This is a genomic window from Collinsella acetigenes, assembly GCF_012844445.1.
Taxonomy (GTDB): Bacteria; Actinomycetota; Coriobacteriia; order Coriobacteriales; family Coriobacteriaceae; genus Collinsella; species Collinsella acetigenes.
This window is the reverse complement of record NZ_JABBCP010000007.1, coordinates 1-230,686: the sequence shown is the minus strand read 5'-3', so window position 1 is coordinate 230,686 and position 230,686 is coordinate 1. Positions and strand designations below refer to the sequence as shown.

The following is a 230,686-nucleotide window of genomic DNA, read 5'->3' as shown; positions in this document are numbered from 1 at the left end:
TTTGTGTTTTTCTTCGAGGAGGCTTGTGTGTCTTCATCTTTGTATAGCGATAATCAAAACGATGTCGATGCGCTAGCGCGTCGCATCGCTGCTCTCACCTCGTTGAGTTCCAAGCAGGCAGCCGTTATTTCGCGCGGTCTGTTGGGCCGTAAGGTCCTCAAAATCAAGTCGAGCTCACTGGGCGGGCTTTTCCGCTCGATCGATAAGGATATCGATACCAAGCGTCTGCGCGATGAGTTCATCAAGTCGGGTCTTATCGAACGCATCGATGAGACCGGTGTCGACGGGCGCCCTGCCATCTATTCGATTTGCGCAAAGGTTTCCGAGCTTATTATTGTTGATGGCGCCGAGGATCTAAACGATGGTTTTGACGTCGAGGAGGAAACGGCGCCTGCCGAGACGTTGGCTGTTGAGGCTAAAGACGCTGGACAGGCTGCACCCGCAGCGGCGGCGTGCGGGTCCGAGAAAGATTCTGGATCAGTGAAGCCCGCGGCACCTCGAGCCGAGGATACCCGTCGCGACCAGGAATTGCCTGCCGTCGCGCCTTCCGAGGCGGCTCAAAAGGAAGAGCAAGCTAGGCCAAGCGATACGCCAGCGCCCTTTGTCTCGAAGGTGGGCCGAGGAGCGCGTGTACATCGTCGCGCGCAGGACAAAAAGGCAGCACAAGACGTCCGGAGCAATCCTGCCGAACAGCAGAAGCCTGCTGAGCAACAAAAACCCGCTGAGCCAAAGGGCCAAAAGCCGGAGGTTCATGCCATGGGATCCAAGGGGCGGCAGCTGCAGGCTCAGGATGCTCCGTCCGCTCCTGCCGAGAAAAAAGCGCCCGCTCCCAAAGAGCCTGCCGTTTCAAAGAAAGGCGCAGCATTTAAGCAGGCGGAGGCAAATCGCGGTCGCGTTGCTTTTGCCGAGCGAGATACTCAGCGAAAGCATGAGGACGCTAAGGAAGGGGAGGCTCGTTCTTCGGTAAAAAGGGACACTCCTGCGAACAGGAAGCGAAAGGGAAGGCCCGGGCGTTCCGAGGCGGTCAAGTCGTCTTACAAGCAGGATTCGCCTTCGACTCAGACAATAGGGGCTCATCGTTCGAACGATTCTGCTCAGCCCGAATCTCGCTCTATCGTACGCGTGATTCGAGGACAACTCGCAAAGGTGGCAACCGTGTTGCCGCTTTCCGCTGTTGTGCACGGCGATCGCGTCCAATATGCCAAGATCACGCGCGTTGACAGTCGTCCGATGGCGAAGACTGCCGTGCGCGAAAACGGTCATCAAAACGCCAAGCAGCAGCTTGCGCATGATTTTGAGGCCATTACCACGTGGATCGAGCAAACGGGCGGCATGGATACCCCGTACGCCTCGCGTCGTCAGCGCGCCTTTGAAATTTTTAACGATGAGAAGGCCTTTGATGGTAAGCGCGGTGAGCGTTTGTTCAAGCGTCTGAACGACCGTGGCGTCAATGTGGCTGCACTCAAGATCACGCCGTCTCGCCCCTATCACTTTACGAGCTTCTTTGGCATCGGCGCCAATAAGCCGTTCATCATGGTCGAGAATATCGACACATACGACGAGATCGCGCGTCTGCTGCGCGGCAAATCGTCGGTCAAGCTTTTTGGCGTGCGGGTGAGCGGTGTAATTTTTGGCAGTGGTTGCAAGGCGAGCGTCTCGCATGCGCTGGACGATTATCTGTCCGATATAGGCTACGGATACGACTACGTGTACTATGCGGGCGATATCGACCGCGAAGGCGCGCGCATCGTCGAACAGGCCCGTGCGGCAAACAATACGAAGATTCGCATGCATGCCGGTATGTACAAGGCCATGTTGGCGGCTCACAAGCGTCGTTTGAAGGACGGTCGCGGGGTGGAGCATGCATCCGAGAATCAGGGCGTGCCGCAAAATCTCGCACGCGCTATCGCCGACCTGCCCATGGTTACGCGCGTGCAGTTCCGCAATATCTTGCGTGAGGGCGGCCGTATCCCACAGGAGATCCTAACCTCGGCCGATTATCGCGACTCAAGCTCCGGCAGCCTTGACCGCATCCTCAACAGCTAAGCAATGTGACAAAAAGTCGACAGGTTTATTTTGTCACATTTTCACAAGTCCTTCATAAAAGGCGTCCGCACTGCGAACCGAGTTGCAGTGCGGGCGCCTTGACTTTTGCTATCGAGGGCTATCGAGGCTCTATCATGCTGAGCGAGATTTTCTTTCGCTCGCGATCGACCTTTTCGATCCACACGTCAACGGTGTCGCCTACGCGAACAACGTCGCTGGGGTGTTTGACAAAGCGGTTGGCCATCTTGGAGATATGCACCAGGCCGTCTTGATGCACGCCGATGTCGACAAACGCGCCAAAGTCCACGACATTGCGCACCGTGCCTTTAAGCTTCATGCCCGCCTCCAGGTCATCGATAGAGAGGGCGGAACGGCTAAAGACAACTTCGGGGGCGTCGTCGCGGGGGTCACGACCGGGCTTTTTGAGCTCGTCGATGATATCGATGAGCGTCAAGATGCCGCAACCGAGCTCTCCGGCGACCTCGCCGATGCTGCCCACGCGGCGTTCGATATCGGGGATTCCACCGCGCTTGAGTTCATCGGCCTTAACACCTGCGCGCTTGAGTACCTCGTTGGCAACGGCGTAGCTTTCGGGATGGACGCTTGTTGCGTCGAGCGGATTTTTGCCATCTGCAATGCGCAAGAATCCTGCAGCGTTGAGATACGCCTTGGGGCCGAGCTTCGAGACCTTCTTGAGTTGCGCGCGGTCGGTGAAGGGACCGTTCTCCTCGCGGTAGGCAACGATGTTGCGGGCAACCGTTGGCGTGATGCCGGACACATAGCCCAGCAGGCTTGTGCTTGCGGTGTTTACATCGACGCCCACGCGGTTGACAACGTCTTCTACAACATTGCCCAGCGAGTACGAAAGCTCGGCCTGGTCAAGGTCATGCTGATACTGGCCAACGCCAATGGACTGGGGTGGGATCTTGACCAGCTCGGCAAGAGGGTCTTGCAGACGGTGACCCAGGCTAAGGGCGCCGCGCACCGTGACGTCAAGATCGGGATATTCCTGGCTCGCCAGCTCGGATGCCGAGTAAACCGACGCTCCGGCTTCGTTGACGATGGTGTAGCGAAGCTCGGGCGCCTGCTCGGAGATGAACTCGCTTACGACCTCCTCGGTTTCGCGGCTTGCCGTGCCGTTGCCAATAACAATGGTGTTGACCTTGTCCTTTTTGACCAGGCGAGCCAGCTCGCGTTTGGTGCCGGCAACGTCGTGGCGCGGCTTAGTGGGGTAGACGACGCCGTGGTCGAGCAGCTTGCCGGTCTCGTCCATGACGGCGACCTTGCAGCCAGTGCGGTAGCCGGGGTCGAGTGCCAGTACGCGTGCGCCACGAACCGGTCGAGCCGAGAGCAGGCCTTCGAGGTTTTTTGCAAACACGTTGATGGCGTCGGCTTGAGCGCGCACGGTGAGCTTGGCGCGGGCCTCGCGTTCGAGTGAAGGTGCCATGAGGCGTTTGTAACCATCGGCGATAGCGGCGTCGAATATGGGGGCAAAAACGCCTTGTCGACGTGGCCAGCGGCTTCCCAGGCGCGAAACGGCTGCCTGGTTATCGACGTTCACGCGAACCCGTAGCTTCCCCTCTCGCTCACCGCGGTCGATGGCGAGAACACGGTGGTTAGGGATGCGACGCAGCGGCTCATCGTAGGCATAGTAGGGCTCGTATGGGGTCTTTTCGGTAGGGTCGGTCGCTTCGACAACGATATCGGCGGTGTTTTGAGTGAAGGCGCGCAGGTCGGCGACGTTCTCGGGGTCTTCAGCGACAATTTCCGCCACGATATCGCAGGCACCTGCGAGGGCTTTTTCGGCGGTATCGAAGCCGGCTTCCTCATTGATGTACGCTGCGGCTGCCTCGATGGCCGAGCCACCGTCCTTGGGGCTTGCCTGCATGATGATCATGTTGGCAAGCGGCTCGAGTCCCGCCTCGCGGGCCTTTTGCGCGCGCGTCATGCGCTTCTTGCGATAGGGCTTGTAGAGGTCCTCGACGCGCTGCAGCTGCTCGGCTTCGCGAATCTGCTGCTCCAGCTCGGGCGTAAGTTTGCCCTGGGCGTTGATGAGCACGATGACATCCTCTTTACGCTGTTCAAGATTGCGCAGGTAGCTCAGGCGTTCGTTGAGCGCGCGAAGGGCGACGTCATCCATGCCGCCAGTCGCTTCTTTGCGGTAGCGGGCGATAAAGGGGATGGTGTTCCCCTCGTCGATGAGCTTGACGGCTGCGTCGACGTCGGTGACTTTGAGATCGAGCTCGCGAGCAAGCTGTGCGATGAGATCCATGGGACTCCTAGCGTTCGTTGGTGCGTTTGAGCAATGGGCAAACAAGGATACCATTGCATGTGACGATTGACGCCTTGAACAATTGCGGCAGCTGCCTCTCTGCGGCTCCTCAACGTGATGTGGATAAGCTTTAGCTGCGGGGAAGTGGAGCATTTGGTGCGAAAGGGTTGATTACGGCGCCTGTTTCTCGTGTCTTTTCGGGAAGGCGAGCCAATAACACGAGCAAAAATACCTTTGCTTTGAGAAACTTTCTGATTTCAGTAGCAGTATTGCGTTTGGTGGAGTAGATAGACTATTAAGATGAGTCTTACCTGGGCTTTTCAGTTTGGAAAAGCGTATCTACTTGCAAAAGTGCTGGACTGCTACTGAAATCAGGAAGTTTGTGTTTTCCCAGGATATCCGACGCCGAAAATCCTCTGGACGAGGGCTGTATGGAGGGATATCAAGGGCCAACGCTCGCGCGTTCGCTCGGCTCCGCACCCTTGTGGGTTCGAATCCCCGTCTCAACGCAAAAAGCCCCGGCGCTATGGCCGGGGCTCAATAAGACAAGGGCTGGGGTAGAGGGATTCGAACCCCCGTAACCGGCACCAAAAACCGGGGTCCTGCCGCTGGACGATACCCCAATGCGGACGTGCTGCTATCGCAGCCTGTCTAGTTTACCTAATCACTCAAGGCAGCGCAAACGCCATCGAGAATACGCACGGCAAGGGTTTGCGCATCGCTTGACGTGAACGTGCCGTTGTAGCACGTAAGGCCGGTGAGTTCGATGCGCAGATGCGCGGGTTTGGATGCCGCGGCCTCAAAAGCGGTGCTAATACGCTTGGAAAGGTTGTTGCACTGAGCGAGCGTGAGGGTTGGACGTGGCTCGGCGTTCTCTGGGAGCTCGTCGCTTGCGAGCTCAAGAACCAAATCCATGCCCTCGGGAGCTTCGCCCTCGCTTAGCACCATGCCGCTGTTTTCCGTTGTGGCCGAGGCGATATTCCACATGCGCGAGGCGATGTTGCGGGCGATGGCGTCCTGTCCGCTTACGGCGATGCGATAATGCTCAAGCACATTCGCGGCGCGCGCAAAGCCGGTACGCTCTTCCGCCTCCAGCACAGAGGGCTTTCCCTCCCATACGTGGCGCAGGCGATCGATGTAGCGAAACGTGTCCTGGAAGGCCATGCCATCGGCAAACAGGCCGACATTTTCCTGGAACTGCTGCAGGGCGTTTTCGGTATGCGGGCCAAAGTAGCCATCGACATCGCCGCACCCAAAGCCCAGGGCGTTCAAAGCTTGCTGCAAAGCGACGACATCGGCCCCGTGGAAGTTGGGAAGGCGCAGGTAAAGCGTGCGATCGCCCAGTTTATACGAGGCGTCTACCAACGCGCTCCAGCAGATGATGTCAACGTCGCCCAGGGCGTCGAGGCCCGAGGTGACGCGAAACGACGCCACAGCGCGCGCAGTCGTATCTCCGTAGAGCTTCTGCGTGTATTCCTGTTCGTCGATGGTATAGCCCAGGCCAATCAGGCGCGTTTGAATATCTTCAACTGCGGGTCCCTGCATGCCCTTTGTAATCGGATCCAAGAGAACCCCTTTCATATGCAATATGGCGCGTGCCGTCTGTGGGCGGTCTGCGTTCAAAGTTACCCATCAGTGTATCAAGTTAACGAGTTATGCGCTAAGTCGCACGACATCTGCAGCCTACGCACGCACGCAAAATCATAAGTGCCCGCCCGACGCGAGCCTGACAAAACGCTCGGGCGCCCTTTACGTTCCCTTGTTGTTTGTCCCATAGCCTAAAGAAAACACGCCAAGAGAGGGGAAACGCCATGAGCGACGCATGGGGCGAGGTATTGACGATGGACGACGGCACAAAGGCGGACATTGTTCCGTTGCTGGAAGACCGTGCTGCTTTGGCGTCTATCGCGCTGTTCGGTGTGCTGGCTGCTGCTCTCGTTGTCCTTTACCTTTAGTTCAGACGCTCGACAAAGAAATCCGCCATGCCTAAAAGCAGGTCCTCGCATTGAGGGTCGAGTTCGACGCTTTCCAGTGCGGCTTTGGCGTGGGCGGTAAGATCGAGCGAGTATGAGTGCGCATATGCGATGGCGCCCGTACGCTCGAAAATCTGAACGGCGCGGTCCAGACGATCGGGATCGGTGGTTCCGCTTGTGAGGATATCCATCAGCTCGTCGTGGGAGGCGTCGTCGGCATAGTTGAGGGCATGGACGGCCACCAGGGTGCGCTTGCCTTCGGTGATGTCGCAGCGAAAGTCCTTGTTGCGCGCTTCTTTTTTACCCACCAGGTTAAGCAAGTCGTCTTGAATCTGGAACGCCAGGCCGGTGTGGAGGCCAAAGGTGCGCAAGGCAGAGATCTGCTCTTCGTTGCCGCCGCCGATGATGGCTCCACAGGCAAGCGGGGTGGCGCCGCTGTAAAACGCCGTTTTGTGTGTGGCCATGGCGAGATAGTCTTCGATGCTCAAGTCAAAGCGACCGTCGCGTACCCAGCCCAGGTCCAGCGCTTGGCCTTCGATAGTCCGCGCCGTCATGGCGGTGAGCTCTTGGATGAGTCGCACTTTGAGGGGCGCGTCGAGGTCGGGATCGTTTGCCACGGCGGCGCTAACGAGCATGAGCGCGTAGTCGCCGCAGTTGATGGCGATGCCCTCGCCCTCGGTGATGTGCAGGCACGGCTCGCCGCGACGGAGCTGTCCGTTGTCGGCGATGTCGTCGTGGATGAGCGCTCCGGTCTGGAAATGCTCGATTGCGGCGGCGCAAGTTGCCGCGCGGTTCCAGTCGCCGCCTACCGCGCGGCAGGCGAGCATGCAGATGAGCGGCCTATGGCGTTTTCCCGCGTTGGCCGAGTAGTGACCGAGGGGCGCATACAGGTATTGCTCGATATCGGCGCTATCGGTCTGATGGCGAAAGTACGTATCCAGATAAGCGTTGATCTCGTTGAGGTGGGCGCTTAGGAACTCAGTGAAGGAACTCTGCACGGTAATGCTCTTTCGGGTGAGGGGTGCCGGTCGCTAACGGGTGGAACAAACAAAACGTGGGGCAAATCCCTTGCACGGAATTTGCCCCACGCCAAATGCGATTGGTTACTCGGCGTCGGTGAAGCCGTTGGGGTTGCGGGACTGCCAGTTCCAGGAGTCGCGGCACATGTCGGCGAGGTCGTACTGAGCCTTCCAGCCCATCTCGCGCTCGGCCTTGGTGGCGTCGCACCAGTTTGCGGCGATGTCGCCTCCGCGACGCTCGCGAATGACATAGGGGAGTTCTTTGCCACAGGCTTTGGAGAAGGCATGAATCACGTCGAGAACCGAGCTGCCGGTACCCGTGCCCAGGTTGAACACCTCAACGCCCTCGCGGCCGTTCATCCAGCGCAAGGCCGAAACATGGCCGGAGGCAAGGTCGCACACGTGGATGTAATCGCGCACACCGGTGCCATCGGGGGTGGGGTAGTCGTTGCCATACACTTGCACGGCCTCGCGCTTGCCCACGGCAACCTGTGCCACATACGGCACCAAGTTGTTGGGGATGCCTTTGGGGTCCTCGCCGATAAGGCCCGAGGGATGTGCGCCGATGGGGTTGAAGTAGCGCAGCAGCACGACGTTCCACTCGGGGTCTGCCGTGTGGAGGTCGGTGAGGATCTGCTCGATCATCCACTTGGTCCAGCCGTAGGGGTTAGTGGCGCTCTTCTTGGGGCTTTCCTCGGTGAGGGGCAGGCTATCGGGGTCGCCGTAGACGGTGGAAGAGCTGGAAAACACGATGGACTTGCAGCCATGGTTGCGCATGACGTCTACGAGCACCAAGGTGTTCTCGATGTTGTTGTGATAGTACTCGATGGGCTTGGTCACCGATTCGCCCACGGCCTTAAAGCCGGCGAAGTGGATCACGCGGTCGATGTTGTGATCGGTAAAAATCTTCTCCATGGCATCGCGATCGAGCACGTTTGCCTTATAGAAGGTGAGATTTTGCGCCTTCTCGTCCCCGACGATCTGACGCACGCGCGATACGGCGACCTCACTTGCATTGGAAAGGTCATCGACGATAACGACCTGGTAGTTGCAATTAAGCAGCTCGACAACGGTATGGGAGCCGATAAAACCAGCGCCGCCGGTTACCAGCACGCAGGTATCCTGCGGCTCGAGCATTTGGGACATAAAGTCTCCTTTCGGAAATGGTTGTCGTGCAAATCAGTATAGAACACTGGCCTATGCGTTTTGCGAAAGTGGGGTAACCGCTGCGTTATGGCATGAAAAAACCGGCCGCAGAAGCGACCGGTTGCAGGGCGAGAATAGCGGATTAAAGCAGCGGTGGCCTTAGGACACCCTAGGACAGCACGATACCCTTTGCCCAGCCCCAGCGGGGCGTGACGGTGGAGTTGTAGAAGTTGATCCAGTAATCGGCGCTGCAGGTTCGGATATAGCCGATGTTGTCCATAACGGTTCCGCCGCCTACGTAGATTCCCACGTGGCCGTAGATGGCTCCCGCGCTCGTAAAGGGGTGCGAGGAGACGGCGATGATCATGCCGGTCTTTAGATTGCTGCGATTGGAGCTAAAGCAGTAGTTGGCATACATGTCGCAGGCGTTGCCCGGTACGTTGCCCAGGCCCGCGTTGCAAAAGACGTCTGCCACCCACCAGGCGCACAGTCCGGCACCGGGCGAGGGGGTGTGCTGTGCCCAGTAGACGACCTTCGAGGCAGAGCCTGTTCCGCCGCCGCCCACGCCGGCGCTGCCGGAGCCGCCGCCGGAACCGCTGCTGGAGTTGCCGCTGGAGCTACCGCCCGATTGCTGGGCCTTCTTCGCTTCTTCCGCGCGCTTGCGTGCTGCCTCTTCGTCACGCTGGGAGGCAAGTAGCTCTGCGTCGCGCTTCGCCATGAGTTCCTTGACGTCGGAGTCCAGGCCATCGAGAACGGTTTGAACCTCGTCCTTTTTGGCGCTCATCTCGTTGAGCTTTTGAGTTTGCTCGTCTTTCAGCGCCTCAAGATCGCTCTTTTGATTCTCGAGTTCTTCTTTCTTCGAAGCGAGGTCGTCTTGAATGCTCTGTATTTCGCCGATGGTCGCGCGGTCGCGATCGTTCATCTTGTCGAGGTAGTACACGTTCGAGATGAGTTCATCAAAAGAAGAGGAGGAGAGCAAAAGGGTGAGTGTGTCGTTGCCTCCGTTCTTGTAGCTTTCGCTCACGCGAGCGGAAAGGGTGCCCTGCTTTTGCTTGAGCTCTTCTTGCTTTTTCTCGATTTCTGCCTGGGTGGCGTCAATATCGTTTTGCACCGACTCGATGTTGCCCATGGTCTTGTTGAGTTCCTCGGCAAGCGCTTGGTATTCGCTGGCGATTGCGTTGAGCTGAGATTGGACCTCGTTGTACTTTGCTTGGGCGTTGTTGAGGGCATCGGTGGTTTCTTTGGTTGCCGATGCAGCCGAGGCGGTACGGGGGATGCCATAGAGCACGGCGGCGGTAACGGCACCGAAGGCGAACTTGAGCGCCTCGCGGCGTGTCATACCGTACGAGATATATGAAGTGGATTTAACGTACTTGGCGTTGGCTCGCGTTCCATCGCCAGTGCGCAGATGCTGTGACATATGTTCTCCATTGGTTGTTCGTGTATATGTCGAAAGCGCTATATGTGTATTCAGGATAGCGTATTTTGAGAGGTGCGTTAAGTTTTTCATCAACCATCAACGCGGTATAGCATAAAGGGGCTTGCGGTATAGTCTAGGCAGTCCATTAAGACCCAAGGCGGTATACCATGCATGAATTTGACGATTGTTTCGATACCAATTTTCTATGTGTCCTTGCATCAGTTGTGGGCGAGGACGGCGTGCTGATGGCCGAGCCCATGCGCGATCACACGACGTTTAATATCGGTGGCCCTGCGGACGTGATGATCTTGCCGCGTACGCGTGATGAAGTGGTCCGCGTCCTTGATATCTGTCTGACGGGCGGCGTGCCCTGCGAGATCGTGGGCAACGGGTCGGATCTTTTGGTGGGAGACCGCGGGCTGCGCGGGGCGTGCATTCTTCTGCGTGATAACTATAGTGACATGACGGTGGCCGGCAATCGTATCCGAGCTGCGGCGGGAGCGCTTTTGCGCGACGTGGCGCTTACCGCTGCCGACGCCGGGCTTTCGGGATTAGAGCCCCTGTGGGGTATTCCCGCTACGGTGGGCGGTGCCTGCTTTATGAACGCCGGTGCGTACGATTCCTGCACCGCAAATGTGCTGGAGTCCGTGGAAGTCTATGTCCCCGGCGCTAAGCTGGAGGATGGCTCCCGCGCGAGCGGACAGGTTCGCACGGTTCCTATTGCTGAGCTTGGCATGGGGTATCGCAAGAGCCGCATTCATGACGAGGGATGGATCGTGCTCTCCGCGACGTTTGCCTTGACGTCTGACGATCCGGATATGATTCGCCGCACGATGGATGAGTATCAGGCACGTCGCGAGGAAAAGCAGCCGCTCGATATGCCGAGTGCCGGCTCGACTTTCAAGCGCCCCAAGGGTTATTTTGCCGGAAAGCTCATCATGGATGCCGGCTTGCGCGGTGTTCGCGTCGGTGGCGCCCAGGTGTCCGAAAAGCATTGCGGGTTTGTGGTCAATGCCGACCATGCCTCTGCCGCCGATGTCTGCGCCCTGATTGAGCATGTGCAAAAGCAGGTTAAGGACCAGTTTGGCGTTGACCTTGAGCCTGAGGTGCGCCGTATCGGCGAGTTTTAATCCACATCGATGAGATTTGGCGGCGGGGTTGATTGCGCCTTGCCGCATGCCGAGCCCCTGCATCTGCATTTCTAAGCAGATGCAGGGGCGTTTTAATTGCGAAGCCATACGATGACCTGTACTGGTGGCATTGCTGCCGCTATAAAAAGCGGGCGCATCCCGATAGGAATGCGCCCGCTGCTCTCGTGATGTAAAGGCTGGCTTATTCGCTGGGGCCAGTCGAGATGTAGAGGATGATCACCGTGCCCGCGGGTTGCTTGCCGCCAGGGCTGTACTTAATGACGTTGCCTACTTCGACCGAGCTGCTGGACTGCTGGCGCGGGTCATACTTGAGGCCTGCGTTGGCAATGGCCTCCTCGGCGTCTTCGGCCGTCATGCCCGTAAGGCCCAGGGAGTCGACATCGACCTCGTCACTCGAGGTGTCCTTGCCTTCGGAAATATAGATGGTGACCGTCGAGCCCTTCTTGGCGGTGCCGGTGGGGCTTTGCTTCATGACGTAGCCCTTGGCATACGTGTCGCTGGTGCCGCCACTCTCGACATTCACGCTAAAGCCGGCGTTGCTCAGCGTGTTGGTAGCGTCACTCTCGGTCTTGCCTACCACGCCGGGGACCGAATCGGTCTCGGGGCCCGAGGATACGACGATGTCGACCTTTGAACCCTTGTCGACCTTCTCGCCAGCCTTGGGGCTCTGATCGACGATCTTGCCCTCGTCGGCATCGTTTGCCTCTTGCGTGGTGCTGCCTACGGTGAGGCCGGCATTCTCAATGATTTTCTTTGCTTCGTCAAGATCCGAGGCATTTGAAAGATCGGGAACCTCAACTTGGTCAATAGGCTTCGGGCCCTTGGAGATCACGATGTCGATTTTTGAGCCAGCGGCAGCGGTCTTGCCTCCGTCCGGCGTTTGCTCGCACACCTGTCCCTCGGAATATTGGTCATTGTAGCTTTGATTCACATTGCCGGGCTCAAAGCCGCTGCTTTTGATACTGGCAACAGCTGCTTCCTGCCCCATGCCCAAAAGGTTGGGTACGCTCTTTTGGTCTCCACCGTTTAGAAAGCCCGATACGGCAAAGATTGCGATGGCTACAAAAGCGACGATTGCAATGGCGATGGCAGCGATTTTGCCTTTGCCCATGCCGTGCTTCTCATTGTCGTAGGAGCTGGTATTGATCTGGTTGTTGGGTCGAATCACGGGATTCGATGCCGTGTCGCCGGGGGCGGTGGGGCGCACCATGGTTTGCGTCTTGTCGCCCATGCGCATTGCCTCGGTTCCGCCAGCGCCCGCCATGCCGGCGATGACGCGGGTGGGTTCAGGCACATCTACGGCGCGGCCCGCAAGGTAGGAGTTGAGTACCTGGCGCAGCTCGTCTGCCGTTTGGAAACGATTCGCCGGGTCTTTTTCCATGCACTTGAGGATGATGCGCTCAAGATCGCCGTCGACATTGGCGTTGATCTGACTCGGCGGTACGGGGAGCTCGTTGACCTGCTTGAGGGCGACGGAGATGGCATCGTCGCCGTCAAAGGGAACGCGGCCAGTGGCGCACTCGTACATCACCACGCCGAGCGAATAGATATCGGAGGTGGGACCGAGCTCCTGGCCGCGCGTCTGCTCAGGACTTACATAGTGGGCGGTGCCCAAGACGTTGTTGTCCTGAGTGAGGTGGCTATTCTTTGCGCGGGCAATGCCAAAGTCCATCACTTTGATGTTGCCATCGGGCTGCACCATGATGTTTTGAGGCTTGATGTCGCGGTGGATGATCTCGTGCTTGTGGGCAATCGAGAGCGCGCCGCAGATCTGCGAGCCGATCTGCGCGACCTTCTTGGGGTCGAGCGCGCCGTGGCTGCGCACGCCGCTCTTAAGATCGGTGCCGTGCAGCAGCTCCATCACGATGTAATAGGTGTCGCCATCCTTGCCCCAGTCGTAGACGCCTACGATGTAGGGGCTCTGCAGGGCTGCTGCTGCCTGGGCTTCTTGCTTGAAGCGCGCGGCGAACGTGGGGTCTCCTGCATACTGGGGCAGCATGATTTTGACCGCTACGGCACGGTTCAAAACCTGGTCTTGAGCACGGAAAACCGTGGCCATGCCACCGGTTCCGACCTTCTCCTTAAGGAGGTACCTTCCTCCCAGCAAGCGCTGTTGCTCCGCCATTCTTACTCCTCACACTTCAAATGCATCGAATGCATACTATTCATATACCATCACGCGCCTTGAACGGCCAAGGCTACTTTCAAAACCTGGCTCGCAAGTTCTGCGGCACTGGCCTCGCCGCTGTCTTCGGTGTAATCCTCCAACATGACCGAGATGGCCACGGTAGGCGTGTCATAGGGGGCAAAACCGATAAAGACCGAGTTGATATTTCTCGATCCGATCTCTGCGGTGCCTGTCTTGCCGGCTACCTTAACGCCGGAAACCTGAGCAACCTGACCAGTACCGTCTTCGACGACCTCCAGCATAGCTTCCTTGACCTTAGCTGCGGTGTCCGAGCTAATTGCCTGGCCAAGTGAACGCGACTGGGTGGTTTTGACCACTGTGCCCTCGGGGGAAAGCGTCTGCGCAACAACATAGGGCTTCATGGCGATGCCGTTGTTGGCGATTGCGGCGGCGATCACGGCGTTTTGCATCACCGTGGTCTGAGGGCCGGGGGTGTGGCCTTGGCCAACGGGCTGGCCGGCGCCTGCCCAGGCAAGCTCCCATTCCGTCATCGCGCTGGCGTCGGGAATGATCGACTCGGCGGTGCCAAAGTCTTGGCCAAGCGACTGCCCGTAGCCGAATGCACGTGCATACTGCGTAAGGGTGTCGGCGCCGATATCGGTGGCTAGCTGGCCAAAGACAACATTGGAAGAGAGCGCAAAAGCGCGCTCGAGGCTTACGGTGCCGTAATTGGCGTTGAGGTGGTTGGTAACATCGGCGTCGCCGATTTTCATGGACGAGGGCGACTCGAAGCTTTGGTCCAGGGTCGTCTTGCCCGAGTCGAGTGCCGCGGCGAGCGTGACGACCTTGAAGGTCGATCCGGGCGTGTAGAGCGACTGGGTGGAACGGTCCACGAGCGACCCCTGGGATTCGTCATTGCCGTTGCCCATAAGGGACTCGACATTGGAATTGTCATAGGTGGGGGCACTCGCCTTGGCAAGCACGGCGCCGGTGCGCGGGTCGAGCACCACGATGGCACCCTTCTTGCCGGCAAGCGCCTGCTCGGCGGCCTGCTGAATGCTCGAGTTGATGGTGAGCTTCACGGTGTTGCCGGGCTGGGTGATGCCGGCAAGCGAGTTGACGGCATTTTTCCAGCTGGAGTAATCGCGTGAGCCGGTGAGCGTATCGTTCATGGACGCTTCGATGCCGGTGGATCCGTACTGCGTGGAATAATAGCCCACCGTGTGCGCGGCGAGGTTTCCGTTGGGATAGGAGCGCGAGTAGGTTCCGTCGGCGTTTTGAACCGATTCGGCAAGCGTCACGCCATCGGAGGTGATGATGGAGCCGCGCTTGATATAGGCGGCGCGCATGATCGTGTGGTTGTTGCTGGACATGCTCTGGATGTTCTTGGCCTGGAACACCTGGATATAGGTGAGATTGCCAATGAGAATGGCAAACAGGCCGGTGAAGACGAACACCGTGACCGTAAGGCGCTTTGCCAGCGCGACGCGGCCCAGTACGCCGGATTCGGGCGTGTCAAGCAGACGTCGACGCATGCGCGAGTTTGGACGAGCGTGCGATCTTGCGGCGGCACCGGTGTTGGCCGTGAAGAAGCGGGTGCCGTTTTTGCTGGTGGGAGCTCCTGCAACAGCGCTGTCGGGAAGAGCGGTGGAGATGCCCGTGCCCGCAAGCTCAACGCTGCGACCGGTTGCCTCGTCGCCTGCGCGCATGAGCAGTGCCACAATGACAAAGCTCGCGAGCAGGGAGGAGCCGCCCTGGCTCATAAAGGGCAGGGTAACACCGGTAAGCGGAATGAGTTTGGTTACGCCGCCCACGATCAAGAACGCCTGGAACGAGATGGCGGCGGTGAGGCCCGTTGCCGTGAAAGCGGCAAGGTCGGACTTGGCGCGTGCGGCGGTGGTGAGGCCGCGCACCGCGAAGAGCATAAAGGCAAGAAGAACCGCGGCGCCGCCAAGCAGGCCCATCTCTTCGCCAATGGCAGAGAAGATGAAGTCGGATTCGACGATCGGGATGAGCTTGGCGAGGCCCTTGCCCACGCCCACGCCGGCCAGTCCGCCGTCGGCCAGGGAGTAAAGCGCCTGTACGATCTGATAGCCCTTATTCTGCGCGTCTGCAAACGGGTTGAGCCAGATTTGGAAACGCACCTGCACATGGGACAGGAAGTGATAGGCGCCCACGGCTCCGATTGCCAGCAGGAAAAAGCCGATGATCACGTAGGAGACGCGGCCGGTTGCGGCGTAGAGCATCATCAAGAAGATGGTGTAGAACAGCAGCGCCGAACCCAGGTCGCGTTCGAAAACAACGACCAGAAGGCAGATGCCCCACACCAAGAACAGCGGGGTGAGCAGGCGCAGGCGTGGAATCTTGAAGCCCATGATCGAGTGGCTGGAGATGGAGAGCAGCTCGCGGTTCTCGGAGAGGTAGCCGGCCAGGAACAAGACGATGAAGACCTTGGCGAACTCGCCGGGCTGGATGGTAAACGAGCCAATGCGAATCCACAGCTTGGAGCCGTAAATCTCGGTACCGATAAACATGGGCAGGATGAGCAGCAAGATGCCGATCGCGCCGAATGTGTATTTATAGCGCTTCACGATGTCGAGATTCTTGACCAGAGCAAGCGTGATGATCATGAGCGCGATGGACACGAACAGGATGATCAGCTGGTTCATGGCAAGGCTCGGTGCCAGGCGCGTGACAAAGGTGATGCCGATGCCCGAAAGGAAAAAGACAATGGGCAGAATCGCCGGATCGGCGCCGGGGACAAAGATGCGCGCGGCGATGTGTGCCGCGGTGAATGCGGCGAACAGGCCGATGGGTACGGCAAGTGTCTGGAATGAAAGCGTGGCTCCGGTGCCCGCGACATAGAGTGCATACAGAAGCGTTACCGGGAACGCGGAAGCGATGAGCAAGAAAAGCTCGGTGTTGCGGCGGCTTCCCATCATGCGCCTCCTTTGGTGGTTTGAGTCGTATCGGTCGTATCGGTCGGAGTGCCTGTGGCGGAACTATCGGCGCCGCTCGAATCGGTTTTCCCCGCGTTGGCGTCTGCGCTCTTGCGAATCGTCTCGGCGGTGAGCACCTGTTCGGTTTCGGCGGCATCGATTTGCGCACGGTATTCCGAAATCGTATTGCGCGCGTCCTCGAGGCTATCTTGCGGAATGCCTTCTTCAAGACGGTTGCGCGTATCGTCGGGTAGGTCTGAGAGCTTGACCGACGTGGTGTCTTCAATGTGATAGAGCTTTATGCCCAAGAAGTCGGCATGGACGCCGGCGTAGATCGCTACGGTGTCGTCGCCGTTCACGCCCAAAAACACGGAGCGCGTGATAGACACGGCGGCAACGATGCCCGAGAGCACGAGTGCGGCTACGAGCGCGACCAAGGCGATGATGAGGTTACGGCGGCGCTTGCCGATGAGGGTTTTGATGCGCCCATCGTCCACCACATCTACGACGACAACGGTCACGTTGTCTCCGCCGCCTGCCGCCAGGGCTGCGTCCACCAGATTATCAGTGCAAATCTGCGCGGTCGATGATTGGGTGGCAATGGTTTCGATATCGCCGTCCGGGACCATGCTCGATAGGCCATCGGAGCACAAGATCAGGCGGTCGCCCTCTTCGATGTTGAGCTGGAAATGGTCTGCGTACATGGCGGGGTCGGAGCCGAGCGCGCGGGTGATGACCGAGCGATTTGGGTGCGTGCGCGCTTCGTCGGCGGTGATCTCACCGGCGTCTACGAGTTCCTCGACATAAGAATGATCGCGCGTTACGCGGATGAGGGTGCCCTCATGCAGCAGGTAGGCGCGCGAGTCGCCCACGTGGGCAATGGCAATGGTGGTGCCGTCGATATAGGCGCAGGTCGCGGTGCAACCCATGCCCGATTTGCCCAAGCCGTTCGCTGCGGCTTCGATGATGGCGGCGTTGGCGGCCTCGACCGATGCCGCGAGAAGTGCGGGGTCGGCAGCATTCGGCGCCGTCTTCGCGATGGTTTCCACAGCAAGCGAAGATGCAACTTCGCCCGCCGCGTGTCCGCCCATGCCGTCGCAGACGCAAAAGAGCGGCGACTGCACCAGATAGGAATCTTCGTTATGGGAGCGCACACATCCCACGTCGGATCGTGCTCCCCACATGAGCGTGGTGGTGGTTCCGGCGTCGTAGGTCGAGTCGGTGTCGATGCGCTCTTCGGTGATGGGGGCGAAGCTTTGCGTGCTGCCAGGGTCTTTGAGCTGTGCTTCCACGGCTTCGACGTCAATCTCGGCGGTATCGTCGAGCGAGGCGGTGGGAAGCGGACGCGGCTTGGGCGCGGCGTGGGCCGGGGCCGCGGGCTCGTCATCGGGCGCGGCGTCGGATGCGTCGGGCGCCTGCTCCGGGGCCGGCTCTGCAGGAGCCTCAGCACTGGCAGTGGGGATGACGGAGGCCGGGACAGCGCCCTTTTCGGCCAAATCGATGTCTTCATTCAGGATGTCGACGGCAGCGGCATGCGTGGCGGCGTTTTCGTTCAGGATATCGAGGGCGGCGGCGTGCACGGCGGTACGGTCGGCATCGTCGGCTGGTGCGGTGTCCCGCGGAACATCCACAGGCTCTGCCATGTGCGCTCCCGCTGCGGGAACATCGGCGTGTTCGACAGGGGAAGGCGCCATATGGGCAGCATGCGCCGCTGGCGTGGCGGCATCGTCGCCAAGACCAGTATCAGCTTCGAAAGAGAAATTGTTCTCCTCGTCGATCATCGGCGATTCACTTTCATCACGACATCGCCGATCTGCACCTCATCGCCTTCGCGCAGGGTGGCAGGCTCGGTGAGTGTGCGGCCGTTGACGAGCGTTCCGTTCAAGGAGTTGAGGTCCTCGATCACAAGGGCGGGGCCTTGGGTGGTGAAACGTGCGTGCGATGCCGAGACAAAGGGTTCGTTAATGCAGATGTCGGACGAAGGCGAGCGGCCCACGATTACGGGTCCGAGCATGTCCACATGGATGCCACGGATGCCGCGAGGGCCCTTGTCGACATCGATGGTCCAAATTGCCGAGTCACGGCGTTGACCGCGGACGAGGCCCACGCCGGTCTTCATGACGGCGAACAGGAAGATATAGAGCAAGACGACGAGGACGATGCGCCCCGTGAACAAGATCAGGTCGATCATGAGCTGCTCCTAGCTTCTGAACTCGAAGTTGCTAAGACCAAAGGTGAGCAGGTCGCCGTTGCGCAGCGGACAGCGCGTGATGCGGCGGTTGTTCACAAACGTGCCATTGGTGGAGTTGAGGTCCTCGATGGACCAGTCGGAGCCCGTGAAGGTAAGCTCGGCATGGCGGCGCGAGACGTTGGGGTCGCGAAGGACCACGTCGGCGGCAGCGCGCTCGCGGCCAATGATGCAATGTGCCGCGTTGACCTCGAGGGTTTCGCGGGTCACGACATCGATAAGCTGGGCCAAAGGCTGTGCGGGAGCTTGGTTTGCGCGTGCGTTTGCCATGTTGGCGGCGATGCTTGCCGCGGCGCCGATCGCACCGCCGGTTGCGGCTGCTCCGCCCATGCCGGCGATTGCCTCGCGCGTTACGGTTTGCGGCACGGGGATGGGTGCTGCGGGATCGGGCGGGTTGGGGGCAAACGGATCGTTTGCAACGGCGGCCGGGCTGGGTACCTGTGCCACGGGACGCGAGACGGGGGCAGGCTGGATGGGGTTTTGCTGCGGCGCGGGAGCAGGCTGGATGGGGCGCGGCGTTTGCTGCTGACGCGGCATCGGTGCCGACATGCCGTTTTGGTACGCGCGCTCTTCCTCGTACAGACGTCCCAGCGTGGGGGCGTCGACGTTCTCGGCAAAGACGGAGAACTTGCCGCCCTTAAGAGAGGGGTCAATCATAAAACGCACCAGGGGCTCGCCTACAAAGGCGTAGCGCTTCTTCTCTGCCTGAGCCTTGACGAACTCGCTCACTTCACGCGAGAGCTGCGGGTAGTAAGGGGCCATCAAAGGGTCGTCGTCATTGGCAATCAAGATCGTATAGAGTGCCGGCGCGGTGTTGACGCCATTGACCACAAGCGTCTGATCTTCCATCTCGTGAGCCGCCTGCTTGGCGAGCTTCTTGAAGGAAAATGGTGCGCGGGCGGCACCGAGGATGCCTGCCACGTGGTCTTCGAAGGTGTTCAGAAACTTCACGTACGATCACTCTTTCGACGGGCCGTGTTCATAGCCAAATAGATACATGTCAATCCAAACAATTATAGAGGATACGATTCCGGCTCCAAATGCATTTGCGATGTTCTCGGGGCGCAAGCTGGCAATTTCCATAGGGTGCGCAAGACAGAGGATGCCGATGGCGAGGACGACCGGGCAGGCTTCGGCGAGCAAAAAGAGCAGGCGAGAGCCCTGTTTTTGGTAATTTGACCACCCGCGGTCAAGCAAATATGAGAGTCCCGCCGCCCCCGCAGCGCAAATGAGAACAGGAGCGATAAAGGACACATCGAGAAGTCCTTGGGCCAACATATCGGCTCCAAGGACTCCGCCTGCTGTGCAAGCGAGAAGCGACAGCCTCCCTAAGATCATGCCGAGCGCGCACGAGATCCCCGCCTCGGCGGGCGACGCGAGGTACGCGGCCAGGCAAGCCCCGACAAGACAGGCATCGGCCGGCAGCGATGGCGATGCGGATAAGGCATAGGTTACGACGAGTGCCGTTGATGCATGGCGCGAGGTGCGTCCCCATACGAGCCACCACGATGTTCCCAATGCGGCGATGAGCGCGAGGGAGGGCAGTGCGGGGACGAGGGGGGTTGAGTTGACGATCATGGTGAAGAGCCCGGCTGCAAGCAGGGCCGAGCCGATCTGAGGCGCGGCGCCGCCAGCGGCCCCGATGACGATGGCGGAGAGGGCGGCGGGAGCCTGAGCCAGGCCCATGGCGTGCAGGATGGCAAAAGACGGCCAAGCGACGCCGAAGCCTGACGCGACGACGCCCAGCAGCAATCGGGCTTGAGGGTATCTGGTTCCCAAAAGGCCTTTTGCCGGATCGGTTACGGTGGGCTCGTCGTCTTGGGTCGGCTCCACGGGGTCCATATCGTCGGAAGTCATGCGCGCGATCATGCGTGCGAGGCTCTTTTTGCCCTGACGCGCATTGCCCATCTCCGATAGGAACGCCTCGGCAAAGTCGTCCGCGCGAACGGGTCGGGACTCCGGTGTGGGGGAGAGCGCCTGCAAAAGCGCGTGCTCTGCAGAAGCGGGAATATCGGGCAAAAGCTCGCTGGGCGTCTCGACACCAGCTTCGATGCGCTTGAGCGAGTCTGCGGGAGACGTGGCGACAAAGGGCTTGCCGCCGCAGAGCGACTCGTAAAGCACGCAGGCAAGGGAGAACAGGTCGGAGCGCTCGTCCACCACGGAGCCGTCGAGCTGCTCGGGCGACATGTATCCGATGGTTCCGCCCCGTGCTCCGCCCCAGCCCGCAGCGCTTGTGAGACATGCCATGCCAAAATCGGCCAGTTTGACGTGGCCGCTGTGGTCGATGAGCACGTTTGCCGGCTTGATATCGAGGTGCAGCACGCCGTTTTCGTGCGCGTAGGCAAGCGCCTGGCATAAGGAGTCCGCGATGTGCGCCTCCTCATCGTACGTGAGCGAGTGGCCGTCGACTTGAGCGAGGAACTCCTCGAGCGAAAGTCCGTCCACGTATTCCATGACCAAGTAGGCGAAGGAGGCATCATAGGTGAAATCGATGACCGAAACGATGTTGGGGTGCTGCAGCATACTCGCGGTGCGTGCTTCGGCAAGCGCTGCGGCGGTGGAGCCTGCCGGTGCGGGCATGCCTTCTGCAACAAGGGGGATGCGCTTGATGGCGACGCGCCGCTGCAGGCGCGTGTCGAGACAGATCTCGACGCTGCCAAAACCTCCGGTTGCGCGCGTCTCGAGCGGGCGATAACGGCGCAGGAGGGTTGCAGCACCGTTTTGCTGCGGGGTATGTTGCGAGAACAACGGCATGAAGTCACCTAATGCGTTTGGGTTTTGATTCGCACGGGGTACGTGCGGGTGTCATGTTTGCCGTTAGTTTAGCACGGCCGCTATGGGTGCGGCGTCGCACGACACGGTAGAATAGAGCCCGTAATCAATTGAGTTGAGGAGCACCCATGGAATCGCTCTACAGAAAATATCGCCCTCTCACCTTTGATTCCGTTGTGGGGCAACGGCGTATCGTGTCGACGCTCGAGCACGCGGTGGCGGAGGGACGCTTATCCCACGCATACCTGTTCTGCGGCCCGCGCGGTACGGGCAAGACCACCATGGCGCGCATTCTCGCCAAAGCCCTGTTGTGTCAGCAGGCAGAAGGGGCTCGTACCCAGGGCGCATCGGGCTGCATGCCCGACGGAACATGTCCCGAGTGCGAGGCTATCGCGGCAGGAACGCACCCCGATGTCTATGAGCTCGATGCGGCTTCGCGCACCGGCGTCGACAACGTGCGCGAGGAGATCATCAATTCGGTGAGCTTCGCCCCTGTGCGCGGTGCCTACAAGGTCTACATCATCGACGAGGTTCACATGCTCTCGCCGGCGGCATTTAATGCCCTCCTCAAGACGCTTGAGGAACCGCCTGCGCACGTGGTGTTCATCCTGTGCACCACCGATCCGCAAAAGATCTTGGAGACGATTCTTTCCCGTTGCCAGCGTTTTGACTTCCATCGCATCTCGATGGAGGACATCGAGGGCCGCCTGCGCTACGTGTGTGAGCAGGAGGGCTTTGAGTGCGACGATGAGGCTTTGCAGATCGTTGCCCGCCATGCCCGCGGCGGCATGCGTGACGCCCTTTCTACCCTGGAGCAACTCTCTGTTTTTGGCGATGGTGCCGTGCGAGTGGGCGATGCTCGCTCCCTTTTGGGTGAGGCTTCGGGCGCGATTCTCGCTCAGTTTTCGAACGGTATCGCCAAACGTGATGTCGCGACGCTCTTCGGGTTGGTTCGCGCGCAGGTTGAAGAGGGAAACGACTTGCTGGAGGTTACGCGCGATCTTGTCTCGCATATGCGCGATGTCTATACGGCGCGCGTGGCGGGTACCGCTCCCGAACTTTTTGATTGCCCCCCGGAGAACATTCCTGCCTTGGGCGAGGAGGCGTCTTGCTTCGAGACGTCCGATCGCCTTGCGCGCATTCTTACCGTGCTGGATGATGCCGCTATCGAGATGCGCAATGCTTCCGACCCGCGTCTGGTGCTCGAGATCGCCCTCACGCGTCTTTCGCGCCCCGAGAGCGATTTGACGCTCGAGGCTTTGGCCGAGCGCTTGGACATGCTCGAGGCAAAGCTGTCCTCTGGTTCCTTTGCGGCTCCCGCTGCTTCGTCTCCTGTGCAGAATCGTGAGCAGAAGGCGGTGCCGCAGGCTGCCGCGCCGGCGAACGGGCCGGCTTCGAATGCGGCGGCGCCCGGGAACAATTCGACGCCTGCGCCTCAGCCCGCTTTGACGCAGGCGGCGCCAAAAGCCGCATCTGCGCCTCAAGAACGATCTGCCTTCTCGGTTCCCACCACGCCTGCACCTCAGCCGGCGTCTTCTGCTTCACAATCTGCAGCGCAGACAGCGCACAAGGCTGTCCCCGCGCCCGCCCCTGCTTTAGGGCGACCCGCTCCAAAGTCGGCGCCACAGCAATCTACGGTGGCAAAGCGTGCCGTTGCCGACGCCCCTCAAACCCCTGCCGTGGAAGACCAGTCCGATCTTCAGCGCAAATGGAACGAGGTTGTGAAGCGCGTGACGGCGCAAAAGGCTTCGCGCGGGGCATTGCTGCTCCACGCTCGTGCGCAGTCCGATGATGGGTCGCGTCTGGCTGTTGAGCTCCCTGCGGGTTCCGTCTTTGCCATGAAGATGCTGCAGCGCGTAGATTCCTACGAGGCTATCGTGCCGGTGGTTTGCGAGGTATTCGGTTCGCGAACCGTCGAGTATGTAATGCCCGGTGCACCTGCACCGCAGCCCGGCGCAGGCGCACCGCAGCCGACGCCCGCGGCGCCTTCCCAGCAAGATTTTGCGCCCGCTTCCGCTCCTGCGCCCGAGGTATTCGAGCGTCCGGTGCCGCCTGCCGCTGGGCCCGCTGCCCCCGCTGCTCCCGCCGCCGTCGCGTCAAGATCGCCGTTCCAGCCGCCCGCCTCGAGCGCTGCTCACGCAGTCCCTGCAACGCCGGCTTCGACTTCGCAACCGATTGCGCCTGCGGTTGCTCCTGCTACAGAGACCGTGGCACCCAGTGCGGCTCCGACGAGCGATGCCGACGAGCGTGCCCCTTGGGAAAGTGAACAGGTTCCCTATGACGATGCCATGATCGGCGAGGCCGATGCCGAGGAACCTCCCTTCCAAGAGCCCGCCTCCGACCCTGCAGCTTCGCCTTTTGCAGTACCCGCACCGGTGCCGGCGCCTGCCGAACCCGCTTCGTCACCCCAGGTTGATGAGGCGCCTGTTTCTGCGCCCGCCGTCGAGCCGGCGCGCTCGACGGCGGCGTCGAGCTCGCCTTTTGCCACTAGCCCGTTTGGCAACGTGATGGAGCAAAACCTGACGCCGCAGACCGTCGAGGAGGGCAAAGACCTGCTCAACAGCGTTTTTGGCGAGGGCGTCGTCTTCAAGCCCGTCGACAATTAAGCGAACGATATAGCGAACGATAAAAATCGCGCCCGGCTATGCATCGAACATGGCCGGGCGCGCTCATAAGCAACGTGCTGCCGTGAATGAGTGGCGGTTCCGTTCTTCTTTTCCGCCACATCGTCCTCGATGATCGGCGGCTTTTCATTCGTTTTAGAACGAGTGGCGGTTCCGCATGCGCTTGGGAGAGGAAAACGCCACGTAAACACGCGAGTTTCCGCCACCCATCTCGAGAACGAGCGAATTCCCGCCAGTCATCTCGGAAACGCGCGAATTTCCGCCGCACTGCCCTCTGATGATCGGCGGCTTTTCAATCGTTTTCGAGCGAATGGCGGTTTCGCATGCGTTTGGGAGAGGAAAACGCCCCATAAACGAGCGAATTTCCGCCACCTATCTCGGGAACAAGCGAGTTTCCGCCACTCATTTGAAGTGGAGGGCTCAAGCGGTGGTCTCGTCCCAAAACGAGGGCGAAGAAAGTATTGCTGAGGGCTCATATAAGCGGATAGTATCGCCGGGGGCGCGTATAAGCGAAATGTGGAAGAAGCGCCTTTGTCCCTTGGCCCTTGCCTTTAATGGTCCTCTTTGGTGGTGCTGATAATCGTGCGGATTCGGCTCAAGGATTCGGAAGCATTGGGGTTGCGAAACATCAACGTGGTGTAGAGCGAGTCGATGATGGCGAGCTGCGGATAGCGGCTGGAGAGAGACTCGGAACGATAGCCCGTCTCTTCGGACGTGGAGACAAACGTCACGTCGGCGTACTCGGAAATCTTGGCGTTGGGATAACTCGTGATCACAATGACCTTGCCGCCCGCGCTTTTGACCATGCGCGCGATGGTGAGCATCTCTTTGGTAACACCTGTGTGGGTAACTACAAAGGCACAATCTTCCGGTTGTGTGAGGGAGGCATGCATGAGCTGCATGTGCGAGTCCATGATGAAGTGGCAGCTGATGGGGGAGCGCAGAAACTTTTGGTAAGCGTCGAGCGCTACGACTGCCGATTCGCCGCAACCGTAGAACGAGACGATGCGCGCGCTCGTTAAAAACTGCAGCGCCTCCTCCAGGTCGTCCTCGCGAATCATCGCGAGCGTATCGGAAAGCGAAGTCGCCGAGGAATGGAATACCTTCTTTGCGATATCGAGGGAGCTGTCGTTGGGGCGAACGTTTTCGTGAATCGAGATCTCGGGGTCGAATTCTTCGGAGAGCAAATTGTTGCGGAAGTCACGGAATCCGTTGTACCCCAGGCTTCGCGTGAACTTAAAGACCGTCGAATCGGCGATGTCGAGCGTGCTGGACATCTCGGAGATGGTCATACGCGATGCCGCGCGCGGGTCGTCGAGGATAAAACGCCCGATTTTTTGCTCCTTGGCGGAGAGGTTGGGCATGAGGGACTTGATTTTTAGAAGTACGGCGTCGGCCATCGGTGCTCCTGGCTAGAAAAAAACTTATATCTCACTTTGCAGTGTAGACCGAAATCAAAAGAAAGTATCTCATCGGCAAATATTTTTCGATGAGAAGCATCCCGGGTAATTGAACGGTGCTCACTTTTTTATACGTGTGGCGATATGTTGCGGTATTTCCAAAAGAATTTGCAGGTAATAGTGGATATAGAGGGCTGAATATGACAATTTTTGCCACAGGGACTGGCCCATCGATAAAAAATGAACGAAAGGAACTGTGAACGGAGAGCGGGAGAAATTTCGAAAGCAAAACAAAAAATGTTTTTTGAAACAGTCTTAGTCACATAAATTTATAAATATACATCCATAACCGTTCACCTTCAAGTAAATTTATGTGAACGATGTGTTACATACCGTTCGTCGGAAAGTCAAAATTAAAGATATGAATGGATCGTGTTTGCTAATAAAATTTTTTTCGAAAGGCACGGAGTCCGGCTGTTGGCGCAGTGTCGAGCTTCGTGAAAGAAGGACCGGGTTAAAGAGGATCCGGTCCTAGAAAGAGGAGAGAAAGGAAGAGCCAATGAGTGTCGTTCAAGCACTGCTGATTGCACTTTTCGTCGCAGCAGTCGAGTCGCGTGCCCTCGGCTACGCAACCCTTACCATGCGCTTCTCGCCGCTGATGGCGGGTTTCGTGGTTGGTCTTGTTCTGGGCAACATGCCCCTCGCAATGACCACGGTTGCAACCATTCAGCTTATCTACATGGGCGTTGTCGCCCCCGGTGGCGCTATGCCGTCCGAGCCCTGCATCGCTTCCGCGATGGCAGTTTCCACGGTTATCGTCGGTAACCTCAAGCCTGAGGCCGCCGTCGCCATCGCCGTGCCTGTCGGCCTGCTGGGCAGCTACCTGTATCAGCTCCGCTTCTTCATGAACACGTTCGCGGTCACCAAGATGGATGCCTGCGCTGTCAAGGCTGACTCCAAGGGTCTTGCCATGTGGATCGGCGTTATGCCCACCATCTTCTCCTTCGTGCTGTTCGTGCCCCTGATGTTCGTCGCTCTGTACCTCGGCGCTCCCGTGGTCTCCGGCTTCATGGACACCATCTCTAACGGCCCTGTGCTTCACGTGCTCGGCACCGTCGGTGGCGGCCTTGCCGCTCTTGGTATCGCCATTACCATGCACGTCATCGGCAACCGCAAGCTGCTGCCGTTCTTCTTCCTGGCCTACTTCATGCAGGTGTTCGCCAACATGCTCAACACGCAGCTCACCGCTGTCAAGGGTAGCTTCAGCGTCCCGATGATCTTCTGGGCCATCATCGGCGTCATCATCGCTGTCGTCTACGAGCAGCTCACCGAGAAGTCCGCTGAGTAACGACCCTTCTAGATTAAAGAAAGGATGGGAATACGCATGAGCGAAGAGATTTTGAACGAAGCTGTGGCTGAGGCCCCGCTTTCTCAGGATTATCACGATTACCTCAACGAGGACGGCCAGATCGTCGCCGATCCCCGTCTGATGCTGGGCGAGGAGAACAAGCCCGAGGAGATTACCACGAAGGACCTGATGAAGGTTTGGTTCCGCTGGTGGTGGTGCAACGAGGTCCCGCACTCCTTCGACCGCATGGTTGCTCCTTCCCTCACTTTTGGCCTGATGCCGGTTCTGAAGAAGCTCTACAAGAACCCCATCATGCTCGGCGAGGCTTATCAGCGTCACCTTCAGTTCTTCAACACCCAGGCTGTCTGGGGCGGCGGCATCATCTCCGGTATCACCGTCTCTCTCGAGGAGGAGCGCGCTAAGGCTCTGAACGAGGGCGACGTCGATGGTGCTATCGATCCTTCCATGATCCAGAACACCAAGATCGGTCTGATGGGCCCGCTCGCTGGTATCGGCGACTCCATCGACTCCGGTACCGTCCAGTACATCTTCATCGCTCTCTTCCTGGGTATGGCTCAGGAGGGCAGCTGGCTCGGCGCCGTTCTGCCGTTCGTTTGCTTTGCAACCGCAACCTTCATCTACGGCTTCCTGTTCACCAAGATGGGCTACACCATGGGCCGTCGTGCCGCGCTCGAGATCATGAAGGGCGGCAAGATTAAGTCGATTATCAACGCCCTTGGTGTTTTGGGTCTGTTCATGATGGGTATCATGGCTGCTAAGTACGTTACTCTGTCCACCCCGCTCGCTTGGGAGATGTCTGGTAAGGCGTTCAACCTCCAGGGCATCCTCGACGGCATCCTGCCCGGTATCCTCCCGCTGTGCGCAGTTCTGGGCCTGTTCTTCTTCTTCCAGAAGCAGGGCATGAAGGTTACCAAGGCTATGCTTGGCTTCACCGCCATCCTGATCGTCCTCGGTGCTATCGGCCTTCTCTAAGGAGTTACTCAGAATGCTGAACAAGGTTCTTATCATTACGCACGGCCTCTTTGGCATCGAGCTGAAGAAGTCCGCAGAGATGATCATGGGCGAGCAGGAGAACGTTGAGGCTCTTGGTCTGATTCCTGGTCAGTCCGTTGACGAGCTCCACGCTCAGGCTCTTGAGATCGTCAAGAAGAACGAGGCTGATGGGTTCCACACCGTGGTCATGGTTGACCTCATGGGTGGCTCCCCCAGCAACGTCGCTCTCATGACGTGCCTCAAGGAGGTCGACTGCGACGTACTCGTCGGTGTCAACATGCCGATGCTGATCGCTGCCATCTCCGGCCTGACCTTCCAGGAGGACTCGGAGCTTGCCGAGAGCGCCTTCGCCGAGGGTCAGAACGGTATGTGGCTGATCAACCATGCTGAGAAGAAGCACGCACAAGCCTAAGGAGTACTAACATGGCAGAAATCACCCTCGCTCGCGTCGATGACCGTCTGGTTCACGGCCAGGTCATGCAGGTCTGGACTAAGGGCCATGGCACCAACGCCGCCTACGTCATCGATGACGCCACCGCTGCTGATGAGTTCATGAAGGAGATCTACGAGTCCACCCAGTCCACGGGCGGCCTCGCCATCAAGGTCTTCTCCTCCGACTCTATTGTTGACGAGTGGAACAAGAACCAGTTCGGCGACGATAATGTTGCTCTGATCTTCAAGAGCATCGCGTACGCCAAGAAGGCCGTCGACGGCGGCGTGCCTATCAAGGAGCTGAACGTTGGTGGCATCGCCATCAAGCCCGGCACCACGAAGGTTATCGAGTCCGTCGGTCTTTCCAAGGACGACGCTGAGCTCTGCAAGGCTCTCGACGCTGCTGGCGTCAAGGTCTACTTCCAGAAGATTCCTTCTTCTGAGAACGTTTCTCTGTCCGCTGCACTCGCAAAGATGGGCTAGTTCAAAACATGGATTACCGTATCGCAATCGTTAACTCTTCTTCCTTCGGCACCCGCTTCCCCGATCAGATGGATCGCCTCCGCAAGATCGGTGAGGTCGAGCGCGTCCGCGTTGCCGGCACGTGCTGTGGTGCTGAGCTCGCTAAGGCTCTCGAGGGCTTTAACGTTGTCATCTCTTCGGTGACTCCGTTCTTCGACAAGGAGTTCTTCGAGAACAAGCGTGATCTTGTCCTGCTGTCTCGCCACGGTATCGGTTATAACAACATCGATATCCCCGCTGCCGAAGAGGCTGGCTGCCTCGTCACGACCGTTTCCCCGCTCGTTGAGCGCGATCCGGTCGCCGAGGGTGCCGTCGCCATCCTGCTCGATGCCATGCGTCGCGTGAGCGATTCCCATGTCGCCGCCAACGAGGGCCGTTGGGCTGAGCGTGCAAGCTTCGTCGGTAACGGTCTGTCGGGCAAGACCCTGGGCATCATCGGCTGCGGCAACATTGGCTCTCGCGTTGTCGAGATCCTCGCTCGTGGCTACGACATGAAGGTTCTTGCTTGCGATCCCGTTCATCATGACGACTGGGCTGCTAAGCTCGGCGTTCCCTTTGAGTATGCCGATGTTGACACCGTTGTTGCCAACTGCGACGTCCTGACGCTCAACGCCGACCTTAACCCCACTTCCTTCCACATCCTGAACGCCGATGCGTTCTCCAAGATGAAGAAGGGCTGCTACGTCGTCAACAACGCTCGTGCCGACCTCATCGATCAGCCTGCTATGCTTGCTGCTCTCGAGGACGGTACGGTCAAGGCTCTGGCTATCGACGTTATGCACGACGAGCCGCCGCTGCCCGACGATCCGTACTTCAACCATCCTCAGGTTCTCGTTTGCCCGCACATCTCCGCTTACACGGAGGAAGGCCTGCGCGGCATGGGCGAGAAGTGCGTGGGTGACGTTGAGCGCTTCGTCAACGGCGAGGCTCCGGTTAACGCCAAGACCAAGCTTGCGTAAGGTGCACTGACATCCGCATCTCCTGGCCCCGGCTGGGGGATGCGGATTTTAATTTCGAAATTAATCGAAATTATTTCGTAATTAGCCCCATCGAAATCGAAATTTGGAGGGAAGATGCGTTCGATCGACGCGATTATATTCGACATGGATGGCACCGTTTTCGATAGCGAACGTATCGCAATGGTGAGTTTCATCCGTGCTGCCCGCCATTTTGGTTTCCAGATGAATGAGCTAATGCACCTTAATTTGACGGGATGTGTGGAAGAAGACGGCGTCGCGCGGATGCTGTGCATGTATGGTGAGGACAAGGATGTTCGCGCCTGGCGTGCCTATATTCGCGAGCAGAAAGCTTCCATTCGCAAGGCGCAAGGGGGTCGCGTCGGCAAGCGCTCCGGCCTCCTTGCTCTTCTGAGTTACTTGCATGAGCGCAATATTCCCTTTGCGCTCGCGAGTTCTTCCACCCGGCAGACCATTGACTCGTATCTTGAAAGTGAGTATTTGCTTCACGAGTTTACGAATATCGTCGATGGCTCCCAGGTGGAACGAGGCAAGCCCGACCCAGAGATCTTCCTCAGAGCGGCGACGCTTTTGGGTGTCGAACCCGAGCATGCTTTGGTTCTCGAGGACGGCCTGGCAGGTATAACCGCGGCGAACGTCGGCGGCTTCATGTCCGGTTTTATCTACGACGATTTGTCCTTTGCCGGTTCGGTCGATGCCGGCTTCCCGATCCTTATTGACCTTAAGAGCGTTGAAGATGTTCGTGAAAAAGCGGACGTTTCGTTTGATACGCTTGATGACGTTATCGGATTCTTGGAGAAAGCCCGTTCGATACGGCAGTAAAGCGAGGTTTTGGACATGGAAAAGCGCGAGATATATACCAGCATCAGAAAGACCATCATGATCATGGTTTCTTATGTGCTGATTGCCGTCGCCGTGAGCGCGCTTGTCTTCACGCAGACCGACCTGTTGATTTTGAAGGTCTTTGGTGTCTTGATTGACGTGATAATCGCTGGCGCTTTCATGTTTACGTTCCGCAAGATGCTCAACCGCAAGCCGCTGTTTGTCTTTGACGAGAACGGTGTGACCGATTATTCCAAGCCCGAAGACATCATCACGCTTCCGTGGAACCAGCTGGTGAGCGTGGGTCTCAAAGCTGCTAACAGCAACGACTTGATGCTCAATATCGTGGGCTACAAGACGGCCGACCAGCTTGAGAATATTACGCCCGAAATTCGCCAGCAGCTCGCTGCCAACGACAACAAAGCCTATTACGCCCTCGAGGTCTCCGGCTTGTGGGTTGCTCGCAAGGATATTCGAGAGACCTTTGAATGGATGAAGGAGACGGTTCCCGCCCTTAACGGTGAGGTTCAGTTCGTCGATTTCGAAGATCCTTTGGCGAAGCTCGGAAAGAAATTCTAGGGAGGTTCAGGATGGCAAAACGTGCGCTGCTGATGGCAGATGCTGACGACGTCGCAACCGTGATTGAAGCGGTTTGCGCGGGCGACACGGTTGCTGTCGAGACCAAGCAGGGGGAAGCCGTGGAGGAGCTCGCCTCCGCACACGACATCCCTCGATTCCATAAGATTGCGTTGCGCGATATGGCCGCGCACGACATCGTGCACAAGTACGGTCAGGTGATTGGCGAGGCTACGGCCCCGATCAAGCGCGGCGACTACGTTCATATCCACAATATCGAGAGCATCAAGACGGGGGTGGAACGATGAAGGGTTATCGCAGACCCGATGGCCGCTTTGGCATCCGTAACCACGTTTTGATTCTTTCTACCGTGGGATGCGCCAACATGATGGTGCGCAAGATTGCGGCCCAGGTTCCGGGCGCCGTGGCGCTTGAGAATTCCAAGGGCTGCGGTCAGGTGGGTTCTGGCCGCGAGATTATGCGTCGTTGTTTGTTCAACCTTACGCTCAACCCCAATGTCTATGGCACGCTGGTCGTAGGGCTTGGTTGTGAGACCACCAAGCCCTACGAGCTTGCCGATGAGATTCGACAGGTGAGCGATAAGCCACTCGAGGTTATCACGATCCAGGATTGCGGCGGCTCCGTGCGCGCTCTCGAGCGCGGCGTCGAGATTGCGCAGAAGCTCGTTGAGGATGCATCGAAGGTCGAGCGCGAGCCTATGGAGCTTGGCGATTTGCTGTTGGGCACCAATTGCGGTGGATCCGATGCAACGAGTGGCCTTGCTGCCAATCCTGTTATTGGTGTCGTGAGCGACAAGGTTGTTGCTGCGGGTGGCACGGTAATGCTCGGCGAGACGACTGAGCTCATCGGAACCGAAGATATCTTGGCTTCCCGTGCGGCTACGCCTGAGGTTGCGGATGATATCTATACGATCGTCCATGGGCTTGAGCAGAGCTTTGTCGAGGCGGGCGTCGATGTGCGTGGAGCCAATCCTTCGCCCGGCAACATGAAGGGCGGTCTTTCCACGCTTGAGGAGAAGGCTCTGGGCGGCATCAGCAAGGGCGGTACCACGCCTATCACTCAGGTGGTTCCCTATGGTGTGCGTCCGACAGAGAGCGGCCTTACCATCATGGACACCCCGGGCTATGACATCGAGTCTGTTTCGGGTATGACCTGCGGCGGCGCTCAAGTGCTTATCTTCTCTACGGGTCGCGGAACGCCCATTGGCAACCCGCTTATCCCTGTCATCAAGGTTACGGGCAACTGTGAGACGTATGCCCGGATGAGCGACAACATCGACTTCGATGCATCGGGCGCTGTTGAGGGAACCTCGACGATCGCCGAGCTAGGCGAGAGCCTCTACCAGATGCTTGAAGACGTATGCGACGGTGCCGAGCCCGCGGCTGAGCGCTTGGGCTTTGACGACTTCTCCATCTTCCATAACCAGGAAGTGTGGTGTACCTGCATCCCCTAATGCCTGGGCTTAGGCCTACGGTGTTTGTCTTATCTACAAGTTCGACATGAAGAGAGAGGAAATCGATATGTCGACCGAGTACATGAAAGAGAATGGCTTTTACGAGCAGCTTGAGAAGACGGCCGTTGTGCCTGTCGTTGTGCTGGAGAAGGTTGAGGATGCTGTTCCCATGGCCAACGCTTTGGTCAAGGGCGGTCTTCCCGCCGCTGAGGTGACCTTCCGCACCGCTGCTGCTGCCGATTGCATTCGTGAGATGTCCGAGAAGTGCCCCGATATCCTCGTCGGCGCCGGCACCGTGGTGAATCTCGAGCAGTGCAAGCGTGCAGTCGAGGCCGGTGCCAAGTTCATCGTCTCTCCGGGCTATGACGACGCCATCATCGACTACTGCCTCGAGAACAAGGTCAATCTGATTCCGGGTGCTGTTACTCCTGCCGAGCTCACGCACCTCATCAACCGCGGCTTCGACATCACCAAGTTCTTCCCGGCAAACCTCTACGGCGGCCTCAAGGCCACTGAGACGCTCTCTGCCGTCTTTGTCGGTCACCGCTTCATGCCCACCGGTGGCGTGAACCTCGAGAACCTGCCCGAGTTCCTGGGCTCTAAGTCCATCATTGCCGCTGGTGGCACCTGGATGGTCAAGCCCGCGCTCTTTGCCGATGGCGACTTCTCCAAGGTCGAGGAAATGACCGCCGAGGCCGCTGCCGTGGTCAAGAAGGTCCGCGGCTAGGGTTGCCCTAGGTTCTATTTACGCGTGTTTGAGGCGTCTTATGCAAGGCGCTGAACATATGGTTGCTACACGGAAAAGGGGATTTCAATGAGCAGCAATCAACCTAAGTTGGATACCGCTATCAAGTTTGGCGCCGGTCGCGTTCGTTGCGAGCAGGGCCTGCTTCCGCAGCTGGGCGAGGAGATCGCTCGCTTTGGCAAGAAGGTGCTCATCGTTGCCGGCCCTCGTTCCTGGGATGCCGTCAAGGATCAGCTTGAGCCTGCACTGAAGGAGGCTGGCGTCGACTACCAGCTCGAGATCTGGACCGGCTGGTGCTCCAACGAGGCCGCTGACGAGCTGGCCGAGAAGGCTCATGCCTTTGGCGCCGAGGAGATCGTCGGCGTTGGTGGCGGCAAGATCATGGACCTTGCTAAAGCCACTGGCGAGACCGCTCAGCTGGGCACGGTCAACATCCCGACCTCCGCTTCCACCTGCGCTCCCTTCACCTGCATGAGCGTTATGTACACCCCCGAGGGCGGCAAGAAGACCTCTTGGCGCTTTGACCACGAGATCGACGCTGTCTACATGGACCTCGACGTTATCGCCGCGTGCCCGATCCGTTACAACGCCGCCGGCATCATGGACGCCATGGCCAAGAAGATCGAGATGCTCAACGGTCGTCCCGAGATGCATATCGACGAGAACCCCATCGACGTCTACACTGCCTACAACATGGCTGCCTACGTCTACGACGTGCTCCACACCTACGGTCAGCAGGCTATTGCAGACAACCGTGAGGGCAAGTGCACCAAGACCCTCGGCGACGTTGCCTTCCTCAACGTGATCACCACCGGCGTTATCGCCAACACCACCAAGAGCTTCCGTCAGTCCGAGCTCGCTCACGTCATCTATGACGGCGTGCGTACTCACTTCACCCACGAGGCTGCCGATGCCATCCACGGCGAGATCGTGGCCATCGGCCTGTTCTGCCAGCTGTACTTCAATGGCCTGCAGGAGAAGGAGGCCGAGCTGCGCGAGTTCATGCGCAAGATGGACCTGCCGCTGACCCTTGGCGAGATTGGCATCGAGCCCACCGAGGAGAACCTCAACACGATCGAGGAGTACATTGTGAACTCCCGTCACTACAACAGCACGGATCCGGCAGATCGTCAGCGTCTGCACGAGGCCGTGCGCGAGATGGTGTAATATAAAACCTTGTCATTAGGTAGAGCCCGCGCTGCGTTGGCGCCGACCTCTGCTCAATCCAATAGGAGGCATTAATGTATTCTGAGAACGTTACCGTTGTGAACGCTACTGGCATCCACGCCCGTCCGGCTTCCCAGTTCTCCAAGATGGCCGCTGGCTTCCAGTCCAACGTCACCGTCAAGAAGTCCGACGCCGAGGGCGACGGCGTGAACGCTAAGTCCGTTCTGAATCTCATGACCCAGGGCCTGACCTGCGGCACCGAGATCACCATCGCTGCCGACGGCGAGGACGAGAAAGAGGCTGTGGCCGCTCTCGTCGAGTTCGTCAAGGGTGGTTGCGGCGAGTAGTTCTCGCGCACTCTTATATGAGTCTCGCAATGAGGCCCCGCGCCAATTGGTGCGGGGCCTCATTTTGTTTGGGAATGCGAGCGTGTATGCTCTTTCGCGTACTTCGATAGATGCCCAGAATCTATCGTCCCTACAATCTATCGTTCCATAAAGAAAGCCCGGAAGACCTTGGCCTTCCGGGCTTTGCTAGGGGAAACGTTGAAATCGCTGGCGATTAGCAGCTCAGCAGAGCGCCGTCCTTGGCGGGGCCGACCATCTTCTGGTAGCGCTTGAGAAGCTTGCCGGGCACGGGGTGCACGACAGGCGTCCAGTTGGCGCGACGCTGCTCCAGCTCTTCGTCGGTAATGTCGAAGTTGATGGAGTTGTCGGCAAGGTTGATATGGACCATGTCGCCATTCTGGATAAGAGCGATGTTGCCGCCCTCAGCAGCCTCGGGGCAGAGGTAGCCCACGGAGAGGCCGCCCGAAGCGCCGGAGAAGCGGCCGTCGGTGATGACGGCGGAGCCCGGGATGCCCTTCATGATCTCGGTGACGCGGTGCAGCTCCTTCATGCCAGGACCGCCCACGGGACCCTCGTAGCGGATGATGACGGCGGTGCCGGCAGGAATCTCGTGCTTGTTATAGGCGTCGAAGCACTCTTCCTCGCTGTTGAAGCACATGGCCGGGCCGTCGAAGGTGTGCTGATCGGCAGGAACAGCAGAGGTCTTGACGAGCGTGCCCTCGGGAGCCAGGTTGCCGTAGAGCACCTGGATGCCGTTTGCTACAGAAGCGGGGTCGTCCTGAGTGCGGATGACGGAGCGGTCGATGTCCTTCTCGACGTCCACCTGAGCGAGGTTCTCGCCCATGGTGTGGCCGTTGACGGTCATGACGGAGGTGTCGATGGAGCCCTCGATGGTCTTGAGGACGCCCTGGATGCCGCCTGCCTTATAGAGGTTCACGCAGGAGATGTCGCCGTTGGGAACAACGTTGCAGACGACGGGAAGCTTGGAGGTAGCCTCGGCAACCTGAGCCCAGGTGCACTTGAGGCCAAGCTCGGCGGCGATGGCGGGAAGGTGCAGCAGGGCGTTGAGGGAACCGCCGATGGAGGCGAGGACGGCCACGGCGTTGTCGATGGCGGCCTGCGTCATGATGTCGCTCGGCTTGATGCCGCGACGGACCAGGTCCACAACGGCGGCACCGGTGCGGCGGGCGATGAAGCGACGCTGAGCGGAGGGAGCGGGCTGCAGTGCGCCGCCGGGAACCTCCATGCCCAGGGCCTCGCCCAGGCAGCCCATGGTGTTGGCGGTACCCAGGAACGGGCAGATGCCAGGGCCGGTGTAGTACTTGAGCGTACCCTCGATGACCTCGCGCTCGGTGGCCTCGCCACGGAGGAACTTGGCGCGCAGGTTCTTGGAGTAAGAAGGCTTGACCTCGTCATAGCAGGGGCCGGCGGTAACGAGCGCTGCAGGCAGGTTGATGCGAGCGGCGGCCATAAGCAGGCCAGGGATGATCTTGTCGCAGCTGCCCATGTAGACGACGCCGTCAAAGCAGTTCTGACCCATGATCTGGGCCTCGCAGGAGTCGGCGACGATCTCGCGATGGGGAAGGCTGTAGTGCATACCAGCGTGGCCCTGTGCCAGGCCGTCGCAGATGGCGATGGTGTTGAACTCAATGGGCTCGCCGCCGGCCTCGAGGATGCCCTTCTTGACTTCCTGAGCGAGCTGGCGCAGAGGCTCGTGGCCCGGGCAGATCTCGTTCCAGCTGTTGGCGATAACGATCAACGGCTTGTCGGGGTTCTCGAGGGAATCGACAGCTACGCCTGCAGAGGCGAGGTGTGCCTTGGAAATGGCCCTCTGGAACGGCTCGAGTTTGTCAATTGCTCTTGTCACGATTGCTCCCTTCTTGCGGTTCTCTCTCATAAACCGCGTTGCCAAACATGACTTTCTGTTAACAAACGACATTGATGCCGAAATTATTTTTTCGGCCTTTCATCATTATATATAGTGACGAATCCCCCTGTTTTTAGCAACGTTTTATCGCCATCAGACAAAAATTTTTTCGAATTTCGCGACTTGAATTGTCGAGACTTTGCGAAGAGCGTTCAAAAAATGGTCTTGATAAGACGTTTGACCAATTCCACAAGCAAAAAAGACGACGTTTCACCCTTGCATGGGGCGCACGGAGGTGTGATAACGGGGGAGCCGGCGTGCGTTTTTCTCTCCACGACATGCCGGCTTATGTTTGGTAGTGCGGTCTTTGTTGGAAAAGGGGCGGGCAGCATGGAGATCGGAATCGTCGGTCTGGGCAAGATGGGCGCAAACATCGCGATGAACCTGAAGGACAGCGGGCATCGCGTGGTGGGCTTTGACATGAGTGAGGCCGCCCGCGCCGCAGTCGAGACCGAAGATGTCGAGACGGTCGATTCCATGGCGGGCTTGGTTTCTGCGCTCGGCACTCCTCGCGTTGTATGGGCCATGGTCCCTTCCGGCCCCATTACCGATGCAGTGCTCGCCGAGCTGTTTGAGATGCTCGATGAGGGCGATATCGTGATCGACGGCGGCAACTCCAACTATCACGATTCCGTGGCGCATGCCGAGCAGGCTGCTGCCCACGGTATCCGCTTTATGGATTCGGGCACGTCGGGCGGCAAGTCCGGTGCTCGCAACGGCGCCTGCCTCATGATCGGCGGCGATCGTAGCGCATATGAGTATGTGGAGCCCATGCTCGATGACATGTCGTGCGAGGGCGGCTTGCTGTACACCGGTCGTGCAGGCAGCGGTCACTTCATGAAGATGGTCCACAACGGCATCGAGTACGGCATGATGCAGGCGATCGGCGAGGGTTTTGCGCTCATGGAGGCGAGTGACTTTGATTACGATCTCAAGGCCGTCGCTCATAACTGGAACTGCGGATCGGTTGTTCGCAGCTGGCTTATGGAGCTTATGGAGCAGCAGCTTGGTGAGCATCCCGGCCTGGAGGATATCCGCGGCGTAGTGGATGCAAGCGGCGAAGCCAAGTGGACGGTTGAGACAGCCCTTGATTTGGAGGTCCCGGTACCTGTGATTGCGCTTTCACTCATGACGCGCAACGCCTCGCATATCGAGGACTCGTTTGCCAACAAGGCGGTCGCAGCGATGCGCAACGGCTTTGGCGGGCACGCGATTCATACTAAATAGTACCGGCGATGCGGCGCGGATGTCACGGTGACACCGTGTCGCTCGTCGTAATGGTGTAAGCGTAAAGGTATTTGTGGTTGCCGCCCCGCGTGCATGGTACGATTCTTCTGGTTAAAACGCCGAAGATAAGGAGCCATCATGGCCGGTATGAACATGCAGCAGATGATGAAGCAGGCGCGCAAGATGCAAGAGCAGCTCGCCGCAGCCGAGGACAACCTCAAGACCCAGACCGTCGACACCAGCGCGGGCGGCGGCATGGTGAAGGTCACCATGACGGGCGACATGAAGATTGAGTCCATCAAGATCGATCCGGATGCGTGCGATCCCGAGGACGTCGAGATGCTGCAGGACATGATCATGGCCGCCGTCAACGAGGCCATTCGCAGCGTGGGCGAGCTCGCCAACAAGCAGATGGGCGCCATCACCGGCGGTCTCAACATCCCGGGTATGCCGTTCTAAATCATGACGGCAGACCATAGCCTACAGATTCTTCTTGATGAGCTGGGCAGACTTCCGGGCATTGGCCCCAAGTCGGCTCAGCGCATCGCGTATTACCTGCTGGAATCCGACGTTGAGGAGGCGCGTCGTCTGGCAGACGCCATCCTCTCCGTCAAGGAGCAGGTGCATTTTTGCAGCCGTTGCTTTAACTATGCTACGGATGACGAGTGCGCTATCTGCGAGGACTCCACGCGCGATACCACGCGCATCTGCGTGGTGGGCGAGCCTCGCGACGTTACGGCGATCGAGCGCACAGGGTCCTATCACGGTCTTTATCATGTGCTCGGCGGCGTGATCAGCCCTATGGACAAGATCGGTCCCGAGCAGCTCCATGTCCGCGAGTTGCTGGCGCGTTTGGGAACCGAGGATATTCACGAGGTCATTATCGCCACCAATCCCAATATCGAGGGCGAGACCACGGCGAGCTATTTGGCGCGCACCATCAAGCCTCTCGGCATCGAGGTGAGCCGTCTGGCGAGCGGTCTTCCCGTGGGTGGCGACCTGGAGTATGCCGACGAGCTTACGCTCGGTCGTGCTATCGAGGCCCGTCGCATGCTGTAGCTTGTACCTTGCTTTTTGTGGGAGTAGCGGCCTATACGGTCTCGCTTCCCTCGTTGATGAAAGATCCTGAAGGAAGGCCGTTTGTGCGCGGGTTTTGTTGCGACGGTCGAGGCGGCTGGGCAATGTGCGAGGCGGGATTGAGCTGCCGTGTATGCGAACGAGGTACAAGCGGCGTACGGGGCTCGCGCGGCTGCGGACATGCCGATGTTGCGTAGACGCTAGCCGTGCCGCCGCCCCTTCCGAGTTCCCGCTTTGCCGCTAGCGGTTTTCGAAAACGAAAGCGGTTGTGCGGAGTACAATAGAACAACCTGTGAAATCGAAGCATTCCCCATGGCAAAGACGGGGTCACCCGTCGCATGACGCGCTGTATCGAGTGCGTGTTCATGGGTAGAATGACCTGCGGTTCCAGCGCAATGCGTCACATCGCCTGATGCACTGCAACACGTGGCTACATCCGAAAGGCGCCGTCTTTCGGAAAGCATGTACACCCAAACGAGAGGAGAGGGGTATATGGCGCGTAAGTTCAAGTCTATGGACGGCAACGAGGCCGCCGCATACGTATCGTATGCGTACACCGAGGTGGCGGGAATCTATCCCATTACGCCGTCCAGCCCGATGGCCGATCATGTCGACCAGTGGGCCGCGCAGGGCAAGAAGAACATCTTCGGTACGCCCGTTAACGTTGTTGAGATGGAGTCCGAGGCCGGTGCCGCCGGTACCGTCCACGGTTCTCTGGGCGCTGGTGCACTGACCACCACCTACACGGCTTCCCAGGGCCTGCTGCTGATGATCCCCAACATGTACAAGATCGCCGGCGAGGGCCTTCCCTCGGTTTTCCACGTGTCGGCTCGTACCGTGGCTACCCAGGCGCTCAACATCTTTGGCGATCACTCCGACGTCATGGCGTGCCGTCAGACCGGCTTTGCCATGCTCGCCGAGGGCAACGTTCAAGAAGTCATGGACCTCTCCCCGGTGGCGCACCTCGCTGCTCTTGAGGGAAAGGTTCCGTTCCTCAACTTCTTCGATGGTTTCCGCACCAGCCACGAGATCCAGAAAGTCGCCATGTGGGACTACGAGGACCTCAAGGACATGTGCAACATGGAGGCCGTCCAGGAGTTCCGCGATCACGCACTGAACCCCGAGCATCCGCATGCTCGCGGCAGCCATGAGAACGGCGACATCTTCTTCCAGCATCGTGAGGCATGCAACACCGCCTACGACAAGCTGCCCGCTGTTGTCGAGAAGTACATGGGCAAGATCAACGAGAAGCTCGGTACCGATTACGGCCTGTTCAACTACTATGGCGCCGAGGATGCCGATCGTGTCGTCGTCTGCATGGGTTCCTTCTGCGACGTGCTCGAAGAGGTCATCGACTACCTCAACGCTCATGGCGAGAAGGTCGGTCTGGTCAAGGTCCGTCTGTTCCGTCCGTTTTCCATCAAGCACTTTGTCGACGTGCTCCCCGCGACCGTCAAGAAGATCGCCGTCATGGACCGCACCAAGGAGCCGGGTTCCATTGGCGAGCCTCTCTACCAGGACGTTGTCTCCGCGCTCTATGAGGCTGGCCGCACCGACCTCACCGTGGTGGGCGGCCGTTACGGTCTGGGCTCCAAGGACACCGCTCCCTCTTCTGCCTTCGCTATCTACGAGGAGCTCAAGAAGGACGAGCCCAAGCGCGAGTTCACCGTCGGCATCGTGGACGATGTCACCAACCTCTCCCTGCCTCTTGCCGAAGACACCCCCAACACCGCAGCTCCTGGCACCATCGAGTGCAAGTTCTGGGGCCTCGGCGGCGACGGTACCGTGGGCGCCAACAAGAACTCGATCAAGATCATCGGCGACCACACCGACAAGTACGTTCAGGCCTACTTCCAGTACGACTCCAAGAAGACCGGCGGCGTGACCGTCAGCCACCTGCGCTTTGGCGATTCGCCCATCCGCAGCCCGTACTATGTGACCAAGGCCGACTTCGTCGCTTGCCACAACCCCAGCTACATCGTCAAGGGCTTCAAGATGGTCCGCGACGTCAAGCCGGGCGGCACCTTCCTGGTCAACTGCCAGTGGACTGACGAGGAGTTTGCTGAGCATCTGCCCGCTGTTGCCAAGCGCTACATCGCCAAAAACGGCGTCAACGTTTACCTGATCGACGCTATCGACCTGGCTGCCAAGGTTGGCATGGGCAAGCGCACCAACACGGTGCTGCAGTCTGCATTCTTCGCGCTGGCACAGATCCTGCCTGCTGCGGACGCGCTTCAGTACATGAAGGACGCAGCTACCAAGTCCTACATGAAGAAGGGCCAGGCTATCGTCGACGCCAACCATAAGGCTATCGACGCCGGCGCCACCGCCTTCCATAAGTTTGAGGTTCCTGCCGACTGGGCAGACGCCCAGGATGCCCCCGTCGAGATTTCCGACGAGGAGAAGAGCGCCATCGCCAAGCAGGTCAAGGAGCTTCTCGAGCCCATCGACCGCATGGACGGCGACTCGCTGCCCGTCTCTGCTTTCATGGGCTGCGTTGACGGCCAGTTCGAGCTGGGCGCCTCTGCATACGAGAAGCGCGGCGTTGCCGTTATGGTTCCGCATTGGGACGAGACCAAGTGCATCCAGTGCAACCAGTGCGCCTATGTGTGCCCGCATGCTACCATCCGTCCGTTTGCTCTGACTGACGAAGAGGTTGCCGGCGCGCCCGAGCAGCTCCGTACCATCGATGCCATGGGCCCCAAGGCCAAAGGCATGAAGTACGTCCAGGCTGTGAGCCCGCTCGACTGCATGGGCTGCACCAACTGCGTGAAGGTCTGCCCCAAGGGCGCCCTCGAGATGGTTCCCACCGAGACCGAGCTCGATCAGCAGCCCGTTTGGGATTACCTGGTCAAGAATGTCTCCGAGAAGCCCGAGCTCATCGCCGCGAACGTCAAGGGCAGCCAGTTCAAGCAGCCCTACCTCGAGTTCTCCGGCTCCTGCGCCGGCTGCGCCGAGACCGCGTATGCTCGCCTGGTGACTCAGGTGGCAGGCGACCGCATGTTCATCTCCAACGCCACCGGCTGTTCCTCCATTTGGGGCAACCCCGCCGCGACCTCTCCGTATTGCACGGACAAGAACGGTCACGGCCCGGCATGGAATAACTCCCTGTTCGAGGACAACGCCGAGCATGGTCTTGGTATGGCCGTGGGCTACGAGGCCGTCCAGAACAAGCTCGTCGCCGACACTGAGAAGGTTCTCGCTGCCGACGGTGCCGCTCCCGAGCTGAAGGCTGCCGCCCAGGCATGGCTCGACGCTCGCCACGACACCGAGGCCAGCAAGACCACTGCTGCCGCCTATGTCGCTGAGCTCGAGAAGTGCGGCTGCGATCTTGCCAAGTCCATCCTGGCCGACAAGGCTTACCTCACCAAGAAGTCCTTCTGGATCTTCGGCGGCGACGGTTGGGCCTATGACATCGGCTTTGGCGGCCTTGACCACGTGTTGGCATCCCGCCACAACGTCAACGTCTTTGTCTTTGATACCGAGGTCTACTCCAACACCGGCGGTCAGGCTTCCAAGGCGTCGAACCTGGGCCAGGTCGCTCAGTTCGCTGCTGCGGGCAAGACCACCAAGAAGAAGTCCCTCGCCGAGATCGAGATGAGCTACGGCTACGTTTACGTGGCGCAGGTCGCCATGGGCGCCAACCCCGCTCAGACCCTCAAGGCCATCCACGAGGCCGAGGCCTACGACGGCCCGTCCCTCATCATCGGCTACAGCCCCTGCGAGATGCACTCCATCAAGAAGGGCGGCATGCAGAACTGCCAGGCCGAGATGAAGAAGGCCGTGGATTGCGGCTACTGGAACCTCTTCCGCTTCAACCCGGCGGCTCCTGCCGGCAAGAAGTTCTCGCTCGACTCCAAGGCTCCGGCCGGCGGTTATCAGGAGTTCCTGATGAACGAGGCCCGCTATGCCTCCCTCACCCGTTCCTTCCCGGAGCGCGCTGAGGAGCTCTTCAAGGAGAACGAGCAGGCCGCTATGGACCGCTATGCTCATCTGCAAAAGCTCCTGACGGTGTATAACGAGGCGTAAAGCTTCCTGCTACAGGACCTGAGAGCGTTCCCGGCGAATGTTCTCGGACATGGAGAGGCCCCCGACCGCATGTCGTGCGGCGGGGGTCTCTCGTTCTGCGGGGTACGTGCTCGGGCTTTTAATCGTCGCATCCTGTTCGTACGATGGGGGTTCTTCGAGGTCGAAGGGCCGCTGCTATAATGGGCGGGTAACTGAGAACTTCACATGGAAGGAAAACCCGCTGTGAGCAATGCCACTAAGGGTGCCAAGGGACCTCGTTTCCATCTCGCTATGGCAGTATCGAGGGCTGCGGCTTCGGCGCTTAAGCTCGCGCGCCGTAATGCCGGGCAGATGCCAGGCGTTATCGCCGAGAAGATCGATCCTTCGTTCCTTGCTGATGTCGACAAGCCTGCGCGCGTCGTCTTCGTCTCTGGAACGAACGGCAAGACAACCACGAATAACCTGCTGTGCGACCTGCTGCGCGATAACGGCATCGAGATGATCGATAATCGTGCAGGCGGTAATGTTCGCAACGGCGTTGAGAGCACGCTTATCAAGAATGCCACCATTTCTGGTCGCCAGAAGCTCGACGTGGCAGTCATGGAGCTCGACGAGCTTTCGTTCCGCACCGTGCTGCCCGATCTGGTTCCCGAGGTCATCCTCGTCACGAACCTCTATCGTGATTCCTTCTCGCGCAACGCCAACCCCGACTTCATCTTCTCTGTGATGAGTGAGAACATCTCGCCTGCAACCAAGCTCGTTTTGAATGCAGACGATATGATCAGCTGCCGTCTGGCGCCGCAAAATTCGAACCGCGTTTACTATTCCATCGCTCGTCTCGAGGACGACTCGTCAGATCCTCAGGGCATTGTGTGCGACCTCACCGCTTGCCCTCAGTGTGGAGGCAAGCTTGAGTATGACTACTGCCACCTGCGCCATCTTGGTCACGCGCATTGTAAGAGCTGCGGTTTCACTAACCCCGAGCCCGATTACGAGCTCGTGGCGCTCGACCGCGATGCTCATACGTTTACCGTGTGCGAACGCTGTCATGAGGGGGAGCCTACCCACACGTACCACTTTGGCAATTACTCGATTACAAACCTGTATAACCTGTTTTCTACAGTTGTGGTTGCTCGCGAGCTCGGCCTTTCCGCCGAGGCTATCGCAGCTTCGCTCGAGCGCGGCATCAACGTGACGGCGCTGCGCTATACAGAGAAGACGGTTGGCGGCAAGCGTTTGGTTGCAGTGGCGTCCAAAGGCGAGAACAGCACGGCGACGTCGGTGGCGCTCGATACCATTCGTAAAGAGCCCGGTAGCAAGGCAGTCATCGTGATGCTTGCCGATGCCCACAAGGCGGCGAACCCCAAGGAGACCGAGTATATCGGCTGGTACTATCAGACCGACTTCGAGTATCTCAACGATCCCAGCATCGAGCAGATTGTAATTCAGGGTGCCACGAATCTCGACTTGCTCCCGCGCCTGCGCATGGCGAATATCGACCCCGCAAAGCTTCACATGGTCGAGACGCCCGAACAGGCTGCTCAGGCGGTTGACCCCATGAGCGTTGATTCTGTGTTCTGGGCATTTGACATCTTTAACGGTGGCGACGTGGAGAAGAGCCGCGAGCTTATTGGGAAGAAGATCGAGGAGGCATCTGATGTCCGCTAATGCAAAGACTGTCATCGAGGTGCTCTACCCCGAATACGCAAACCAGGCAGGGGACAATGGCAATGCCATGTATCTGCGCGCATGTCTGCCCGATGCCGAGTTCATCGAGACGACGCATGACGACGTTCCCTATTTTGCCGAGCACGTGCCCTCATTGATCTTGCTGTGCGGCATGTCTGAGGCACAGCAGGTAAACACTATCAAGTTGCTGCAGCCGTATCGCGAACGTCTTGTTGAGCTTATTGATGCTGGTGTGCCCATGCTCTTTACGGGTAGCGCTCCGGAGGTTTTGGGCACCAAAATCGTAAATCCGGATGGCTCGGAGACTCCGGCGTTGGGCCTTCTCGATTTTGTGACGCACTGCAATATCCCCGCGCGCTATCACGATGTGGTGATTGGCGACCTTAACGCTCCCGAACGCGATGAGGCTATCAAGGTCGTGGGCTTCAAAATTCAGTTCACTCAGATGGAGGCCGGTGCGGGTCAGCAGCCGTTCTGCCGTAATGAGGTGGGCTTTGGCCTGAATAAGCAAACCAGCGAGGAAGGCTTTAGAAAAAACAACCTTATGGCAACCTGGCTTATCGGCCCGCTGCTGCCACTCAATCCCGATTTTACGCGTTATCTGCTCGACCTTATCGGCGAGAAGGATGCTCCGCTCGCGTTTGAGGAGGATGTGCGCGCGTCGTACGAGGAGCGTTTGAAGACGTTCCGCTTGCCAGGAATGGGCCTTGCGTACTAGGTGCGCTTTTCGTTGCTTGCGGGCTGGCCGTTGACGGAGCCCGCGGAGCTATCAAGAGGATTCGGGCGGTGGGACCAGGGGTTCTGCTGCCCGTTTTTTATGTCTATTGGTGCTGAGCCATGCTTTGGGCCATGCGTACGCGTTTTTTCATCCGCTCCCGCCATTTCTGGCAAAAAAGGTCAAAAATGCGCGATGGGAGGCTGTGGATTTGACATGTATAAAGCTCTGAGAGGCGCGCAGGGCTTCATGCGCAATATGAACGCTGTTCATATTTGATTTGGTGCTGTTCTGTTCTGTTTTTGGAGCGCATTCCAGCTCGCTTCGTCGCGCATTTCTAAACTTTTTTGTCATTTCGAGCTGTTGCGGATGCAAGATTCTCCGAAGGGAGATATGCAAGCGATTTATATATGCATATACAGCTTATCTTTATGCATTTTATCCTTATGGTGCTGCCGTGTGCACCGGGCGGTGCGTTGCGGATGCGGACGATAGGGCCTGCGGGCTGTTTGGGCGGAAGATCGGTACCGTGCCGGTTCGTTGCCATGTGCGGCCGAGGGTGTGACAATATGCTTGATGTGTTGTCACATTCAGAGGGGAGGGGGCGGCTATGAACGCATTCGTCTCGCGTCGTGCACTCATATCTTCGGTGAGCCTTGCCGCGATGTCGGCAGGACTGGGCGCGTGCGGCATTTCTGGCGGACGGAGTACGGGGCTTTCCGGTTCGTCTTCCTCGACTAAGTCGTTCGAGCAAAAACCTCTTGTCCAGCAAAAGCTTGAGTCCATGACGCTCGAGCAAAAGGTGGCACAGCTTTTTCTTGTCACTCCCGAGCAGTTTACCGGTGTGTCTCAGGCGGTTGTTGCCGGCTCTGCTACGCAGCGAGCTCTCGAGGATATCCCCGTGGGCGGTCTGTGCTACTTTGCTCAAAACATTACGGGAGACCAGCAGCTGCGAGACCTTCTTTTGGGCACCTATAGCATGGCATCGCGGTCCGGTGCTGGCATTGCCCCGTTTTTAACTGTGGACGAGGAGGGCGGCAGCTTGGTGTCGCGCGTCGCCAATTCGGGTTACTTCGATGTGCAGCGCTTTTCGAACATGGCTGAGGTGGGGGCTGCAGGAGACGAGGCGCAAGCTGCCCATGTCGGTGCAGCAATAGGCGAGTATCTGCATGAAATTGGTTTCAATGTCGATTTTGCTCCCGTTGCAGATGTGCTCACCAATCCTTCCAACGAGGTAATTGGGCCCCGCGCGTTTTCCTCCGATCCCGACGTGGTGGCGCAGATGGTGTCCGCCGAGGTCCTGGCGATGCTCGATACGGGCACAATGCCCTGCATAAAGCATTTTCCCGGTCATGGCGATACCGCTGGCGATTCCCATACCGGCGCTGTCGTTTCCTCGCGTTCTGCCGAAGAGATTCGAACATGTGAGTACAAACCGTTCCAAGCGGGAATCGATGCGGGGTGCCCCTTCGTGATGGTGGGGCATATCGAAACTCCCAATCTGGCGGCAGATGGCTTGCCGGCATCGCTTTCCAAAACGATGATCACCGACGAGCTCCGCGTGCGCCTGGGATTTGGGGGCGTGGTGATATCTGACTCGTTTGTCATGGGTGCAATTACGCAGCGCTACGCGTCGGCCGATGCTGCTGTGCGCTTTATCCAAGCAGGCGGCGATATGGTTTTGATGCCCGAGAACCTGCGGGACGCATACCAGGGACTGCTCGAGGCGGTAAACGAGGGCGTGATTGAGGAGAGCCGCATTGACGAATCGGTCATGCGTATTCTCAAGGTCAAGAAACGCGCCGGAATGCTCATGTAACGTGGGTTTGCTTGAGGCCAGGTGCCTGCTGGGCTGGGCACGTTTTGCACAATTCCTTAAAGGCTAAAGGGAGAGGACCCAGCTGTAGGTCGATTGATCCACGATGGTATCGATGGGCCAGGTGTGGGAACTGCGCCAGGCGCTCGCGGGGTCGTGAACAGTCACATTTCCGCTGTCATCGATATCCGAGAGCACAATAAAGTGGCCAACGTTGGTGAAATCGCCAATGTTCATGAGCGAAACAACGGGCTTGCCTTGCGAGAGGGCGGCGGATATCTGGTCTTTATCGCTATCGAACATCTTGGAGCTGACGCCAAAGGCGGCCGCACCCTCGGTCATGAATGACCACTCGGTGGCGCCGCTTGGGGCATAGCCGTGCACGTCGGACCAGGTGGCCATCGTGGCCGGCGTGTAATCAACATGGCCAGTGAGATAGATATAGATCATCGTGAAGGCGGTCGGTCCGCAGGCATTATCGCGGACGGTGCCGCCGCCATAGGGACGCTGTGCCCACATAGGGTCGGTTTGGTAGAGGTAGGGCATGCTGCCTTGTTTCCACGACTTCCTAGGTGTTGATATGGGAAGGTCCGCGGGGGTCATAAGAGGCATATCCAGCTGAGTTGCCTCGGTGGCAGGCTCTATGCCTGCGGATATGGCGCCAAAGAGGGCGCCGACGATGCCAAAGACCACGATGAGGGTTGCCAGAAGCCCGCGTCGAATGCGCGGCGGGCCGACCGGCGCCGCTGCTCCGCGATGTGCCCTAAACCCTGTCCCGCGCATGCCGGGACGTCCAGAGGCAAAGTACATATGGTTGTTGGAATAGGTACCGCGGCGGAGCGGTTGGCCGATTACGGAGCCTTGCGAGCGCGATGGGCGGGCGCCGGTATTTCGACGCGATGGGGGCTGGCTGCTTCGTGTTTGAAATTGAGCGCTGCGCAGTGGGCGCTGGTCGCTACGGGGTTGACTCGAGGTGCTGCGCTGCGGCCGGCTTGCGCTGCGCCTCGTCGGGGTCGAGGAGCGTCCAGGGGCGCCGTTGAGTTTTCGTCCCGATGCAGGAGTGTAGGAGCGCTGTGCGCGGCCGAGGTCATCGGCATGATGTCGCGCGGGGTCGTGTGCGTGCCGGTTGCTTTCGGTTTGCGAATGGTGTCTGCGCTCCGGCTGCGAAGGAGCCTGGCGAAAATGAGGCGCCTGTTGAGGCTCATGCGAAGGCGGTTGTTGGGGGCTTCTTGGCCGTGCGGAGGCGAGGCGGACCGTAGGACGTGCGGTCTCGCTTTGGTATCGGTTATTGTTTTCTTGTGCGTTCATGGCCCTCCGTTGCTGGCGTCAAGTCGCCGAGTGCGCAAGATTGCCCCTATTCTATCTCAAGTAGGATGTTTACCCCCTTCGAGCTCGGCTTTGCGTACATATAACCGCTGGTCCCGCGCCTGGGCCCTTTTGCCGCCAGAGGCTTGACGTATAAGAAGGATGTAACGCATCGACAGGCTTTTTGCGCTTTGGGGTGCCGAGCGCTCGATTGCGGGACCCTTGCAGTCACGCTCGTAGACGCCTGCACTCTTCAGGCAACGGATGCGTTCGTTTCCTGTTAAGGTAGCTGCCGAGCAATAGACATGCGCGTGACGCTCCCGCTCGCGTTGCTGCGTGCGGATAGGGCAACTCTCTATGATGGTCCCGGAGGAGGAATCGTGGGTAAGAAATATGCGATTGTCGGAGGAAAACTCATTGACGGTACCGGTTCTGCACCGGTCGAGAACGCTCTCGTCCTAATTGGGGAGGACGGCAGAATTGAGTATGCGGGTAAGCACGAGGACGTGCCCGCCGATGGCGGCTACGTTAGCATCGACGCCGCTGGAAAGACCGTCATGCCGGGTTTGATCGATACGCATCTGCATTTCTCGGGCAACCTGACCGATGACGATACCGATTGGGTCATGCAGCCGCTGCTGGAAAAGCAGGCGGTCGCCGTCAAACAGGCATACGACTGCCTGACTCATGGCCTTACCACTGTGTGCGAAGTGGGGCGGTTTGGTATCCATGTGCGCAATTGCATCAATAACGGCGTGTTCAAGGGCCCGCGCGTCTATGCGACGGGTTTGGGCTTTTGCCGCACTGCAGGACATGGCGATTCGCACCGCTGCAGTCAGCTCGAGAACAAACAGTCGCATCCTTGGGGCGATCAGGTGGATGGTCCGTGGGAGCTGCGCCGTGCTGTTCGGCAGCGCCTGCGCGAGGACCCCGATGCCATCAAGATTTGGGCCACCGGCGGCGGTATCTGGCGCTGGGACTCCGGTCGCGCTCAGCATTATTGTGCCGAGGAAATCAAGGCGGTAATCGACGAGGCGAAGATGGTGGGCATTCCCGTTTGGAGCCATTGCTACAATTCGCATTCCGCTGCGTATGACTCGGTGCGATTTGGTTGCGAGCAGCTGATTCACGGTTTTGATATCGATGAGCGCACCATGGACCTTATGGCCGAGCAGGGTACGTTCTTCACGCCTACCATTGGCTTTTTGCCTACTTGGTACAGCACCTATCCTCCTGTCTATGTGCCCGAGATTCACGATAGGTTCCCCGGCGATACGCTGGTCGAGAAGGAGCTGCAACGCAACTATGACTGCCTGCGCGAAGCCAAGAGGCGAGGCGTGGTCTTTACCATTGGTTCCGACTCCTTCTCGTTCGTGACGCCGTACGGATACGTCACGATCGCCGAGATGTACGACTTTGTGGACAAGGTGGGCATCTCGCCGCTGGAGACCATTACATGCGCCACGCTCAATGGCGCCAAGATGGCCCATTGCGATGATGAAACCGGTTCTCTCGAGGTGGGCAAGTGCGCCGATTTGCTGGTTGTAAATGGCGACCCTGCCGTGAATATCCACGACCTCACGCCCGAGAACATGGATGTCATCATGAAGGACGGCGAGATTGTCGTTGCCGGATCGTTTGGTGAGCGAAACAGGTGGAGCGCGTAAGGGCTTATCTTCCCACCGGGGAGGCCCGGGGTCGTTCCCCTTCGCTGGTCCTCGCGCTTCGCGCTGCGGAATCGCTCAGGGGAACGGCCCCGGGCCTCCCTGCGGACCGCTTCTAAAACGAAGAAAACATGCCGACGTTTGATGATGGGGCGTCGGGGCATAATGGACGCATGCACGTTATCGCGGAAGGAGGTCCCTTCCGTGTCCATGAAAGGACTTCCCTTATGCCTGCACTTATCACGCATCATCTTTTTGGCGAGGAGAGCATCGACCGTCTGCCTGCCGGAATCGTCACGTCGGACGAGGAGCGCTGCGCGTTTCTGCTGGGAAACCAAGGCCCAGACCCCTTCTTCTTCCGTGTGCGTACGCCGTATATGCGCGACTGCATGCAGCTTGCCAGGGTGATGCATCATTCGCGCATGTCAAAGCAGTTCGCCTGCCTGCGTGACGGCGTGAGCCATTTGCAAAAACACGATGCGCGGCTTGGGCGCGCTTTTGCCCTGGGACTTCTTTCCCACTATGTGCTCGATCGCAACGCGCATCCGTTTGTGTACGAGCAGCAGTTTGGCGTGCTCGATGCCGATCCCGATCTGGCGTCGGCAGCCAGTCAGGTGCATGCGGTGATCGAGAGCGATTTGGATGTCTTGATGCTTCAGCTCAAGCGCAACGGTGCCACGACGGCGGACTATCCGCCGGTGAGCGAGCTTGTTACCAGCGAGCGCATCGATAAAGTGGGCGGCGCGCTGATGAGCCATGTGGCGCGTAGCGTCTACGGCCTCGATGTGGGCGTTGCCGAGTATGGCGGCGCTGTTGCGGATATGCAGATGCTGTATCGCATTATCGAGCCGGCGGGCTCGCTCAAGACCGATGTTATCGGCAAGCTCGAGGGCCTCGTGTCCGATTACTCCTTGCTGGCGTCGCTTGCGCATCCCGTGACCGATAAACAGCCGCTGCGCGCTGGCAACATGGGGCACATCGCATGGAAGAACCCCTTTACCGAGGCCGTCTCGCGCGAGAGCTTCCCGGAGGTTTTCGATCGCGCGCTGGAAGACTACGAGCGTGCGGCAGCGTGCTTTGTCGAGTGCGCCGATATGGAGCAGCTGACGGGGCACGTCAACTATTCTGGCCGTCCGCTTGCTGCCGATGAGGAATTCGACCGCGAGGAGTAGTGCGTCGCCTGACTCTCGCCCGTCATATAATTCGTCCGATCAAGCCCGCCTCGTGCGGGCTTTTTTCAGCATCTAACTGGTGTCTTCACAAAATGTGACAAAATAAACCTGTCGACTTTCTGTCACATTGAGCAGGTGGGTTCGCGCAGCGTTGACGGGTTCTTGACACGTTCTAGATAAAACTTGTCGTACGATATCCTATTGATATTGATATTCCGAGCAAACGCCGCTGTGGCCAACCAAAGGGAGACACACACCATGAAGTACACCAAGCTCGAGCGGAACTGGGTTATGTATGATGTGGGCAATTCCGCACTCGTGCTGCTGCAGACCTCCGTGGTGCCCATCTATTTCAATGCGCTCGCCGCAGGCGCCAGCTCGGCTGGTTTGGTCACCGCATGGGCCAATGCCCAGACGGTCGCCTCGCTTGTGGTGGCGTTCCTCATGCCGATCCTGGGCGCCCTCGCAGACTACGCTGGCAACAAGATCAAGTTCTTCATCGGCTTTTTCCTTACAGGCCTGGTGCTGTGCTTTGCGCAGGCCGTGCCCATGAGCGCCATGGCGTTCCTTGTGATCTACGTGGTATGCACGATCGGACTCAACTCGTCCATGACGTTCTACGACGCCATGCTCCCCGACATCACTACCGACGAGCGCATGGATGCTGTTTCCAGCTCGGGCTATGCCTGGGGCTATATTGGCTCGACCATCCCCTTCATCATCTGCCTCGCGCTTATCATGGCCGGCCCTTCGGCGCTCGGTCTCGAGACGATGTTCTGCACGCGCATGGCCTTTGTCATCACCGGCGTGTGGTGGCTCGTATTCACCCTGCCCCTACTTCGTACCTATAAGCAGAAGTACGGTCGTGAGCGCAGCAGCGAGGATACGCTCGGCCATATCGTCTCCGGTGTGTTTTCCGAGGTCGCTCATACCATGAAGGAGATTGCCCGCGATAAGGTGGTCCTCCTGTACATGGTGGCGTTCTTCTTCTACATCGACGGCGTGCATACCGTCATTTCCATGGCTACGAGTTACGGCTCTTCGTTGGGCATCGACTCCACGCAGCTCGTCTTGGCCCTGCTTGTCACGCAGTTCGTGGCGTTCCCCTCTGCCATCATCTACGGCAAGCTCGCCGGCCGCGTGGGCACGCTCCGCATGATTACCGTGGCTGTGGTGGCCTACATGTGCATCGTCCTGTTCGCCGCGTTCTTCCTTAAGACCGCTACCGAGTTTTGGATCCTCGCCATCCTCGTGGGCATGTTCCAGGGCGGCGTGCAGGCGCTTTCACGCAGCTACTTTGGCAAGATCATCCCCAAGGAGAAGTCCAACGAATACTATGGCTTCTTTGACATTTTTGGACGTTACGCTTCCGTCATGGGAACTCTGCTAGTATCTGTCGTGACGTCACTCACGGGGGATCCTTCTTTAGGAGTGCTTTCCATCGGGATCCTTCTGGTTGTGGGTTTCGTTTTGCTAGTAAAGCTCTCCAAGATGCAGGGGTCCGCTGCGTAAGCGGACGTGCGCACACCTGTCTTGGAACGGAGGGCTTTACGGCACAGTAAAGCCCTCCGTTTTCATAGAAGGTGAATGAGGAACAATGAAATCGAATTATCTTGCCCGTGTTGGTGTGATCGCTGCCGTTTATGCAGCTTGCACCCTGATTGCCCTGCTCTTCTTGGGAAGTCTCGCGTGGGGTCCCATCCAGTTTCGCGTGTCCGAGGCGCTGTGCGTGCTCGCCTTGTTCACGCCTGCCGCAATTCCCGGCCTGACGCTTGGCTGCGTGATCGCCAACGTGATGAACATCGTCATTTCCGGTACGGGTATGCTGGGCATGCTTGATGTGGTCTTTGGTTCGCTGGCCACCTTTGCGGGCGCCCTTTTTACGTGGAAGATGCGCCGCCATCCCCTCGTGGCACTTGCGGGCCCCGTGCTTGCAAACGCGCTGATCGTGCCCGCCTATCTTCCGCTTTTGCTGCAGGGCGTGGGCTTCTACACCATCCCCTTTACGACGATCTCGCTCGATAACTCCTGGCTGTTCATGTATCTGTTTGGCTTGGTGACCACTGGCGTGGGCGAAGCGGTTATTATGTATGTACTTGGGTACCCGTTGGCACGCTCGCTGGCAAAAACGCCGATGTTTTCTGCAGAGAGCGCCGAGTTGGGTATGCATAACTAACGGCGAGGTAGCACGCATGCGGGTCGAGTGGCGCCGCGGCTGACAGATGGGCATGCGCGGCGATGGACGGAGCCAGCATGAAACCCGTTGTCGTGATTCCCACGTACTGGGAAGCAAGCCAGGATGGCGTCTGCACGCCGGGCGGGTACGACCACGCTACCGATATCTATTCGACAACGCCCGATCTTGATCGCTGCCTGCGTTCGCTCGAGCAGGTGCGCAAGCTTCCGCGCGTTGTCATTCTTGTTGTGTGTCCTGCCGCGGCGACCGCGCGAGTGCGTCGACGCGTAGAAGAGATCGCGGCGGCACACCCCTCGATTGATGCCTTGGTTGTGACAAACGCCGAAGCATCGCATATAGCCGACCGCGTGGCGGAGCTTGCCCCCAACGTCATAGGGGAGCCTATATCGCTACGCGGCTACGGTGCCATTCGAAATATGGGTCTGGCCGTCGCGGCGATTTTTGGGCACGACACCGTCGTTTTCTTGGATGACGACGAGATGGTGCTCGGCCCCGATTTCATGGATAAGGCCCTCTACGCCCTGGGGCAGCAAAACAGACAGGGCGTTCCCATTTTGGCCAAGAGCGGCTACTTTTACGATCGTGCCGGGTCGCCCATGGCCGACGCCTCCCAAACGGGGCCCACAACGCGTTGGTGGACCAAGCGTCTCGAATTCAATAGCTGGATGAAGCGAGCCCTTGCGGGGACGCGCATTTCTCGCTCCAACTACGTGTGCGGCGGATGCTTCTCTTTGCACGCGCGCGCTTACATGCATGTGGCATTTGACCCGTGGATCACGCGAGGCGAGGACCTCGATTATCTCTTTAACATGCGCCTTTGGGGCTTTGAGATGTGGTTTGACAACCAGTGGGTGGTTCGCCATCTGCCGCCGGTGATAACCCAGCGTGCTCCGCGCTTCATGCAAGACGTATACCGCTGGTACTACGAGCGCGCAAAGATCGCTTATGCCAACCGTCAGCACGACCTGAATCCGGTGACGCCCGAATCGCTTATGCCGTATCCGGGGCCGTGGATTTCCAAGCAGCTCGATGATCGCGTTCGCAAGACGGCTGCAGCGCGTGCCATGCTGACGCCCGAGAAATTTGCCTATCTCAAGATTTTGAAAGATGGCATCCCCGAGGCGGAGTCCTATGCGCGTGCGAACGCGAGCAATTATGTGCGTCTTCAGAGCTTCTGGCCCGCTATCATGAATGGACTATGGAACGATATCGATATGCAGGCCATGCTCCTGCAGCATGAAGAGGAGAACGATGAGCGGCAATAGGACAACGCAGGCCGAGGCTTCTTCGCAAGACGGTCTTACGTCGGGAGTGCGCATTCTGGTGGCGGTGTGCGCGGCGTTGCTGATCTTCTATTTTATCTATGCATTGATGGTGGACAGCAAACCTTTGGCGACGGTGTTCGCCTGTGCTCTCCTATGCGCATTCCTGCTGATTTTTATCTTCTTGTCACTCAATCCCGATATCCTTCGCTCGCAGTACACCGAGCAAACGCTCTCGTCGGCGTCGGAGATGCTGGAGGATATCAAGGACGGTTTGACTCCCGAGGGTGCCGAGGCCATCTGTCGCAGGTTGCTTACCGAGACACGTGCTATGGCCATCGCCATGACGGACGATACGTGCGTGCTCGCTTGCGCGGGCGATCTTGCGAGCGATTTTCCGCCCGGCTCTCCCATTCATACACCTGCCACGCATTATGTTCTCGAACACGGTATCGTGCAGAGCTTCACGCATGCCGTGGATGTGAAAAGCGAGACCCGGGGGCATCGCGAGATTCCTGCGGGTATCATCGCCCCGCTTAAGGTGCGCGGCAAAGCCGTGGGAACGCTCAAGTTCTACTATCGGCGTTCGCACGAGGTCAATCGCACCCAGTATGCGCTGGCCTCCGGTTTTGCCGAGCTCATTTCCACGCAGCTTGCCATTCATGAGCTCGAGCTGCAATCCGAACTCACCGCCCGTGCCGAGGTACGCGCGTTGCAGGCCCAGATTAATCCCCACTTCTTGTTCAATACGCTTAACACCATTGCGTCGCTTACGCGTACCGAGCCGTTGCGTGCCCGCGAGCTGTTGCGCGAGTTTGCCTCGTTCTACCGCGCGACGCTCGACAATTCTGGCTCGCTTATTCCTGTCAGCCGCGAAATCGAGCAGACGCTGCGCTATCTGACGTTTGAGAAGGCCCGTTTTGGCGAGGACCGCATTGGGGTGAATGTCGATATCGACGAGGAGGTCGAGGATACACTGGTGCCTGCATTTGTGATCCAGCCCTTGGTGGAAAACGCGGTGCGCCATGCGATGGGCGACGAAGATCCGCTTCATATCGATATCTCGGTTGCTCCCGAGGGCGAATCCATGGTGGAGATCCAGGTTAAGGACGACGGTGTGGGCATGGACGAGCAGACGGCGGCGCGACTGTTCTGCACTCAGCGAAAGGCCCCACGCACGGATACCCCCCAGGGCGGCGGTGCGGGCGTGGCCATGCACAATATCGCCGACCGCATCGCGCGTTTTTATGGACCCCGCTCGAGCACGCAGGTTATTTCCTCCCCTGGAGCGGGTACTTCCGTTGTTTTGCATCTTGATTTGCAAAAAAGTATCCTTGAGTAGGGTTAGAATAGAAGTTCGGCATTGTATGCCGGCTCGGCGCTATTTTTAATGGCGCCGGTACAAGCCGGTGGTTACTCCAACGAAGGGACCATATTGATGCTACGTGCGATGATCGTTGACGACGAAGCACCCGCACGCTCTGAGCTGCGTTTTCTGCTTGAGCAGACTGGAAAAATCGGATCGATTAACGAAGCTTCGAGTGTTCGCTCGGCTATCGAGATGCTCATGGAGAATCGTGTCGACGTGGTTTTTCTTGATATCTCTATGCCAGGTGCTTCGGGCCTTCAGCTTGCGGAGGCGCTTCACCGTTTGAAGAACCCCCCTGCGGTGGTTTTCGTTACCGCCTACAGCGACCATGCTGTCGAGGCATTTGATGTGGACGCTGTGGACTACCTCATGAAGCCGGTCGAGGAAGCTCGTCTCGATCAGGCCATTGGCAAGGTGCTTGCGCGTGTCAAGCCGGTTTCGGAGAACAAGTCATCCATCGAGCGCATCCCCGTGGAGAAGGGCGGCCGTAAGGTGCTCATCCCCGTGGACCAGATTCGCTACATCATGGCCAAGGACGATTACTCCTGCATTTTTACCGAGGACGATCGCTACCTTTCCACGACCTCGCTTGCGCAGTTCGAGTCCAAGCTGGGAGATTTTGGCTTCTTCCGCGTGCATCGCCGCTATATCGTGAACCTTGCATGCGTTGAGGATGTCGAGACGGCAGCTTCCGGTGCGATTCAATTGGGCATCACCAGCGTGGAAGATCGCATTCCCGTCTCGCGCCGCCGCGTGGTGCCGCTTAAAAAGGCGTTGAACCTCTAATGGATACGCTGGCGGATGCAAAGCGTGTCGATATTATTTCCGATACGCATGGATACCTTTCGGATGAGCTTCTCGCTGCCCTTGAGGGTGCCGACTTGATTATCCATGCGGGAGATATGACGTCCGAGGCCGATTGGGATCATCTTAATACCATTGCTCCTATCAAAGCCGTGTTGGGCAACAACGATTACTATCGCGATTACGGACCAGAGGTGCCGGCGCTCAATACGTTTACATATGAGGGCTTGAGCTTTGCGGTGGCCCACTATCGCGAGGAGCTCCCGGTGGGGACGGTCGATGTGGCTATCTGCGGCCATACGCATCGTCCCAAAATCGTGCAGTTGGGCAAGTGTTTGGTTATCAACCCGGGATCGCCTACGTATCCTCGTAGCGCGCGGGGCAACACCATGGCTCGTCTTTTTGTGGCCGACGGTCGGGTTATCTCGGCCGACATCATCGATCTATAGTGTGGCGCGAGGCTTGGTCCCCGCGCCATTTTTGTGCGCAAGGGAGCTGTCTACCTGCAAATTCATTGAGTGCGGGGTGTGATTAACCGTCTGTTCGGTTGCTCGATAGTCAGGCGTCGGAAAAAATTTTTAAAAAAGTGTTGCGCGCATCTTAGAGTTCTGTGTATACTAGCTCTCGCAGCAACGCCTGCTGATGGGGAGTTAGCTCAGCTGGTTAGAGCGCCGGCCTGTCACGTCGGAGGTCGCGGGTTCGAGTCCCGTACTTCCCGCCATCAAATGTTAAAAGCCTTGTCTTCGGACGAGGCTTTTTTCGTATAGATGCAAAACTGTCGTTGATATAGGATTATTCCCGAATGGCAATTCATGAGGGGAGATTCCGGTGTTTTGTGCAAAATGTGGGAACAAGTTGAGCGACGACGCTCGTTTTTGTGCCAACTGTGGTGCGCCGGTTGCCGCTCGTGATGGAGCTGACGTTCCGGTGAGCGCCCAGGGAGATCCTCAAGAGGGCGATGCCCCCGACGCGACCGTTGCGGCTCCTGTTCTTGTGCCCGCAGATGCGACTTCCAACGCCACGCCGAATCCCGATGTTTCGCCGGGTCCCGATACCGTGTCTGCCGAGCCCGAGGCCGCTTCTGCCGCCGATGCGCCCGCGGTTCCCGCCGACACCGCTGCTAAGAAAAAGAAGACGCCGTTTATCATCGCGGCGGCGATTCTCGTTATCGTCATCATCGGCGTCGCCGCCTTTTTCCTGCTGGGCAACAAAGGTACAGGTAATATCGAGTTTGGCCAGGACACCGAGGTTGAGCTTGCGGTGACAACCGTCATCAAGCCGCGTGGCAAAGACGGCAACCTCATGAATTCCTACGACGCCTACCTCATCAACGAGAAGGCAAAAGGCGACGTTTCCTCTATCAAGACCACGCCGTATCATCTTACGGTCAAAGGCGATCAGGGCTTCAAGCCCTCCGACTTCAAGGATCTCCCCAACAATCGTTACACGCTGGTGATCGTGGACCACGATTCCGATGATGCCGATAGCGAGCAGAAGATTCCCGTCAATTACGACAAGGAGAACAAGAAGGCTCCCTCCGAGGCGATTATCGCGGTGCCCTCAAAGCCCCAGAAGGCTCCTGCAAAAGAAGATGGGAAGACCGATGAGCAGAAGGCCTATGGTCTGTTCCTCGATAAGATCAAGGAGTTGACTGATACGTACGGCGCCTGCGGATCAACCGAATGGGGCGGCTCCTACAATCTGGCAACCGGCCTGTGTGTAGCCGATCTTGTGGACTTTGACGGCGATGGCATGAACGAGCTGTTCGTGGTCTACAACACGCAGGTTGCTAATCCGAACGTGGACGGCTGGATGGACAAGCAAGCTCAGTCGTTTAAGAGCGAGGTATGGGCCTATCGCGACGGCAAAATCGTCAAGGTCTTTGATAAATCGAACGTCGAGCACGATAACGGCGGTGTGACGTGGGTGAGCGTTCATCAAAAAGATGGCAAGTTCTACCTTATGACCCAAGACAGTTCTTATACGGATCTTGGCGACGCTGGCTACAACGAGACGACGGACACGGTTTTCTACGTCATGGACGGCTCGAAGTTCAAACAGGACGCTTCGGCACACTCCGATGCCAACGTGTCATCGGATTCGTCTGACTCCACCTGTACCATCAACGGCAAGGACGCTACCTCCGACGAGCTCTTGGATTTCCAGGATTCCTATCCGGCATACCTGAGCTATGGACTTATCAACTATCTCCAGGATGCTAGCTTCTATGGCGAGGGAACGTACTATCCGGTGAACGACCTTCCCAGCTTGGTGGCAAAGACCACCCAGGCGCTCGAGGAGGGTGCTGCGACCAAGAAGGGCGAGACCGCAAAGGATGCATCGTACTCTGCCGACATCAAGACGGTTTCTGTACCGGTACCCGATGCCTCCAGTGACGTTGCCCTTCCTGTCGATACCGATTGGACCTATCTCCAGTTTTCCAAGGACGGTAAGGCGAACGGATGCAAAGACCTCAACGCCAAGCTCAAGGAGAGTTTTGACGCCGATGTCGACGCTACGTCCTCCTGGAGGCTCGATTTGAGCGGTAACGGGAACGGTGCTGCCGAGGTGTTGCAGAACCGCTACGACACCATGGTGTCTCTCGACGGCTCGATAGCTTGCGTGTTCCAGGAGCGCTACTACACAGCGGGCGGTCCCCATGGGTGGAACAAGAATGCGGTGGTCTACTACGATCTCTCGAAGGGCACCGAAGTCGACGCCGACGTGGCCTTGGGAATCGACAAGGACACGCTAGCGGGCCTGGCCTCCGACGCCATCGATGCGTTCGTGCGTGCCAATCCCGGTATCAGCGACACTGGCGACGTGCGCGATCACCTTTGCGAGATGGATCGCTATGGCCGCGATAAAGCAGGCATCTTCTTCATCACGCGCGACTATGAGATGGGCACCTATGCCGATGGCTCGCATGTCATCTACATCAAGGCCCTCAACGGCGATGATGGCCTTGTGGGCACGTCGGGGGATTTTGGTAACTGATTGGTGCCCGATGCGCCAATGTGAACACATGAAGCCCGCTTGCGCCCGCCGCGCGGCGGGCTTTGTCCGTCTTACGCGGTATGATAGGTGAGCACAACGAACACAATCGGCAAGGAGAGTTCATGCCGACGATTGATACCCATAGCACACCGGCCTTTATCACCCTGGAGGGCATCGATGGCTGCGGAAAGTCGACGCAGGCGCGTTTGCTCGCCGCCGCTCTCGAGCATGCGGGCTGCGCGGTGCTGCGCTTGCGCGAGCCTGGCGGCACAGAGATTTCCGAGAAAATCCGTGCGCTTTTGCTCGACCCCGCCAACGCGGCGATGAGCGAGACGTGCGAGCTTTTGCTTTTTGAGGCGGCGCGCGCTCAGCTTGTGGAAGAGGTCATTGTTCCGGCCCTGGCAGCGGGCCAGGTGGTAGTTTGCGATCGTTTTTACGATTCGACTACGGCATACCAAGCATTTGCCGATGGTCTCGACTGCGCGATGGTGCGCAGCGCCAACGCTCTTGCGGTGGGGGAGTGCACTCCGCGTCTCACGCTCGTCTACGATGTGAGCGTTGACGAGGCGCTTGCCCGCCGCGCCGCACGCGCAGGCCAAGACCGCATGGAGCTCAAGGGCGATGTCTTTCAGGAGAGCGTCGCTGCGGGGTTTCGCGCCATTGCGAAACTGGAGCCCGAACGCGTGAAGCTGATTGATGCCTCGGCCGGCGTGGCCGAGGTGTTTGCACAGACGGTCGCCTGTGTTCGTAGGGCCGGCTTTGCCCTGTCCGACGCCGATATGCAGGCGGCTCTTGCTCTCGAGCAGACCGAGGTGGCCTGATGGTGGCCGACGCATCGCTTTTGGCAAAGCTATCTGGTCAAAAGCGCGTCAAGAGCTTTTTGACACGTGCGGTGGAAGGCGGCCGAGCCGCTCACGCCTATCTGTTTGTAGGCGCTCCCGGTTCTGGCAAGCTCGAGGCTGCATGGGCGCTTGCTCAGGCTCTTTTGTGCGAGGATGGCGGGTGCGGGGCTTGTGATAACTGCATGCGCGCGGCGCGTCGCACGCATCCGGACGTGCACTATTACACTCCCGAAAGTGCCACGGGCTATCTCATCAGTCAGACGCGCGAGCTGTTGGAGGATGTTGCTTTGGCCCCTATTCGTGCCAAGCACAAGGTCTATATCATCGACCGCGCGGAGCAGATGCGTGCAAATACGGCAAATGCCTTGCTCAAAACTATCGAGGAGCCGCCCAAGACGGTGACGTTCATCCTGCTGGGCACTTCGACCGATACCATCTTGCCCACCATCGTGTCGCGTTGCCAGTGCGTGCCGTTTCGCACGTTGCCGCTCGACGAATCTGCCCAGACCGTGGCGCGTGCAACCGGCGTCGACCTTGCTCGTTGTCGCATGGCCGTAGCCGTAACGGGAGGGCCCAATGCTGCCATCGGTTTTCTCAAGAGCGCCGAGCGCCAGGAGGCGCGCCGCCAGATGCTGCGCGCTATCGACATGCTCAAACGCTCAGACGAGGCGGACATTTTGCTTTCTGTGCGCGACCTGCTTGGCGTTATCAAGGCGCCGCTTGCAGAGCTTAAGGATGCGCAGAAAGCGATGCTCGACCGTGACTCGGATTATCTTTCGCGTGGAGCCTTGAAGCAGCTGGAGGATCGCAACAAGCGCGAGCTTACGGCGCGCGAGCGTTCGGGTATCATGGAAGCGCTAGCGTGCGTACGATCGCTGCTGCGCGATGTTTTGCTGCTTGTCCAAGACGATGCCGCTTCGATTGTCAACGAGGACGCGCGAGACATTGCGTGTCGTTTGGCCGAGCATGCGACGTGTACGGGTATCGTGCGCGCCATCGAGGCCGTAGGCGATGCCGAGCATCGCATCGCGCGTAACATAACTCCCCAGCTGACCTGCGAGGTCATGCTCTTTGATATAAGAAAGGCGCTTCTATGCCCGTAGTTGTTCCCGTTAAATTCGCTTACGCCTCGCGCGATTTGTGGTTTGACCCTCAAGGCTTGGACATCGTCGAGGCCGATCATGCCATCTGTTCCACCGAGCGCGGGACCGAGATCGGCCTGGTGACCGCAGATCCCTTTGAGGTTCCCGAAGACGAGCTTTCCGCTCCGCTCAAGCCCGTGCTGCGCATCGCTACCGATGATGATTTGGACTATGCCGATGAGCTGGCCCAGCGCGGTGACGACGCCATGGAGGATTTCCGTCGCCTGGTTAAGCAAAACGAGCTGGACATGAAGCCCGTTGGCGTCGAGTATCTGTTTGGTGGCGAGAAGGTTGTCTTCTATTTTGCCGCCGAGGATCGCGTAGACTTCCGTCAGCTGGTCAAAGACCTCTCTTCGTGCTTTCACACGCGTATCGACATGCGCCAGATCGGCGTGCGCGATGAGACGCGCCTGGTGGGCGGCTATGCCCATTGTGGGCAGGAGCTGTGCTGCACGCGCTTTGGCGGCCAGTTCGAGCCGGTCTCCATTCGCATGGCAAAAGAGCAGGACCTTCCTCTCAACTCCGCTAAGATCTCGGGCGTTTGCGGTCGTCTGATGTGCTGCCTGCGCTACGAGTTCGAGGCCTATAAGGATTTCAAGAGCCGCGCTCCCAAGAAAAAGACGCTGATCGACACCCCGCTTGGCAAGGCCAAGATCCAGGAGTACAACACGCCGCGCGAGCAGTTGGTTTTGCGCCTGGAGAGCGGCAAGGTTTTTCGTGTGAACCTTTCCGATATGACCTGCTCCGAAGGTTGCAAGAAGCGTGCCGAGGAGCAGGGCTGCAGCTGTCGTCCCGACTGCGTGACGCGCGACATCTTGGAGCGCATCGAGTCCCCGGACATCGCGCTTGCCCTTATGGAACTCGACCGCGAGGCGGGCATCGACGTGGGCGATGGCCTTTCCCGCGCCGATCGCTTGGTGCCCGAGGCGCCTGCACGCCATCGTCGCCAGCGCTCGGGTGAACATGGGGGCGAAGAGCGTTCTCAGCGCGGCCAGCGCGGTCGCGGAGGCGATGATCGCGGCCAGGGTGCGGCCGACGAGCAAACGCCGCGCCGTCGTCGTCGCCGTTCGGGCGCCGGTGCAGGTGCAGATAGCACGCGCGACAATCGCGGTTCTGCACGCGAGGCGACCGAGGGACAGGCCCCCTCGCGCCGTCGTCGTCGCCATCTTTCGAGCGAGGAGCGCGACGACGCTTTCCGCGCCGCGGCAGCTCGCGAGGCGGCCTCTTCCGCATCGGAGAAAGACGGCGCTCCCGGCCGCTCCCGTCGCCGTCGCCACACGTCCGCTTCTCAGTCTGGACAGCCGACCGGCGAGCGTTCGCAGAGCAAGCCGCAGGTGCCTTCTGTGGCCGATCAGGTGGCTTCGGGCGAGGTCAAGGTCACGCGCCGCCGTCCTGGCGATGGCGGGGGAGCGCGTGCGGCAGAGCATGGTGCGGGCGCCTTGACTGCCGACGACCAGGCTCCGCGCCGCCGTCGCCGTCGTTCGCGCAAGCCGCGCGGAGGTGCGGACGGCGCCGACAACACTCCGTCTGCCGAGTAGATAACGCAACTTGCGCGCAGCTGCACCGTCGCGTTTGCGCGTGCGGGTATGCTTGATTCAAGCCCTCTTGCCTCTGTCGACAAGGGGGCTTTGTGCTTTCTTATCCTCCATCTACGCCTTGGGAGCGGGTGCGCGACGCGACGCTTGAGCTTCTGTCGCCCACGCGCTGCGTGGCCTGCGAGCGTCCGGGGTCTTTGGTGTGCGATGCCTGCGCCGCGCGCATCGTGATCATCGACCCCATCTTTGCCTGCCTTCGCTGCGGAGCGCCTTTTGGCAATCTTCTCTGTACAGAATGCCAATCGGAATCTTGCCAGGACAAAAAAGAGGCGAACAGCTGCCTTGCGGCATGTGTGTTTGAAGGCGTGCCCGCGCGCATCGTGCGTGCTTACAAAGATGGGGGCGAGCGTCGCCTTGCTGCATGGATTGCACATGCGCTTTTTGATGCCGTGCATCGCGCTCAGAAGGCAGTTCCCAAGCGCATGGATGCCTTTGCCCTCGACGCCGATGCCGTGGTCTTTGTTCCGGCAACGTCTGTGGCATATCGACGTCGCGGGTTTGACCATATGGAAGCGGTTGCTCGTGAGTTCTCTAACCTAATGGGGATTCCCGTACTCGATGCGCTTGCGAAATGGGACGCGTGCGACCAGCGAAAACTTGGCCGGGGAGGGCGTCTGGCAAACGCGGCGGATGCGTATGACGTGGTGGAACCCGTTGCTGGCATGCGTCTTCTTTTGATCGACGACGTTATCACCACGGGGGCGACAATGGGCTCATGCGCGGAGGTTTTGAAGCGGGCGGGGGCGGTTAAAATCGATTGTCTGGCGTTCGCGCGCGTGTGGTGATGGGGCATAAAAACGTGTACATCGCTGCATTGTGGCCGCGTTTACGTGCGAAAACGCTTTACTCCTGATATAATTCGCTTCGTTCTCCCCAGGCTGTGGTTGCGGGGGCGCTCAGGCGCTTCTCAGTCCATGACAGACGCGGTCAAAGGGATCCACGTAAGCGTCCGCGTGCGCGCGGCGCGATCATGGCGCGTCCTAGAAGTAAGCCGCACCGTCCGTTTTTCCTTTTGCGAGGCAATGGTTGCCTCCCGGACGAGCGGGTTAGTAGTGAGGGCCGCTGAGGCGGCGTGAGCAAACGCTCCAGTGCGCAGGTGTGGGGTCAAAAACCAGGTCAGCTGGGGGGACGCAACGTATTTTTCCCGCGCATGGGCGCGGACCGTAAGAGGACGCCCTTCTTTGGGGGAATGGAGAAGACGATGCTGCGCGTAAGGAAGACGACCCTTGCGGCCACGATGACGCTTGCTTTGATGGCTGCCCTTGGCTTGGGCGGCTGCTCGCTGTTCACGCCGTCGTTGAGCGAGGATACTCAAAGCGTGGTCGCCAAAACCGATATCAAGTCATCGGCGCTGGTGACGGAAGGCAAGCTTACTGTCGCCCTCGATACCTCCAATGCCCCGCAGGCCATGACAAACCAGGATGGCAGCATCGCCGGCTATCAGGCCGACCTCGGCCGTTCGATTGCCGAGCACTTTGGTCTCGATGTCGTTTTTGTCGACGCCACGAGTGCAGAAGACGTCCTTACGTCGGGCAAGGCCGACATCTATCTGGGCGCCACCTCCAGCGACGCCTCGTCCAAAGTCGAGGTCATGGGCGATGTCCTCGAGGATGCGTGCGCGATCTTTGGCAAATCCGACTCCGGTCAGCTCAGCGTGAGCGCCTCCGATCTTTCTTCTACAACTATCGGCGTGCAGATGTCTTCTGCCTCGCAGGATGCGCTTTCGCGCGCAGGCATCAACGCCCAGCAGAAGACCTACAACAACGTCAACGAGTGCTTTGCGGCGCTTGAGTCCGACGAGGTTCAGTACGTGGCGTGCGATATGACTGCCGGTTCGTACCTTTCGCGCGCCTACAGCGACATTTCCTTTGGGGGAACTATTGGGTCGGTGTCGAAGTTTAGCGTTGCCGCCCTTGCCAAGAACAGCGAGCTGACGGAAAAGCTGGGCCGTGTCCTCGACACCATCTGCTCAGACGGCACGCTCGATGCTATTCATACGCTGTGGTATGGCTCGACTCCTCTGTCCCTTGCCAATACGCTTGTCTCCGGCGTGGTGATTGACGAGTCGGACGCGGGTAATAATTCTGATGAAACGCAGGACGATACGACGAGCGATTCTGCTGATTCTCAGTCTACTGCAGCCGAGGAACAGCCCTTGACGGTTGACATCAACGACGTCAATCGATAAAACGACCAGGTCAGATATATCATCGCGATCTTTTTGCGCCCGTAGCCCACTTTGGGGCTGCGGGCGCAAATCTTCGGCGGCTGGTGTAATCCATTACGTAAACGGGGGTTTACATTTTTCGGTTACCCGCGTGGCAAGTTGGGTATGAACAGAGTACTTTAAGGTCCCCTATAGATTGGAGTCGCGTATGGATATCAAGGTTTCTGGGCGCAAGACGACCGTGACCGATGCTTTGCGTGCGCGCGTTGACGAAAAGATCGGTGAGGCTTGTTCGGTTTTCGACATCAGCCCCATGACGGTTGATGTCGTTTTGCGCTACGAGAAGAACCCCGCTAATCCCAATCCGGCAATCGTCGAGGTTACCATTCGCGCCCGCGGTTCGGTGATTCGCGTGGCCGAGCACGGTTCCGATATGTATGCCGCTATCGATAGCGCAGCCGATAAGGCTACCCGCCAGCTTCGTAAGTTCAAGACCAAGGTAGTGGACAACCGTCAGCAGGGTGCCTCTGCGGCAGATGTCGCTCCCATCGAGCCCGTCGAGGACCTTGCAGATCTGCTTATCCCTGCAGACGAAGACGATCAGCTGGTGCGCGAGAAGGTTATCGACGTCACGCCGATGACCGAGGAGCAGGCACTCGTCCAGACCGACCTTCTGGGTCATGATTTCTATGTCTTTGAAAATGCCGCAACGGGCCTTATAAATGTGGTCTATCACCGTAAGAATGGTGGATACGGCATCATCAAGCCGAGGATCGAGACCCTCGACGAGTAAACTATGCATGGTAATGCATGAACAAGGATGGCGGCCATCCCATGCGGGGTGGCCGCCTTTTTCTATGAAGGAGCTTTGCCAATGAGCAAACCCACCGTCGGAGGCCATTCCAGCCGCTGCCGTATCGTGATCGACACCTGCGCCGATCTTTCGCCCGAGATTGCGGCCACGCTCGATGTGGATATCCTGGGATTTCCCTATATCTTGGATGGCGTGGAATACACCGACGATATCTGGTCGTCCATTACGCCGCATGAGTTCTACGAGAAGCTTCGTCAGGGTGCCCATGCCTCAACCTCTGCTGTATCGCTGGGGCGCTTCGTCGAATTTTTCACCAGCTGCGCCGAAGAGGGCACGCCTACGGTATACCTGAGCTTCACCGCCGGTCTCTCGTCCAGCTACAACTCGGCCTGCCAAGCGGCCGATATGGTGCGTGAGCAGTATCCCGATTTCGAGATCTACGTGGTGGATAATTGCTCACCTTGCGGAGCTGCCGGCCTTTTGGCGCTCGAGGCGGTTCGCCAGCGCGCTGCCGGCCTCAACGCTCGCGAGCTTGCAGCTTGGGCAAACGAGGCAAAGCACTATATCCACGGCTTCTTTACGATCGACAGCCTGGATGCGCTCGCAGCGGGCGGACGCATTCCTCCTGCGGCGGCGCAGCTCTCCAGCAAGCTCGATATCAAGCCCGAAATGTCTTACGACTTGTCCGGTTCGCTTACGCTTGTGGGCGTGAATCGCGGTCGCAAGAAGGGGCTCAAATCGCTCGTCAAATCCTTCAAGGAAAACTACGTGCTCGACCCGGCACTGCCGGTAGGCATTCTCACCTCCGATTGCGAGAAAGATGGCGACTGGCTCGAGTCTGCCATCCGTAAAGAGGACGGATGCGCCGAGTTGACGGTCTTGCGCGCTTCGGTGGGCCCCACCATTGGCTCGCATGTGGGTCCGGGCATGGTCGCTATCGTCTTTTGGGGTAAGAACCGTACGGAGAAGATCTCGCTTACCGATCGCATCGCCAATCGCGTGCGCGGCGCCGAGGCCACCAAGGCCTAAAGCCTCTCTTCCCATCGATTATCATTTTGCATGCACACGTTTGACGTTTAAGGAGTACCTGCATGTCTGACAAGAAGCTGTCTGTCGCATTCATCGGAACGGGCATCATGGGCGCACCCATCGCCGGCCACATCTTGGATGCTGGCTATCCCGTCACCGTCTACAACCGCACCAAGGCCAAGACCGATGACCTTGTGTCTCGCGGTGCCGTGTGGGCAGATAGCCCCGCCGCCGCTGCCAAGGACGCCGATGTCGTCTTCACCATGGTGGGCTATCCGGCAGACGTTGAGGAGATCTATCTTTCCGGCGACGGCCTGCTGGCTGCCGCCAAGCCCGGCGCTTACCTTATCGACCTCACCACGAGCGCTCCCGAGCTTGCTCGTGATATCGCTGAGGCCGCCGAGACCTACGGCAAGCATGCCTTCGACTGCCCGGTGACCGGCGGCGATACCGGTGCCATCGCCGGCACCCTCACGCTGATCGTCGGCGCAACGGATGAGGGCATCGAGCCCGTCCGCGACATTCTCGAGACGTTCTCCTCCAAGATTTACTGCTTTGGCGGCCCGGGCAAGGGCCAGGCTGCAAAGCTCGCCAACCAGGTGGCGCTTTCCTCTTGCATGGTGGGCATGGCAGACGCCCTTTCCTTCGCCCAGCAGATGGACCTCGATCTTGCCGAGACGCGCGAGATGATCCTAGGCGGCACGGGCCGCTCCGGTGCCATGGAGCAGCTTGCACCCAAGTCGCTCGATGGCGATTGGAAGCCCGGCTTCATGGTGACGCATTTCCTCAAGGACCTGCGCTTGGCGCTTGCCGCCGCCGAGGAGAAGGAGCTTGCCCTCCCCGGTGCCGATACCGCATTCACCCTGTACGACATGCTCGACGCCATCGGCGGCAGCAAGCTGGGTACCCAGGCCATCACGTTGCTGTACCAGGAAGAGGCCGACGCCGTGGCGGCTGGTCTCGATTGGTCGCTCTACAATCCTCCCGTCCACGACGAGGGTGAGCACGAGTGCGGCTGTGGCCATCACCATGAGGATGGCCATGAGTGCTGCGGTGGCCACGGCGACCATCACGGTCATCACGAGGGCGGTTGCTGCTGCGGTGGCCACGGCCACGACGCAGAGTAGGGCGTAATGGATATCGCTTTTATCGTCTGTTCGCTGCTGCTCTTTGCATTTAGCGTGTACATCGGGTTTCTTATTGGAAACACGGTGGGCGTGCGCGCCGTCACGCGTGCGGACTATTGGAAGATGAACGGCGCTGCCATTGTCATTGCCGTGCTGCTTTCGTTCATCTTGGCTGCCGTCCCGCTGTTCTACTCTGTGGATGTCGGCCTGCTTGCCGGCGCTATCGTGGGCCTGAAGATGGCCTTTGGCGAGTCGGTGGGTCCGTGGGCCGTGCACGACAAGGCATTTAACGTGAACCGCTCGCATCGCGAAACTGCCGAGAAGGGATGCGGGGAGGAGCGCCGTAGGCGCCGTGCCTCCCGTGAGGACGCACCTGATCTTATCTCGGTGGAAAAGAAGTCTCGCACGTCCGGTTCGCGCAAATAGGAACGAAAGGTAGATTGGTCATGGCAGAAGAAATGAAACAGGAGCTTTCCGCCGAGGAAGCCGAGCAGCTCGCGCTTGTGGAGAACGATCGCGACGCGCTGAGCGCCTTGGTCGACGACCTCTCCGGTCACAGCCGTCGCAAGCGCCAGATGGCCGCTCATGTGATGCTACTCGTGGCACAGCGTGAGCCCGAGCTGCTTTCCGAGTTCATTCCCGACCTGATCGATGCGCTCTATCGTCCGGAGGCCCAGACGCGCTGGGAGATTCTCGATGCTCTGACGTTGCTTGTTCCCGAGCATGCTAAAGAGATCGGTGCCGCCTTTGACGGCGCTGAGGCCGCTCTGTTCGATGACCTTTCTTCGATTTTGCACTTCTCGGCCTTCCGCCTGCTTGTCACCTGGGGTGCCACCGAGCGCGGCCGGTCCAAGAAGGTTTGGCCCATTCTCGACGAGGCGATTCAGTGCTATCACGGCGATTTGGAATATCGCGATATGCTCGGTTGTCTTCATGAGTTCGCCGAGGGCAAGATCGAGGGCGGCGTCGCTGCCGAGCTTGCCGGCCGTTTGCAGTTCGATGCCGAGAACGGCAAGGGCAGCTATCTCAAGGCGCGTTCTTCTGAGATTTACAACATGCTTGTCAAGCGCTTCAAACTTGAGAAGCCTCAAAAGCGCGCTCGCATGGTGGCGAAAACCGACGAACCCGAAGACGACGAGGAGTAGCAGATGGCCCACGACGTAGTACTTATTCCCGGAGACGGCATTGGGCCCGAGATTACTTCGGCCATGCGCCGCGTGGTGGACGCTTCTGGCGTCGATATCGCGTGGAACGTGGTGGATGCCGGTGCTGGCGTGATGGACGAATTTGGCACGCCGCTGCCCGAGCATGTGCTCGATGCCATTCGCTCCACCAAGGTTGCCATCAAAGGTCCCATTACCACGCCGGTGGGAACGGGTTTTCGCAGTGTCAACGTGGCCCTGCGTCGTGAGTTTGACCTGTATTCCTGCGTGCGCCCCTGCCTGTCCATGCCGGGCGACGGCAGCCGTTATACCGATATCGACCTGGTGATCGTGCGCGAGAACACCGAGGATTTGTATGCGGGCATCGAGTTTGACGAGGGAGCGCCCGAGGTAGCCGAGCTTTCGCAGCTTATCGAGGCATCGGGGCAAAAGACCTTCAAGCCCGATTCCGCCATCTCGGTAAAGCCCATCTCCGTTTCCGGTTCGCGTCGTATCGTGGAGTACGCCTTTGAGTATGCCCGTCGTTGCGGTCGACATAAGGTGACAGCAGTGCACAAGGCTAACATCATGAAGGCAAGCGACGGCTTGTTCTTGCGCGTTGCCCGCGAGGTGGCCGAGCGCTATCCGGATATCGAGTTTAACGACAAGATCGTCGACGCCACCTGCATGGGCCTGGTGCAAGATCCGTACGCCTTCGACGTGCTGGTCCTGCCCAATCTGTACGGTGACATCGTGAGCGACCTTGCGGCGGGCCTCGTGGGCGGCCTTGGCATGGCGCCGGGCGCCAATATCGGCCGCGACATCGCTATCTTCGAGGCGACGCACGGCAGCGCTCCCGACATTGCGGGCAAGGATATCGCCAATCCCACGGCCGAGATTCTTTCCGCCTGCATGATGCTCGATCACTTGGGCGAGGGCGTGGCCGCCACGCGTATTCGCGAGGCGGTCAAGAAGACGCTTGCCGCCGGCGAATCGGTGACGGGCGACGTTCGCCGCGCGCAGACCGGCTCCACCGAAGGATGCGTGGGCACCCAGGCGTTTGCCGACGCGGTAATCGCCAATCTGTAGAGATGCTATTATGTGAGCCGCGATATGGCAGTACCGCGGCTCGCTGCTGTGTAGCGCAGTTACTATGCGCATGGATAAGGAGAATGCACACGATATGGGTTTGATTCAGAAGAAAAACGACCGTGAAGAGATCGACGGCATCGAGATCATCGGCCGTGGCGATACCCCGGGCGATATCGATGAGAACGAGGTGGAGCTCGTGGAGGGTACCTCCGCTGAGCACGTGGCTGCCGGTACTACCGCTGAGAAAGAGGCCGAGCGTGCCGAGCGCGAGATGGCTGAGGACGCGGCAGACGAGAACCTCATGCCCGAGGAAGATGAGGAAGACGACGATGAGGACGACGAGGCTGCAGGTCGTGGCAAGCGTCAGAAGATTGCCATTGCCATCGCCGTTGTGGCCGTGATCATCGCTGCTGTTTTGGGCTATTTTATCGGTTCGGGCGGTTTTGCCCACAAGGGCGCCGACTCCGCCTCCCTCACGTCCGATCAGCTCGATACCGTTGTGGCTTCGTATTCCTATAACGGCAAGAGCATCGATGTCACCGCGCGCGAGGCTATTGAGAGCCAGTACAGTCTGGACAGCGTCAAGCAAAGCGACGGCACCTATCCCACGCCTTCCGCCGATATCGTGCTCTCCTATGCACGTAACCACATTCTGCTTAACGAGGCCGAGGCTCGCGGTATCTCCGTTACCGATAAGGAGATGAAGGAGTATGCCGAGGGCGCTTTGGGCATGAGCGATTACAGCCAGATGTCTCAGCAGTACGGCGTGACCAAGGATCAGGCAAAGACCATCGTCAAGCAGCAGGCTACCATGCAGAAGCTCTACGATAAGATCGTGGGCACCTCTTCTGCCACCATGCCCGAGGCCCCCGCGCAGCCGGAGGACGGCAACGAGGACACCGCATCTAAGGATTACGCCGACTACATCATCAAGCTTGCGGGCGATGAGTGGGATGCCAAGAAGGGCACCTGGGCTTCCACCGACGGTGTGTACGCGCAGGCGCTTGCCGGCCAGGAGTTCACGGCTGATTCCGCTACGTATGGCCAGGCGCTGACCGCCTACTACACGGCCTATCAGCAGTATGCGCAGGCCAACTCTGAGTCTGGCGGCAAGTGGACCGAGTTCGTCAATGGCCTGTATGCCAAGGCGAATATTACCCTGTACGGTCTGTATCAGTAAAGGCACGAGGAAGACGCGATGTCGCTTCGTGTTCTCATAAGTGAATGCCTGCTTGGCGCTCCCGTTCGCTACGACGGGGGCGCCAAGCCCTCTTTAGCGGTCAAACGCTTAGCGGACTGCTTGCGCAGACGCGGGGGAGAAGGGGCGGTGGTCCCCGTTTGTCCCGAGGTCTTGGGCGGCCCTGCCTGTCCGCGACCGCCGGCGGAACGGCGCGGGTCGCGGGTCGTTACGGCCGAGGGCGTTGACGTGACCCGTGCGTACGCGGATGGTGCTCGCCGTTCGCTCGATATCGCACGCGCATGCGGCGCGAGTCTTGCTATCCTAAAATCCAAGAGCCCATCGTGCGGCTTTGACCGCATATACGACGGCACGTTTTCGGGGCAGCTTCGCGCCGGTTCTGGTGTGACGGCCGCCTTGTTTGAGCAGGAAGGACACATCGTGGTAGCAGACGAGAAGCTTGTTGAGTATTGCGAGCCAAGCATGGAGCATCCCATCGCGTTGGTGCTTGGCAGCGGCCTGGCCCCGCTTGCCGATGAGGTGCGCGTGGTACGCCGCATCAAGTACGAGGATATCGATGGCTTTCCCACCGAGGCGATTCCTGTAGAAGGGCATCGCTACGAGGTGATTATCGGCACGCTTGAGGGCGTTCCCGTGGTGGTGTATCCGGGCCGTGTGCACCTGTATCAGGGATACAGCCCATTGCAGGTGACCTCGCTTGTCCGTCATGCTCATCGCTTGGGTTGTCGCGACATCATCCTCACCTGCGCTTCGGGCGCTGTTTCTGCTGTGGCTTCGGGCGCTGTTTCTGCTGTGGCTTCGGGCATGGTGGGCCTCATTACCGATCACATTAACCTTACTGGTCAAAACCCGCTGGCGACTCCTCAAGGTGTCGCTGCCGCCGAGGCGGATACGCCGTTTATCCCTATGGCGGGTGCTTACTCTGGCTACCTTGCCGAATTTGCCCGTGCGGCGGCTCGTGATGCGGGCCTGCATCTTGCAGAGGGTGTATATGCCGGTCTGTTGGGTCCCACGTATGAGACTGCCGCCGAGGTGCGCATGCTCAATACGCTGGGCGCCGACTACGTGGGCTGCTCGACGGTGTGCGAGGCTATCATGGCAAAGGCTTTGGACATGGAGGTCTTGGGTGTCACGCTCGTGACCAACAAGGCGGGCATGATCGACAATAGCCACGAGGATGCTCTTAAGGCTGCCGAGAAGGCCGCCGCTGCAACTCAAAGTGTGCTTAAAGGAACGATTTCCTACTTGGGTGGCCATTAGCGACCCGCGACTGCGACCGGCCGATTACTGTATGTGTCAGAAAAACGACAGGTTTAATTTGACACATTTAATGAAGGGTCTTGCGCGTTTGCGCACTTACCCGTATGATTATCAACCGTTGACGCGCATGCGCCCGTCAACCGCATGATATGCCAACGTGGCTCAGCTGGTAGAGCAACGCACTCGTAATGCGTAGGTCAGCGGTTCGAATCCGCTCGTTGGCTCCATCGAAACGAGGAGGGTCCCGGCAACGGGGCCCTTTTTGCATTTGGGGGAGACGGGGATTCGAACCGATAAGGTCGCAAGGCGTGAAGCGGGCAGGCCGGTGGCCTGCCCGTAGCCGAGCGCGCGAGCGGGCGGCGGCAGCCGGCCGCGTGGCAGCGGATGCCGGAGGCATACGCGAATCCGCTCGTTGGCTCCATCGAAACGAGGAGGGTCCCGGCAACGGGGCCCTTTTTGCATTTGGGGGAGAGAGCAATGCATGCTGCGTCCCCCTGTAGAACGGGTCGACTGAGGGCGAAACGAGATAGCTGACGGCAATGTGCCTTTTATGAACCTACGGATTCCAAGGGTTTTTGATCTTCGTGCGGAAGAAAAAGCTCTCAAAGATTTCTAATGCTACGTTCATCTTCATAAAAACAATGGTTACTACCACTCACGGGTCGATTTCTTACCGTTCAGCAATCAGATTGAAATTTGAAGGCTTTGTGGACGAGGTTTGAACCTCTTGTGATATGGTTGTAACCAGCTCCCGGCACGGCTGGGTTTAAAAACGCGCCAAGAACTCATATGGCCCGCGGAGGGGTCGACTTTCAAAGGCGCAGGTGTGGATCACGAAACCACAACGAAGAAAGGTAGGGGGAAATTAATATGATGAAGTACCTCCAGAAGCTCGGCAAAGCGCTGATGCTTCCCGTCGCGGCGTTGCCCGTCGCCGGCATCCTTATGGGTGTTGGCTACATGCTCGCCCCCGCAGTCATGGGCGTCCCCGGTGCTGAGGCATCCGGTGCAGCCTACACCGCAGGTTTCCTGCTCATCAAGGCTGGCGGCGCACTTATCGATAACATGGCATGGCTGTTTGCCATCGGCGCTGCCGTTGGTCTGGCTGACGATCATGACGGCACCGCTGGCCTCGCTGGCCTCGTCGCCTTCCTGATGATCCAGCAGCTGCTCAACCCTGCAGTCGTCGGCGCGGTCCGCGGTATGGACGCTGACGCTCAGGCCGCTTGGCTCACCACTGCCGAAGGCATCGCGTTCTCCAAGATCGCCGGTAACTGCTTCATCGGCATCCTGTCTGCCATCATCGGCGGTTCCATGTACAACAAGTTCAAGGGTACCCGCCTTCCCGACTGGCTGGCTTTCTTCTCCGGCAAGCGCTGCGTTGCCATCATGACCGCCGTCGTGTCCATCGTCGTCTCCGTTATCCTGCTTTTCGTGTGGCCCATCATCTTTGACGGCCTCGTTGCTCTCGGCAACGGCATTGCCGCTATGGGCGGCGTCGGCGCTGGCATCTATGCCTTCCTCAACCGCCTGCTCATCCCCACCGGTCTGCATCACGCCCTCAACAACGTCTTCTGGTTCGACACCATCGGCCTCGGCGACCTGTCCCACTTCTGGGCTGGCGACGTCATGGGCCAGAACGGTGCCAACTGGAGCGTCGGCATGTACATGTCCGGCTTCTTCCCCTGCATGATGTTCGGTATCCCGGGTGCTGCCCTCGCTATCGTTCAGACCGCTAAGAACAAGAAGGCTGCTATCGGCCTGGTTCTCTCCGCTGCTATCTGCGCTTTCGTCTGCGGCGTTACCGAGCCCTTCGAGTTCGGCTTCATGTTCCTGTGCTTCCCGCTGTACGTCGTGTACGCTGCCCTCTACGGCATCTTCACGATCATCGTGTACTACGTGAACTTCCGTGCAGGCTTCTGCTTCTCCGCTGGTGCTACTGACCTTGTGTTCTCCGCTTCCCTCCCGGCAGCTCAGAACACCTGGCTCATCATCCCGCTGGGCATCGCAGCCTTCATCGTGTTCTACCTCGTGTTCCGCTTTGCCATCACCAAGTTCGACCTCAAGACTCCTGGTCGTGAGGACGAGGACACCGACGAGGCTTCTGCTGTTGCCGCTTCCAGCGACGACAAGTACGTTGCCATCGCCAAGGGTGTTCTGGCTGCTGTGGGCGGCAAGGACAACGTCAAGAACGTTGACTTCTGCGCCACTCGTCTGCGCTTCGAGGTCGCTGACTCCGCCAAGGTCGACGAGGCCGCCTGCAAGAAGGCCGGCGCCGTGGGCGTTATGATTCCTTCCAAGGAGTCCGCTCAGGTCATCATCGGCACCCAGGTTCAGGCTGTGTGCGACGAGCTCCAGAAGCTCATTTAACATCTGAACTGAGTCACCGGCTTACTGCTTGACTTGGACCGTCCCTCTCCGCGGGGACGGTCCTTTTTTATGGCTCGGCGAGCTCGCTCGTTAAAGCGAGAATTCTTGAATGTTTTCCCGGCAGGTGCGCCCCGATGCATCTGGGAAGGCGCTTTATATCACAAAAGGCCCCCGCTGCAAGTAGCTGCAGCGGGGGCCTCGATTTCTATATGAGCTATAAGAGAAGGCTACTTGGTGACGGTGATCACCGAATCGCCTGCCTTGACAGGAGCGTCTGCCACAGGGACAACTTCCTGGCAGTCGGGGGTGTTGGAGATAATGACGAAGACGGTGTCGTCATGACCGGCCTCGGCGACTTTCTCGCGCGAGAAGCTGAGCAGCTCGGTACCAGCGGTGACCTTGGTGTCCTGCGGCACCTTGTTCTCAAAGCCCTCGCCCTTCATGTCCACGGTATCGATGCCCACATGGATCAGCACCTCGATGCCGTTATCGGTAACGATGCCGATAGCGTGCGGCATGGCGACGGTGACCGTGCCGTCGACGGGGGCGATAATGGTTGCCTCAGAGGGGTTAATCGCAACGCCCTTTCCCATCATCTCGCTCGAAAAAACCGGCTCGGTGGTTTCGGAAAGCTGCAGCAGCTCGCCGCTTACCGGGGCGGTGATAACCGTCTTGTTCGAGACCGGCTCTGCGGCCTGCTTGAAGCGATCGAACAAACCCATGTTTTGTCTCCAATTCACTAGAAAACACAAGGTAAAAGCCTATAAAGTATAGCAGAGCAGGGCCTCTGATTTGCTAGTTTAGACTGCCCATATGCCGAACGGTAGCTCTGTGTTTTGGGACGGTATACGGGCTTGTGGAATCGGCTTTTCAAGCGATTGTCAAAATACGGTGGCAGTTTCAACATTTCCTATGGTCAGGCACTATTTTTTCGATATACGGGAAGCAAAAGCCTTACACGCTGGTATAATCCAATTTACGTTTCCAACTGGTTACATCCAGAGACCAGTTAAACCAGAGAATAAGGGGCAGAAAATGATCGGTTTACTTTTGACTGGTCACGACCAGTTTGCCGGTGGGCTATTAAGCGCTATCAATATGGTCGCAGGCTCCCAGCCCCGTATCAAAGCCCTTTCTTTTGAAGATCATCGTGCGGCGACGTATCCTGCCAAATTGCATGCGGCCATCGGTTCTTTGAGAGCAGAGTCGAACGGGGTTATTGTTCTCACCGACTTTATGGGCGGCACCCCTTGGAATCAGGCAATGATTGCAGCACAGGATTATTCCGATGTCGCCGTTATCGCAGGGGCAAACGTTCCGATGCTTCTTGATACGCTCGATTATCTCGAGTCCGACTATACCCTCGACGATATGGTCGAGGAGCTTATCGCTGCTGGCAAAGATGGTGTGAAGTATCGGCATCTGCCTCGGCTGCGAGCGGTCGAGTACGAAGACCCTAGCGAGAAGGGGGAAGGCATTTAGCCATCGCTAGGGTCCTCGTGCTTGTGACCGATCATGTCGGTTGGTGTATTGATGGTTTCGCGTGGAGCTCCGCACGACGGTAGTTTGAAGGGAATGTACAGCGTGGCAGAGCCGAACATACTTCTGACGCGTATCGACAACAGACTCATTCATGGGCAAGTCGTTACTCAATGGAATGCTGTGGTCGGAGCGAATCTGATCTTGGTTGCTAACGACGGTGTCGCCAAAAGCGACGTTCGTCAGCGCCTTATGGATATGGCCGCTCCCGCAGGTGTCGCCATGCGTTATTTTTCGCTGCAAAAAACTATCGATGTGATTCATCGAGCATCTTCCGATCAGCTGATTTTTCTCGTGGTTGATAACCCAACAGATGTTTTGGCTCTTGTCCGCGCGGGCGTGCCTATCAAGAAGGTCAACGTGGGCAATATGCATATGGCAGAGGGGCGGCGCCAGGTTACTGCGAGCGTCGCGGTGGACGACGCGGACGTCGCCGCGTTCAAGGAGCTGCGGGACTTGGGTGTTGAGCTGGAAGTTCAGCGCGTTCCGAGCGAGCCGATAGAAGATTCCGGCGTTTTGTTCGAATAGATTTTGACGCCGGTTTGTGCGGAGACAGACTGATTGGCGCATGGATTTTGAGGATATTTGGAAGTGAGGTCTGACGTGGCTTTAACGAGTAGGAAGCAGCCTCTGTACGACCAACTGGTCGATATTTTGAGTGAGAAAATCGAGCATGAGTGCGTTGCTGGTGACATGCTTCCTTCCGAGCGTGATCTTTCGGAGCGCTATGGCTTATCTCGCACGACGGTACGTCTTGCCCTTCAGGAGCTGGAGAGCCTTGGTTTGGTGATTCGCCAGCACGGGCGCGGTACGTTTGTTGCCGATCGCTCGGTTCATACTACCAATCTCATGCAGACGTATAGCTTTACGCAGCAGATGCGCGAGATGGGGCGTGACCCCAAGACCATCATCCTGGAGTTTTCCGAGATCGAAGCCGATAAGAATCTTGCCGAGCATATGGGTCTGCGCTTAGGCGAGAAGGTCATTAAAATCGACCGTCTTCGCTGCGCGGACGAGATGCCGCTTATGATCGAGCGAACGAATCTGCCCATGCGCAAATTCATGATGTTCAAACGTCCGATGCTCGAGGGGAAGTCGCTCTACGAGGTTATCGAGGGTGTCTTTCACGAAAAAGTGCGTGTTGCCGAGGAGGAGTTCTACGCAAGTATCGCTCGTCCGGCGGACGCCCGTCTTCTGGGTATCGGCGAGGGGGCACCGGTGCTGGATCTCGAGCGCGTTACGTACAACATGCATAACGAGATTATCGAGTACACGCTTTCCGTTGCCCGTGCCGACCAGTTCAAGTACAAGGTGTTCCACTATCGCAACGACGCACAATAGGCTCGATGACGGCGACGAACCGTTAGGATAATCGATACGACAGGGAGTAATAAAAATGGCAATATATGCGCTTTCAAACGCTCGCTTCGTTCTGCCTGGAAGGGTTATGAACACGGGGTATCTACCGGTTGTCGATGGTAACTTTGGAGCTTGGCAAACAGAGATGCCTGATTGTGAGATTGTCGATTGCGGTGGCCGTTGGGTTGCACCGGGATTTGTGGACACGCACATCCATGGATTCTTTAACCATGCAACGACCGATTGCGACGCCGAGGGGATTAATATTTCTAGTGCAGAGCTCGTGCGCCGCGGCACTACCTCTTGGGTTCCCACTACGTTCACCGAGGCTCCCGAAAGCATTCGCGCGGCTTGTGCCGCCATTGCCGAGGCGGACGAGTCCCGTGGCGATGAGTTTATGGGCGCTCGCATTCAGGGCATTTACCTGGAGGGGCCGTTCTTTACGCAAAAGCACGTGGGTGCGCAGAATCCTGCCTTTTTGATTGACCCTTCGTATGATTTGTTTGCCAATTGGCAGGATGCCGCGGGCGGTCGCATCGTAAAGAGCGCGCTTGCTCCCGAGCACGAGGGATCGCTCGAGTATATTGCCGCGCTTGCCGCCGAGAATATTGTGACGAGCATCGGCCATTCTGATGCCACCTTCGACGAGGCTCTTGCCGCCGTGAACGCGGGCTCCACATGCTTTACCCACACCTATAACGGTATGCGCGGTTTGCATCACCGCGACCCGGGTATCGTGGGTTGTGCGATGGTCACGCCCGACACGTATGCCGAGATTATCGCCGACGGACATCATGTGATGCCTGCGGCGGTCGAGGCGCTGGTTCGCGCCAAGGGCTGGGACCATGTTGCCCTGATCACCGACGCGTTGGGTTGCGCGGGCATGCCTGATGGCGAGTACGTGAGCGGTGGCCTGCCCGTGGTTATGCGTGACGGTGCTTGCTATCTGCGCGATGCGGGCAACCTGGCTGGTTCCGTCGCCGTGATGTGCGACGTGGTCAAAAATGTCTTTGATTGGAGCATTGTTTCGGCTGAGCAGGCGATTCGCATGGGCACCGAAGTTCCGGCTCGCTCTGCGCACATCGACGATCGCTGTGGTTTTATCGCCCCGGGCCGTCGTGCTGATTTTGTCGTGCTCAATGATGATCTTACGCTCGACGCCACGTACTTGGATGGCGTTCTCGTTCCGGCAGGGGAGTAGCAATTTCCTGGCGCGCACTGGAACATTTAAATGCATGGGGCCGCTCGGATTACATTCGAGCGGCCCCTTTGCTATAGGCATCGAAGCGCTACGAGGCGACAAGTAGACGTGGCGCCTGCTCGCCTCTCTCGGCATATTCGGCAATCTCTTGAGCAAGGATGCCTTGGGGGTCATGGTCCATGACTATGACGTCAATTTTGTTCAATGGTGCAAAGAGCATAAGGCCGCCCGCGTCGGCCTTTGTTGCGTCGATGAGAGCGATCGAGGCCGATGCCGCCTCGATAAAAGCACTTTTAATCTGCGCCATCTGTTCGAAGTTGGTCATGAGCCCGCGGTTGGGAACAAATGAGGTGGGGCACAGGAACGCTTTGTCGGCGTGAAGGACTTCGAGCGCGCGCAGGGCAAGTGGTCCATAGAGATAACGATGACCTTTTCGCAGGGTTCCGCCCAACAAGATCACATCGGTTTGGGGAAGGCTGTCGTCGATATAGTTGGCGATGGTGACATCGGCGGTGATAACCGTGATGTCGCGACGCGTGGTAAGGGCACGCACGAACTCGAGGGCAGTGGTACCGGAGTCGACAATGATCGAGTCGCCGTCTTCGACGAGCCCGATGGCTGCTTGCGCGATAGCTTGTTTGGCGGCGACGTTGAGATTGATACGCTTGTCTTGGATGGAGACGGTCAGCGCTTTTTGCAGCGAAACGGCACCGCCGTGCGTGCGCCGCAGCTTTCCCGCCGCTTCGAGGGAGTCAAGGTCGGCTCGGGCAGTGACGGCGGAAACGCCAAAGGCCCGTGCGAGCTCTGCGACTTGTACGGATGCCGAGTGCTCGAGCATGCCGAGGATGGCTGCGCGCCGCTCCTCGGCAAAGGTATGGGCGGTGTTGCTCATAGTGGTCTCCGGCTGTTCAGGCGAAATGTGCAGATTCTATTTTGCTTTATTTTCGTATTACGCAAGAAAAAGCATATCGTTTGCTTATCTTTTGTGCAAATGCAAAGGGTGGCTATGGAGGTGGGGTTCTAAAAGCAGGCGGTACCCAAGGGGAGGGAATGGTTGGCGGTTGCGTTTGCTTATGAATGACTCGGGTTCTGCTTGATGATGACTTCGCAGGTAGAGAGTGGATTTTATACAATGGCATCAACGTTTGGCTCGCGCGGGGATGCGCGGTGCCGCGATGCCGGGAACTGCCCCGTGCAGAAGGGAGCGAACATGCTCGTTACCACCAAGGAGATGCTGCTCGACGCAAGGAAGAACCACTACGGCGTGGGTGCCTTTAACGTCGAGAACCTCGAGTTCGTCATGGCTGTGCTCAAGGCTGCCGAGGAGACCAAGTCTCCCGTCATCATGCAGACCACTCCGGGCACCATCAAGACTGCCGGTCTCGATTACTTCTACGGCATGGTCAAGGCCGCTGCCGAGCGCACCGAGGTCCCCGTTGCGCTGCACCTGGATCACGGTGACGGTTACAACCGCTGCATGCAGGCTCTTCGCTGCGGCTACACCTCCGTCATGATCGACGGCAGCCATGAGCTGTTTGAGGACAACATCGCTCTCACCAAGCTGGTTGCCGATGCTGGTGCCGCCATGGGTGTCCCCGTGGAGGCCGAGCTTGGCAAGGTTGGCGGCAAGGAGGACGACGGTCCGGCAGTCGAGGGCGAAAATCCCTACACCGATCCCGACGAGGCCGTTGAGTTCGTGGAGCGCACCGGCTGCACGAGCCTCGCCATCGGCGTGGGTACCGCGCACGGCGTGTATGTGGGCACCCCGCACATTCAGCAGGACGTGGTCAAGGCCATCGCTTCCAAGCTCGATATCCCGCTGGTCCTGCATGGCACCTCTGGCGTGCCCGACGCGCAGGTCGCCGAGGCCATCAAGAACGGCATCTGCAAGGTCAACTACGCCACCGAGCTGCGTCAGGCTTTCACCAAGGGCTTCATGCGCTATATGGCCGAGAATCCCGAGTGCTTCGATCCCAAGAAGCCGGGTCGCGAGGGCATGGCCGAGATTACGGATATCGTTAAGATCCGCATGGAGAACCTGGGTTCTGTGGGCCGCGCGTAAGAGGCAACACTCATTTTGATTTCGAGAAGGGTTTCGGAGGGTGCTCCGAGGCCCTTTTTTGTGTGACAATACCTCAGGTTTGATTGTCATGTTTATGGGAGAAGAGGGCTGTGGCCAACAAGCTGGATATTTCGGATGCAAAGCCGTTTGACGACGGAGTGCCGGTGGATCGTGAGGATCGATCTCCCGGCGAGCTGCGCGGCGCGGGTGCCCGTTCGCCTCTGTTTTGGAAGCTTATACTCGTTGCCATGGCGCTCATGTGGGGTTTTTCCTTTTGCATGATGAAAGACGTCCTCGATGCACTGCCGCCGTATCTGCTGCTTGCCTGTCGTTTTCTCATCGCTGCGCTCATCATGCTCATCCTGTTTTTCCGCCGCATTCGTGCCCACTTCAACCGGACGTATATCGTCGCCGGCCTTTTGATGGGCACCTCGCTTTGGGCTGCGTACGTGTTGCAAACCGTGGGGCTTGTCGATACCACGGCGGGAAAGAACGCGTTCTTGACGGGAACATATTGCGTACTTGTGCCCTTTATCGGCCATACGGTGATGGGCGAGAAGCTTACGCGCTATAACCTGGGAGCGGCATTTTTGTGTCTTGCGGGCATCGCATTTGTGGCGCTCGACAGTTTTACCGTGGGAAAGGGTGACCTCTTGACGCTCGCGGGCGCGGTCTTTTTTGCAATCGAAATCGTGATTGCTGCTAAGTTCGGCCGTAATCTCGATGTGAATGCCATAACGTTTTGGATGTTTTTGGTGGTGGCGTTGCTTTGCGTTGCAGGCTGGCTGCTCACCGAGCAGATTCCTCCGCTGTCGACGTTTACGCCGTCTCTCGTTGGTACTGTTTTGTTCTTGGCGGTGATGTGCACCTGCGTGGGCATGCTCGTTCAAAACTTGGGATTGGCGCACGTTCCCTCTTCGACCGGCTCGTTGCTGCTCTCTCTCGAGTCGCCCTCGGGCGTGCTCTTCTCTGTGCTGTTGGGCGGCGAGGTGCTTACCGGCCGTCTGCTGTTTGGTTTTGCGCTGATTTTCCTCTCGGTCGTGCTCTCGGAAACGCATTTCGCATTTCTGCGTCGAAAATGATGCACGTGAAGTGGTCGGTTGCGTATCCTCTATAATGTTGAGCGTTTGAATGTGCAAAAAGAAAGGTGTGCTCCATGCAGGCACAGAAGGCAGAAGGTACTAAAGATCTGATCGGTAGCGAGATGCGCGCGTGGCAGCACATGCAAGAAGTTGCCGCCAGCGTATTTGAGCCGTACGGCTTCGAGCCCATCGAGACTCCTGCCATCGAGCAGGTTGACGTCTTTGTGCATGGTATTGGCCAGTCTACGGATGTGGTGCGCAAGGAGATGTTCCGCGTGTTCTCGGGCGCCAACTTCGCGCGCGTGCTGGAAGAGGGTACCGACGCCAAGCTCAAGGCAAAGCAGCGCCTGGCTCTGCGGCCCGAGGGTACCGCCGGCGTTGTGCGTTCTGTGGTGGAGAACAATCTGGTGCCTCAGGGCGCCGCTCCGTTCAAGGCGTACTACGCCGAGGCGATGTTTCGCGGCGAGCGTCCGCAGAAGGGCCGCTTGCGCCAGTTCCACCAGGTAGGCATCGAGTGGCTGGGCGCCCCCGATTCCGCAGCAGATGCCGAGTGCATCATCATGCTTATGGAGTTCTACAAGCGCTTGGGCTTTGATCTGTCCAAGCTTCGCCTGCTTATCAATTCGATGGGCGACCCCGCGTGCCGTCCTGCCTATCGCGACCAGGTGCGCCAGTTTATTTTGGATCATGCGGACGAAATGTGCGACGAGTGCCGCGAGCGCGCAGAGATCAACCCGCTGCGCGCCTTTGATTGCAAAAACGACCACTGTCGCGAGATCATGGCTGATGCCCCGCTTATGCGTGAGCATCTGTGCGACGAGTGCCGTGAGCACTACGAGCAGGTCAAGCGATATCTCGATGCCGCCGGCATTCAGTATGTCGAGGATCCGACGCTCGTGCGTGGCCTCGATTACTATACGCGTACCGTTTTTGAGGTCGAGGCTCCGGGCGCTGGCGTTGGCTCTATTGGCGGCGGCGGTCGCTATGATGGCCTGGTCGAGCTCGAGGGTGGCAAGCATACTCCGGGCGTTGGCTTTGCCGTGGGCTTTGAGCGCGCGCTGCTGGCCCTCGAGGCGTTTGGCGGAAGCATGATCACGGTGGCCGCTCCCTGTGTGTATGTTGCGAATGTTTCTGCCGATCAGCGCGGCGATGTCTTTGCCGTGAGCAACGAGTTGCGTGCTGCGGGTATTCATGCCGAGGCCGACTACCAGGGCCGTTCGCTCAAGGCCCAGTTCAAGCAGGCCGATAAATTGGGCGCTTCTCTTATGGTGGTCGTTGGTGCCGATGAGCTTGCAGAGGGCAAGGTCAAGCTGCGCGATATGGCAAGCCACGAGGAAGTTCTCGTTTCGCGCGATGCCGTGGTCGCCGAGGTTTCGTCGCGCCTGTAGTGTGGCGGCGTTATATAGCTGATTGCTGCTTGTGTTGTAGGCGGCTGCGCGATGCGCAGCCGCTTTTTTGCTGCTGTGCCGCCGCGCGCTATGTAGAAGCCACTGCACCGGCCGAAAAAACGCTCGAATCGGGGCACTCAAATCAAAACTTGTCGAAGTGCGTACCCTAAATTGATAATGCAGAGTAGACACCTGTTTTAGACGACAAAACCACCAGGATTGCAGGGGGTTAATCAATAGGTATACTTACCATTTTTGATTTAAGGTACGCACTTCGAATTGTTTTATTGCGGTAGTATTTTATAGACGGCTTGGAACGGGAGAAAAGAAGCTATTTGGCGACATTTATTGATATCTGTCTACAAATGGCAGTTGAGTATTTCTAAACGATTTCCATGGTCTAGAGATAGCCCCGTTTTACTCAAGCGTTTGCCGTTTGTGAAATAGGGCGCTTATACTAACACCCCAGTGACGCATAACCCGATAGCGTGGAACAATGCAGAATGGAGCGTTGATATGAGCGAGCCCACAGCCGAATCGGTCGCACAAAATTCCGCAGTCTCGACGGAGGCTTTGCCGGATACCGCTGCCACCCCGCTAACCGAGATCGATATCCCTGATACTCTCCGCGATAATTTGGCGCTGTTCCTGCGCCTGGAGCGTCGAGTGCTCACGGAATACGATCCGTCGATTTGCGAGCTATTCGACAAGCTGCTTTCTTATGTTATCGCTGCAAACGAGGGCGATCCGGGCCGTGCCGCCGCGGACGAACCCGTTGATGGCGAGGGCATCCCTCTGTCCACAAGCAATAGCGGCCGTGCTTTCCGTGCCGCGGTAGAGCTGCTTGACTCGCTGCCGGTAGAGCGCTCTCAAGTTGTTGTGCGCGCCTTTACCGCCTTCTTCCACCTGGCAAATCTTTCCGAGGAAAACTATCGCGTCGAAGCGCTGCATGAGCGCGAACAGGGCGTGAGCACCGACATGGATGTCGACCCCGGCAATGAACTCACCGTTGCCTATCATCAGCTGGTGGAAGAAGCCGGAGCGGCGCGTGCGACTGAGTTGCTCAATCGCTTGGAGTTCCACCCGGTCTTCACCGCGCATCCTACCGAGGCACGCCGCAAAGCCGTTGAAGGAAAGATCCGTCGCATCTCGGCGCTTCTTTCCGAGCGTCCGCGCCTGGGTGGATCGGACCTCGTTGAAAACGAGCGCCACCTGCTCCAGGAGATTGACGCGCTGGTGCGCACCTCGCCCATTGCCATCAAAAAGCCGACACCTGTCGAAGAAGCCGATACCATCATCGATATCTTTGACAACACGTTGTTCGAAACGGTACCGCGCATCTATCGTCGTTTTGACGACTGGATTTTGGGCGAGCGTGCCGGTCGCGTGACCCCGGTGTGCCCGGCCTTTTTCCATCCGGGCAGCTGGATTGGATCGGACCGAGACGGCAATCCTAATGTGACTGCCAAGGTGAGCCGACAGGTGGCAGCTAAGTTCTCGAGTCATATGGTGGCGACGCTTGCGCATAAGTGCATGCGCGTCGGCCGCAATCTGACTCTCCAGACTGGCTACACCGAGCCTTCTGAGGAGCTGCTCAACCTATGGAATCATCAGGTGGAGATGAGCGAAGTTCTTACTTCGCGCGCACGTGATATTTCGGCATCCGAGCCGCATCGTGCGGTGATGATCGTCATGGCTTCGCGTCTTGAAGCGACGGTGTCGCGCAACGCAGACACTATGTACCGTAGTGCTGAGGAATTCTTGGCTGACCTGCGCGTTGTCCAGCGCTCGCTGGCGAAGGCAGGCGCCGTGCGCGCCGCATATGGCCCGGTGCAGACACTTATCTGGCAGGTGGAGACCTTTGGCTTCCACATGGTGGAGATGGAATTCCGCCAGCACTCGGTAGTGCACGCCCGCGCCCTTGCGGACATTCGCGAGCACGGAGTGAACGGCGACCTGCAGCCCATGACGCGCGAGGTCCTGGACACCTTCCGCGCCATCGGCTCCATTCAGCGCCGCTATGGCAAGAAGATGGCACACCGCTACATCATCTCGTTTACCAAGAGCGCTCAACACGTGGCCGATGTTTATGAGCTAGCGCGTCTTGCCTTCGCTCATAGCGAGGACGTGCCAGCCCTCGATGTCATTCCGCTGTTCGAGCAGCTTGAGGACCTTGAGGGCTGCGTCGACGTGCTCGATCAGATGCTCGAGCTGCCTGCGGTCCAGGCGCGTTTGGCACAGACCTGCCGCCGCATGGAGGTCATGCTTGGCTACTCGGACTCCTCGAAGGACGCCGGTCCCACCACGGCGACGCTCGCGCTGCACGCGGCGCAGGAGCGCATCGCCCACTGGGCCGAGAAGAACCGCATCGACCTTGTGCTCATGCACGGTCGTGGCGGCGCTGTGGGTCGCGGCGGCGGCCCGGCAAACCGTGCCGTGTTGGCGCAGCCTGCGGGATCGGTGAACTGTTTCTTCAAGGTGACCGAGCAAGGCGAGATCATCTTTGCGCGTTACGGCAACCAAACGCTTGCTCAGCGGCACGTGGAGAGCGTCGCCGCGGCAACGCTGCTCAATTCGGCTCCGAGCATCGAGCGCACCAATACGCGCATGACGGAAGAGTTCGCCGATATGGCGGAGCGCCTGAACCGGGCGGCCCATGAGCGCTATCTTGATCTGCTGGGTACCGACGATTTTGCCCCATGGTTCTCGACGGTGACGCCGCTGACCGAGGTTGGCCTGCTGCCTATCGGCAGCCGTCCGGCAAAGCGCGGCCTGGGCGCGAAATCGCTTGACGACTTGCGCACGATTCCTTGGGTCTTTAGCTGGTCGCAGGCGCGCATCAATCTTGCCGCGTGGTATGGCTTGGGTACCGCATGCGAGAAGCTGGATGACCTGGACCTGTTGCGTCGCGCCTATGCTGAGTGGCCGCTGTTCTCGACGTTTATCGATAATATCGAGATGTCGATTGCCAAGACCGACGGTCGCATTGCCAAGATGTATTTGGCTTTGGGCGATCGCGATGACCTGGCGTCCAAGGTCTTTGAAGAGATGCAGCTCACGCGTAAGTGGACGCTTGCTATCACCGGCGATGATTGGCCCCTGCAGGGTCGTCGCGTGTTGGGCCGCGCCGTGCGCGTGCGCAATCCGTACGTCGATGCGCTTTCGCTTGCGCAGGTTCGCGCGCTGCGCGAGGTGCGTATGAACCAAGACCAGCTTTCGGAAGAGGCGAAGGCCGAGTACATGAGTCTGATTCTTTCGACTGTGACCGGTGTCTCGGCGGGATTGCAAAACACGGGGTAATCGATAGCCCTGTGGCTCTCATCGGCCCCCTTCGCCCTCGTTCTTCTGGGATTAAAGCTAAAAAGAAGAGCGGCGCGCTTTGCGCGTTTTGGAGGGGGTCTGTCCCGGCGGGCGTTCGCGCCTAGCGCCTATGTGCATGCGGCCGCGGTCCTCTTTGAGGCTGCGGCCGTTTTCTAGCATTCTAATATGAACGTTCTGTTAACGGGTGAGCAAACGGTGGCATTTTTTGGCGAGCGGCGTATCCTCTCAACGGTTTGCTAGTGTGTCAGTTGAAAGGAAGAGGGCGTTCGTCGTTGTTTGAATGTGAACTGCCGTTTGACCACAAGACGCTGCATCTGGAGCTCGAGGATAGGAGCTTCGCTGGTGTGATGGAAGGTCATCAAAACGAGTTTAAGACTACGAAATCGCAGGAAGAGCTGGTAGAGGAGTCGCTTGCCAACCCTTATGGCTCGCCTTCGCTCGAGGAGCTTTGTGCTGGCAAAAAGGATATTGTCATCATTAGCTCCGACCATACGCGCCCCGTTCCCTCGCGTGTGACGATGCCTATTCTGCTGCATCACATCCACTCTGCTGCACCTGAGGCGCGCGTTCGCATTCTGGTTGCTACGGGTATGCATCGTCCGTCGACGCACGAGGAGCTCGTCAACAAGTACGGCGAGGAGATCGTTGCCAACGAGGAAATCGTTATGCACGTCGCGACTGACGACAGCATGATGAAGAAGATCGGCACCCTGCCTTCTGGCGGCGAGTGCATCATCAACAAGATTGCCGCCGATTGCGATCTGCTGCTTGCCGAGGGCTTTATTGAGCCGCACTTCTTTGCCGGTTTTTCTGGTAGCCGCAAGTCCGTCCTGCCCGGCATCGCCAGCTACAAGACCATCATGTACAACCACAACGGTCAGTTTGTGAATGATTCCCACTCGCGTGCTGGCAACCTGTGCCACAACCACGTGAGCGAGGACATGTTTGCTGCTGCCGAGATGGCTCACCTTGCCTTTGTGCTCAACGTGGTGCTTAACGGCAAGCACGAGGTCATTGGCTCCTTTGCCGGCGATATCCACAAAGCGCACGAGGCTGGCTGCGAGTTTGTGAAGAGCCTTGCCGGCGTTGAGCCCGTCGAGTGCGAGATTGCCATTACCACCAACGGCGGCTACCCGCTCGACCAGAACATCTACCAGGCCGTGAAGGGCATGTGCTCTGCCGAGGCCACGCTTCCCGAGGGTGGCGTGATCATCGACGTCGCCGGTTGTGCCGACGGTCACGGTGGCGAGGGCTTCTATCACAACATCGCCGACAACGATCCGGCGGAGTTTGAGCGTGCCTGTATCGATCGTCCCAAGGACGAGACCCTGCCCGACCAGTGGACGAGCCAGATTTTCGCCCGCATCCTGGCGCATCACCCTGTGATTATGGTTACCGATCTGTGCGATCACCAGATGCTCAAGGATATGCACATGACGCCGGTCAACACTATCGAGGAGGCGCTCAAGCTCGCCTTTGAGATGAAGGGTGCCGATGCCAAGGTGGCCGTCATTCCCGATGGCCTGGGCGTTGTCGTCGCGCAGCACTAGTGCGCGGCCTAAACGAATCGTTTATAACCGACAAGAAAGATAAGGTTTTATGCTTACCAAACTCCTCTGCGAATTCGGCGCAACGGCCCTCATGATCATCTTTGGCGTGGGCGTGCACTGCGATACCGTGCTTAAGGGCACCAAGTATCAGGGCTCCGGTCATATGTTTGCCATCACCACCTGGTCTTTTGGCATCTCGGTCTGCCTGTTTGTCTTTGGCGGCGCCGTGTGCATGAACCCGGCTATGGTGCTTGCCCAGTGCATCGTAGGCCTGGTGCCGTGGAGCAGCTGCATTCCCTTCATGCTTGCCGATATGCTTGGCGGCTTCGTGGGCGCCTGCATCGCATGGCTCATGTATGCCGATGAGTTCAAGGCTTCCGAGGGCGTCGTCGACCCCATTGCCCAGCGCAATATCTTCTCGACCAACCCCACCACCGAGGGTACGAACTATGCCCGCAACTTCTTCTGCGAGGCTATCTGCACCTTTGTGTTCATCAGCGCCATCCTTGCTGCTGCTAGCCGCGCCGGCGAGAACGTTTTGATGCTCGCTATCTGCGTCGGTCTGATCGTTTGGGCTGTTGGCATGGGCATGGGCGGTATCACCGGCTTCGCCATGAACCAGGCTCGTGACCTTGGTCCTCGCATGGCCTATCAGGTGCTGCCGATCAAGAACAAGGCCGACAACAACTGGAAGTACGGCCTGCTCGTTCCTGGCATCGCTCCGTTTGTCGGTGCTATTGCGGCTGCACTGTTTGTGCATGGTTTCTTGGGCATGTTCTAGTCCAAGGTTACATAGTTGTCCGCTGCCCGCATGGGGTAACTTCCCGGTGCGTCCTCGGACATGCAAGAAGCCCTCGCTGCGCACTTCGTGCGGCGAGGGCTTCTTGCGTCCTGCGGAATGCACCGGGAAGTTACCCCATGCGGGCAGCTGCGGGATCTTGGTCGCGTTGGAACAGGCAACCCAACATATATATCTGAATTTGGATGGGAGGGGCGCTTTGTTGTTGGGGGCCTTGGGATGAGGGCGGTACTTTGGGAGGGGGTGACGCCTTGGAATGGGATGGGGTGTTTAGCTGAAGAGGGGCTTTATGGCTGAGAGGTAGTCTTTGGCTACGTCGGCTTTGTTGGCTTGGAAGTTGTGCCAGGCCCACCATTGGACCATTCCTACGAAGCTTGAGGCTATGTGGTGGAGGAGAAAGCTTCGGTCCATGGTGGCTGCTGGGCCCTGCGGGTTGACGGGTAGGGCCTCGGTTGCTCGGGCCACGATGGTCTTGCGAAGGCTGTCGGCGAAGACGCGCGAGCCGGCGCCGGCCACCAGTGCCCGTACGCCCTGACGACGATCCCACAGGTTGCTAAGGATATGCTCGACCTGTACGAGTGGGTCATCGAGGGGCGTACCGTCATCGTCGAGGGCATGGGTGCAGATATCGCATACGAGCTCGGCGAGCAGGTCGTCTTTGCTCTTGAAGAGTCCGTAGAACGTTGCGCGGCCCACGCGAGCGCGTGCGATGATGTCGCCGACGGTGATCTTGCCGTAGTCTTCTTCGCACAGCAATTCGGAGAATGCCGAAACGATGGCGGCGCGGCTTTTTGCCTTGCGGGCGTCCATGGCTATGCGTCCGCGTGAACGAGCAGGCAGCGGAGCGTGCCGGAGCAGCCCTCGTAGGGGCGTTTGCCGGCGCCGTAGCCGACGGCTTCGATGCGGTAGCGTGGCGGCAGGTGCTCGGACGTGCGCAGCGCGGCGACGATGGCGGCGCCCGTGGGCGTTACGAGCTCTCCTGCGACCGGTGCGGGCGTGAGGGCGATATTGCCCGCCTGGCACAGATTGACGACAGCGGGGACGGGAATGGGCATGAGGCCGTGGGCGCAGTGGATGGTTCCGTGGCCCTCGGAGAGCGACTCGACCACGATATCCTCAATACCCAGGTCGTCGAGGCAGATGGCGACAGAGCAGACGTCGACGATGGAGTCGACAGCGCCCACCTCGTGGAACATGACGGTCTCGGGCGTTTTGCCGTGTGCCTTGGCCTCGGCAACGGCGAGCGCGGTAAAGATGGCGAGGGCGCGACGTTTGGCGCCGTTGCTCATCTGCGAGCCGTCGATGATGGCGGTGACGTCCGCCAAAGAACGGTGATGGTGGTGGGCGTGATGATGGTCCTCGTGGCCATGGGCGTGGGCCTCGTGGTCATGCTCGTGGCAGTGCTCGTGCTCGCCATGGTCATGATGGTGGTGCTCGTGCTCGTGTGTGTGCTCGGCGGCCGCTTCGTTGCCGTAGAGCCATGCCATATCGTGGTCGTGGTTCTCGAGCTCTTCTGCTAGCCGAACGTCGAAATCGCAGGCGTCGATGCCATGCTTGTTTACGCGCGTGACGGCGATCGTAAAGCCGTCGACCGGCAGCGTGGCGAGCTGCTCGCGCAGATGCTCCTCGCTGGCGCCCAGGTCGAGCAGGGCCGCGACGGTCATGTCGCCGCTGATGCCCGAGGTGCCGTCGATGATAAGCGTGTGCTGATGGTTGGACATGGAATGCTCCTTAACGGGCGCAGGGCGTGCCGGCGCTCAGATGATTGATAAGACTTGCCTGATAGGCGGCGCCAAAGCCGTTGTCGATGTTGACGACCGAAACGCCGCTGGCGCAGGAGTTGAGCATGGCGAGCAGTGCGGCCACGCCGCCAAAGCTCGCGCCATAGCCCACGCTGGTGGGAACGGCGATGACCGGACAGCTCACCAGGCCGCCGATAACGCTCGCCAGGGCGCCCTCCATGCCGGCGATGGCGATGACCACCTGCGCCTGGGCGAGTTCCTCGGCATGAGCGAGCAGGCGGTGCAGGCCGGCGACACCTACGTCGTAGAGGCGGTCGACCTCGTTGCCGTAGAACTCGGCCGTCAGTGCCGCCTCTTCGGCGACGGGCAGATCGCTCGTGCCGGCGCAGGCGACGACGATGCGTCCGTTGCCGGTGGGGGAGGGCTTGCCGCCCACGAGGGCGAGCTGCGCGTCCGGGACATATCCCAGTTCGATGCCATTGTCGAGGAGCTCCGAGGTGCGGGCTGCCTTCTCGGCGTCCAGGCGCGTGACCAGGATACGCTCCTGGCCGGCATCGCGCAGTGCTTCGATAATGGCGGCAATCTGCTTGGCGGTTTTACCGGCGCCGTAGACAACCTCCCCGGCCCCTTGGCGCACTCCGCGCGAAAGATCGAGCTGCGCAAAGCCCAAATCGGCGGTCGGAGCCGTCTGGATGCGCGTAAGGGCGACTGCCGGGGTGACTGATCCGCTGGCAACATCGCTCAGCAGCTGCTCAAGATCTCGCTTATCCATATATGTTCCCTTCGACGGCGCAAAGTCTAGCACTCAAAGGGTATGTTTCCGAACACTAAGACAAAATTGTTCGGAAACTATAGGACAGACTGATTCAATTGTTAGACAGATCAGCTAGTCGCGCAGGATGATGTCCATGGCGAGCATCAGGTTGCGCTCGTCGATGGTAAACGGGGCTGCCTCGCGGGTCTTGGGTTTGGCGCAAAACGCGATGCCAGTGCCCGCGGCCTGGATCATGGGGATGTCGTTTGCCCCGTCGCCCATGGCGACCGTTTGGGACAGGGGAAGGCCGAGCTCCTGCGCCCATGAGCGAAGGGCGTCGAGCTTGCGCTCGCGCGTGACGATTTCTGCCGCAAGTTTGCCTGTGAGCTTGCCGCCTTGTACCTCCAGGCGATTTGCCAGACAGTAGTCGATACCTGCCGTCTCGACGATGCGGTCGGCGACCTCGTGGAAGCCGCCACTTACCACGCCGACCTTCCATCCGCGCGCATGCGCTACCTGCACTAGCTCGAGTGCGCCCGGCGTGAATGTCACGCGCTCAAAGGTGCGGTCGAACACTTCCTGTTCAAGGCCCGCAAGAAGCCCCACGCGCTCTTCGAGCGCTTGCTTGAAATCGATTTCGCCGCGCATCGCGCGCTCGGTGATCGCCGCAACCTGCTCGCCGACGCCCGCTTCCTCGCCCAGCAGGTCAATGACTTCCTCATTGATGAGCGTCGAGTCGATATCCATCACGATGAGGCGCATATCGGCGGTGCGGTGCTCTTGTTCGTTGGCGGCGCGGGAAGATTTGAACGATGCGGTCATGGGGGCTCCTTGCGATCGGTTTGGACCACTGTAGCGCAATGGAGCGTTTGAGGCAGGAACCGTTTGTGATGTCATATGCGTTCCATGCACCGTATGCATCGTTGAGCGGGGAAGATACGCGTTGCCCTTCGCAGAGCTTTGGGTTTTGTGGTTGCGACTGTGTTAAGACTCGCCATGTGTCTGCACATTTTTGCGGCAGAGAGATGCGTTTCGCGTTAGACTAGTACGCCGTGCCGGATCGCGCTGTCTACACGCTCCGGCAATCTGTACGCCAGCCGCCCGTACGACACGGGGCGGCGCAGATCAAAAAAGGAGATATCTGTGGCAGACACCAGCACTCGTCCCATTGACGAGCACTCCATGCACACGCACACCTGCGGTGAACTTCGCAGCGAGAACGTGGGCGAGGAGGTTACCCTTACTGGTTGGGTAAGCCGCCGCCGCGATCACGGTGGCCTTATTTTCTGCGACCTTCGCGACCGCGAGGGCATTACGCAGCTCACGTTCGATCCCGAGCACTCCGACGGCGACGCCTTCAGGATCGCCGAGACCATGCGTCCCGAGTGGCCCATCAAGATCCACGGCGTCGTGCGCGCCCGTGGCGAGGAGACTACCAACACCAAGCTCGCAACCGGCGAGATCGAGGTCCTGACCGATCACGCCGAGGTGCTCAACACCTCCATGACCCCGCCTTTCCAGATTGAGGATGGTATCGAGACCAGCGAGGACACGCGTCTGCGCTACCGTTACCTGGACATCCGTCGTCCCGAGATGATGGCAAACCTGCGCCTGCGCTCCGACTTTACCTTTGCTATCCGCGAGGCGCTGCACAACCGCGACTTCATGGAAGTCGAGACGCCTTGCCTGTTCAAGTCCACGCCCGAGGGCGCCCGCGACTTTATTGTTCCCAGCCGCATCCAGCCGGGCAACTTCTACGCCCTGCCGCAGAGCCCGCAGCTTCTGAAGCAGCTGCTCATGGTCGGTGGTGTTGAGCGCTACTACCAGGTTGCTAAATGCTTCCGCGACGAGGACCTTCGCGCCGATCGCCAGCCTGAATTCACTCAGGTGGATATCGAGATGTCCTTCGTGGACCAGGATGACGTGATGAGCGCCCTCGAGGAGGTGCTGGCAGACGCCTTTGGTCGCATGGGCGTCGATCTCCCCACGCCGCTTCGTCGCATCCAGTACTGGGACGCCATGGACACCTATGGTTCCGACAAGCCCGATACTCGTTACGGTATGCACCTGGTTGACCTCACCGACGTGTTTGCCGATTCCAAGTTCAAGGTGTTTGCAAGCGCTGCAAACACCGAGGGCCATGTGGTCAAGGCCATTAACGCCAAGGGCGCTGGCACCTGGCCGCGCGCACAGATCGACAAGCTGGGCAACGTTGCCGCCAAGTTTGGCGCCAAGGGCTTGGCTTGGATCGCCTTCCGCGAGGATGGTTCCATGAACAGCCCCATCGTCAAGTTTTTCTCCGATGAGGAGATGGCGACCCTGCGTGAGCGCATGGATGTCGAGCCTGGCGACCTGGTGATGTTCGCTGCTGGTCCGCGTCTTGCTTCTGACGAGATTTTGGGCGGCATGCGCAGCCACATGGCCGGTGCCCTGAATATCGAGCGCGAGGGCCACGACTTCCTGTGGGTTGTCAACTTCCCGTTGTTCCACTGGGACGAGGAGCGCAAGGCGTATGCCGCCGAGCATCAGCCCTTTACGCTGCCTACCGAGAGCGATATCTCCAAGATCGAGGCCGATCCTCTGACAGCCGGCTCCTTTACGTATGACTTTGTCATGGACGGCTTTGAGGCTGGCGGTGGCGGTATGCGTATCCACAACGCCGATATGCAGATGGCCATGCTCAAGCTGCTCGGCTTTACCGAGGAGCGCGCAGAGTCCCAGTTTGGCTTTGTGCTTGAGGCGCTCAAGTTTGGTGCGCCCCCCATGGGCGGCTTTGCGCTGGGTCTCGACCGCGTGTGCATGCTGCTTGCCGGCTCCAGCTCCATCCGCGACGTCATGGCGTTCCCCAAGACGGCGAGCGGCTCCGACCTCATGTCGGCCGCCCCGAGCGCCGTCTCTGGCGCGCAGCTCAAGGATGTTTCCCTGCGTCTGCTGTAGGGTCGGGTTTGAGCTAAAACCAATACAAGAAAATGAGGCAAGGTCGTCAAGACCTTGCCTCATTTTTTAGGCGCGTTCCTGCAGCGTATAGATTGATTTATCCATGTTGAAGAGATATGCGACGGCGCAGACGATAAAGAACGCCGGAAGGTAGCTAAATCCAAAGACCTCGCAACCGATGAAGATGGGTGCGAGCAACGTATTGGTAGCGCCGCCGAACGTCGCGGTGTATCCAAGCGCCGCGCAAAGAAGAGGGTCGATACCAACAAGTCCCGATATGGCAATTCCCAGGCTGGCGCCGATGGAGAACAGGGGCGTTACTTCGCCGCCCTGGTAACCGGCGGCAAGCGTGACGATAGTGAGGATGAATTTAGCGATCCAATCCCAGGAGTAGATGGTGGCGCCGTTTGCGAAGGCTGCCGAAATCAGATTGGTGCCAAGTCCGCAGTAACGTCCCTGCCACAGGGCAAAGAGGAGTATCGAAAGGGCCACACCGATAACGCCGATGCGAACGTAGGGGTTGGGTGCCAGACGCCCCGCAAGGGTTTTGGCATGGGCGAGGCACCAAGCAAAGGCGCCGCCAACGATGCCAAAGACAACACCCAGGATGGCAAGTCGAGTGATTCCCGTAGCATCGAGCGAGACCGTTGCGGTGAGAGCGACCTCGAACTTCTCGAGTCCCAGGGCGCCCGAGGTTGCACTTGCGACAAGTGACGCGATCAGTGCGGGAAATAGCGCGCGATACTCCAAGCGGCCTGCCACGAGCACTTCGAGGGCAAAGACTGTTGCGGCAAGCGGCGTGCGAAAAAGCCCGGCGAATCCCGCCGCCATGCCTATAAGCAGGAAGGTATTGCCAGGATGTTTGAATGGCAGTTTGCGCCCGATCCAGTGCGAGACGGTGGCGCCGATCTGTACGGCTACGCCTTCGCGTCCAGCGCTGCCGCCAAAGAGGTGCGTTATCCATGTGCCGCCCATGATGAGCGGCACCAGGCGCAGCGAGATGCTCTCTTCGCGTCCGTGGCCCACATCGAACACAAGACTCATGCCGCGACTGGTGTTCTTGCCCCATGTTTTATAGCAAAAGGCGATGGCGAGGCCGGCGAGGGCTAGAAACGGCAAGAGAAATATAAGATGTGCATCTCGAAAAGATCCGATTGCCAAAAGCGCGCGACCAAAGATAGCGTCTATTGCGCCGATGATAAGGCCGATGGGGATGGCCGCGACCCCCATAATCAGCAGACCGCCGTAGGTTCTGGCGGCATGTCTTAGTTTATGGTCCATGCTGGTTCCTACCATCGTTTCGCTCCTTAATAAAAAAGACTTCTGCTGCATGGCGATTGCCCAGGGCAATGCAAGACAGCAGAAGTCATCAGCAACAAGGCGGTTTAGGGCTCGGCCTGGTAACGTGCCCGGTTTGGCCCAGCGGAGACATTCATTCCGCAGGCGAAATCATAACCTCGCAATCGGGCCGGGTCAACGGGGGATATTTGCCAAGGCGTAGGGGGTATTCGCTAAAAGTATCCAACAGCGTCAAGCGTTAGCCAATAGAAACATTTTTAAAAATAGCCGCGCAAGCCTTCCCAAAAAGTTAACCACGTGCTAGTTTGCTATAGTGAACATAGAGAGGCTAACTTTTTGGCATGCAGGCATTGTCAAAAGACCGCTCAATGTACGCAAAGGATGGAAGCGACATGACGAACAAACCCATGATGCCGGCACTGCCCCTTTCGCTGGTCAAGGCGGGCGAGACCGTCAAGGTTTCCCGCGTCAAAGGCGGCGATGACATGAAGCGTCACCTCAATGACATCGGCTTTGTCGAGGGCAGCGAGGTTCACGTGGTGAGCTCGAGCGGGGCAAATATCATCGTCACTATCTTGGGCGCGCGCTTTGGCTTGGACACCAAGGTTGCCCAACACGTCATGACCGTCGCTGCCTAGCCTATCCAAGCACATTTCGCATCGAGATTCTTGGCGGCCGAATGCGCACCGGTGGCCAAGATTCTCGTGCGTGAAGGTGATACGTAAATCGCGAACACGAGTATCCGGAAGGGGGATGCAATGAAAACTCTGGGAGACGTCAAGGTGGGCGAGGGCTCCACGATCGTGAAGCTGCACGGAGAGGGTGCACTGCGCCGTCACCTTATGGACCTGGGCCTCATCAAAGGCACGCCGTTCACCGTCGTCAAGGTCGCACCGTTGGGTGATCCTGTCGAGATCAACGTGCGCGGCTACGAGCTGTCTATCCGTAAGGAAGAGGCGGCTGTCGTCGAGGTTCAGTAAGTTGACCTAAACGAACATTTTTGCAGGTAAAGTTAGTAATTTCTAACTTAAATACATCCAACTCGGACGGCATGGAAGCAGTCCGAGCGCAATGGGAAGAAGGATTGCATGGCGGATTCTCAGATCCATGTTGCTCTTGCGGGTAACCCCAACTGCGGCAAGACCACGCTATTCAACCTGATTACCGGTGCCAACGGCTATGTTGGCAACTGGCCGGGCGTCACGGTTGAGAAAAAGGAAGCCAAGCTCTTGAGCGACAAGAGCGTGACCATCACGGACCTCCCCGGTATCTATTCACTGTCGCCCTACAGCCCCGAGGAGCAGTGCTCGCGCGACTACCTCATGAGCGGTGAGCCCGATGTCGTCGTCCAGGTGATCGACGCCACCAACCTCGAGCGCAACCTGTACCTGGCTCTCCAGGTCATCGAGACGGGTCTGCCCGTCGTGGCTGCCCTCAACATGGCCGACCTCGTGGAGAAGTCCGGCGACAAGATTGACGTCAAGAAGCTCTCCGATCGTTTGGGCTGCCCTGTCGTCATGATCTCGGCTCTTAAGAACAAGGGCATCGATGAGCTGTTCGCGCAGGTCAAGAAGTCTGCCGCTACTAAGGGTCGCGTGCCTGAGCACAAGTTCGACTCCGCTATCGAGGACGTTCTCACCCATATCGAGAATCTGCTTCCTGCAAGCGTTTCGGCCGAGAAGCGCCGCTACTACGCGGTCAAGCTGTTTGAGCGCGATGAAGCTGCGTGCAAGCTCATCAACCTCACGAAGGACCATGCCGAGCGCGTGGAGCAGCTCATCGCCCAGTGCGAGAAGGACTGCGACGACGATGCCGAGTCCATCATCACCGGCGAGCGCTACGGCGTGATCGCCCATATCATCGACGAGTGCCTCTCCAAGGCTCCGGCCAAGATGACCACTTCTGAGAAGATCGACCGCGTGGTTACCAACCGCATCCTCGGTCTGCCGATTTTCGTCGTGATCATGTTTGCCGTCTACTACATCGCCGTTTCCACGCTTGGTGGCACGGTGACCGACTTCACCAACGACCAGCTCTTCGGCACGGATGGCTGGTTCGTGCTGGGCCAGGGCCGCGACGCATATGACGAGGCGGCTGGCGAGTACACCCAGGCTCAGGCCGAGATCGACGCCTTCATTTCCGCTGCCGACGATGCCGGCGTGGACACCTCCGCCTACACCGATGCCGTCGATGCCGAGGACGGCGATGCTGCCGCCGACGCGCTCAAGACCATCGCAGCCGAGCCCGAGGCCGCGTCCGTGAAGGGCGAGGTCGAGGAGGACGAGGACGCCGGTACGGCTGCTGCTACCGTCACCGCTGCCCAGGCGGTCAAGGACCTCGATGTTGCCGAGCCCGACCCTGCTGACTACGGTCCGTTCGTTCCCGGCATCACCACTGCGGTGCATGACGCCCTCGTGGCGGGTGGCACCGAGGACGGCGGTCTTGTCGACTCCCTCGTCTGCGACGGTATCGTGGGCGGCATCGGTGCCATCATGGGCTTCGTCCCGCAGATGTTCCTGCTCTTTGTGATGCTTTCCTTCCTGGAGGACTGCGGCTACATGGCCCGCGTCGCCTTCATCATGGACCGCATCTTCCGTCGCTTCGGCCTGTCCGGTAAGTCGTTCATCCCGATGCTCGTTTCCTCTGGCTGCGGCGTCCCGGGCGTCATGGCCACCAAGACCATTGAGAACGAGAAAGACCGCCGCATGACGGTCATGACCACGACGTTCATTCCCTGCGGCGCCAAGCTGCCGATCATCGCCTTGCTCATGGGTTCGATCATCGGCGATTCCTCGACGAGCGCCAGCTGGATTTCTCCGCTCTTCTACTTCCTTGGCGTGTTTGCTGTCATCGCTTCGGGTCTGATGCTCAAAAAGACCAAGCTCTTTGCCGGCCGCCCGACCCCGTTTGTCATGGAATTGCCTGCGTACCACTTCCCGGCGATTCGTTCCTGGGCGCTGCACGTGTGGGAGCGCTGCTGGGCCTTTATCAAGAAGGCCGGTACGGTCATCTTCGCCTCCACCGTTGTGGTGTGGTTCCTCTCCAACTTTGGTATGTTCGAGGGTGCCTTTGGCTACCTGCCTTCCATGGAGGGCATTCCCGAGGAGTTCATGGACTACTCCGTGCTCGCCATGCTCGGCAACCTTGTAGCCTGGATCTTTGCTCCGCTTGGATTTAGCACCTGGCAGGCAACGGCCCTCACCGTTTCTGGTCTCGTAGCCAAGGAGAACGTTGTCGCGACCGCCGGTTCGCTCCTCTCGGTGGGCGATGTGGGCGAGACCGATCCGAGTCTTTGGACCGCGTTCGCCGCTATGTTCCCCACGATGGGTGCCTGCGTGGCATTTGGCGCCTTCAACCTGCTGTGCGCTCCGTGCTTTGCGGCTATGGGTACCATCCGCAACCAGATGAACTCCGGTAAGTGGACCGCCATCGCTATCGGCTATGAGTGCGCTTTTGCTTGGGTGATTGGTCTGATCATCAACCAGCTCTACGAGTTGATTGTGCTTGGCCAGTTTGGTTTCTGGACGATTGTGGCGTTCGTGCTGCTGGTGGGAATGCTCTTCCAGATCTTCCGCCCCATGCCTCACTTTGCATGGACGGACGAGGATGAGACCAACACCGCTTCTGCCGCGGTTTCCGCCTAAGCCAGAATAAAGATCTCCCTTTCCAAAAGCCCGGGTGTCCCAGCGACCTCCGGGCTTCTGGTGTATGGGGGTCAGGCTACTTTGCACCAAGTTGGTGCATGGGGCCAGTTACTTTTGCACCAGAAGTTGAGATGTGGCGTTTCCGCAGATAAAACCAACCAAAATAAACCTATCCCTTTTTTGCAGGTGGAGAATGGGATAAAGTAAGTGGTGGTTAACTAGAGGAGGCGTGCTATGGCACCTATCGATATTGTTGTACTGGCTGTTATCGGCATTGCGTTTGTTGTCGTGTGCGTGCGCATTTACCGCAAGGGCACCTGCGCCGACTGCGCTCAGGGTGGCGTTTGCACGGGACATTGCTCCAACAAAAAGACCTGTGCTGCGCTTAAAGGCGTGGACAAAATCGCCGAAGACTTGGGCCACGATATCAAATAGGCTCCGGACATCTAGGCGCCTCGCGAGCATTCGTTCGCGAGGCGCTTTGCACATTTGGGGGCGAGCGTGGTGATTGAGCTCGTCGACGGCGAGCGCCCGCATTCGAGCCGTTTGGGTGCAAGCTTGTCCGACTGTTCGACGGCAGGCAGCCTTATGGCCGAGCGGTCGGCAAATCTGGTCCACGCTTCTGGGGCTGACGATCGCGTGTTTCTCTTGACAGGCGACCCTTATAACGATTCGCACTATTTAACCGCCCGCGCCTTCCATGATTACTTGCGCGAACGCGATATTTCATGGCAGGTTGAGGACCTTGCCGCCACCCATGCGCAAACCATGCCGCCGATCGCTGCTGTGAACTTATGGGAATTTAGCCGTTTGGGCGGGTGTCCCTCTTGCGACGTACATTTTTTAGAGTATTCAGCATCGGCACGCCCCGAATGAGGTGTAAAATGATTATTTTTAAGTACTGCCAATGGTGTAATTTGCCATCGCGGCACTTATTTATGCCGATCGGGCACAATATGCGTACCAAATGGGGCATCGAGGACGATGCGCGGTGCGTTCTGATGCTGAATACTCCCAAAAATGTACGGCTGGACATGACCTACCTGGATAAAAGCGCTCAAATTCGGCGATCGGGGACGCCAGGCGATCAGCAATAGCTACAAGGTACGGCTCCAGCAACCGTTGAACAGAAAAAAGGCCTTTCAGCCCGTGGTAGTTAGGCGAACGCTCACCTAAAGGATAACGAGTGCGCTGTGTGCCCGCTTTACCTGTCGCAACCTGATCAAGCCGTCCAACATCTGCATGATCTGCGCTACCGACGCCCCCACCGACAGCTTTGAGTGGCACAAGAAGATTGTCGCTGGCTTTGATATCGTGCGCGATTGAATGCACGACGGGACCGTTCACGACTTCATGAACACTATGTTCTACGACGAAGGCATCCCAGCGACGAGACCAACGCAACGCTCGCTGCGACATTGTTCCTGTTTGGCACGCTAAGGGCCTCGTTCAGGAACTATTCCACCGCAATTTTTTGTGGGTCGAGTAGAAACAGGGAGAGCGTGTACGGTCGGGTACTGCGCGGTTGCTGATACGATAGACAAGCCAGTAACCGCCGCCGAGCGGCTCAAACGAAAGGAACCCTGTATGGAGTCCTCCGCCTACCCGATGCTCTTTAGTCCGATCAAGGTCGGTACGACCGAGGTCAAGAACCGCGTCTTTATGCCGCCGGTGTCCACCAACCTGGCCGATCATGGCTATGTGACCGATGACTTGGTCGATCATTACCGTGCCCGCGCCAAGGGCGGCGTGGGCCTGATCATCACCGAGGTCGTGACGGTCGAGCCTACCTATACCTATCTGCCGGGTGACATGTGCTGTTACGACGACACGTTTATCCCCGGCTGGGAAAAGCTCGCCGCGGCCGTCCACGAGTACGGCTGCAAGATCATGCCGCAGCTCTTCCACCCCGCCTACATGGCCTTTAACATTCCGGGCACGCCGCGCCTGATCGCTCCGTCCTTCGTGGGACCGTCCTATGCCCGCGAGGCACCGCGTCCTATTACGGTCGACGAGATCCACGAGCTCACACATCAGTTTGGCGACGCTGCCGTGCGTATGCAGAAGGCCGGCGTCGATGGCGTCGAGGTCCATGCGGCGCACGCCCACGGCATGCTCGGCGGTTTTTTGACCCCGCTCTATAACAAGCGTACCGATGAGTACGGCGGCTCGCTCGACGCTCGCATGCGCTTCTTGCTCGAGGTCATCGCCGAGATTCGCGAGCGCTGCGGCAAGGACTTTATCATCGATGTCCGCATTTCGGGCGATGAGTACACCGATGGCGGCCTGACCCTCAACGACATGGTCTACGTCTCGCGTCGTCTGGAGAAGGCTGGCGTCGACATGATTCATGTGTCGGGCGGTACCACCATCAAGCGCGGCTCCGCGATTCCCGCCGCCGGTACCCAGCAGGCCTCGCACGCTGCCTGCTCGCGCGAGATCAAAAAACACGTCAACATTCCTGTCGCCACGGTCGGCCGCATCAATGAAGCCTGGATTGCCGAGGAGCTGATCGAGGACGGCGCTGCCGACATCTGCATGATGGGTCGCGCCAATCTGTGCGATGCCGAGTTCTGCAACAAGGCCGCTGCAGGCAACGCCGACGATATCCGCCCCTGCATTGGCTGCCTGCGTTGCCTGAACGGCATTATGTTCGGCAAGCGCATCTCCTGCACCGTCAACCCGGACGTGGAGCGCGATGAGGCCGGCTACGAGCCTGCCGCCGAGGCCAAGAATGTACTGGTTGTGGGCGCTGGTCCTGCGGGCATGGAGGCAGCCTACATTGCCGCCAAGCGCGGCCACAACGTGGTGCTCGTGGACAAGCAGGACGAACCAGGCGGCGAGATGCGCATCGCAGCCGTTCCGCCGGCAAAGCAGGAACTCACGCGCGTGATCAAGTACCAGTATCGTCGTCTGGCCGAGGTCGGCGTGAAGTGCGTATTTGGCACCGAGCTTACTGCCGAGGACATTCAGCGCGATTACGCGGGTTACGAGGTTGTCCTGGCTTATGGCGCCGAGCCCATCGCTCCGGCCTTCATGCAGGGCTTTAAGCAGGTTATGACGGCCGACGACCTGCTGGGTGGCAAGGCTTTCCCGGGCAAGAAGATCGTCATCGTGGGCGGCGGCACCGTTGGCTGCGAGACGGCCGATTACCTGGCCCCGTTGGTCAACGACCTGTCGCCGGCCAATCGCGATGTCACCGTCATCGAGATGACCAAGACGCTTGCTGCCAACGAGGGCGGTGCCGGTCGCGCGGTGCTCATCACGCGCATGCTCTCCAAGGGCGTCCACGTGCTGACCGAGGCCAAGGTGACCGAGATTACCGAGGACACCATCAGCTACGAGAAGGATGGCGAGGTCCACACCATCGCCGATGCCGATACGCTGGTGCTTGCCATGGGCTATCGTCCCAATACCAAGTTGGCCGACGACCTGGCTGCAGCCGGTGTTGCCGCCCACGTGCTGGGCGATGCCCAGAAGTGTGGCAACATCCGCGATGCCATCGGCGATGGCTACAAGGTCGCCTGCGAGCTCTAGTCAATCCCTTGGCGCGTGGGGGCAGGTTGCTTTGCATCGACATGGTGCATGGGTATCTGTCCCCTGCACGTAGGTGAGGGACTTGGAGCCAGCGTCGGCATACATACCATAGTTAAAGACGGTGTGGCTCATGGACTCGACGGCCATTTTAAAGGCGGCCTCGATCATTGGGTTCTTGGAGTTCTGAGAGTTCTCGTTGATCAGAGCAATCTTCATTGCAAAATACCTCTCCCATCTCACTGCAACTGAGGGAATGGGGGATGCGATAGTATTACGTGGCGATATTCGACAAACCGTGAGCTTCATCCGAGGGCTTTATGGAACAGCACCAGCATTATCAGAGCTTGCAAGATCAGGCATACAACGCATTGCGCTCCAAGATTATCTATGCCGAGCTCAAACCCGGCACACGTCTTTCGGCGATTGGTCTGGAAAAGGAGACGGGAATCGGGCGCACGCCCATTCGCGAGTCCTTTGTGCGCCTGCGTGAGCAGGAGCTGGTGGAAACGCGTCCCAAAAGCGGCACCTACGTCTCTAAGATCAGCATGGAACGCGCCGAGAACGCCTGTTTCTTGCGCGAGAAACTCGAAAGAAGCGTGCTTATTAAATGCTGCTCGGCCGCCACGCCCGAGCAAAAGCATCGGCTCGAGCGGATTCTTGCCGAGTCCGAGTCGCTCGACCATAGCGAAACGCGTCGCTTTTTCGATCTGGACAACCTATTCCATGAGACGTGTTTTGAGATTGCCGGCCGCCATATGTTGTGGGATTGGATGAAGAGCATCAATACGCATTTTGAGCGATACAACTGGTTGCGTATGGTGTCGCAGGATCTGGATTGGGAGCCGATTCGTCGGCAGCATCGCCGGATTCTCGAGGCCATTAAGAGGGGCGATACCGACACGGCGAGCTATCTGGCAGAGACGCACCTGCACCTGATGCCCGAGGAACAGGGCCCGGTTATCGCCTTACATCCCGACTATTTTGAGCCGTCTAAAGACTCGGCTATCTAGCCCATCATCGCATCTGCTCGAGACGCAAAAACGATGCTGCTCACCTACAGTGCCGCCGCGCGCGGCTGCTCGCTTATGGCGGCCATTAGCGGCAACGATCCTGCCAAGGAGGCCGAGTCGCCCACCAGGCTTATCGACGCTGGCGTGAACGGCCTGGTCGTCAATACCTGCGGCGGTAACGACGAGGCGATTGCCGCGGCAGCGGGACGCCTGCCCGTTGTGCTGCTCGACCGCGATGTCGTCGACGGCGGTGTCGACCTGGTGACATCTAACAACCGCAAGCTGGTCGCCGGCAAACAGTGAGTGCCGCGGCGTTATCGCATGTGGTGCGCCTGATATTGGTGTGCCCGGGAAACTCCGCCGAAACAATCATGTGAGAAAGTAAAATGTCTAACATATCGAATCGGCAAATGTGCTGTGCGTGAAGGGATGCCCCATGAATCAGCAGCAGAATATCGACTTCGTGCTCCGAACCGTCGAACAGCGTGACATCCGTTTTGTGCGTCTGTGGTTCGTCGACGTGTTGGGTCGTCTTAAGAGCTTTGCCATCAGCCCCGAGGACCTTGAGGTCGCCTTCGAAGAAGGCGTGGGCTTTGATGGCTCTGCTATCGAGGGCTTTGCCACGCCCGAAGAGGCCGACATGCTGGCCTTCCCCGATCCGTCTACATTCCAGGTTCTTCCTTGGCGTCCGAGCGACAACGGCGTTGCGCGTGTGTTCTGCGATATCTGCACACCCGATCGTAAGCCTTTTGCGGGCGACCCCCGCGAATGTCTGCGCGCTATGTTCTATCGTGCCGAAGAGGCCGGCTTTATCATGAACGTGGGCGCCGAACTGGAGTATTACTACTTTAAGAACGACCAGGTCCCCGAGCCCCTGGACAACGTGGGCTACTTTGACCTTTCCGAGTCCGATTCGGCTCGCGACCTGCGCCGCAACACCGTGCTCACGCTCGAGAAGATGAGCGTTCCCGTGGAGTATACGTTCCACTCTGCTGGCCCCTCCCAGCACGGCATCTCGCTGCGCCATGCCGAGGCCCTCACGATGTCCGATGCCATTACCACCGCGAAGCACATCATTCGCTTGGAGGCATTTGAGGCTGGGTGCCACGCCGCATTTATGCCCAAGCCTCTCTCGAAGGCTCCCTCGTCTGCGATGTTTTTGCACCAATCCCTCTTTGACCGCGAGGGCAATAACGTGTTCTACAGCGATGACGACCCGGTCTACCATCTGTCCGACACGGCCAAGCATTACATGGCGGGCATCTTGGCGCATGCACGCGAGATCTCGGCTATCACCAACCCCACGGTGAACTCCTACAAGCGTCTTACCACGGGCGAGGGTACGACGCCTGAGTACGCCACGTGGGGTCTGCGCAACCGTTCTGCAATGATTCGCATTCCCATCTACAAGCCGGGCAAGCAGCTTTCCACGCGTATCGAGCTGCGCAGCCCCGATCCCATGGCCAACCCCTATCTGGTGAACGCTGTAACGCTGGCGGCGGGTCTTGACGGCATCGAGCGCAAACTTGAGCTTCCGGCAGAGACCACCGCGGCCACCTTGCGCATGTCCGAGCGCGAGCTCGAGCAGGCTGGTTACACGCAGCTTCCGCGCAATCTGGAAGAGGCGCTGGACATCTTTGAGGATTCTCAGTTCATGAAGGATGCTCTGGGCGAGCATATCCACAGCTTCTTCCTTACCAAGAAGCGCTCGGAGTGGAAGAAATACGCTTCGTGCGTCTCGCAGTGGGAAGTCGACCGATATCTCTCCAACTCGTAGGGGGCAGTTGGTGGCATATGGGCTAATGTGACCCAAATTGTCTCGCCTTACCGTGTGTGACCCGTATGAGCTGCTAGAATTTACCCTGTAAGGGGGTTTAGTATGTCAGAGAAAAACATCCTTTTCATGGCTCGCACCACGCGATACCACGAATTCACGCGTTCCCTCACGCAGACCATGGGAGCAGAGGTTTTTGCTGCGACTCCCGATTCGCCGACCGCGGCACACGACTTCGACCTGCTTGTGCTTGACGCCGACGGCATTCGCAGCGATCGTATCGAGCAGATTGCCAAGTGGCTGGACGATCGCGGCAACATTCCCATGCTGTTGATTGTGGACGAAGACGCTTTGTCCGACTTGCGTATCCCCGCTCATGGTCATGCTGACTTTATCTGCTCGGGCGGCTCGACCGGCGAGCTCGAGGCGCGCGTGCGCCGTCTGCTGGGCGAGGAAGAGGCGTTTTCGGTCGATGATGTTTTGCATATCGACAATCTTGTGATCAATCTGGCAACCTATCAGGTGTATCTGGACGGCGAGCCCGTTGACCTTACGCTTATGGAATACTCGCTGCTCTCGTTCTTGGCTATGCATCCCAATCGTGCGTATAGCCGCGAGGTCTTGCTGCATCGCGTGTGGGGCTTTGAGTACTGCGGCGGCACGCGTACTGTTGACGTGCACATCAGGCGTATTCGTTCCAAGGTGGGCCCGCAGATCGCGGCGCACATCACCACCGTTCGCGGTGTGGGCTATCTGTTCAAGCTTTAAGTGCTTGTGACAAAAGCGGAAGAATCATCTTTGGGCGCGGCGGCAATGGTGTCGCCGCGTTTTTATATTGAAGCCTCTTTGTGCATACCTTAGATTTAGCTTAAGGTACTCGTTGTTGGGGACAATGGTGCTCGCAATGGGGTACAACGGTGCTTGATTAAGGGCATATGGAAAGGAAGACCAATCCATGAGTGAAGATATCGATTCGCGTCGCGACGACTCGGGTGCTACCGCGCCGGCGCCACGCGTCGCCGTTGAGCCCACGCCGCAGGCGCCTGCCGGGCAGGCACAGCCAGGTCCTGAAGCTGCGACTCCGGGAACTGCGACGCAGCCTCCCTTCAATGCCGGCAATCCGTACGCCGCCCAGACGCAGACCGTGGCGCACACGGTGGTGAAGACCAAGACCAAGAAGCTGCCGGTGTTCCTGTGCTCCTTGGCGGGCATGGTTGTGGGTGCTGTCTTGGTCGTGGCGCTTATCATGACGGGCGCGCTTAACGTCAACCGCGACGCAGGCACCGCAACCGCTACGAGCGAGTCTTCCGGCGGTTCTCAGACCATCAAGATCGATGCCGAGGACACGACGCTTGCCGAGGCTGTTTCGGCAAAGGCCTTGCCTTCCGTGGTATCCATTACGGCATGGAGCTCGGGTTCTTCCGAGAACGTCATGCAGGGCGATGATTCCGAGGCTTCCGGCTCCATCGGCTCGGGCGTGGTGCTCGACACCGATGGCAACATTCTTACCAACAACCATGTGGTCGAGGGCGCGACCGACATCACTGTTTCCCTTAACGGCGAGAGCTATGAGGCCGAGCTCGTGGGTGCCGACACCTCGAGCGATCTTGCAGTGATCAAGCTTAAGGACGTGGATGCCAATAATCTCACGCCCATCGAGGTCGGCGACTCCGATGACCTTAGTGTGGGCGAGTGGGTTATGGCTATCGGCAGCCCCTTTGGTAACGAGCAATCTGTCTCGACGGGTATCGTGAGCTCGCTGTACCGTTCCACGGCGCTCCCCACCACGAGCGGCACGTATATCTACGCCAATATGATCCAGACCGATGCTGCCATCAATCCGGGTAACTCCGGCGGCGCGCTCGTGAACGATAACGGTGAGCTTGTGGGAATCAACTCCATCATCGAGAGCTATTCGGGCTCCAGCTCAGGCGTGGGTTTTGCCATCCCGTCTAACTATGCGGTGAAGATCGCCAAGCAGATTATTGGCGGCAAGACGCCGGAGCATGCGTATTTGGGTGTTCGTCTGGGTACGGTGACCGCATCCAACGCGCGCCAGAATGACCTTTCGGTCAATGAGGGCGCCTATGTTGGCGAGGTTATTGCCGGCAGCCCAGCAGATGAGGCGGGTATCAAGAAGGGCGATGTTGTTACCAAGGTTAACGACGAGCAGATTTCCTCTGCAGACAGTCTGATCATTGCCCTGCGTTCTTACAATGTGGGCGACACGGTGACGCTTACTGTCCAGCGTGGCAAGAACGAGAAGAAGATCGATGTGAAGCTGGGATCTGACGCCGATGCGCAAACGTCGCAAGGCGAGGAGACCAACACCGACAGCGCAGAGGGAGCCGGAAACGGCATGAGCGAGGAGGAGTTCCTCGAGTATCTACGGGAGCTCATGGGCAATGGCGGCAACAATCGTCAATAACAAGCTTCCCGCAAGAGGGCGCTGGTTTTTTCCCAGCGCCCTCTTTTTATGTGACAGCAAAACGACAGGTTTATTTTGTCACATTTGACCGTTCGCCGAACGTCTCTTCGCGTTCACGGTGCTAGGCACTGATGATGCGCGGAAGGGGAAGGTCGAAGGCATCGACGGGTACGCGCGGGACCTGTTGCTCGCTAAAGGCGACGCCGACTACGAAGCAACGGGGCTGGAGCTTGGGAAGATAACGATCGTAGCAGCCGCCGCCATAGCCCAGGCGCATGCCATTGGCGTCGAATCCCACAAGGGGCACCACGATAGCGTCGAGCTCGTGCGGGGCGACAGTGGGATATCGCTTGAGCTCGGCTTCGTCGAAAGGCAAGAAGGGTCGCACCGGATGTGCGATAAACGGGGCGGAACCGTCGAGATAATCCTTGTACGAGACAATGCGCATCTGCATGCGCTGACCATCTTGAAGATCTGGAAGCATGGCAGGGAAGGCGACGCGCGCTCGCGCATCGTAAAGGGCGGCGATGAATTCGCCCAAATCAGCCTCACTCCCCATGGGGGAGTAGACGGCAACGGTGGGTTGGCGGCTCATACGCGTCGGGAGGGCTTGCTTGGCTGCATCTGCAAGATTGGCGCAAATCGCGCTCGATTTGCGGGAGCGGAGGGCAGGGGCTAAAGCATCGCGTTGCGCGATAATCTGGGCGCGAACCTCTTGTTTTATCTGGGCAATATCGTTATCGCGGGGGCTATTATTTAGCATGGCAGTTGCCTGCGGTGACGGCATGTGCAATTGGTCGATACGCTTCTGTAAGCTGGTCCAAGCGCATGCGAGCGTTCGCAGCGCTTGTGGATGGAAGGCCGGTGAGCGCAATGTTTCGAGCGCCGAGCATGTTTCCATTCATGCGCTGGCACAGCTGCGTGGCCTTTCCTCCTGTTGTGAAGACGTGCGTGATGGGTGCTTTGCCGAGGATGCGTGTGAGATCGTTGGGAATCGCGTCGACGATGCTTGCGTCGGCGGCCCCTTCGATGGTGCACGAAGCAAGCACGTCCCAAAGAGCGATATGATGCTTGAGGAGAAACGCGCGGCGCATATCGTTTTCGACAAGAGAATGGCTGGGTAGCTCAAACAGCGCTTCCATCACGCGCCAGAAGCGGTTTTGCGGATGCCCGTAATAAAAGCCGACTTCGCGGGACTTGGGTGAGGGCATGGTCCCCAGCACGAGCACGCGCGAGCGCTCGTCAAAAATCGGTTCCAACGTATGTTCGATATGCTGAGCTTCCATCTACCCCACCTGCGATGTGACAAAAAGTCGACAGGTTTATTTTGTCACATTTTGCTGCTGCTCTCCCAACGCCGACCGAGGGCTGCTGTAGCTTAGATTCAACATGGGCTAAATGCAGCAAAAAGTCCCACTTGGAGGACCCGCTAGGCGTTCCAAATGGGACATTTTGCTGCAAATGCCGGCAATAGAGACGGCGGCCTGTCTGCGTGCGCTTCTTTTGCTCGTACGCCCTTGGCTATTCCTCCTCGCCCAGGCAGTACTGCTCGATGATCTCACGCAGTTCCTCGATACCCTGGCCCGATTCGGATGAGGTGACGATGACGTTTTTGGCCGGCACATTGAGCTGGCGCTTGATCGCTGCTGTCTGTTTTGCCTGCTGGTTGCGCGAAAGCTTGTCTGCCTTGGTGAGCGCCACGATAAAGGGGAACTCGCCTTCCTGCAGAAACTCAATCATCTGATGGTCGAGCTTGCTGGGGTCGTGGCGGATATCCACGAGCGAAACCACCAGGTTGAAGCTGCGATCCAAGTCAAAATAATCGCCGATAAGCTGCGCCCAGCGGTCGCGCTCTCCCTTCGAGCGCTGTGCAAAGCCGTATCCGGGCAGGTCGACGAAGTGCACACCGTCTGCCTCGAAAAAGTTCACATTGGCCGTTTTGCCCGGGGTGCTCGACACCTTGACGAGATTGCGACGATTGAAGATCTTGTTCATGATAGACGACTTGCCCACGTTCGAGCGGCCTACGAAGCTCACCTCGGGGCAGGTCGAAGGCGGAATCTGCGAAGCCTTGCCGTATGATGCGACGAACTTGACGGTGTTGTAGTTGATCTGGTTTGCCATAGTGCTCCTTTACGCCTCGTTGCCGCAAATGACGCGACGGACGATGCCGAGAGTGATGTTGCTTGCGCGCTGCGCGTACTCCTCGAGGTCGAATTCACGCGTGCACAACGCGTCGTATGCTTCGTCGCAATTGTCGGAAATGGCACGCATGACCAGGCAGTCGATGCCGTTTTTGGCGGCGATGTGCGCGATGGCGGCGCCCTCCATCTCCACGCAGTCCGCGTGGGTTGCCTCGATGGCGCGCTCGCGCATCTCGGCGCCCGTAACGAAGCGATCGCCCGTGGCGATGATTCCGCGCAGGTATTGCAAGCTATCGGGACCTGCTGCATGCTCGGCCGCGTTGCAGTAGCCGCGGCTCGTGAGAAGCGCCTCGGCAGCATCGACAAGGGCTGAGGTCGAGGTGTACTCCTCGAGTCCCGGGGCGGATTCGGCAAGAAGCGCCGTGTCGGTATCGAGGTAGCGCAGGCGCTCGCCGATTACGATATCGCCGATGTGCAGCACGGGGTTAAGGCCGCCTGCGATGCCCGAGAAGATGAGGGCCTCGGGATGATAGGTGCTGATAAGGTGCTGCGCAGCGGCCGCGGCGTTGACCGTGCCCATGCCCGCCGTGGTGGCAACAAGGCGTGCACCATGGTAGGTGCCGGCAAGCACCGTGAGACCGGCCTCTTGCGTGGTGACGGCTCCGTCAACGGCGGATGCAACCTCGCGAACCTCTTTTTCAAGGGCGCCGATGATAGCGATTGTTTTCATGATTTAACCCCCATATCCTTAGGTTTTTCTGCCCTATGGTATCAAAGCGCCGGCCATCGCGCCTGCGCCAGCTGCCTTTCCAGAGGAAACCGACGAACGCTGCCGCCACGTGACCGTTCGCCGACTTGCGGCTACACTGATGCCGTGGCACAGCCGCCTGGAGCCGGCAGAGTGAACTATTGCGCTGCCGCATGCGATGCCCACGCCTGTCCGCGGCGGCCGCGCGCTGACGCTTGTTTGCGTCTTGCTTGCCAAGACGCCCGAGAGAAAGGGGCCCTTGATGGCGCTCGTCAAAGTCGATTTCCTTTCCACCTCGCTCATGCGTACGGTGACAATCAACGCCGTTGTCCCCGCAGACTGGGCGTCTATCGATTCGTTGGGCTATGCACGGTCGGTGCCGCGTGATCAGCAACGACCTTTCAAGACGCTCTATCTGCTCCATGGCGTGTACGGCAACTATACGGATTGGGTTACGCGCACGCGCATCCAAAGCCTTGCGGAGGCGCGAAACCTTGCCGTTATCATGCCATCGGGCGAGAACGGCTTTTATAACGACCGAGCCGACGGCGCGCGGTTTGGAGAATTCATCGGCCATGAGCTGGTGGAGTTCACGCGAAAGCTCTTCCGTCTTTCCTGCGAGCGCAAGGATACGTTTATCGGCGGCTTGTCCATGGGCGGCTACGGCGCCATCGTCAACGCCCTGCGCCATCCCGAGACGTTTAGCAGAGTTGTGGCGCTGTCTTCGGGTCTTACGCTCAATTTGAAGCAGGTGCTCGAAAGCACGTACGATGCTCCGGGCATTTTGGGCAATCGAGGCTTTTACGAGTCGGTCTACGGTCCGCTGGACAAGGCTCGCGGCTCGCAAAACGATTATGATGCTCTGGCCGAGCGCGTTGGTGCCTCGGATGGTCCGCGGCCGAGCTTTTACATGGCTTGCGGAGAGGACGATGACCTGCTCGAACCTAACCGCGCATATCGAGACAAGTTGATAGGCGAGGGCTTTGAGGTGGATTATCACGAGGGTCCCGGCGCACACAATTGGAAGTTCTGGGACACCTGGATCGAGCGCTCTCTTGACTGGCTCCCGCTTGACGGTTCTGATGACCCGTTAAGCAGCGGAAACGTGTTCTAGCGATCGCCGCCGCCCGTTCGATGTGACAGCAAAACGACAGGTTTATTTTGTCACATCGACAAAAATGCAGCGTCGGTGGCATGCGGTGCTGCGCGGGCGCGTGGAGAGTGTGACAAAATAAACCTGTCGTTTTTTTGACACATGATGGTATGCGAGGGGATATGCGATGACGGAACAAATGAACCTGTTTGGCGATGCGGCGGGTGCGCAATCTACGGAGCCTGCGCTGTCGCATGAACCGGCTGCGACGCGTGCGGCGGAGCTCCGTCATGAGTTGGACTACCATGCGTACCGCTATTACATGCTCGATGCCCCAGAGATTACCGACGCCGCGTTCGATAAGATGCTTGTCGAACTTCAGGAAATCGAGTCGGCATACCCAGATTTAATAACCCCCACGTCGTATACGCAGCGCGTGGGCGGCTACGTCTCTGACCAGTTTGCCCCCGTCACGCACATGGCGCGCATGTACTCCATGGACGATGCCATGAATCTCGAGGAGCTCGACGCTTGGCTCGAGCGTACGGAAAACGCCTTGGGCGCCGGTCGCGTGACGTATACGTGCGAGCTCAAGATCGACGGTCTGGGCGTAGCCATTACCTATGAGAACGGCGCTTTTGTGCGCGCTGCTACTCGCGGCGACGGTACGACCGGCGAGGATGTCTCGTTGAATGTCCGTACGATTCAAGACGTCCCCATGCATCTTTCTGAGAAAGCCCTGGTACACATGGGCACCGACCGTGACCGCGTGATCGAGGTTCGTGGCGAGGTCTATATGCCCAAGGGCAGTTTCGTGCGACTGAACGATGAGGCCGATGCCGAGGGACGCGATCCGTTTGCCAACCCCCGAAACGCGGCGGCGGGCAGCCTTCGCCAAAAAGATCCCAAGGTTACGGCCAAGCGCGACCTCTCTACCTTTATCTACGCTATTGCCGATACGACGCCGCTGCACGTTCACAGCCAGCATGAGTTTTTGAACTGGTTGCGCGATGCCGGATTCCATGTGAATCCCAACGTCGCGAGCTGTAAAACGCCAACCGAGGTACATGAATTTTGTGCCGATGCCCTGGCGCACCGCAGCGATCTTGATTACGACATCGATGGCGTGGTCGTGAAGGTCGATTCCTTCCAGCAGCAGTCCGACCTGGGCTTCACCGCCCGCGCCCCGCGCTGGGCTATCGCTTTTAAGTTCCCGCCGGAAGAAAAGACCACCGTGTTGCGCGAGATTCGCGTGCAGGTGGGCCGCACTGGCGTGCTCACCCCGGTTGCCGAGTTTGACCCGGTGACCGTTGCGGGCTCCACTATCGCCCGCGCGACCCTCCACAATATCGACGAGGTCCATCGTAAGGACGTGCGCGTGGGCGACACCATCGTGGTCCATAAGGCGGGCGACGTGATTCCCGAGATTGTGGGCCCCGTGCTCGACAAGCGCTGGCCCGACGCCCAGCCCTGGCAGATGCCCTCGACGTGCCCCGTGTGCGGCAGCCCCGTGGTGCATGAGGAGGGCGAGGTCGCTTATCGCTGCGTGTCGCTCGACTGCGCGGCTCAGCTCAAGGAGCGTTTGCTGCACTGGGTGAGCCGCGGCTGCATGGATGTCGATGGCGTGGGCGATGAGCTGGTGGACAAGATGATTGCCGCCGGCCTGCTCCACGACGTTGCCGATTTCTATCAGCTGACGGTCGAGGACATCGCCGGCCTTGATACGGGCCGAACATATGCCGCTTCTAATGCGCGCCGTGGCGTGCGTGCGGGCGACCCGATCCTCGTGGGTCAAAAGACAGCGAGGAAGGCGATTGACGAGATTGCGCGCAGCAAACAACAACCGCTTGGTCGCGTGCTGTTTGCCCTGGGTATTCGCCTGGTGGGAAAGAGCGTGGGCGAGCTTTTGGCCCAGCGTTTTCTCTCTATCGACAGGCTGGTGCTGGCGAGCGAAGAGGAGATTGCGAGCATCGATGGCGTTGGCCCCAAGATCGCCGCGAGCGTCAAGGGCTTTTTGGCGGTGCCCGAGAACCTCGAAGTCCTGGAGCGCCTACGTCAGGCAGGTCTTACGCTCGAGGAAGACTTGGGCCAGATGACGGCAGATGCCGCGGCTGCCACGGGTGTCTCGGCGGACCTCGCATCCGAGCAACCGCTTGCGGGCCTTACCTTCGTGCTCACCGGTACGCTCGTGCGCCGTACGCGCGACGAGGCGGGAGCTGCGCTCAAGGCATTGGGTGCCAAGGTGACCGGTTCGGTCTCGAAGAAGACGAGCTTTGTGGTGGCAGGTCCAAAGGCGGGGTCAAAGCTCGCTAAGGCCGAGAGCCTGGGCGTGCCCGTTTTGGACGAGGAACAGCTTGAGATAATCCTGACGACAGGTGAGTTGCCCACGGCGTAGAAAAACATGCTGACATTTGGGTTTCAAGAAGACTCCCTCAAGCTCTAGACCAAAATGCTATATCATAATTGTGTACATAATTATGATAGGGGTGTGCCATGCCAGTTTGCGTGCCAATCAAAGATATGCGTGACACCGCCAAGTTCTCGGAGCTTGTCGAGTCTACTCCAGGTCCCATCACGGTGACGAAGAATGGCTATAGCAAGTTCGTCGTCATGCGCTCGGTGGACTATGATCGCATGGTCCAGGAGCAAGCCAAGGCCCGTCTTATGGAGCGAGTCGCGATTGCGGAGCGCGAGCGGGCGGCCGGTTTAGGACGCAGCGCCTTTGAGGCTTTGAGTGATCTTGAGACAAAATATGGCCTATAACGTCAAAATCCTCCCTACAGCAGAGCAAGAGGTTGACGATATCGTTGAGTATCTGATGGGTCATGGTATAAATACCGCGCGTCGCTTTTTGGCAAAATATCGGCAACAACTCGAGATTCTGCAGAGCGGGGTTGCCGACTATGGGCTCTCCTTTCTGCGAGAGTTGAGAGGTCTTGGATACCACGCGTGCTCCGTGAACTCTTATGTCATGCTGTACTACTACGAAGGCAGCGATGTCGTAATTGCTCACGTGTTTCATCAAAGCCAGGATTATGCGTCGCTTGTCATCGCTTATGACGTTTGCAATGAACTTAAAGGGGGAGATGATTAGTCGCCTCGTCGTTCGCTCCCCTAGCCCCATGCGGGTCAGTGGACGGACGTCGTGCCGCCGCGTGCTCTCTGAGGCTCCCTAAATGAAGCAGATTATCCCTTTTAGCACGTCTATCAGGCGGCCTAAAAGGGATTTTTTGCTCCATTTGGCGCGTGTGCACATCCCTCCCGGCACCGCGCTGTGCCGCGTGCCTCTATCGTGCACTTTGTTACTTACGTTACAAATTCGGGCGGGTACTTGACCCCGGGCCCCTTTTCACAATACTTGAGTAGTCATTAATTGAGTATTCAAGGAGATGAAGATGGCGCAGGGTAATTCCATCTCAACAGACGCGCCGATGCAGCAGTCGGCCTCCGGCGAAGACATGCGCCTGGGCATGTCGCTCAACGATATCCATATGAGCATCAGCCGCGCATTCCATACCATGAACAACACGACGCGCCCGTGTGCCCGAAGCCTGGGGCTGGGGCAAGGCCAGCCTCGCATCCTTTCGTATATCGCAGTGCATGGCGTGAGCACACAGCGCGAGATCGCCCGCTTTTACTCCATCGATCCCTCGGCTGTGTCGCGCCTGCTCGATTCGCTGGAGCGCGGGGGCTTCTTGACGAGCGTTCCGGGTCGCGATCGTCGCACGCGTGCCCTCGATATCACCGAGAAAGGCAGGCACGCCCTTGCCGCTTGGGAAGATGAGTGCCGTCGCGTCGATCGCATCATGTTTCGCGGCTTTACCTCGGAGGAAGAAGCTACGCTAAGGGACATGCTCGAGCGCGTACGCAAGAATATGGCTGATGAGCTTGAGGCAGGCAAAAAGCATGAATAACCTGCGTCGCATGATTCATTACCTGGGAATATACAAGTTCGACGCCGTGCTCGGCATCCTTATCGTCGCCATCGAGACCTCTATCGAGCTCTTTATCCCCGTGCTCATGGCGCGCATTATCGACGAGGGAATCGCGCATGCCGACATCCCCCTCATCCTGCATCAGGGCGCACTGATGCTTGCCTGTGCGGTCACATCGCTTGCCCTGGGCTTTTTCTACGCGCGTTTTGCGTCGAGTGCTTCGGTGGGGCTCGGAGCGAACCTGCGTCAGGCGGAGTACGAGAAGATCCAGCGCTACGCCTTTGGAAACCTCGACCATTACCAAACGTCGTCGCTGGTCACGCGCATGACCACCGATATCACCGTCATTCAAAACGCCATGGCAAACGGCTTTAGGCCCTGTGTGCGCGGGCCGATGATGCTCATCATGTCGCTTGTCTACGCGTTTTCGCTCAACCGTGACCTTGCCATGGTGTTCGTCTGCATCCTGCCGGTCCTCGCGGTGGCCCTCGGCGTTATCACCTGGCGCGTATCCCCGCTCTACCAGCGCCTTCAGACCTCAATGGACCATGTGAACCGCGTGGTGCAGGAAAACCTGACCGCCGTTCGCGCCGTCAAGGCCTACGTGCGCGAGCCGCAGCAGTGCGACGTGTTTGGCAGCGTGAACAGCGAGCTTGCGCAGGGGGCTACCAAGACGTTTGGAACCGCTCAGTTCAACCTGCCGGTATTCCAAGCGGCAATCTACACGGCAGCTACGCTCGTGCTGTGGGTGGGCGGCCAGATGATTTGCGCAAACACCCTGACCGTAGGCGAGCTCACGGGCTTCATGAGCTATGTCTTGCAGGTCATGAACTCGCTGATGATGATCTCGAATGTCTTCCTGCTGCTCACGCGTGCGCTTACGAGCGTGGAGCGCGTGGGTGAGATTCTTGACGAAGAACCCTTGATCGCCTCTCCGGCGACAGCGCGTGCGCTCACAGCCGTGCCAGACGGCTCGGTCTCCTTTCGCGATGTCACCTTTAAATATCGCGCCGAGGCGGAGGAGGACGTGCTTGAGGGCATTTCGTTCGATATCGCAAGCGGCTCCACGGTGGGCATCTTGGGCAGCACGGGCGCGGGCAAAAGCTCTCTCGTGCAGCTCATCGCGCGCCTGTACGATGCGACGGCGGGCGAGGTGCTGGTAGGCGGCCATGACGTGCGTGAGTACGATCTGGCTGTTCTTCGCGACGCCGTGGGTGTGGTGCTGCAGAAAAATGTGCTCTTTACGGGCACCGTGCGCGACAACCTGCGCTGGGGTAATGCCAAGGCGACCGACGAAGAACTCCTCGAGGCGTGCCGCCTAGCGTGCGTGGACGAATTCTTGGATCGCATCGGCGGTCTCGATGGCGACCCGGGGCAGGGAGGCGCCGGTGTATCCGGCGGCCAAAAGCAGCGCCTGTGCATCGCCCGCGCTCTGCTCAAGCGTCCGCGCATCTTGATCTTTGACGATTCGACAAGCGCCGTGGACATGGCCACCGAAGCCAAGATCCGTGCCAACTTGGCGAGCATCCCAGGCGTTACCTGCATCATCATCGCGCAGCGCATCACTTCGGTGATGGATGCCGACGAGATCATCGTTTTGGATGACGGCCATCTCCATGCGCGGGGCACCCATGCGGAACTTCTTGAGACCGACGCTATTTACCAGGAAATCTACGCTTCTCAGGTGGGGCATGCCGACAAAGCGACGCCTGATGATTCTTTGAGGGGAGGCGAGGCCCATGCCTAAGACTGCAGCTCAGGCGCGCCCGGAAAACCTCAAGCATACGCTGCGTTGCCTGCTTTCCTACATGGGACACGCCAAGATCTCGCTTGGCATCGTGAGCGTGCTTGCCGTTGTTTCGGCTTTCGCTAACCTGCTGGGTACCTACATGATCAATCCCATTGTAACGGCGCTCACCACGGGGCATGCCGATAGGCTGGGCTCGCTTATCGCGCTTACCGCCACCATCTACGCGCTGGGCGTGGCTTGCGCGCTGGGCTACACGCAGATTATGGTTCGCGCGGCGCAGCGGGTGGTGTTTGACATTCGCCACGACCTATTTGCGCATATCCAGACGCTCCCGCTCGCCTATTTTGACCGTACGCGGGCGGGCGACATCATGAGTTTTTTCACCAACGACGTGGACACCGTTTCCGAGGCGCTCAACAACAGCTTCGCAACGGTGATTCAGGCTGCCGTGCAGACGGTGGGAACGCTGGTCTTGATGTTCGTTCTCAATTGGCGTCTTGCGCTCATCACCGTGGCGTGCGACGTGGCCATCGTGACGCACGTGCGCTATTCGGGCACGCGCAGCAAGAAGTTCTACGCGCGTCAGCAAAAGGCGTTGGGTGCGCTCGACGGCTATATCGAAGAGATGGTCTCGGGGCAAAAAGTCGTCAAGGTCTTCAACCATGAGCAGGAAAATGTCGCCGAGTTTACCGACCGTAACGAGGACTTGCGCCAGGCGGGAACCTCGGCACAGGCGTATGCCGCGACGATGGTGCCGGTCACGGTGTGCATCGGGTACGTGAACTATGCGATTGTAGCCGTGGTGGGTGCAATCTTGGCCATCCACGGCCTGGCTACCGTGGGTGCGCTCGCGAGCTACCTGGTGTTTGTGCGCCAGGCGGCAATGCCGTTCAACCAGGTGACGCAGCTGGGCAACTTCTTGCTCAATGCCCTTGCGGGCGCCGAGCGTCTGTTTGCCGCGATGGAGCTTGAGGGCGAGTGCGACGAGGGCCGCGTGACGCTTGTGCAGGATAGCGGCGATGAATGGTCATGGAAGCTGCCCGAGGGTCAGGGCCTGGGGGCCTATGGCAAGCTCGTGCCTGTGGCTGCTGATGCGGGCACGAGCGAGCAGACCGCTTTTGCAGCTGATTGCGTGGCGGATGCCGAGGCGTCGGGTGCGCGCCCGCAGCGCACAGCGCTGGGCACAGATGGTACGCTTCTGGCAATCGAGTCGGTTCCGCTGCGAGGCGACGTGCGTTTTCATGGCGTGGACTTTGGCTACGTGCCGGGGAGGCTGGTCCTGCACGACCTCAACCTGTTTGCCAAACCAGGCCAAAAAATTGCTTTTGTGGGATCGACCGGTGCCGGTAAGACCACCATTACCAACCTCATCAACCGCTTCTACGAGCTTGACGCGGGCGAGATCACCTTCGATGGCATCGACGTGCGTAACATCGCCAAGGCGGATCTGCGTCGAAGCCTCGGCATCGTGTTGCAGGATACGCACCTGTTCACGGGGACTATTGCCGAAAACATCCGCTTTGGCAAGCTTGATGCCACCGACGAGGAGGTGCGCGCGGCGGCGCGTGCAGCTTGCGCCGATTCGTTCATTCGTCGTATGCCCCATGGCTACGACACGATGGTGACCTCCGACGGCGCGAATCTGAGTCAAGGACAGCGTCAGCTGCTTGCTATCGCTCGTGTGGCGGTGGCCGATCCCCCCGTGCTGATTTTGGACGAGGCTACGTCGAGCATCGACACGCGTACCGAGAAGCTTGTGGAGCGGGGCATGGACCGCATCATGGACGGCCGTACGACCTTCATGATTGCGCATCGCCTGTCGACCGTGCGCAACGCCAATGCCATCATCGTTTTGGAACACGGGCGTATCGTCGAGCGCGGCACGCATGAAGAGCTGCTGGCCCAGCACGGCGAGTACTGGCAGCTCTACCAGGGCCTCAAAGAGCTCGACTAATGTGACAAAAAGTCGACAGGTTTATTTTGTCACATTTTCGCAGGTCCTACATATTGAGCTCCGGCAGGACTTGTTGGGCCGCATGTAACGGTTCTGTACGCGCTTGAATGCCGGGCACGGAAGATGGATATAGTAGAAGCGAAAGCTATTACGATTGAAGAGGATCGTGCCCGCGCATGCGCGTTTTTGATTTCGACAACACCATCTACGACGGCGAGAGCCCTTACGACTTCTATTTGTTCTCGCTCAAGTACAATCCGAAAGTCGTGCGTTTCGTGCCGCCGCTTGCCTACTACGGCATGCGCTACTCCAAGGAAAAATGCACGTTGGAGGAGCTCGAGCATGCCATGGCCAAGTACCTCAAGGCGTATCTGAACTCCTTTGATGATATCGACGGTATGGTGAGCGCCTTTTGGGACGCGCACATGCACAAGATCAAGCACTGGTATCATCCGCAGCCCGACGATGTGATCATGACCGGGTCGTTCGACTACACCATGAACGAGATTCAGCGGCGTCTGGGTATCAAGACCATGGTGTGCTCGACGGTCAATCGCGATACGTTGGAGCTCGAGCACCTCAATTTTGGAACCAACAAGGTCAAGGTGTTCCGCGAGATGTTTGGGCAAGACGCTGTGCCCGATGAGTTCTATAGCGACAACATGATCGACCTGCCCATGATGAAACTCGCACGCCGCGCTTATCTGGTGCATGGCAACCATATCAAGCAGGTTAACGTTTAGGCTGCAGTACCACCTAAGCCGTATCGTTTTGAGTGACGTCGGGGCGGCCAAAGAGTCCTTTTGGCCGGCACTCGCGGCTTCAATGAACAAAAGATGTTACGAACTTGTGCACATTTGCGCAATTTGCGCGGGTGCGGGTAACTCTCGTGTAACCCAAGCGTGACAATGCGGGTGAATGCCGGCGATAAGGAGGACATCATGGAGTCATTCACGTATTTTGCCCCAACTCGCTTGCTATTTGGTCCAGGCAAGCTCAATGAGCTCGGAGACCAGGAGCTGCCGGGCAAGCGCGCTCTTTTGGTTACCACGGGCGGTAAGTCCGTTAAGGCAAATGGCTATCTTGCGCGCGTGGAGGCTCAACTCGACCGTGCCGGCGTAGAGCACGTTCTCTTTGATCACATCGAGCCCAACCCCTTGCGCGACACCGTGAACGCGGGAGGCTGGATGGCGCGTGTGGAACACTGCGATTTCGTGCTCGCGCTGGGCGGCGGTTCTGTCATGGACGCCTGCAAAGGCATCTGCGTGGTGGCGGCCAACCCCGGGCGTGATGTCGAGGGTAACGAGGTCGCTGGTGACATTTGGGACTATGCCATGGGCGGTACTGCAAAGGGTCTCCCCATTCCAAACGATCTGCTTCCGTTGGTGTGCGTGACCACGACGGCGGGCACCGGCTCCGAGGTCGATGCGGGCGCCGTGCTTTCTTGCGAGGAGACCGACGAGAAGCTTCGTTTGGGCAATCCTCGCCTGTTTCCAAGCCTTTCGGTGGTCGATCCCGAGCTCATGCTCACGGTCCCTTCGCACCTCACGGCTTTCCAGGGGTTCGATGCCCTGTTCCACTGCGTGGAGTGCTATATCAACAATGCGCACACTCCCATGGGCGATATCATTTGCCGTGAAGGCATCCGAAGCGCTGCCATGGCACTTCCCGCCTGCATGCATGACGGGTTTGACCTCCATGCGCGCACGCAGCTTGCCTTTGCCAATACCCTGGGCGGCTACGCTATGGTTTGCTCGGGTTGCGTGGGCTGCCACGGAACGGAGCACGCCATGAGCGCGCACCATCACGACCTGCCGCATGGGGCGGGCCTCATCATGATCAGCGTGGCCTATCATCAGCATATGATTGACGCCCATGTGTGCGATGACCGCTATGTCGATATGGCGCGTCTGATGGGCAATTGGCTTGCCAGCAAGCCTGAGGATTTTATCGTCGAGCTGGAGCGCCTGATTGACGAGTGCAACATGGGCGATCTCAAGATGAGTGACTGGGGCATCGCGCCCGAGGAGTTTGATGCCATGGCGAGCAACGCTCTTGACACCAACGATGCCCTCTTTGCGCATGACCCGGTGCAGCTCTCTCATGACGATGTGGTGAATATCCTCAAGGCATCTTGGGTAGAGTAGCGCGCAAACGATCATCCTGCTGGGAGCGGGGAGATCTTCTCGGTTTTGACTCAATATGGCGTAGCGAGCCTGTGGGCGGCTGCCTCATGTGAGATAGAGGGGAATGCGTGTGAAAAAAGGTTACGCAACAAGACGCGGCAAGATTGCTGTCGAGGATGCTGCGGCGTACGTGCGTGACCTTGCTCAACGTCTGGAAGCACGAGGAAGGCTGGGCGCGACGCGCTCGTTTATCCAGCACGGTGACGTCTCGGTGTATGACCATGTGCTTGCAGTGGCTAAGACGAGCATTTGCATGGCTCGTGTGCTTTCTCGTGTGGGCATAGCTGTCGACGTGCATGCCTTGGTGCGCGGCGCGCTTCTGCACGATTACTTTCTCTACGACTGGCACGACCCAGACCCTAGTCACCGCCTGCACGGGTTCAGGCATCCGTATGCCGCCCTGCGACGTGCGGAAGAGGATTTTGACCTCACGCCTCTTGAGCGCAACATCATTGTTCGCCATATGTTTCCCCTTGTGCCGATTCCGCCTGCGTGCCGCGAGGCGTGGATCGTGTGCTTGGCAGATAAGGCGTGTGCGCTGGGCGAGACGATTGACGGGCATGTTGGCGGCAGGCGCCAGATAAAGGAAAGGGGAGAGCGCGCATGAATGGCGTGTTGAGGCATGCGGTGGCCTCGATTGCTCCTGCCGTGCTGGCTATCCCGGTTGCAATCTCCATCCCGGGCGCTCCGCTTTCTGCCCTCGTGCTCTCCTTTATGGCGTATGGCTTTGTGGGCTGGCTGTGGGAGTCGACGGTCTGCGCCATGCTCAATCACGGCTCGTTTTCCAATAGCGGCTTTTTGCTTGGGCCGTGCTGTCCAATTTACGGCGTGGGCGCGCTTGTCTGTTGGTTTGCGCTGCGCGGCATCGAAAACGTGCCGGTACAGTTTTTGGCAGCGGGCGCGCTGTGCTGTTGCATTGAGTACTTTGTGGGCGTGATTCTCGAGGTCACGACCCATGCGCGTTTTTGGGATTATTCCGACATGCCGCTCAATTTTCAGGGGCGCATATGCCTGTACGGCTTTTTGATGTTTGGCGCAGGGTGCGTGCTTATTTGTCGCGTTGCCGAGCCGGCGCTCTTGGGGATGCTTGCGTCGATGCCGGTGTGGGCGGTGAGGGCGCTTGCCTTGGCCGCGCTGACGCTGCTTGCGGTTGACGCGGCGGTATCGATGGCGAGTTTCCGACGTCTTTCCGACTCGCTGGAGGAGCTGCGCGGCGAGCTTGCCGATCGTATCAACGATTCGCTCAAAGACGCTTCCGATTCGCTGGTCGAGCGCATTCCGGAGACAGCCCTCGATTCTGCACAGACGGCGCATGTGCGTGGCCGCGCCATCAATGGTTGGCTGCTCGAGATTTCCGATGCGGTGATGGATTCTTTGCGCGAGAAGGTTGAGATGCCGGCGTTTATCGCCGACGGTGCCCGTGGTTTGCGCCTGGCCGCACAGCGCCTTGCGGATGCGGCGCCCCGTCCGCGCCTGTCCAGGACCTCGGTGCGCGCGATTGCCATTTCCAAGCGTGACCTGCGCTTCTTCAATGCGTTTCCGCATTTGCGCATGATGAAGTACGAAGGCGTTATCAGGGCGACGAGGCTTAAGGCCCACGCCTACGCCCTCTTCCGCCGCAAGGGGCTGTAGCACCGCATCTCGGCCCTCAATCGTCGGGCGCCGCACGCAAGGCGTGCGCCCTCCTCTTTCGGGCCGACCTGCGGCACTACAGCCCCTTGCGGGCGTTGACGGGGGCAGCGCATCTCGGCTCTCGGACCTGCGGGCATCGCCCCGAGGCGCATGCCCTTGTCTTTCGGGGCAACCTGCGGCGCTACAGCCCCTTGCGGGCGTTGACGGTGCCGGTGCATCTCGGCCCTCAATCGTCGGCGCCGCATGCTCGGTGCGGTGTCCTCTTCTTTTTGGTTGGCCTACAGCACTGCGGCGCCCTGCGCATCGCTTGCCCTTCACAGAAGTGTGGCCGCCCGCCAGACTCATTTGTCAGATAATGGATTGCATCGGTGTGCGCAGTTTGCTGTTGACGTTGACGCGTGAGCAGCGCATAACATTGCCGAATGATGCGAGATCCCGTCAATGCATGGACGGGTATACCGAGCGCTAAAGGGGAGGTAAAAGGCATTGCAGGACGTTATCGCGTACTTTTCGACGCATGGTGCGGACTACATCCAGATGGTGCTCGAGCACCTGGATGTCAGCATCCTTTCGCTTACGGTTGCCATCCTCGTTGCCGTGCCGCTCGGTATCGCCTGCAGCCGCTCTCCATTGCTCGAGAAGATCTCGGTTGGGGTCTCCGGTATCCTGCGCATCATCCCGAGCCTTGCTGTGCTCGTCGTTTGCGTGCCGATTTTAGGCACGGGGGTGCTGCCCGCGGTTGTGGCGCTTACCGTGCTTGCCATCCCGCCCATTCTCATCAATACAGCCCTTGGCTTTCGTTCGGTGCCTGACGATGTCCTCGAGGCGGCGCGTGGCATGGGTATGGACGAGCGCCTTGTTTTCTTCAAAATCAAGGTGCCGTTGGCGTTTCCCGTGTCCTTCGCAGGCGTTCGCACGGCGGCTTCCGAGGTCGTGGCCTCCGCGACGCTTGCCGCCTATATTGGCGCGGGCGGCCTGGGCCAGATTATTTTCACGGGCCTTGGCCTCATGCGCACCGACTTGCTCGTTATCGGTGGCGCCTCGGTTGCAGCTCTTTCCCTTTTAGTGGGTATGCTTCTTTCGGCAATCGACCGAAGGATGCGTCCGTACGAATTTGCCAAGCAATAAATGCAGGCATCAGCGCGTCATGTCAAATCGTCTTGATATAGATCATCCAGAAAAGGAGATGCACATGTTTCAATCTATCGATTCTGCGTCGCCGGTGTCTGGCGGCCTCACGCGTCGCCAGTTTGTCCGCGCCATTGCGGCGGCGGCTCTCACTGCAACCGTTCCTGCCGCGCTCACCGCTTGTGGCTCTAAGGGCGCTGCTGGCACCATCACCGTGGGCTCCAAGGATTTCACCGAGGGCGAGATTATCTCCGAGATCTATGCCCTGGCGCTCGAGGATGCTGGCTTTACCGTCAAACGCTCGTTTGACATTGCAGGCTCGGTGATCGCCACGGCACTCGAGAAGGGAGAGATCGACCTCTATCCCGAGTACACGGGTACGGCGCTGCTCACCGTTCTCAAGGCGGAGATGGAAACCGACCCCCAGGCTGTTTATGAAACGGTCAAGAAGCAGTACAAGAAGAAGTGGGACCTGGTGTGGCTTGATATGTCCGAGGCGGCCGACAGCCAGGCCCTGGTCATCACTACCAAGGCTGCCGAACAGTACGGCATCAAGACCATCAGCGACCTGCAGGCCCATGCAAGCGAGCTGCGTTTTGCCTCGCAAGGCGAGTTCGACGAGCGCTCGGATGGTCTGCCGGCCCTCGAGGCAGCCTATGGGGCTTTTGATTGGAAGGAGCACACGAGCTTCAACAACGGCCTCAAGTACGAGGTCCTCAGGAATGACGAGGCCGATGTCGCGCCCGTCTACACCACCGAGGGCCAGCTCGTGGACGATGCGTTCACCCTGCTCGAGGACGACAGGCACGTGTGGCCGCCTTACAACGTGGCACCCGTGGTGCGCGGCGAAGTCCTCGACGCCAATCCCGATATCGAGGACGTTCTCAATGCCGTGAGCAAGCAACTCACCACGAAGGGCCTGACCGAGCTCAACGCCAAGGTCGATATCGACAAGCAGGATTACGAGGACGTTGCTGCCGAGTTTTTCGACAGCCTGTAGAAGTGAAAGATGCGAGCACCGAGCTCCAACGGGGCTCGGTCGATTCCCTTAAGGAGTGCCGAGATGACCGCAGCGGTCGAATTCAAGAACGTGACCAAATGCTTTGATGGCATGTCGCACCCGGCGCTCGACGACGTGAGCCTCGCGATCGACGAGGGGGAGCTCGTGTGCGTGCTCGGCACCTCGGGCGGCGGCAAGACCACGCTGATCAAGCTCATCAACCGCCTGCACGACGCCGATTCCGGCCAAGTGCTCGTGGAGGGCAGGGACGTCTCGACGGTCGACCCGGTGGAGCTTCGTCGAGGTATCGGCTACGTGATTCAACAAATCGGCCTGTTCCCGCACATGCGCGTGGGGGACAACGTTGCCACCGTGCCGCGCATCCTCAAGTGGGACCGCGCCCGCACCGCCGCGCGCGTGGACGAGCTGCTTGACCTGGTGGGGCTCGACCCGGGGGAGTTCCGCGACCGCTGGCCCAGCCAGCTTTCCGGCGGCCAGCAGCAGCGTGTGGGCCTGGCGCGCGCCCTTGCCGCCGAGCCCAGGCTCATGCTGCTCGACGAGCCCTTCGGTGCCCTCGACGCTATCACCCGAAACGAGCTGCAGGACGAGCTGCTGCGCATCCACCGTGGCTCGGGCAAGACCTTCGTCTTCGTGACCCACGACGTCGCCGAGGCGTTCAAGCTCGGCACCAAGGTGCTCATCATCGACCGGGGCTGCGTCCAGCAATATGACACTCCAGAGCGCATTCGCGAACAGCCTGCTACGGAGTTCGTGCGGGCGCTGCTGAGCTCCGGCGCGGGCAGCGGGGCATTTTGCTCTGTTGCTGGCGGGGACGGTGTCTGATGGGTGATTTTGTTGCATATTGGATAAGCCATCAGGATAAGTTCATGGAGGTGCTCGGCGAGCACCTCGTCATCGTGGGGGTTGTGCTCGCGTGGTCCCTTCTGGTGGCGGCGCTCATCACGCTCGCGATCAGGCGCTCGCGTCGCGTCGAGGGCGCGGTCCTGCAGGTCCTCGGCGCGCTCTATTCCGTCCCGAGCCTGGCCCTGTTCTCGCTGCTCATCCCGTTCACCGGCCTGGGGCTTACGTCTGCCACGATTGTCATGGTGGCGTACAACCAGTTCCTGCTCGTGCGAAATATCGTCGAGGGGCTGAACGGCGTGGACCCGGGCGTGGTCGAGGCAGCGACGGGGATGGGGATGAGTCCGATGCAGGTGCTGCTGCGTGTCGAGCTGCCCCTGGCCTTCCCGGTGATCATGGCGGGCATCCGCTTGGCCGCGATCAGCACCATCGGCATCGCCACCATCGCGGCGACCATCAACGCAGGCGGCCTGGGGACGATTCTGTTCAGCGGCCTGCGCACCATGAACGTCTACAAGATCGTGGACGGGACCGTCCTATGCGCGGCGGTGGCGCTCGTCGCCGACGCGGCGCTCAAGGGCATCGAGCATCTTGTTACCAAAAGGATGTCGCGATAGGGACCGGCGTCTGCGCGTTCATCGCGTTTGATGGACGCGCGCCGGTGCAGTCTGCGAGGCCAAAAACGCACCGTTTCCATGATGCGTGCTGCCTCTGATGGGCAGCACAATCCTCGCCTCGACAACGAACTTCCTGATTTCAGTACCAGTATTACGTTTTGCCGAGTAGACGCCGACTTTCTTTAACAAAACCCCAGTTGGCGCGAGCTTAAAGGAGCCGGCTACTCGCACAGTTGCAATACTGCTACTGAAATCAGGAAGTTCGTTAGTAAAAGAGCGGTGCGCCAAGCCGCGCGACGCACCGTGGGCACGCCCCACATTGACTCACCGGCTGCTCGTGCGACAATAAGCACGATTTGCTGCCTGTTTTGGAGGGGTCATGGCGCGTAATAAGTATCCCGACCGGACGGTCGAAAAGATTCTTGATGTGGCGTTTGGCCTGTTTTGTTCCAAAGGCTACGACAATACGAGCATCTCTGATATCGTGGCCGGGCTCGATGGACTCACCAAGGGCGCCATTTATCATCATTTTGATAGCAAGGAGGCCATTCTCGACGCCGCCTTTGAGCGAGCGATGGCTCCGATTGCCCAGGCTCGCCGTGCCGTTCGCGAAGACCGTGGCTACAACGGGGCACAAAAGCTCCGAGACATCGTTTCTCCCGAATCGGTTGTGCCGCAGGTTGAGCTTTGGCAGCGCATGGGGCTCCTTAACGATCCTATCGCTAATGCGCGCATCCTGGCTACCGAGTATCGGGATTCCTTGAGTGTTTCGGCGCGTTTGTTTTTGCAGCCGCTTATCGAGGAGGGCATAGCCGACGGCTCGATCGTCTGCCCTCATCCGCGCGAGGCGGCAGAGGCGCTGAGTCTTCTTGCCAATCTCTGGTTGATTCCGCTGTTCGACCAGGAGGCGACGCGTGACGATATGCTTGCCCGCGGCAATGTGCTGGTTGATATGGCGTCTGCGCTCGGTATCGATTTGGGCCGAAATAACGTGCGCGCAACCATTGAGGCTGTAGCTGATATTTTGCATCGAAAATAGGCGTTGGCCAGCGCCTTTCTATTTCCATTTTTGCTTTTTGCAAGAGCGCGGAAGAAAATCTCTTTCAAGTATACATACCGACGGTATCTTACTTTGATATATTACATACCGACGGTATGTATACTTGAAACGAGGCGAGCTGGGTGTACTTCTGGAAGAGCAAAGAGTACCTGCATTTTGGGGTATTGCTGACGGTCCAGGCATTGGCGCTTGTTTCCGAGAGCGCATTGCGCTTTGCTCTACCGCTTTATCTGCTGAATGTTAGTGGCGATCCGAGTCTTTATGGCGTGGCGACGGCAGTGGCTTTTGTGCCATCTGTTTTGCTTATGCCGGCCGCTGGAGTTGTTGCCGATCGGGTAGACATGCGGCGCATCCTCGTGATTGCCGGTTCGGTCCTCATCTCGTGTAGCGCTTGTTACCTTTTCTTGTTTCGAGCCCACCTGCTGTTGATGACGATTCTTTTTCTCGTTGCGCTCTACGCCGTGCATGCACTGTATATTCCGATGTTTCAAGCTCAGATTCCTCGTATGCTGGATACGGCACATGTCAAGCAGGGAGTCTCGCTTGTGAACCAGGTGAGCACGGCGAGCAATATCATCGGACCTGCGTTGGCAGGCGTTTTAATGGGATGGATGGGCATTGCACTGCTTGTTTGTTTTGGAATGGTTTGCCTCGTTGCGGCGGTGATGTTCACATACGCATGTCCTTCCCTAAAAAGATCTCCTGCGGCTCCGTCGGGTGTGGGCACAGGTGATTTTGCAATAGCGGAAAGGAGGAGCCTTTTTCAAGATGTGCGTGCGGCCGTTCTCTTCTTGCGAAGTGAAAAGCTGCTGCTCCTTTCTATCGTTTTTGCATGCCTTGTCAATGCTGTTCTTGCTGGAGTCAATGTGGTACTTCCCTATTTGGTTACCGAACAGCTTGCATGGAATGCGGCTGCTGCGGGATTGGCTGAAGCGGTAGGGGCTGTAGGAGCGTTAGCGGGCAGTGCATTTGTAGGCCTTGCGCCCGGATTCTGTACAATGAAGCGATTTCCCGCTTTTGTCGCACTGCTTGGTTTTGGCCCTCTGATTTCAACGATGGGGTCGTTTTTTGGCTTCGACGCTGCGGTTCAGTTTGCTTGCTTGACTGTAGGGGTGGCATGGATTCTTTTCTGGGGAAGCGCGATTACGGTGGTGCTGGTGAGCGATATTCAGCTTCAATGCGAGAGTGACATGGTCGGGCGTGTGCTGGCGTTGTTCTATGCTGTGGCCACCTGCGCTTCTCCTGTAGGGCAGGCGGCGTGTGGCATCGCGATTGACATGTCCGGGACGACGGTCTTGCTTGTGTTCATGGCAACGGCGATGGAGTTTTTCGCTGTCTCGATGGCCCTGCTCTTCAAAAAGCATACGAAGTGAGGGCGAAGATGCCTGCTATAGAGTTGCCTGCTTAATAGGAACTTCCCGATTTCAGTACCAGTATTGCGTTTTGTCGAGTAGATGCCGACTTTCTTTAACAAAACCCCAGGTGGTGTGACCTTAAAAGACGTAGCTACTCGCGCTTTTGCAATATTGCTACTGAAATCAGGAAGTTTGTTGTGCGATGGGATCATAAAGGGCAACGTGAGCGGTGAAATGGGACCAGAAAGCCGCGCTCAGCGTTAGCGCGTCGTCTCCGATGGCACGCTTAGCCTTTCGGCGCACACCGCCGACCGCCCATTCGCCCCAGGCGCTCGACGTTTGACCTGCTGCGCTGCCTTATCGCGCCTTCTTTTTCCGCTATGCTGGGAAAAACGCGCGGAATGGAGCCTGGTATGATCAAACTGTTCGCTTGCGACCTGGACGGTACGCTGCTCAATCTCTTTCATACTACCGACGATAAAATCCTCGCAGCGATTCGCGAGATCATCGATGCGGGCGCCCACGTTGCCGCAGCTACAGGCCGCACGAGCGTGTGGTACACCGACGGTGGTTTCGAGCCCGGAACCATTGAGGCGATTTGCGCCAACGGTTCTATCATTCGCGGACGCGACGGCGAGGTCCTTAAGTCCTACATCGTGGACCCGGCGTTTTTGGAAGAGCTTATTCCAGCTTTTCCTGGCATCTGCTTTGACTGCGTGACGAGCGATTCGATTCTTTCGAGCAACACGCGCGAGGTGCGCGAAGCGGGTTTTGTGACCGACAGCCCCTGGCGCCGCATCCTCATGCGCGGCATGCGCGCAAAAGCTTCCTTTTTGGCGCACCATCGCTACGAGGTGCCACTCGCCGAGATTTTGCAGAACGACGTGTGCAAGGTGAACTGCCGCGTGCCCGATCCTGGCATGGAGCGCGAACTTCACGCGTTTTTGGCCGAGCACGCCGACACCGTGGTCAACGCCCCGTTTAATCCGGCGATGTTCGAGATAACCGACCGCGCCTGCAATAAGGGCGCGAGCGTGGCTTGGCTTGCCAACTACCTGGGCTTCTCTGAAGACGAGGTGGCGGTCTATGGAGACGGCGGCAACGACATCGTCATGCTCGATCGCTTTGAGCACGCCTATGCTACGAGCAATGGTTCGGGTGCTGCCAAGCGCGCGGCTGGCAACGTCATTGGTAACTGCGCGACTCATGCTGTGCCGCGCCATATGGTTGCCACGCTTCGTAGCGACCGCAACCGTACCGTGATTTCCTAGCGGCGGGGAAGCGGCGGGCGCACTGGGTAACGACGCGCCAAACCTGTCGACTTTGTGGCGCGTGGAATAAAATGCACACAGTGTGAAATAATACTCGGAGTGTGAAATAGCACCCGAGGAGGCCTATGCCGCAAACAGATTTTAAGTGCGACCCCCGATCTCTGCGTTCGCAGACGTCGCTTCGGGACGCACTTGTGCAACAGCTTGGGGCGGGCGAGGATCTGTCGCGCATCACGGTGGCGTCGCTTACCGATTGCGCGGGCCTGACGCGCCGCACGTTTTACAGCCACTACAAAGACATCCCCGATTTCATCCAGCAGGTCGAAGATGCCATTATGGATGAGATTCGCGTGCTTGTCCGCAATATCGGCGCGGCCACGTTGCCCGAGCTCTATCACAGCATCGACGAGCTGGAGCCGGCGCCCGGCGCGGTTGAGCTGCTCGAGTACCTGGCGGGCAATCGCGACCTTATCGGATCGTTGCTGGGGCCTGGCGGCGACCCTGCCTTTATCAAGCGCCTAATCGACCTTGCGCGCGACGAGATTTCGGGTCGCATGCAGACGGGTATTTTCCCTGCGGTCTTGGGGTCGTTTTTCGATTATTACCTGAGCTATGTGGTTACCGCCGAGGTGGGCGTGGTCCAGCGCTGGTTCGAAAACGGCCTGCCCGAATCGCCCAAAACCATGGCGCGCATCATGACGGTGATCGCTTTTGTGCGCCCTGGCGACCTGTATGGCCAACCTATCGATATCAACGTGCCGGCATATGGCATGAAACTGTTGAATCTTCAGCTCGACGACACCGACGAGCGCAACGAGAGGGAGTAACCGATGAGCGAAGTGAACGAGGAGACGAGCGAGATCCGTCCCGGCGTGGTCCCCGAGGGTGCCATCTACAATGCCGAGGCCGCGACTGGCCAGCTGCACCTGGGCATCGACGTGGGCTCTACCACCGTCAAGCTTGCCGTGCTGAACGACGAGAACCAGATTGTCTACGCCAAGTACCAGCGCCACCATACCGATGTGCGCGCCTGCGCGCGCGACCTGTTCGTGGGCGCTGCGGGCCTGCTGCCCGAGGCTCAGATGACCTGCGCCATCACCGGCTCGGGCGGCCTGTTGCTTTCCCAGTGGCTGGGCCTCGAGTTCGTGCAGGAAGTCATCGCCAGCAAGCGCGCCGTCGAGACGCTCATTCCCGCTACCGACGTCGCCATCGAGCTGGGCGGCGAGGATGCCAAGATCATCTACTTCGATAACGGCATCGAGCAGCGCATGAACGGCACCTGCGCCGGCGGCACGGGCGCCTTTATCGACCAGATGGCCACGCTTCTGCACACGGATGCCGCGGGCCTAAACGAGCTCGCCAAGCAGGCCACGACCATCTATCCCATCGCCAGCCGCTGTGGCGTCTTTGCCAAGACCGATGTACAGCCCCTGCTCAACGAGGGTGCGGCTCCCGCAGACGTCGCCGCCTCCATCTTCCAGGCCGTGGTGACCCAGACTATCTCCGGCCTTGCATGCGGCCGTCCCATCCGCGGCAACGTCGCCTTCCTGGGTGGCCCGCTGCAATATCTCTCCGAGCTCCGTCATCGTTTCTACGTGACGCTTGAACTGGACGAGGAACATCGCATCGTTCCCAATAACGCCCACCTGTTTGTGGCCTCGGGTGCTGCGATGGCTCATGAGTCCAACAAGCTCTCAACGTTCCCGCAGCTTATCGATGCAATCGATGCCTTGGGTGACACGCAGGGTTCCGAGGTCGCGCGCCTGGAGCCGCTCTTTGCCACGCCTGCGGAGTATGACGAGTTCAAGAGCCGTCACGACAAGGAGGTTGTGCCCAAGGGTGACCTCGATAGCTACCAGGGTCGTGTGTTTATTGGCATCGACGCCGGCTCCACTACCATGAAGGCCGCGCTTGTGGGCGAGGATGGCCAGCTGCTGCACACCTGGTACGGCAACAATAACGGCGACATCCTGGGTACGGCCAAGGTCATCATGGCCGATTTCTACAACCACATTCCCGCCGGCTGCACCATCGGCCACGTGACCACTACCGGTTACGGCGAGGCGTTGCTCATCGAGGCCCTCAAAGCCGACTCCGGCGAGATCGAGACCGTGGCGCACCTGCGCGGCTCCAAGGCGTTTTTGCCTGGCGTGCAGTTCATCCTCGACATCGGTGGCCAGGACATGAAATGCCTGCGCGTGCGCGACGGCGTGATCGAGCACATCATGCTCAACGAGGCATGCTCCTCGGGCTGCGGCAGCTTTATCGAGAGCTTTGCCGTGTCGATGAATATGGACGTGCGCGCCTTCGCGGGCGCGGCGGTGAATGCCAAAAACCCCGTTGACCTGGGCAGCCGCTGCACCGTTTTTATGAACTCCCGCGTGAAGCAGGCACAAAAAGAGGGCGCTACCGTGGGCGATATCGCCGCCGGTCTCTCGTACTCCGTGATCAAGAACGCTTTGTTTAAGGTCATCAAGCTGCGCGACTCCAAAGAGATCGGCACGAGCGTGATCGTTCAGGGCGGTACCTTCATGTCCGACGCCACCCTGCGCGCGTTCGAGAAGCTCACGGGCGTCAACGCGGTGCGTCCCGATATCGCCGGCTGCATGGGCGCCTACGGTGCGGCTCTGCTCGCGCGCGACCGTGCGGGCGAAGACGGCGTCTCCACCATTCTCTCTGCCGAGGAAGTGGCAGCCCTCACCGTCACGCAAAAGCATGCGCGCTGCGGCCGTTGCTCCAATAACTGCCAGCTTACCATCAACGACTTTGGCGGTGGTCGTCGCTTTATCACCGGCAATCGCTGTGAGCGCGGCGCGGGCCACAAAAAGAAGAAGAGCGAGGCCCCGAACCTCTTCAAGCGTAAAAACGAGCTGCTGTTCGACCGCGAGTGCTTGGCACCCGAGGACGCTCCGCGCGGCACCGTGGGTATCCCCCGCGCACTCAATATGTACGAGAACTACCCGTTTTGGCATCGCTTCTTTACTGAGCTCGGCTTCTCGGTTGTGCTGTCCGACCAGTCCAGTAAAAAGACCTACGAGGCGGGCATCGAGTCCATGCCGTCCGAGAGCGTGTGCTACCCGGCCAAACTCAGCCACGGCCACATCATGAACCTGCTGGACAAGGACCCCGATTTCATCTGGATGCCCTGCGTGCGCTGGGAGCGCAAGGAGGATCCGACGGCGGGCAACTGCTACAACTGCCCGATCGTCATGAGCTATCCCACCGCGCTCGGCCTCAACATCGATGAGCTCTCCGAGCAGCACGTCGAGTTCATGTATCCCTTCGTGCCGTATCACGATAAGGTTGAGCTCAAGCGCCGCCTGTATCAGCTCATCGCTGTCGACCGCGTGGCCGATGCTAAGGCCGGTCGCGGCCGCGTGACAGGTCCTAAGATCACGCGTTCCGAGATTGACGCTGCCGTGAACGCCGCCTATGAGGAGGATGCTCGCTTCCACGAGGCCATCCAGACCATGGGCGAGGAGACCATCCATTGGATCGAGGAGCACGGCGGCCATGGCATCGTGCTCGCTGGCCGCCCCTACCATAACGACCCCGAGATCAACCATTCGCTGCCCGAGCTTATCAGCTCCTTTGGCTTTGCCGTGCTCACCGAGGACTCGGTGGCACATCTCATCAAGCCCGAGCGCCCCATCCGCGTGGTCGACCAGTGGATGTTCCACTCGCGCCTCTACGCGGCGGCACGCTTTGTGACCATGCGCAACGATCTCGACCTCATTCAGCTCAACTCGTTTGGTTGCGGCCTTGATGCTCTTACCACCGACCAGGTGCAAGAGATCATGGAGGCATCCGGCAAGATCTACACGGTGCTCAAGATCGACGAGGTGTCAAACCTCGGTGCCGCGCGCATCCGCGTTCGCTCGCTCATGGCTGCCCTTAAAGATCAAGAAGCCGAGCGCCGCGCCGAGGCCGAGGCCGCGGGCGAGACCTACAAGGTGGGCGAGGCAAGCCCGGTCGAGCCTTCGGACGAGCAGCCGGTCTTTGCCACCCACAAGTACCGCATCGAGCCGCAACGCGAGAGCAAGTCCACGGCATGGGATAAGGTTCCGTTTACCGAGGAGATGCGCCGCGAGGGCTACACCATTCTGTGCCCGCAGATGGCGCCCATCCACTTTGACCTGGTCAAAGAGGTGTTCCACGCCTATGGCTACAACCTGGAGCTCCTGCCTTCGACCGACCGCGGTGCCGTCGAAGCGGGTCTGCGCTATGTGAACAACGACATCTGCTACCCCTCGATCCTCGTGACGGGCCAGATCATGGAGGCCATCGAGAGCGGCAAGTACGACCTCACCAAGACCGCCGTGGTCATTAGCCAGACGGGCGGTGGCTGCCGTGCCACCAACTACATCGCGCTCATTCGCAAGGCGCTGCGCGATTCGGGCCATCCCGAGATTCCGGTCATCTCGCTTTCGGCCGTGAAACTCGACGAGAAGAACCCCGGTTTCAAGCTGACGGTTCCCATGCTCAAGGCCGCTGTCTACTCCATCCTGTTTGGCGACGTGATGATGCAGATGCTCTATCGCTGCCGTCCGTATGAGGTGACACCTGGTGCTGCCAACGCGCTCTTTGACGAGTACATGGCGCGTGCCCGTGCACTGGCGCCCAAGTTCAATCGCCGCAACTTCACGCGTCTGGCGCGCGAGGCTATTGAGGCGTTCGACACCATGCCGCTTGAGGGCGAGGGATGCAAGCCGCGCGTGGGCGTGGTGGGCGAGATTCTCGTCAAGTTCCATCCCACGGCAAACAACCACGTGGTTGAGGTTATCGAAAACGAGGGCTGCGAGGCCGTGGTTCCGGGCCTGCTCGACTTCTTCCTGTACTCCATGAGCAATTCCAACCTGCAGAAGGACGAGCTGGGAAGCTCTGCCGTTACGCGTGCAGGCATGGATGCGCTCATTGGCATGGTGGACTGGATGCGCAAGCCGGTGGAGGATCTGCTGGATAAGTCCGAGCGCTTTGAGGCCCCCGAGCCCATCAGCGCTATGGCGGATAAGGCTTCGCAGGTGCTGTCGCTGTGCAACAACATGGGCGAGGGCTGGTTGCTTACGGCCGAGATGCTCGACCTTATTGACCACGGCGCGCCCAATATCATCTGTACGCAGCCGTTTGCGTGCTTGCCCAACCATGTGGTGGGCAAGGCGGTGATCAAGGAGCTGCGCCGTCAGCATCCCGAGAGCAACATCGTGGCGGTGGATTACGACCCGGGCGCCTCGGAGGTCAACCAGCTTAATCGCATCAAGCTGATGATCAGCGTGGCCAAGGAGAACATGCGCGCTGGCAAGGGCTTTGTGATGGAGCACATCGCCCCGCTCGAGATGGACGCGGTGGACTCCAAGTTCCGCCCGCATCATTAACCCGAATGTGACAAAAAGTCGACAGGTTTATTTTGTCACATTTTGCCGTTCACCGGTCGTTACCTGCCACTCGGCGCTTGGGGCGCAGCGGAGGAGCGCTCGGTTGATGCGACGCTTAAACGACAGGTTTATTTCGTCACATTGTCAGACCGCCGCGGGGTTGCCCGCGGCGGTTTTTTTACAGACGAAAGATAGCTAACAGATGTAACTGTTTCCCGATGACCCACTGCCACCGGGCGAGGGGGTGTCTTCCATGTACCGCCGCATCATTTTTAATGGTATCTATTGCAGGGTTGCCAAGAGCATCGACCTTGCCTGGACGCGCGGCACCGGCACGCCCAAGGGCCCGTTCCGCGTGTTCGACACCGTGGGCATCCAGACGGCTTACAACATCGTGATGCAGTATCAGAAGGTTCCCGGCCTTTTGAGCCCGCTCCTCAAAAAGATGATGATGCCGTACAACTTCAAAGCCATGGCAGCCGTTCTTAAGAAGATGCTCGACGAGGGCAAGCTCGGCGAGTCCTCGGGCGAGGGATTCTTTAAATACTAGACCGGGGCATCAAGGGGGTATTTGCCTACATATATGAAGCCCCTGTGAAAATGTGACAAATTAAACCTGTCTTGCTGGTGTCACGGGGGAAGGCGGTTGGCGCGCAAAAAGGGCCGCTGCGAGGCTGTTACCTGCAGCGGCCCAGAATGTGACAAATTAAACCTGTCTTGTTGGTGTCACATTAGAAGTCGGCGTTGCCTACGGTGCGTGGGTGCGGCAGGACGTCGCGGATGTTGCCCACGCCAGTGAGGTACATCACCAGACGCTCGAAGCCCAGGCCGTAGCCAGCGTGCTTGCAGGAGCCGTAGCGACGCAAGTCCAGGTAGTACTTGTACTGCTCGGGATTCATGCCCAGGTCCTTGATGCGGCCCTCAAGCAGATCCAGGCGCTCCTCACGCTGAGAACCGCCGATGATCTCGCCGATGCCGGGAACCAGGCAGTCGGCCGCGGCGACGGTCTTGCCGTCGTCGTTCATGCGCATGTAGAACGCCTTGATCTCTGCCGGATAGTCGGTCACGAAGGTCGGACGGCGGAAGTGTTCCTCGGTAAGGAAACGCTCATGCTCGGTCTGCAGGTCGATACCCCAGCTAACGGGGTAATCAAACTTGTGGCCGGCAGCAACGGCCTCTTCCAAGATCTTGACGGCCTCGGTGTAGCTCACGCGGGCAAAGTCGGAGCTGGCCACGTGCTTCAGGCGCTCGAGCAGACCCTTGTCCACAAACTTGTTGAGCATATTGAGCTCGTCGGGGCAGGTGTCCATCACCTTGTTGAGCACGTACTTGAGCATAGCCTCGGCATTATCCATGTAATCGTTGAGGTCGGCGAAGGCCATTTCGGGCTCGACCATCCAAAACTCAGCGGCGTGGCGCGTGGTGTTGGAATTCTCGGCGCGGAATGTGGGGCCAAAGGTGTACACATCGCCAAACGCCATGGCAAAGTTCTCGGCATTGAGCTGGCCAGAGACGGTGAGGCTTGCGTGCTTGCCAAAGAAGTCCTGGCTCCAATCAACCTCGCCTGCGTCCGTCAGGGGCGGATTTTGAGGATCGAGCGTGGTCACGCGGAACATCTCGCCGGCACCCTCGCAGTCGCTCGTGGTGATGATGGGCGTGTTCACGTAGACAAAGCCCTGCTCCTGGAAGAAGCTGTGGATGGCCGCCGCTGCGACGGAGCGGATGCGGAAGACGGCGCGGAAGAGGTTCGTGCGCGGGCGCAGGTGCTGTTGCGTACGCAGGAACTCGACGGTGGCGCGCTTCTTTTGCAGCGGATAGCTGGGGTCGGAGACGCCCTCGACCACAATCTCGGTCGCGGTGAGCTCGAAGGGCTGCGGCGCGTCGGGCGTGAGCTTAACCTCGCCGGTGCAGATGAGGGCAGCCGAGACGTTTTGATGGGCGATCTCATCGTAGTTGGAAAGAGCATCGCGGTTCATGACAACCTGCAGGTCGGCAAAGCAGCTGCCGTCATTTAGGGTTACGAAGCCAAAGTTCTTCATATCGCGGATGGACTTGACCCAACCGGCAACCGTGACGGTCTGGCCGCCAAACGCCTTGGCGTCGGCGTGAAGCTGGGCGATCTTCGTGCGTTTCATGCATCCTCCTTTAGGCACGATATACAAGGCGAAGTACCTGCGTTGCGTATCGTGCAAAAACCAATCAGCTCATCATTCTAGCAGGGACGCCGCGTGCCGATGGCCGGGTTTGGCACGCGGTGTCCGTCGCGGCGATTTCGCGGTCGGCGCCGCTTTGCCTCTATTGCCCGCACAGGGCGCGGCGCACCATGAGGGCGTAGGCGTCCCTGCCCGCGCTGGTGAGGTGAATGCCATCGTCGGCAAGATATTCGTCGTGCCCCTCGCTTGTGCCGTACCAATCGATGATGCCCACGTTGTCGTTCTTGGCGGCAAAGTCGCGGAAGACCTGGTTGTTGGGGTCTTGCAGATCAAGGGGGCAGCGGATGGTAACAAAATAGAGCGGCTTTCCGCCCACGGCGTCAACGAGCGCCTGTACCGTGGACGTGTCGCGAATCAGTCCATTTGTTCCCAGCGCAAACACTACAACGTCGGGATCGTATCCGGTGGCGACATCTTGCGCGTAGACGTCTTGTCCCACAAAAAGCTGGCGGCTTACCTTGCCATCGACATAGGCGCAGGGCAGGTATTGTTGCAGCGCGGGTGCGGCTCCCTCGGTTACCGAGTCGCCGATATAGAGAACCTTGGCGCTGCAGGTGCCCGTGTTGGGGTCGAAGGTCCAGCGGCTGGGGTCGAGATTTTTAGGTACAACCTCGGCTGCGGGTTTAGGGCTTTTGTCCTTTTCCTTCTTCTGTTTTGCGTCGGCCTTCTTTGCGTCTGCTTTGGAGGTTGCCTTTTGCTTGGACGTCGCTTTTGTTTGCGCAAGCTCGGGGCGTAGCTTCTCTGCACGTGCTTGGGCAATATCACCCCAGTTCACGGGCGCGATGGCGAGTACAAGCACCATTGCGGCGGCGATGCCGCAGACGATACGCGCGCCTGCGCCGATGGGCTTTCGCGAGGCAAAGGGCTGCTCAAACAGGCGATAAAACACCTCGGCCGCCAGCAGGATGACGACAATCTGAGCGATCCATCCCCACCAAGGGAGCGCCTGGGTGCGCGTTGCGGGGTTCATGATCTCGAGCAGCGGATAGTGCACCAGATAGATGGAGAATGAGCGGCTACCCAGATAGACAAGCGGGGCGGACGAAAGCACGTGGCCGACCTTGCAATCCGGGTGCTGGACGGTGCAGATAAGCAGACCGCAGACAAGCGCCGCTGCCAAAAAGCCCCCGCGATAAAGCCAGGTGTCCTGGCCCGTTGCCAGGATAAAGCCTACGAGGAGCGCAAAAAGCGTGACCTTTGCCACCGTGTTCACATGCCTGACCAAGTGGGCGCGTCCGGCAATCAGCTGCTTTACATAGGGAAAGCCCAGCGCGAGTGCGGCGCCCACGAGCAGCTCCGCCGCGCGCGTGTCGAGTCCGTAATAGACGCGTGCCGTGTCTTGACCGGGGACGAACTGCAACGCCATGGCAATCGTAGAGAGAAGTGCCAGCACGGTAACGCAGACCATGAGCGGCTTTCTTTTATGCGTGAACTTTGCCAGGCCCAGGAATACGAGCGGCCAGACAATGAAGAACTGCATGCTTACGCCCAAGTACCACAGGTGGGTGAGAGGCGATGGGAGACCTGCGGCATCAAAATAGGAGACCTTACGAAAGATATAAGACCAGTTGCTTACAAACAGCGCCGAGGGCAGCGCATCGGCCTGCAGCTTGGGCAACAGGCTGGGGCTTGCAATGTAGACCGCAAGGGCCGTGAGCGCAATTGTCGCAAGCACGGGCGGCATAAGCCTGCGCAGGCGTTTGACCAGATAGCGCCTGTAATCAAACGAGCCGGTATCCTTGAGTTCGCGCACCATGCTCCGGGTGGCAAAGTAGCCTGCGAGTACAAAGAACAAGGTAACGCCCAAAAAGCCGCCGGAGAGCAGCGATGGACGCGTGTGGTAAAAGACGACGCCGATGATGGCGAGCGCACGCAGGCCATCGAGCGGAAGGATCCGCGAAGAAGGGGAAGCCGCCTTTTTCGCATGGGCCCCAGTATTTGTTTGCTTTGATCGCCAGGGGGCAAAGCCCTTGACGTCTTTTTTGCCAAATCGCTCGGCAGCCAGTCTTTGCTCTTTCATCAATTCGTTACGACTCGGTTCCGTCGTCATGTGTATCCATCCCCCTTGAGTTCACGAACTCAGTCTACACGGGAAGGCGAAGAGGCGCGCGCCCTTGCGAGAGACTCTGCAGAAGTTTGACGGCAATTGTTCAAATTGCACGGCGGAAGCAGGCGGTGAGGGTAAGCTAATGCCCGATTAACAACAAGGATAGGTGGACAGCATAATGATTATCGAGCAGCTTGCCCTTTGGGGAGACGAGGCCACGCAGGAGCATCCCGCGACGTTTACGACGTATTTGGCAGACCCCATGCCAGAGCATGAGGACGTGCGCCGCCCTGCGGCGATTATCTGCGGTGGCGGAAGCTTCACGCATGTGGGGGTGCACGAGAAGGAGCCAGTCGCCCTGGCTTTTTTGCAGGCTGGTTACCAGGCGTTCACGCTCGATTACGTGACGAGTTCTACCGGCGATGTCTCCTATCCCAATCCCGAGGCCGATCTTGCGCGCATGGTCGCGACTGTTCGCGCAAACGCTGCGGATTGGCGCGTAGACCCTGCGCGCGTTGTCGTTGTGGGTTTTTCTGCTGGCGGCTTTGTATGCGCCAGCCTTGCAACCTCATGGAGGGGAAACGCGCTGCCTAAGCTCGTGGGGGCTCCTTCGGAATCCATTCGCCCCGATGCGGTGGTACTTGGCTATCCGGCGCTGGATTATGCGCATTTGTGCCGCATGCAGCTTAAAGATCCCCGTATCGACCTGCGCGTTCCCAAGACGGGCGGCAAGACAGGTCGTGACCTCCTTAACGACTATGGGCGCATGATCGTCGAGGGTGAGCCGACGGACGATGAGCTGCTTGCCGCGCTTGATTCCATCTGTCCCACCATGCATGTCGATCGTCATGTTCCGCCGGTGTTTATGTGGGGCACTGCCGATGACGACACAGCGCCCGTGGCGCAGCTCTATCCGTTCGCGCAACGTCTTGCCGAGGAGGGCGTGGTACATGAGCTGCATGTTTTTGACCGCGGCGGACATAGCCGCTCGGTTGCCAATGCCAATTCCGAACACGGCGATGCCGAAAAACAGGAGGCCGTGCGCCCCTGGTTCAATCTCGCGCTGTCCTTCCTTGCCCGCGTGATGTAGCGAGCGGGCCCTGCGCCCATCCGCCGTCTGCGAGATTTGGGACTTCTGGCCCGTTTTTCGAGACGTCCCGTCGGTAAAATTGAATAGCTATGAGAACGCGTAAGCGACATACTCGCCGCATGGCAAATCCTTTCATACCTGCTGCAGATTCGCGAAGCAACAGGCTTTTTGCCATGCCGCGCTTTCTTTCGGACGTGCCGCACGAGATATATCGTCGTCGCGCTTTTGCGATTGCGGCTATCGTCACGGGCCTGTTTTTGCTCCTGTTCGTCAGCCTTCCGTTGCTATTTCGCTCGGACCCGTTCCTTTCTTCGAGGACACCGGCCTATGAGGAAGTTTCTACAGAGGTTTTTGAAAATCTCGTTCAGTCGAGTTCGTTTCCCCTGTTGATCGCATCCATCGTTTTCTCCATCTGGGGCGTGAGCATCTACCTTCGGTGCTTGGACGCCGTACTCAGGCGTCGTCTGGTGGCTATCGCCGCAATCTGCACGCTTTGGATGATCGAGGTTGTAGTCAAATACAAGTCGTTCACGCAGGCATATACCTCGCTACTGTGGTACCTCTATTACGTTCCCATGACGTTTATCCCGCTTTTGTTTCAACTGTGCGGCTTTAGACTTGCAGGCTTGGAGCGCCGCCGCGCTTGGCGGCGGTATCGCGTTGTGCTATTGGCCTTAGCAAGCGTCATCGTTTTGTTTGTTCTCACCAATGACCTTCATCATCAGGTATTTTGCTTTGATCCTTCAAGCGATGGCTGGGCCAACGACTATACCTATGGTTGGGGCTATGCGGTTGTTCTTGTATGGAGCGCCGTCAATTATGTGGGCTTCTTTATCCTGGTCGGCCTGTCTTCTTCGTATCGGATCAGGCGCTTTACGCTTACTGCCGCGCTTGTCTTTATTGCGGGCGCGTTCTTTGCCATTTCCTATGCTTTGCGTGTCCCGTGGGCGTGGAAGCTCAATTTCTCTTTGGTCTATTGCATCTTTTGCGTGATGGTTCTCGAGATCTGCCTGGAAAGCGGTGTTTTCCCTTCGTATCACGACATCGCCGGTATTTTCGATACGCTGCCGCTTGACCTCAAGGTCATGACGCATGATTTTGAGGTTGCGTACGCTACGCCTGCGTCGGAGCCGCTTGCCGATGGCGTATGCGATGAGTTGCGCGCACAAGAGCACGGTCGTATGCATGCCTTTACCGTGATTTCGAAACCCGATGTGATGTATCGCGCCTTTCCGCTTATGGGTGGATATGCCCTTTTGGGTCAAAACGTCCAAGAGCTCAACGAGCTCAATGCCGAGCTTGCGAACCGTCGTGCCGAGCTTCAGCGCCAAAACGAGCTGCTTGCTGCCGACTACGACCTCAAGGCGCATCTCGCCGACCAAGAGGCTGAAGCGCTGCTCATACAGGATGTCGACCAGGCACTCGCGCGCTCGCTGAGCAGTCTCTACGATCTTTTGAGTTCGCTTCCGCCGCTTACGGACGAAACGTCTTTGGATGAGCGGTACCGGCTGTTGCAGTGCGCCAAGATGCATATTGCCTACTGCAAGCGTAAGGGGTCCCTCACGCTCGCCCGGCACGGCGAGAGTGGCTTTGACCGCGACCGCATCCAGCTGATCGCAAACGAGCTGGCAAGTGACCTGCGCACGCTTGGTGTCGATTGCGCCTCGATTATCGCAATAGGGCTGCCGATGCATGCAAGTGCTGTGAGTTCCCTGTATGACTGCGTCTATGATTTTGCGTTCTTTGCCTATACGACCGAGCGTCCCGCCCTTATGTACCATCTGAGCGACCATGATCCAGGTAGTGTAGAGCTGCGTGCAACGTTGGTCTCGACTGATGATATCGACCTGTCCAGCGTTCCTGCGGCGCGTGAGCTTGAGCGCGCCCTGCAAGGAAGAGACGTCGCGTATCGCCTGGAAGGCGAGCCGGGCGAGCTGCGCATGATTGTCTTGATGCCACGGGCGGGTGAATGACCATGCGATTTGACCTGATTCTTCCCCAGTTTGTACTGCTCGATGTGATCTACGTTCTGGCAGCCTGTATGCAGACCATCCATGTGCCGCTTATCGCTTCGCGGCGCATGCCCTATAGCCGCATAGCGGTATGCATCTATGAGGCAAGCCTGGTGGTGCATCTCGTTATCGTGGCGGATATTATCTTGGCTTCGACGGGTAGCCGCCTGTTGGTTTCTCCGTTTCTTATCGCTCAGGCCTTGGAGGGGGTCTTGTGGCTTAACCTGCTACTTGTTGCCTTTGGTGTTTGCCTTGCCGTGCACTACCGTCGTCCCTGCATGATTTTCGAGTTGATGCTCGTTGCGGCATCGATTCCTCCTGTCGTGAAACTGTTGGGGTCGGCATGGGCCGGAGCCGCCATCATCGAAGGGGCGTTTTTCCTCTTCCGCTCCATTTCGGCGCTTCTTTTGGATGCACGCCATCGGCAAGAGGACATCACTGCATTCTCGACAATCGAGACTATCAACGTGATTCCGGTTGGCATTCTTTACCTCGACCTGCAAGGTCGCCCGCTGCTTATGAACCGCTGCATGCGCTCGAATCTCATCGGCTTGCATCTCCCCACCGATCTGCGCGATATGAGCGAAACGTGGAACGAATTGCGCAAGCTGGGGGCGAAAGAGTCCGATGGTAAGGGAGAAGGCCGCCGTCTTGACCTTGCGCGCTTTGGCGACGCTCGTTCGGTTGTCGAGATCTCGCCTTCGGAGATTCGTCTGTTCGTGCGTGACAATCTCATCATCTCGGGCCGTCCGTTCGAGCGGATTATCGGTCTCGACGTGACTGAATATGCCCATGCCTATGACCGCCTGGTCCACGCGAACCATTTGCTCGAGCTTGCGGCAAAAGAGCTTCGCGTGCAGATCGAGGAGGTCAAAAAAGTTGCCGACAATGCCGCGTACCTGCGCATGCGCGCCCGTGTTCACGACGTTATCGGCCAGCGTCTTTCCATCATGCACCGTTATTTGGAAGAGGGGCGCCTGGATGACGAATCGCTCGAGCAGATCGAGCCGCTGCTGCGCTCCATTGCTAACGACTTGCATGGAAAAGACGGAGACGGCACGCGCGACGCTGCCGAAGAACTAGGCGATATCGTTCACGCTTTTGGCTTGGTGGGCGTGCGCATCGTTGTTGACGGCAAGCTTCCTGTCGATGTACGCACTGCTGCGGCCTTCTTGCAGATTGTTCGCGAGGCCTCGACCAACGCAACCAAACATGCGCAGGCCCATCAAATCCAAGTGCGCTTTTGGGAAGAGGGCGCCGAGTCGTGGCGCACGGCGCGCATGACCGTCTCGAACGATGGAACTCCAGCCCCGGCGTCGATTCGCGAGGGAACGGGTATTCCAGGTATGCGGCACGTTGCTCAAGACCTGGGAGGGTCACTTGAGGTTGACCCAGGACCGCCGTTCACGCTCGTTGTATCCATCCCGCTCTCTTCCGATATCACCGCCCAGAGGAGGAACTCATGATCAGCGTCCTTATCGTCGAAGATCAAGCTATCCTGCGTGAGAGCCTTGCGCGCTCCATTGCCGATCAGTCCGATATGACGGTGGCTGCCGCTATCGCAGACGCCTCTTGTGCTCTCGACGTCGTGCGCGAGCAGCATCCCGATATGATCTTGATGGATGTGTGCACCGAGCATGATTCCAGCGGCATCGTTGCGGCTGGGCACATCAAGGAGGAAGTGCCGGAGTGCCGCATCGTCATCATGACGGGCATGCCCGAGATCACCTTTGTCGACCAGGCACGCGAGGCAGGTGTCGATAGCTTTGTGTACAAGAACGTGGGCATCGAGGAGCTGCTTGCTGTGATGCGCTCCACGCTTGCGGGCTACTGCACCTTCCCTAAGCCGCCGCAGAGCATTTTCTCGGGCACGGCAGCACTCGACGAGGTGGAGGTCTCGATTTTGCGACTCGCCTGCGAGGGGAAGAGCCGCCGCGAGATTGCAGCCGAGCTCTTTATGAGCGAGGGTACGGTCAAGCGCCGTATCTCGGAGATTCTCAACAAGACCGGCTACGACAACATCATGCGTCTGGCGGTCCATGCGGTGACGGAGGGAAGCATCGTTCCCAACATGGAGCGTTAGTTAGCGTTTGAGAACGTATGCACAAAAGCGGCGGGGCCGCGGGGGAGTGTTCCCTCGCGGCCCCGCTTGCTGTTCGAGTGGGCACTGCTCGTTGTTGCTGATGCGCGCATTACGGGATGGTCGCGCTGTAAGAGGCGATGTCCTCATAGGTGTCGTCTTCGTAGACGCCGATGGTGAAGTTGATATTCACGAGTTCGTCGATGCTGTTGAGATCGCCAGTCGAGAAGGTGAATTTTTCGGTGGCATTGGTTCCGCCCATCATACGGCAGGAGAACCATCCGGTCTTCATGGTGTTGTTGACGCTCGTCTTGCCGCTTACGGAATGGAACGTCAGGTCCTTGTCGGTCTTGTTGGTGATTTCGACCTTCAAACCAATGATGCCCCATCTGTCCTCGAATTTCTCGGTGACGGTGATGGTGCACAGGTCGTCGTCGGCAACGGTGACGGCGGGAAGAATGGGCTCGTTGATGTCCTTGCTGTCCGAGGTTCCGCTGGTTGTGCCTCCGGTTCCGCTGCTCGTGCCACTCGTGTCGTCTTCGGCTGCCTCGCGGTCCTTCTCCACGGTGCCGGAGAGGTCCTTCTTGGATTTGGTGAAGATGATGCTGTTCTCACCCTCCTTAAGGGTGAGCTCGCCGTCCTTGAGGGTGGCCTTGAAGCTCACGCCGTCGGCTTTGATTTTCACGGTGCCGTCGTCTTTGATCTTCCAGGCGATGTCAGAGACATGGTTGTACAGATCGATTTGGCCTTCGCCGTCCTCCTCGAAAATTATGATGCAGTTGATGCCCCAATCCTCCATGGCATCGAGGGTTTCCTCGTCGAATTCCTCGCCTTCGAGCTCGCCGCCGGAGATTTTCCAGCTGCCCAGGAACGGTTCTTCGGGGTCGGCTCTGGATCCGCCACAGCCCACCAGGGCAAAGGCGAGCACCAGGATGAAGGTGACGAATAGGAAAGCCGATTTCTTAAAGGTCATGGTCTTCATGGTGTTCCTCCTTACGGTCGGGGTCCATTAAACGATAGGGGCCGCCGGAATCGATCCGGCGGCCCCTGATTGCACGAGCGGATACTTCCGCCGGTTTTGCGAGCGCTGCTTACGGGATGAGAGCGCTGTAGGAAGCGACGTCCTCATAGGTCTCGGTCTCATAGGCATCGATGCCGATGGTGATGTTCACGAGGTCGTCGATGCTATCGAGGTCGCCGGTCGAGAACGTGAACTCCTCGGTGGCGTTGGTGCCGGGCATCAGATCGCAGGAGAACCAAGGCTCCTTCATGGTGCCGTCGACATTGGTCTTGCCGCTGGGGGAGTAGAACGTCAGGTTCTTGTCGCTCTTGTTGGTGACCTCGACGGTTAGGCCGATGGTTCCCAACTCGTCCTCGAACTTCTCGGTGACGGTGATGGTGCACAGGTCGTCGTCGGCAACGGTGACGGCGGGGGTGATGGCCTTGCGGGCACCCTTGCCCTCAGCCTCTTCCTCTTCGGCCTCTTCGTTGGCCTTCGCCATATCGCGGTCCTTCTTCACGGTGTCGGAGAGGTCCTTCTTGGACTTGGTGAAGGAGATGTTGTCGTCGCCGTCCTTGAGGGTGAGGGTGCCGTCTTTGAGGGTTGCCTTGAAATCGACGCCTTCGGCGCTGATCTTCGCGGTGCCGTCGCTCTTGACCTTCCAGGTGATGTCTTCGACATCGCCAAAGAGGTCAAGCTGGCCCTCGCCGTCCTCATCGAGGATCAAGATGCAGTTGAGGCCCCACTCTTCCATGGTCTTGATGGTCTCGTCATCGAGTTCCTCGCCGTAGATCTCGCCGCCGGAGAGCTTCCAGCTACCCAGGAATGCTTCCTCGGGGTCGGTCTTTGATCCGCCGCAGCCCACCAGGGCAAAGGCGAGCGCTAGGATGCAAGCCATGAGGGCGAGAGCCGATTTCTTGATCGTTGTGGTCTTCATAGTGTCCTCCTTACGGTTGGAAAACCCATTTATGCAAGGCGCGGGGCTTATGCTTCCGCGCGGGTTGCCGATGCTTGGGCGTTAGGGCCTCGGGGTGCCGCAGTTGCTGCAGAACTTGCCGTTGTTCTCGGTGCCGCAGTTAGGGCAGTACCATTTGGTGGGCGCCGGCGCAGGCGCGGGGCTGCCGCATTCGGAGCAGAACTTGCCCGTGTTGATGGCGCCGCAGCTGCAGGTCCAACCACCGGCTGCGGGGGCAGGTGCCGGTGCCGGCGCGGGCGCTGCCTGCTGGACGGGTGCCTGCTGGGCAGGCATTGGCTGCGGTTGCGGCTGGGCTGCCGCCTGCTGTGCCTGTCCTGCAGCGAAGAGCTGGGTCGCATTCATGCCGCCCATGCTGCCTGCCATGCCCATGCCCATGAAGCCGGCCATGGCACCGTTGGGGTTCGAGGCCGCTGCGCGCATGGCGTCGCTCTGGGCGCTTGCGAGGTTCGCTGCCGCCATGGTTGGGTCGCGCATGACCGCTGCCTTCTGCAGGTCCTTGATCATCTGCTCGTCTTCTTGCGAAGCTGCGATGGAATTCACGCCAAAGCTTACGATCTCCACGCCGCGCAGGTCGCGCCAGTCGGCCGAGAGCACATCGTTCAGCGCGCGAGCGACCTCGGTGGTGTGGCCGGGGATGGCGCTATAGCGAATACCCATTTCGGAGATTCGGGCAAATGCCGGCTGAAGTGCCGTAAGCAGCTCGGATTTAAGCTGGCTGTCGATCTTGTCGCGCGTGTAGTCTTCGGTCACATTGCCGCAGACGTTGGTGTAGAACAGCAGCGGGTTGGTGATGCGATAGGAGTACTCACCGTTGCAGCGCACGGAGATATCGACGTCGAGGCCGATGTTGTTGTCGACCACGCGGAAGGGGACAGGCGCGGCGGTGCCGTACTTGTTGCCGATAATCTCCTTCATGTTGATAAAGTAGACGCGCTGGTCCTTGCCGGCGTCGCCGCCAAAGGTAAAGCGGCTGCCGATGCGCGCGAAGGTGTCCTTGATGGCATCGCCAAGGTTGCCTGAGAACACGCTGGGCTCACTGCCGGTGTCGAAGACGAACTTACCGGGCTCGAGGGCCACTTCGATAATCTTGCCGTCTTGTACCACAAGCATGCCTTGGCCATCGTTGACAGCGATGACGGAGCCGTTGGAGATAACGTTGTCCTCGCCGTGAACGTTGGAGCTGCGGTCGCCGGTACGCTTGCAGCCCTTGCAAGCCAAGACGTCAGCGGGCATCGATTCACAGTAGATATACTCTTTCCACTGGTCGGCCATAACGCCGCCGGCAGCTCCCATTCCGGCTTTCAAGAGTCCCATAGCAGTCTTCCTTTCCTATCGAGGGTGGTATACGGGATGGGTGATTGTTTACTTCTTTTGCTGCTTCATCTCGACGCGGGTCTCGGTGCGGATGAAGGTGTCGCTTTCGTCTGTAAGGTCGAACTGCCCACAATAGCTATCGGCACTCGTCGCTTCGACTGCGGTCTTGAGCTGGCCCACCAAGAACAGGTCGGCGATAGCTGCAATTACAAGGGGAATGACGATGTTGATGAGGATTCCCTCGAGGTCAAAGTCGAGATACGCTATATCGAAGGCGTTCGATCCCAGGCAGGCAAAACGTGTGATGACAAAGGCCACGATAAAGAAAATCAGCGTGGCGAGTGCGAGCTTGGGCTTGGAGCAAGGGAGCTCGCCCACCATGCGGCCCGTCTGTCCGTTCATGGCAAACAGGTAGTTCTTGCCGTTCCACGAGGTGGAGAGCATCCAAACGGGGAAGAGCGCATAGTCGGCATCCTCCCAGTTGTAATCGAGGTTTTGGCTCATGAGGGACGCGGTGTTGTAGGAGCTGACGGTCTGTCTAAAGGCCGAGATCAAACTGCCCTCCATGCGCTTTTCGGCGCGGTCCCTGCATATGCTGCTGTCCTCGTCGTAGCGATTGGCGATAAATCCAGGCATGTACGCTACCGAGAACGGACGCAGCGAGCTGTAATCAAAGGGCTCGATGGCGCCCATGTGACCATCCGGCATTTTGGTCGATCCGTCGACGGGCACACGCTCGAACGACATGTTTCCCTTGCGATACGCATCGTAGTGATTGATGGTCGTGACGGTGCGGTCGGAGTACTCGGTCACGCGGTGGTTTTCGGCATCGAAGTGTACCTCGCCGTCCACATGTGCTCCGTAAAGCCAAAACGGCACGTAGACACCCTGGACCTCCTTGATATGATTGCCGGAGATAAAGCTCTTGGGAAGCAAGATCTTGCCTTTGTAGTGCTCTTGGAGAGCAGAGAGGGCGTCCTTGCGTTCGAGCTTGAACGGAATCACGAGGTCGGGGGAGAACGATCCCGAGAGCTGCCCGGGCGCTACGGCGGGGTTGCCGCAGTAGGGGCAGGTGCTGACGGCGACGGTACCATCCGAAATCAGCTCGGCTCCGCACGAAGAGCAGATATAGCCAGCGTTCATGCCAAGCATTTCGGCTTCGTTGGGAGACGCGGCCTGCTCTGGCGTAGGTGCCGCGCTTGCCTTGGCATCAGCCTTTGCTTGACGCTCACGGTAGAGAGCCTCAACTTCTGCCACCTCGAAGCGAGAATCGCAGTAGTCGCATGCCAGTTTTTGCTCTGCACTCGAAAAATGTAGAGGTCCGCCGCATGCGGGGCATTGATAGTTGACGCTCTCGTTTGTCATGATCGGTCCTTCTCAGTTGTCGCGTTATGCGCTCGTTATGCGCCGATGGCGCCGCCGCAGTATTCGCAACGGCCGCTGGCATCGGGGATGGTGGTGGCGCCGCAGAAGGGGCACGTTACCGCGGTCTTGGGGGCCTGAGCGGCAACGACGCTGTCGCGGGTCTCCTGGCGCAGCTGCGTCAGGGCGTCGCGGATCTCGTTTATTTGGCGTTCCGCCTCGCGGTACTCGATGGAGCCGCGCTGCTCGATGGTCGAGTCGTTGACGCGCAAGTTGATCTCGGTGAAGTACGGCGTGTTGACATGGATCGTGACATGGAAGTCGTAATCGAGGTCGTAGCGCGGGGGATTGTAGCTCACGCGCTCGCCATCCTTGTTTTCGCGATACTGCTCGGTGCGATGCTCCTCGATCTCTGTATCACAGCCCAGTACCTGGGTGAACTCGATGATGTCGGGGTTGGCGTCGCGCCAGCGGGCCGCCGAGGTGATGATCAGAAGCTTTGCATCTTCATCGAGCATGATGTTGGTGCGACCGGCCGAAAGCGTGCGCGTAGGGTTGAAGGAAGCCAGGCGCTGCGCGTTCGCCTCGCGATAAGCGAGCTGCTCGCGGATGTCGTCTGCAGTACTCGAGCGATGGCCGTGGAAGAAAGGCGAAAGCTTGCCTGCGCACTCCTTGCACAGATACCCTTCGTTGATCTTGGTCTTTCCCAAAAGTCCCAACTCGGTACCGCAGATTGCGCACTCTTTCTTTTCGAACATCTTGTCAAAGAAGCCCATGGCAGCCTCCAATCATCTTGAGTTGCTCTTCGCTTTAGATGATGGGGGTGCGCGGAGTTTTGCACGATGCCCCTGCGGCCCGAGGTGCACAACCCAGTGGGACATATGGCCCAATGTGCTGGGTAATTAAGGGATATAGGGCTATGAGCTGGGAAAACGATTCAAAATGACGGCGCCCGCCTGCGGTTTGTCGCGGTGTGAGATATGTTGCACGCTAGCCAATGGGGTCGCGGTAGAAGCCGCCGTAGAAGTCCTCGGTGCGCAGCACGTTGATCACAGCGCGCTCGTCTTGAGTACGCACGAGCGCCACGATGTCGCCCACCTCATAGGAGGAGACAACAGTTGAGATGAGCCAGTACTTGTTGCCGCTGTAGCCGCCTGTCGCCTCGATGCACGAGGAACCGTGGCGGTACTGCATGCTATAGGCTTCGAGCACCTGCTTTGGCCTGGACGTGGTGATCTGCAACGTCATGCGATCGTAGCGGTGATAGAACGTCTCGATCGTTTTGGTCGAGATGAACTGGAAGATAATCGAGTAAGCGGCAAGGTCCCAGCCAAACATGGCGCCAAAGATGCAGATGACGGCGCAGTTGCCCGCAAATATCAACCCCCAGATGGAGTGGCCGGTGCGGTTGGAGACCATCAGCGAGATAAAGTCGGTGCCGGCCGTGGAAGCTCCGCCCTTGAGGGCGAGCGCGATGGAGAGGCCGTAGAGGAATCCGCCGAACACAACCTCGAGCAGGATGTTGTGGAAAGGCGGCAGAATATGCATCTCGGTGAAGGTACGCAGGAAGAACGAGGATAAAAAGACCTGCGCCATAGAGAAGAGCACGAAGCGGCGGTTGATGGACCTCCAGCAGATCGCCGCGACGGGGATATTGAGCGCCAGCATGCCTACGAAGGTAGGGAATGAGAATCCCACGAGCGAGGTGATGCGGTCGATGAGAATGGCGAGTCCGGTAAAGCCGCTGGACAGAAGGTTTGCAGGAGTCACGAAGGCGCGAATGGTAAAGGCCTGCAGCAGCGCGGACAAGAAAACCGAGCTTGCAGTGATCAGGTTGCGTACAAACGCAATGCGGCGCAGGCGGCGGAGCTTTTCGAATTCTTCGCCCAGATTGGGAAGATGCGCGTGTCCTTCTTTGCCGACATTCTTCTTTTTTGAGACCGATGTGTCTTTCGAATCCCTATCCGTCTGCATATATGTGCTTTCCTCTGCAAAACCATCCTTGTTGCCGGGTTATTCGGCAACCAAACTATAGCAACGCCCGCAACGGTGACACTAGGCGAAACGTCGCGGGCGGTATTGAATCGTATGTGAGTGAACGGGTGCCTATTATGCCGGGTCGTTAATGACCTCCACCTGGCAGCTGCGCAGGGTGGCGAGTGCCGCCTTGTGGCTGTCGGGCGTGACGCCGGCGCAAAGCGACGCGTCCACCTTGAGCGGGACCTCGGGAATCCAGGCCTTGATGAGAAACGCATTGCTGACCACGCAGATGTCGGTGCACAAGCCGATAAGCTCGATGGACTCGATGGGTTCGGCGACGTTTTCCTCGGCGAGCCACATGGCAAGGTCGAGCGAGGCGAAGGTCGTTTTCTCGAAGACAAAAGAGCTGCGCTCGTCGCGAATCGCCTGGAGCTCGGGCATGAGCTCCCAACCCGGCGTGCCATGTAGGCAGTGCTCGACGGGCAGGTTCTTGCCTTCAAGGGTCTGAAGGTAGTCATTGTAGTGCGTGTCCTTGGTGAACACGACAATGCCATCAAAGGCTTGGGCCTTAGCGGCGACACTTGCTACGATGGCCTGCGCCTCGGACGTTCCCAGCGCACCGTCGACAAAATCGTGCTGCATATCTACGACAACTAAATACCTCTGACCCATGATGCCCCTCCTCATTCGTGGATGTACCTGGAATAGTACACCCCATGTTTGCGGTACCGCAGCGCATGATGGCAGCTATCGGCGAATGTTCAAAAAAAGGTTAGGCAGCGAAAGGGCGCGGTTAATAATGGCGCCTGGCAAACCTTACGAAAGGGAAAGCGGCGTGTAAGGCAAATCGATGGCACGGGTAATCGTCGCGCGCGAGTATGGATGACAAGGTAAGACCTTGTTTGAAGGAGGAACGCAATGAGCGCGCGTGGACCGTATGACATCGATCGATATGCAGATACTGCTTCGGAGGTGCCGGGCAACCCCTTCGCAACCCTGGGCAGCAGGCTATGCTGCTTGGCAGCTATGGCCGTGCTTTGCCTGGGCGCGATCGTGATGCTGTGGAGGGTCTCGGGACGCTAGAGAGTGTTGACGATTGGCTCAAATCCCTGCGCAGGGGCATCGTAACTTCTTGTGATGCGTGCCCAACAAGGGGTATTCGTTGCTGGCGTGCGCGTATAATCGCGCAGGCATTGATGGATACCATAAAGGCATGGCGGAGGAAAACCTGTGGCGCAGCGAGGAATCACGATACGGCAATGGCTTCCATTGATTGGTTTGACGTGCGCCGCTTTTATCTTTAACACCTCCGAGTTCATGCCCATCGGTCTTTTGACCGATATCTCCGCTTCTTTTCACATCAGCGAGGCGGCGACAGGCGTGATGATCTCGGTCTATGCCTGGGGCGTCATGCTGCTCTCTTTGCCGCTTATGGTGTTCGCTTCGCGCTTCGATCTGCGACATCTGCTCCTTGCAGTGATCGCGCTGTTCGCGTGCGGGCAGTTTCTCTCTGCTGTAGCGCCGACCTTTCCCATTCTGGTGCTTGCCCGCTTGGTGGTTGCCGCCGCGCATGCCATCTTTTGGTCCATCGCATCGGTGATGGCGGCGCGTCTGGTCGATGCCGAGCGTGGGGCGCTGGCGCTTTCGATGATCGCTACGGGCTCCTCTATCGCGCAGATCTTCGGCTTGCCGCTGGGGCGCGCCATCGGTCTTGCCGTGGGCTGGCGCATGACTTTTTGCGTTGTGGGAGCGGTCGCAGCGGCGATTCTCGTGTATCAGGCCGTTGTCTTTCCTGTCATGCCTGCGGGCGAGCGCTTTACCCTGGGGCAGCTCCCCTCGCTCATGCGCAATCGCGTGCTGCTTGCCCTCAATGCGGTGACGATCTTTATGTCTTGCTCGTATTACGTGGGGTACAGCTATATCGAGCCGTTCTTGCAACAGGTGGCGCATCTTGATGCAGGCACTATCACTATGGCGCTTACCGTGTTTGGGTTTGCAGGCCTGCTTGGGTCCGTTTCGTTCTCGCGCTTTTTTGACGGGCATCGCTTTGGCTTTTTGCTCGGCGTGATCGGCGGGCTTGCGCTGTCCCTTCTTCTTATGCAAGCGGCATCGTTCTCGCTTGCGAGCGTGCTTGTCCTCTGTGTGCTTTGGGGCCTGTGCGCCACTGCGTTCAATGTAGCGTTTCAGGCCGAGGTCATCTCGTTTACGCAAGCCTCGGCAAGTGCTGTCGCTATGTCGATTTTCTCCGGTCTGTTCAATTTGGGTATTGGCTGCGGCACGGCTATTGGCGGTGCCGTGGTGTCACGGGGCGCCATTGCAGGCATCGGCTACGTGGGCGCAGGCATTGGCGCTGTAGGCGTTATCTGCACGGTAGCCTGGCTGTTTCCTGCTATCAGGCGTACTCGCGGATAGCGTAGATAGCGCGGGCCGCGTGTGAACGGGACAGTGTTTGCCGTTCGTGCGACGCGGCGTTCTGATTAGCGTAGGGGATGCCTTGCGTACTGCCGGAGCTGTGTTCTCCGCTCGCGCAGGAGCGCTCCGCTGTGTCGTCTCTGTGAAATGCTGCCGTTTGCCAGGAAAGTTTCAAAATTGAACCTTTTTCTTCGGTCAAGTCGTATACTGCCGTCTAAATTGAACTTTCGAATTGCTCCGCGGTACAAAAGTTCAATTTGAGATGAACATGAACGATGGAAGAGGATTCGTGACCCAGGCAACGTTTGCACAACGCCTTAAACAGCTGATGGAGCTGCGCGGCGCTAAACAGGCCGACGTGATTCGCATGGCTCAAACGCGTGGTAAACACTTGGGAAAAAGCCAGGTGAGCCAATACGTGAGCGGCAAGACGATTCCGCGTCGCGACGTGATGGACGTGCTTGCCGCCGTGCTCGAGGCGGATGCGGCATGGCTCGCCACGGGCGAAGGACCGGGCCTCGATACCGCACGAGCTAGCAAGCCGGGTTCAGCCCCGGCGCCTTCAGCACGACCGATTCGCAGCGATTCTGCATTACACACAACAGGGGGAGCACCCATGCGTACGTTTAAGAAATCTAGCAAGCTCGACAACGTTTTGTACGATGTCCGCGGACCCGTGGTCGACGAGGCCGCCCGCATGGAAGACGACGGTGCGCGCATCCTCAAGCTCAATATCGGTAACCCTGCGCCCTTTGGTTTCCGTGCGCCCGACGAGGTGGTCTTTGACATGCGCCAGCAGCTGGCGGACTGCGAGGGCTATTCCGACTCGCGCGGCCTGTTCTCTGCGCGCAAGGCCATCATGCAGTATTCTCAGCTGCGCAATATCCCCAACGTGGACATGAAGCACATCTATACGGGCAATGGCGTGTCCGAGCTCATCCAGCTTTCCATGCATGCGCTGATCGAGAACGGCGATGAGGTGCTTGTTCCCGCGCCCGACTACCCGCTGTGGACCGCCTGCGTGACGCTTGCCGGTGGTAACGCTGTGCACTACATTTGCGACGAGCAAAACGAGTGGAACCCCGACCTTGAGGATATGGAAAAGAAGGTCACCGAGCGCACCAAGGCCATCGTCGTCATCAACCCTAACAATCCCACGGGCGCTGTCTATTCACGAGAGATTTTGGAGGGCATTGTCGAGATCGCCCGCAGGCATCAGCTCATGATTTTTGCGGATGAGATTTACGACCGTCTGATCATGGACGGCTACGAGCACATCTCCATCGCCTCGCTTGCACCCGACCTGCCGTGCGTTACCTATTCCGGCCTCTCCAAGTCGCACATGATCTGTGGCTACCGCGTGGGCTGGATGGTGCTTTCTGGCAATCAGGCATGCATGAAGGACTTTATTTTGGGCATCAACATGCTCTCCAACATGCGCCTGTGCTCAAACGTGCCCGCGCAGTCCATTGTCCAAACGGCGCTGGGCGGCTATCAGTCTGTAAACGAGTACATTCGTCCCGGTGGGCGTGTGTACGAACAGCGCAACTACGTGTACGAGGCGCTCAACGCCATCGACGGCATCACCGCGGTGAAGCCCAAAGCTGCGTTCTACATCTTCCCCAAGATGGATATCAAGAAGTTCAACATCACAGATGACGAGCAGTTTGCGCTCGACCTGCTGCATCAGAAAAAGATCTTGATCACCCGTGGCGGCGGCTTTAACTGGGGCGAGCCCGACCACTTCCGCATCGTCTACCTGCCGCGTATGGAAGTGCTCAAGGAGTCTATGGAAGACCTGGCCGACTTCTTTGCGCATTATCGTCAGAGCTAATGCAAGGTAAGACGGTCTATTTGAGGCGGGGGCCGCAACGGGATGTTCGTTGCGGCCCCTGCCTCTTTGCTTGTAAAAAAGAACCGGGGAACTCGTGCTCCCCGGTTTTGCTCAGTACTGTCTTTACAGTCCAAAATAGGTTTTGAGCCAGGTTTTTTCTGTTTCCGGCGAATCGCAGATGCGGCTTTCTATGCTGCCGTCTTCCTTCTGGATGGTGAGCGTGTCTCCGGTAAGCGCGACGCTTCCCGTGGGCGTGTTGATGCTGACCGCCGTTTTTTGCGTAAGCCACATGTCCGGCGAGGTCGAGCAGTAGTAGTTAAGGACTTCGAAATCGACATCCTGCGCAGGGTGCAGCGTAAAGCTCATGAGGGGACGATACTCTCCGTCTTGCTTCCTTTCCATCAGGATTTCCCCGTTGGTATCCTGCGGCTCCATTGTCACGCGGAAGGTGCCGTTTTTCTCGGTATGAAGGCCGTCTTCCAACTTGACCGGATACCGGGGACCGGGACCGCCGTAGCCCACGTCGCAGTAATAGGGACCGTCTTCCAAGACAACCATCGTGGCCCTGTGCAGGATGCGGCGAAAATCGTCCGGGCTCCATAGCATTCGTATCGCAAGCGGTGTGACGTCAAAGCCCAGGCCCTTGAGGAGCTCGTAGAAGATCTTGTTCAGCTCAAAACAGCATCCGCCCCGTTCTTGGTGGACGATTTTGTGGAAGATGTCCTCGGTTTTGAGGGAGGGAACCCTCTTCTCCTTGAAGACCTCCAAATTTTCAAAAGGAACGCTTTGAAGCTGCAGCTCCATAAGCTTTTCCAGACAATCCTTATCTGTATGTGGCTCTTCCTGGTAGCCGATGCGCTCCAGGTATGCCTTGCATTCCAGTGCATTCATATGCCGTTCCTCCTTACGTTCACAAATAACAGCACGTATATGCAGCGATGCGAGAGTCCATTGAAGTTAGGGATAGCGAGGGACCCACATTCAGGACGATTGTCCCATATTCCAAGCTTCGTCAATAATACGTATCGGTCGAGCGGCAACGTGGGCCGGTTGTGCTCCTCACGTTCAGCCAGCTCGTCAATGCTATGATGGTTCGGACGTATCGGCATTGACATGAAGGGGCTGTCTGCATGTCCTCTCAACTTCGCATCGGACACGGCTACGATGTCCATCGTCTGGTGGAAGGGCGCCGATGTATTATCGGCGGGGTCGATATTCCGCACGATAAAGGGCTGCTCGGTCATTCCGATGCCGACGTCTTGACCCATGCCTTGGCAGATGCCATCTTGGGCGCTGCTCGTGCCGGGGATATCGGGAAGCTTTTTCCCGACACCGATCCTGCCTATGAGGGTGCCGACTCGCTGTTGCTGCTCGCACGCGTCATGGAACATGTGCGCGGCCTTGGCTTCGAATTTGTCGACGCCGACTGCACCATCGCTTGTCAGGAGCCCAAGATCTCGCCTCATCGCGACCAGATGCGCTCCAACTTGAGCCGCGCTTTGGGGGTCGATATCGAATCGGTGGGCGTCGCGGCAACAACAACCGAGCACCTGGGCTGGGAAGGCCAGGGCGAGGGCATCGGCGCCTGGGCCGTGTGCCTGCTCGAGAAGAAATCTGAGGAGTAATCAATGCGTATCTACAACAGCGCCACGCATAAAAAAGAAGAGTTCGCACCCATCGAAGAGGGCAAGGTTCGCATGTATGTATGCGGCCCCACTGTCTACGACAATATCCACATCGGCAACGCTCGCACCTTTATTAGCTTCGACGTCATTCGTCGCTGGCTCATGGCCAAGGGCTATGAGGTGACCTTTGCGCAGAATCTCACCGACGTCGACGACAAGATCATCAAGCGCGCCAATGAGCAGGGCCGCACCGCCGCCGAGGTGGCAAGCGAGTTTTCCGACAAGTTCATTGGCGTCATGCGCGCCGCCAACGTGCTCGATCCCGATATTCGCCCGCGTGCGACCAAAGAAATCGGTCCTATGATCGGCATGATTAAGACCTTGATCGAGCAGGGCCATGCCTACGCCGCTGATAATGGTGACGTGTACTTTGCCGTGCGCAGCGATCCCACCTATGGCGAGGTTTCGGGTCGCAATATCGACGATTTGATGGTGGGTGCGCGTATCGAGGAGAACGAGGACAAGCGCGATCCGCTCGACTTCGCTTTGTGGAAGGCCGCCAAGCCCGGTGAGCCCATGTGGGATTCTCCGTGGGGCAAGGGCCGTCCCGGTTGGCACACCGAGTGCGCTGCCATGGTGCATCGCTATTTGGGCGTGCCTATCGATATTCACGGTGGCGGATCCGACCTCGCCTTCCCGCACCATGAGAACGAGTGCGCCCAAGCCACCTGCGCTTGGCATCAGGGATTTTCCAATACCTGGATGCATACGGGCATGCTTTTGGTCGATGGCGAGAAGATGAGCAAGTCGCTTGGCAACTTCTTTACGCTGGCCGAGGTTTTGGAGAAGCACTCTGGTGCGGCATTGCGTCTGCTCATGCTGCAAACAAGCTATCGTTCGCCGCTCGATTTCTCGTGGGATCGTTTGGACGGTGCCGAGAGCTCGCTGACACGTATCGCCGGCACGGTGCAGAACCTGCGCTGGGCGGCATCGCATGCAACGGCGCAGGCAGATGCTGCTCTTGCCGAGGATTTCGCTGCAAAGACCGCTGCCGTTCGCGCGAGCTTTGCCGAGTGCATGGACGACGACTTCAACACCGCCGGTGCCCTGGGCGCTGTCTTTGGTTTTGTGACCGAGTGCAACCAGTACTTGGAGGCCGCGGGCGACGCTGCCGCGGCGTCGGTGGCGCTCGCCGGAGCCGATGCCCTGGCAGAGTTGCTCTCCACGCTGGGTATCGAGTTGCCCGAGCCCGAGGAGGAGCTGCCCACAGGTCTGCTCGACGTGGCCCGTGAGTTGGTTGATTTTGAGGGCGACGACGTTGCGGAGGCTGCCGAGAAGATCTTGGCCGCCCGCTCCGAGGCCCGTGCAGCCAAGAACTGGGGTCTTGCCGACGCCATTCGTGACCAGCTCAAGGATTTGGGCCTGGTTATCGAGGATACGGCGGCAGGTACTCGTATTAAGTCGGCCTAATCCTGGCGGCTTTCCCAGGCACCCGACCTTGCCCCTCAATCGTCGGTCACGTACCCCAAGTACGCTTCCCTCCTCTTTCAGGGCGATCTCGGGCACCTGGAAAACCCGTGGCCTCCGGGGTCAGAGCGGTGTGCTCGCGGCGGGCGGGGGAGAGCTGACGCATCTATTGTTGAACCTTCTTTAATCGAGGAGAGATATCGTGGCGGACAAGCGCGCACGTGGAAACAACCAAAAGAAGGACGCCTCTCGTGGCGGCCGCTCGCAAGCTTCGCGCAAGGCCCCCTCTCGTGGCCCTAAGCAGGGGAGTGACCCTTCCCGCCGCGGGGACGTGCCTAGGTTGCGCGCGGCTGTACCCGCGGGCGACTTTATCGAGGGACGTCGTGCTGCCGCCGAGGCGCTGCGCACGGGCTTTCCGGTCAAGCGCGCTCTCGTTGCCGACGGCCAAGGCTCCGATGCTGCACTTGCTCGTCTGATTGACGACCTCTATCGTGCGAACATTCCCATCAAGACGGTGCCGCGCGCGCAGCTCGATGCTATCTCCAGCCATGGGGCGCACCAGGGCATCGCGCTTGAGGTTGGATCTTTCCCCTACGCGGACATCACCGACATTATCGCTCGTGCGGGCGAGGGCCCAGCCCTCGTACTCGTGCTTGACCACGTGACCGATGATGGCAACTTTGGTGCCATCGTTCGATCTGCTGAGGTTGTGGGCGCTGCTGGCGTGGTCATCGCCAACAAACGTGCCGCGGGTGTCACCGTGGGCAGCTATAAGACGTCGGCGGGTGCTGTGATGCACCTGCCTATTGCACAGGTCCCCAACATCGCTCGTGCGCTCGACGATCTTAAAGACGCGGGCTTTTGGGTGGCTGGCGCTTCCGAGCATGCGCAAGATGTGTGCTGGGACTCTCCTCTCCAGGGGCGCGTTGCGCTTGTCATGGGTTCCGAGGGCGATGGCATTTCACGCCTAGTGCTCGAAAAGTGCGACTTCCTAACCAAACTTCCGCAGCGTGGTCTTACCGAGAGCCTGAATGTCGCTCAGGCAGCATGCGCCTTGTGCTTTGAGTGGATGCGTCGCAATGCATCTGAGCTGGGGGAGTAGCCATGGGAAAGAAAAGTCGCGCTAAAGCCAAGGCGAAGCGATTTGGCGAGAGCTCGGTGCGCGAGACCGTCTCGGCCAGCACGTATGGAGTGGGCAATGCGTTTTCGGCGGCGTTTGAGACGCCGGATGTTCCACCGCGCGGTACCAATGCGTCGGGAAAACGAGAGCTCTTGGTGGTCGATGGCTACAATATCATTCATTCGACGCCGCGCTACGAGCGCCTGGTGTACGATCGCTCGGACGATCCCTATTCGCGTGACGTCCATGCCTCGGCACGCACAGCGCTCATCTCGGATGTTGCTGCGTTTGCCCAGGGTCGCTACGAGGCCGTAATCGTTTTCGACGGTGCGGGCAATGTTTCTGCCGAGCGCCCGAATATCTCTCAGGCGGGCTGCCGTATCGAGTTTTCGCCCACAGGGGTTTCGGCTGATACCGTGGTGCAGCGTATTTGCACTGAGGCGCGCGAGACCGGCCGCGCCTGCACGGTGGTGACAAGCGATGCCATGATTCAGGCGACGGTGATGGGCAAGGGCGTGACGCGCATCTCTGCCCGTATGCTCTTGGGCGAGATCGAGCAGATCGATCGTGACGTCGCCGAGGTCGAGGAGGCTCCGCAGATCAAGATGACCTTGGGAAGCCGTCTGAGCCCTGAGGCGCTTGCCAAGCTCAAGGCATTGCGCGGAAGATGAGATTTGATGGGGTAGCTCGGATGAGCGCCGCCCCATGGGCTTCATTTGCCGATATCGACGTCGTGGAATGCAACGGTGGTTCTTGGTTCGATTGCGGTCGAGGCCTTGGTTCGTTTCCAGGTCCAAAGCCGGTGCCGGTGGGTTCCCCGTGGTTGAGTGGCGGGATTGCTGCTGAGTGATTCTTGCGCTTGAGTGGCGGGTCCTCGCTCGTTTTGAGTCGGGATGCGGCCCAATTTCGCTATCGGTTCCGCCACTCATTGCGAAACGTATGAATTGCCGCCAGTCATTCTCCCGGCGAGGTTTCTGAATGTACGAGAATCCGCCAGTCGTTTGGCACGGCGGTTCCAGATGGGCGCGGAGATGGATAATAAGAAGATGTCTGGCGGATTCGAAACGTTTCTTACGCAGGCACTTCGAACGATTGACGGCTTTTCAATCGTTTGTAAATGACTGGCGGATTTGGATACGGTTTCCGGTGCCGCTGCCTTGGATGAGTGGCGGCTTTTCAATCATTATTAAATGAGTGGCGGTTCTGAATACGTTTCATGGGAGAATTCGGCCAGATAATGCGCGAAGTCCCGCCAATCATTTCGGAGATGTGTGGACCTTAGTGCACTTTACGGGACCCATTTCTGCAAAGAGCGAGCCTCGGTGCGTCTGACGGGATTATATTGAGCAGCTGGCAATTTCATGGATGATCTAAATCGTGAAGCCATTCGTTTTGACGAGGGGCAGTTGGCTTTAGCGAAAGCGATGGAGCCGATCTGGACGGTATGGAGCGGTCGTTTGAGCTTGCCGTTTATGTCGTGTCCCTGCGCTCGTGTGTTGCGCCCCGGCTCTAATTCCTTTATCCTAAACAGGCTTCGTGCGAGAGCGCCAAGCGTGCCAGTGTGGCGCAACGGTAGCGCAACTGATTTGTAATCAGTGGGTTGCGGGTTCGATTCCTGTCACTGGCTCCATGAGAAATAACAGGCCAGAGGCGTTATCGCTTCTGGCCTGCTTTTTTATGCAACACGGGGGCGTAGCAAATGCGGCCAGACGAGAGTTCTCCGTACCTATAAGAACCTATATATAGGGATCGATGTGACGAGAGACCCAGATCGTTCTCGATGGCTATTTGTCTATTTGTAATGCGAGCTCAAAAGTGCGAAGGACGGCATTTATAGGGAACGGCGCGCTTCCGCTAAAAGAGGCATTGACGATTCCTCCAAACACCCCCTCAATTACCTGCGGTCTTCACACCATATTCATTGCTCCACTTGCCTAAAGCAACAAAACCCCAGGAAAGAGAAATATAGATACGCCCGGCACCGTGTATTATAGCTTTCTGATTGACAGGTTGCCCGCCCGCGTCGTAATATCTCTTTCGTTCGCGAGCGCAAAAGCTTAGAGCCAATGCAATCGAGAACATACGTGGGAGTTTGCCCGAGTGGTTAATGGGGACGGGCTGTAAACCCGTTGGCTTTGCCTACATAGGTTCGAATCCTATAGCTCCCACCCTTATGTTGCCTGTATAGCTCAGTCGGTAGAGCACTTCGTTGGTAACGAAGAGGTCACCAGTTCAAGTCTGGTTGCAGGCTCCATTTGGCGGTGTAGCTCAGTTGGTCAGAGCACACGGTTCATACCCGTGGCGTCACTGGTTCGAATCCAGTCACCGCTACCAGGTAACAAGGTGGCTCTCCTAAATCCTTTTAGGGGGGCCACTTAGGTATAAAGGCAAGTCCAAAAGGACACCTTTGAAAGAGGAGGGCTTCATGGCCAAGGAAAAGTTTGAGCGCACTAAGCCGCATGTTAACATCGGCACCATCGGTCACGTTGACCACGGCAAGACCACGCTGACGGCTGCCATCACCAAGGTTCTCTCTGAGACCGAGGGCTGCAAGGCCGACTTCACCGCGTTCGAGAACATCGACAAGGCTCCCGAGGAGCGCGAGCGTGGTATTACCATCTCCGTTTCCCACGTCGAGTACGAGACCGCTGCTCGTCACTACGCTCACGTCGACTGCCCGGGCCACGCTGACTACGTCAAGAACATGATCTCCGGTGCTGCTCAGATGGACGGCGCTATCCTGGTTATCGCTGCTACCGACGGCCCGATGGCTCAGACCCGTGAGCACATCCTTCTCGCCCGTCAGGTCGGCGTTCCCTACATCGTCGTGTTCCTGAACAAGTGCGACATGGTTGACGACGACGAGCTGATCGACCTCGTCGAGATGGAGACCCGTGAGCTCCTCTCCGAGTACGATTTCCCCGGCGACGACATCCCCGTCATCCGTGGTTCCGCTCTCGGCGCCCTCAACGGCGAGGAGAAGTGGATGGACGCCATCCGCGAGCTCATGAACGCTGTTGACGAGTACATCCCGACTCCTTCTCGTGACAACGAGAAGCCGTTCCTGATGGCTGTCGAGGACGTTATGACCATCTCCGGCCGTGGCACCGTTGCTACCGGTCGTGTCGAGCGCGGTGAGCTCAAGCTCAACGAGCCCGTCGAGATCGTCGGCATCAAGGATACCCAGAGCACTGTCTGCACCGGTATCGAGATGTTCCGTAAGTCCATGGACTTCTGCGAGGCTGGCGACAACGTCGGTCTGCTGCTCCGCGGCATCAAGCGTGAGGACATCGAGCGCGGCCAGGTTCTCTGCAAGCCCGGTTCGGTTACCCCGCACACCAAGTTCACCGGCGAGATCTACGTTCTGACCAAGGAGGAGGGCGGCCGTCACACCCCGTTCTTCGATGGTTATCGTCCGCAGTTCTACTTCCGTACCACCGACGTTACCGGTACCGTGAAGCTGCCTGAGGGCACCGAGATGGCTATGCCTGGTGACCACATCACCATCGAGGGCGACCTCATTCACCCGATCGCTATGGAGGAGGGCCTGCGCTTCGCTATCCGCGAGGGTGGCCACACCGTCGGCTCGGGCATCGTCAGCACCATCATCGAGTAACTTTAGCTACTCGAGCTGTTGATTTCATTAACCCGGTTCCTCTTCGGGGGAGCCGGGTTTTTGTGTCGATGCGCACTAATGACAGGATTGTGTTCTGGATCTGCAGAAAAATCGTGGAGACGTAAATCGCATTGACATAACCCCATTACAGATGATAATGTTTACCACCGTGCCCGTGAGGTACGGTATTTGGAGGTAAAAGACACATGCGTACTCTCGTTACACTTGCCTGCACCGAGTGCAAGCGTCGTAATTACACGACGACCAAGAACAAGGCCAACACCCCTGATCGCATGGAGCTTAAAAAGTATTGCCCCTGGTGCCGTCGTCACACCGTGCACAAAGAGACTCGCTAGTCTCTTTTGACATACGCCAGTAGTTCAATTGGTAGAGCATCGGTCTCCAAAACCGAGTGTTGAGGGTTCGAGTCCTTCCTGGCGTGCCAGTCTTTGATCCGTAAGCCTCCATAGGAGGCTTACGGTTTGTTACTGTATGTTGGGTCTGTGCCGGAGGTAAATGTTCATGGCCAACAAGAAGACCAAGAAGAAGTCTCAGCAGGGCTCCAACAAGGCTGCTGCTAAGCCTGAGGTCAAGAAGACCACTAAGGTTAAGGCCAAGGATAAGAACAAGAAGCCCGGCCTGTTTGCCCGCATCAAGAAGTATTTCTCTTCCGTGCGTTCCGAGATGAAGCGTGTTGTATGGCCCTCCAAGAAGGAGCTCATCAACTACACCGTCACGGTTTGCGTTTCCCTGATCGTTGTTGGCGTTGTCATCGCGCTGCTTGATGCCGGTATCGGCCAGGCGCTGGTGGCCTTCTCCGGATTGAGGGGTTAAGCATGTCTAAGCGCTGGTATGTCGTCCACACGTACTCCGGTTACGAGAACCGCGTTAAGTCCGATCTTGAGCATCGTATCGAGACCATGGGTATGACCGATCGCATCTTTGATATCGAGATTCCCACCGAGCGTGTGACCGAGATCAAGGAGAACGGTGCTCGCGAGACCAAGGACTCCAAGATCTTCCCGAGTTATGTTCTCGTTCGTATGGAGATGGATGACGACTCTTGGACGTGCGTCCGCAACACCCCCGGCGTCACCGGTTTCCTGGGCGGCAACGGTAAGCCCGCTCCTCTCTCGCGTGAAGAGTACAACAAGATGATGCGCAAGAGCGATAAGGGCGGTGCGCCTAAGCGTACGACCGTCAATATCGAGGTCGGCACGTCTGTTCGCGTTACTTCTGGTCCGCTTGCGGACTTTGATGGTAAGGTCTCCGAGGTTAACCCCGAGGCCGGCAAGGTCAAGGTTACTCTGATGATCTTTGGCCGCGAGACTCCCGTCGAGCTTTCGTTCGATCAGGTCTCCGTTATTTCTTAGTTCGTTCTCGCGTTCACGCTCATCTGCCGGCTGCTCACCGGATGGATTGCTTCTAACGGGTACGCGTTGAACATATTGGCACTGTAGACACATTCGTGTTTTAGGAAGGTTTTGACATGGCTGAGAAGAAGGTTGCTACTGTCATTAAGCTCCAGATTCCCGCTGGCGCTGCTAACCCCGCTCCTCCCGTTGGCCCGGCACTGGGTGCTGCTCAGGTCAACATCATGCAGTTCTGCCAGGCGTTCAATGCCGCTACGCAGGACAAGCAGGGCGACATCATCCCCGTTGAGATCACCGTTTATGAGGATCGTTCGTTCACCTTCGTGACGAAGACCCCTCCTGCGGCTCACCTCATCAAGAAGGAGCTCAAGCTCAAGAGCGGTTCCGCTAAGCCCCAGGCCGACAAGGTTGGTCAGCTTACTCAGGAGCAGCTCACCAAGATCGCCGAGATCAAGATGCCGGACCTCAATGCTAACGATATCGAGGCCGCCAAGAAGATCGTCGCCGGTACCGCTCGCTCCATGGGCGTCACCATCGCCGAGTAGCGATACTATTTAGGTAATTTCGGGCACGATGCGTGTCGTGCCCGTTTGCGTGCAATAGGGCACGCGTTGATGTGGGAGGGCTCAGGCCCGTTTGACCACAGGAGGTATGTATTATGGCTAAGCACGGTAAGAAGTACCGCTCCGCCGCTGAGAAGGTTGATTCCGCTCAGCTCTACACCCCGCGTAAGGCTGTCACTCTCGTCAAGGAGGTTGCAACCGCCAACTTCGACGAGACCATCGAGGCTCACTTCCGCCTTGGTGTCGACACCCGTAAGGCCGATCAGAACATCCGTGGCTCCATCTCCCTGCCTCACGGCACCGGCAAGTCCGTTCGCGTTGCCGTGTTCGCCGAGGGCGCTAAGGCCGATGAGGCTCGCGAGGCCGGTGCCGACATCGTTGGCTCCGACGAGCTGATCGCCGAGATTCAGAAGGGCAACATCGAGTTCGACGCTGCCATTGCTCTGCCGACCATGATGGCCAAGGTTGGCCGCATCGGTAAGATCCTCGGCCCTCGTGGCCTGATGCCGAACCCCAAGCTCGGCACCGTTACCATGGATGTTGCCAAGATGGTCTCTGAGCTCAAGGCTGGCCGCGTTGAGTATCGCGCCGACCGTTATGGCATCTGCCATGTGCCCCTGGGCAAGAAGTCTTTCTCCGACGAGCAGCTCGTCGAGAACTACGCTGCCCTCTACACCGAGATTCTGCGCGTCAAGCCCGCTTCTGCTAAGGGCAAGTACGTGAAGAGCATCTCCGTCAGCTCCACCATGGGCCCTGGCGTCAAGGTCGACCCCGCTGTTCAGCGTAACTTTCTCGCTGAGTAGTCTTTCGAACTGACTCGTTTTTCTAAACCCGGTTCGCATTTGCGAGTCGGGTTTTCTTTTTGGGCGAGCATCGTGATTTCGTCCGTTTTCAAAGCTGTAACAATCGGGTCTTCTGTTCAAAGTAAATTTCGATTCTGCTAAACTCACTTTTGTTGTGACTTTATCTGAGAGGAGTGCGCATACCATGACGAACAACGCCTTTGCAACTGCACTCCTAGCCCTCGCGCTACTAAGGTAGTCGCGCTTGGGATTTTTTCAACTTGCTTAACACCCGAGTGCGTAACTGACCATCGCTTTGCGGTCCGTATGAGCGCTCGGGTGTTTTTCTATCTTTCGCCTGTACGTGCCTACAAAGCTCGACATGTTGAACATAGTCGCCCGGCGGCTTTGATGTACAGGAGGAACCATGACCCGCAAAATCGCAATTTTCGATACCACTCTGCGCGACGGTGAGCAATCGCCTGGCGCCAGCATGAATACCGAGGAGAAGCTCATCATCGCGCGCCAGCTTGTGCGTATGAACGTGGATGTTATCGAGGCCGGTTTTCCCATTTCCAGCCCGGGCGATTTTAAGTCGGTTCACGAAATCGGAAAGATTGCCGGTGACACCTGCACCGTATGCGGTCTGACACGTGCCGTGGATAAGGATATCGAGGTGGCTGCCGAGGCCCTGAAGAGTGCCAAGCGTCCGCGTATCCATACCGGCTTGGGCGTCTCTCCCTCCCATCTGCGCGACAAGCTTCATCTCACCGAGGACGAGGCCATCGAGCGCGCAATTCATGCTGTAAAGTACGCTCGCAACTTTGTGGACGATGTTGAGTTCTATGCTGAGGATGCCGGGCGTTCCGATCAAGAGTTTCTCGTTCATATCATCCAAGCTGCGGTAAAAGCCGGTGCGACGGTCGTTAACATTCCCGATACTACGGGATATAACATGCCTTGGAATTTTGGCACGCGCATTAAGGAGCTGCGTGAGCGCGTTGACGGCATCGAGGACGTGACCATTTCCGTGCATACGCATAATGACCTGGGCATGGCCACCGCCCTTGCCCTCGATGCTGTTCAAAACGGTGCCACGCAGATCGAATGCACCATCAATGGCTTGGGTGAGCGCGCGGGCAACACTTCGCTCGAGGAGGTCGTTATGGCCATTAAGATGCACGGTGAGGCACTCGATGCCCATACCGATGTTGTGACCCGCGAACTCACGCGTGCCTCCAGGCTGGTGAGCTCTATCACTGGCATTAACGTGCAGCCCAATAAGGCAATTGTCGGCGCCAATGCCTTTGCACATAGCTCTGGCATTCATCAGGATGGCGTGCTCAAGGCTCGCGATACCTACGAGATTATCGACCCGGCAGACGTGGGCGCCGCTGGCTCCGAGATCATCCTGTCCGCCCGTTCTGGCCACGCTGCCTTGCGCCACCGCCTGGGCGAGCTGGGCTATACCTTTGATGACGCTGCATTTGAAGACGTCTACAATCGCTTCCTGGAAATTGCCGACCAGAAGAAGGAGGTCTTTGACGAGGACCTCGAGTCGATGGTGCAGGAGCGTCAGCGCGAGGTGAAGGCTATCTATACCCTCGGCGCCCTGCAAGTGTCCTGCGGCGACCCGCTGGTTCCCACGGCTACGGCGACCATCAGCGACGAGCTGGGCGTCAAGCACGTGGTGTGCGCGACGGGTACTGGTCCTGTCGACGCCGCTTACAAGGCAGTGGACAAGGTTGTTGCGGTCCATGGCGACCTGGCGGAGTTCTCTGTCAAGGCTATCAGCCGCGGCATCGATGCCATCGGTGAGGTAACGGTGCGTATCACGGCCGAAGACAGCAAAGTCTATACCGGCCGCGGCGCCGATACCGACATCATCGTTTCGAGTGCGAAGGCCTATGTGAATGCGGTTAACCGCATGATTCAGACCGCCCGCTCAAAAGAGGGCAAATAACCGGGTGCATAATCGCCCTTTTTGCCTGATTGCCAAAGACTTAACAAGAGAGGAAACCCAATGGCACGTCCCATGACCATGGCAGAGAAGATTTTGGCCGCCCACGCGGGACTCGATGAGGTTGTGCCGGGCCAGCTGGTTGAGTGCGACCTCGACCTGGTGCTCGCCAACGACATTACGGCTCCCATCGCCATCAAGACGGTGCGCGAGATTGGTGCTGGAGTTTTTGACCGCGAGCGTATTTGCCTCGTGCCCGACCATTACGCGCCCAACAAGGACATCAAGAGTGCCGAGCAGACCAAGGTCACGCGCGATTTTGCCCATGAGCATAAGATTGTCAACTATTTTGAGCAGGGTTGCATGGGTATTGAGCATGCACTGCTGCCCGAGCAGGGCGTTGTGGTGCCCGGCGACCTCATGATCGGCGCGGATTCCCACACCTGTACCTATGGCGGTATCGGCGCCTTCTCAACCGGCGTAGGCTCCACCGACGCCGGCGTGGGCATGGCAACGGGCCGTGCCTGGTTCAAGGTGCCCGAGACCATTCGCTTTGAGATCGATGGCGAGCTCCCTGCGGGTGCTACGGCAAAGGACATCATCTTGCATATCATCGGCAAGATCGGTGTTGACGGCGCCCTTTATTGCGCTATGGAGTTTGGCGGCTCGACGATTGAGAACCTCTCTGTTGAGGGACGTTTGACCATTGCAAATATGGTCATCGAGGCGGGCGGCAAGGCCGGTCTCTTTGAGGTGGACGACAAGTGCCGCGAGTACGTGGCTGCCCGCGCTCGCCGCACGCCGGTTGAGTATCATCCCGATGCGGATGCCGAGTACAAGCAGGTCATCGAGATCGACGCCGCCGAGATCGAGCCGTGCGTGTCCTGGCCGCATCTGCCCAGCAATACGCATCTCGTTGCCGAGAGCCGTCATATCGCGGTCGACCAGGCCGTTATCGGTTCGTGCACCAACGGCCGTATCGAGGATATGCGCGCCGCGGCCGAGGTCCTGCGCGGGCGTACGGTTGCCGAGAACGTTCGCTGTATCGTGATTCCTGCAACCCAGAAGGTCTGGCTCCAGTGCGTACACGAGGGCCTGATGGATGTCTTCATCAACGCCCATTGCGTGGTTTCGACGCCCACGTGCGGCCCGTGCCTGGGCGGCTACATGGGCATCCTCGCTGCAGGGGAGCGCTGCATTTCTTCGACCAATCGTAACTTCGTGGGCCGTATGGGCGACCCCACGTCCGAGGTCTACCTGGCAAGCCCCGCCGTTTGCGCCGCTTCTGCCGTCGCCGGCCACATTGCGTTGCCCTCAGACTTGTAGGCATCCGGGGTTCTCGGGTTTTGATTGCTCCCGTGGACAGTCTTGCTCGCGCGGAACCCAAAGCCCCTGCTGGGAATAGCGCGGTACGGCTGGGCCAGAAATGCGCAACGTTGCGAGTCCAACAACTTTGCGCTGTGGAAGTTATATTCGATAGAAGAACATGATGCGTGAGGGAGGGGCCAGGCTTTATTTGACATGAGTTTCCGCACGAGCCGAACGTGACTAAACGCCACGTTCGTGCGAGCAGGACTGTCTGAAATGGCAAATAAAACCTGGCCCCTCCCTCCCGGGAAAGGTGAACGATATGAAATTCAACGGAACTGTTTTTCGTTATGGCCGTGACATCGATACCGATGTCATCATTCCGGCTCGCTATCTCAACACGTCAGATCCGGCAGAGCTTGCCAAGCATTGTCTGGAGGACCTGGATACCACGTTTGTGGAGCGCGTAAAGCCCGGCGACATCATTGTTGCCGACGAGAACTTTGGCTGTGGCTCCTCGCGCGAGCACGCGCCGGTCGCCATCAAGGCTGCAGGTGTTTCCTGTGTGATCGCCAAGAGCTTCGCGCGCATCTTTTACCGCAATTCGATCAACATGGGCCTGCCGATTCTGGAATGCCCGGAGGCCGTGGACGCCATCTCAGACGGGGATGTGGTGAGTGTCGATGCCGATACCGGCACGATTGTGGACGAGACCACGGGCGCGATCTTCCATGCGCAGCCGTTCCCGCCGTTTATCCAAGAGATCATCAATGCCGGCGGTTTGGTAGAGCGCACCAAGCAAAAGATTGCCGAGGCGCAGGCGGAGTAGACGACCGTGGAAAACCCCTTTTGCAAAGGCCCCTCAACCCTCGATTGGAGTTGCAACGTGAAAAAGAGCTATAAGGTGTGCACCCTGCCGGGCGACGGCATTGGACCCGAGGTCATCGCTGAGGGCAAGAAGGTTCTTGCCGCAGTGGGGGCGCGTGCCGGCGTCGAGTTTATTTGCGAGGACGCGCTTATCGGTGGAGCCGCGATCGACGCGTGCGCAGATCCGCTGCCCGAGGCCACGCTTGCCGCGGCACAGGCGGCCGACGCCGTTTTGCTGGCGAGCGTGGGCGGACCCAAGTGGGATTCGACCGATCCAGACGCTCCCCGTCCCGAGCAAGGTATCCTGCGCATTCGCAAAGCTCTGGGGCTTTACACCAATCTTCGTCCGGTGAAGATCTACGACGCGCTTGCCGGTGCCTCCACCCTTAAGCCGGAGGTCATCAAGGGCGTTGACATGATGCTCGTGCGCGAGCTCACGGGCGGCATCTACTTTGGTAGCCATGAGCGTTTCTACGACGAGCAGGGCGCTGGCGCAAACGGTGAAGCCGGCCAGCGCGCGGTGGACGTTATGGAGTATCGCGAGTACGAAGTCGAGCGCATTGCCCGTCAGGCCTTTGAGGCCGCACGCAAGCGTCGCGGTAAGGTGACGAGCGTCGATAAACGCAACGTGCTCGAGACCTCCCGCATGTGGCGCGAGATAGTTCATCGCGTGCACGACGAGGAGTATGCGGACGTAGAGCTTGAGGACCTGCTTGTGGACAACACCGCAATGCAGCTCATCAATCGTCCTGCCGACTTTGATGTCGTGGTAACCGAGAACATGTTTGGCGACATTCTCTCCGACGAGGCTGCGCAGATCACGGGTTCGCTCGGTATGCTCGCTTCTGCAAGCTTGGGCGACGGCGTGTCGCTTTTTGAGCCCAGTGCTGGCTCCGCGCCCGATATCGCGGGCCAAGGGATTGCCAATCCGCTCGCTCAGATTTTCTCGGTGGCCATGATGCTCACCTATGCCTTCGATATGACTGAAGAGGCTGCATGGATTGAGACGGCTGTCGAGCACGTGCTTAACGAGGGTTGGCGCACGCGCGATATCGCTGATTCCGATACGCCTGCCGAGAAGATCCTCGGTACCGCCGATATGGGCGACAAGGTGGTTGCGGCCTTGGCGTAGGCTAAAAGTTACGACGCTGACACTCCGTATGTTCAGTTGGGCATGCGGAGTGTATTTGCGTTTAGACATATTGCATTGGGGAGTCGGCACGCCTGTATGGAATGGCGGCGCCGGCTCGCGTGTTGTGGGCGCTGATACGGCGCCGCACTGGAGTGAGGGCACCATGCAGCAGGTAGTGACCATGAACGACGATTTCCGCCATTTGAACGATGGGGTGCCGCCGCATATCGCGCGTTTTATCGTCGCGGGGGAGTATGACCGTGCGCTTCGTCTTATCGAAGAGGAGCTCGAGACGGGGAACCGTCCCGAGATAGAGCCGTGCCTTCGTGCGGAATATGCTCGCCTGCTGCGCACGCGCCGCGATTTTTGTTTGACACGCGCTGATGTTATCGGGCAGATTCGCGCTGAGTGGCCTGAGTTTGGCGATGCCGAGCTGGATGCCCTTATCGATCGCGAGCGTCTTGATTGGCGCTACGTGGATGGCGAGCAGCGTTTCTTGCAGAGCTGCGTAGAGTCGCTGCGTCTGTACCCCAATGATGTTCCGGGCCTTGCTTGTCCGCCAACCGATCGTGCAGATCAGCTCGCCGTGCTCGACGAGATGCGCTCGAAGGGATATGCCGAGCGCCGCGTGCGCGTGCGCCATACGCTTAGCGTGGGCAGGGATGTTGATGTGGACCCCGAGACGCACGTCATGGCGTGGATTCCGTATCCTTCCGGTCAGCAGGTGGCGGATATCAAGCTCGTTGAGGCGAGCGAGGGGGCGCAGATTGCGCCTGCGACAGCGCCGCAGCGCACGGTCCACTGGGATGTGCAAGGTGAGCGTTCATTCTTTGTCGAGTATGAGTACACCATTCGCGCTCCCTATGTGGATCTGTGGGCAGACAATCCCGTTGCTCCCGTATGGGACGCGCCGTTTGCACCCGCGCCCGCTCCTACGCCAGAGGATCTTGCCGCCGAGGAACCGCACCTGGTGTTTACTCCGTATCTTCGCTCGGTTGCTGAGCGCCTCTATGCAGATATTCCGGCTGAGGATATGCTCGAGCGCGCCCGCGCGGCGTATCTGTGGGTTACGCAGAATATCGATTACCGCTATCAGCCGGCCTATGTGCTGCTGGATAGCATTGCAGATTCGTGTGCGCGTTCTCGCCGTGCGGATTGCGGCGTGTTTGCCTGCACGTTTATCACGCTGTGTCGCTTAGGCGGTGTGCCGGCACGCTGGCAGAGCGGTTTGTACGTAAAGCCCGATTCAGTAGGCTGTCACGATTGGGCGATGTTCTACATTGAGGGCCTGGGCTGGCTTTGGGGCGATTGCTCCTTTGGTTCCGCGGCGCGCCGCGAGGGAGACGACGCCCGCAGGCATTTCTATTTTGGAAATCTGGGGCCCTGGCGCATGCCCGCCAATGCGCGTTTCTTTGCTCCGCTCACGCCTGCCGACCCGGCATTGCGCGACGATCCCTTTGACAATCAGATGGGTGAGCTGTGCGTGGACGGCGTTGGCATGACGTCGTACGACCGCGAGGCCGAGATTACAGCAACTATGGAAACTCTCTAGTCAGTAGCTTTCGCGATTTTAAGTACTGCCGCAGCGGTTCTTCGTTTTTCGAGGAGCCGCTGCGGCGTTTTTTGGCGGTGGGGCCCGCGCGCTCTGCGACCATTCAAAAGATAATGGGCATTTCACGGCAGCGTGTCGCAAAACTAAAAAGCTCAATACCTTTGTAAAATGCTACTCAAACAAAACAATTCGAAGTGCGTACCCTAAATCAAAAGAGCTGAGTATACAAATTATTTAACCCTCTGTAATCCTGGGCTTTTATCACGCGAATAGAAGGGTCTACTCGGCAATTTTAGTTTAGGGTACGCACTTCGAAGAGTTTTGAAACGAGCTACTAAAAACGGGGCGCCGAATTACCTTCGGAGCCCCGTAAAACAGGCTGTTTAGAATTGCAGCCTTTTGCAGGCGCGCAATGCACTCGAATTAGCTCAGCAGCATGCGGTCGTTAGCGAATTCGCCGCCGCTGACCTCTTCGAACTTCTGCAGCAGATCGGGAACGGTGAGCGATTTTTTCTCTTTACCGGCAACGTCGTAGATAACGTGGCCCTCGTGCATCATGATGAGGCGGTTGCCCAGACGGATGGCATCGTTCATGTTGTGCGTGACCATCAGCGTGGTGAGGTTGTTCTCGGCGACGATCTCTTCGGTGAGATTGAGGACCTTGGATGCGGTTTTGGGGTCAAGCGCTGCGGTGTGCTCGTCAAGCAGCAGCAGCTTGGGCTTTGTGAGGGTGGCCATCAGCAGGGTGAGGGCCTGACGCTGTCCGCCCGAAAGCAGACCGACCTTAGCTTCCATGCGCGTATCGAGACCCAAGTCGAGCTTCTTGAGGAGTGGCGGGAACTCAGCTTTTTCTTCTTTGGTGACACCCCAGGCAAGACCGCGATGCAGGCCGCGGCGCTTGGCGAGTGCCAGGTTTTCGACGATCTGCATGTCGGCGGCGGTGCCACGCATGGGGTCTTGGAACACGCGGCCAAGATACTTGGCGCGTTGGGGTTCGGTCATGCGCGAAATATCTTTACCGTCGAGCTCGATTACGCCCGAATCGAGAGGGTACACACCGGCGATCATATTGAGCAGCGTGGACTTGCCGGCGCCGTTGCCACCGATCACGGTAACGAAGTCGCCGTCGTTAAGGACGAGGTCAACACCGGTAAGGGCACGCTTCTCGGTGACGGTGCCCTTGTTGAACGTCTTCTTGACGTGGGAGAGCTTAAGCATCCTGATCATCTCCCCTCGAGTAGGAGCTGCGCAGCTTGTACTTCTCCCAAACGACGGGGATGCACAGGGCAAGCACGACGATAACGGCGGAGAGCAACTTCATGTCGTTGGCGTTCATGCCCATCTGCAGCACGAAGGCGCGGATGAGAAAGTAGACCACAGAGCCCACGACAGCAGCCGCGAGACGCATGCCGAACTTGGTGAGGCCACCGGGCAGCAGACGTCCCAGGACCTCGCCGATGACGATTGCAGCAAGGCCGATGACAATGGCGCCGGTGCCCATGCCGATATCGGCGTACTTCTGGCTCTGGCAGATAAGGCCGCCTGCAAGGCCCACGAGTGCGTTGGAGAGCACGAGGGCGATCATCTTGGTGCGGTTCGTGTTGACGCCAAGCGCGCGAATCATGTCCTCGTTGTTGCCAGTGGCGCGCAGGGCAGAACCGATTTCGGTTCCAAAGAACCAGTAGAGCGCGGCCACGATGACAATGGCGATGATGATGCCCATAAGGGCCGATACGGTGCTTTGGGGCAGCCCCGTTAGCCTGGACGCGTCGGAGAAGATCGTATCGTTGGCCAGAAGCGGGGTGTTGGACTTACCCATAATGCGCAAGTTGATGGACCACAGCGAAATCTGAGTGAGAATACCTGCGAGGATGGCGGGAATCTCAAAAACCGTGGTGAGAACTCCCGTGATGGCCCCGGCGAGGCCGCCAGCAATCATGCCGACAAGAATCGCCAGCGCAGGATGTACATGGGCATTGACGATAAGTACCGCCACGACGCTTCCGCCCAGGGCGAAGCTGCCGTCTACGGTCATATCGGGGATGTCGAGCAGGCGAAACGTGATGAACACGCCAAGCACCATGATGCCCCAGAGAATGCCTTGCGAGATGGCACCCTGTAGTGCGACGGACATTTGATGTGCCTCCTTATGTGACGTCGGAGCGTCCCCGCTGGGGAGTGCGCTCAAAATACAAATACCGCTAGATAATAGCGTGGGATATCAAAGACGCCACGACGGACCCGCAGGCGGGCGCGTCGCGGCGCGGGGAGTGACAAGCGCAGGCTCGAGCCCGCCGCTGGGCCTTAGGCGTCGAGGGCGGAGAGGTCGACGCCGATAGCCTCGGCCATCTCATCGTTCTTTACGACGACGAGGCTCTTGGTGGAAAGGTGCTCGATGGGCATATCCTCAGGCTTGGCCTCGCCCTTCAAAATCTTGATGGCCATCTCGCCTGCGGCGCGGCCCAGATCCTCGTAGTTGATGGAGAGGGTGAACAGGCCACCGGCGTTGCACATGCCTTCCTCGCCAGCGATGAACGGGAGCTTGTTCTCCTTGCAGATCTGACCAACCTGCGCAGCGCCCGCGGCGATGGTGTTGTCGGTGGGGGAGTAGAGCGCGTCGACCTTGCCCACGGCAGACTCGACCACGGACTGGATCTCGTTGGAGCTAGAGACGGTGAAGTCGGCGTACTCGATGCCGAGCTTGTCGAGTTCCGCCTTAGCGGCCTTGATCTGGACGTCGGAGTTGGACTCGGCGGTGCAGTAGAGCAGGCCAACCTTTTTAACGTCGGGCAGCACCTTCTGCATCATCTCGAGCTGCTCGGCGACTGGGGTAAGGTCGGAGGCGCCGGTGACGTTGGTGCCGGGCTTGTCGTTATCCTGCACAAGGCCGGAGGCGGCGTAGTCGGTAATGGCGCAGCCCACGATAGGAATATCGGTAGTCGCTGCCGCGGCTGCCTGCGCGGCAGGTGTGGCGATCGCGTAAATGAGGTCGACGCCGTCGCTCACGAACTTAGAGCTGATGGTCTGGCAGGCAGACTGGTCGTTTTGGGCGTTTTGCTGGTCGAACTTGACGTTCAGGCCGCTTTTCTTGAGGGCCTCGACAAAACCTTTGTTGGCGGCGTCGAGCGCGCTGTGCTCGGTGAGCTGAATCACGCCAATGGTGTAGGTGGTGCCAGATGCTGCAGAGCCGGCAGCGCTGCCGGTGGAGGAGCCGTTTGAGCCGCAGCCCACAAGCGTACCCGCCAGGAGCAGGCCGGCGCTGGCGATGAAGTTCCTTCTGCTGATGTTCGCCATGGTAATCAACCCTTTCAAGTCGTTGGTCAAAGCTGTTGGGCGCGCTGTTTATTCGGGCCATCCGACCGCAGCGCGCATAACGCTTAAGATACTGCGTGCGATGTTCAATATCATACGTATACGTGCTCAATAGCGTGGAAACAAAGGTCAACGGTTGAGCGTTTGTTACCAATTGTTAATCTTCAAGGTGATGGGTGTTTATTTTTGGGTACACGACTGTTGCTGCAGGCATTTCCGCTCTATGAAAAATGGCGGAGAATCACAACCTGGTGCCGAGCATGACCTCGCGCATGGGTTTGCAAGCATGTACTATATGAATGCATATGATGCATGAGCGCCGGCGGCATGAGCGCCAGCGCATGGTATCAAGATATCAAGACGAAAGGAGCCCCTGTGGCTGTTGATGAAGAATATCTCAAGAAGGTCCTCGACGAGATTCGCCCTAACCTTCAGGCCGATGGCGGTGACCTCGAGTACGTTGGTGTTGACGAAGAGGGCGTGGTGTCATTGGAGCTGCAAGGTGCTTGCGCCGGCTGCCCCATGAGCCAGCTCACGCTCTCCATGGGCATTGAGCGCGTTTTGAAGGAGCACGTGCCCGGTGTCACGCGCGTTGTCGCCACCAATCTTCCCGGCGAGGCCGCAGACATGTTGGACGAGTACGAGCCGTTCTAAGGCGACGACGATTTGATTTGATTTGCGCCCGCTTCCGTAAGGGGCTGCGGGCACATGTAAGCCGCGGGCGTTCGCATTAAGCGAACGCCCGCTTGGTATAACGGCGACACTATCTGGCGACAGCAAAAGACAAGAGGACATCGTGCTCAACGAGTTGTATCAAAGCTTGGACCCCGTGGCGATATCGGCCGGTCCCATTACTATCTACTGGTACGGAATCGCCTATATCGTGGGGGCTATCATCACGGGGGTGGTGATGTATCGCACGCAGCGACGCTGGGGCCTTAATCTGACGATTGATGACCTGGTGAGCGTGGTTGTAGGCGTGGTCTTTGGCCTGATTATCGGCGCGCGCCTGTTCTACGTCGTCTTTTATGGTGACGGCTACTACCTGGCGCATCCGCTCGAGGTCTTTGCTGTCAACGAGGGCGGCATGAGCTTTCATGGCGGCCTGGTGGGCGGCATCGTGGGTGGAACCATCGCATGCCGCATCTACAAGATCTCGGCTTGGACCGTTGCCGACCTCGCGGTATGCGGAGCCCCGCTCGCTCTCATGTTCGGCCGCTTTGCGAACTTTGTGAACGGTGAGCTGTGGGGCAAGCCCACCGATCTGCCATGGGGCGTGGTCTTTGGCGGCGCTGCAGGCACGATGCCGAGGCATCCGTCCCAGCTTTACGAGGCCTTGCTCGAAGGCCTTGTGCTCTTTTGCGTGCTGCAGATTTTGAGCCGTCGCAAACCCGTGTTGCCGCAGGGCACGTTCATGGGCGTTTTTGTGATGGGCTACGGTATCGTGCGGTTTCTGGTTGAGTTTGTGCGCGTGCCCGATGCCCAGCTGGGATATCTTTTGGGCGGCGTCATAACCATGGGCCAATTGCTTTCCCTGCCACTTGTGGTGGCGGGCGCGGTACTTATCGTCTACGCGCAGCGCAAGGCGCGCCCGCAATGCGATTACCTGGAGAAATAGCAAAAGAAACGGTGAGGCTACCATGGTATGGAGCCGTTGCCGTGTGATATGAAACGCCTCGCATCCGTCGGATTCGATGGATGCGAGGCGTCGTTGTGACTATGCGTCGACAAGAACCTGCCGGTAGGTGATGCCGCAGGAATCGAGAATGCGGCGGCTGATGCGCCCGTCGTCGGTATCGGCGTATTTGTTGTCGAGGTAGACCACCTCGCCGATGCCCACCTGCGCGAGGATCTTCGCACAATCATGGCAGGGAAAGAGCGTCACGTAGACCGTGGAGCCCTCAAGGTCGCGCAGGCTGCCGCGGTAGTTGAGCACGGCGTTTGCCTCGGCGTGCACCACGTAGTTGTGCTTGTCCTCGAGCGGGTCGTCCGAGGTGCCCCAGGGAAAATCGTCATCGTTGAGGGCGGAGGGCGTCCCGTTATAGCCCACCGAGAGGATGCGGTGATTGGTGCTTGCAATGCAAGCGCCCACCTGCGTATTGGGGTCTTTGCTCCTAAGCTGTGCGGCAATTGCCACGCGCATGAAGAACTCGTCCCAGCTGATGACGTTTTGGCGCTTAGCTGATGGCATGGGTGCTCCTTTCGGCTTTGCATTGCACCACAGTATAGCCATTGTGATGGCTCTCTATATCGCGCGGAGTGCCGCCTTGTGCGTAGCGATTGCGTGCAGGCAAAAAGAGGAGACTTTATCGCGCCCGCCGCGTGGTATATCATGCATTCCGTATGTTTGCAATCCTCGCGCGATGCACCCGCGCGGGTGTGATCGTGTAGAAGGAGACTCGAATGTCCGGACACTCTAAGTGGGCCACTACCAAGCATCGTAAGGGCGCTCAGGACGCCAAGCGTTCTGCCCTGTTCTCCAAGCTGAGCCGTAACATCACCGTTGCCGCTCGCCTGGGTAACGACCCCAACCCCGAGAACAACGCTTCCCTTGCCGCCGCTGTCGACAAGGCAAAGGCTCAGTCCATGCCCAAGGACAAGATCAAGTCTGCTATCGACAAGGCCTTTGGCGCCGGCGCCGACGCTGCCGTTTACGAGAGCATCTCCTATGAGGGCTACGGTCCCGCAGGCGTTGCTGTTTACGTTGAGTGCCTGACCGACAACCGCAACCGCACGGCTGCCGATGTTCGCTCCGCCTTCTCTCATGCCGGCGGCAACCTGGGTACTTCCGGTTCCGTTTCCTTCCAGTTTGAGCGCAAGGGTCAGGTTGTTGTTGTCAAGGAGATCCTCGACCCCAACGCCAAGAAGGAGACCATGATTGCCAACGGCGCTGCTGGCGACGAGGACGAGTTCATGATGGCCGTGGCCGAGGCCGGCGGCGAGGACTACGAGGACGCTGGCGACGAGTGGATCGTTTGGACCAACCCCGGCGACCTGATGGCTGTTTCCAAGGCTCTTGCTGCCCAGGGCATCGAGGTCAAGGGTTCCGAGCTCACCATGGTCCCCACCACCCCGACCGAGGTTTCCGGCGCCGATGCCAAGAAGGTCCAGCGTCTGGTTGACCGCCTTGAGGAGCTCGACGACGTCCAGGATGTGTACCACACCATGGACATGACCGACGAGGTCATTGCTGCTCTCGAGGAGGAGTAGCAGGAGCTGTTGCGCCGTTGCGCAATGTGACAGGATTGTTATCGGGCCGGGTCTGTGTAAATCACACAGACCCGGCCCGATTCGTTTATTCTTAAAGAGTTGTTGAGGCGTGCAACGCGCGCGGGACATACGGGTATACGAAAGCCTTAAGGCTGTTGAGCTATTGGACGAAAGGAACAGGGCATGCGAGCACTGAGAAGAATTCTCGCGCTTATCTACCTGCTTTCAGGTGCCTTGGTCATTGCCATGTTCGCTGGCTATCTCTTTTCGCCCGCGGCACGCAACATTGAGGTTTTGTTCCAAAAGCCCGCGGTGCGTATCGTTTTGCTCGTGTGCATGGTCATCTTAGGTCTGGGTACCCTGGTAGCGGCGATTCGCATGATGGCGCACCGCCGTGTCGTGACGTGCGTGCATCCGCAGGCGAATCCCGATATCGAGGTGAGCCTTGCCGCCATCGAATCGGTGGCGCGCTCGGCGGCGCAAGATCCTACGGCGCTTATCGAGTCGGTCGAGGGCCGCGTGATTGGTCGCGATGCTGATCAGGTGCACGTTCATATCGACGCCATCGCACTTGGCAGAGACAACCTGGCCGAGCGTGCGCAGCGTATCCAGGGGCGTGTGACTCATGCGCTCGACACCATGCTCGGCGCTGCGGGCGCAACCGTGCGCGTGCGCTTCCTTCCCAGCAAGACCACGATTACGACTCAGGAGGTTACTCGTGAGTAAACCCGGCAAGCAAACGTCTAAGGCGCCCAAGCCTCGCTTGACCATCGAGTCCCAGGACGAGGCGAAGGCCGGTGCGCCAGCATCGCAGACGGCCAATGGCTCTGCGCCCGTAGATGACGAGATCGATTTCCACGAGGCAGCGGGGTTCATCCGCGGATTGGGCATGCTCATGTGGCGTTATGCGCGTTCGCATCCCCATACGGTTTTGTACGGATTCATCGGTTTTGTGCTCGCGGCGCTCATCTTGATCTTGGGCTTATGGAACACGATCGTCATCGCGGTTTTTGTGTTTGTGGGAGCCACGCTGGGGCAAGTTCGCGACGGCGATAACGCGATCGTCAACTTTTTTGGCAAGTTATTTGACAGGCACTAAGGCCAAGGCAGGAGTATCACATGGTGGAGATTGAGCAGACCAACAGCGAGGATACGCAAGATCAGGTTGAGGAGTTTGTCGCGGTGGCAGCTGAGCCCGAGGATGACGCTGTCGTGACGGTGGATGCCGATGCCGATGACGAGGAGCTCGTCGAGTCTGAAGATTCGCTCACCTATTCCAATGGCGTGATCGAGAAGATCGTGGCAATGGCCACGCGCGAGGTGCCTCATGTGCTGGGCATGAAGGGCAACCTCATGCACTTTGTGCAGGAGCAATTTGGCGCCGAGAACCTCACCAAGGGCGTGAGCGTCGAGGTCACCGACGACAATCGCGTTGTTGTGAACATCTCTGTGATCATTGAGTACGGTGCATATGCTCCCGATATTTTTGAGGAGGTCAAGGAGCGCGTTACCGAGCGCCTTGGCGCTATGACCGGCCTTGAGGTCGCGGGCATCAATTTGCGCATCGAGGATGTTTTGACGCCCGAGGAGTACGAGGGCAGCGAAGAGTAACGTATTGGTAATGTATCGCCTGAATATGGGACATGCGGCTAAATTCTGTTTGCTAAGCATCGAAGTGCGTTAGGATGTTGAGTAGAAAGAAATCCCATTGGAAGGAGATTCACCGTGTTCTGTGGCAATTGTGGCCAGAAGCTGGCAGATGGCGCTAAGTTTTGCCCCTCGTGCGGCTCGCCCGTAGCTGGCTCTGCACCCGCTTCTGCTCCGGCTCCCGTGCCTGCGCCGGTATACACTCCGGCTCCGACTGGTGATAGCGGTCCGTATTCCTCTGCGGCGCCGGGTCAGGCTCCGCAGGATTTCTCATATCAGACGAACTCCAACCCGTACGTCGCCCCGACGCCTGTTACGCCGCGGGGCGGCATGCCGTTTGTGCCCATACAGGCCGATCGCAGCCTGCCGATGTGGATTATCCTCTCCATCGTCACCTGCGGCATCTACTCGTGGTACTTCCTGTATGAACTGGCTCGTGACATGAACGTCATGTGCCAAAACGACGGAGAGACCACACCTGGTCTGGCGCAGTTCATCCTGCTGTCCATCGTCACCTGCGGCTTCTATGCTTACTGGTGGTATTACAAGATCGGTAACCGTATGCAGACCAACGCTCCGCGTTACGGTCTGCAGTTCCAGGAGAACGGCACCACTATTTTGATGTGGCAAATCGTCGGCGCGCTCCTGTGCGGTTTGGGTCCGATCTTTGCGATGAACATCATCATCAAGAACACCAACGCCATGGCTGCCGCATACAACGCACGTATGGGTGCGTAATTCGGTCTTATGTGTATGACGTTTCCAGAGGGCACGGCGGGCTGGGTTCGCCGTGCCCTCTCTTTTCTGGGCATCTTCTTGGGCGCGACGCTGCTGCTCTATGTAACGGATATCGGCTGCATTATTCGCACGGTCACCGGGGTGCCGTGTCCTGGCTGTGGCATGACACGTGCCTGGCTGGCGTTTCTTACCGGTCGCTTTGATGCCGCGCTGGCATACCATCCTCTGTTTTGGTGCGTGCCTGTGGTGTTTGCGGTCCCGGTGGTACAGGAGCTTTTTCCTAGGGCCAGGCACGCGTGCTGGATTATCGCCTGGGCGCTTATCGTCCTTTTTGTTGGCGTGTGGCTGTGGAGATTGATGACCCCGCACGATGCTGGCCTGCTGTTTTGCGGCCACGTGCCCGCGGGCGTTGACGATGACATCATCCATCTGCAGCGTCCCCTATGGCTTGGGCTGCTGTCATAACAAGGGATTCGTTGGCTTACTGGCTGCGCGCTGCTGCCCTGCCGCTCTTCGATAAAACGGCGCCGCTTGGCCGTTTCTCTGTCCAAGCCGATGGAGCTTATGCCGAGTCGTGCTAGTTTTTCTCCGGTTGTGCCAAGACGGCAACGTAAACGCGGAGAGGAGCGGGTATGTCCACCATGCCCGATGGGCAGATTCAAACTGCTGCGGATGCGAAGGCAAGCACGATGCACCATACCCCGGTGAAGCCGATGGAGCGCGTGGTGAGTCCCGAGGACATCGAGCGCGGTGAGCGCATGGAGCGCCGCCGCTCTGCCGAGCCGGGCTTTTGGCGCTTTTTTGCCGAGCTCAACGCCGGTCTTATCCTTACGGCCTTTGCCATCGTTGCATTTAAGACTCCCAATCACTTTGCGTTTGGCGGCACTTCAGGCGTTTCGGTCATTCTGTCTACGCTGGTACCGACGCTTCCCGTGGGCGTCTTCATGTGGATCCTCAACATCATCTTGGTGGTTTTGGGATTCATATTCCTTGAGCGCCGGGCGATTCTCTGGAGTGTCTTTGCCTCTTTTGCGCTTTCGGCATATGTTTCGCTCTTCGAGCTCTGTATTCCTTCGACGGTTTCGTTGACGGGGGACATGTGGCTTGATCTTTGCTTTGCGGTGATCTTGCCGTCCCTGGGCAGCGCGATTGTGTTTGATATCGGCGCGTCCACGGGCGGCACCGATATCCTCGCCATGATTCTTAAACGCAGGACGACGCTCGAAATTGGGCGCGCCCTTTTGTATGTCGATATCGGCATCGTCGTTATCGCGGCGTTTTTATACGGCTCGCGCGTGGGTCTTTATTGCGTGCTGGGGCTGTTTGCCAAGACCTTGGTGGTCGACAAAGCGATTGAGAGCATCCATCTGCGCAAGGTCTGTACGGTGATTTGCAAGGAGCCGGAGCGGGTTGAGCGCTTCATCGTCCAAAAACTCAATCGCACGGCAACAATCAGTCGTGCGTATGGTGCATTTACCGGCGAGTGCGTCACAGTGATCATGAGCGTGCTAAGCAGGCGTGAGGCCGTGCAGCTGCGCCGCTATGCGCGCGAGATCGATCCGGGTGCCTTTATCACGATCGTCGACAGCTCCGAGATTGTGGGCAAAGGTTTTCGTGGAACGAACTAACGCAGGCGCACTCATCTAGCAATCGAATAGTGTCTCGCGCGTTGCAAATACGTCGTCTAAGAGCATTTGTCCTCACGTTGGGTGATAATGATGCTAGACATCGTTTGCGATCCAGGTGATTCGCTCAAGATACGAAGGGATGATTTCGATGTTTTGCTCGCAGTGTGGCGCCCCCATGGGCGATAGCGACAAGTTCTGCAGCGTGTGCGGTGCCCCTAATGCTGGCGCTGCAAGCTCCGCTCCTCAGGGGCAGCCTCAGCCTCAGCAGCTTGTTCCCCAACCTGTCATGAACGTGCCCAAGGGCTGCACGGCCCAGGCGTTTGAGGATATGACCAAGACTCCGGGCGTGCTGCAACGCGTGTGCCAGATTGCCTTTTTGCCGGCGCTTATCTGCGTCGTGTCGGTGCTCGTGCTGTTCATTCCCGTTATCGGCGGTATTGCAGCTGCTATCGGCTTTTTGGCCGCCTACGTGGCGAGCGTGTGCGGTGCGGGTTTTGGCATCGAGTGGGGTCGCGATCTGTCGCTTAAGATCGATGACGGCATGGATCGTCCGCTGATGCGTTCCACATCGTTTGGTCTCGGAGTCTTTTCGAGCGTTATCTCGGCCGTGCTCGAGGTCATCGCTGCCATTCCCGTTATTGGTGTAGCGCTTTCGCTGGTGGAGGGCGTGGTAATCGGCGCCGCGGGCTCGTACTCTTATTACGGCTCTTATGCACTCGAGGCTGCGCTGTTTGGCTCGCTTGGCCTGCTCGTCTTGGCCTTGATTGTCACGGTGGTCCTGGCGGTTTTCTTTAAGATGTTCGCCGACATCGCCGTAATGCACTTTGCGGTGACCGGTCGCGTCGAGAGTGCGTTTTCGCTCGATAAGGTTTGGGCGGCCTTTAAGAACAATAAGACCAAGCTGTTCTGCGCTTCGTTCCTTCCCGAGTTTTTGACGGGCCTGGTCTCCAACGTTGTCACATGTATCTTGACGGCCGTCTTTGGCGCCATTGCCTCTGTCGGTATGCATAGCTACTACTACCGTCCTACGGCTATTGAGGCGCTTGTTACCGGCGGCGGCATCACGCTCGTATTGTTCTTGGTGCTGACGGCGTTTGTCACGGTATTCCTTACGGTCTTTGGCAACATGCTCAAGCATCGTGCTGTTGGCTATTGGGTTGCGCGCTACGCAAGCGAGTGGGCCGACGAGGACAAGGACGACGTTCTGACTTTTGTGCTGCCCTTCGAGAAGAAGCCTGCCCCTTCTGGCTATAGCGCTCCGGATCCCGTACCTGCACCCGCGCCCGTACCTGCACCCGCGCCTGCGCCCGAGGCGGCGCCCGCGCCCGCGCCTGTGTCTGCCCCGGAATCTGCGCCGAAACCCGAGTCTGATTCGGCACCCGAGCTAGATTCGGCACCCGAGCTAAGCTCCGATGCGGAGCCGCAGGACGAGTAGCCCTGCCGCCTGCCCTTTGGGGACGGGGTAGAAATAGAGTTTGAAAAATGAGCGGGGGCGGACGTATCGAAACGTCCACCCCCGCTTTGACATCGCGATATGGCTATGGCTGCGAGATGACAGCGAAGTGACTACTCGTTACGTCCTTCCTCGCGACGAGCGGCGGCACGTGCATCGCGTATGCCCTTGATGGCGGCATGGCGTGCGGTGTGCGCATCGTGTACAGCATCGCGAGCCTCGGCGGCCGTTGCTTTGGCAGAACGAAGCTTGGCGGCCAGATCGGGATTGGTTTCGGCGACCGCGGCGATAGCGGGGCCGTCGAGCTCTGCTTGCGTGGGCTCGGCTAAAAAGTCGATGGCGTATTGAGCGGCGAGCATGCTGCCCTTGGCAAGCACGGTTTCGTCAATCTTGTAGAAGCATGAATGCTGGGCATATGTAGCACCAATGGCGGGGTTGCGACAGCCCAGGAAAGCGAGCATACCGGGAACGCGGCGCAGATACTCGGAGAAGTCCTCGCCCGAAAGCGTGCCGCGGTAATGACCCACGCCGTCCTCGCCCAAGAGCTTGACGACGGCGGTGTGGCAGCGTTCGGATGCCGCGGGCTCGTTTTCGACCTTGTAGTTGGCGATGGTATAGTCCGTGAGTTCGGCCTCGGCGCCCAGGGCGGCGGCGGTGTGCTCGACGATACGACGGATGTGGTCGGGAACCACGTTGTGGGCGGCTTCGCTGTAGGTGCGCACGGTGCCGGTGAGATAAGCGGAGCCGGCGATGACGTTGCGCGCGGTACCTCCGTGGAGCTCTCCCACGGTCACGACGGCGGGTTCGTACGGGCTGATCTCGCGCGCAACGATGGTCTGCAGCGCATTGACGATCTCGGCGGCGACCATGATGGCGTCGTGGCCGCGCTGGGGCATGGCGCCGTGGCATGATGTGCCGCGCACATCGACGCGGAACCAATCGGTGTTGGCCATGCGCGGGCCCGGCTCGCAGCTTACGGTGCCGGCGTCCACTTCGCTCCAGATGTGCATGGCAAACGCGCCATCCACGCCTTCGCACACACCGGTGCCGATCATCATCTTGGCACCCTGGCCGTTTTCCTCGGAAGGCTGGAACACGATGCGGATCTCGCCGTGGATATCGTCGGTCATATGGCGCAAGATCTGCAAGGTGCCAAGCATCATAGCGATATGGCAGTCATGGCCGCATGCATGCATGAAGCCTTCGTTGACACTGGCGAATTCCTCGCCGGTCTGCTCGGTGACGGGCAGGGCGTCGATGTCGGCGCGCAGCAGGATACGGCGGCGCGGCGTGCCGTCCTCGCGGTAGGCATCGGGGGCGGTGCCGCGCAGGGTCGCCACGAGGCCGGTTTTGAGCGGGCGCTCGTAGGGGATGTTCATGGCATCGAGCTGATTAGCGATGTCGGAGGTGGTGCGCACCTCGGCCAGGCTCGGCTCGGGGTGTTTATGGAAATGGCGACGCTGCCTGATGATATAGGGCTCGAACTCGGCGGCAATGTCATGGATGCATTGGGTCACTTCCTGTGGCGTGCGTGCATCTTTATCGCTCATGATTTGCTGTGCGCGAGTTTTCGTCATTCTTTAGCCCCTTTGACGTTTTTTGCGGCTGCATCTCCTTAAGTATAGTGATGCTTGCTCATTGCGCGTACACTGCATCCCGTGTCCACATGGCGCGACATTGCCGCAGAGGGGAAGAGATGAGTTTGATGCAGATGCGAAACGCCGGTCATAGCGAGCTGATTGTTCGATCAAAACGTGTCTTTACCTCGGAAGATGGTGTTGACGAGCCGCGAGAGCTTGCTTTTTACGTGCGCGATGGCCGCATCGTCTCCATTGGGGAGCCCGAGCGCGTTATTGCCGAGGCCCCTTCAGGCGTGCCCGTGACCGACTACGGGGATCGTTTTATCTGCCCCGGTTTTCACGACGCGCACCTGCATTTTTTCCATACGGCCGTGGGGTGTTCTCCCTACATGCTTATGTATATGGGCAAAAGCGAAGAGGACCTGGTGGAGCGCGCGGTGGAATTTGCGCGCAATCTTCCTGCGGATGCCTGGGTGGTAACGCAGGGCTGGCGCGATTATCGCTGGACTCCTCGTCAGCATCCCAACAAGCGTTCGCTCGACCGTGCGTTTCCCGATCGCCCCTGCGCGATGTATTCGGGCGATGGCCATACGCTTTGGCTTAACAGCGCGGCGCTCGACGCTTTGGGTGTGACGCCCGATACCGAGCCTCCGGCGGGTGGCCGCTTTGATACCTTTGAGAACGGTGAGCTTACGGGTATTGCGCATGAGGCGGCCGCCATGCAGCTGCTTCCGCGCTGTCTTGAGTGGTTGGGCGAGGAGCGTATCGCCGAGGCGTATGCTCAGCAGATGCAGCGCATGGCCGCGCAGGGTATCACATCGATGTGTGACATGTCGCTCATGCCCATGCCGGGCTGCGATTTTATTCGTGACGATGTATACGACAAGCTGCAGGAGGAGGGATGCCTGTGCGTTCGCGCGCATTTGTTCCCCACATTGCTCGACGACCAATCTCGCCTGTTTGAGCTGCAGCGTCGCTACGAGGGCAACGAGTTGCTTTCGGCGCCGGGATTCAAACAGTTCTTTGACGGTGTTTCGAGCGAGCATACCGCGTTTCTTACCGAGCCGTATTCCAACTCGCGCTTCCCAGGCGACCGCGGCCGCCTGACGATTCCCGCCGAGCGCATGCGCGAGTTGGTGCTGGCTGCAGCAAAAGCGGGCGAGCCTGTGCGTATTCACGTGATTGGTGACGGTGCGATCCATGCCGCGCTCGATATCTTTGAGGAGGCGCGCGAGCGTTTTGGCGCGCCAACGCATGGACACAACACCTTGGAGCACCTTGAGAATCTTCTGGCCGAGGATATCGATCGCCTGCGCGAGCTCGACGTGGTGGCGTCAAGCCAGCCGTGCCACATCACGCTGGACCCCGGTGGTCCCGAGCGTGACCTTGGCGAGGACCGTGCCCAGATCATGTGGCCGTTTTCTACCTATGAGCAGCGCGGTATTCGCCAAGCGTTTGGTACGGATTCGCCCATCACGGTTATCAACAGCATGCATGTGATCTATACGGCCGTTACACGCCAAGATCCGCAGAGCCGCTGGCCTGAGGGCGGATGGCATGCCGACGAGAAGATTTCGGCTGCGAGCGCGATTCGCAATTACACCCTCGGCAGCGCCTATGCGGCAGGAGATGAGAAGAACCTCGGAAGCCTCGAGGTGGGCAAGTACGCCGATTTTATTGTGCTCGATCAAGATCTTACGGCGATCGACCCGCAGGAGATTCTTGATACACAGGTGCTCGCAACCTACCTGGGCGGCACTTGCGTGTTCGAGCGCTAGAGATTGCACTGCCGCGGCAACGGCGGCGATGGCGGCGGCAGCGATGGCTGTGGCGGCTGCGGAGGTTGCACGGCCGTGGCGGTGACTGCAACGGCGGCTGCGGTGAAATGTGTTGCCAATGGCGGGGGATGTTTCGCTATTGAATGGCGGTTTTTCGAACATTTTGAAATGAGTGGCGGTTTTTCGAACGTCTGACGAGGCAAATCAGCGTTATTTCGTTTGATTATCCGCCACTCATTTATAAATGCGCGATTTGCCGCCACTCGTTTTGGTAATCACGCGGGGAAATGCAGCGAGGATGCGGGCGAATGCGGTGAGAACGCGAGCAGATGCGCGTTTTACCGCCACTCATCTTAAAAAGAGCCTCGGGTGGATGTGAGATATGCCTCGGGTGGATGTGAGATATGCCGAGGCACACCAAAAAGACTGCCTCGGGGCATTTCTGGCGCACGAGTTTTCCAGTGAGGACCTCTCATCGGCCCTTTTTCGCCTTGGTCTGGAGCGATTCATAAAATCTAAGTGCCAAGAAATAAGATTTTTTGCATTTGCGTTGTATAAGTTGGAATCGCTGGGTACTATTCATACCGTTCGTAACGAGAGAGGGCCATCGCGCACATCTTGTCGCATGGCAACAAAGGAGGAACAAAGCATGTCTTTGAAGCCGCTTGCAGATCGCGTTCTCATCAAGCCGGACGCAGCTGAGCAGAAGACCGCTTCTGGCCTGTATATCGCCAGCAACGCTCAGGAAAAGCCCCAGCGCGGCACCATCGTCGCCGTGGGCGCCGGTAAGGTTAACGGCAAGGGTGAGCGCATCCCCATGGATGTCAAGGAAGGCGACGTTGTTATCTACGGTAAGTTTGGTGGCAACGAGGTCAAGGTCGACGGCGAGGATTACCTGCTGATGCGCGTCGACGATATCTACGCCGTCGTCGAGTAGCTTTCTCGGACATTTTATCTATGCCGCGCGCCGTCGTGACTCGGGCTCGCGCGCGGTGTCACTTCTTTTGGAGGAATAATCAATGGCTAAGAACATCACGTTCAACACCGACGCTCGCGCCAAGCTCGCCAAGGGCGTCAACACCCTGGCCGATGCCGTTACCGTCACCATGGGACCCAAGGGCCGCTACGTTGCCCTTCAGCGTTCCTATGGCGCCCCCACCATCACCAACGATGGCGTTTCTGTTGCCAAGGAGATCGAGCTCGAGGACAACATCGAGAACATGGGCGCTCAGCTGGTGAAGGAGGTCGCTACCAAGACCAACGACACCGTGGGTGACGGCACCACCACCGCAACCCTGCTTGCTCAGGCTATCGTCAACGACGGCCTGCGTAACGTTGCTGCCGGCGCTAACCCGCTGGCCATCCGCCGTGGTATCGACAAGGCCGTCAACGCTGCCGTTGCCGAGATGAAGGCTCAGGCCAAGCCCGTCGAGACCAAGGACCAGATTGCTTCCGTTGGTACCATCTCTGCTGGCGACCCGCAGGTTGGCGAGAAGATTGCTCAGGCCATGGAGGTTGTGGGCAAGGACGGCGTTATCACCGTCGAGGATTCCCAGACCTTTGACATCACCATCGACACTGTTGAGGGTATGCAGTTCGACAAGGGTTACGTCTCCGCTTACTTCGTCACGGACAACGACCGCATGGAGGCCGTGATGAAGGATCCGTACATCCTCATCACCGACCAGAAGATTTCCAACGTTCAGGACATTATGCCTGTTCTCGAGGCTGTCCAGCGCACCGGCAAGGGTCTGCTCATCATCGCCGAGGATGTCGAGGGCGAGGCTCTGCCTACGCTCGTGCTCAACAAGATCCGTGGCGCTCTCAACGTCTGCGCCGTTAAGGCTCCGGGCTACGGCGACCGTCGTAAGCGCATGCTCGAGGATATCGCTGTCCTCACCGGTGGCCAGGCTGCTCTCGATGAGCTGGGTATCAAGGTTGCCGACATCACTGCCGATATGCTCGGTACCGCCAAGTCCGTCACCATTTCCAAGGACAACACCACCATCGTGGGTGGCGCTGGTTCCAAGGAGGCCATCGACGCCCGCATCGCTCAGATCAAGGGTGAGCTCGAGCACACCGATTCCGATTTTGACCGCGAGAAGCTCCAGGAGCGTCTGGCCAAGCTCTCCGGTGGCGTTGCTGTGATCAAGGTTGGCGCTGCTACCGAGACCGAGCTCAAGGAGATCAAGCATCGCGTCGAGGACGCCCTGCAGGCAACCCGCGCTGCCGTTGAGGAGGGTATCGTCGCTGGCGGCGGCGTGGCCTTCATGGACGCTGCTCCTGCACTCGACAAGGTTGAGATTGACGATCCCGAGGAGAAGATCGGCGTCGACATCGTCAAGAAGGCCCTGACTGCTCCTGTGGCCACCATCGCCAAGAACGCTGGCTTTGAGGGCGCTGTCGTGGTCGACAAGGTCGCTACCCTGCCTGCAGGCGAGGGCCTGAACTCCGCTACCGGCGAGTGGGGCAACATGATCGAGATGGGCGTGCTCGACCCGGTCAAGGTTTCCCGCGTCACGCTGCAAAACGCTGCTTCCGTTGCTTCCCTGATTCTCATCACCGAGGCTACTGTCACCGATGTCCCCAAGAACACGCAGCTTGAGGACGCTATCGCTGCTGCTACCGCTGGTCAGCAGGGTGGTGGCATGTACTAAGCCGTAAGGGCTTGACTTCCCATCGGAAGGCCCCGGAAGGTTTCCACGCCAACGTCCTCGCGCTTCGCGCTGCGGGATGTTGGCTTAGGAAATCCTTCCGGGGCCTTCCTGCGTTTACTCCCTTGAAATCGGGCGAGCGGGGAGGAAGGATGGTGCGCCTTCGGCGCGTTGAAAGACGCTTCGCGGCTGCGGAATCGCTCAGGAGAATAACCCGGGGCCTTCCTGCGTTTACGCCCTTGAAATCGGGCGAGCGGGGAACTGTGGTTGACGCGGGAGACCCGTCCCAGCCGAGGGCGTTTGTCTTCTGTGTTCGCCCGCGACACCGTACCTGACGCGGCGCGGCGGGTAGCGTAAAATAGGAGCTTGCTTGTTTGCACTGCCAAAGGGGAGGGCAGCCACGGTATGGCTCAACAACACGACCTGTTTGACGACATCATCGACATCAGCAAGGGGCTTGGTGCCCTAAAAAAACCGCTGGGTGGAATCTCCGATTCGCTGATGGGTATCGAGTCGGAAGAGAATCATTGGAATCCTGCGGACTATAAAGAAAAGCCGCGCGGCAATTCCAATCGTTGTCTTGCCTGCATTCACGAGGGAAGCAGCTGCAACGCCTGCAAGGTTGCTTGCCCGGTTAATGCGGTTGATATTGATGACGGCGGTATCGATATTCTCGATATTTGCCGCAAATGCGGCTTGTGCGCGGCGGCATGTCCCACCGAGGCGATGAACTCCCCCAAGATCAAACCCAAACAGTTGTACGACAAGATTGCCGGCGCGGCGGCGTCGCATACCACGGCGTATGTCACGTGCACGCGTGCGCTGCGTCGCCGTCCGCGTGAGAACGAGATCGTGCTCGCCTGCATCGGCGACGTGACGCCCGAGGTTTGGTTTGCCGTTTTAGCCGACTACTCCAACGTGAGCGTGTACCTGCCGCTTGGCATTTGCGACCACTGCAAGACCACGACCGGCGAGGAGATGCTGGGCGAAGCCATTGCTACTGCCGAGGAATGGGCCAGTACGGGCCTGGGCTTAGAGGTGGAGGCCCGCGACCTCAAATGTGTGAAGCGCCGTGAGTACGAGCGCAAGGAATTCATGGACAACATGATGCGCACGACGGGTCTTACCGTTTCCAAGCTCAATCCTGCCGCCGCCGCTGTGGCCTCGGTAACGCAGAAGCTCAAGGCTCATAGCGATCGCATCACGCAGCTTGAGCGCACTCTCAACAATGCCTGCGGCTCTACCGATTTCAAGCGCCGTCGCGTCTTGACTCAAAATCGCCAGCTGTTGCTTTCTGCCCTGCAAGATCACCCCGAGCTTGCCGATAATATCGAGGCATCCATCCCCCAGTGCGATTTTGATAAGTGCACCATGTGCGGCGCTTGCGTTGACTTGTGCCCTACAAACGCTACCGACTTGGTGGGTTCGGGCAAGTTCACCATCGAGCCGGAGTATTGCGTGGGATGCGGCCTGTGCGTCGAGGCGTGCGAGAACCATGTGCTCAAGATGGTGACGTGTCCGGGATCCGAACTTGTGGTGCCCGATCCGGAGGCCGAGGAGAAGGCTGCTAAGGCCGCAAAGGCTCGTGAGGAGGCGGCCAAGATGAAGGCCGATGCCAAGAAGAAGCTCACCAAAGTCCTTGATCAGGTTGAGAAACTCGCAGATTAAACGTGCGAAGTGCCCACTTGCGGGCGCGCTGCGTCAAAGACTGCTATCGTAGGTTCGTTACCAAGAATCCGTCGCCGCAGCGACGGCATGAGAAAAGGAAAGCCATGTCCCTGTCTATCGGCATTGTCGGCCTGCCCAACGTGGGCAAGTCCACGCTCTTCACCGCGCTAACCAAAAAGGGCGGTCTTGCCGCCAACTACCCCTTTGCCACGATCGACCCCAACGTGGGTATTGTCGATGTGCCCGATGCGCGTCTGCAAAAGCTTGCCGACATCGTGAATCCGGGCCGCATTGTGCCTGCTACGGTTGAGTTTGTGGACATCGCAGGCCTGGTCAAGGGCGCAAACGAGGGCGAGGGCCTGGGCAATCAGTTTTTGGCTAACATTCGCGAGACCGATGCTATCTGCGAGGTCGTTCGCTACTTCAAGGACCCCAACGTCATGCGCGAGGTGGGACGCACGGGCGAGTTCGTGGACCCCGTGGCCGACGCCGATACTATCATGACCGAGCTGATCTTGGCTGACCTCTCCACGCTCGAGAAGCAGCTGCCCAAGTTGGAGAAGGAGTCCAAGCGCGACAAGGAGCTGGCTCCTAAGTTTGAGGTCGCCAAGCGCCTGGTCGATTGGCTCAACGACGGCAACCGTGCCGCCACCATGGAAATGACCGACGAGGAGCGCCTTGCTGCCAAGGGCCTTTTCCTGCTCACGATGAAGCCGATTCTCTACGTGGCAAATGTCGATGAGGACATGCTCGGCGACGACTTTGACCCCATTGACGGCGTGAAGCCCATTCCCATCTGCGCCAAGGTCGAGGCGGAGCTTTCTGAGCTCGACGCAGAGGAGGCTGCCGAGTACCTGGAGAGCTTGGGCCTTGAGCAGCCGGGTCTGGATGTACTTGCGCAGGCTGCTTACGACCTGCTGGGCCTGCAGAGTTTCTTTACCGCTGGCGAGATGGAGGTCAAGGCCTGGACGGTGCGCAAGGGCGCAACGGCTCCGCAGGCTGCCGGCGTGATTCATACCGATTTTGAGCGCGGCTTCATTAAGGCCGAGGTCATCTCGTATGACGATTACATCGAGCTTGGCGGTGAGCAGGGCGCGAAGGCTGCCGGCAAGCTGCGCATCGAGGGCAAAGAGTACGTTATGGCCGACGGCGACGTGGTGCACTTCCGCTTCAACGTGTAATGATGTCTCTTCGCCCCTTACCTGGCCAACGACAAAGGAGCAGACGGTATGCTTAACGAGTATGGACAAAAAGCTAAGGTTATGACCATTGCGCTGGTGGCCTTGGGCCTCATCCCGCTGATTGTTGCCGCGGTGGTGTTGCCGCAGTTTGCCGATCAGGTTCCCATGCGCTATGACGCGGCGGGCGCCGTGACGCGTTGGGGAAGCCGCTGGGAGCTTTTGATTACCCCCATCTTTGCACTGGTGTTCAGCCTGGCGTCGATTGCCTACGGCAGGAAGCAGGCGCGTGCGCATACGGAGTCGGACGCTATGGCGCGCATGATCTTTACGCGCAATGTACGCTCCGGCCTGGTGCTTGCTGTTCTTTTGAACATTGCCAACGTGTACCTGATGTGCGTCTCGGCGGGTATCGCCGGCCCCTTTGTTTTCTAGGGGTAACGTCAATCGTCGGCAGCTAGCATGCTAATGAGCCAGCTCTTTTGGGCTGGCTTTTTTATTGCTCGTTTGGGTCCTTAATCAAATCGGATGGAGTGGTTTTAAGAACATCGGCCAGGCTTTGTAGCGTGTCGAGCCTAATGTTGCCAAGTCCTTGTTCGATGCGATCGAGGATGGGCCGCTGGATATCTGCAGCAATGCACAGGTCGACCTTCGACAGGCCAAGCTCCTCGCGTCTTGCTTTGATGTTTTGACCCAGGGTTTTGCGCAAAAAGGTATCCATGCCTGCGAGTGTCGTTGCGGGCATGGATATATCTGTCAAGTAAACTATACATTGCTATGCGGCATACCTGCTGCAAAGGCATTGACAACGGGGTTATTAAACTGGTGAATAAGGTGGCTAATCCCAGTCCATGCGATCAAAGTTGATGGGCTGCATAAACAGCTCCTTGACGGTTTTGGGATCGCTTGAGACGCCTCGTGCCCACATGGTTTTAGCCACGAGTGCCTCAGTGGTCATGTCATCGCCCTTCAGGATGCCGGGGTGCTCGGCGTAGACACGACCAACTTCGTAGACGCCCAAGTCGAGTCCCTCTTCCGGCACTTGAGTGGTGATGACGGCGGTGCGCCCAGAGTCAACCCAGTCAAAAATCGCCTGCTTAAAGGAGAGCCCGTCCTCGTTTTCATACTCGGGGATGCCGCCGATGCCAAAGGTTTCGATGATAACGGCGTCGTAGCTTGCTTTGAGCGCCTCAAAGATGCGCGGGTTCATTCCGGGCGTGAGTTTGAGGGCAAAGACCGCCTCGTCAAGGGCATCGAAGAATCGGGGCTCGGTGTGCGGTGCGCATTCGGCATTATGGCGAATGCCAAGCATATGCTCGCCGCTGCGGATGATGCGATCGTTTCGCACATAGGCGAGAGAGGGGTAATTAACGCTTTTGAATGCGTTAAAGCTCATGGTGCGCTGCTTGCGAGCGCGCGTGCCTGCTATGACAGCGCCGCCAAAGACTACCGTGATGTCGCGGGAGCGATCGTCGGTGGCGTAGAGCAGGCTTTGGTAGAGGTTGAGCTTGGCGTCGGTAAAGGGGTTCTCCATGGGCTTTTGGGAGCCGGTGAGCACGATGGGCTTGGGGCTTTCTTGAATAAGGTAGGAGAGCGCCGCCGCGGTGTACGCCATGGTGTCGGTGCCATGAAGGACCACAAAGCCGTCGTAGGAGTCGTAGGAGTCGCGGATGGCGCGAGCGATGCGCAGCCAATCACTGGGGCGCATGTTGGTGCTATCAATGTTCATAAGCTGAGCGACCTCGACGTGCGCCACCTGAGCAATCTCGGGCACTGCCTGGGCGAGTTCTTCTCCCGTGACGGTGGGGGAGAGCCCGTTTCCGTCTTCCGACGAGGCAATGGTGCCTCCGGTGGCGATCAGCAAAATGCGCTTCATGACGATCCTTTCCATGCGCTCAGGGGCCATTGTGGCATAAGGTTTAAGCCTTCGTGCAAAAGAGATGCACGGACGAGTAACTTTTCGGTAAATGCCCACGTTGCGTGTATTATTAGATTCTTGAGAGAGCCATGGGGCGGAGCCGCTGCCCCTCTGCCGAACAAGAGGAGTCCTATGTCCAAAAACACTTCGGACCAAAAGGTCCTTGTATTCGACTTTGGCGCACAGTATGGCCAGCTCATTGCTCGCCGTGTGCGCGATCTGCATGTGTATTCCGAGATTGTGCCGTGCGATATCACAGCAGACGAGGTGCGCGAGATGGCTCCTTCTGCCATCATCCTTTCGGGCGGCCCCGCTTCCGTTAACGCCGAGGACGCTCCGCGCGTCGACCCCGCCGTATTTGAGCTGGGCGTGCCGGTCCTTGGCTTTTGCTATGGACATCAGATCACGGCCGTGACGCTGGGCGGCACTGTGTTCCATCCCAAGGTGGGCGAGTATGGTCCTGCCGAGCTGCATGTTGCGGGCGGTGCACTGTTTGAGGGCACCCCTGCCAGCCAGACCGTGTGGATGAGCCACTTCGATGCTGTACAGGACGTGCCCGAAGGCTTTACCGTGGTTGCTTCGACCGACGTGTGCCCCGTGGCGGCGATGGAGAACGTGGAGAAGAAAATCTATACCACGCAGTTCCATCCCGAGGTCAAGCATACCGAGTGCGGTCAGCAGATTCTCAAGAACTTCCTCTTTGGCATTTGCGGCCTTGAGGAGAACTGGTCTATGGACAATCTGGTCGAGACCATGACGGACGAGTTCCGCGAGAAGGTGGGCGAGGACCGCGTAATCCTGGCGCTTTCCGGCGGCGTTGATTCCTCTGTGGTGGCAGCGCTTGGTGCCCGTGCTATTGGCAAGCAGATGACCTGCGTGTTTATCAATCACGGTCTGCTGCGCAAGGGCGAGCCCGAGCAGGTGGAGGAGGTCTTCACCAAGCAGTTTGATGTCGACTTTGTTCACGTCCATGCCGAGGACCGCTATGCCGAGCTTTTGGCCGGCGTGACCGAGCCGGAGGAGAAGCGTCGCATTATCGGTACGCAGTTCTGGAAGGAATTCTTCGCGGTTGCTCAGCAGCTTGAGACCGATGGTAAACCCGTGAAGTACCTGGCCCAGGGCACCATCTACCCCGACATCATCGAGTCCGGCGCACGCAAGACGGGCGGCAAGGCCTCGACCATCAAGAGCCACCACAATCTGATTCCGTTCCCCGAGGGCGTGAGCTTTGATCTTATCGAGCCGCTCGACCACTTCTTTAAAGACGAGGTCCGCGCGCTTGGCTTGGCGCTTGGCCTGCCGGCGCATATTGTGTACCGCCAGCCGTTCCCGGGCCCGGGTCTTGCCATTCGCATCATTGGTGCGGTGGACAAGGAAAAGCTCGAGATCTTGAAGAACGCCGACGCCATCGTGCGCGAGGAACTCGATGCGTATAACCAGAAGCTTTTTGAGGAGACTGGCGACCGCAACTCCGAGCACAGCTGCTGGCAGTACTTCGCGGTGCTGCCCGACATCAAGTCTGTGGGCGTTATGGGAGACGAGCGTACCTATCAGCGCCCGATCATCCTGCGTGCTGTGGAGTCCAGTGACGCCATGACCGCCGACTGGGCCAAGCTTCCCTACGAGGTACTGGCGAAGATCTCCGGTCGCATTGTGGCTGAGGTCCCGGGTGCCAACCGCGTGTGCTACGACATCACGAGCAAGCCGCCCGCGACGATTGAGTGGGAGTAGGCTGATAGGGTTCTGACCTGCACTTTTGAGTGCCGCACTGTGCCGCTGAGTTTCGTTTCGTACGAGAGTCATGGCAAAGCCGCCAGCGACGGCGGTGAGTAAATACGGTAATCTGGCCTCCGTTCCCGCGTTGGGACGGAGGCTTTTTCTTTGCCGTTTTACTCCCTTTCACCTGCGATTTCGCGATTTACTCCCCGTATTTCAAGACGACAAGGCACGGGGCGGTATTCGGAGGAACGGGAGTAAAGATTTATCCCGAATGAGTAGACGCGCGATTTTTGTCCCCGAGAACGAAACGAGGCCGTTTCGGGGCCCGTGAAACTCAAATCGAACTCAACGGGCGTTTTTACGGTCTCCGTACGGCGTTTCCCCAGGTGGTTAATGGGGAGTAAAGAATCTCGCCGCCTCAATGAAAACGGGAGTAATCAGGGGAAATGCCGCAGTGTACTGCCGTGTGCCGCCATGTAAGCCACCGCGTCATTTACTCCCCATTTACGCTTGAAATGCCTTTGCATGCAATGGGGAGTAAAAACTCAGCTTACGCAGGAGCGAGCGGAGCTCACCGCCTAGCCTGGCGTCCTGATTCGGTTGCGTTGATTGCGAAATGCGGGGAGCCGTTACAGCAAGGCTTTCCAGTCCTCGTACTCGTCGGCGTCGATCTCGCCGTTCTCGAGCCGTGCGCGCTTCTCTGCCCACAACTCGATCGCCATCGCGGCTTTGGGCGCGTGCGGCGCCTTGGGGTTCAGGGAGAGGCCCGAACCGTCGGCTGAGGGAACTATGCCGAAGGAGTCTTCGAGCCGCACGAGCAGAGACATGAGGTCGCCTGCGGTCTCGACGCCGTAATCCTTGAGGGCGTTGACGGACACGCCGAGCGCTGCGGCGATGGACTCGAGCAGCTCGGGCTTGTCCATCAGCAAATCCTATCAGCGGCTCAAGGGCAAGGACGTGATTACCACTCCTAAGACGAAAAAGAGCAACCGTGTCATTAAGATGCCCAAATTCCTCTGTGGAGAGATGGAGGACTACTTAAAGATGTTTTACAGCACCGGGGCAAATGAACGGATTTTCCCTGTCAGCAAGCACTATCTCCACCATGAAATGGACAGAGGTGCGAAAGCGGCGGGAGTGAAGCGGATCAGAATTCACGACCTCCGACATTCACACATTTCCCTGCTGATTGATATGGGCTTCACCGCCCTGGCAATCGCTGACCGGGTGGGGCATGAGAGTATCGATATCACCTACCGCTACGCCCATCTGTTTCCTACAAGGCAGACGGAGATGGCGGACAAACTGGACTTTGAAAGGATGGGAACGTAACCATGTCACTGAAAAACCGAGACAACAAAAATCGCTGGAGGAACAAGACCGTGGCCTTCCGGGTGTCCCCGGAGGAAGATGAACAGATCGAGGCCGCTGTGCGGCTCTCCGGCCTGACAAAGCAGGACTACATCACAAGACGCCTCCTGTGCCGGGACGTAGTGGTACAGGGTAATCCCAAGGTCTACAAAGCCCTGCGTGACCAGCTTGCCGCCGTTCTGGACGAACTGCGGCGGGCCGAGGACGGGGCTGGCGTGGACGATGAACTGCTGGACACCATTCAGATGATCGCCGCTATCATGGGCGGCATGAAGGAGGATTGATAGATTGATGGATTCCAGAGAAACGAAAAGGACTGTCCCGGTTCCGTCTGTTGGCGCAGACGGGGAACAGCCCATTTCACAAACACCTACCGCAAGTATAACAGAGGAAACGACAGAAAACAATCCCCCTGAAAAAAATTATGCGGAACTGCTGCGGAAAATGCAGCGCATGAACGACCCGGCGTATCTCCCCACGATTTCCATGAACGAGTTGTACGAGAACGTCTATCAGAGCAGACCGCCCGTCATTGACGGTCTGCTCTATCCGGGGACGTACCTCTTTGCGGGAGCGCCCAAGGTAGGCAAGTCGTTTCTGATGGCCCAGCTTGCCTACCACGTCAGCATGGGCCTCCCCCTGTGGGACTATCCCGTTCACAAGGGGACTGTCCTCTATCTGGCGCTGGAGGACGATCACCGTCGCTTGCAGGAGCGGCTTTACCGGATGTTCGGCATGGACGGCACCAACGACCTCCTCTTTTCCATCTGCGCAAAGCAGGTCGGCAACGGGCTGGAGGAACAGCTAAAGCGATTCGTGCAGGAACACCCAGACACCAAACTGATTATCATTGACACCCTTCAGAAGATTCGGGAGGCTGGCGGGGATAAGTACAGCTACGCCAACGATTATGAGGTGGTAGGAAAGCTGAAACGCCTTGCTGACGCTTGCGGCGTCTGCCTCCTACTGGTACATCACACTCGGAAGCAGCAGGCCGACGACAAGTTTGATATGATCTCCGGCACCAACGGCCTGTCGGGGGCAGCAGACGGGGCCTTTCTTCTTCAGAAGGAGAAGCGGACGGACGGCACCGCCACCTTGGATGTGGTAGGACGTGACCAGCAAGACCAGCGGCTCTATTTCATTAAGGACAAGGAACACCTGACATGGACACTGGAGCGGATGGAAACGGAGTTGTGGGTAGAACCCCCCGACCCGGTGCTGGAGGCCGTAGCCGCCTTTATCACGGCGGAGAGGCCGTCCTGGGGCGGTACGGCCACGGAGTTGGCGGCAGCCCTGCAAGTGGATATGAAGCCCAATGCCCTGGCGATGCGGCTGAACGTCCGGGCCGGGAAACTGGCAACGGACTATCATATCCGCTATGAGAACACCCGCACCCACGCCGGGAGAAGTATCAGCCTGACCCTGGATCCTCCCCAAGCGTGACGACCGTGACGGCTGTGACGGCTTTTTTGAGAGCGGGGGCGGTGTCCAAAACATCGTCACGGTCGTCACGGCTGTCACGGGGAGCGGGGTCAAATGTCAAGGGGGCATACCTGTGGGTGGAGATTGCCGCAAGGCAATACAACCCGAACCCCTTGATATTTGGCCCACGGAGGACACTTGCCGGGTGGTGGAAAGGCTGTGCCTTTCCACCTGCCCAACGGCGAGTGGAAAAGTTTAGGCGGGGTGCAGGGCGCCCTTTTCAAAGGGCGGCCCTGCTGGGGGAGGCAACCGCAGTTGCCGGGGGCAAAGCCCCCGCACCCCCTCGGAGAGCCCACGGCACTTTCGCACCAACGGGGCGAAAGTGCCATAGTGGGTTATTACACTTCCCGCAGGAAGTGCCTTCCCCGAACCCCCGTCCATTTTCAACAACCAAACATCTGAAATGGGAGGATTTTTGCCTATGGCGAGAGGCGACGGCATTGACCGCACCAACGCAAGAAATATGAGGCTGACCGCTGCTAAAATCGGCAACACCCAGCAGCACAACGAACGCGAGAAGGATTCCTATGTCAACCAGGACATTGTACCAGAGCGGACGTCGCTCAATGTCCATTTCAAGGTCCCATCCGCAGGGTATCAGGAGATGTTCTCCCAAATGGAGGCCGATGGTGTGATCTCCACCCGTGGCATTAAGGCGGACGCATTTCGATACGGTGAGTTGGTCTTTGATGTGAACTCCGCCTACTTCTACAATCACGGCGGCTATGACTTCGCAAAACAATTATACACCGACGCATACAAATCCGCAATCAAAATCGTAGGTGGAGAGCAGTATATTTTGTCGGCGGTCATGCACGCCGACGAACGCAACCGGGCTATGTCCGAGGCGCTGGGAGAGGACGTGTACCACTACCACCTCCATGTGGTCTATATCCCGGTGGTGGAGAAGGAGATACGATGGACAAAGCGGTGCAAGGACAAATCCCTGGTGGGCAAGGTCAAAGAAACCGTTATGCAGGTCAGCATGAGCAAAAAGTGGGCATCCCAGCCCGCAGTAGACGAGGCCACCGGGGAGCCATTACGAACAGCAAAGGGCAAGCCTGTGCTGAGAAAGTCGTACAGCGTCTTGCAGGATGATTTCTTTCAGCAGATGCGCTCCGCTGGCTACACGGACTTGGAGCGTGGAGAGCGTGGCAGTTCCGAGGAACATCTGACGGTCACGCAGTTCAAGGTGAAGTGTGAACAGGAGCGGCTTGCACAGCTTCAGGAGGCGGCTGTGCTGGCCCAGGCCGAGGTTGACCGAAGGAACAGGGAGGCGGCAGCTGCCGAAAAGGAAGCGGCCCAGGCCAAGGCCAAACTAAACGATGTGGCCCACATGCTGAAAGGCATGGAGAAGCTGGCGGAGGAATTATCCAGCGACCCGGAACAGGTCTTGCCAGAAGCGGGACCGCTGGAATCGGCCAGGGCCTACCGGGAGAAAAAGGCCAAGCCCTTATGGGCGAAGATCGTCAAGGTGCTGCGGTCTGTCTACCGGGCCTACTGCGACCTCAAATCCAAATTTGAGCGGCTGCAAGCGGACTATGGCCGGGAGGTCAGCAAAAATAGTTCCTTATCAGAAAGGATTTACGAGGTCTGCGCCGAGAGGGACAGTCTAAAGGGAAAGGTCAGGGACTATGAGCGGGTCAGGCGGGCCATTGGCCCGGAACAGGCGGACAGAATATTAGAGGCCGCTTACCAGCAGGAACAGGCTGAAAAGGAACGGAAACGGGACGCAAGGCAAAAAGCAAGATTAGGCGCACGATAATCACCAAAAACGGAGGGTGTTCCAGTGAATGCCCTCCTGATTTATTTGGGGAATCGGGTAAAATAATTTCTTGTTTTTTAGAGTGTACTATGATATACTGCTACTATCTTGATTTGAGGAGGCTACCAAATATGCGGCAAGGTATTCTTAAATAAAATTTGATAATGGGCGCAAAAATGATTGCCCCTTGCAGGGGCTTAGTTTTTGTACCCAATTTAAGAATACTTTTGCCTTTTTAGTAAATATCGTGACGGACAGCGGCTCATGTAAGCCGTCATACTTCTGTTTGTCCGAAGTCATGATCCCCAGCGGTAAAAGTATTAGCCGCTGGGGATTTTTGCGCCCATTTGGGCCTTGTATGGAGGATAGACATGAACATTATCAATATCGGGATTCTTGCCCATGTAGACGCTGGAAAGACAACCTTGACGGAGAGCCTGCTATATGCCAGCGGAGCCATTTCAGAACCGGGGAGCGTCGAAAAAGGGACAACGAGGACGGACACCATGCTTTTGGAGCGGCAGCGTGGGATTACCATTCAAGCGGCAGTCACTTCCTTCCAGTGGCACAGATGTAAAGTCAACATTGTGGATACGCCCGGCCACATGGATTTTTTGGCGGAGGTGTACCGCTCTTTGGCTGTTTTAGATGGGGCCATCTTGGTGATCTCCGCTAAAGATGGTGTGCAGGCCCAGACCCGTATTCTGTTCCATGCCCTGCGGAAAATGGACATTCCCACCGTTATCTTTATCAATAAGATCGACCAGGCTGGCGTTGATTTGCAGGGCGTGTATCAGTCTGTTCGGGATAAGCTCTCCGCCGATATTATCATCAAGCAGACGGTGTCGCTGTCCCCGGAAATAGTCCTGGAGGAAAATACCGACATAGAAGCATGGGATGCGGTCATCGAAAATAACGATGAATTATTGGAAAAGTATATCGCAGGAGAACCAATCAGCCGGGAAGAACTTGCGCAGGAGGAACAGCGGCGGGTTCAAGACGCCTCCCTGTTCCCGGTCTATCATGGCAGCGCCAAAAAGGGCCTTGGCATTCAACCGTTGATGGATGCGGTGACAGGGCTGTTCCAACCGATTGGGGAACAGGGGAGCGCCGCCCTATGCGGCAGCGTTTTCAAGGTGGAGTATACAGATTGTGGCCAGCGGCTCATCTATTTGCGGCTATACAGCGGAACGCTGCGCCTGCGGGATACGGTGGCTCTGGCCGGGAGAGAAAAGCTGAAAATCACAGAGATGCGTATTCCATCCAAAGGGGAAATTGTTCGGACAGACACCGCTTATCCGGGTGAAATTGTTATCCTTCCCAGCGACAGCGTGAGGTTAAACGATGTATTAGGGGACCCAACCCGGCTCCCTCGTAAAAGGTGGCGTGAGGACCCCCTCCCCATGCTGCGGACGTCGATTGCGCCGAAAACGGCAGCGCAAAGAGAACGGCTGCTGGACGCTCTTACGCAACTTGCGGATACTGACCCGCTTTTGCGCTGCGAGGTGGATTCCATCACCCATGAGATCATTCTTTCTTTTTTGGGCCGGGTGCAGTTGGAGGTTGTTTCCGCTTTGCTGTCGGAAAAATACAAGCTTGAAACAGTGGTAAAGGAACCCACCGTCATTTATATGGAGCGGCCGCTCAAAGCAGCCAGCCACACCATCCATATCGAGGTGCCGCCCAACCCGTTTTGGGCATCCATCGGACTGTCTGTTACACCACTCCCGCTTGGCTCCGGTGTACAATACGAGAGCCGGGTTTCGCTGGGATACTTGAACCAGAGTTTTCAAAACGCTGTCAGGGATGGTATCCGTTACGGGCTGGAGCAGGGCTTGTTCGGCTGGAACGTAACGGACTGTAAGATTTGCTTTGAATACGGGCTTTATTACAGTCCGGTCAGCACGCCGGCGGACTTCCGCTCATTGGCCCCGATTGTATTGGAACAGGCATTGAAGGAATCAGGGACGCAACTGCTGGAACCTTATCTCTCCTTCACCCTCTATGCGCCCCGGGAATACCTTTCCAGGGCTTATCATGATGCACCGAAATACTGTGCCACCATCGAAACGGTCCAGGTAAAAAAGGATGAAGTTGTCTTTACTGGCGAGATTCCCGCCCGCTGTATACAGGCATACCGTACTGATCTGGCCTTTTACACCAACGGGCGGAGCGTATGCCTGACGGAACTGAAAGGGTATCAGGCCGCTGTCGGCGAGCCGGTCATCCAGCCCCGCCGTCCAAACAGCCGCCTGGACAAGGTGCGCCATATGTTCAGTAAGATCACTTGATACACCACAGCGAGGAAGGTTATTGCATTTCCCTGTCTTTCGTGGTAAAATGTAGTTGTAAACCACCAGAGAAACCAATCTAATTTTATCGTTGATAGCCATTTCCTTGATAGCCAAATGATAGCAAAAGTTCGGCAAGCCCATAGGATAAGGATAATAGGTATCAGGAAAAATCAAATGATATCAAATCCCCCAAACAAAAGCGTTTAGAATTAAGTTTCATTTTGCGAGTGGGAGTAGGCTGATAGGGTTCTGACCTGCACTTTTGAGTGCCGTACTGTGCCGCTGAGTTTCGTTTCGTACGAGAGTCATGGCAAAGCCGTCAGCGACGGCGGTGAGTAAATACGAAAATTGAGCCTCCGTTCCCGTGCTGGGACGGAGGCTTTTTCTTTGCCTTTTTACTCCCTTTCACCTGCGATTTTGCTATTTACTCCCCGTATTTCAAGACGGCAAAGTATGGGGCGGTATTCGGAGGAATGGGAGTAAGAATTTATCCCAAGTGAGTAGACGTGCGATTTTTGTCCCCGATAACGAAAAGGGGCCGTTTTAGGTCCTTTGAAACTCAAATCGAACTCAATCGGCTTTTCGGCGGTCTCTGCACGGCGTTTCCCCAGGTGGTTAATGGGGAGTAAAGAATCTCGCCATCTCAATGAAAACGGGAGTAACCAAGGGAAATGCCGCGGCGTACTGCTGTGTGCTGCCGTGTAAGCCACCGCGTCATTTACTCCCCGTTTACGCTTGAAATGCCTTGGCATGCAATGGAGAGTAAAAACTCAGCATACGCAGGTGCGAGCGGAGCTCACCGACTATCCTGGCGCCCTGATTCGGTTTTAGTGGTAGCGAAATGCGGAGAGCTGCTACAGCGAGGCTTTCCAGTCCTCGTACTCGGCGGCGTCGATCTCGCCGTTCTCGAGCCGTGCGCGCTTCTCGGCCCACAGCTGGATCGCCATCGCCGCTTTGGGCGCGTGAGGCGCCTTGGGGTTCAGAGAGAGCCCCGTGCCGTCGGCTGCGGGCACGATGCCGAATGAGTCCTCGAGCCGCACGAGCAGCGATATGAGGTCGCCCGCGGTTTCGACGCCGTAATCCTTGAGGGCGTTGACGGATACGCCTAGTGCTGCGGCGATGGATTCGAGCAGCTCGGGCTTCACGGCGCGGATGCCGCTCTCGTAGTGGCGCACGGCCCCCTCGGTCAGGCCGACCGCCTCGGCAAGCTGCGCTTGCGTCATGCCGCGCGACTTGCGGTACCGCCTTATGTTCTCGCCTACGGACATGCGCCCTCCTCCTGGAATTACGTACCCGCACATCTTACCAGCGTACGCAAATGTACGCAATTCTATTGACAGTACAGATATGTACGTTTACTCTGAATCTGTAAACCGTACGTATCTGTACGCTAATGACAGGAGGAGCCATGGACGAGAAGGTGGCAAAGACGCCGAGACCGCACATGCTGGATGCGGACGAGGTTGCGGAGCTGCTGAGGATCAAGAAAGGCAGCGCCTACGAGGTGATCAGGAAGATAAACGCCGAGCAGGAGGCGCGCGGGCGCGTGGTTATCCGCGGACGCGTTCGAAGTGACGTCTTCGACGCCCTGTACTTCCCGGAGGTGGACTGACATGCCGGTGTACAAGGACGACAGCAACGGCACGTTCTTCGTGCAGTGCTACTACCGCGACGCCCGCGGCTCGAAGCGCCACAAGACAAAGCGCGGCTTCTCCTCCGAGGTGGAGGCGGCCGTATGGGAAAGCCAGTTCAAGAGCCTTAACGGCGGGGCCATGGACATGACGTTTTCCGAGTTCGTTGAGGTGTACGCCTCCGAGGTGAAGCCTCGCATACGCGAGCATACGTGGATCACCAAGGAGTACATCATCAACGACAAGCTCGTGCCGTTCTTTGGGGATATGCGCATGTGCGATGTGAGGCCGATCGACGTTATTAGGTGGCAGAACGAGCTTACTGAACACCGGGACGCCGACGGTAAGCCCTGGGCGCCGACGTACCTGCGCACGGTGAACAACCAACTCAACGCCATCTTCAACCACGCCGAGCGCTACTACGGGCTCACCGACAACCCGGTGCGAAGGGTCGACAAGATGGGCTCGAAGAAGGGCGGCGAGATGCAGTTCTGGACCAAGGACGAGTACCTGAGGTTCAGCGAGGCCGTCATGGACAAGCCGCTCTCGTTCCACGCCTTCGAGCTGCTCTACTGGACGGGCATCCGCTGCGGCGAGCTTCTGGCGCTCACTCCGTCCGACTTCATGCTGGAGAGTTCGCGTCTGCGCATCAACAAGTCGTACCAAAGCCTCCACGGCGTAGACACCGTGACCGATCCCAAGACGCCCAAGTCGGTGCGCACGATCGTCATGCCCGCCTTCCTGCGCGACGAGATGGCGGACTTCATCGAGCTACGAGACGACGTCGCCCCCGACGAGCGCCTGTTCGCCGTTACCAAGCACTTCCTGGCCCACGAGATGGAACGAGGGTGCAAGGCGTCTGGCGTGAAACGCATCCGCATACACGACATACGCCACAGCCACGTGAGCCTGCTGATCGAGATGGGCTTCTCCGCGCTGGCCATCGCCGAGCGCATGGGCCACGAGGCGGTGGACATCACCTACCGATACGCGCACCTGTTCCCCACGAAGCAGGACGAGATGGCCGCCGCCCTTGACGGGGCGAGGGGATAAGAAGGATGCCGTGCGAGAACAGCGCCCGCAAGCGCAGTAAGACGATGGCGTTCCGCTGCACGCCCGAGGAGCATAAGCTCATATGCGAGATGGCCGCCTGGAGCGGCATGAACAGGCAGGACTACATCATCGCCAAGCTCACCGATACCCAGGTCGAGGTGAGACCCTCTGTGAGCGTGCAGAAGGCGCTGAAGGACTCGATGGCGGAGTTGGCCAAGGAAGTACGGCTGGCGGCCTCCTACAGCGAGCTGAGCGAGTCTCTGCAGCAGAGAGTCGAGCACGTGATGAGGTTCTTCCTGGCGCTCGGCGAGCCTATTGACTCGCGAGTGGACGACGCGTCTCAGGAAGAATCGTTCCCGGCGATGGCGACTGAGGTCGAAACTAACGACAACGCCGACAATGCAAGTATCTTTGGAATGGGTCGCGGCTAACGCTCATCTAAGCGCCGACCAGGAACTGCGATTCTTTAGGGTGTTGCCCGCAAAGCAAATAGTTAATCTTCCGCGAAAGGAAGCTAAACGGTCCGTTCCTCGACATAGAGGATCTCGTTTTGCGCCTCCAGGATTCGCGCGGCGTCGCCGATGCGCTCGGCGCACCTCTCGCTTATCGACCTCAGGGCCAGGACCCCCTCGACGTCGAGCAGGTCCAGCTGGTCGGCGTGCGCCAGGGACTCGAGCAGCTGGTCCAGGCCCCTCGCCAGCCTTCCTGCATCCGCCACCGCGTCAAGCAGCTCACGACGCTCGTCCTTCTCGTTGATATCCATCATTGGCTGTCCTCCTTCTTCCGACGGACGTGTTGCGCAGCACCGTAGCCGTTCCGCATGGAGAACCATCTCGCCACCGCGATCCCGTGCGCATATTGGCCGCAAGCGGCGCGGGGAATGCCGTCCCGATGCGGACCACGGCACCGCGACTCGGGAACGCGCCGTCGTTCCCGCCGCGGCGTCGTCTCCAATCCCACGGGAGCCCAGCAACCGCCGACAGATCGCATCCCATGCCTGGAAGCCTCGGCGCCCATGCCTGATTCCATGCCGCACGCCTGCGCCCTTCCGATCCGAAACCCGCCCCGGCGTTCCTTGGACGCGCAGGGTCGCACGCCGGCAGGCGGCCCGCAAGGGCCGCGACACTTTTTCGGGTTCTTCGCTCCATGCGCTGCGCGCGCGAACAACGCGAAAAACTGCCGTCGGAATACTTCTATTTCCACGCCCGACTTCGCTTCCTCCCTTGCCGGCACGCCCGCGCCGCATGCGACTCACGCGACGCAAGGCACGCCACAGGGGCGGGCCTCCGAGTCTAAGGAGCAAGACATGAACGACATGAAGGAAAAGGCGATGGGCGCGGTCAGGACCTTCCTCGAGCGTAAGGGCTACGAGATCGTCGATGAGGCCTGGCAGGGGCCCGAGGGCATCGGCGGAATCGACCTCGTGGCGGTGGACGAGGACGGGACCCTGGTCTTCGTCGACGCCACGGTCCGGATCGGAACGGACGGCTTCCCCGAGGCCCACAGGGCGCGCGGGCTGCGCGAGGCGCTGGCGGCGACGTGGCTCGCCGGCAACGGCGACGACTACGCCGACACGCCGGTCCGCTTCGACGAGGTGGCGATGATGGTCGTCAAGGAAAACCGAGCGCTCCTGCGCCACCACATCAACTGCTTCGGCGAGATGGAGCCGCTCTCCTAGGCGGCGCGCCCGGCCCCGGGCTCCCGGGGCCGGGTTTCCCCGAATCCACCCCTTGTACCACGAAAACGTACATATCCGTACGTTTTCGTGGTACACTCCGCTTGTCGGACAAATCCGTACGGTTTTGTCCCGACGCTCCGAGACTCGGGGCGCGCCGGACCGGATGCGCCGAGGCGCGCCCCACGCTAGAGAGGACGCGACCCATGCGCACGATAGCCATTTCCAACTACAAGGGCGGCGTCGGCAAGACGACGACCGCCGTGAACCTGGCGGCGATCTTCGCCGCCCGGGGCCTTCGGACCCTGCTTGTCGACCTCGACCCGCAGGCGTCTGCCACAGACTTCTTCGGCCTCTACGACCGGGCCGTCTCCGAGCGGCGCACGTCGGTCGAGCTGCTCTACGGCGGCGCGCCCGTGGAGGAGGTCGCCTACGCTGCCGGGGAGAACCTCGACGTGGTGGCCTCGACCATCGACCTCGTCGACCAGAACGAGATGCTCCTGCGCGAGCAGCGACTCAAGTTCGCCCTCGACGACGCCTCGGGCTCCTACGACGTCTGCCTCATCGACTGCAGTCCCGTGATGCGCAGGCTCGCCTTCAACGCCTACCTCGCCGCGGCGGAGGGCGGCATGGTCGTCATCCCCGTGAAGCTCGACTCCACCGTGATGCGCGGCACGGCGCTCACCGTCGAGGCGACGCGCTCCATCGCCGACGCTCTGCGCATGCCCACGCCCCGCTGGAAGATACTGCGCACCTGCGTGCCCGGCCGCATGACCAACGCCGAGGCCACGGGCGCGGCCGTGCTCGACGGGTTCTTCCCGGACGAGCAGTTCGAGACGGTCATCCACGCGAGCAGCAAGGTCTGCGAGGGCAGCTGGCAGTGGAAGCCGGTGGCCGCCTTCGAGCCGGGGAGCCGCCCCGCGCGCGACTACAAGGCGCTCGCAGACGAGGTGTGCCGTGAACTCGCCTAGGCAGGTGGCCGCGGGCTTCACCATCACGGGGCTTCTCGACGGCGCGTCGCGCACCCGCGGGCGCTACCCGGTGTCCGAGATCGCGGTGGCCGACATCGCCGACCACCCGGCGAACGCCGCGTACTCTATGGACCCTGCTGGGATAGCTGAGCTCGCCGAGTCCATACGCGAGGACGGCCTCACCGACCTGCCGCTCGTGCGAAAGGTCGGCGACGGCTCGTGGCAGATGGTCTCCGGGCATCGGCGCAAGGCCGCCTACGCGCTGCTCGCGAAGGACGACCCCGCTTACGAGAGGATGCCCTGCCGCGTGATAGAGGGCATCGACGACGAGCGGGCGGTGACGCTGCTCCACGCAGCGAACTACTTCACCCGCGCGCTCACCGTGACCGAGCGCGCCGCCGCGACCGAGGCGCTCAGGGGCGACGCCGTGCGCCTGCGCTCCGAGGACCCCTCGCTCTCCGGCATGCGCGTCGACGACGTGAAGGCCGCCATCATCGAGCGGCAGACGGGCCGCAAGGTCTCCGGCAAGACCATTGCGCGTGAGGAGAGGCTGGCCCGCCGGATTGCCGAGGACCTCTCGCCCGAGTGGGCCGCCGAGGCCGATCGCGGCAACCTCAGCGCCGAGGCGGTGCGCTCGCTCGCGGGCATGCCGAAGGAGCGCCAGGCGGAGATGCACGCCGCAATGGAGCCCTGGCGGCGCACCAAGCGGGAGCTCTCCGACTACGTGAGGAGCGAGAGCAAAACGCAGGCCGGCCCCGACGGGCGCATCTCCAAGGCAGCGAGGCTCGTCGCCGATTTCCTCGAGAGCCCGCCCGAGAGCCCGAGCGCGGCCGACCTCTCGCTGCTGCGTGAAATGGCGCTCATGACCGCGCCGTACGCGGAGGCGGGCACCGATGCCCGAAAGCGTCGCAGAAGGGCCTCAGGCCCGAAATCCAGCAAGTAGCCTATGGCGTCCGACACTTCGGTCGGGCGTCCATAGCACTTGGGGACCGGGCGGCCTCGGACCCGTCATGCCGCGGGCCGTTTAAGAGCCCGCTTTCGCGAGGCCCGGTCCCAGAGGCGGCGCCCGAGCCGGGCCGCCGCCTGCGGGGGATCCCCCGCGCCCCTAGAGAAACGCGCCCGCCGCACGGCGGGCCCGAGGAAAGGAATCCGCCATGAAAGAGGAAGCCGACGCCGCCAAAGGCAAGGAGCGTCGAGTCACGTTCCGCATGGAGGGAAGCGACTACGACGCGCTTTGCGAGCGGTGCGAGCGCGCCGGCCTCAGCAAGTCGGAGTACCTGCGCTACCTCGTTCGCATACCGCTGTCGACGGATGCCAACGCGGGAGACGAGCACCGCATACTCGTGGACCGCAGGGCCCTTTGGTCGATGTCTCGGGAGCTCACGAAGTGGGGCTACCACTACAACCAGGCAGTGCACGCGATGAACCTCATCAACTTCCACGCCCGCCACGGGCACGTCGACCGGGACCTCGTCGCGGAGAGCATCCCAACGATCGAGCACGAGCTCGCCGACGTGAACGGCGCGGCCCGCGAGATGGCGGCCGAGCTCGGGCGCATCGGCGCCGACTCGCTCGTGGAGGGCTCGCCATGCCGATCCTGAAGCCGATAAGCGGCCACGGCTCGACGGGTGGCATCCGCCGCTACCTCGAGAAGGGAGGCCGCGCCCTGGCGCGAGACCTGTTCAACCTGAGCTACGACGAGCGCGACGCCGGCGCTCTGGGAGAAGCCGCCAAGGAGGCCTGCGCCTGGGACGCCGAGATGGACGCCACGCGCGCCGCGTTCGGCACGGACGCCTCATGGAGGGGCAAGCCCGCGCGCACGTTCAAGCACTTCGTGCTCTCGCCGGACCCCGGTGACGACATCGACCTGGCCGCTCTGCGGGAGCTCGCGTGCTCGTGGGCGCTCAAGCACTTCGGCGACCACGAGATCGCCATCGTCTACCACGACGACAACGCCCGCGGCATACCGCACGCGCACATCGTCGTGAACAACGCGAACCTCCGTACCGGCTACCGCATGCAGACCCAGCACCCGGAGGACCTCAACCGAGACCTGCAGGACATGGCGCGAGCGCGCGGGCTGTCCGGGCTCTCCAACGACAGGTCGCCCGTATCGCCCTCGAGGGCACGCGGGCGGGCCGGCGCGGGCGGGCCCAGGAGCCGCAGGAACGTCTACCTTGGAAGGGCCGAGAAGGAGATCATGCGCTCGGGCGGCTACTCGTGGGTCGGCGACATCCGCGCCCGCGTCGCACTCGCCAAGACCACGGCGCGCGACGAGGCGGAGTTCCTCGGCATCCTCGACGCCCTGGGCGTGCACGTCGCCGACAACTCGGCCAAGGCGCGGCGGGACGACTGGGTGTTCAGCCTTGTCGAGGAGCCGTCCAAGAGGGTTAGCGGCGAGCGTCTTGGGTTCGTCTACGGCAAGGAGATGCTCCGCCGGCGCTTCGAGCGCGAGGGCGCCTACCGTCCCACGGACGCGAGCACCGCGCGCATTCGCGAGGCCGCTGAGCGCGCCCTCGAGCTCAACGACCTCTCGGAGCTGAGCAAGCTCTCCTCGGCGCTCGAGACCTGTGCGAAGTTCGACGTCGAGTCCATCGAGGAGTTCGGGCTCAGGATGGCGACGCTGGAGCGCCGCGGCCAGGCGGGCGGCGAGGGGTACCGCCGCCTCGAGGCTGCGCGCGATTACATGGCGATGAACGGGCTCATGCCGCTCAAGACCCGCTACGGGGACGATCGCGGGCGCGGCGCTGCCGAAGGAAACTCTCGCGACGGCCGTCGCGAGGACGAGCAACAGCGAATCCTCGCCGCCGAGCGGCAGCGGGCTCAGCAGGACCAGCGCAGGGAGAGGGGCCGGAGATGATGGTGAGGATAGAGTATGAGGGCGGCAGGACGACGCTGTTCGACACGCTCTCGTTCACGGAGGGGTCGCCGTTCTCCGGCGCGAACATGCTCACGGAGTTCGAGCTCGAGATGCGCGAGGAGCCCGAGAAGGGGCTCTGGCTCACGGCGAACTGGCACCAGGTGCGCGACGACTGGCGTGCCGACGCGCCCGCGGACGGCATCCCGGCCGCGCGCAGGTCCCGCGGGTGGCGCTTCATGCTGGCCTCGGAGGCGGAGCTTGGGCGCGCCCGCCGCGTCCTGCTCGACGGCGACGAGGCGTTCGCCCGGGTGCGGGGCTACCTGTGCGACGCGGCTGCAATTTGCGCTTGCTACCGCGAGCACGTGGGCCCTCCCTCAAAACCGCTGAAATCGCAGATAAGGGACCTGCAGCGCGCGCTGGGGAGGGCGGAGGTCCCGGGCGTGCCAGACGAGCTGGCGAGGCTGCTCGCGCAAGAGAAGGAAGAGGGCGCCGAGGAGGGCGCCCGCAAGGTAAAGGAAGATTGGGGTGACGTCGATGAAGAGGCTTGGTAGGTTCCTCATGGCGGCGCTAAAGGTCACGCTGGGCTTTTTCGTCTGGCTGTTCCGCGCCGTGTTCAAGTGGGTGATGTGAAACACGCTTGCGTAGCGGAATTGCCGGCAACGACTCACAAACCGAGAAGCTGTTTCTTCTTCGCGGCGTAATCCTCATTTGTTATGGCGCCTGCGTCGAGAAGCTGTTTCCATTTTAGTAGCTCATCTGGCGCAGATAAAGCATCGGCCTGACGCGAGGGGCTGTTCGCCGTGCGCATGGATTCCTCTTGCTCTTCCGCTTCAGCCGCCTTGTCATCGAGTTTGCTTTCGATGAATCGAGCTATCTCTATGGCGGCTTGCTTCCTGTTCTCCCCTGGATCGAAAGAGAAGACTATTTTTTTCTGCTTTCTGGATACCGCTGTCGTGAAAAGGAGAAAACCGAGGTTCTCCTCTCCTTCTGGGATGTAGAACTCAAAATCGTCAACGTCTTTGTATCGAACCGTTTGCTCGCCAAAGGGGACGTCGAATTGCGGAAGCACAGGCAGGTCGTCTATTGTTGGCCGATTCGACTTCGATATCACTTCGCCGGCTATTTCCGCTCCAGCGCGCATGGCTATTTTCCCTAACGATCCGCCACTCGAGAAAGCTCCCAGAGCTATTTTTGCAAGATTGGCGGCATCAAAAGCGTCGACGTTATCGTCTTCGTCGATTGAAAGGCCGCGTCGCCCGCTCGCTATCAACCCCAATTGCTTGCGGGCGTCGCTTGGATCGAAATCATCTTCAGTGACGATAATGACCGACTCGTCTTTGACGACTAGCCCTTGATCGTTGCCGCCATCAAAGATCTTAAAGAGACCGGGAATTATCAAGCCGTCAAAGTAGGATCCCAGCTTAGTAATAGCATCTGAAGGAAAACCAGCGGAAACGGCTCGAGCAAGCGTCTTCTCTCGCTGCTCGTGAACCTCTTCGTTCGTCGAGTATATTTTGTTCTTCCACGTTGGAGCGAGTATCTTCATGGAGCACTTTTTGCAAAGGGTCAAAGCCCCGTAATGTTCTGGGAGGATGCTGTTGCCTTTACACGAGTCGCATATGGCCATTATCTCTTCTCCTGCTTCTTTTTAGTGGTTGAATCATTCCTGTAAGACCTCAAAGCAACCGCTTGGCCCGTTCATCGTAGATCTTGTCGAGCTCCGATTGCACGTACTCCTCTTTGAGCCTCGCGACGAAACGAGCATCCGAGAACAGTCGGTAGACGAGCACCGCCGCGCCTCCGAGGTCGAGGCACTTGGGGTTCTTCGTGATCGATGCCTGCACGACGCTGCTCGAGGTCGCGATGGTGTCGGAGATGAGGATGATCTTCTTGGTGCGCGCCTGGTACATCTCGGTGCAGTAGTCCGACCCGTCGTCCTTGAATATCAGCGAGCAGCCGTGGAGCGCCGCTATCAGCCAGTTGATGAGCACCGTCATGCCCGCCTGCATGCCGACTTTCAATACGTCGCCAGTGCTGACGTATTTGGTGAGGGCCTCGGTGTGCGCCTTGTCGAGAACGAGGTTGGCGAACGGGACCTGTATCCCGCACGGCGTGTAGAGGTCCGTGCCGATGTGGATCAGCTGCTTGACCAGGGCCGCTGCGGCGGCATCCGGCTCGCTCACGACGCGCCTTCCCGCCGCGACCAGCATCTCCACGGTCCCGGCGGGCGCCCCGATCAGCGGGTTCTTCCCGAAGGCGTCGTAGGAGACCGAGTAGGTCGCGGGGATCCGCGCGCCGATCCCGAAGACGTTGGCGTCCTTAACGCAGGTGATGCTGTTGGTCATGATGTTTGAGGTCCCGAACACGAGGCCGAGCACCGGGTCGTGGCCGAGGGTCGCGAACCGGTGGTTCGCCCCCTTGAACACCTTGAAGTTCTCAGCCTCGTAGCGCGTCGCGTCGTACGGCACGCCTCGCGAGGAGAGGATGTGGCTCTTGGAGGCGAACAGGCGGCCCGATTCCGCCGGATCCCCATCGCCGAAGCCGGAGAAAACGCGGTCCTGGAAGCTGTGCAGGGCGTCCTCCTTGGCGTTGCCCGCTCCCGCCCGCTCGACCTCCGTCAGGGAGTTGATGACGAGCACGCGGGCGACCTGGAGCATGGTCGCGGCGACGACGAAGGCCGCGTCGGCGTCCTGCAGCCTCGTCCGCTCCTTGAACTCGCGGTCAATGCGCTCGAGATTCTCGCCGTACTCGCGGACGGACTTCTCGACCGCCTGCTCGGCCCAGCCCTCGTCAACGGCCACGCATGCAGCCCTCGCCGCCATGTAGTCGGCGAAGAGCCTGCAGGCGTGCTCCTCTTCCTCCGTCACCTGACCGTCCGAGGCCGCGGCGACCTGCAGCTGCTCGGCGATGGAGCCCAGCGACACGATGCTCACGTTGTCTAGGCAGTCCTTGACCCGGTCGAAGGACAGGTCCTCGTCGTCCGCGATCGCCTGCACCCTCGCCTTCACGTCGTCCGGGAGGCCGCCGTCCAGCTTGAGGTAGTCGAGGCCGTCCTCGAGCCACTCCCGCTCCTCTTGGGAGAAGTCGCCGTCGCAGCGCATCAGGAAGCAGAGCGTCGCCACGTAGGCGTAGATGAAGTTGTGCCGCTTCTCGCCCGCAAGGTAGGCCCCCTGCTTGATGCCGTCACGGAACCCCTTGATGCATGCCTTGCGGAGTCGCGCGGAGAACGAGTTCTCCTTGATGGCGTTGATGCCGCCCTCGACGGTCGACGCAGCGCCGGACGCAAGGGACGACGCTCCCTGGGCCAAACCCATTGCGGCGCCGACGGCGATTCCGCCCACCGCGTTCGCAGCCCCTGCGATCGCCTTGCCCGCATCGGACGACGCAATCTGCTCGCCGGCGCTCGACACGCCTTCCGCAGCCGAGCACATGGCGCTTCCGACGGCTTCGGATGCCGAGGCGGCCGTATCGACGATGGCGTTCCCCGCGTTCTCGGCCGCATTCGCGACGCCCTTGGCGGCGGACTCGACGGTCGCCGATGCGCCTTTTGCCATCTCTCCTGCGGCGTGGGCAGCTTGGGACAGAGCTTCCCCGAGATCGAACTTGAGCGCCATTCTGTATCTCCTGACGTAAACGAACCTTATGTAAGGCGCTCGTGCGCAACCGATGCAACACGGCACACACGACGCGTCTCACTCGCTCTTCATTATCCCACTATGCGCAAGCCCCTCGTCCGACCATCGGAGCGAGGGGCTTGATCGTTCTGTTCGGTTGCGATTTCGTTTTTCGGCAGCTAGTCCCGGTCGTCATCGCCGGCTGCGCAGCAGGCGTAGGCCGTGAGCGTGAGGAGCCCCATGAGGAGCCCTATTCCGAAGGGCGCGAATCCCATCCTTCCACCTCCTTCGCGTAGACGACGGTGCGCGAGTTGCTCGTCTGGTAGCTGCACGTCACGAAGGCCCAGGCCTGCGCGACGTCCGAAGGCTCTTCCAGGACGACCTCGCACCGGGACAATTTGTCCCCGAGGTAGGCGGCGAGCGCCGCCGCGTCTGCGAAGTCGGTCCGCTTGCCCTCCGAGCTCGCGTCGACCACGTCGGCCGCGAAGACCTCGAGCTCGATCGCCTTCTCGCGGGTGTAGACCCGGATGGTGCGGTGCCCCTCGGCGAAGTCGCGCGACGAGTACTGCGCGAGCGGCGCGAACATGGTGCCGTCGGACATGTGGTGCCCGTAGACGATGACGAGCGGGCTCTCGGCGCCCTGCGCGCACCCGGCGTCTATGTAGGGAGCGCCCCACGCGGATCTTTCGCCGCCGGCGTCGTGCGTGAGGTAGAAGTCGGGCGATTCAGTCCGGCCCTGGACGATCGGGTAGTCGACGGTCGTGCCCGGCACGCGCACCCAAGCGACGACGGAGGCGGGAAGGGCGTCCCAGTCGATGCCGCCTCCCGTCTCTTGAGCCTCCATTGTCGCGTCCTCTTCCGCAGTAGGCACCTCGTGCACCTCGTACGGGTTCCTCTCGGGCAGCGGCAGGACGGCGAGCGCCCCCATCGCCAGCAACGCCACGGCAATGGCGAGCGCCGTGGCAGCTTTCCCTTTGTTCATGTCCTCCCCCGTTCGCAGGGGAGGCCCCGGGCGAGCGCCCAGGGCCTCCGGTTCGGTATCGATGCGGCGCCGCTACTCTTCCGGCTCTTCGGCAGGCTCTTCGGCTGCCGTGTCCTTGCTTGCGCCGGCCGTCTTGCGCTTGCGGTACGCGAGCGCTCCGCCCGCACCCGCCGCAGCTGCCAGAGCGATGCCCGCGGCCACGGCGTAGCCGGTGCCGTCGGGGGCGTCGGCCCCGGTCTTGGCGTAGGGCTCCTCGGGGACCTCGGGCGTGTCGGGGTTGTCCACGACGACGCTCTGCTCGGCGGAGTCGATGTCCTCGTGGGTTGCAACGACGTTGCCGGCGGAGTCCAGGACCTTCTCGAAGACGACGAGCTCGTCTCCCTCGGCCAGGCCCTCGGTGTCGAACTCGAAGGTCACCTCGACGGTGCCGGAGGGCGCCTCGGGCTCGAAGGGCGTGCGCGCGGTCACCTCGTTGCCGTCCTTGTCGAGGAACGGCTCTCCGGTGCCCTTGTCCATGAGCGTGCCCACGGCGATGTAGGTCTCGCCGGGGACGAGGCCCTTGTAGGCCACCGCGTCGACGACCTTGGCCTTGCCGGCCTCGATGACCTGGTCGCCGTCGGCGGCGTCAGCCGCCTGCGTGCTTACCTCGACGGCGACGTGGACTGTCTGGCCCTCGTCGGAGAGGTCCGCGTGCGACGCCACCTCGGCTCCGTCCTTGCGTAGGCTCTCGAACACGACCAGGTCGCGGCCGCCGAGCAGGCTCGCGTCGAAGGAGATCTCGACGTCCTGGTTGCCCGTCGAGAGCGCGGGGGCGAACTCGGCCTTGGCCTCCACGGGCATGCCCGAGACGTCGGTCACGGGCTCGCCGGTCGCCTTGTCGACGAGGGTGGCCGAGAGCTCGTACTCCTCGCCGGCCTTCAGGCCCTCGTAGGCGACGGCGTCGACGACCTTGGCCTCGGCGTCGGCCGAGACGTCCTTGTCGCCGTCCGCCCCGTCCTTTGCCGTGGTGGAGATGCGCGGGCCCTCCTGGTCGTCAAGGCCCATCCACACGGCCTTCGCGACCGTCGAGTCGCGATCGATCCAGAAGCTTCTCGTGATGAGCTCGAGGCCCTCGTTGGCATCGCAGCGCAGCTCGGTCATGGTGTAGGCGCCGTACGGCAGGGCCGCCAGCGAGTCGTCGACCGGCGCCGAGGAGCCGTCCTCGCCGAGCGAGAACCAGATGCCGGCCTTCGGGTCCATGTCGGCGGCAGCAATCGGGCCCTCATGGCCGAGCAGGGCGTCGTTGGCGTTGGTGTCCCTCGAGTGCTTGTTCCAGCTGCTCGCGGTCGACGCGTCGCCGTTGCGGTCCGTGACCAGCACGTGAATCTCGCCGGTGGCCGCGTTCTCGATGGCGAACGGAACCATGAGGCCGGCGTTGTCGGACTCGCTCTTCTTGGAGAGCTCGAGGTCGTTGCGCACCACCTGGTCGCGGAACTCGAGCGCGGCGCCGTCCGCGGAGGCGCTCACGATCTCGTCGCCGGTGCGGACCTCAAAGGTGCGGGGCTCGCCGTCGGTCAGCAGGTAGCTCCCGTTCGTCGCCGTCTCCCGCACGTCGTAGGTTCCGTACGGCAGTGCGTTGGCCGCGGTCTGCGCGGTGTAGGCGCCGGCCTCGTCGTTCCATGCGGTGGTCAGCGTGGCCACGGCCTCGCCCGGCTCGCGCCACTCGCCGTCAACGAGGACCTTGTGCGCCGAGCGGTTCGTGACGGTGAACTCGATCCCGTCGAGGCCGGGGTGCTCGCCAGGCGCCTCCTTGTGGCCGCTGCCCGCGAGCGCCTCGGACGCCTGCAGCTCCTTGTCGGACTTGGTCACCTGCACGCCGCCGCGGAAGACCTCGTCGGTCACGGGGTCGCCCGTGAGGTCGCACACCTCGCCGGCCTTCACGGTGAACGCGACGGGGACGTCGCTGGCGTCGTAGCCCTCGGGCGCGCCGGACTCGACGATGCGGTAATTGCCCGCGGGAAGCGCGTCGGCGCCGGTCGCGGCGACGTGCGACCCGTCCTCGGGCGCGGTCTTTATCGTGGCGCATACCTCACCGTCGGCGTAGTACTTGCCGCCGACCAGCACGTAGCGGCCGGTCTCGTTAACGACGAAGAAGCTCGCGCCGTCGAGCGAGGCGTCGCCCTGGGGCTCCGCGCCCGCCTCGGAGTCCGTTTTGGCGACCTTGACTCCGCCTGCGGACCAGCTGAAGCTCACGAGCGTCTGGGAGCCGCCGCCGGTCCTGACGCAGAACGCCTCGAACCCGGCGGATACCTTGCCGGCGCCCGCCTTCATCTTGGCGAAGGTCCCGCCGATCAGCTCGGATTTCGCCCAGGAGGCGAACTCGGCGCTCGTGCCGTGCGTGGCAGCCGACTCGGACCCAGAGTAGGCGTAGGCGATGAGCACATGGCTCGCCGCCGCGTACTTGGCGTCGTCCCAGCCGCCGCCGTCGTACCAGCTGCCCGGGAACATCGACGCGTCGAAGCCGGGAGAGCCGAACGAGTACCAGATCGCCGCTGTCACGTCGCCGCTCGGCACGGGGCTCGTCGAGTAGGAGCCCGGCGCGGGCGTCGGGGACGAGGGCTCGGCGCAGTAGGCGATGTTGCCGTCGGCGCTCATCCACGTGGTGGCGAAGCCGCCGTAGGGGATCTTGCCGCCGATGGACACGTCTACCGTGCTCGGCGCGGCGTAGGCGGGCGAGGCCGCCACAGAGGCGAGCAGAGCCCCCGCCGCCAGGATGAGCGCCATGGCGCATCGGAGGAGCTTTTCCTGCAGGGTGCAGTCTTTCGCTGCGTTCATCTTTCCGCCTCCCTATCTCTCGACGCTTCGCTGTGCGCGGGGCGCCTCGTGCTCGGCGGCGCGGCTCGCCTGGCGGGCGTGCTCGGCGCGCTCCGCGAGGTAGCGCGAGCGCCCTGCGTCAACGGCCTCCTTGAGCTGCGCCGGCATGACCTTCACGGTGTCCTTGACCGTGCGTCCGTCCTCGTCGAGCTCGGGCCGGCCGTCCGGGCCCATCACCGTCTTCCTCAGCCACACCTCGCGGTTCGCGAGCAGCGGTATGTCTCGGAAGTCGGCCCCCTTGAAGCGGCTCTCGTTAACGAACATGGGGCTGAACTCGTAGCCTCCCACGTCCATGCCGTCGACGACGGTGCCCTTGGGAAGGGTCGCCGAGTTGAAGGTCCTGGCCTCGCCGGTCGCGCGGTCGGTGTACTCGATGCCCTCGCGCACGAAGCTCTTGTGCAGCGAGAGGTACACGTTCTTCCTCTCTTCCATGTCTTTCCTCCTTTTCGTTTTCAATCGGTCCTTGTCTTCATCCGCCGGGACGCGTGCCCCGGCGCGGTGCCCCTATCTCATGGCGACCGCCCCCTTCCTCGCTTTTCCGCTAGAAGCCGCTCACGATGTCGCGCGCCCAGGAGCCGCTTTTCACGAGGGCCAGGATGAGCAGCACGCACATGGCCAGGTACTGCAGTGCGTAGGTGAGCCCGTTCGCGACCGCGTCGGCCGGGGTACCCGTCCCGGGGTTCGCCCCGGTGAGCCCGCCGAGCACGAGCGGGAACGATATGAGTAGCACGAGGATGATGACGCCGGCGATGCAGACCGCCCCGAAGCTCTTCAGGTAGCCAAGGCCTATCTGGCGCGTGGCGTCCATGCCGAGGAACGCCAGCGGGATCGGGGCGAACGCGGCCATGATGTAGAGCTGGAGCGCGCGGGCCCAGCAGACCACGAGGGCGACGACGTAGGCCGCCAGCACCACGACCCAGCTGATGAGGCTCACGACGAGCATGGCGATGAGCGACGGGATGTCGTCGTCGGTGGTGACGACGGACACCTCGGGCAGGTCGAGCGCGCCTCCGGCGCCGAAGAGCGCCTCGACTCGGTCGATGGCGAGCCCGCAGACTTCGTAGATCGACGCCATCAGGTCGAAGCTGTTCTGTATGAGGAACAGGAACACGGCAAAGAACACGAGAAGGAAAACGACCTCCTTGACGCCGGGAAGGCTCTGGCTGCCGTCCATGCGCTGGGAGATCTCGATGAGCTTCAGGGTGAAGACCAGGCCGAGCACCCCGCACCCGATCGGCAGGATGGCAACCTGCCATACGCCCCGGGCGACGTCGTGCATGGTCAGGTCGCTCGAGCTCGTGAGCATGTGCGCGAAGTCGGCCGAGAGGATCCCGTTCGCGCCGATCGACCCGAGCACGCCCGTTTGCGCCTTGAACATCCAGTTGCAGCAGTCGCGCAGAAGGCCGCACAGCCAATCGTTGACGTCCCCGGCTATGTCGGCGTATGCCGGCTGCACGGGGACGAGCAGGAGCGCGCAGAGGGCGAACGCCGTCGCGGCGGAGATGGCGAACGCCCTTCGGCGTCGCGCCTTGAGCGCCCCCATGGCTACATCGCCTCCAGCGAGCCGCCGCGCGAGACCACGGTGACCACCGTCGAGGCGGGGTCGTCGAGCGTGAAGGTCGTCGACGCGACGTTCCCGGCGTAGTCGAGCCACACCTCTTTGTCCCAGGAGGCACCCGCCGCCTGCGGGGACACCTCCGCCGCCTTCCTGGCGACGATGTCTTCGATGTCGGCCGAGTCTGCGCCCAACGCCTCGGAGAGGCGGTCGTCGGTGCCGGTCACGGAGAACGCGCCGCCGCGCACCTTCTGGGGCGTGTACGCCTGCGTCAGGAGGTCGCAGGCCAGGGTGCGGGCGTCCCCGTCGCCCGAGACCTGGATGAGCGAGAGGCCTCCCGGCTTCTCATTGGTTCCCTTGACGTCGATGGGCACGCTGAGCACGCCGCCGGCCTCGGAGGGCTCCTCGGCCGAGAAGAACCAGGCGCGCTCGGTGCCGCCTGAGCTCTCCACCATGGCGCCCTCGACGATCCGCAGCGTGGCTGTCGGGTCGTCGGCGCCCGTCCATACGGTGTTCCAGAGCGCCTCGGCGCCCGAGGCGGCCTTCCCGGTTGCCGCGTCGGCGCCTGCAGCCGCGGGCTGCTCTTGCTCCTGGGGACTATCCTGCGCGCCTTCCTGCGGGGCGATGGCGCAGCGCGCCGCGCCCGCGCCGAGCGCCACGACGAGCGCGCCTGCCGCGACGGCGGCCATGACCCTTGACTTTCCCTGCATTGGTTTCTCCTATCTCGCGGTGAGCGCGCAGCTGAAGCTGCCGATGCCGCTCGCTATGCGGCACACGTCGCCCGTTCGCGGCTCGTGTATGTACCTGTCGTCGCCGATGTAGATGGCCACGTGGCCCGAGCGGTAGAGGATGTCGCCGGGCTTCGCCTCCGAGAGCGGTATGCGCCTGAGCTCCTCGTACTGGGAACCCGTGTAGTGGCTTATGCGGATGCCCGCCTGCGCGTAGCAGTACTGCGTGAGCCCACTGCAGTCGAGCGCCTTGCCGGGGGTCGAGCCTCCCCAGACGTAGGGCACGCCGAGCTGGCTGTACGCCGCCTCGACGATCGCGTTCCCGTTCGCGGTCGAGTCCTTCAGGTCCTCGACCGTCATGGAGTCGAGCCGGTAGAGGCCCCATTGCGCCATGATCGACTTCAGGGACTCGACGTAGGACGAGTCGGTCGCCCAGCCGGCGTCCTTGAGCCCCTCGGCCATCCTGTCCGAGTCGTGCCTCTCGATCGCCTCGCGGATGAGGGCGTTGCCCGAGTAGCGCTCCGCCTGCAGGAAGACCCTGCTGCGGAAGCGGATGCACTCGGCGTCGCCGGTGAAGCGGATGAAGCTCGCCGTGATCTGGGTGTGCTCGCCGGGCACGTATTCCTCGCTGGTGGCCCAGTTCGCCTTGCCGGCCACCTCGGGGCAGCCCGCGTAGCCCGACCACCACTTCATGCCGAAGAGGTTGTGGTCGCGCTCTGCGAGCTGGCTCATGCGGTCGCCCTGGCCGGACTCCTGGATGATCTGCGCGATGGTGCAGCCCGCCGGGTGCCCGTACTCCTCCTGGCACTCGAGCGCCGCCTCGACCATCTCGTAGGTGATGTAGGGCGGCAGCCCCTCGAGGCCCCGCTTGGAGGCCGCGTCGTCCCAGAAGCCGAACAGCGCGCTCAGCAGCTGCGCGACGGCGAGCGCGCATGCGACGAAGGCCATAATCCCGGCCACCGCCCCGAGCAGGGCGGGCGCGGCGCCCGAGACCGCGCCCGCGATCGCGGAGGCGGCGCCCTTCGACCCCGCGGCTCGGGCCGCCTCGCCCGACGCCTGCGCGGCCGCCTGGGCCGCTTGATGCTTGGCCGGGGCGGTCGCGCCGGCTGCCTCGGGGCCGCGCGCGCCTCCCTTTGGGGCGCCGAGGGCGGTCGCCGCCTTGCGGCTGCCTTGGGCTGCTTCCTTCGCCTTCCTCCGCCGCAGCCCTCCCGCGGCCTTCTTGGCCGCACGCCCCGCGTCGTACATGCCCGAGACGCCCTCGAGCTCCTCCGAGTCGTCGAGCTGGGAGACGGCCTCCCGGGCGATCGCCAGCTTCGCCGCATCGACGCGCGAGCGCATCGCGGCCGCCGCGCGCCGGTCGCCGGCTGGTTGGGACAATTTGTCCCCGAGCCCGCCTTCCGGCGCGTCGGGCCTGGAAGGGCGCCCCTTCGCCGCTGCGGCGGGGCCTCCCGCCTCGTCGAGCGGGCCGGCACCCTCCGAGACGTTTCCCAGGGCGTCGCGCTCGGTCTCCGCGACGTCGCCCGCGGTGAGCACGTCGCGGCGCCGCGCCCCTACCACCTCGAGCATCCCGCCGCCCTCGCTCGGGCCGGCCATTCCTATTCCTCCGCCTCTCGCGCCGCCCGGCGCATCTCGCGCTCGGCGACCTCTGCGGGCTTGGTGTTCCACAGGTCGTAGAGCGAGCCCCTCGGGAAGTCGTCGGTGATGGGCACGCGGATCCCGGCGCTGATGAGCAGGCCCTCGCCGGGCTTGACGGCGTCGCCGATGTAGCCGCGCTCCGTGGCGGAGAGCTGGAGCATCTCCGCCCATGCGTCGAGGTCGGCGGTGGACTGCTTGTGCAGCAGGAAGAACTCGGAGTTGAGCACCATGTCGCGGGCCTCGGCGTTGGCCAGCATGTGGCTCGTGTTCTGGCTGATGCCGGTGCAGATGAGGCCGAACTTGCGTCCTTCGCGCCACAGGCGGGCGAAGTACTCGACCACCGTCGGGTGCGCGAAGAGGCTCTGCACCTCGTCGATGTAGAGCCAGGTGTAGTTGGGGCGCGGCGGCGTGACCATCACGCGGTTGCGCACCATCTCGAGCGCCGTGATCATGCCGAACACGCGCATGTTCTGGCCGAGGCCGTGCATGTCGATGTTGGTGATGCGGTTGTCGAGCGCCACGTTGCTCTGGCCGTTGAAGAAGGAGAACGCGCCCTTCACGTAGCGCTCGTAGCGCAGCGCGATGTCGGCGGCCTCGGGCTCGGGCTGAGCGAGCAGCGCCGCGTGGAAGTCGCCGAGCGTGGGCAGGCGGCCGTCCTTCGCGCACTCCCGGTACGCCTCGCCGACGCAGCGGGCGATGATCGAGCGGTCGCGCTCCGGCAGGCCCTCGCGGCCCTCGGCCATGAGCGCGCTCGAGAGCGCGAGCACCGCGTCGGTCTTGTACGCGAGCTTGGCGGCGTCGGCGCGGTCCGCGACGTCGGCGGTGTCGAGGGGGTTGAGCACCGCCGAGCATCCCGGGGCGAGCTCGACGTTCGCGCCGCCGAGCGCGCCGACGAGGTTGCCGTACTCGCCGGCCGGGTCGAAGATCACGACCTCGTCCTCGGGGTGCGCGAGCACGGTGTTGGTTATCTCGCGCTTCACCGAGAAGCTTTTGCCCGAGCCGGGCTTGCCGCACACGAAGCCCATGGGACTCGCCAAGCGCTTGCGGTCGCACAGCACCAGGTTCCCGCTCTCCTTGGACTGCCCATAGTAGCCTCCGCCCGCCTCGTCGAGGCTCTGGCTGGCGAAGGGCATCTGCATGGCCACCTGCCCCGTGGTGAGGTAGCGGCTCACGGTGACGTGGTTGTCACCGAGCGGGAGCACCGAGTTGAGAGCCTGGCGCTGCCGGAAGTGGAGCGGCTCGAGGCCGATCGTGCAGCCCTGCGCGACGCTCGTCACCTGCTGGACGCGGCGGTCGAGCTCCTCGAGGCTGTCGGCCCAGGTGTAGACGAGGCCTGTGTAGACGAACAGGCGCTCGGACTTGTTGCGCAGGAAGTCGAGCAGCTCCTCGGCCTCCTCCTTCGAGAAGCGCAGCTCGGGCGGCAGGATCTGGTAGTCGTAGCCCTTCTTCACGGCGCTCATCTGCTCGTCGATGATCTCCTTGTCCATCCAGTCGATCTGGCGCTTCACGAGCGCGAGCGCCTCGCTCTGCGCGATGGGCTGCACGTGCAGCGTCACGTTGAGCGGCAGCGGCAGGTCGATGATGGAGGCGAGGTAGGTCTCCTCGATGACCGACCCGAAGCTGCGCACCGCGAGCACCGCGCCGTAGCGCTCGTCGCTGCGGAAGCAGTCGGACCTGCCTTCGGGCTTGAAGTCGAGCGTGGAGGGCATGACGAAGTCCTTCGTGCGCGCTCCCGACGCCGGGGACAATTTGTCCCAGGAGAACTCGAAGCGCGACCCCGGGCGCAGCTGCCCCTGCAGAAGCTCGAGCCTCTCGACGCCGTCGAGGGCGCGCGACGAGCAGCGTATGCGCGCGAGCGTCTGTTCCACGTCGCCCCGGATGCGCGCGAGCTTGGGCACCGCGGCGTCGACGTCGTCGGCGCCCACGGCGTAGGTCAGGTAGCGGTGGCGCACGAGGTTCGAGACGCCCTCGCGCATCTTGTCGTTGAGGATCCGGTTGTACTCTTCGGCGAGCCCGGCGGTGGCGCGCTCCCCGGGCTCGAAGAAGACCTTGCGGCCGACCTCGTCGGCGGGGATGGGCGCGTTCACTACCTGGAGCTGCACGTGGGAGTCCGCCGGGAAGTAGTTGAACAGCGAGCTCATCACGGTGAAGGCCGTCTCGCGCGCCTCCTTGCGCGCGGACTGGTAGCTGATGTCGGAGAACTCGACCGTCTGGCTGAACACCCCGGGCATCACCTGGGCGATTCCGTCCTTGTACATGGCGTCGTAGCCGACGTAGGCGGCCATCTCGCGCGAGCGGTCGCGCTCCCGGCGGCGCCTCTGCCGCTCGGCCTCCGCGCCCTTCGAGGCGTCCTTGCGCCCGCCCGTGCCGCCGAGGAGCAGCCCGAGGGTGCTCGGGCGCTTCGGCCTATTCTCCTTGTTGCTTCTTGCTCGGCTCATAGAGCTCGGCTCCTTTCTTCCTTGCCCTGCGCCTCGCGCGACGTCCCGGGCGGCCCGGGCGCGGCGAGCCCTCGGGGAGGCTCCCGGCGAGGCAGGGCTCGTACGCGAGCAGCTGTGGGGAGAGCTCGTGTGCCGCCAAAAGCGGCAGCAGCTCCTCGGCGCGCATGCCGAAGGGCCGCCAGAACCCGGCGAGCCAGAACGGCATGCTGCAGAGCATGATCGGGAAGGCCGCGTCCGCGACGTCGGCGTGCAGGCCCAGGTGGACGAAGGCCGCCGCCCCGACCGCGCTGCCGAAGCCGAGCGACACGCATGCGAGCGTGCGCAGGCTCATCTTCCCGACGATCTTCTCCTCGTACTCGCCGATGTCCTTCTGCACCGGTATCCTGAGCGCCATCCGCGACGCCCCCTATGCCGGCAGCCAGGACGTGTCCAGCTGACCGAAGTAGACCGACGCGGCGATGATGATCGCGCCGCCGGCGATGGTGGATATGGCGGTCGCGATCTGCGGGCCGCCCTGCTGCTCCCTGATGGCCAGGCCGAGCGAGACCGCTCCCCACACGACCAGGAAGCCGCCGAGGAAGGTCACGCAGCCCGACACGAGCTTGATGACGTTTGCGAGCATGCTGCTCTCCTTTGCTTTCGGTTGACGATGTTCCTTGCTGTTCCTCCCCCGCGGCGGGGGAGGCCCGCGCCCGCCGCGGCCCCGTCACGAGTTGCCTTCCTTCTGCCTGCGGTACTCCGCGAAGTCGAACGGGCCGCGGCGCGCGGCCTCCTCGAGCAGGCGCGAGCGCGGGTGGCGCTCGAGCCGGTACTTCCGGTCCATGAGCGGCATGCACCCGTTCACGAGCACGAGCGCGTCCTCGCGCGGCATGCGCGCCACCTCGGCGGGCTGTATGAGGTCGCGCTCGGAGATGCCGCGGTTCACGGTCCGGGTCCAGCCGGCGCCCCGCGAGTCGCTCTGCGTCTCGCTCGCCACCGTCTGTTTGCCGGCCATCTTGCTGATCTCCTCGTTGGTCTCGTTCGCCTTTCCGCCCAGGTAGAGCAGCGTGTCGCAGGCGTTCACGATGGTCTCGGCGTTGTTGTCGCCGTAGGTCTCCTTCAGCTGCGAGAGAGACTGGGCGATCATCGAGACGGCGATGTTCCGGCTGCGGGTGACGGCGATGGTCCGCTCGAAGTCGGGTATGCGCCCGATGTTGGCGAACTCGTCGAAGACGAAGTGCACCGTTGTGGGCAGCGAGCCGCCGTGCGCCTCGAGCGCCTCGGCGCAAAGCGCGCTCACGGCCGTATCCATGAGCAGGGCGAACAGGAAGTCGAAGGTCGAGTCGGTGTCGCTCATAGACGCGAAGAGCGCGACCTTGGCGCCCTCGTCGCCCATGTGGGCGAGGTCGAGCTCGTCTTTGGAGGTGAGGTCGCGCACGGCGCGGATGGAAAGCGGCTTCAGGCGGACGTTGCAGCTCGAGAGCATCGACTTCATGGTGTCGCCGGCGGCCACGCGGAACTCGCGGTAGCTCGCGAGCGCGAAGTCGTCGGGCGGCGCGGGCTCGCGGACCTTGACCCACTCCCACGCGCCGTCCTCCTCGGAAAAGCCGCGCAGCGATCCGCCCTCCGCCGAGGCGCCGCCGCGCCTGACGTAGCGCTCGCCGGTCTCCAGCTCGCGGAACACCATGTCGAGCGGGCTCATGTAGCCCGGGTCGTCGCGGGCGTCGGCGAGCGAGAGCAGCGTGAGCAGCCCGTCGAGGTTTCGGTCGGCGGGCTCGCAGTGCATGACGAGGTAGGCCGTGAGCGCGGTGTAGACCAGGCGCTCGGCCTTCTCCCAGTAGGGGTCGCCTTTGTGGTCGGCCTCGCCCTCGGTGTTGGCGACGATGCCGCGGGCGAAGCGGATGACGCCCGCCTCGTCGCGTATGTAGGCTATGGGGTTGAAGCGCATGGAGCGCGTGAAGTCGATGGTGTCGAACGCGCGGATCTCGTAGCCGAGCTCCGCCAGCGCGCCGCCCATCTCGCGGATGAGCGTGCCCTTCGGGTCGGTCACGAAGAAGCTGGCGTTGGCCTGCAGGAGGTTCGGCTTGACGTAGTAGCGCGTCTTGCCGGTGCCGGGTCCTCCCACCACGAGCACGTTGTCGTTGGTGTCGGTGGAGAGGTCGAACCTGCGGCTCACGAGGCGGATGCGTGCGTTGTCGGTGAGGATGATGTTGTTGTCGGGGTCCTTGGGGTCGCCGAAGGGCGCGATGTCCTTGCGCGTGGCCCACCTGGAGCTACCGTGCTCCTCGCCGTCGCGCCGGGCCCCCTTGGTCCCCAGTGAGCGGGCCCAGGCGAGGAGCGCGCCGCACGCGCAGGCGGTCCCGGCGCACAGGGGAACCGCCTCCGCGGAGAAGACGCGCCCCGCGCGGAGCGCCGCGGGGATCGCCGCCATGGCGGCCTCCGGGTCGAGGATCGGGTTCGCGCCCGACGCCGCGATTGCCGCGGCCGCGAAGTCTCCCGCGGCGAACGCCGCCGCGGCCAGCGCGGCC

201 protein-coding genes and 8 tRNA genes are annotated in these 230,686 nt (G+C 59.4%); 150 read left to right on the top strand and 59 right to left on the bottom strand.

The genetic code is table 11. The features are described from left to right. Positions 1–27: 27 nt before the first annotated feature. Positions 28–2,046, top strand: coding sequence for a hypothetical protein (locus HF320_RS08535; RefSeq protein ID WP_169277907.1), 2,019 nt, complete (start codon positions 28–30; stop codon positions 2,044–2,046). Positions 2,047–2,164: 118 nt separating this feature from the next. Here HF320_RS08535 and HF320_RS08530 read toward each other — a convergent pair whose 3' ends face one another. From HF320_RS08530 to HF320_RS08520, 3 genes are all read right to left on the bottom strand, one after another. Then, positions 2,165–4,318 carry a Tex family protein gene (locus HF320_RS08530; RefSeq protein WP_169277906.1) on the bottom strand — a complete coding sequence of 718 codons (2,154 nt, stop codon included), beginning with the start codon at positions 4,316–4,318 and terminating at the stop codon, positions 2,165–2,167. A gap of 552 nt (positions 4,319–4,870) precedes the next feature. Beyond that, positions 4,871–4,941, bottom strand: a tRNA-Gln gene (locus tag HF320_RS08525). A gap of 37 nt (positions 4,942–4,978) precedes the next feature. Beyond that, positions 4,979–5,884, bottom strand: coding sequence for a peptidoglycan-binding domain-containing protein (locus HF320_RS08520; RefSeq protein WP_211159034.1), 906 nt, complete (start codon positions 5,882–5,884; stop codon positions 4,979–4,981). 245 nt (positions 5,885–6,129) lie between these two features. Here HF320_RS08520 and HF320_RS08515 point away from each other — a divergent pair, with 245 nt between their 5' ends. Continuing rightward, the gene (locus HF320_RS08515; protein WP_169277905.1) at positions 6,130–6,273 is read left to right on the top strand and encodes a hypothetical protein; all 144 of its coding nucleotides are present in this window, start codon (positions 6,130–6,132) and stop codon (positions 6,271–6,273) included. Here HF320_RS08515 and HF320_RS08510 read toward each other — a convergent pair. The 3 genes from HF320_RS08510 to HF320_RS08500 form a co-directional block, all read right to left on the bottom strand. Continuing rightward, positions 6,270–7,289 carry a polyprenyl synthetase family protein gene (locus HF320_RS08510; protein ID WP_169277904.1) on the bottom strand — a complete coding sequence of 340 codons (1,020 nt, stop codon included), beginning with the start codon at positions 7,287–7,289 and terminating at the stop codon, positions 6,270–6,272. The two genes, HF320_RS08515 and HF320_RS08510, sit on opposite strands and share 4 nt — an antisense overlap. A 105-nt stretch (positions 7,290–7,394) precedes the next feature. Next, positions 7,395–8,456 (bottom strand): UDP-glucose 4-epimerase GalE, encoded by a 1,062-nt coding sequence (galE, locus tag HF320_RS08505; protein ID WP_169277903.1) that lies wholly within the window; start codon positions 8,454–8,456, stop codon positions 7,395–7,397. A gap of 169 nt (positions 8,457–8,625) precedes the next feature. Continuing rightward, positions 8,626–9,876, bottom strand: a complete 1,251-nt coding sequence (locus tag HF320_RS08500; RefSeq protein ID WP_211159033.1) for a coiled-coil domain-containing protein — start codon at positions 9,874–9,876, stop codon at positions 8,626–8,628. Positions 9,877–10,043: 167 nt separating this feature from the next. Between HF320_RS08500 and murB the strand changes: the two genes are divergently transcribed. Beyond that, positions 10,044–11,006: a UDP-N-acetylmuramate dehydrogenase gene (gene murB / locus HF320_RS08495; protein ID WP_169277902.1), complete on the top strand. Its 963-nt coding sequence runs from the start codon at positions 10,044–10,046 to the stop codon at positions 11,004–11,006. Positions 11,007–11,208: 202 nt separating this feature from the next. Here the strand turns inward: murB and pknB are convergent, their stop codons facing one another. From pknB to HF320_RS08465, 6 genes are read right to left on the bottom strand one after another with little or no spacing between them, the layout of a single operon-like run. Next, entirely contained in the window at positions 11,209–13,152 is a 1,944-nt protein-coding gene (gene pknB / locus HF320_RS08490; RefSeq protein ID WP_169277901.1) for a Stk1 family PASTA domain-containing Ser/Thr kinase, read from the bottom strand. A 50-nt stretch (positions 13,153–13,202) separates the two neighbouring features. Further along, the gene (locus HF320_RS08485) at positions 13,203–16,094 is read right to left on the bottom strand and encodes an FtsW/RodA/SpoVE family cell cycle protein (RefSeq protein ID WP_169277968.1); all 2,892 of its coding nucleotides are present in this window, start codon (positions 16,092–16,094) and stop codon (positions 13,203–13,205) included. After that, positions 16,094–17,875, bottom strand: a complete 1,782-nt coding sequence (locus tag HF320_RS08480) for a Stp1/IreP family PP2C-type Ser/Thr phosphatase (protein ID WP_169277900.1) — start codon at positions 17,873–17,875, stop codon at positions 16,094–16,096. Before HF320_RS08480 ends, HF320_RS08485 begins: the two co-directional genes overlap by 1 nt. Next, on the bottom strand, positions 17,872–18,285 hold the full coding sequence (locus tag HF320_RS08475; protein WP_022387630.1) for an FHA domain-containing protein: 414 nt from the start codon (positions 18,283–18,285) through the stop codon (positions 17,872–17,874). The genes HF320_RS08480 and HF320_RS08475 overlap by 4 nt, the downstream gene beginning before the upstream one ends. A 9-nt stretch (positions 18,286–18,294) precedes the next feature. Then, a complete protein-coding gene (locus HF320_RS08470; protein ID WP_169277899.1) occupies positions 18,295–19,293 on the bottom strand; it encodes an FhaA domain-containing protein in 999 nt (332 codons plus the stop codon). Positions 19,294–19,299: 6 nt separating this feature from the next. Then, a complete protein-coding gene (locus HF320_RS08465) occupies positions 19,300–21,096 on the bottom strand; it encodes a serine/threonine-protein kinase (RefSeq protein WP_169277898.1) in 1,797 nt (598 codons plus the stop codon). 146 nt (positions 21,097–21,242) lie between these two features. On the opposite strand from HF320_RS08465, the gene dnaX reads away from it, so the two are divergent. Beyond that, positions 21,243–23,720, top strand: a complete 2,478-nt coding sequence (gene dnaX / locus HF320_RS08460; protein ID WP_169277897.1) for a DNA polymerase III subunit gamma/tau — start codon at positions 21,243–21,245, stop codon at positions 23,718–23,720. Positions 23,721–24,289: 569 nt separating this feature from the next. Here the strand turns inward: dnaX and HF320_RS08455 are convergent. Next, the gene (locus tag HF320_RS08455) at positions 24,290–25,138 is read right to left on the bottom strand and encodes a MurR/RpiR family transcriptional regulator (RefSeq protein WP_169277896.1); all 849 of its coding nucleotides are present in this window, start codon (positions 25,136–25,138) and stop codon (positions 24,290–24,292) included. Positions 25,139–25,697: 559 nt separating this feature from the next. Here HF320_RS08455 and HF320_RS08450 point away from each other — a divergent pair. From HF320_RS08450 to HF320_RS08395, 12 genes are all read left to right on the top strand, one after another. Then, on the top strand, positions 25,698–26,486 hold the full coding sequence (locus HF320_RS08450) for a PTS mannose/fructose/sorbose/N-acetylgalactosamine transporter subunit IIC (protein ID WP_169277895.1): 789 nt from the start codon (positions 25,698–25,700) through the stop codon (positions 26,484–26,486). 36 nt (positions 26,487–26,522) lie between these two features. Then, complete coding sequence (locus HF320_RS08445) at positions 26,523–27,479, top strand: PTS system mannose/fructose/sorbose family transporter subunit IID (RefSeq protein ID WP_211159032.1); 957 nt, start codon at positions 26,523–26,525, stop codon at positions 27,477–27,479. 13 nt (positions 27,480–27,492) lie between these two features. Then, positions 27,493–27,912 (top strand): PTS sugar transporter subunit IIA, encoded by a 420-nt coding sequence (locus HF320_RS08440; protein ID WP_022387637.1) that lies wholly within the window; start codon positions 27,493–27,495, stop codon positions 27,910–27,912. An 11-nt stretch (positions 27,913–27,923) separates the two neighbouring features. Then, a complete protein-coding gene (locus HF320_RS08435; protein ID WP_138377884.1) occupies positions 27,924–28,415 on the top strand; it encodes a PTS sugar transporter subunit IIB in 492 nt (163 codons plus the stop codon). A gap of 8 nt (positions 28,416–28,423) precedes the next feature. Continuing rightward, positions 28,424–29,413, top strand: a complete 990-nt coding sequence (locus HF320_RS08430) for an NAD(P)-dependent oxidoreductase (RefSeq protein WP_040219797.1) — start codon at positions 28,424–28,426, stop codon at positions 29,411–29,413. 114 nt (positions 29,414–29,527) lie between these two features. After that, positions 29,528–30,253, top strand: a complete 726-nt coding sequence (locus HF320_RS08425; RefSeq protein ID WP_169277894.1) for an HAD family hydrolase — start codon at positions 29,528–29,530, stop codon at positions 30,251–30,253. 15 nt (positions 30,254–30,268) lie between these two features. Then, positions 30,269–30,832: an STM3941 family protein gene (locus tag HF320_RS08420; RefSeq protein ID WP_169277893.1), complete on the top strand. Its 564-nt coding sequence runs from the start codon at positions 30,269–30,271 to the stop codon at positions 30,830–30,832. A gap of 11 nt (positions 30,833–30,843) precedes the next feature. Further along, positions 30,844–31,137 (top strand): UxaA family hydrolase, encoded by a 294-nt coding sequence (locus HF320_RS08415; RefSeq protein ID WP_169277892.1) that lies wholly within the window; start codon positions 30,844–30,846, stop codon positions 31,135–31,137. Beyond that, positions 31,134–32,303: a UxaA family hydrolase gene (locus tag HF320_RS08410; RefSeq protein WP_169277891.1), complete on the top strand. Its 1,170-nt coding sequence runs from the start codon at positions 31,134–31,136 to the stop codon at positions 32,301–32,303. Before HF320_RS08415 ends, HF320_RS08410 begins: the two co-directional genes overlap by 4 nt. Before the next feature lie 67 nt (positions 32,304–32,370). After that, complete coding sequence (locus tag HF320_RS08405) at positions 32,371–33,030, top strand: bifunctional 4-hydroxy-2-oxoglutarate aldolase/2-dehydro-3-deoxy-phosphogluconate aldolase (RefSeq protein ID WP_230205529.1); 660 nt, start codon at positions 32,371–32,373, stop codon at positions 33,028–33,030. Positions 33,031–33,117: 87 nt separating this feature from the next. Beyond that, a complete protein-coding gene (locus HF320_RS08400) occupies positions 33,118–34,215 on the top strand; it encodes an iron-containing alcohol dehydrogenase family protein (RefSeq protein ID WP_169277890.1) in 1,098 nt (365 codons plus the stop codon). Positions 34,216–34,289: 74 nt separating this feature from the next. After that, positions 34,290–34,562, top strand: coding sequence for an HPr family phosphocarrier protein (locus tag HF320_RS08395; protein WP_169277889.1), 273 nt, complete (start codon positions 34,290–34,292; stop codon positions 34,560–34,562). 214 nt (positions 34,563–34,776) lie between these two features. On the opposite strand, the gene ilvD is transcribed toward HF320_RS08395, so the two are convergent. Further along, the gene (gene ilvD / locus HF320_RS08390) at positions 34,777–36,429 is read right to left on the bottom strand and encodes a dihydroxy-acid dehydratase (protein ID WP_138377890.1); all 1,653 of its coding nucleotides are present in this window, start codon (positions 36,427–36,429) and stop codon (positions 34,777–34,779) included. 219 nt (positions 36,430–36,648) lie between these two features. Between ilvD and gnd the strand changes: the two genes are divergently transcribed. The 7 genes from gnd (at position 36,649) to HF320_RS08355 (ending at position 47,024) form a co-directional block, all read left to right on the top strand. Continuing rightward, on the top strand, positions 36,649–37,716 hold the full coding sequence (gene gnd, locus HF320_RS08385; RefSeq protein ID WP_349290724.1) for a phosphogluconate dehydrogenase (NAD(+)-dependent, decarboxylating): 1,068 nt from the start codon (positions 36,649–36,651) through the stop codon (positions 37,714–37,716). Between the two features lie 138 nt (positions 37,717–37,854). Then, a complete protein-coding gene (locus tag HF320_RS08380) occupies positions 37,855–38,175 on the top strand; it encodes a YbaB/EbfC family nucleoid-associated protein (RefSeq protein WP_022387649.1) in 321 nt (106 codons plus the stop codon). Between the two features lie 3 nt (positions 38,176–38,178). Beyond that, positions 38,179–38,775 carry a recombination mediator RecR gene (gene recR / locus HF320_RS08375; protein WP_169277888.1) on the top strand — a complete coding sequence of 199 codons (597 nt, stop codon included), beginning with the start codon at positions 38,179–38,181 and terminating at the stop codon, positions 38,773–38,775. A 510-nt stretch (positions 38,776–39,285) separates the two neighbouring features. Further along, on the top strand, positions 39,286–42,822 hold the full coding sequence (gene nifJ / locus HF320_RS08370) for a pyruvate:ferredoxin (flavodoxin) oxidoreductase (protein WP_169277887.1): 3,537 nt from the start codon (positions 39,286–39,288) through the stop codon (positions 42,820–42,822). Between the two features lie 222 nt (positions 42,823–43,044). Then, positions 43,045–44,469, top strand: coding sequence for a MurT ligase domain-containing protein (locus HF320_RS08365; protein ID WP_349290723.1), 1,425 nt, complete (start codon positions 43,045–43,047; stop codon positions 44,467–44,469). Further along, positions 44,459–45,208, top strand: a complete 750-nt coding sequence (locus HF320_RS08360) for a glutamine amidotransferase (protein WP_075843584.1) — start codon at positions 44,459–44,461, stop codon at positions 45,206–45,208. Before HF320_RS08365 ends, HF320_RS08360 begins: the two co-directional genes overlap by 11 nt. A gap of 607 nt (positions 45,209–45,815) precedes the next feature. Next, on the top strand, positions 45,816–47,024 hold the full coding sequence (locus HF320_RS08355) for a glycoside hydrolase family 3 protein (RefSeq protein ID WP_169277885.1): 1,209 nt from the start codon (positions 45,816–45,818) through the stop codon (positions 47,022–47,024). Between the two features lie 63 nt (positions 47,025–47,087). Here HF320_RS08355 and HF320_RS08350 read toward each other — a convergent pair whose 3' ends face one another. Next, positions 47,088–47,804 (bottom strand): C39 family peptidase, encoded by a 717-nt coding sequence (locus tag HF320_RS08350; protein ID WP_211159030.1) that lies wholly within the window; start codon positions 47,802–47,804, stop codon positions 47,088–47,090. A 902-nt stretch (positions 47,805–48,706) separates the two neighbouring features. Between HF320_RS08350 and HF320_RS08345 the strand changes: the two genes are divergently transcribed. The 25 genes from HF320_RS08345 (at position 48,707) to HF320_RS08225 (ending at position 75,569) form a co-directional block, all read left to right on the top strand. Next, entirely contained in the window at positions 48,707–49,993 is a 1,287-nt protein-coding gene (locus tag HF320_RS08345) for an amidohydrolase family protein (RefSeq protein ID WP_169277884.1), read from the top strand. Between the two features lie 224 nt (positions 49,994–50,217). After that, positions 50,218–51,162: a zinc dependent phospholipase C family protein gene (locus HF320_RS08340; RefSeq protein WP_169277883.1), complete on the top strand. Its 945-nt coding sequence runs from the start codon at positions 50,218–50,220 to the stop codon at positions 51,160–51,162. Between the two features lie 258 nt (positions 51,163–51,420). After that, the gene (locus HF320_RS08335; protein ID WP_022387658.1) at positions 51,421–52,674 is read left to right on the top strand and encodes an MFS transporter; all 1,254 of its coding nucleotides are present in this window, start codon (positions 51,421–51,423) and stop codon (positions 52,672–52,674) included. 85 nt (positions 52,675–52,759) lie between these two features. After that, positions 52,760–53,338, top strand: coding sequence for a QueT transporter family protein (locus HF320_RS08330; RefSeq protein ID WP_138377898.1), 579 nt, complete (start codon positions 52,760–52,762; stop codon positions 53,336–53,338). 77 nt (positions 53,339–53,415) lie between these two features. Continuing rightward, positions 53,416–54,624, top strand: a complete 1,209-nt coding sequence (locus HF320_RS08325; RefSeq protein WP_169277882.1) for a glycosyltransferase — start codon at positions 53,416–53,418, stop codon at positions 54,622–54,624. Then, positions 54,611–55,963: a sensor histidine kinase gene (locus HF320_RS08320; RefSeq protein ID WP_211159028.1), complete on the top strand. Its 1,353-nt coding sequence runs from the start codon at positions 54,611–54,613 to the stop codon at positions 55,961–55,963. The genes HF320_RS08325 and HF320_RS08320 overlap by 14 nt, the downstream gene beginning before the upstream one ends. 96 nt (positions 55,964–56,059) lie before the next feature. Then, positions 56,060–56,776, top strand: a complete 717-nt coding sequence (locus HF320_RS08315) for a LytR/AlgR family response regulator transcription factor (RefSeq protein ID WP_040219821.1) — start codon at positions 56,060–56,062, stop codon at positions 56,774–56,776. Next, the gene (locus tag HF320_RS08310; RefSeq protein ID WP_169277881.1) at positions 56,776–57,243 is read left to right on the top strand and encodes a YfcE family phosphodiesterase; all 468 of its coding nucleotides are present in this window, start codon (positions 56,776–56,778) and stop codon (positions 57,241–57,243) included. The genes HF320_RS08315 and HF320_RS08310 overlap by 1 nt, the downstream gene beginning before the upstream one ends. Positions 57,244–57,438: 195 nt before the next feature. Beyond that, positions 57,439–57,515, top strand: a tRNA-Asp gene (locus HF320_RS08305). 107 nt (positions 57,516–57,622) lie between these two features. Further along, positions 57,623–59,791 carry a zinc ribbon domain-containing protein gene (locus tag HF320_RS08300; RefSeq protein ID WP_211159027.1) on the top strand — a complete coding sequence of 723 codons (2,169 nt, stop codon included), beginning with the start codon at positions 57,623–57,625 and terminating at the stop codon, positions 59,789–59,791. 122 nt (positions 59,792–59,913) lie between these two features. Further along, positions 59,914–60,612, top strand: coding sequence for a dTMP kinase (gene tmk, locus HF320_RS08295; RefSeq protein WP_169277879.1), 699 nt, complete (start codon positions 59,914–59,916; stop codon positions 60,610–60,612). Beyond that, the gene (locus HF320_RS08290; protein WP_169277878.1) at positions 60,612–61,736 is read left to right on the top strand and encodes a DNA polymerase III subunit; all 1,125 of its coding nucleotides are present in this window, start codon (positions 60,612–60,614) and stop codon (positions 61,734–61,736) included. Before tmk ends, HF320_RS08290 begins: the two co-directional genes overlap by 1 nt. Continuing rightward, positions 61,727–63,313: a PSP1 domain-containing protein gene (locus HF320_RS08285; RefSeq protein WP_169277877.1), complete on the top strand. Its 1,587-nt coding sequence runs from the start codon at positions 61,727–61,729 to the stop codon at positions 63,311–63,313. Before HF320_RS08290 ends, HF320_RS08285 begins: the two co-directional genes overlap by 10 nt. A gap of 92 nt (positions 63,314–63,405) precedes the next feature. Then, positions 63,406–64,155 carry a ComF family protein gene (locus tag HF320_RS08280; RefSeq protein WP_169277876.1) on the top strand — a complete coding sequence of 250 codons (750 nt, stop codon included), beginning with the start codon at positions 63,406–63,408 and terminating at the stop codon, positions 64,153–64,155. A gap of 416 nt (positions 64,156–64,571) precedes the next feature. Next, positions 64,572–65,558 (top strand): substrate-binding periplasmic protein, encoded by a 987-nt coding sequence (locus HF320_RS08275; RefSeq protein WP_169277875.1) that lies wholly within the window; start codon positions 64,572–64,574, stop codon positions 65,556–65,558. 187 nt (positions 65,559–65,745) lie between these two features. Beyond that, positions 65,746–66,330: a ribosome hibernation-promoting factor, HPF/YfiA family gene (gene hpf, locus HF320_RS08270; RefSeq protein WP_169277874.1), complete on the top strand. Its 585-nt coding sequence runs from the start codon at positions 65,746–65,748 to the stop codon at positions 66,328–66,330. 81 nt (positions 66,331–66,411) lie between these two features. Next, positions 66,412–67,380: a DegV family protein gene (locus HF320_RS08265; RefSeq protein WP_169277873.1), complete on the top strand. Its 969-nt coding sequence runs from the start codon at positions 66,412–66,414 to the stop codon at positions 67,378–67,380. 62 nt (positions 67,381–67,442) lie between these two features. Further along, positions 67,443–68,507: an NAD(P)-dependent oxidoreductase gene (locus tag HF320_RS08260; RefSeq protein ID WP_169277872.1), complete on the top strand. Its 1,065-nt coding sequence runs from the start codon at positions 67,443–67,445 to the stop codon at positions 68,505–68,507. 6 nt (positions 68,508–68,513) lie between these two features. Continuing rightward, on the top strand, positions 68,514–68,933 hold the full coding sequence (locus HF320_RS08255) for a hypothetical protein (RefSeq protein ID WP_040219830.1): 420 nt from the start codon (positions 68,514–68,516) through the stop codon (positions 68,931–68,933). 20 nt (positions 68,934–68,953) lie between these two features. Continuing rightward, complete coding sequence (locus HF320_RS08250) at positions 68,954–69,652, top strand: hypothetical protein (protein WP_040219831.1); 699 nt, start codon at positions 68,954–68,956, stop codon at positions 69,650–69,652. A gap of 3 nt (positions 69,653–69,655) precedes the next feature. Continuing rightward, positions 69,656–70,738 carry an isocitrate/isopropylmalate dehydrogenase family protein gene (locus tag HF320_RS08245; protein WP_169277871.1) on the top strand — a complete coding sequence of 361 codons (1,083 nt, stop codon included), beginning with the start codon at positions 69,656–69,658 and terminating at the stop codon, positions 70,736–70,738. A 94-nt stretch (positions 70,739–70,832) separates the two neighbouring features. Next, the gene (locus HF320_RS08240) at positions 70,833–71,921 is read left to right on the top strand and encodes a SurA N-terminal domain-containing protein (protein ID WP_169277870.1); all 1,089 of its coding nucleotides are present in this window, start codon (positions 70,833–70,835) and stop codon (positions 71,919–71,921) included. 18 nt (positions 71,922–71,939) lie between these two features. Then, positions 71,940–73,199 (top strand): purine-nucleoside phosphorylase, encoded by a 1,260-nt coding sequence (locus HF320_RS08235; protein WP_169277869.1) that lies wholly within the window; start codon positions 71,940–71,942, stop codon positions 73,197–73,199. Between the two features lie 151 nt (positions 73,200–73,350). After that, positions 73,351–73,426, top strand: a tRNA-Thr gene (locus tag HF320_RS08230). Between the two features lie 643 nt (positions 73,427–74,069). Further along, positions 74,070–75,569: a PTS transporter subunit EIIC gene (locus tag HF320_RS08225; RefSeq protein ID WP_169277868.1), complete on the top strand. Its 1,500-nt coding sequence runs from the start codon at positions 74,070–74,072 to the stop codon at positions 75,567–75,569. A gap of 227 nt (positions 75,570–75,796) precedes the next feature. Here the strand turns inward: HF320_RS08225 and HF320_RS08220 are convergent, their stop codons facing one another. Further along, positions 75,797–76,291, bottom strand: a complete 495-nt coding sequence (locus HF320_RS08220; protein ID WP_169277867.1) for a PTS sugar transporter subunit IIA — start codon at positions 76,289–76,291, stop codon at positions 75,797–75,799. Between the two features lie 313 nt (positions 76,292–76,604). On the opposite strand from HF320_RS08220, the gene HF320_RS08215 reads away from it, so the two are divergent. The 4 genes from HF320_RS08215 to nagA all read left to right on the top strand — a co-directional run bounded on the left by HF320_RS08215 (position 76,605) and on the right by nagA (position 79,668). Then, positions 76,605–77,051, top strand: coding sequence for a PTS sugar transporter subunit IIA (locus HF320_RS08215; protein WP_169277866.1), 447 nt, complete (start codon positions 76,605–76,607; stop codon positions 77,049–77,051). Between the two features lie 102 nt (positions 77,052–77,153). Beyond that, positions 77,154–77,636 (top strand): PTS N-acetylgalactosamine transporter subunit IIB, encoded by a 483-nt coding sequence (agaV, locus tag HF320_RS08210; RefSeq protein ID WP_169277865.1) that lies wholly within the window; start codon positions 77,154–77,156, stop codon positions 77,634–77,636. Between the two features lie 75 nt (positions 77,637–77,711). Further along, a complete protein-coding gene (locus HF320_RS08205; RefSeq protein ID WP_169277864.1) occupies positions 77,712–78,449 on the top strand; it encodes a UTRA domain-containing protein in 738 nt (245 codons plus the stop codon). Between the two features lie 106 nt (positions 78,450–78,555). After that, positions 78,556–79,668 (top strand): N-acetylglucosamine-6-phosphate deacetylase, encoded by a 1,113-nt coding sequence (gene nagA / locus HF320_RS08200; RefSeq protein WP_349290722.1) that lies wholly within the window; start codon positions 78,556–78,558, stop codon positions 79,666–79,668. Positions 79,669–79,756: 88 nt separating this feature from the next. On the opposite strand, the gene HF320_RS08195 is transcribed toward nagA, so the two are convergent. Then, positions 79,757–80,560, bottom strand: coding sequence for a DeoR/GlpR family DNA-binding transcription regulator (locus tag HF320_RS08195; protein WP_169277862.1), 804 nt, complete (start codon positions 80,558–80,560; stop codon positions 79,757–79,759). A gap of 318 nt (positions 80,561–80,878) precedes the next feature. Between HF320_RS08195 and HF320_RS08190 the strand changes: the two genes are divergently transcribed. From HF320_RS08190 to larD, 6 genes are all read left to right on the top strand, one after another. Further along, positions 80,879–81,730, top strand: a complete 852-nt coding sequence (locus HF320_RS08190) for a class II fructose-bisphosphate aldolase (RefSeq protein WP_169277861.1) — start codon at positions 80,879–80,881, stop codon at positions 81,728–81,730. Between the two features lie 110 nt (positions 81,731–81,840). Beyond that, entirely contained in the window at positions 81,841–82,812 is a 972-nt protein-coding gene (locus HF320_RS08185) for a DMT family transporter (RefSeq protein ID WP_349290721.1), read from the top strand. A gap of 74 nt (positions 82,813–82,886) precedes the next feature. Then, positions 82,887–84,200 (top strand): histidine--tRNA ligase, encoded by a 1,314-nt coding sequence (gene hisS / locus HF320_RS08180; protein WP_169277859.1) that lies wholly within the window; start codon positions 82,887–82,889, stop codon positions 84,198–84,200. Between the two features lie 516 nt (positions 84,201–84,716). Further along, positions 84,717–87,500: a phosphoenolpyruvate carboxylase gene (locus HF320_RS08175; RefSeq protein WP_169277858.1), complete on the top strand. Its 2,784-nt coding sequence runs from the start codon at positions 84,717–84,719 to the stop codon at positions 87,498–87,500. Positions 87,501–87,793: 293 nt separating this feature from the next. Next, positions 87,794–89,071, top strand: coding sequence for a nickel-dependent lactate racemase (gene larA / locus HF320_RS08170; RefSeq protein WP_169277857.1), 1,278 nt, complete (start codon positions 87,794–87,796; stop codon positions 89,069–89,071). A gap of 49 nt (positions 89,072–89,120) precedes the next feature. Continuing rightward, positions 89,121–89,852, top strand: coding sequence for a D/L-lactic acid transporter LarD (gene larD / locus HF320_RS08165; RefSeq protein WP_169277856.1), 732 nt, complete (start codon positions 89,121–89,123; stop codon positions 89,850–89,852). A 288-nt stretch (positions 89,853–90,140) separates the two neighbouring features. Here the strand turns inward: larD and HF320_RS08160 are convergent, their stop codons facing one another. The 4 genes from HF320_RS08160 to serB all read right to left on the bottom strand — a co-directional run bounded on the left by HF320_RS08160 (position 90,141) and on the right by serB (position 93,188). Further along, positions 90,141–90,680, bottom strand: coding sequence for a TetR/AcrR family transcriptional regulator (locus HF320_RS08160; protein WP_169277855.1), 540 nt, complete (start codon positions 90,678–90,680; stop codon positions 90,141–90,143). Positions 90,681–90,682: 2 nt separating this feature from the next. Continuing rightward, complete coding sequence (gene larC / locus HF320_RS08155) at positions 90,683–91,591, bottom strand: nickel pincer cofactor biosynthesis protein LarC (protein ID WP_169277854.1); 909 nt, start codon at positions 91,589–91,591, stop codon at positions 90,683–90,685. Positions 91,592–91,601: 10 nt separating this feature from the next. Beyond that, complete coding sequence (larB, locus tag HF320_RS08150; protein WP_169277853.1) at positions 91,602–92,384, bottom strand: nickel pincer cofactor biosynthesis protein LarB; 783 nt, start codon at positions 92,382–92,384, stop codon at positions 91,602–91,604. A gap of 114 nt (positions 92,385–92,498) precedes the next feature. Further along, complete coding sequence (serB, locus tag HF320_RS08145; protein WP_169277852.1) at positions 92,499–93,188, bottom strand: phosphoserine phosphatase SerB; 690 nt, start codon at positions 93,186–93,188, stop codon at positions 92,499–92,501. Between the two features lie 360 nt (positions 93,189–93,548). Between serB and aspS the strand changes: the two genes are divergently transcribed. Next, entirely contained in the window at positions 93,549–95,303 is a 1,755-nt protein-coding gene (gene aspS / locus HF320_RS08140) for an aspartate--tRNA ligase (RefSeq protein WP_169277963.1), read from the top strand. Positions 95,304–95,369: 66 nt separating this feature from the next. Here aspS and HF320_RS08135 read toward each other — a convergent pair whose 3' ends face one another. Further along, positions 95,370–96,584 (bottom strand): chloride channel protein, encoded by a 1,215-nt coding sequence (locus HF320_RS08135; RefSeq protein WP_211159026.1) that lies wholly within the window; start codon positions 96,582–96,584, stop codon positions 95,370–95,372. Between the two features lie 410 nt (positions 96,585–96,994). On the opposite strand from HF320_RS08135, the gene HF320_RS08130 reads away from it, so the two are divergent. The 7 genes from HF320_RS08130 to HF320_RS08100 all read left to right on the top strand — a co-directional run bounded on the left by HF320_RS08130 (position 96,995) and on the right by HF320_RS08100 (position 103,783). Next, positions 96,995–97,240: a FeoA family protein gene (locus tag HF320_RS08130; protein WP_248276675.1), complete on the top strand. Its 246-nt coding sequence runs from the start codon at positions 96,995–96,997 to the stop codon at positions 97,238–97,240. 120 nt (positions 97,241–97,360) lie between these two features. Then, entirely contained in the window at positions 97,361–97,582 is a 222-nt protein-coding gene (locus tag HF320_RS08125) for a FeoA family protein (protein WP_169277850.1), read from the top strand. Between the two features lie 108 nt (positions 97,583–97,690). Next, positions 97,691–100,246 carry a ferrous iron transporter B gene (feoB, locus tag HF320_RS08120; protein ID WP_169277849.1) on the top strand — a complete coding sequence of 852 codons (2,556 nt, stop codon included), beginning with the start codon at positions 97,691–97,693 and terminating at the stop codon, positions 100,244–100,246. Positions 100,247–100,480: 234 nt separating this feature from the next. After that, a complete protein-coding gene (locus HF320_RS08115; RefSeq protein ID WP_169277848.1) occupies positions 100,481–100,681 on the top strand; it encodes a hypothetical protein in 201 nt (66 codons plus the stop codon). 66 nt (positions 100,682–100,747) lie between these two features. Next, on the top strand, positions 100,748–101,122 hold the full coding sequence (locus HF320_RS08110) for a hypothetical protein (protein ID WP_211159025.1): 375 nt from the start codon (positions 100,748–100,750) through the stop codon (positions 101,120–101,122). Positions 101,123–101,425: 303 nt separating this feature from the next. Further along, positions 101,426–101,572 (top strand): glucuronate isomerase, encoded by a 147-nt coding sequence (locus tag HF320_RS09160; RefSeq protein WP_169277961.1) that lies wholly within the window; start codon positions 101,426–101,428, stop codon positions 101,570–101,572. 261 nt (positions 101,573–101,833) lie between these two features. Continuing rightward, positions 101,834–103,783, top strand: a complete 1,950-nt coding sequence (locus HF320_RS08100) for an NAD(P)/FAD-dependent oxidoreductase (RefSeq protein ID WP_169277847.1) — start codon at positions 101,834–101,836, stop codon at positions 103,781–103,783. Here the strand turns inward: HF320_RS08100 and HF320_RS08095 are convergent, their stop codons facing one another. Then, entirely contained in the window at positions 103,784–103,999 is a 216-nt protein-coding gene (locus tag HF320_RS08095) for an RpiB/LacA/LacB family sugar-phosphate isomerase (protein ID WP_169277771.1), read from the bottom strand. It lies immediately after the preceding gene. Between the two features lie 101 nt (positions 104,000–104,100). On the opposite strand from HF320_RS08095, the gene HF320_RS08090 reads away from it, so the two are divergent. The 5 genes from HF320_RS08090 to HF320_RS08070 all read left to right on the top strand — a co-directional run bounded on the left by HF320_RS08090 (position 104,101) and on the right by HF320_RS08070 (position 108,995). Further along, on the top strand, positions 104,101–104,793 hold the full coding sequence (locus tag HF320_RS08090; protein WP_169277846.1) for a GntR family transcriptional regulator: 693 nt from the start codon (positions 104,101–104,103) through the stop codon (positions 104,791–104,793). Positions 104,794–104,826: 33 nt separating this feature from the next. Continuing rightward, positions 104,827–105,096: a type 1 periplasmic-binding domain-containing protein gene (locus HF320_RS08085; RefSeq protein WP_169277845.1), complete on the top strand. Its 270-nt coding sequence runs from the start codon at positions 104,827–104,829 to the stop codon at positions 105,094–105,096. 133 nt (positions 105,097–105,229) lie between these two features. Next, positions 105,230–106,570, top strand: coding sequence for a glutamine synthetase family protein (locus tag HF320_RS08080; RefSeq protein WP_169277844.1), 1,341 nt, complete (start codon positions 105,230–105,232; stop codon positions 106,568–106,570). A gap of 102 nt (positions 106,571–106,672) precedes the next feature. Then, complete coding sequence (locus HF320_RS08075) at positions 106,673–107,335, top strand: response regulator transcription factor (RefSeq protein WP_169277843.1); 663 nt, start codon at positions 106,673–106,675, stop codon at positions 107,333–107,335. Between the two features lie 187 nt (positions 107,336–107,522). Next, positions 107,523–108,995 carry a S1C family serine protease gene (locus tag HF320_RS08070; RefSeq protein WP_169277842.1) on the top strand — a complete coding sequence of 491 codons (1,473 nt, stop codon included), beginning with the start codon at positions 107,523–107,525 and terminating at the stop codon, positions 108,993–108,995. 121 nt (positions 108,996–109,116) lie between these two features. On the opposite strand, the gene HF320_RS08065 is transcribed toward HF320_RS08070, so the two are convergent. From HF320_RS08065 to mtnN, 4 genes are all read right to left on the bottom strand, one after another. Further along, positions 109,117–109,758, bottom strand: a complete 642-nt coding sequence (locus tag HF320_RS08065) for a 5-formyltetrahydrofolate cyclo-ligase (RefSeq protein ID WP_169277841.1) — start codon at positions 109,756–109,758, stop codon at positions 109,117–109,119. After that, entirely contained in the window at positions 109,748–110,281 is a 534-nt protein-coding gene (locus tag HF320_RS08060) for a DNA-deoxyinosine glycosylase (RefSeq protein ID WP_169277840.1), read from the bottom strand. Before HF320_RS08060 ends, HF320_RS08065 begins: the two co-directional genes overlap by 11 nt. A gap of 235 nt (positions 110,282–110,516) precedes the next feature. After that, the gene (gene yihA / locus HF320_RS08055; protein ID WP_022387027.1) at positions 110,517–111,119 is read right to left on the bottom strand and encodes a ribosome biogenesis GTP-binding protein YihA/YsxC; all 603 of its coding nucleotides are present in this window, start codon (positions 111,117–111,119) and stop codon (positions 110,517–110,519) included. Positions 111,120–111,128: 9 nt separating this feature from the next. Further along, positions 111,129–111,872, bottom strand: a complete 744-nt coding sequence (gene mtnN, locus HF320_RS08050; protein WP_169277960.1) for a 5'-methylthioadenosine/S-adenosylhomocysteine nucleosidase — start codon at positions 111,870–111,872, stop codon at positions 111,129–111,131. A 277-nt stretch (positions 111,873–112,149) separates the two neighbouring features. Between mtnN and HF320_RS08045 the strand changes: the two genes are divergently transcribed. The 21 genes from HF320_RS08045 to HF320_RS07945 all read left to right on the top strand — a co-directional run bounded on the left by HF320_RS08045 (position 112,150) and on the right by HF320_RS07945 (position 137,651). Then, positions 112,150–113,001, top strand: a complete 852-nt coding sequence (locus HF320_RS08045) for an alpha/beta hydrolase (RefSeq protein ID WP_169277839.1) — start codon at positions 112,150–112,152, stop codon at positions 112,999–113,001. A 166-nt stretch (positions 113,002–113,167) separates the two neighbouring features. Beyond that, positions 113,168–115,375, top strand: coding sequence for an NAD-dependent DNA ligase LigA (gene ligA / locus HF320_RS08040; protein WP_169277838.1), 2,208 nt, complete (start codon positions 113,168–113,170; stop codon positions 115,373–115,375). Positions 115,376–115,473: 98 nt separating this feature from the next. After that, positions 115,474–115,743, top strand: a complete 270-nt coding sequence (locus HF320_RS08035; RefSeq protein WP_075843533.1) for a type II toxin-antitoxin system prevent-host-death family antitoxin — start codon at positions 115,474–115,476, stop codon at positions 115,741–115,743. Continuing rightward, positions 115,733–116,074: a type II toxin-antitoxin system RelE/ParE family toxin gene (locus tag HF320_RS08030; protein ID WP_169277837.1), complete on the top strand. Its 342-nt coding sequence runs from the start codon at positions 115,733–115,735 to the stop codon at positions 116,072–116,074. Before HF320_RS08035 ends, HF320_RS08030 begins: the two co-directional genes overlap by 11 nt. Before the next feature lie 301 nt (positions 116,075–116,375). Then, a complete protein-coding gene (locus HF320_RS08025; protein WP_169277836.1) occupies positions 116,376–116,894 on the top strand; it encodes a MarR family winged helix-turn-helix transcriptional regulator in 519 nt (172 codons plus the stop codon). Continuing rightward, entirely contained in the window at positions 116,887–118,662 is a 1,776-nt protein-coding gene (locus HF320_RS08020; RefSeq protein WP_169277835.1) for an ABC transporter ATP-binding protein, read from the top strand. The genes HF320_RS08025 and HF320_RS08020 overlap by 8 nt, the downstream gene beginning before the upstream one ends. Next, positions 118,655–120,619, top strand: coding sequence for an ABC transporter ATP-binding protein (locus HF320_RS08015; RefSeq protein ID WP_169277834.1), 1,965 nt, complete (start codon positions 118,655–118,657; stop codon positions 120,617–120,619). The genes HF320_RS08020 and HF320_RS08015 overlap by 8 nt, the downstream gene beginning before the upstream one ends. A 176-nt stretch (positions 120,620–120,795) precedes the next feature. Continuing rightward, positions 120,796–121,362, top strand: a complete 567-nt coding sequence (locus HF320_RS08010) for a haloacid dehalogenase-like hydrolase (RefSeq protein WP_169277833.1) — start codon at positions 120,796–120,798, stop codon at positions 121,360–121,362. 198 nt (positions 121,363–121,560) lie between these two features. Beyond that, a complete protein-coding gene (locus HF320_RS08005; protein WP_169277832.1) occupies positions 121,561–122,766 on the top strand; it encodes an iron-containing alcohol dehydrogenase in 1,206 nt (401 codons plus the stop codon). A gap of 103 nt (positions 122,767–122,869) precedes the next feature. Continuing rightward, entirely contained in the window at positions 122,870–123,412 is a 543-nt protein-coding gene (locus HF320_RS08000) for an HD domain-containing protein (RefSeq protein ID WP_169277831.1), read from the top strand. Then, complete coding sequence (locus tag HF320_RS07995; protein ID WP_169277830.1) at positions 123,409–124,437, top strand: putative ABC transporter permease; 1,029 nt, start codon at positions 123,409–123,411, stop codon at positions 124,435–124,437. The genes HF320_RS08000 and HF320_RS07995 overlap by 4 nt, the downstream gene beginning before the upstream one ends. Before the next feature lie 486 nt (positions 124,438–124,923). After that, positions 124,924–125,565, top strand: coding sequence for an ABC transporter permease (locus tag HF320_RS07990; RefSeq protein WP_248276674.1), 642 nt, complete (start codon positions 124,924–124,926; stop codon positions 125,563–125,565). A 64-nt stretch (positions 125,566–125,629) separates the two neighbouring features. Then, positions 125,630–126,565 (top strand): glycine betaine ABC transporter substrate-binding protein, encoded by a 936-nt coding sequence (locus HF320_RS07985; protein ID WP_169277829.1) that lies wholly within the window; start codon positions 125,630–125,632, stop codon positions 126,563–126,565. A 63-nt stretch (positions 126,566–126,628) separates the two neighbouring features. Further along, complete coding sequence (locus HF320_RS07980) at positions 126,629–127,408, top strand: ABC transporter ATP-binding protein (RefSeq protein ID WP_169277828.1); 780 nt, start codon at positions 126,629–126,631, stop codon at positions 127,406–127,408. A 44-nt stretch (positions 127,409–127,452) separates the two neighbouring features. Further along, on the top strand, positions 127,453–128,043 hold the full coding sequence (locus tag HF320_RS07975) for an ABC transporter permease (RefSeq protein WP_248276673.1): 591 nt from the start codon (positions 127,453–127,455) through the stop codon (positions 128,041–128,043). Positions 128,044–128,422: 379 nt separating this feature from the next. Beyond that, positions 128,423–129,082, top strand: coding sequence for a TetR/AcrR family transcriptional regulator (locus HF320_RS07970; RefSeq protein ID WP_169277826.1), 660 nt, complete (start codon positions 128,423–128,425; stop codon positions 129,080–129,082). A gap of 143 nt (positions 129,083–129,225) precedes the next feature. After that, positions 129,226–130,476 (top strand): MFS transporter, encoded by a 1,251-nt coding sequence (locus HF320_RS07965; RefSeq protein ID WP_169277825.1) that lies wholly within the window; start codon positions 129,226–129,228, stop codon positions 130,474–130,476. Positions 130,477–130,871: 395 nt separating this feature from the next. Further along, a complete protein-coding gene (locus HF320_RS07960; protein WP_169277824.1) occupies positions 130,872–131,729 on the top strand; it encodes an HAD hydrolase family protein in 858 nt (285 codons plus the stop codon). Positions 131,730–131,854: 125 nt separating this feature from the next. Beyond that, entirely contained in the window at positions 131,855–132,556 is a 702-nt protein-coding gene (locus HF320_RS07955; protein ID WP_169277823.1) for a TetR/AcrR family transcriptional regulator, read from the top strand. A gap of 3 nt (positions 132,557–132,559) precedes the next feature. Continuing rightward, complete coding sequence (locus tag HF320_RS07950) at positions 132,560–137,101, top strand: 2-hydroxyacyl-CoA dehydratase (RefSeq protein WP_169277822.1); 4,542 nt, start codon at positions 132,560–132,562, stop codon at positions 137,099–137,101. Positions 137,102–137,354: 253 nt separating this feature from the next. Continuing rightward, entirely contained in the window at positions 137,355–137,651 is a 297-nt protein-coding gene (locus HF320_RS07945; protein WP_169277821.1) for a 3-hydroxyacyl-CoA dehydrogenase family protein, read from the top strand. Between the two features lie 181 nt (positions 137,652–137,832). Here the strand turns inward: HF320_RS07945 and asnS are convergent, their stop codons facing one another. Both asnS and HF320_RS07935 read right to left on the bottom strand, forming a co-directional pair. Further along, entirely contained in the window at positions 137,833–139,236 is a 1,404-nt protein-coding gene (asnS, locus tag HF320_RS07940; RefSeq protein ID WP_075843522.1) for an asparagine--tRNA ligase, read from the bottom strand. Positions 139,237–139,396: 160 nt separating this feature from the next. After that, positions 139,397–141,364: an acyltransferase family protein gene (locus tag HF320_RS07935; protein WP_211159023.1), complete on the bottom strand. Its 1,968-nt coding sequence runs from the start codon at positions 141,362–141,364 to the stop codon at positions 139,397–139,399. Positions 141,365–141,539: 175 nt separating this feature from the next. On the opposite strand from HF320_RS07935, the gene HF320_RS07930 reads away from it, so the two are divergent. The 4 genes from HF320_RS07930 (at position 141,540) to HF320_RS07915 (ending at position 146,546) form a co-directional block, all read left to right on the top strand. After that, the gene (locus HF320_RS07930) at positions 141,540–142,451 is read left to right on the top strand and encodes an alpha/beta hydrolase (RefSeq protein WP_169277820.1); all 912 of its coding nucleotides are present in this window, start codon (positions 141,540–141,542) and stop codon (positions 142,449–142,451) included. Between the two features lie 173 nt (positions 142,452–142,624). Next, positions 142,625–144,424 (top strand): histidine kinase N-terminal 7TM domain-containing protein, encoded by a 1,800-nt coding sequence (locus tag HF320_RS07925; RefSeq protein ID WP_169277819.1) that lies wholly within the window; start codon positions 142,625–142,627, stop codon positions 144,422–144,424. Then, a complete protein-coding gene (locus HF320_RS07920; protein ID WP_169277818.1) occupies positions 144,421–145,929 on the top strand; it encodes a sensor histidine kinase in 1,509 nt (502 codons plus the stop codon). The genes HF320_RS07925 and HF320_RS07920 overlap by 4 nt, the downstream gene beginning before the upstream one ends. After that, positions 145,926–146,546, top strand: coding sequence for a response regulator transcription factor (locus HF320_RS07915; protein WP_169277817.1), 621 nt, complete (start codon positions 145,926–145,928; stop codon positions 146,544–146,546). Before HF320_RS07920 ends, HF320_RS07915 begins: the two co-directional genes overlap by 4 nt. A 109-nt stretch (positions 146,547–146,655) precedes the next feature. On the opposite strand, the gene HF320_RS07910 is transcribed toward HF320_RS07915, so the two are convergent. From HF320_RS07910 to HF320_RS07880, 7 genes are all read right to left on the bottom strand, one after another. Next, positions 146,656–147,525: a hypothetical protein gene (locus tag HF320_RS07910; RefSeq protein ID WP_169277816.1), complete on the bottom strand. Its 870-nt coding sequence runs from the start codon at positions 147,523–147,525 to the stop codon at positions 146,656–146,658. Between the two features lie 109 nt (positions 147,526–147,634). Then, positions 147,635–148,480 carry a hypothetical protein gene (locus HF320_RS07905; RefSeq protein WP_169277815.1) on the bottom strand — a complete coding sequence of 282 codons (846 nt, stop codon included), beginning with the start codon at positions 148,478–148,480 and terminating at the stop codon, positions 147,635–147,637. Positions 148,481–148,561: 81 nt separating this feature from the next. Continuing rightward, complete coding sequence (locus HF320_RS07900; protein WP_169277814.1) at positions 148,562–149,833, bottom strand: SPFH domain-containing protein; 1,272 nt, start codon at positions 149,831–149,833, stop codon at positions 148,562–148,564. Between the two features lie 48 nt (positions 149,834–149,881). After that, positions 149,882–151,198, bottom strand: coding sequence for a hypothetical protein (locus tag HF320_RS07895; RefSeq protein ID WP_169277813.1), 1,317 nt, complete (start codon positions 151,196–151,198; stop codon positions 149,882–149,884). A 35-nt stretch (positions 151,199–151,233) separates the two neighbouring features. Next, a complete protein-coding gene (locus tag HF320_RS07890; RefSeq protein ID WP_169277812.1) occupies positions 151,234–151,971 on the bottom strand; it encodes a DUF4428 domain-containing protein in 738 nt (245 codons plus the stop codon). A gap of 214 nt (positions 151,972–152,185) precedes the next feature. Continuing rightward, positions 152,186–153,169: a YitT family protein gene (locus HF320_RS07885; protein ID WP_169277811.1), complete on the bottom strand. Its 984-nt coding sequence runs from the start codon at positions 153,167–153,169 to the stop codon at positions 152,186–152,188. A 135-nt stretch (positions 153,170–153,304) separates the two neighbouring features. Continuing rightward, entirely contained in the window at positions 153,305–153,847 is a 543-nt protein-coding gene (locus HF320_RS07880; RefSeq protein WP_169277810.1) for a cysteine hydrolase family protein, read from the bottom strand. Between the two features lie 246 nt (positions 153,848–154,093). Between HF320_RS07880 and HF320_RS07875 the strand changes: the two genes are divergently transcribed. From HF320_RS07875 to HF320_RS07865, 3 genes are all read left to right on the top strand, one after another. Further along, positions 154,094–154,258, top strand: coding sequence for a hypothetical protein (locus HF320_RS07875; RefSeq protein ID WP_169277809.1), 165 nt, complete (start codon positions 154,094–154,096; stop codon positions 154,256–154,258). 147 nt (positions 154,259–154,405) lie between these two features. Beyond that, entirely contained in the window at positions 154,406–155,587 is a 1,182-nt protein-coding gene (locus HF320_RS07870) for an MFS transporter (RefSeq protein ID WP_169277808.1), read from the top strand. 268 nt (positions 155,588–155,855) lie between these two features. Beyond that, complete coding sequence (locus HF320_RS07865) at positions 155,856–157,421, top strand: aminotransferase class I/II-fold pyridoxal phosphate-dependent enzyme (protein ID WP_248276672.1); 1,566 nt, start codon at positions 155,856–155,858, stop codon at positions 157,419–157,421. A gap of 123 nt (positions 157,422–157,544) precedes the next feature. Here the strand turns inward: HF320_RS07865 and HF320_RS07860 are convergent, their stop codons facing one another. After that, on the bottom strand, positions 157,545–158,312 hold the full coding sequence (locus HF320_RS07860) for an arylamine N-acetyltransferase family protein (protein WP_138378677.1): 768 nt from the start codon (positions 158,310–158,312) through the stop codon (positions 157,545–157,547). Positions 158,313–158,551: 239 nt separating this feature from the next. Here HF320_RS07860 and ispF point away from each other — a divergent pair, with 239 nt between their 5' ends. The 20 genes from ispF (at position 158,552) to HF320_RS07760 (ending at position 174,786) form a co-directional block, all read left to right on the top strand. Then, positions 158,552–159,046 carry a 2-C-methyl-D-erythritol 2,4-cyclodiphosphate synthase gene (ispF, locus tag HF320_RS07855; protein WP_169277807.1) on the top strand — a complete coding sequence of 165 codons (495 nt, stop codon included), beginning with the start codon at positions 158,552–158,554 and terminating at the stop codon, positions 159,044–159,046. 3 nt (positions 159,047–159,049) lie between these two features. Beyond that, positions 159,050–160,516, top strand: a complete 1,467-nt coding sequence (gene cysS, locus HF320_RS07850; RefSeq protein WP_169277806.1) for a cysteine--tRNA ligase — start codon at positions 159,050–159,052, stop codon at positions 160,514–160,516. A 199-nt stretch (positions 160,517–160,715) separates the two neighbouring features. Then, entirely contained in the window at positions 160,716–161,615 is a 900-nt protein-coding gene (gene rlmB / locus HF320_RS07845) for a 23S rRNA (guanosine(2251)-2'-O)-methyltransferase RlmB (protein WP_169277805.1), read from the top strand. A gap of 2 nt (positions 161,616–161,617) precedes the next feature. Beyond that, positions 161,618–162,304: an NYN domain-containing protein gene (locus HF320_RS07840; RefSeq protein WP_040219890.1), complete on the top strand. Its 687-nt coding sequence runs from the start codon at positions 161,618–161,620 to the stop codon at positions 162,302–162,304. An 884-nt stretch (positions 162,305–163,188) separates the two neighbouring features. After that, positions 163,189–163,263, top strand: a tRNA-Thr gene (locus tag HF320_RS07835). Between the two features lie 456 nt (positions 163,264–163,719). Further along, positions 163,720–163,801, top strand: a tRNA-Tyr gene (locus tag HF320_RS07830). Positions 163,802–163,811: 10 nt separating this feature from the next. Next, a tRNA-Thr gene (locus HF320_RS07825) sits at positions 163,812–163,887 on the top strand. A 3-nt stretch (positions 163,888–163,890) separates the two neighbouring features. Beyond that, positions 163,891–163,967: transfer RNA gene (locus HF320_RS07820), tRNA-Met, on the top strand. Positions 163,968–164,058: 91 nt separating this feature from the next. Further along, positions 164,059–165,249 (top strand): elongation factor Tu, encoded by a 1,191-nt coding sequence (gene tuf, locus HF320_RS07815; protein ID WP_169277804.1) that lies wholly within the window; start codon positions 164,059–164,061, stop codon positions 165,247–165,249. Positions 165,250–165,455: 206 nt separating this feature from the next. Continuing rightward, positions 165,456–165,605: a 50S ribosomal protein L33 gene (gene rpmG, locus HF320_RS07810; RefSeq protein ID WP_022386736.1), complete on the top strand. Its 150-nt coding sequence runs from the start codon at positions 165,456–165,458 to the stop codon at positions 165,603–165,605. A gap of 13 nt (positions 165,606–165,618) precedes the next feature. Next, a tRNA-Trp gene (locus HF320_RS07805) sits at positions 165,619–165,694 on the top strand. A gap of 77 nt (positions 165,695–165,771) precedes the next feature. After that, the gene (gene secE / locus HF320_RS07800) at positions 165,772–166,083 is read left to right on the top strand and encodes a preprotein translocase subunit SecE (RefSeq protein WP_169277803.1); all 312 of its coding nucleotides are present in this window, start codon (positions 165,772–165,774) and stop codon (positions 166,081–166,083) included. Between the two features lie 2 nt (positions 166,084–166,085). Further along, a complete protein-coding gene (gene nusG, locus HF320_RS07795) occupies positions 166,086–166,622 on the top strand; it encodes a transcription termination/antitermination protein NusG (protein ID WP_022386734.1) in 537 nt (178 codons plus the stop codon). A 116-nt stretch (positions 166,623–166,738) separates the two neighbouring features. Further along, positions 166,739–167,167 (top strand): 50S ribosomal protein L11, encoded by a 429-nt coding sequence (gene rplK, locus HF320_RS07790; protein ID WP_022386733.1) that lies wholly within the window; start codon positions 166,739–166,741, stop codon positions 167,165–167,167. Between the two features lie 113 nt (positions 167,168–167,280). Then, complete coding sequence (rplA, locus tag HF320_RS07785; RefSeq protein WP_169277802.1) at positions 167,281–167,988, top strand: 50S ribosomal protein L1; 708 nt, start codon at positions 167,281–167,283, stop codon at positions 167,986–167,988. Positions 167,989–168,394: 406 nt separating this feature from the next. Next, a complete protein-coding gene (locus HF320_RS07780) occupies positions 168,395–169,930 on the top strand; it encodes a 2-isopropylmalate synthase (RefSeq protein WP_169277801.1) in 1,536 nt (511 codons plus the stop codon). Between the two features lie 60 nt (positions 169,931–169,990). Beyond that, positions 169,991–171,253, top strand: a complete 1,263-nt coding sequence (leuC, locus tag HF320_RS07775; protein ID WP_211159022.1) for a 3-isopropylmalate dehydratase large subunit — start codon at positions 169,991–169,993, stop codon at positions 171,251–171,253. A gap of 304 nt (positions 171,254–171,557) precedes the next feature. Then, on the top strand, positions 171,558–172,064 hold the full coding sequence (gene leuD, locus HF320_RS07770) for a 3-isopropylmalate dehydratase small subunit (protein WP_169277800.1): 507 nt from the start codon (positions 171,558–171,560) through the stop codon (positions 172,062–172,064). Positions 172,065–172,121: 57 nt separating this feature from the next. Beyond that, positions 172,122–173,234 carry a 3-isopropylmalate dehydrogenase gene (leuB, locus tag HF320_RS07765; protein ID WP_169277799.1) on the top strand — a complete coding sequence of 371 codons (1,113 nt, stop codon included), beginning with the start codon at positions 172,122–172,124 and terminating at the stop codon, positions 173,232–173,234. 55 nt (positions 173,235–173,289) lie between these two features. Beyond that, complete coding sequence (locus HF320_RS07760) at positions 173,290–174,786, top strand: transglutaminase-like domain-containing protein (RefSeq protein ID WP_211159021.1); 1,497 nt, start codon at positions 173,290–173,292, stop codon at positions 174,784–174,786. Between the two features lie 423 nt (positions 174,787–175,209). On the opposite strand, the gene HF320_RS07755 is transcribed toward HF320_RS07760, so the two are convergent. From HF320_RS07755 to HF320_RS07745, 3 genes are all read right to left on the bottom strand, one after another. Then, complete coding sequence (locus tag HF320_RS07755; protein WP_169277798.1) at positions 175,210–176,004, bottom strand: ABC transporter ATP-binding protein; 795 nt, start codon at positions 176,002–176,004, stop codon at positions 175,210–175,212. Next, positions 175,997–176,920, bottom strand: a complete 924-nt coding sequence (locus tag HF320_RS07750) for an ABC transporter permease (RefSeq protein WP_169277797.1) — start codon at positions 176,918–176,920, stop codon at positions 175,997–175,999. Before HF320_RS07750 ends, HF320_RS07755 begins: the two co-directional genes overlap by 8 nt. 170 nt (positions 176,921–177,090) lie before the next feature. Then, positions 177,091–178,080: an ABC transporter substrate-binding protein gene (locus HF320_RS07745; RefSeq protein ID WP_169277796.1), complete on the bottom strand. Its 990-nt coding sequence runs from the start codon at positions 178,078–178,080 to the stop codon at positions 177,091–177,093. Positions 178,081–178,473: 393 nt separating this feature from the next. On the opposite strand from HF320_RS07745, the gene HF320_RS07740 reads away from it, so the two are divergent. Both HF320_RS07740 and lgt read left to right on the top strand, forming a co-directional pair. Continuing rightward, entirely contained in the window at positions 178,474–178,752 is a 279-nt protein-coding gene (locus HF320_RS07740) for a NifU family protein (RefSeq protein ID WP_169277795.1), read from the top strand. A gap of 142 nt (positions 178,753–178,894) precedes the next feature. Beyond that, entirely contained in the window at positions 178,895–179,716 is an 822-nt protein-coding gene (gene lgt / locus HF320_RS07735) for a prolipoprotein diacylglyceryl transferase (RefSeq protein ID WP_169277794.1), read from the top strand. A gap of 99 nt (positions 179,717–179,815) precedes the next feature. Here lgt and HF320_RS07730 read toward each other — a convergent pair whose 3' ends face one another. Next, positions 179,816–180,289 (bottom strand): deoxycytidylate deaminase, encoded by a 474-nt coding sequence (locus tag HF320_RS07730; RefSeq protein ID WP_040219906.1) that lies wholly within the window; start codon positions 180,287–180,289, stop codon positions 179,816–179,818. 212 nt (positions 180,290–180,501) lie between these two features. Between HF320_RS07730 and HF320_RS07725 the strand changes: the two genes are divergently transcribed. The 8 genes from HF320_RS07725 to HF320_RS07690 all read left to right on the top strand — a co-directional run bounded on the left by HF320_RS07725 (position 180,502) and on the right by HF320_RS07690 (position 186,756). Continuing rightward, positions 180,502–181,308, top strand: a complete 807-nt coding sequence (locus tag HF320_RS07725) for a YebC/PmpR family DNA-binding transcriptional regulator (RefSeq protein WP_022386720.1) — start codon at positions 180,502–180,504, stop codon at positions 181,306–181,308. 183 nt (positions 181,309–181,491) lie between these two features. After that, complete coding sequence (gene amaP, locus HF320_RS07720) at positions 181,492–182,034, top strand: alkaline shock response membrane anchor protein AmaP (RefSeq protein WP_169277793.1); 543 nt, start codon at positions 181,492–181,494, stop codon at positions 182,032–182,034. Beyond that, positions 182,027–182,407, top strand: coding sequence for a DUF2273 domain-containing protein (locus tag HF320_RS07715; protein ID WP_349290720.1), 381 nt, complete (start codon positions 182,027–182,029; stop codon positions 182,405–182,407). Before amaP ends, HF320_RS07715 begins: the two co-directional genes overlap by 8 nt. Before the next feature lie 20 nt (positions 182,408–182,427). Then, positions 182,428–182,919: an Asp23/Gls24 family envelope stress response protein gene (locus tag HF320_RS07710; protein WP_169277791.1), complete on the top strand. Its 492-nt coding sequence runs from the start codon at positions 182,428–182,430 to the stop codon at positions 182,917–182,919. 114 nt (positions 182,920–183,033) lie between these two features. Next, positions 183,034–183,693: a DUF4234 domain-containing protein gene (locus HF320_RS09195; protein WP_169277790.1), complete on the top strand. Its 660-nt coding sequence runs from the start codon at positions 183,034–183,036 to the stop codon at positions 183,691–183,693. 15 nt (positions 183,694–183,708) lie between these two features. Continuing rightward, complete coding sequence (locus tag HF320_RS07700; protein WP_169277789.1) at positions 183,709–184,158, top strand: DUF2752 domain-containing protein; 450 nt, start codon at positions 183,709–183,711, stop codon at positions 184,156–184,158. A gap of 167 nt (positions 184,159–184,325) precedes the next feature. Next, positions 184,326–185,321, top strand: coding sequence for a YitT family protein (locus HF320_RS07695; protein ID WP_248276671.1), 996 nt, complete (start codon positions 184,326–184,328; stop codon positions 185,319–185,321). Positions 185,322–185,460: 139 nt separating this feature from the next. Continuing rightward, a complete protein-coding gene (locus HF320_RS07690; protein ID WP_349290719.1) occupies positions 185,461–186,756 on the top strand; it encodes a zinc-ribbon domain-containing protein in 1,296 nt (431 codons plus the stop codon). Between the two features lie 131 nt (positions 186,757–186,887). On the opposite strand, the gene HF320_RS07685 is transcribed toward HF320_RS07690, so the two are convergent. After that, on the bottom strand, positions 186,888–188,351 hold the full coding sequence (locus HF320_RS07685) for a M20 family metallopeptidase (RefSeq protein WP_169277787.1): 1,464 nt from the start codon (positions 188,349–188,351) through the stop codon (positions 186,888–186,890). 119 nt (positions 188,352–188,470) lie between these two features. On the opposite strand from HF320_RS07685, the gene HF320_RS07680 reads away from it, so the two are divergent. The 6 genes from HF320_RS07680 to HF320_RS07655 all read left to right on the top strand — a co-directional run bounded on the left by HF320_RS07680 (position 188,471) and on the right by HF320_RS07655 (position 196,067). Next, the gene (locus tag HF320_RS07680; protein WP_248276670.1) at positions 188,471–190,132 is read left to right on the top strand and encodes an amidohydrolase; all 1,662 of its coding nucleotides are present in this window, start codon (positions 188,471–188,473) and stop codon (positions 190,130–190,132) included. A 649-nt stretch (positions 190,133–190,781) separates the two neighbouring features. After that, positions 190,782–191,069, top strand: a complete 288-nt coding sequence (gene groES / locus HF320_RS07675; protein ID WP_169277786.1) for a co-chaperone GroES — start codon at positions 190,782–190,784, stop codon at positions 191,067–191,069. Positions 191,070–191,151: 82 nt separating this feature from the next. Beyond that, complete coding sequence (gene groL, locus HF320_RS07670; protein ID WP_022386709.1) at positions 191,152–192,789, top strand: chaperonin GroEL; 1,638 nt, start codon at positions 191,152–191,154, stop codon at positions 192,787–192,789. A 402-nt stretch (positions 192,790–193,191) separates the two neighbouring features. After that, on the top strand, positions 193,192–194,454 hold the full coding sequence (locus tag HF320_RS07665) for a 4Fe-4S binding protein (protein WP_169277785.1): 1,263 nt from the start codon (positions 193,192–193,194) through the stop codon (positions 194,452–194,454). A 104-nt stretch (positions 194,455–194,558) separates the two neighbouring features. Then, on the top strand, positions 194,559–195,635 hold the full coding sequence (gene ychF / locus HF320_RS07660) for a redox-regulated ATPase YchF (protein WP_169277784.1): 1,077 nt from the start codon (positions 194,559–194,561) through the stop codon (positions 195,633–195,635). Positions 195,636–195,683: 48 nt separating this feature from the next. Then, positions 195,684–196,067, top strand: a complete 384-nt coding sequence (locus tag HF320_RS07655; RefSeq protein ID WP_169277783.1) for a DUF1648 domain-containing protein — start codon at positions 195,684–195,686, stop codon at positions 196,065–196,067. 61 nt (positions 196,068–196,128) lie between these two features. Here HF320_RS07655 and HF320_RS07650 read toward each other — a convergent pair whose 3' ends face one another. Further along, positions 196,129–196,377 carry a helix-turn-helix domain-containing protein gene (locus HF320_RS07650; RefSeq protein ID WP_138378703.1) on the bottom strand — a complete coding sequence of 83 codons (249 nt, stop codon included), beginning with the start codon at positions 196,375–196,377 and terminating at the stop codon, positions 196,129–196,131. A gap of 93 nt (positions 196,378–196,470) precedes the next feature. Beyond that, positions 196,471–197,508 carry an asparaginase gene (locus HF320_RS07645; protein ID WP_169277782.1) on the bottom strand — a complete coding sequence of 346 codons (1,038 nt, stop codon included), beginning with the start codon at positions 197,506–197,508 and terminating at the stop codon, positions 196,471–196,473. Positions 197,509–197,682: 174 nt separating this feature from the next. On the opposite strand from HF320_RS07645, the gene guaA reads away from it, so the two are divergent. Next, positions 197,683–199,281, top strand: coding sequence for a glutamine-hydrolyzing GMP synthase (gene guaA, locus HF320_RS07640; RefSeq protein ID WP_169277781.1), 1,599 nt, complete (start codon positions 197,683–197,685; stop codon positions 199,279–199,281). Positions 199,282–199,898: 617 nt separating this feature from the next. Here guaA and HF320_RS07635 read toward each other — a convergent pair. Next, a complete protein-coding gene (locus HF320_RS07635; protein WP_068539730.1) occupies positions 199,899–200,192 on the bottom strand; it encodes an XRE family transcriptional regulator in 294 nt (97 codons plus the stop codon). On the opposite strand from HF320_RS07635, the gene HF320_RS07630 reads away from it, so the two are divergent. The 5 genes from HF320_RS07630 to tet(W) all read left to right on the top strand — a co-directional run bounded on the left by HF320_RS07630 (position 200,185) and on the right by tet(W) (position 206,181). Then, positions 200,185–200,601 carry a site-specific integrase gene (locus HF320_RS07630; RefSeq protein WP_227791403.1) on the top strand — a complete coding sequence of 139 codons (417 nt, stop codon included), beginning with the start codon at positions 200,185–200,187 and terminating at the stop codon, positions 200,599–200,601. The two genes, HF320_RS07635 and HF320_RS07630, sit on opposite strands and share 8 nt — an antisense overlap. Positions 200,602–200,603: 2 nt before the next feature. Continuing rightward, complete coding sequence (locus HF320_RS07625; RefSeq protein WP_052792090.1) at positions 200,604–200,924, top strand: plasmid mobilization protein; 321 nt, start codon at positions 200,604–200,606, stop codon at positions 200,922–200,924. Between the two features lie 7 nt (positions 200,925–200,931). After that, positions 200,932–202,086, top strand: a complete 1,155-nt coding sequence (locus HF320_RS07620) for a helicase RepA family protein (protein ID WP_169277952.1) — start codon at positions 200,932–200,934, stop codon at positions 202,084–202,086. A gap of 460 nt (positions 202,087–202,546) precedes the next feature. After that, positions 202,547–203,890, top strand: a complete 1,344-nt coding sequence (locus HF320_RS07615) for a plasmid recombination protein (RefSeq protein WP_169277780.1) — start codon at positions 202,547–202,549, stop codon at positions 203,888–203,890. 371 nt (positions 203,891–204,261) lie between these two features. After that, positions 204,262–206,181, top strand: a complete 1,920-nt coding sequence (tet(W), locus tag HF320_RS07610) for a tetracycline resistance ribosomal protection protein Tet(W) (RefSeq protein ID WP_169277779.1) — start codon at positions 204,262–204,264, stop codon at positions 206,179–206,181. An 857-nt stretch (positions 206,182–207,038) separates the two neighbouring features. Here the strand turns inward: tet(W) and HF320_RS07605 are convergent. Then, positions 207,039–207,452 carry a helix-turn-helix domain-containing protein gene (locus HF320_RS07605; RefSeq protein ID WP_169277778.1) on the bottom strand — a complete coding sequence of 138 codons (414 nt, stop codon included), beginning with the start codon at positions 207,450–207,452 and terminating at the stop codon, positions 207,039–207,041. Between the two features lie 140 nt (positions 207,453–207,592). Here HF320_RS07605 and HF320_RS07600 point away from each other — a divergent pair, with 140 nt between their 5' ends. Genes HF320_RS07600 through HF320_RS07590 form a run of 3 tightly spaced genes read left to right on the top strand, consistent with a single transcriptional unit; the run spans position 207,593 to position 209,299 of the window. Next, positions 207,593–207,796 carry a hypothetical protein gene (locus HF320_RS07600; RefSeq protein ID WP_006681531.1) on the top strand — a complete coding sequence of 68 codons (204 nt, stop codon included), beginning with the start codon at positions 207,593–207,595 and terminating at the stop codon, positions 207,794–207,796. Position 207,797: 1 nt separating this feature from the next. Next, on the top strand, positions 207,798–208,868 hold the full coding sequence (locus HF320_RS07595; RefSeq protein WP_138111676.1) for a site-specific integrase: 1,071 nt from the start codon (positions 207,798–207,800) through the stop codon (positions 208,866–208,868). A gap of 5 nt (positions 208,869–208,873) precedes the next feature. Beyond that, positions 208,874–209,299 carry a plasmid mobilization protein gene (locus HF320_RS07590; protein ID WP_073293290.1) on the top strand — a complete coding sequence of 142 codons (426 nt, stop codon included), beginning with the start codon at positions 208,874–208,876 and terminating at the stop codon, positions 209,297–209,299. A gap of 83 nt (positions 209,300–209,382) precedes the next feature. On the opposite strand, the gene HF320_RS07585 is transcribed toward HF320_RS07590, so the two are convergent. Beyond that, positions 209,383–209,634, bottom strand: a complete 252-nt coding sequence (locus HF320_RS07585; RefSeq protein ID WP_073293292.1) for a hypothetical protein — start codon at positions 209,632–209,634, stop codon at positions 209,383–209,385. Positions 209,635–210,174: 540 nt separating this feature from the next. Here HF320_RS07585 and HF320_RS07580 point away from each other — a divergent pair. From HF320_RS07580 to HF320_RS07555, 6 genes are all read left to right on the top strand, one after another. Further along, a complete protein-coding gene (locus HF320_RS07580) occupies positions 210,175–210,546 on the top strand; it encodes a YraN family protein (RefSeq protein WP_073293294.1) in 372 nt (123 codons plus the stop codon). Positions 210,547–210,749: 203 nt separating this feature from the next. Next, positions 210,750–211,514 carry a ParA family protein gene (locus HF320_RS07575; protein WP_073293296.1) on the top strand — a complete coding sequence of 255 codons (765 nt, stop codon included), beginning with the start codon at positions 210,750–210,752 and terminating at the stop codon, positions 211,512–211,514. Beyond that, complete coding sequence (locus HF320_RS07570) at positions 211,501–212,457, top strand: ParB/RepB/Spo0J family partition protein (RefSeq protein WP_073293298.1); 957 nt, start codon at positions 211,501–211,503, stop codon at positions 212,455–212,457. The genes HF320_RS07575 and HF320_RS07570 overlap by 14 nt, the downstream gene beginning before the upstream one ends. A gap of 211 nt (positions 212,458–212,668) precedes the next feature. After that, complete coding sequence (locus HF320_RS07565; RefSeq protein ID WP_073293300.1) at positions 212,669–213,115, top strand: CopG family transcriptional regulator; 447 nt, start codon at positions 212,669–212,671, stop codon at positions 213,113–213,115. Then, positions 213,103–214,374 carry a relaxase/mobilization nuclease domain-containing protein gene (locus HF320_RS07560; protein ID WP_073293302.1) on the top strand — a complete coding sequence of 424 codons (1,272 nt, stop codon included), beginning with the start codon at positions 213,103–213,105 and terminating at the stop codon, positions 214,372–214,374. Before HF320_RS07565 ends, HF320_RS07560 begins: the two co-directional genes overlap by 13 nt. Further along, positions 214,371–214,925, top strand: a complete 555-nt coding sequence (locus tag HF320_RS07555) for a hypothetical protein (RefSeq protein ID WP_169277777.1) — start codon at positions 214,371–214,373, stop codon at positions 214,923–214,925. Before HF320_RS07560 ends, HF320_RS07555 begins: the two co-directional genes overlap by 4 nt. A 113-nt stretch (positions 214,926–215,038) precedes the next feature. Here HF320_RS07555 and HF320_RS09025 read toward each other — a convergent pair whose 3' ends face one another. The 12 genes from HF320_RS09025 to HF320_RS07495 form a co-directional block, all read right to left on the bottom strand. Beyond that, positions 215,039–215,920, bottom strand: a complete 882-nt coding sequence (locus HF320_RS09025) for an SHOCT domain-containing protein (protein ID WP_211159019.1) — start codon at positions 215,918–215,920, stop codon at positions 215,039–215,041. A gap of 130 nt (positions 215,921–216,050) precedes the next feature. After that, a complete protein-coding gene (locus tag HF320_RS07545; RefSeq protein ID WP_169277776.1) occupies positions 216,051–217,988 on the bottom strand; it encodes a tellurite resistance TerB family protein in 1,938 nt (645 codons plus the stop codon). A 250-nt stretch (positions 217,989–218,238) separates the two neighbouring features. After that, positions 218,239–218,970, bottom strand: a complete 732-nt coding sequence (locus HF320_RS07540) for a class B sortase (RefSeq protein ID WP_101677779.1) — start codon at positions 218,968–218,970, stop codon at positions 218,239–218,241. Positions 218,971–219,042: 72 nt separating this feature from the next. Further along, positions 219,043–221,784, bottom strand: a complete 2,742-nt coding sequence (locus HF320_RS07535; protein WP_169277775.1) for a VaFE repeat-containing surface-anchored protein — start codon at positions 221,782–221,784, stop codon at positions 219,043–219,045. A 12-nt stretch (positions 221,785–221,796) separates the two neighbouring features. Then, the gene (locus HF320_RS07530; protein ID WP_169277774.1) at positions 221,797–222,255 is read right to left on the bottom strand and encodes a DNA gyrase; all 459 of its coding nucleotides are present in this window, start codon (positions 222,253–222,255) and stop codon (positions 221,797–221,799) included. 109 nt (positions 222,256–222,364) lie between these two features. Next, the gene (locus HF320_RS07525) at positions 222,365–223,366 is read right to left on the bottom strand and encodes a VirB6/TrbL-like conjugal transfer protein, CD1112 family (RefSeq protein WP_219350861.1); all 1,002 of its coding nucleotides are present in this window, start codon (positions 223,364–223,366) and stop codon (positions 222,365–222,367) included. A 2-nt stretch (positions 223,367–223,368) separates the two neighbouring features. Continuing rightward, positions 223,369–224,067, bottom strand: coding sequence for a hypothetical protein (locus HF320_RS09020; RefSeq protein WP_211159018.1), 699 nt, complete (start codon positions 224,065–224,067; stop codon positions 223,369–223,371). A gap of 30 nt (positions 224,068–224,097) precedes the next feature. Beyond that, a complete protein-coding gene (locus HF320_RS07515; protein WP_211159017.1) occupies positions 224,098–225,699 on the bottom strand; it encodes an NlpC/P60 family protein in 1,602 nt (533 codons plus the stop codon). A 2-nt stretch (positions 225,700–225,701) separates the two neighbouring features. Beyond that, complete coding sequence (locus HF320_RS07510; protein ID WP_169277773.1) at positions 225,702–228,179, bottom strand: VirB4-like conjugal transfer ATPase, CD1110 family; 2,478 nt, start codon at positions 228,177–228,179, stop codon at positions 225,702–225,704. Next, positions 228,148–228,573: a PrgI family protein gene (locus HF320_RS07505; RefSeq protein WP_073293314.1), complete on the bottom strand. Its 426-nt coding sequence runs from the start codon at positions 228,571–228,573 to the stop codon at positions 228,148–228,150. Before HF320_RS07505 ends, HF320_RS07510 begins: the two co-directional genes overlap by 32 nt. Positions 228,574–228,585: 12 nt before the next feature. Further along, entirely contained in the window at positions 228,586–228,801 is a 216-nt protein-coding gene (locus tag HF320_RS07500) for a hypothetical protein (protein ID WP_006234636.1), read from the bottom strand. A gap of 84 nt (positions 228,802–228,885) precedes the next feature. Beyond that, positions 228,886–230,686, bottom strand: a 1,801-nt coding sequence (locus HF320_RS07495; protein WP_169277772.1) for a VirD4-like conjugal transfer protein, CD1115 family, incomplete at its 5' end; no start/stop codon positions are given.

What these genes read in the sequence shown, in the direction of transcription:
- HF320_RS08430 (WP_040219797.1), top strand. Translation starts at nt 28,424, where the DNA reads ATGGATTACCGTATCGCAATCGTTAACTCTTCTTCCTTCGGCACCCGC.
- HF320_RS07525 (WP_219350861.1), bottom strand. Translation starts at nt 223,366, where the DNA reads ATGGGGGCGCTCAAGGCGCGACGCCGAAGGGCGTTCGCCATCTCCGCC.
- rplK (WP_022386733.1), top strand. Translation starts at nt 166,739, where the DNA reads ATGGCTGAGAAGAAGGTTGCTACTGTCATTAAGCTCCAGATTCCCGCT.
- recR (WP_169277888.1), top strand. Translation starts at nt 38,179, where the DNA reads ATGACGGCAGACCATAGCCTACAGATTCTTCTTGATGAGCTGGGCAGA.
- HF320_RS08355 (WP_169277885.1), top strand. Translation starts at nt 45,816, where the DNA reads ATGAACGCATTCGTCTCGCGTCGTGCACTCATATCTTCGGTGAGCCTT.
- HF320_RS07920 (WP_169277818.1), top strand. Translation starts at nt 144,421, where the DNA reads ATGACCATGCGATTTGACCTGATTCTTCCCCAGTTTGTACTGCTCGAT.
- HF320_RS07635 (WP_068539730.1), bottom strand. Translation starts at nt 200,192, where the DNA reads ATGGACAAGCCCGAGCTGCTCGAGTCCATCGCCGCAGCGCTCGGCGTG.
- HF320_RS08220 (WP_169277867.1), bottom strand. Translation starts at nt 76,291, where the DNA reads ATGGGTTTGTTCGATCGCTTCAAGCAGGCCGCAGAGCCGGTCTCGAAC.
- HF320_RS08125 (WP_169277850.1), top strand. Translation starts at nt 97,361, where the DNA reads ATGAAAACTCTGGGAGACGTCAAGGTGGGCGAGGGCTCCACGATCGTG.
- HF320_RS08255 (WP_040219830.1), top strand. Translation starts at nt 68,514, where the DNA reads ATGGATATCGCTTTTATCGTCTGTTCGCTGCTGCTCTTTGCATTTAGC.
- HF320_RS08325 (WP_169277882.1), top strand. Translation starts at nt 53,416, where the DNA reads ATGAAACCCGTTGTCGTGATTCCCACGTACTGGGAAGCAAGCCAGGAT.
- HF320_RS07980 (WP_169277828.1), top strand. Translation starts at nt 126,629, where the DNA reads ATGACCGCAGCGGTCGAATTCAAGAACGTGACCAAATGCTTTGATGGC.
- HF320_RS08340 (WP_169277883.1), top strand. Translation starts at nt 50,218, where the DNA reads ATGCCTGCACTTATCACGCATCATCTTTTTGGCGAGGAGAGCATCGAC.
- HF320_RS07585 (WP_073293292.1), bottom strand. Translation starts at nt 209,634, where the DNA reads ATGATGGATATCAACGAGAAGGACGAGCGTCGTGAGCTGCTTGACGCG.
- HF320_RS07710 (WP_169277791.1), top strand. Translation starts at nt 182,428, where the DNA reads ATGGTGGAGATTGAGCAGACCAACAGCGAGGATACGCAAGATCAGGTT.
- HF320_RS08405 (WP_230205529.1), top strand. Translation starts at nt 32,371, where the DNA reads ATGTCGACCGAGTACATGAAAGAGAATGGCTTTTACGAGCAGCTTGAG.
- HF320_RS08440 (WP_022387637.1), top strand. Translation starts at nt 27,493, where the DNA reads ATGCTGAACAAGGTTCTTATCATTACGCACGGCCTCTTTGGCATCGAG.
- HF320_RS07995 (WP_169277830.1), top strand. Translation starts at nt 123,409, where the DNA reads ATGAATGGCGTGTTGAGGCATGCGGTGGCCTCGATTGCTCCTGCCGTG.
- HF320_RS08245 (WP_169277871.1), top strand. Translation starts at nt 69,656, where the DNA reads ATGGCCCACGACGTAGTACTTATTCCCGGAGACGGCATTGGGCCCGAG.
- HF320_RS08450 (WP_169277895.1), top strand. Translation starts at nt 25,698, where the DNA reads ATGAGTGTCGTTCAAGCACTGCTGATTGCACTTTTCGTCGCAGCAGTC.
- HF320_RS08175 (WP_169277858.1), top strand. Translation starts at nt 84,717, where the DNA reads ATGAGCGAGCCCACAGCCGAATCGGTCGCACAAAATTCCGCAGTCTCG.
- cysS (WP_169277806.1), top strand. Translation starts at nt 159,050, where the DNA reads ATGCGTATCTACAACAGCGCCACGCATAAAAAAGAAGAGTTCGCACCC.
- HF320_RS07780 (WP_169277801.1), top strand. Translation starts at nt 168,395, where the DNA reads ATGACCCGCAAAATCGCAATTTTCGATACCACTCTGCGCGACGGTGAG.
- HF320_RS08115 (WP_169277848.1), top strand. Translation starts at nt 100,481, where the DNA reads ATGGCACCTATCGATATTGTTGTACTGGCTGTTATCGGCATTGCGTTT.
- HF320_RS07540 (WP_101677779.1), bottom strand. Translation starts at nt 218,970, where the DNA reads ATGAACAAAGGGAAAGCTGCCACGGCGCTCGCCATTGCCGTGGCGTTG.
- HF320_RS08275 (WP_169277875.1), top strand. Translation starts at nt 64,572, where the DNA reads ATGCTGCGCGTAAGGAAGACGACCCTTGCGGCCACGATGACGCTTGCT.
- HF320_RS08095 (WP_169277771.1), bottom strand. Translation starts at nt 103,999, where the DNA reads ATGAAGATTGCTCTGATCAACGAGAACTCTCAGAACTCCAAGAACCCA.
- HF320_RS07730 (WP_040219906.1), bottom strand. Translation starts at nt 180,289, where the DNA reads ATGCCATCAGCTAAGCGCCAAAACGTCATCAGCTGGGACGAGTTCTTC.
- HF320_RS08130 (WP_248276675.1), top strand. Translation starts at nt 96,995, where the DNA reads ATGACGAACAAACCCATGATGCCGGCACTGCCCCTTTCGCTGGTCAAG.
- rpmG (WP_022386736.1), top strand. Translation starts at nt 165,456, where the DNA reads ATGCGTACTCTCGTTACACTTGCCTGCACCGAGTGCAAGCGTCGTAAT.
- HF320_RS07950 (WP_169277822.1), top strand. Translation starts at nt 132,560, where the DNA reads ATGAGCGAAGTGAACGAGGAGACGAGCGAGATCCGTCCCGGCGTGGTC.
- HF320_RS07895 (WP_169277813.1), bottom strand. Translation starts at nt 151,198, where the DNA reads ATGACAAACGAGAGCGTCAACTATCAATGCCCCGCATGCGGCGGACCT.
- HF320_RS07985 (WP_169277829.1), top strand. Translation starts at nt 125,630, where the DNA reads ATGTTTCAATCTATCGATTCTGCGTCGCCGGTGTCTGGCGGCCTCACG.
- HF320_RS07910 (WP_169277816.1), bottom strand. Translation starts at nt 147,525, where the DNA reads ATGAAGACCATGACCTTTAAGAAATCGGCTTTCCTATTCGTCACCTTC.
- HF320_RS07935 (WP_211159023.1), bottom strand. Translation starts at nt 141,364, where the DNA reads ATGACGACGGAACCGAGTCGTAACGAATTGATGAAAGAGCAAAGACTG.
- HF320_RS08465 (WP_169277898.1), bottom strand. Translation starts at nt 21,096, where the DNA reads ATGCCGTTGTTCTCGCAACATACCCCGCAGCAAAACGGTGCTGCAACC.
- galE (WP_169277903.1), bottom strand. Translation starts at nt 8,456, where the DNA reads ATGTCCCAAATGCTCGAGCCGCAGGATACCTGCGTGCTGGTAACCGGC.
- HF320_RS07535 (WP_169277775.1), bottom strand. Translation starts at nt 221,784, where the DNA reads ATGAACGCAGCGAAAGACTGCACCCTGCAGGAAAAGCTCCTCCGATGC.
- HF320_RS07645 (WP_169277782.1), bottom strand. Translation starts at nt 197,508, where the DNA reads ATGAAGCGCATTTTGCTGATCGCCACCGGAGGCACCATTGCCTCGTCG.
- HF320_RS08475 (WP_022387630.1), bottom strand. Translation starts at nt 18,285, where the DNA reads ATGATCGACCTGATCTTGTTCACGGGGCGCATCGTCCTCGTCGTCTTG.
- gnd (WP_349290724.1), top strand. Translation starts at nt 36,649, where the DNA reads ATGGTCTTGATAAGACGTTTGACCAATTCCACAAGCAAAAAAGACGAC.
- nagA (WP_349290722.1), top strand. Translation starts at nt 78,556, where the DNA reads ATGAACACGGGGTATCTACCGGTTGTCGATGGTAACTTTGGAGCTTGG.
- HF320_RS08265 (WP_169277873.1), top strand. Translation starts at nt 66,412, where the DNA reads ATGAGCAAACCCACCGTCGGAGGCCATTCCAGCCGCTGCCGTATCGTG.
- ychF (WP_169277784.1), top strand. Translation starts at nt 194,559, where the DNA reads ATGTCCCTGTCTATCGGCATTGTCGGCCTGCCCAACGTGGGCAAGTCC.
- HF320_RS07930 (WP_169277820.1), top strand. Translation starts at nt 141,540, where the DNA reads ATGATTATCGAGCAGCTTGCCCTTTGGGGAGACGAGGCCACGCAGGAG.
- HF320_RS07945 (WP_169277821.1), top strand. Translation starts at nt 137,355, where the DNA reads ATGTACCGCCGCATCATTTTTAATGGTATCTATTGCAGGGTTGCCAAG.
- HF320_RS08515 (WP_169277905.1), top strand. Translation starts at nt 6,130, where the DNA reads ATGAGCGACGCATGGGGCGAGGTATTGACGATGGACGACGGCACAAAG.
- HF320_RS09025 (WP_211159019.1), bottom strand. Translation starts at nt 215,920, where the DNA reads ATGAAGATACTCGCTCCAACGTGGAAGAACAAAATATACTCGACGAAC.
- HF320_RS08435 (WP_138377884.1), top strand. Translation starts at nt 27,924, where the DNA reads ATGGCAGAAATCACCCTCGCTCGCGTCGATGACCGTCTGGTTCACGGC.
- HF320_RS07970 (WP_169277826.1), top strand. Translation starts at nt 128,423, where the DNA reads ATGGCGCGTAATAAGTATCCCGACCGGACGGTCGAAAAGATTCTTGAT.
- murB (WP_169277902.1), top strand. Translation starts at nt 10,044, where the DNA reads ATGCATGAATTTGACGATTGTTTCGATACCAATTTTCTATGTGTCCTT.
- HF320_RS08320 (WP_211159028.1), top strand. Translation starts at nt 54,611, where the DNA reads ATGAGCGGCAATAGGACAACGCAGGCCGAGGCTTCTTCGCAAGACGGT.
- HF320_RS07860 (WP_138378677.1), bottom strand. Translation starts at nt 158,312, where the DNA reads ATGAATGCACTGGAATGCAAGGCATACCTGGAGCGCATCGGCTACCAG.
- HF320_RS07680 (WP_248276670.1), top strand. Translation starts at nt 188,471, where the DNA reads ATGAGTTTGATGCAGATGCGAAACGCCGGTCATAGCGAGCTGATTGTT.
- dnaX (WP_169277897.1), top strand. Translation starts at nt 21,243, where the DNA reads ATGGAATCGCTCTACAGAAAATATCGCCCTCTCACCTTTGATTCCGTT.
- HF320_RS07700 (WP_169277789.1), top strand. Translation starts at nt 183,709, where the DNA reads ATGACGTTTCCAGAGGGCACGGCGGGCTGGGTTCGCCGTGCCCTCTCT.
- HF320_RS08445 (WP_211159032.1), top strand. Translation starts at nt 26,523, where the DNA reads ATGAGCGAAGAGATTTTGAACGAAGCTGTGGCTGAGGCCCCGCTTTCT.
- HF320_RS08380 (WP_022387649.1), top strand. Translation starts at nt 37,855, where the DNA reads ATGGCCGGTATGAACATGCAGCAGATGATGAAGCAGGCGCGCAAGATG.
- HF320_RS07695 (WP_248276671.1), top strand. Translation starts at nt 184,326, where the DNA reads ATGTCCACCATGCCCGATGGGCAGATTCAAACTGCTGCGGATGCGAAG.
- HF320_RS07755 (WP_169277798.1), bottom strand. Translation starts at nt 176,004, where the DNA reads ATGCTTAAGCTCTCCCACGTCAAGAAGACGTTCAACAAGGGCACCGTC.
- HF320_RS08415 (WP_169277892.1), top strand. Translation starts at nt 30,844, where the DNA reads ATGGCAAAACGTGCGCTGCTGATGGCAGATGCTGACGACGTCGCAACC.
- HF320_RS07595 (WP_138111676.1), top strand. Translation starts at nt 207,798, where the DNA reads ATGCCGGTGTACAAGGACGACAGCAACGGCACGTTCTTCGTGCAGTGC.
- HF320_RS07560 (WP_073293302.1), top strand. Translation starts at nt 213,103, where the DNA reads ATGCCGATCCTGAAGCCGATAAGCGGCCACGGCTCGACGGGTGGCATC.
- groL (WP_022386709.1), top strand. Translation starts at nt 191,152, where the DNA reads ATGGCTAAGAACATCACGTTCAACACCGACGCTCGCGCCAAGCTCGCC.
- HF320_RS08065 (WP_169277841.1), bottom strand. Translation starts at nt 109,758, where the DNA reads ATGCTAAATAATAGCCCCCGCGATAACGATATTGCCCAGATAAAACAA.
- HF320_RS07505 (WP_073293314.1), bottom strand. Translation starts at nt 228,573, where the DNA reads ATGGCGCTCAGGATACCGGTGCAGAAGGACATCGGCGAGTACGAGGAG.
- HF320_RS07655 (WP_169277783.1), top strand. Translation starts at nt 195,684, where the DNA reads ATGCTTAACGAGTATGGACAAAAAGCTAAGGTTATGACCATTGCGCTG.
- HF320_RS08395 (WP_169277889.1), top strand. Translation starts at nt 34,290, where the DNA reads ATGTATTCTGAGAACGTTACCGTTGTGAACGCTACTGGCATCCACGCC.
- HF320_RS07745 (WP_169277796.1), bottom strand. Translation starts at nt 178,080, where the DNA reads ATGGCGAACATCAGCAGAAGGAACTTCATCGCCAGCGCCGGCCTGCTC.
- HF320_RS07925 (WP_169277819.1), top strand. Translation starts at nt 142,625, where the DNA reads ATGCCGCGCTTTCTTTCGGACGTGCCGCACGAGATATATCGTCGTCGC.
- HF320_RS08455 (WP_169277896.1), bottom strand. Translation starts at nt 25,138, where the DNA reads ATGGCCGACGCCGTACTTCTAAAAATCAAGTCCCTCATGCCCAACCTC.
- HF320_RS08045 (WP_169277839.1), top strand. Translation starts at nt 112,150, where the DNA reads ATGGCGCTCGTCAAAGTCGATTTCCTTTCCACCTCGCTCATGCGTACG.
- HF320_RS07750 (WP_169277797.1), bottom strand. Translation starts at nt 176,920, where the DNA reads ATGTCCGTCGCACTACAGGGTGCCATCTCGCAAGGCATTCTCTGGGGC.
- HF320_RS07725 (WP_022386720.1), top strand. Translation starts at nt 180,502, where the DNA reads ATGTCCGGACACTCTAAGTGGGCCACTACCAAGCATCGTAAGGGCGCT.
- HF320_RS07885 (WP_169277811.1), bottom strand. Translation starts at nt 153,169, where the DNA reads ATGCAGACGGATAGGGATTCGAAAGACACATCGGTCTCAAAAAAGAAG.
- guaA (WP_169277781.1), top strand. Translation starts at nt 197,683, where the DNA reads ATGTCCAAAAACACTTCGGACCAAAAGGTCCTTGTATTCGACTTTGGC.
- HF320_RS07605 (WP_169277778.1), bottom strand. Translation starts at nt 207,452, where the DNA reads ATGTCCGTAGGCGAGAACATAAGGCGGTACCGCAAGTCGCGCGGCATG.
- HF320_RS08350 (WP_211159030.1), bottom strand. Translation starts at nt 47,804, where the DNA reads ATGCGCGGGACAGGGTTTAGGGCACATCGCGGAGCAGCGGCGCCGGTC.
- HF320_RS08030 (WP_169277837.1), top strand. Translation starts at nt 115,733, where the DNA reads ATGGCCTATAACGTCAAAATCCTCCCTACAGCAGAGCAAGAGGTTGAC.
- HF320_RS08015 (WP_169277834.1), top strand. Translation starts at nt 118,655, where the DNA reads ATGCCTAAGACTGCAGCTCAGGCGCGCCCGGAAAACCTCAAGCATACG.
- HF320_RS08285 (WP_169277877.1), top strand. Translation starts at nt 61,727, where the DNA reads ATGCCCGTAGTTGTTCCCGTTAAATTCGCTTACGCCTCGCGCGATTTG.
- HF320_RS07565 (WP_073293300.1), top strand. Translation starts at nt 212,669, where the DNA reads ATGAAAGAGGAAGCCGACGCCGCCAAAGGCAAGGAGCGTCGAGTCACG.
- HF320_RS07510 (WP_169277773.1), bottom strand. Translation starts at nt 228,179, where the DNA reads ATGAGCCGAGCAAGAAGCAACAAGGAGAATAGGCCGAAGCGCCCGAGC.
- HF320_RS07665 (WP_169277785.1), top strand. Translation starts at nt 193,192, where the DNA reads ATGGCTCAACAACACGACCTGTTTGACGACATCATCGACATCAGCAAG.
- HF320_RS07620 (WP_169277952.1), top strand. Translation starts at nt 200,932, where the DNA reads ATGGATTCCAGAGAAACGAAAAGGACTGTCCCGGTTCCGTCTGTTGGC.
- HF320_RS08260 (WP_169277872.1), top strand. Translation starts at nt 67,443, where the DNA reads ATGTCTGACAAGAAGCTGTCTGTCGCATTCATCGGAACGGGCATCATG.
- HF320_RS07880 (WP_169277810.1), bottom strand. Translation starts at nt 153,847, where the DNA reads ATGGGTCAGAGGTATTTAGTTGTCGTAGATATGCAGCACGATTTTGTC.
- HF320_RS07975 (WP_248276673.1), top strand. Translation starts at nt 127,453, where the DNA reads ATGGAGGTGCTCGGCGAGCACCTCGTCATCGTGGGGGTTGTGCTCGCG.
- HF320_RS08100 (WP_169277847.1), top strand. Translation starts at nt 101,834, where the DNA reads ATGGAGTCCTCCGCCTACCCGATGCTCTTTAGTCCGATCAAGGTCGGT.
- HF320_RS08135 (WP_211159026.1), bottom strand. Translation starts at nt 96,584, where the DNA reads ATGGACCATAAACTAAGACATGCCGCCAGAACCTACGGCGGTCTGCTG.
- serB (WP_169277852.1), bottom strand. Translation starts at nt 93,188, where the DNA reads ATGACCGCATCGTTCAAATCTTCCCGCGCCGCCAACGAACAAGAGCAC.
- HF320_RS07865 (WP_248276672.1), top strand. Translation starts at nt 155,856, where the DNA reads ATGAACGATGGAAGAGGATTCGTGACCCAGGCAACGTTTGCACAACGC.
- HF320_RS07650 (WP_138378703.1), bottom strand. Translation starts at nt 196,377, where the DNA reads ATGCCCGCAACGACACTCGCAGGCATGGATACCTTTTTGCGCAAAACC.
- asnS (WP_075843522.1), bottom strand. Translation starts at nt 139,236, where the DNA reads ATGAAACGCACGAAGATCGCCCAGCTTCACGCCGACGCCAAGGCGTTT.
- HF320_RS08070 (WP_169277842.1), top strand. Translation starts at nt 107,523, where the DNA reads ATGAGTGAAGATATCGATTCGCGTCGCGACGACTCGGGTGCTACCGCG.
- HF320_RS08250 (WP_040219831.1), top strand. Translation starts at nt 68,954, where the DNA reads ATGGCAGAAGAAATGAAACAGGAGCTTTCCGCCGAGGAAGCCGAGCAG.
- HF320_RS08335 (WP_022387658.1), top strand. Translation starts at nt 51,421, where the DNA reads ATGAAGTACACCAAGCTCGAGCGGAACTGGGTTATGTATGATGTGGGC.
- larB (WP_169277853.1), bottom strand. Translation starts at nt 92,384, where the DNA reads ATGGATAAGCGAGATCTTGAGCAGCTGCTGAGCGATGTTGCCAGCGGA.
- tmk (WP_169277879.1), top strand. Translation starts at nt 59,914, where the DNA reads ATGCCGACGATTGATACCCATAGCACACCGGCCTTTATCACCCTGGAG.
- HF320_RS08160 (WP_169277855.1), bottom strand. Translation starts at nt 90,680, where the DNA reads ATGGACGCCCGCAAGGCAAAAAGCCGCGCCGCCATCGTTTCGGCATTC.
- HF320_RS07555 (WP_169277777.1), top strand. Translation starts at nt 214,371, where the DNA reads ATGATGGTGAGGATAGAGTATGAGGGCGGCAGGACGACGCTGTTCGAC.
- HF320_RS07875 (WP_169277809.1), top strand. Translation starts at nt 154,094, where the DNA reads ATGAGCGCGCGTGGACCGTATGACATCGATCGATATGCAGATACTGCT.
- hisS (WP_169277859.1), top strand. Translation starts at nt 82,887, where the DNA reads ATGCAGGCACAGAAGGCAGAAGGTACTAAAGATCTGATCGGTAGCGAG.
- HF320_RS07955 (WP_169277823.1), top strand. Translation starts at nt 131,855, where the DNA reads ATGCCGCAAACAGATTTTAAGTGCGACCCCCGATCTCTGCGTTCGCAG.
- larD (WP_169277856.1), top strand. Translation starts at nt 89,121, where the DNA reads ATGCTTACCAAACTCCTCTGCGAATTCGGCGCAACGGCCCTCATGATC.
- HF320_RS08240 (WP_169277870.1), top strand. Translation starts at nt 70,833, where the DNA reads ATGGGTTTGATTCAGAAGAAAAACGACCGTGAAGAGATCGACGGCATC.
- amaP (WP_169277793.1), top strand. Translation starts at nt 181,492, where the DNA reads ATGCGAGCACTGAGAAGAATTCTCGCGCTTATCTACCTGCTTTCAGGT.
- HF320_RS07840 (WP_040219890.1), top strand. Translation starts at nt 161,618, where the DNA reads ATGGGAAAGAAAAGTCGCGCTAAAGCCAAGGCGAAGCGATTTGGCGAG.
- HF320_RS07580 (WP_073293294.1), top strand. Translation starts at nt 210,175, where the DNA reads ATGAACGACATGAAGGAAAAGGCGATGGGCGCGGTCAGGACCTTCCTC.
- HF320_RS08035 (WP_075843533.1), top strand. Translation starts at nt 115,474, where the DNA reads ATGCCAGTTTGCGTGCCAATCAAAGATATGCGTGACACCGCCAAGTTC.
- HF320_RS08010 (WP_169277833.1), top strand. Translation starts at nt 120,796, where the DNA reads ATGCGCGTTTTTGATTTCGACAACACCATCTACGACGGCGAGAGCCCT.
- HF320_RS08530 (WP_169277906.1), bottom strand. Translation starts at nt 4,318, where the DNA reads ATGGATCTCATCGCACAGCTTGCTCGCGAGCTCGATCTCAAAGTCACC.
- HF320_RS08060 (WP_169277840.1), bottom strand. Translation starts at nt 110,281, where the DNA reads ATGGAAGCTCAGCATATCGAACATACGTTGGAACCGATTTTTGACGAG.
- HF320_RS07615 (WP_169277780.1), top strand. Translation starts at nt 202,547, where the DNA reads ATGGCGAGAGGCGACGGCATTGACCGCACCAACGCAAGAAATATGAGG.
- tuf (WP_169277804.1), top strand. Translation starts at nt 164,059, where the DNA reads ATGGCCAAGGAAAAGTTTGAGCGCACTAAGCCGCATGTTAACATCGGC.
- ligA (WP_169277838.1), top strand. Translation starts at nt 113,168, where the DNA reads ATGACGGAACAAATGAACCTGTTTGGCGATGCGGCGGGTGCGCAATCT.
- HF320_RS08075 (WP_169277843.1), top strand. Translation starts at nt 106,673, where the DNA reads ATGTCAGAGAAAAACATCCTTTTCATGGCTCGCACCACGCGATACCAC.
- feoB (WP_169277849.1), top strand. Translation starts at nt 97,691, where the DNA reads ATGGCGGATTCTCAGATCCATGTTGCTCTTGCGGGTAACCCCAACTGC.
- HF320_RS07690 (WP_349290719.1), top strand. Translation starts at nt 185,461, where the DNA reads ATGATTTCGATGTTTTGCTCGCAGTGTGGCGCCCCCATGGGCGATAGC.
- HF320_RS08025 (WP_169277836.1), top strand. Translation starts at nt 116,376, where the DNA reads ATGGCGCAGGGTAATTCCATCTCAACAGACGCGCCGATGCAGCAGTCG.
- HF320_RS08400 (WP_169277890.1), top strand. Translation starts at nt 33,118, where the DNA reads ATGAGCAGCAATCAACCTAAGTTGGATACCGCTATCAAGTTTGGCGCC.
- HF320_RS08485 (WP_169277968.1), bottom strand. Translation starts at nt 16,094, where the DNA reads ATGGGAAGCCGCCGCAACACCGAGCTTTTCTTGCTCATCGCTTCCGCG.
- HF320_RS08000 (WP_169277831.1), top strand. Translation starts at nt 122,870, where the DNA reads ATGCGTGTGAAAAAAGGTTACGCAACAAGACGCGGCAAGATTGCTGTC.
- HF320_RS09020 (WP_211159018.1), bottom strand. Translation starts at nt 224,067, where the DNA reads ATGGCCGCCGTCGCGGCAGGCGCGCTCGTCGTGGCGCTCGGCGCGGGC.
- HF320_RS07600 (WP_006681531.1), top strand. Translation starts at nt 207,593, where the DNA reads ATGGACGAGAAGGTGGCAAAGACGCCGAGACCGCACATGCTGGATGCG.
- nifJ (WP_169277887.1), top strand. Translation starts at nt 39,286, where the DNA reads ATGGCGCGTAAGTTCAAGTCTATGGACGGCAACGAGGCCGCCGCATAC.
- HF320_RS07545 (WP_169277776.1), bottom strand. Translation starts at nt 217,988, where the DNA reads ATGGCGCTCAAGTTCGATCTCGGGGAAGCTCTGTCCCAAGCTGCCCAC.
- HF320_RS07905 (WP_169277815.1), bottom strand. Translation starts at nt 148,480, where the DNA reads ATGAAGACCACAACGATCAAGAAATCGGCTCTCGCCCTCATGGCTTGC.
- pknB (WP_169277901.1), bottom strand. Translation starts at nt 13,152, where the DNA reads ATGGCGGAGCAACAGCGCTTGCTGGGAGGAAGGTACCTCCTTAAGGAG.
- HF320_RS08420 (WP_169277893.1), top strand. Translation starts at nt 30,269, where the DNA reads ATGGAAAAGCGCGAGATATATACCAGCATCAGAAAGACCATCATGATC.
- rplA (WP_169277802.1), top strand. Translation starts at nt 167,281, where the DNA reads ATGGCTAAGCACGGTAAGAAGTACCGCTCCGCCGCTGAGAAGGTTGAT.
- HF320_RS08410 (WP_169277891.1), top strand. Translation starts at nt 31,134, where the DNA reads ATGAAGGGTTATCGCAGACCCGATGGCCGCTTTGGCATCCGTAACCAC.
- HF320_RS08480 (WP_169277900.1), bottom strand. Translation starts at nt 17,875, where the DNA reads ATGATCGACGAGGAGAACAATTTCTCTTTCGAAGCTGATACTGGTCTT.
- HF320_RS08235 (WP_169277869.1), top strand. Translation starts at nt 71,940, where the DNA reads ATGTCGCTTCGTGTTCTCATAAGTGAATGCCTGCTTGGCGCTCCCGTT.
- HF320_RS08215 (WP_169277866.1), top strand. Translation starts at nt 76,605, where the DNA reads ATGATCGGTTTACTTTTGACTGGTCACGACCAGTTTGCCGGTGGGCTA.
- groES (WP_169277786.1), top strand. Translation starts at nt 190,782, where the DNA reads ATGTCTTTGAAGCCGCTTGCAGATCGCGTTCTCATCAAGCCGGACGCA.
- HF320_RS07890 (WP_169277812.1), bottom strand. Translation starts at nt 151,971, where the DNA reads ATGGGCTTCTTTGACAAGATGTTCGAAAAGAAAGAGTGCGCAATCTGC.
- HF320_RS07960 (WP_169277824.1), top strand. Translation starts at nt 130,872, where the DNA reads ATGATCAAACTGTTCGCTTGCGACCTGGACGGTACGCTGCTCAATCTC.
- HF320_RS08315 (WP_040219821.1), top strand. Translation starts at nt 56,060, where the DNA reads ATGCTACGTGCGATGATCGTTGACGACGAAGCACCCGCACGCTCTGAG.
- HF320_RS08330 (WP_138377898.1), top strand. Translation starts at nt 52,760, where the DNA reads ATGAAATCGAATTATCTTGCCCGTGTTGGTGTGATCGCTGCCGTTTAT.
- nusG (WP_022386734.1), top strand. Translation starts at nt 166,086, where the DNA reads ATGTCTAAGCGCTGGTATGTCGTCCACACGTACTCCGGTTACGAGAAC.
- ispF (WP_169277807.1), top strand. Translation starts at nt 158,552, where the DNA reads ATGTCCTCTCAACTTCGCATCGGACACGGCTACGATGTCCATCGTCTG.
- secE (WP_169277803.1), top strand. Translation starts at nt 165,772, where the DNA reads ATGGCCAACAAGAAGACCAAGAAGAAGTCTCAGCAGGGCTCCAACAAG.
- HF320_RS08500 (WP_211159033.1), bottom strand. Translation starts at nt 9,876, where the DNA reads ATGTCACAGCATCTGCGCACTGGCGATGGAACGCGAGCCAACGCCAAG.
- HF320_RS08195 (WP_169277862.1), bottom strand. Translation starts at nt 80,560, where the DNA reads ATGAGCAACACCGCCCATACCTTTGCCGAGGAGCGGCGCGCAGCCATC.
- HF320_RS08290 (WP_169277878.1), top strand. Translation starts at nt 60,612, where the DNA reads ATGGTGGCCGACGCATCGCTTTTGGCAAAGCTATCTGGTCAAAAGCGC.
- HF320_RS08425 (WP_169277894.1), top strand. Translation starts at nt 29,528, where the DNA reads ATGCGTTCGATCGACGCGATTATATTCGACATGGATGGCACCGTTTTC.
- HF320_RS08005 (WP_169277832.1), top strand. Translation starts at nt 121,561, where the DNA reads ATGGAGTCATTCACGTATTTTGCCCCAACTCGCTTGCTATTTGGTCCA.
- HF320_RS08225 (WP_169277868.1), top strand. Translation starts at nt 74,070, where the DNA reads ATGATGAAGTACCTCCAGAAGCTCGGCAAAGCGCTGATGCTTCCCGTC.
- HF320_RS07900 (WP_169277814.1), bottom strand. Translation starts at nt 149,833, where the DNA reads ATGGGACTCTTGAAAGCCGGAATGGGAGCTGCCGGCGGCGTTATGGCC.
- HF320_RS07625 (WP_052792090.1), top strand. Translation starts at nt 200,604, where the DNA reads ATGTCACTGAAAAACCGAGACAACAAAAATCGCTGGAGGAACAAGACC.
- HF320_RS07515 (WP_211159017.1), bottom strand. Translation starts at nt 225,699, where the DNA reads ATGGCCGGCCCGAGCGAGGGCGGCGGGATGCTCGAGGTGGTAGGGGCG.
- yihA (WP_022387027.1), bottom strand. Translation starts at nt 111,119, where the DNA reads ATGGCAAACCAGATCAACTACAACACCGTCAAGTTCGTCGCATCATAC.
- HF320_RS08020 (WP_169277835.1), top strand. Translation starts at nt 116,887, where the DNA reads ATGAATAACCTGCGTCGCATGATTCATTACCTGGGAATATACAAGTTC.
- HF320_RS07500 (WP_006234636.1), bottom strand. Translation starts at nt 228,801, where the DNA reads ATGCTCGCAAACGTCATCAAGCTCGTGTCGGGCTGCGTGACCTTCCTC.
- HF320_RS08090 (WP_169277846.1), top strand. Translation starts at nt 104,101, where the DNA reads ATGGAACAGCACCAGCATTATCAGAGCTTGCAAGATCAGGCATACAAC.
- HF320_RS08080 (WP_169277844.1), top strand. Translation starts at nt 105,230, where the DNA reads ATGAATCAGCAGCAGAATATCGACTTCGTGCTCCGAACCGTCGAACAG.
- leuC (WP_211159022.1), top strand. Translation starts at nt 169,991, where the DNA reads ATGGCACGTCCCATGACCATGGCAGAGAAGATTTTGGCCGCCCACGCG.
- HF320_RS07915 (WP_169277817.1), top strand. Translation starts at nt 145,926, where the DNA reads ATGATCAGCGTCCTTATCGTCGAAGATCAAGCTATCCTGCGTGAGAGC.
- HF320_RS08310 (WP_169277881.1), top strand. Translation starts at nt 56,776, where the DNA reads ATGGATACGCTGGCGGATGCAAAGCGTGTCGATATTATTTCCGATACG.
- HF320_RS08085 (WP_169277845.1), top strand. Translation starts at nt 104,827, where the DNA reads ATGCTGCTCACCTACAGTGCCGCCGCGCGCGGCTGCTCGCTTATGGCG.
- leuD (WP_169277800.1), top strand. Translation starts at nt 171,558, where the DNA reads ATGAAATTCAACGGAACTGTTTTTCGTTATGGCCGTGACATCGATACC.
- HF320_RS08190 (WP_169277861.1), top strand. Translation starts at nt 80,879, where the DNA reads ATGCTCGTTACCACCAAGGAGATGCTGCTCGACGCAAGGAAGAACCAC.
- HF320_RS08360 (WP_075843584.1), top strand. Translation starts at nt 44,459, where the DNA reads ATGTCCGCTAATGCAAAGACTGTCATCGAGGTGCTCTACCCCGAATAC.
- HF320_RS07575 (WP_073293296.1), top strand. Translation starts at nt 210,750, where the DNA reads ATGCGCACGATAGCCATTTCCAACTACAAGGGCGGCGTCGGCAAGACG.
- larC (WP_169277854.1), bottom strand. Translation starts at nt 91,591, where the DNA reads ATGTCCAACCATCAGCACACGCTTATCATCGACGGCACCTCGGGCATC.
- HF320_RS07685 (WP_169277787.1), bottom strand. Translation starts at nt 188,351, where the DNA reads ATGACGAAAACTCGCGCACAGCAAATCATGAGCGATAAAGATGCACGC.
- aspS (WP_169277963.1), top strand. Translation starts at nt 93,549, where the DNA reads ATGCACACGCACACCTGCGGTGAACTTCGCAGCGAGAACGTGGGCGAG.
- HF320_RS07590 (WP_073293290.1), top strand. Translation starts at nt 208,874, where the DNA reads ATGCCGTGCGAGAACAGCGCCCGCAAGCGCAGTAAGACGATGGCGTTC.
- hpf (WP_169277874.1), top strand. Translation starts at nt 65,746, where the DNA reads ATGGATATCAAGGTTTCTGGGCGCAAGACGACCGTGACCGATGCTTTG.
- HF320_RS07530 (WP_169277774.1), bottom strand. Translation starts at nt 222,255, where the DNA reads ATGGAAGAGAGGAAGAACGTGTACCTCTCGCTGCACAAGAGCTTCGTG.